Below are 230,686 nucleotides of genomic sequence, written 5' to 3'. Positions count from 1 at the left end.
TAATGCCAACCCGGATACGGTACTGCACTATCAGGATGCCGGACGATCCTTTAAAGTCGGTAGCCAAACGTTCGATCATACGGTATCTGTACTAGGTACGAATGATTCAACGCTGGTTAATCTGCAAAAATACAGCCGGGTATATGCACAGAATGTTGGGCTGGTATACCGCGAAAATACATCGCTGGCTTATTGCCAGTCTACACCAGATTGTATTGGCAAAGGAATTATTTCGGCTGGTAGCCGACAGAAATGGGCGTTGATTGCCAGCAACCGATTGAACTAGATCAAGGTTGCCAGATCACTTTTCCAGTTCGCTCATCGCTGCGTCCGTCTTTCCACGTTAAACGCAGCGAATACGGGTAGAGGCCCGGTGAAACGCCCTGCCAAAGCAACAGGTTCTTGCCCGTTGTTACAGGTAGGGTGCTATTAAATACCTGAATGCCAGACTGATTGTAGATAATGAGTCTCGATTCGGCTGGCAAATCGTTGACGTTCAGGTTCAACTCGAATTTAACGTAACTGGTAGCAGGGTTCGGATAGGTGTTTACCGTAATTGTTTCCTCGTTCGATAATGTAACAAGGTCGAGCCGATAGGGTGACGAAATCCGGTTACCGGCGGCATCTTTTCCGAACACGATAAGCTGATATGTACCGCCCGCTTTAAGTGATAAATGCGTTGTGACCTGAAGCTGATTAGCTGAAACTGCCGATACCGATAGTAATTGAGCGGGTAATTTCTGGGGGGCGCAGGTCTCGCAGCTTCTCAAATAAACATCTACTGCGCTGGTGTCCTGACGTGAAAGAGGATTTTCATCCTGAATAAAAATATCGACCCGTGGACTTAGACTAACAACGGAACGATTTTCCCGGATAGCTCCATCGATAAACACATTGATCTCAGGATTTATTCGATCGGGTAAGGCTTTTATGGGGTAACTAGTGCCACTTTCGGCCTGCGACCAATTGATGGTGAGCGCAGCCGTATTATTGGTTTTCGATAATTCGGTAATCTGGTTCGTTGGGTCGACGATCACCTCAATCTTTTGCAGATTTGGGTCTTTGGCAATCGTATAGGTTAGCGTATCCTGATAACGAAAGGCATTAAAGTGAAATGAATTGGTTGTGCTTCCAGCGTTGGTTGTTTTCTTTAGTGATACAGCAACCGACTGGCCAGCTACGCATCTACCCAGATTGGCCAGGGGCATAACAACCTGAATGGAATCGCTACTTTTAATCGAGCTGCCTACGACCGACGACTGAATGTAGAGGCTTTTTGAATCAATCGAAAAATCGGGGTTGGGAAGAGGATATAGGGTTACAGCCGGATCGCCCTGTAAAATCATTTCCAGCAAAATAGATTCGTCGTAAGGGCCGTAAGCCCCCTTCTGAATGCTTGTATTTAGCTGTTGCTGCACTTTCCCAAAGGGCATACCAAGCGTGTTGGCATCCGTGAAAAGGGATGTGTAGAGGTTGTTAAGATAGTAAGCCGTGGGACCTTCAAAACTCCAGTACGAATGCGCCAATACGACTGCTGCTCCTTTTGAAGGGGCTAATAGCCAGTCGGTCGATAAGGTGTTGAAACGGGAAAAAATCTCTCCGGCACCGCAGCCGTTAAAAATCATGAACGGAAAAACCGAATTCCGCAAGCCGTTCTCTGGCGGGGATGCATAGCCAAAATTCATGTCCGTCACATTAGGACCAGAATGGCCAAAAAAAGTAATTAGACCAACACCGTCATTGACTAAAGGGGAAATATTAATGGATTCCACTTCGGCTGTAGTGGTCTTACCAAAAACGGAAATCTGGCCTCCTAAAAGCCCGTTGGTGACTATAGTACCGAGGTCGGCCAGGGAGTTGCTGAGCCGTTGGGCTTCTTCTTTCGTTTTGCCCCCACTGATATGAATGAGATGCTTACGCCAGAGGCCATTCTGGGCTGGGTCCTCAAATTGCTTTATTTTCTCCAGATAGGCCAGTACCTGCTCGTTCGTGGTTACATTCAGCCGACCCGTCGGGATGGCAGGGGTATTAACGGGATAGCCACCTAAACCTGCCGTCAACAAAATATCAGAACCCGGATAGCCAATCGTTGGTACCAGGTCGTCGGGTGCTGTTTTAACATAGTACGGGTAGCTACAGGCCTTTCCAATCAACAGCATGTTTTTTACCGCCGTGTTGGCCAGCATATAATCGGCAAAACGCCGAAGCGCCAGTGGACTCCGTTCGCCATAATTAAACTGATCATAGAGCGAGTCCGCGTCTACAATGAAAGGAATGTGCCTGCCTCCCATATCGGATGCCCGGTAAGCCGCATAGGTGCTGGCCGACTGTTTTAGGGATGAATGCGTAATGATGAGGTAGGTTGCCGACTGAGGGAAGTTCCACGAAAAACGGGCCGTCTGTATCGAGAGGGGTTTAAGAAACTGGCTCGATACATAAACATCCCGCTTCTGAGTCATACCCGTCACAACGGCCTGGGCCTGCCCCGACGCTGTTTGTAAAACCAGAAATCGGCAGTTGGCTTTATCGGTGATGTCGTAGGCAACAGCCCCTGTTGGAGCATTTTTAATGGCGAGTAGGGAACTGGATTGGGTGTTCGAAGGCAAATGAAACACTTTGTTCGATTGGCCTGCCATATCCGTAGCCTGAGGATACGACACTTTTACGTAGGTGACCGAAAAGTTGTTCGCATTATCGATCTTTTGCGACTTAAATCGGAGCGTAAACTGTTCGTTCTGGAGCCCTGATGGATTGATTGTTGTCTGGAAGGTCTGGGAGGCAAAACCAAGAACAGCTAACGGGCTTATTTGGGCAATATTCCCGGCGTCGACCGTAATAAGATGGTTATTGTTATCACGACCATTAACCATGCCTTCCAATACGATCGGCCAGGAAACGGTACTAACCCGATTCTGCAAGTTCATGGTTACGACGCCGGTTGAATCGGTTGTCAGTAATGGACCTGACCAGCCTTCGCCCGGTTCAAAATAACTTAGCTGAAGAACAGGTTCAATCCCTTTTAGATTATTGAAGGTGTAGTCGCTCGTATAGGCCCGAACGGTTTCTTCAACGTGAAATTTTTCGGCAGTAAGGCCCTGAGCAGCGGTATTTTGCTCGGCTACACGCTTGCCATTTTGCCCGGAAGTACTGGTCAGAAAATAGGCTGTTTTATCGGAAAACAACGTCTGGTAAGGGTGCAATCGCTTTTGAGGACGGTACAATAGCGAATCCTGGCTCCCATCATTGCCTTCTCCATAAAATTCCAGGTAATCCTGTGAATCGAATGTACCGTCTTGTTGACCAACGATGCGAACGGCTATTTCTTTCCCCCGGAAAAAGAGCTGCCAGTTGGTAGGATTGGTTTGAAGAAAAGAAGCATCTGCCGATTTGAGGTCATCATACGTAATGCGGTAGATACCAGTCTGGCTGGTCGTAAACTTCACGTATTTCTGCGAGGGCTTAATCCACTCGGAGCCAAATGTGCGTTGCCCGTACAGCGCAACGCAATGAATTGTAAATGCTAATAAAAGTAATCCTTGTTTCATCAGGAAAACGGATAGCCTAACCAGAACAAAAACGGCTCATCGACAGGTCGGGATAGCGGTTGAACAGCCCTTCTATCCAACTACTTGTCGAGAGGTTTCTGGTTGTTGCGTTGAGCAAATTGGGACACTATCGACTCCGTTTTTAATGAGAGATAGTGACATGTTACCAAAGATAAAGATTAGTTCGGTAACTTGGTTAGGACAGATAACTCCTGATAAGTCATCCTAAAGAGCATCAACCGACTCTTCGAGTTTGGCTGCGGATTCCCGACGGGGAATATAATGCCGAAAGAAGCTGCTGATCTTCATTTGTAGTACGCCAAAAACCGCTTCCTTAAAAATCTTCGACGACATCTTCGAAACGCCCTTTGTACGGTCGGTGAAAATAATGGGAACTTCCTGAATTCGAAACCCATATTTCCAGCAGGTAAATTTCATTTCGATCTGAAATGCGTATCCAACAAATTTGATCGGATTATGTAGGATAACCTCCAGTACCTCGGCCCGATAGCAGATAAAACCGGCCGTTGGGTCCATAACCGACATGCCCGTGATAAACCGAACATAGACGCCTGCGAAATAGGACATCAGCACTCGGCCCATAGGCCAGTTCACAACGTTGACGCCCCGGATATAGCGGGAGCCTACGGCTACATCGGCCCGATTAGGCCCTTCGTCGGCGCAAGCGTGGTATAGCCGGACCAAATCGTCAGGATTGTGTGAAAAATCGGCGTCCATTTCAAATAAATACCGATAACCACGCGATAAAGCCCACTTGAAACCATCGATGTAGGCGGTGCCCAGCCCTAGCTTTCCACGCCGTTCGAGCAGATGGAGCCGGTGTGAAGGCCCAGTGCTGGGAAAATCGTGCTGTAAATCGCGAACGCACTGTGCAGTGCCATCCGGCGAACCATCGTCGACAATAAGAATATCGAACGGCTCCGGCAGACTGAATACTTTCCGAATAATCGCTTCGATATTCTCGATTTCATTATACGTAGGGATGACGACCAGACGTTCTTTCACAGCTTATTCGTTACGTTTAAAGAGGGATCATTTGTACAACAACAAAAGCCGTGCTTTTTGTACAAATTAATCATTAAAAATTGTTAATCACAGCTTGCTTGTTTATTGCAGAGGCAAGGTATGGATTGCAGCCTGTAGCCATCAGTTTATACAAAGCAGCATCTGCACGGACATATAAACGATCATGGTTTCTTGGGCGTCTTTCCGCTGATTATGTTTTGCAAGTTCTTAGTAACCTGTTGATAAATCGTTTCCATCTCACGCGGATGAGATGAGTAAAAAATGTAGCTTTTTCGATAGGCTGCCGTATCGAGCTGGTATTTTTTAATGATCTGGTTCTCCAGTCGTTTATAGACAATATTCGATGAGTCGATCGACGTTAAGGCCATGCGGCTGACCCGCGCTTCGGCCAGATGAACCTCCGTCAGAATATCCGCCATCTGATCGGTTGGAACCAGGTTTTCAGGGCGCTCGTCTTCAGGAGCGGTACAGGCTATCACTAGCCAGCCACTTACTAATAGACTCCACCAGCGAGATTGAAAATGGGTCCGAAGCATAGGGAACGGTTTGATTGAGGTTTGGATATTCGGTTTGCACCGGGCCATTGGTACGATAACTGACGTAAGCGCTGTTATTCGGGTCTGCTACCATAAACCGAAAACTAATAGCTTTGTAAGTTGATCTCGTAAGGCAAAGTTCGGGATTGGTTGTTAAAAAAACATAACGTCTGGTACCTATGGATGAATTTCTGGCACGGCTCCGAAATTTCGACATCCGCATCCGAAAGGCGGTCAATTCGCAGATGCGCGGAAGTTTTCGGTCGGTGTTTAAAGGTACAGGGCTGGAATTTACGGATTTACGGACTTATCAATACGGCGACGATGTGCGGGCTATCGACTGGAACGTATCTTCGAAAGGGCACGGTACATTCGTAAAAGTATTTCGGGAAGAAAAAGACCAGACCGTTTTTTTTGTAGTCGATGTGAGTGCTTCACAACAGGTTGGGCCAAGCTACCGTGATAAACTGGCGGCTACCAAAGAAGTTTGTGGTGTATTGGCCTTGTCGGCGATTCGGGAAGCCAGCCATGTAGGCATGTATTGCTTTTCGGATCAGAAAGAGAAATACATCAAGCCATCTAACGGTCTAAAAACTGGTTATCAATTGATTATGAACCTGTACAAGCTGAAGCCGGAGTCGGGGCGGACCAGTATTGCCGATGCGCTGTTGTTTACACTAAATGCGCTAAAACGTAGGAGTGTGGTGATTCTGCTATCTGATTTTATCGACCAGCAATACGAGCATAACCTGAAGGCACTGGCGAAAAAGCATGATTTGGTCGTTATTCACTTGTACGATCAACGGGAGGTTAAACTGCCCCGGCTGGGGATTATACCTGTTCATGATACCGAAACCGGGCGAACCGTTTGGGTGAATACCTCGTCGGCTGCTTTTCGAAATGGTCTCCATGATACGTTTCAGCAGAATCAGGTACGGCTTGAGCGGCTTTGCAAGCAATACAATGCCAATTACCTGGCTCTCGATTCGCAGGAAGATTTTGTACCAAAACTTGTTGAGTTATTCCGGGTGAGAAAGTAAATGATTTATATTCTTCGCACGATCGTTTTACCGGCATTCCTGTTAGGCTTTTTGGGGCCAGGCTTCTCGTTGGCTCAGAACCGATCAGTGCGACAGGCTCCATTGCAAGGGTATTTTTTAGCTGATAGTGTTGAAATCGGTCGGCCATTTCAGTACTCACTTACCTATCGGCATCCAGCCATCAAAGATGTTTTATTTCCGGATACGGGGCGACATTTTTCGCCTTATCAGGTGCAAAAAGTAGTCGTGTTTCCCACTCAGACTACGGGCACTGGCGTTGCGGCCGTTAGCCGCGATAGTGCCGTGTATACCCTGATTTCGTTTGAAACAGATACGATTCAACGGTTGCAGGTGCCGATTCGGGTGATTGGCGATGCCGACTGCACCCAATTATGGTCTCGGGTCGATTCGGTATTCCTTCGGTCAAAGTTACTCCTTGCTAAATCGGATTCGGTTCAGTCGCAGCCGCCAAAACTGGCTACTGAAACGGATCTGGCGACGTTGCAACAGCAATTCAATTACCTGGCCTTGGTAACTGGATTTTCACTGGTGGGCTTAGTCGCCTTCCTCGTATACCTACTTTTGGGACGGACGATCACTCAGCAATGGAAGCTGTATCAACTCAATCGGCAGCACCTCCGTTTTTTAAGTGAGTACAATCGTTTCTGCCGAAACATAAACTCGTACACGGCCTCAGAAACGGCTAATCAGGCAATCGTTCTGTGGAAGTTTTATTTAGAACGGCTGGATTCGTTGCCTTATACGTCCATGACAACGCCTGAACTAGCCGAGCAAATGGCGGATAACCGTGTAACGGATGCGTTGCGAGAGGCCGACCGAATGATTTATGGCGGTTCGTTTTCGCCCCAATCGCAGCCTGCTTTACGCCTGTTGGGCGAAATCGCTACACAGACCTATCGACGTGCCCGTACTCGTTTGCAGCTTCGTGGGAGCGTGGAAGCATCTACAAATGAAAAAACAACCGAACCCTCATCAATAGCCTGATTGCATGGAGCCCTGGTATTCTGTTTATTGGTTTCGGTCGGTACAATGGCAGCAATATCACTTTGCTCACCCGCTGGCTCTGTCGTTGATTCCGGGGATTCTGGTGCTGTTTTTTTTACGGTATTATCTGAGTCGAAATGCCCAGCAACAGCTAAACATGTCGCTCGGACAGCTTCGGTACAGGCGTATAGGCACAGACAATCTAATCGATCGCTGGCTAAGTTTACTGCGTTATCTGCTGCCAGTCAGTGTATTTATGGGTATGGCTATGCTCCTGGTAGCTTTGGCTCGTCCGCAGATTGTACGGCAGCAACGCGATGAGCAGTCGGAAGGAATCGACATTATGCTGGCCATTGATGTATCGGAGTCGATGAATGAGGGCGATTTACCGCCCAATCGGTTGGCTGTTGCCCGTCGGGTAGCTCAGGCATTTGTCAACAGCCGAAAAAACGACCGCATTGGTCTGGTGATTTTTGCGGGAGAAGCGTTCTCCTTGTGCCCGCTCACAACCGACTATGCCTTGTTGAAACAGTACTTAAATGATCTCAACACGCGTATGATTCGAACGTCGGGTACGGCGATCGGCGATGCGTTGGCCCGATGCATTAATCGTATGCGTGACCCGGTTAATATACAGGCCGATACAGCACAGATCGAGGCTGGGCAGACCGAACGAAGCAAACTAATTATTCTCCTGAGCGATGGCGACAACACGGCCGGAAATCTTGATCCGGTTACGGCTGCCAAACTGGCCAGAGCATTTTCAATGCGCCTTTACACCATTGCAGTTGGGCGGGCTTCGTCAGTGAAAGCGGGTACGGTGGATGAGGGTATCCTGAAGACGATTGCTACTATCGGGAGTGGTAGCTTCTACCGGGCTACCGATGCCCGGAGCCTTCAACGCATATTTGCTCAGATCAACCGTCTTGAAAAAGCGCCAGTACAAGTCAGAGTGTACGAAGATATCCAAGATTTTTACCGTGTGTATTTGTATTGGGGTATCAGCTTTCTGTTAGGGGCTTTATTGCTGAAAAACACCATCTTTGGCAATATACTGGAAGATTAATTCTGCTAATAGTACTTTCAAAGGGTCGACTCAAAAATAGTTCGGACAGGACTGGTAAAGCCCGGTACAGTTAAGAGAGTAAGTGTGTTATCCAGATGGAAATTGCCTATAGTATCGAAGGTCATAACTTCCTGTGAATCTGTAAAATACTTACTCCGTCATCAACTCGGCCAGGATTTTCTGGGCGGCTACGGATATAACTGTACCGGGGCCAAAAATGCCTTTTACGCCAGCTTCGTAAAGAAACTGATAATCCTGGGCTGGAATTACACCCCCGGCAATAACCAGAATATCGTCGCGCCCAATTTTTCGGAGTTCCTCAATCAGTTGGGGAATCAGTGTTTTATGACCTGCCGCCAGACTCGATACGCCCACAATATGCACATCGTTTTCGGCAGCCTGACGGGCGACTTCGGCGGGCGTTTGGAATAGCGGCCCCATGTCGACATCGAAACCCAGATCGGCAAAACTGGTAGCGATGACTTTAGCCCCCCGGTCGTGCCCGTCCTGGCCCATTTTAGCAACCAGAATCCGTGGACGTCGTCCGTCGAGTTCCGCAAATTGATCACTCATCTGACGGGCTAATCGGAAGTTTTCATCGTCAGAGACTTCGGCTGAATAAACGCCTGATACCGCTCGAATAGTAGCCTTATGTCGGCCAAACGCTTTCTCCATAGCATCTGATATTTCGCCAAGTGTAGCCCTCGCCCGTGCTGCTTCAACCGCCAGAGCAAGGAGGTTTGTTTCGCTTTCCTGTTTTTCAGAAGAGGGTTTGGAAGTGGTTAAAGCGGCTCGGGTTATAGCTGCCAGAGCCTGCTCTACGTTTTGCGGATCCCGCTTGACCTTCAATTCGTTCAGGCGTTTGATCTGCGCTTCGCGAACAGCTTGGTTATCTATATCGAGTAGTTCGATAGAGGTTTCAGAACTGGATTTATAGCGGTTGACACCAACGATCGTATCTTTACCCGAGTCGATACGGGCCTGTTTGCGGGCAGCCGCTTCTTCGATCCGAAGTTTGGGCAATCCGGTCTCGATGGCTTTGGTCATACCACCAAGCTGCTCCACTTCCTGAATCAATAGCCACGCTTTTTCGGCCAGCTCGTTGGTCAGGAATTCAAGGTAGTACGAACCGCCCCAGGGGTCGATAACTCGCGTAACGTTGGTTTCATGCTGGATATAGAGTTGGGTGTTTCGGGCAATCCGAGCCGAAAAATCGGTGGGTAACGCGATAGCCTCATCCAGCGAGTTGGTATGCAGGCTCTGTGTACCGCCCAGTACAGCTGCCAGGGCTTCGATCGTGGTCCGGGCGACGTTGTTAAAGGGGTCCTGTTCAGTCAGGCTATAGCCAGATGTCTGACAATGCGTTCGCAATGCCAGCGATTTTGGGTTTTGGGGTTCGAATGCATTGACGATGTTCGACCAGAGTAGTCGACCAGCCCTTAGTTTAGCAATTTCCATGAAATGGTTCATGCCAATCCCCCAGAAGAACGACAGCCGGGGAGCAAACTCGTCGATGTTCATACCTGCTTTCAACCCTGTTCGAATATACTCCAGCCCATCGGCCAGTGTGTAGGCCAATTCCAGATGCGCGGGCGCCCCAGCTTCATGCATGTGGTAGCCACTGATGCTGATGGAATTGAACTTGGGCATATACTTTGACGTATAGGCAAAAATATCACCCACAATGCGCATCGATGGTTCAGGTGGATAGATGTAGGTATTCCGCACCATAAACTCCTTCAGAATGTCGTTTTGGATCGTGCCTGATAGTTTTTCGGGTGGAACGCCCTGTTCTTCCGCGGCAACGATGTAAAAGGCCATGATTGGAATAACGGCCCCGTTCATCGTCATCGATACCGACATCTGATCGAGCGGAATCTGATCGAAGAGAATTTTCATATCCTCGACCGAATCGATAGCTACGCCCGCTTTGCCTACATCGCCTACAACGCGCGGGTGGTCGGAATCGTACCCCCGGTGCGTAGCCAGATCGAAAGCGACCGATAACCCTTTCTGACCGGCCGCCAGATTCCGTCGGTAAAATGCATTCGACTCTTCGGCTGTCGAAAAACCGGCATACTGCCGGATGGTCCAGGGTTGTCGAACATACATACTGGCATAGGGCCCACGTAGATAAGGGGGAATGCCAGCCTGTGACGACGAAACGTATTGGGTGTTGGCATCTATAGCCGTGAACCGGGGCTTAAGCTTGACCCCTTCGGCCGTGGTAAAAAACGCAGAACGTGGAGATTGAGGTTTCGTCGTCGACTGTGGTGTTACGCTCGACGGTTCTTCCTGAAGGTTATGGGTAAAATCGGGTCTCATGGTTTACTCAAAAGGTTCGGCCAGTCTTTTTTCAGTTACTCCCATGCCTTTAGTACGAATGCTATGAGGTTGGGTCGTTGGCTCGTCAAAACGGAATTTGTTGACCCCTACCAATACGCTTCCATTTTTAATCGCTTTGACTTTAGTTTGGTACGATCGTTCCAGCTCGTCCTGTATATAGCCATCGGCCATTGCTTTGGTCAAACCACCACGCTTTTCTATAGTTATAAAAAGCGCCCAGGCCGTTTCGGCTAGATGGTGCGTCAGATTTTCAATGTAATACGATCCGGCTGACGGATCGGCTACTTTGCCTACATGTGATTCTTCGTTCAACAGGATCGATACATTACGGGCAATTCGTTCCGAAAATTCGCTGGGCTGGTTCAGAACGGCATCATATGCGTGAATACTTAGGACATCGCACCCACCGATGATGGCTGCCATCGCTTCGGTAGTTGCTCGTATCAGGTTGGTGTAGATGGTTGCCGTAGAATCGTAAAATGTGGAGGTTCGGGCATGAATCTGAATTGGATCGGTCGTAGCCGCTTTCTGATAATACCGTAAAAAACGTTGTATGAGCACTCGTAATGCCCGCAATTTGGCTATCTCTACAAAATAGTTGGTCCCGACTGAAACGGAGAGAATCAGTTTTTGAGTCAGTTGTTCAATCGGTAAGCCTGCATCGGTGAGTTGGTCGAATCGGTCAGCCAGCGAAGCCAGCGTGAACGCCAGTTCCTGTGTGGCTGTAGCACCTGCATTATGAAAAGCGTGAGTACTAACCCCAACCGTATAGAATTGTGGAGAATCGGCAGTTAAATGCGTAATTGCATCGGTAGCTTCCCCGGTATCGGTCAATATACCTCCTTTGAGTTGGTAAGGAGCAATGATTTTCAAGCTTTGGATAGCATCGACAATTTCTTGTGAAGTAATTTCTGACTGAAACTCAAAATAAACAGGCGTTTCGGCCAACTTGATACCATTTAGCAATTGCGGTAAGTCGGGCTTTCCTGATAACCGAACAACCAGGCCTTCGGCTCCTTTGGTAAGTATGTCTTTAAGAACCACATTTGTCGTTTTTTCATCCGAGCCAGTGTATACAGGTGCATTAATCCAGCCAGGTTTCTGCTTCTGGGCGCCCTGAATCAGACTGAGCGGCAATTGGTTCAGATCATCGGCAGTATAATACGGTTCCAGCGTAAACCCTTCGTCGGTATGCCAGCGTAGACTTTCGTAGGCGCCAGCGTCTTTAAGCTCCCGCCGAACTTGTGCCAGCCAGGCGGAGTGGTCGGCCGGGGGGAAAGATGATGAAAAAAAAGAGTCCATCGAATACGATTAAGACGATACGCTGGTAAAAGTAACGTTTTTATCTTTTCGGGAAAGACATGCGTTTTTAACTCGCTGATATAGGGACTCGTTGCATTATTCAAAGGGATTTCGATACCCCCTTGACGTTCGCGCTGAATCCCTTAATTTTAGCTTAACATTGCAGAGAGAGGAGCGAAGCCGGCTTAAATCATGCGTTCGCCTGCATGGTCTGATCAGATTTTTTCTCCATATTTGTCTCCTTTTTTTGCGGAATCAACCGTAGTACAACTAGTTTCTCGTGAATGTAACCACTCAGACAGGCATGCAGCGTGAAGTAACGACGGTGTGGAATCGCTGTCTGAACGTTATTCGGGAAATTGTTCCCGAACAAAGTTTTAATACCTGGTTTGAACCCATTGTACCTTTACGGCTCAATGGCAATGTTCTGACCATTCAGGTGCCCAGCGAGTTCTTTTACGAATGGCTGGAAGAGAATTTCGTGCATGCGCTTCGTAAGGCGCTCGATACAGCCATTGGGCCGACAGGTCAGTTGGAGTATTCGATTATTGTCGATAAGGGGAATGAGCAGAATCGACCGCTAACGGTTAATGTGCCTACTACCAAAAGTCCACAAACAGCCAAGCCCGATAACGTCAACCCCGATATTCTTAAGAGCCCGTTCCAGCTTAAAGACCTTGATTCGCTTACGCTCGATTCGTACCTGAATCCGAGTTATACCTTCGAGAATTATGTGGAGGGCGACTGTAATCGGCTGGCGCGCTCGGCTGGTTACGCAGTGGCTGAACGCCCTGGGGTTACTTCTTTTAATCCGCTGATGATTTATGGTGGAGTAGGGCTGGGCAAAACTCATCTGGTACAGGCCATTGGGAATTATATCAAGAATAACAGCCATAATAAATTTGTGCTGTACGTTACGTCGGAGAAGTTTACGAACCAGTTTCTGAATGCAGTACGGACTGATGGTATTCGTGATTTTACGTCATTCTACATGCAGGTCGATGTGCTGGTGATCGACGATGTGCAGTTCTTGCAGAAGAAAGAAAAAACCCAGGAGATTTTCTTCCATATCTTTAATCACCTGCATCAGTCCGGTAAGCAGATTATCATGACGTCGGACCGGGCTCCTCGAGCGCTGGATGGGCTGGAAGATCGATTGCTTTCCCGCTTCAAATGGGGGCTTTCGGCCGATTTGCAAACACCTGACCTGGAAACCCGTATTGCTATTATCCAGAAAAAGCTTCAGACAGAAGGTATTTATATCGACGATAACGTGATTGAGTACCTGGCACATAGTGTCAATACCAATGTGCGTGAGCTGGAAGGGGTTATTGTGTCGCTGATGGCACAGGCTTCTCTGAATCGGCGCGATATTGATCTTGAGTTAGCCAAGCAGACGCTACGCAATATCGTTGTCGACTCAGACCGGGAAGTAACCATCGACTCGGTACAGGAAGCGGTTGCCGATTATTTTAACGTGACCATTGCCGACCTGAAAGCGAAAAGCCGGAAGCGTGAGCTTGTGCATCCACGTCAGGTGGCTATGTATCTGGCTAAAGAAAAAACCGATCTGTCGCTTAAGTCTATTGGGTATCATTTTGGTGGCCGCGACCATAGTACGGTAATTCATGCCGTTCAAACCATCAGTGATTTGGTGGCCAAACATGCTGAAACCCGCGATATGATCGAAAAACTGAAATCTCAGTTTAAATAATCCTTATTTGTGAGAAGGGGCTGACGAAACGGGGACTTTGGCGTCTATAAAGGCGTCACGTAACTTCTTGCATCAGCTTGTCTAACACTCCCCAGCTTATTCCTCGCCAACAGATCGACGTTCGAGCCTGGGATGCCTGCGTTGCGGACTCTCCACAGCGGATTATTTATGGGTATTCATGGTATCTGGATGCTGTATTGCCATCGCCCCGATGGTTGTGGGTGGGCATTATCCTGGTAGATGCTATGGGCCAGTATCAGGCGGTTATGCCGGTTCCATTGCGACGGAAATGCGTGGCCGGAATCCCTTATAAATGGGTAGTACATCAGCCATTTTTCTGCCAGTTCCTGGCTGTTTTTAGTCGGGATGCTACGCTGGAGGCTCGCCCGTTTTTTCAGCTATTGACCGATTCGTTTAGCTACGGGTCAATTTATAGTATACGCCAGCCAACTCATGAACTAAGCAGTTTCGATAGGGTTCGGCAATCATCTACGCACGTTTTGCGGTTGACACCTGATTATAAGGCTGTCTATAGCCAGTATTCACGCGATCGTAAAATGAATTTACATCGGGCGGAGGCCGCTAACTGGATATTTGTAGAGTCGTCGGACCCGGAGCCACTTCTAGAGTTATTCAGGCGACATCATGCCCGGCTAATAGATGGAGGAGTTCCTGCCTGGGCTTATGACATACTCAGAAATCTTTCGCGTGAACTGATTCAGCGCAATTGCGGACACATTCGATACGCTGTCCGTGGTGGGCATATCGAAGCGGGGGCCCTATTTGTTCAGGAAGGAGGCCGGATTATTTATCTTTTCAACGCAGCATCGGAAGCTGGCCGAAAAGGCAATGCCCGCACGCTGCTGATTGATCGGATGATTCAGGACAATATAGATAGCAGGCAGGAGGCAACCCCATGGCTACTTGATTTTGAAAGTCCGGAGAAATCATCCGTACGAAATTTTTATCGGAGCTTTGGGGCTATTGAGCAATCTTTCCAGTTGGTACACTGGAACCATTTACACCAGCTTGAGCAGATGGCTGCAGCTGTTCGTCAATTCGTAAAGAGTATTGTCTGTGACATAGTTAGGGCGAAGCTTAAATGAAATTTTCACTAATACGTTTACTAAATAAAAGGGGAGTAAACGCTGTATTTCTTCAATAGTAGTCAAATATATATCGGTTTTAGGTTACTAATAAAGTGCTTTGTTTTTGTGTCTAATTTAACTAAGAAGCGTGACTATTGCTTTACAAGTAACTTTATTATTAAAGTATAGCGTTAAGTTAGTTGATAAAATGGTGTGATTTTTGTGGATGAAGGTTATCTATTTAGTTATAGGCCGATTAATAAACTACCTCTGTTATTTATCATTTTTAAGAATCAATAATGCCTATATATGGGTGGCTGGTATAAATGTTGCCAAACTGGATGTAGGTTATTTCTTGTGTGCTTAAGGTAACAGTCTATTTTTATTTTTTGATACATGAATAATTAATCTACTGTTGAATTAGTCATTGGTAGACTAGAAGTAACCTTAATAAGTAAATTATTTATTATTTATTGATGGGTTTATTATTTACTTTCTAGCTCAGACGGAATGTTACTAAGACTACTAATTCTTATCTCACTTCAGCTACTATTTTTTTTACATTCGGATACAACGGCTGTGCCGCCATCAGCCTATGACCGAACAAACACAATAGAGCCGAAGCGCTTGCGAGGGTATATAGATAAGACAGTTTATTCGGTTGGCGCGAAAACGAGTAATCAGAAGGCATCTACCAAAGCCGCAGCCGTTGACGATAATAGCTGTGGTTTGACCTTGCACCTTAGCGAAACAGGTTGTTATTCCGTCAGCGGAGTCAGTAAGGTAACTGTTAGTGCTGAAATTGGCTGGTCGAATATTCCTGATGGGGGTGTAGTTACCGTTCAGTTAGGGAGTGAAAGTAAAACCTTTACTACCCGCGATATTTCGACCACTTCAAACGCCGATGTACATACCCCACAAGTAGTTGCGTTTCAGGTTAATGCCGATGGAAGCCCCGCTGCTGTAACAGTTAGCTATAACGCAGGCGGAACAAACTGCTCGGTAACCGAAACGATCACGAAGCCTGAAGCCTGTCCACCGCTTACCTGTTTAGGTTTGGGTGGTACTGTTTTCAAGGACTTTAATGCAGATGGTATTCATCAGAGTGGAGAAGCCACTGGATTGCCTGATATTACGGTTCGGGCCATTACAAAATCGGGAGCCATATACACAACATCGACCGACTCGATTGGTAAGTATACCCTGTCTGTTCCACAGTTGGAGTATCCGGTTCGGATTGAATTTAGTGATATACCAACCTATGCCGGTAGTGGGACTCCAAACGGAGCGGATGGCCGGACCACGGTTCAGTTTGTTAATTCACCCGACTGTCAGGTAGATCTGGGTGTACTCAATGCGCAGGAATACTGTCAGACCGACCCCCTGATTATGCTACCTTGTTTTGTTAATGGAGATCCGTTAACGAACGGTTCTACGTCTGGCACTCTTGATGCACTTATTGCTTTTCCGTACTCCTCCCGTGGCAATAAGAATATGAGTGTTATGAAGGAACTCGCTACGGCTAGCCAGGTTGGGTCGTTGTGGGGCACTACGTATAGTAAGTTTACAAAACGGTTATATACGAGTGCTGTGCTACGTAGGCATGTGGGTCTGGGGCCGGCTGGTTTGGGTGGTGTTTATGTTACGGATATGTCGAATCCGACGACACTAAGCCCTGCCAATACAAGTTTATATGTAGACCTTACCACGCTGGGTATTGATTTGGGAACAATCCCATCGAACAGTGGACGCGGTTTGGAAGGGTTACCCATCGCTGCCAGCCACGACCCCGATTCATTTACCGCCATTGGGAAAGTAGGTATCGGCGATATGGACCTTTCCGAAGATGGATCACTACTGTGGTTTACGAATCTGCACGATGGGAAATTATATTCGCTTCGAGTACCTGCTTCGGGAACGCCGGGGCCCAGCGATTGGGTTGCTCACCCGTTGCCAGATGATCATGTGTGTACAAGTGGTATCCGCCGGATCTGGGGATTAAAAACCTATCAGGGCAAGGTATATGTAGGCGCTGTTTGCGATGCATCGGCTAGTAAAGACAAGAGTGATCTGCGGGCTATTGTATATGCCTATACACCCGGTACGGGTAACAGTCTGGGGAGTGGAGGGACGTACCAGATAATATTTGATTTTCCGCTGACCTACCCCAAAGGTGCCCCCGACCGTACGGATTTCAGCATACGCGGCTGGTATCCCTGGGAAGATTCCTTTTCCAATTTTGTGGTCGTTAATACAGGCGAGTATTTCATTATGCATCCGCAGCCTATCCTTGCCAATATTGAGTTTGATATTGATGGATCTATGGTATTGGGTTTCACAGATCGTTCGGGGCTTCAACTTGGCTTCCAGAATTTTAGTGATAATGGTGGTGATACAAAGCATTACAGTAATATTAGTGGCGGAGATCTGCTTAGGGCTTATTTTAGTAATGGCACATTTATCCTGGAAAACGGCGGTAAGGCAGGGCCAAACGTAGGTTCGAGTACAAATAACAATCAGGGCCCAGGCGGAGGTGAGTTTTACAACGACGACTTCTATTATTCGGGACAAGGTTTGGTGCACTCCGAAAATGCCAATGGTGCTTTGGCCATCCGACCAGGTTCGGGCGAAGTAGTCGCTTCGACCATGGATCCGCTCAATAACCAGTCCTGGTCGGGAGGGGTACGTTTTCTGAGCAATTCAACGGGAACCCATACGACCGGGGATAATGCAACCAGTTCATTTGTGGTGTATAGAACAGTAGATGGCGATGGCGGAACGCTAGGCAAAGCCACGGGACTGGGTGGGGTTGGCCTTGCCTGTGACTTACCGACGTATTTACAGGTTGGTAACCGGGTCTGGCTTGATAGCGACCACGATGGTGAACAGGACCCAGATGAAGTTGGTTTACCCGGCGTTAATGTTGCCTTGTTACAGAATGGGAATGTGATTGCAACGACTACGACCGATGCGGTTGGCGAATATTATTTTACCTACACGCCCACTTCATCGACCGTACCTGGATCAACAACCGCTCTTTTGCCCAACTCGTCGTATCAGATTGCGTTTGGTACAGGAGGGCAGTTTGTAGATACGTTACTGACGGCGGGTGGTGGAAGGTATCATCTGACTGTGGCCAATGCAGCTGGGGGCAATCGAAATGATCTGAACGACTCAGATGCCCAGATAACCCCATTCGCCAGCTTTACAGCACCGACAATTAGTATAACAACCAGCTATAGTGGCACTGTAGATCATAGTTTCGACGTCGGTTTTTACTGCCTACCGACCTCCATAGCCAGTGTATCCGTAACCGCAGCCACTTGCCCGGTCAGTAGTATAACCGCCAATAGCGATGCGCAGATTATTGTTAGTGGTATAATTAATGGGGATAAAACCTTTTTGTATACCACCGCTATTCCGCCTGCCTATACTGCAGTTGGTAACAGCCGTACGGTAGTAAGTGGCAGTGTTAGCTATACCGGGTTAGCTAATCCCGTTAGCAGCAGTGGTACCAGTTATTCTGTCATTGTGTACAACGGACCGTATTGTTATGAGATCGTTCCGGCTTTCCTGCCTTATAATAACTGTATACCAACGATCGGACTGGCCGTAACCCCTGGTACGTGTAATACACTCACCAACGAGTATACACTTACCGGCATAATGTCGCTCAGTAATTCGATAACCGATACCGCTATTCTGACCGATGGGAATGTAACGACAAATGTACCCATAACTGTGGGTGATATTTCTGTACCCTTCTCGTTGAGTGGCTTTTCATCGGGATCAGGGCCTCATTCGCTGAGTGCAAGCTATGCAGGACAGGTATTTAGCCTGACGTATACGCCACCGTCAAGTTGTACGGTAGCGGCTGATGTTCAGGTGACATTCGCAGTCGTTTGCGCTGGTCAACCGGCCACCCTTACCGCCAGTGGGTGCGCTACAGGTCAGATCAACTGGTCGGCCGGAACCACCCCTGACAGTGGTACATCGGTAACGGTTTCAACGGCTGGGCTTATCAATATCACCAGCCCTACGGTATTGACGTACACGGCAACCTGTACCATTGGCAACAGCGTCACATCCGCCGTCGCAAGTGTTACGGTAAACCCCCAACCAACAGCTACGTTAAATAGTGCGACGATTTGCAACGGCCAGTCGGCCAGTCTGACCGCTACAGGCGGAACCAGTTACACCCTTCTTCCCAATAATGTAGTAAATAGTACTGGCGAGTTTACAGTAAGCCCCACTACCCAAGCTTCCTATACGGTAATTGTGGGCAACGCAAGTGGCTGTATAGCTAGTGCAACAGGGACCGTGACGGTAAATTCGTTACCTGTTGCTACACTGAGTAGCGTTACACTCTGTAGTGGGCAAACCATTAGCTTAACCGCTACGGGTGGTAGTAGCTATACATTGTTACCCGATAATACGGTGAACACAACGGGTATGTTTGCGATTACGCCCGTCGGCAATACGGTATATACAGCCGTTGTGGGTACTAGTAGCGGTTGTACGGCAACGGCTGAGGGTACAGTCACAGTGAATCCATTGCCAACGATTGGAAACATTTATTCCAACTGCAGTGGACCAGGATCATACACGATTGTTTTAGATAATATCTCCAATACAACAGTAGGACCATTGACCTATGAATTGGTACAAGGTAGCTCATTCGATGCGGGGGTAGCGGTAACGTCGGGTAAAACACTGTTGCCTGTAAATGGCATACTGAGTCCAATCCAGTCGCCAGGTATTTATTGGATACGGGTCTACAATGAAACGGATTGTTATGCCGAAACCTCGGTTGATATACAGGCATGTGAATGCCCAACCGGTACGTGCGTACCCATTCTGATAAAAATAGCCAAGCGGCCAAGCCGGTGATTTGTTGATGGCTGGCTTTAGGTGTTAAAAATGAAGTAGAGGTAAAATAATCGTGCTGTTCAAGCACATGAAAGCCCTGACTGTATCAATAGGCAGGGCTTTCATGTGCTTGAACAGTAATACAATCAGAAGAATTTAAGAGGCTGTTTCAGGCCACTGTTCTGACGCAAATCCATAACCATTGCGCCAACCCAGAAATCAACTTCTACTTTTACCGGTACTTTATTCGCATCGTCGGAAACGAAGATGCGAATAGACTCTTCTTCTTTAAAAAGCTTGTTGGAGGGCAGAACCGGGTTTAGTTTGATAACATTGATCTTACCTTGTTTGGTTTTGATGACCGCTTTACCACGATACCGAACCTTCATATTGTAAACCGTGTCGTCGTAAAAAGCAGGTACTTCAAGAACCTGCCCATTGCCAATTCGGTTGAAATCGATCGTTCGCAGGAAGTAATAGCCGCTGATTAGGTCGTGTACGTTATCAGGCACTTTAAACACATCTTTTTCGGTGCGCTCTTCGGCTTTTACCGTATTCGTTTCGTGATTAAACGTAATATTTTCCTCTTTCCGGTAATTGTTTTCCTGAAGATTCGTATAAAATTTCTGGGGAAGAATGGCGGCTGTGTCGATGTATGAGCGCCAAGTGTCCCGGATGCGCGTAACCAGATCGAATGCCCCTACGGTTCGGCCGTCGACATTCACGCGGTAGCAAGGGCGATCATTGACTTTGTATAAAGTTGGGCTAACGTCGACAATGGCTTCTGCCGCGTTCAGAAAACCATAATGGACTCGATATTCGAGGTGTTCACCGGGGCCAAAACTCGTATTGACAACACGGCGATAGGTGTTTAACGCCATAAAGCCAGTGCTCAGGACCGAAAGAATACCAATGCTGATCAATAACTTCTTCATACTACCAAATGCCCGAATACGGGGCTCCAGTTATAAAGATGGATAGGTCTTTTTTAAGTAAGACAAGTACCGTTTAAAATCTCCTTTGAATCGGTTTTCAAACTCCTGCCGAAACCGATTCTGCTGTTTTCGATAGGTTAGGTACCCAATAAAATACGCATTATTAGGTAGATATGGTTTGCTAAGATTCCGTTTTTTTATTGAACGTACACTTAGTGCCTTTCGTTGGTCGGTAATCGTGTCGGACGAAACCACAATTTGCCGGATTGTTTTCCATTTCAGCGAATCTTTGACGGCTACCGAGGTTGTAGGTTTAAACGTCCGGTATAAACTATCGAGCGTTCGGGTTCCGCGCAAGATATGCTCATCGTATCGTTCGTAAAACGCTTTACTGGCCAGATAGTTCTGGTAAGGCTCAGAGGCTTTCCCATACTTATAGGCCAGAAATCGTAACGATCCGTATTCACCTACGAAATCAGCCAGGTTTTCGTTATATTCTAAACTGTTTTTTATGAACAACGTTCCATGCGTCAGTTCATGAATAATCAATTCTGCCAGGTTACCTACCGGTTTGTCCAGAAAACTAGACAGAATCGGATCGTCTAAAAATCCTAATGTCGACCAGGCCGAAACCTCGCCAATACGGGTGTCAAAACCTTCTCGTTTTAGCGCTGATACCGTCGAGTCGGCACGATCTTTTTCAAAAAAACCTTTGTACGAAAATGTGCCTATGATTGGGAAATTCCATTGTTTTGCAACGAGTTGATACGGCTCAGCGGCTGTTACTACCCATAAAATTGGCTTCCCTTTCTGATCATAAAACGATTCGTAACTACCTGATTTATCTAAACCAAGCGAGTCTATAGCAAAACGCTTGATTTCGCGGATAAGTTCTATTTCTTTTTTTACTGAATCAGGGTAGGCCGGATCATTCAACAGCTCTGCTACGGGCTTTGTGTTCCAGAGAATGCGTAGTTGCCCTTTTGCCTGCATCCAACCATAACTGACCAGTTCCCATTGCCAGACAACCAGTACAACCAAAACCCCTACAAGAATAAGAGCAATTTTTTTAATCATGAGTTGGATGCTTGCTTGAATAAGTTGGCGTAATGATTGGTGGCTTACGTTACCTTCTACTAAATAACTTTTTTAAATAGATACTGATGTAGCTTTCAGGGTATTATTATTGCAAACGAAGTATGCATCAGAGATATACTGGTCGCATTAGGTATACCCATCTTTATTTATTTTTAACTATTTAAAGCCATGACAAACAGTACCCATTTACTCCCTAAAAAGGCTTATCAAAAACCAAAATTGGTTAAACATGGAAAGGTAAACCAAATTACACTACATGCGGGTAGCTAGTGGCGATCTGCTTATCAGAGGGAAACGAACTTCCCTCTGATAAAACAATTTTTACTGCTTTGTTTCCCTGGGAATCCGTTAATCAAGTGCCTGATAAACGGCAATCCTAAATTTCTTCACAAAATCGCTGTAGTAAGCGTAGGGCTGCACATTGGTGAAAATGAGCAGGATCAGTTCTTCTTTAGGGTCAATGGTGAATTCGGAGCAATACATGCCGCCCCAGGTGAATGATCCGGGTGTCGCCTGATCACCATAATAAGAGTTTTCGGTAATCAATTGGAAGCCGAGGCCAAATTTGTCTTTTCGATCCCATACTTCAGCGGCCCCAATCTGGTTACGAAGCATCATTTCGACCGTTTTTCGCCCCAAAATTCGTTTGTGGTTAAAGGCACCGCCATTCAGCAACATCTGACAAAGTTTGGCGTAATCTTCTACCGAACTGATCAATCCCGCTCCTCCCGAAAAATACGTTTTAGCGCCTGAAATAGATGAATTTCGGTAGGCTTCGTTTGTATGCAAGGTGAGTGGCTTGTCCATGCTCGATTTTTCGTATAGTTCGACCAATCGGCTGGCTTTGCTGTCGGGCAGGTAAAAATAGGTGTCGGTCATACCCAGCGGCTCCAGTACGCGCTCCCGCATGGCCACATCCAGCGGTTTGCCGGACAGGACCTCAACCAGTCGGCCAATAATGTCGGTATTCAGGCCATAGGTGAAGCCAGCGCCAGTAGAGTCCGTTCCAGGATCGCGCAGGAGTGGGCGTTGGGCTAGTTTATTGATTGCATCTTCGAGTTTATCGGGCGCCGTTGAATTGAAGAAGGGCACTTTAAATTCTGGCCGGCCATCAAGTGGGTGTTCATACGGAATGCCCGCATTGTGGCTCAGCAATTGTCGAATAGTGATTTCGCCTTTTGCCGGACGCGTTTCGTAGGCACCACCAACCGGGTCTTTTTTATCATACCGAACCAGCACTTTCGGGTTCTTAAAGGCAGGAATGTACTTTGAGATTGGATCGTCGAGCAAAAACTTCTCTTCCTCGAACAGCGTCATCAATGTGGTGGTCGTGATGGCTTTCGACTGCGAGGCAATTCGGTAAAGATCATCGCGTTTCAACTGTGTTTTCTTAGCTAAGTTGCTGTATCCAAAGGCTTTGTAATGCGCTACTTTGCCTTTATGGGCTACAAACGTAACTGCATTGGGCGCTATTCCCTGATCGATCAGGCTCTGTAACCAGGTATCTAACCGCCTGAGCCGTTCTGCCGAAAAACCCGCATCGGCAGGTGATTTGGCGGGAGTAAATGTTTGGGGTGATGGTTGTGCAACGAGCGATGTGGCGCTGATCAACACGAATAAGAATAGGCGCATAGGGGAATGGGTTTCTGTTTACAGAATGGATCAAATGAGAAATCGTTATAAATGTCTTACCGTAAACCGTCAACGGAAAACCGCAAACTTTACTAGTTCTACTTTTCAAAATCCCAGGCTACCACCACCCAGGTTTCGCCAATAGCCGGGTCATAAAACTCATGAATGGATTCGAAGCCGACCCGGTTGTGAGCGCGTAAGGAGCGGTTGTTATTGGCCGAAATATCGGTGATCAGCAGGCGAAAGCGTTTGCCATATACGTCGCGATGATGCTGGAACATCCGGTCGAAAATGTTTTGTCCCCGATACCCATCGGCTACGCAAACCTGCCCCATCACATACCAGGCATAGTCGTATATAGGTTTCCCTTCGTAGGTTAGTTTGTTGATCAGGTCAAACAAAGGCAGTAGTTCCGGCACATCGGTCGCAAATTCAGGAAGCATCGTCAACGCATACCCTACAACCGTGTCGCCATCTTTGGCAATGACGCTGGGAGCCGCCTGATTCATACGGGTTAATACGACTGGGTCATGTTCAACCGTTACAAACCCCTGATCAACCTGTACATGGAGCGGGACATTTTTGCGCAGATTTTTTTGCTGAAGAGTCAGAATGCCCTGAACGTCGGCATCCGACTGAACGGTGGTGATTTGCATACAGGTAACGCGGGCGAAAACCCGCAACTAGGGACTGCTAATCGCGGGTGGAAACCCGCGTTACAATTCGATTGTCCTTTTCTGACAGCCTTTCAAAAAGTCGGTGTCTACTTCGGCACCAATACCAGGGGTTTCGGGTAGATCGATCTGGTAGCCGTTGTACGTAATGCCGCCATAAACCGGATCGACTGCATGCTCGAAACAGGCATCCAGATCATAAAAACGCACATTCTGACGAGCGGATGCAAAATGAGCATTGGCCGTTAGCGCCAGTCTGGACTCCGACATACAACCGATCATACAGGGAATACTGGCTGATTCGGCAATGGCATTGATCGTAAGCGCTTCCCAGATTCCGCCACTTTTCGATAGCTTGATGTTGAAATAATCCACCGCTTCTTCACGAACCAGTCGAATCGCATCGGTAGCGTCGAACAGGCTTTCGTCGGCCATGATCGGTACGGTTGAGGTTTGTCGGATTCGACGTAACCCCGCAATATCATGCCGTTTAATGGGTTGTTCGCAATACTGTACATTCCAGCCACCAATGGCTCGTAGCACGCCCGATGCCGTTACCACGTCCCAGCCCTGATTGGCATCGGTTCGGATGGGAATGGTATCACCAATGGCATTTCGGATGGCTTCTACCCGCTTGATATCGTCGTGTAGGTTGGTACCTAGCTTTACTTTGATGGCATCTGCTCCCTTGGCCTGAATACGGAGGGCATCTTCAACCATGCGATCGGGCGTGTTAATGTAAATAGTTTCGTCCGTAACGAGCTGCCGTTTCGAGCCACCCAGAAACTGGTAAAGAGGCATCCGGGCCGCTTTGGAAGCAATGTCGTACAACGCCATATCGAACGCAGAGCGGGTCGTGATATGTCCGGGAAGATAACGGGTTATGGTAGTCAGGCACCCTTCAATATCGAGCGGATTCAGACCCAACAGCAGTTTGGCCATGTCATTGGCTGCTGCTAATCCCGACTCCTGAGTTTCGCCAACGATCATCCAGAAGGGCGAGCCTTCGCCCCAGCCCGTAATGCTTTCATCGGTCTGGATTTCAACCAGCATATTCCGGGCATGCTCAATCGTGCCTAGTGAAATGGCAATAGGCGCTTTCAGGGGAATGTCGTAGCGATACAGGTGGATGGCGGTGATTTTCATTACCTTTCAAACTCAGAGATTTCACAGTGAGCACAGAAATTTTCTCAGTGTGCTCGCTGTGAAATCTCGGTGCCCTCTGTGTTTAATAATTAGTGGGGGAACTGGCTTTTGTCCAGGCCGGGAATAATCCGTAATGCGTTTTTGTAATACACTTTTTTCAGAACTTCATCAGGCAGGCCCATCCCATACATCCGCCAGAAAGCGTGGTATTTTTTGTGGTAGGGGAAGTATTCGTCGTCGGTTTCCAGTACCCGGAAATAAGTAGCGTATTCGCTGGGTACCCAACTGTCTTTGCCAAACAGAATCCGGTCCTGATATTTCTCGAAAAATTTACGACTGGCCCGTGGCTGACGGCCTAACTCTGCGATGACAGCCCCAATCTCGACGTTCATGTTCGGGAAAACAGTCATCAGACTATCCAGCTTTTTCAGGTCGTTCGGATACCAGCCCATATGTGCGGCAATGAACGTTGTTTTTGGATGTTTTCGGAACACATTGTGTTGCTCGGTAATCAGTTGTTCCCAAGGCACAGGGTCATTAGGCCCTCGCTTGCGACCGGCGTGGAGTTTAAGCTCAAGCCAGCGTTCGTTGTAGCGGTCCATCGGATCCCAGAAGGATTTTGGGTCGGCGGTATGAATCAGTACCGGAATGCCCAACTGTCCACATTTCGCCCAGATAGGGTCAAGCCGTGGATCATCGACCCGAACGCGATTGCCTTTGTCATCTTTAACGCTGAAACCCAGGCTTTTGTAGATTTTTAGGCCTTTCGCTCCTTTTTTTACGTCTTCTTCCAGAATTTTGACCGCCTGTTCGGTCCAGCCTTTATCGTTTACGTTCGAAAAATTGATGTTTGTGAACAGCACCAGTCGTTTAGAGTTCGTTTTCTGGATATTGGTCAGGGCATCGTCGAAGAATTTCGTGCTTGCCGTCTGGTTGTCAGCAAATCCACGTCCGCTCAGGTTGACCATCAGTCCCATATTCAGACTGTCCATCTGAGAAAGGAGCTTGCGCAAATCCTCCTTGTCCATCTGAAACTGATGGTTATGGACATCGATAAATGGATATTTCGACCGTGTAAGCTTGTGTTCGGGGACTTTCAGGGTCGAAACAGGGTCGTATTCTTCAAACCCCAGTGGCATATCGGCCGGTTTGGGCTGCGCTATGACCGATAAACTGAACAGGGAGAAGGCGAAGCCGATAGCCGGGCCAACAATTGTTCGTAAAGAAGAAGGCATATTCATTAAGTTAACAGGTTGACGAAGCGGGGTTTCATTCGTCGGGTAACAAGATACGAACAAAAATCAGCGAAAAATTAACGCCACGCAATGGGCCGCAATGCCTTCGCCCCGCCCCACGAAGCCGATGTGTTCGGAGGTGGTGGCTTTGATCGAAATATCGTCTTCAGGAATGGACATTACTCCGGCCAGGCAGGTTTTCATGGCTGGTATGTGTGGATTGAGTTTGGGCTCCTGCAACACTACGGTTACGTCGACGTTTGAGACTTCGTAGCCTGCTCCCCGCACCATCCGCAGCACCTCCGCCAGCAGAATCTTACTGTCGACACCTTTCCAGCGCGGGTCTTTGTCAGAAAAATGGTAACCAATGTTGCGCATGTTGGCAGCTCCCAGCAGGGCGTCGCACAACACATGACATACTACATCGGCATCCGAATGACCAACTGGCCCAAACGTACTGGGAATCTGAATGCCACCTAACCAGAACGGACGGCCTTCTTCTAACCGATGAACATCGTATCCGTGCCCTACGCGAATTTTCATGAAACAAGCTGGTTTATTCGGACACCCGGTAGTAGAGTGTCGAACAGTTTTCTTTCCGCACTATCTGACGAGCCGTGGCCTGAATATCCCCGGAAGTTATCGCCTGAATTCGTTCCGCTTCCTGATTAACAAAATCCGGGTTTCCAGCATTGGCGGCATAGGCTAAATTCATGGCGCGGTTCAATAACTCGACTTCCGAAAAAGCCAGTGTCGCTTCGGCCTGATTTTTTACCTTCGAAAGCTCTTCGTCCGATACGGGCTGGTCAATAAATTCCTGAACGATGGCTTCGACGGCTGCATCGGCTTCTTCCAACGAAACGCCTTTATTGATATTGCCCTGAATGACCAGCAAACCTGGGTCAATGGAGGCTGTAATGTAAGCATTTACGCTGCTAAACATCGGATTGTCGCGCAGGAGTTTCTGGTACAAGCGAGACGATTTACTCCGGCCCAGCATATCGCTCAGCAGATCGGCCGTATGAAAGCCAGGGTCGAAGCGGCCGGGCATGTGATAAACTTTGTACAAGCTGTTGAGCGGTACTTTGGCTGACGTCTCCAGCTTACGTGCTTCGGTCTGGACAGGCTCGACCGGGAGCTGTCGAAAATATGGTTCACCCGCTGGGATAGAGGCAAACCATTTGGCGCACAATTGCTTGACCTGCTCTACTGTTACATTGCCTGCTACGACCAAAATGGCGTTGTTGGGTAAGTAATATTTGTAGAAAAATGATTTGACATCATCCATCGTGGCCTCTTCGATATGGCTAATGTCTTTCCCGATTGTAGCCCATCGGTAGGGGTGTTGCTGGTAGGCAAGCGGTCGGAGCTTGAGCCAGACATCACCGTAAGGCTGGTTCAGGTATCGTTGCTTAAACTCTTCGATAACCACTTTTTGTTGGACGTCAAGTACCTGTGGGTCGAAGGAGAGGCTCAGCATCCGGTCCGACTCAAGCCAGAAGGCCGTTTCCAGATTCGCGGCTGGCAGGGTGATGTAATAGTTGGTAATATCGGGGCTGGTGAAGGCATTGTTTTCGCCCCCTACTTTCTGCAATGGTTCGTCGTAAACCGGGATATGTCGCGATCCGCCAAACATCAGATGCTCAAACAAATGGGCAAAGCCGGTTTTGGCGGGATTTTCATCGCGTGACCCAACATTGTATAAAATATTGACAACGGCCATTGGTGTCGATTCGTCTTCATGAACGAATACCCGCAGACCATTATCCAGAACAAACTCTTCGTAATGAATCATAGCTGAACAATAGCAATTAACCTTCGTTTGGTTAAGCGCATTGAACAAAAGTACACTTCTGACTGTATAGAATCAAACGGCATAACCGCACCCACAGCTTTGTCCATCCTGAAAACTATTTTTTTGAGTCTGCTCGCTCTCGTAATTCCCCTGATGGCACCAGCGCAGACTATAAATGACCCTCTGGCTCAACAAACCATTCTGAAGGTCCTCGATCATATCTATAGCCTTGAGTTTACAGAATCGGATGCCCTGATTCGCCAGCTACAGAGCCGCTATCCGCAGAATCCGGCGGCCTACATTTTACGCGCCACTCAACTGGATATTCAGCATCTGCCATTGGCTGAAAATAAAGCCGCTACAGCCCAGTTTGTTCAGGCTGTTGAGCAGGGTTTACAGCTATCGAAGCGAATGCTCGATAAAAACGAAGATGATCCTGAAGCAATTTTCTTTATGCTGACCTGCCACAGCTATATGGCTATGCTCTACAACAATCAGGGCGAATCGCTCAAAGCCGTTGGGGAGTCGAAAAAGGCGTATAGTTACCTGCGTGATGGGTTTAAACTGATGGAAAAGAACCCAGACTTTTACTTCACCACCGGCCTTTATAATTACTACGTCGAACGCTACCCCATCGATCACCCGATTGTTCGGCCGTTTATGGTTTTCTTCGCTGATGGTGATATTCCGCTGGGCATTCGTCAGATGGATATGGCAACCCGGAAGGCTATTTTCATGCGACCCGTGGCCAATTATTATCTGGCACATTTGCTGATGAAGCATGAAACCAACCCCGCAAAAGCAGCCGGGTATACAAGGTATTTGGTCGATAAGTATCCCAATAATCCGCTGTTTGCCATGAGCTATGCAGAGTCGTTACTGCTGGCAGGCCGCTATGCTGAGGCTCGGCCGTATGTGCAACGGTTAAAACAGATGCCCAATAAACTGGTTCCATTGGCCTATCATACCTTTTCGGGTATGCTGGCCGAGCACCTGGATAAAGACGACAAAGAAGCGGCTGAATATTATAATCAATCGCTCAAACTGCCTTACAACGACCCCTATACAAAAGAATATATGGCCTTTGCTTACGCGGGCCTGGCCCGAATTGCTGCTCGTAACAACGACGCGAACCGCGCCAAAATGTATTATAAAAAAGCTTTGTCGATAGGAGAGTACAAGTCGTTGATTAAGGAGGCTAAAACGTATAAATAGGAGGTATGATATAGAATGTATGATGTATGATATAGGATATATTTTTTAGCAGTGAACGTCTAATACATCCTATATCGTACATCCGTCTGCGTCAATAGTCTACTTCCAGATTCAGGACTTTACGGAGTTCATGAAGGGCAGGATTCTTTTCGGCCATGTAGTTGTATTTATCCTGCGAGCTATAGATCATTTTCTTTACTTCCTGAATAACTACCTGATGCTCAATCTGAATCTGGCTATTCTGTAATTCCCGACGCAGATAACCCAATAGCTCAGGCTTTAGCTCCGTTAAAAAGTCGACCTGAAGCGTATTGTCGAGCGTAAGCCGAATCGTTGTGCCGTCCAGGACCAGATCGCGGTTCAGGACAACCTGTTCGGAAGTGATGTCGTTTTGTTGTCGACGCAATCGGGCGAAGGTGGCCCACTGATCTCGCAATTCGTCAAAGCTGAATGGTTTGTCAGGTCGATTATGGGTTTTGATCGTGACGACTTCCTCCGTGTCGGTGGCTGTTGATGCCGGACCAGCCGTTAAGGAAACGGTTGAACGCAGTCGGCTGCTAGCCGGTCGGGCCGGGGGAGCATACTGGGGTTTAGGGGGAACCGCAGCTGGTGCCCCTACCGTTAGAGGCCCATTCACCGGAGCTATATGCCCGTTAGCCGATGCTTTTTCTACAACCGATGAGTCCTTGCCATTGGTCGCTGGGCCCGATTGGTAGCCATGAACTGGTTCACTCGTAATAGGATGCGTAGTTAGTGGCTGACTGGCACCACTCGCTGAGGTGCCTGAACTACTGGCTGCTGACTGGATGGGGTTCGGTTCGCCGTTTTTTTTTTCAGTGCCCGATTGGACCAACGAAGTAGCATCGCCGTTATGCGTTCCATTGAGCGGAAGCTCCGGCATCGAATCCCAGTTCAGCGCATTTCGCAGGTTGGCCAGTTTCATTAGCCACAGTTCGATGTGTAGCCGCTGATCTTTAGCCTGCTTGTAGTTCATGTCGCACTGACCACCCAGGCTCAGGGCTGAGAGTAAAAACGACATAGGGGCTTTGGTGGCCTGGTCGAGGTATTGCCGCCGAACGTTTTCGGTTACCTGTAGCAGTTGGACTGTAGCCGGATCTTTGCAAACCAGCAAATCGCGGAAATGGCGGCAGAAGCCTACCACAAACTGATGGCCGTCGAAGCCTTTTCTGAGGATTTCATCGACCGTCAGCAAACTCTGGGGCAAGTTACCAGCCAGCAGTAAATCCGTCAGTTTGAAATAGTAATCGTAGTCGAGAATATGCAGGTTGTCCAGCACTTCCTTGTACCGAATCACCCGGTCGGCCGCAAAAGTGACGTTCAGGTCAAACATCGATAGTGCGTCGCGTAGCCCCCCGTCAGCTTTTTGAGCGATCAAGTCCAGGGCTTCGGCTTCAGCGGTAATAGCCTCTTTCGAGGCAATCTTGGCCAAGTGAGCGGAAATGTGCCCCGGCTGAATTCGGTTGAAGTCGAAAATCTGACAGCGCGACAGAATCGTGGGCAGAATTTTATGCTTTTCGGTCGTGGCCAGAATAAAAATGGCGTAGGAGGGTGGCTCCTCCAGGGTTTTCAGAAACGCATTGAAAGCCGCCGACGACAGCATGTGAACCTCGTCGATGATGTAGATCTTATACTTTCCTGATTGGGGTGGGTAACGAACCTGATCGATCAGATTGCGTATATCTTCAACCGAGTTATTGGAAGCAGCATCCAGTTCATGAATATTAAACGAAGCATTCTGCGTAAAGCTCACGCAGGAATCACAGGTATCGCAGGCTTCGCCTTCGGGCGTCAGGTTTTGGCAGTTAATGGTTTTAGCCAGAATCCGGGCACAGGTCGTTTTGCCAACGCCACGTGGCCCACAAAATAAAAACGCCGACGCTAAGTGGTTGGTCTTGATAGCGTTCTTAAGGGTAGTCGTAATATGCTCTTGCCCGACTACGGTATCGAAAGTAGCCGGACGGTACTTGCGGGCCGAGACCACGAAATTTTCCATACTGCAAGTTAGCAGGTTGGGGGCGGAAAGGCAAAAGGTATTTGGTGAAGAAGGCGCGGGCTGAGCTAAGCTTTGCCCAAAGGAATTTCAATACCACCTGATCCAATGTAAGTTTGCGGATTGATCGCCACTGAAACTATTGGCGTTCTTTCCGAACGACTTCGTACGTCTATGACTATCTGGTATATCATTGATCTGGTTGGTACAAGTGTCTTTGCCATTTCCGGTGCGCTTTCCGCTTTGAGTAAGAAAATGTACCATGATGTAGTGGCCCTGTTTTTTGTTGGTTTTCTGACGGCTGTGGGTGGAGGAACCACTCGGGATGTCATCATTGGGGCGCATCCAATTGCCTGGATACGTGATCCGACTTATCTGGTTGTTATTTTCGTCAGCGTTATTATCGCCGTAATGGGGCGTAACTGGTGGCGGGGTGCCTTCCGGCGACCTTTACTGCTGTTCGATACCATTGGCCTGGGCCTTTTCACCATTCTGGGTATGCAGAAAGCATTGCTTGCTGGCGTAAATGATTGGGCTGCTATACTGCTGGGTATCATAACAGCACTGTTTGGTGGCGTTATTCGGGACACATTCGTTAATGAGTTACCCCTCATTCTGGATCGGCAGTTGTACGTGACACCCTGTTTATTGGGAGCAATTCTCTATCAGGTAAACGCGCGGCTGGGCGTCGATCCAACCCTCAACGTTATCCTGTCGGCAGGCTTGATTACCCTCTTTCGGCTCATCGCCATTCGTAAGGATTGGACATTACCCCGGATTCAGAATTGACATATGCTAGTCCTACCCTCTGCCATTAAATTTCTTTTCCGCAATGCGGGCAGCGCTGACGGCTATGTCCACCTTTATGAACACGGATATGTTCATTGAAACCCGATACCAGAATACCAGTCGGCAAGGCGAATAAGCCAATCCCCACAATAGCCGCAATGCCACCTAAAAACTTCCCTAGTGGCGTAATGGGGTGAATGTCGCCGTAGCCCACGGTTGTCATGGCCGTAACGCCCCACCACATGGTTGCCGGAATACTCGAAAACTTATCGGGTTGCGCATTGTGTTCTACGTAATACATAATACTGGAAACAATGATGAGCATAAAAACAACCAGTATCGTGCTCAGCACTAACTCCTCCTTTTTGTCGGAAACGACGCTTTGAATGAGCCGGAAGGCGTGTGAATACCGCGAAATACGGAAAAGCCGGAAAATGCGGAACAGGCGCAGAATCCGGACGATGGCCAGATCGGTGGCAAATAGCGAAAAGTAGAAAGGGAATATGGCTAGAAAATCGATAATAGCCGACGTTGAAAACATATAGCGCAACCGCCCCCAAAAAGGATGATGGTATTTCTCATTTTCGACGCACACCCACAGACGAAGAAGGTATTCAATCGTGAAAAAACCGACGGAGAATACCTCAAAGTCGTAAAATAGTCGGGCAAAACGCAGATTGTACTCCGGCACTGTATGTAGCACTATCGCGATGGCGTTCAGCGTGATAATGCCGATCAGGATCAAGTTAAAGATCAGACTTATTCCCCGGCGCTTTCCGGCCGAAGTTTCAAGAATACGGTAGAGCGATTTACGGAGGGCTAACATGATCGAATCGGTAGGGAATGCAAGCTACTCACCAAAAACCGAACTTGCCATTCGGAAACGCGGAAAGGATTCAGGAATGTGTTTTTGGCAAAAATCTTGTGATGGTTATTCGTGACCTGCTGATTGTGAGTCGTCTATATTATTGCATTTAACATTCAATAAATATGTTTTGACCACTAACGAACTATCCTGCAAAAAAACCGTTATTTTATTGCAGGATACGGATAATCTCTCTAACATTGTCCGCTTTTTTCCGCACAAACCAATGGCAAAGCTCGTTTATTTACCGACTTTCTTCCATACTACGCCATTTCGGTTTAGGTCCGAAAGGACTATATCAATTTGTTTGCCTATGCGGTAGACGTTTTCGCCCATTTTCTCGTTTTATTTTTCACAACAAACCAGCTCCGGATTGCGCTGTCTCCGTATACGCGGCTTTACAACCGCCATTAAACGACAATGATTAAGCCCGAAATAGTCAACGATCAATATATTGTTCAGGTTGCCAGTGAAGATCATCTTCGGCTGGCCGAAACCATCTGCCGTGAGATGGAGGAGAGTGCTAAGGCCCGGGGAACCGGTATCGCTAAGCGTTCGCCAATTTATGTCATGGAAAAAATGCTCGAGGGAAAGGCGATTATCGCCACGACACTCTCGGGCGAATGGGTTGGGTTTTGCTATATCGAAACCTGGGACCACGGTAAGTTTGTGGCCAATTCGGGCCTGATCGTGCATCCCGATTACCGCAAGAGTGGAATCGCTACCCGGATCAAAGCTAAGGCATTTGAACTCTCCCGGACGATGTTCCCGACGGCTAAGATTATCGGTATTACGACGAGTCTGGCTGTTATGAAAATCAACTCGGACCTGGGTTATCAACCCGTAACGTTGAGCGAGTTGCCAGCCGACGAAGCGTTCTGGAAAGGTTGTCAGACCTGTGCGAACTTCGACATCCTGACGCGTACGAACCGGAAGCACTGCCTCTGCACGGGTATGCTCTACGATCCTGAAGAGCATAAGAAAGAGGAAAAGGATGAAAAATGGAATTTCTTGAAGGAGTCGAAGCTCTATGAACGCTGGATGCGAATCAAGAATCGTATCCTGTTACGGTTGAATCCGTCCGATCGTTCGCGTTCGCGCAGACCTGAACGCGAGATGGAAGTAGCCTAAGCTCGATCCTTATTTTGTACAATATATGGCAAAGGCCCGGAACATTTCCGGGCCTTTGCCATATGTGCTCCGTTCAGTAATGCCACTGGCATGTTTTGTCGGCTTTAATCTCATCGAATTACTGTCTTCTTAACAATTTGTTAATATTGGCTATCAAAATTTTATTTTGTTGTACTCATGGTTTAAGCAAAATTGGGTAAGTATGTGGTTGTCTAAGTGGCTAATGACGGAATTTTGTGAATATATGACTGTAGATTATTAGTTTTTAAAGATTAATAGAAGTTTTAGGCGAAGCTGATTTGATAACATTGCCGTAATATTTGTGTATTATTAACCTACCATTTGCCTTAGGTACGTTCGGGCAGTTTGTGGATACGTTGGACTATTGTTTCACCTAAACTGTTGGAGTCATGAAAAAATACCTTTATCTTCTCATCTTGATGGGCTTTCTGGTAACACAGGCTTACTCATTACCTTTCGCTCCGCATAAGCCGACTGCGCCCCAGGTTACGCTGGAGCAACAGATTGCCCGGTATGTATCCTACCCAAGTATATTAAAGTCGACCAGGCTGGCCAGTGTTGTGGTAATTCAATTCCGACTCAATGAAGCTAGTGAGGTGTGTCAGTTGAAAGTATTTAGTCAGAATGACGAGTTGAATAATGCATTACTGCGCCAGCTTACCAGTAAAAAACTGATGGGTTATGGCCGTGTTCCCGACGAACTATATACCGTTCGGCTCCACTTCGAGCCTTAGGTAATTTTACCGGATAGCCCTTTTTTCGCTCCCCGAAAGCTACCCTCACCTAAGCGGGTAACTTTCGGGGAGTTCGTATTTTTAATCCATATCGTTTAAAACGGTTTTGTAACTTAGGCCGTTATTTATAGATTATTCCTATACCGCACGACATGAGGCTCCGGCTCTACGTTCTTTTTCTTTTCACTCTTTTGGGTTCTACAACATTCGCACAACAGAAGCTTAGGCTCAGTGTAGTAGTGCGCGATGGAACAACGAAAAAGCCAATTCCCGGAGCCAGTTTGTTTATTGCTGAAACCAAAGCAGGAGCCAGAGCCGATAGTGCCGGGGTAATTTCGATTAATCATATACCGGGTGTATTAACCCTGTATGTATCGGCAGTGGGCTACTTTCGAGGCCGCGAGAGCGTCGTGCTCGATTTTAATAAGCGCGTCGAATATTTTCTGCAACCGCGTTCTACGGACCTTGAAGAAGTCGATGTGCGGGCAACCCGTGAGGATAAAAATATCAAAACCGTACAGATGGGGCAGATTCAGCTCAGTATGCCCGAACTGAAACGGATGCCAGTAGTATTGGGTGAGCCCGATATTCTGAAAGCCCTGACCTTGCAGGCAGGTGTTACAACGGCAGGGGAGGGGGCTGGCGGATTCAACGTGCGCGGTGGGCGATCCGACCAGAATTTAGTCCTCTTCGATGGGGCTCCCCTGTTCAATACTTCGCATTTACTGGGTTTTTATACGAATGTTAATCCCGATCTGGTTCAGGATGTTAGTCTAAATAAAGGCGCTTTTTCGGCTCAGTACGGTGGCCGGGTATCGTCATTATTACTCATGAGCAGCCGAAATGGAAATAAGGATGGCTGGCGACTTTCGGGCGGCCTTAGTCCAGTGAGTGCACGGGTAGTTGTAGATGGCCCCATCTCGAAAAAGCTTACATTGCTGGCTGGTGGACGCGTCGCCTTCCCAAATTATCTACTCGGCTTATTTCCGTCAGAAAGTGTTAAAAACAGCCGGGCGTTTTTTTACGATGGTAGCCTGAAACTCACCTATACACCCGACGACCGAAACACCATTGCGGTGTCGGCCTACCGGAGTCAGGACAAATTTCGGTTTCCGGGCGATACCTTGTATGGATGGACATCCGACGTACTGACCGGGCGCTGGAGTTACCTGATACGGCCTAACCTTCAGTTCAATCTGACTGCACTCTACAGCGGTTATCACCTGAATGTCGATGGCGTAGCTCCCAGCCTGACGTTCCGGTTTACCTCATACATCGAACAGCGGGAAGCCAAAGCCGATCTATTTTACACCCTTCAGCAGAAACATAAAATTCAACTGGGTTTGAATGGGATTCGGTACGACGTCAGCACGGGCGAGGCTGAGCCAACGGGCGAAAACTCCAGCATCAATCCCCGTCGTATTGCACCAGAGCGTGGCCGTGAGCTAGGTGTTTATATAAATACAGAATGGGAATTGACGCCCAAAATTACCTTGCAGGCAGGATTGCGGTATTCCGCATTTGCCTATCTGGGTGCCCAAACGGTGTATAAATATTTGGATAACTTGCCCCGCTCGGAGGAAACCGTTATGGATTCGACTCGCTACGGCAATGGTCAGGTTATTCAGGCCTACGGTGGTCTGGAACCTCGGCTGGCACTACGAGTCCAGTTAGCGAAGAACAGCGCAATCAAAGCCAGTGCTGGACGAACGCGTCAATACATAAACCTAATTTCGAATACTACGGCCATTACGCCACTCGACTTCTGGAAGATGAGCGACCGTTATATCCCTCCTCAGATTGCCGATCAGGTATCGTTGGGGTTATTCCAGAATCTGGCTGAGAATACCTACGAATTGAGTCTGGAGGGGTACTACAAACGGTTACAAAACCAGATTGAATACCGATATGGAGCGAATCTGATCCTGAATCCAACCCTCGAAACGGCCCTGCTGCCTGCCGCTGGCAAAGCGTATGGGGTTGAAGTAGGCGTAAGTAAGAATAAAGGCCAGCTGACCGGACAGATCAACTACACCTATGCCCGGTCGCTGATAGCGGTGCAAACGCCCTTTGATGAACTACGGATTAATGGGGGAGACTATTACCCGTCCTACATCGACCGACCCCACACGCTCAATATTCAGGCTCGACTAGCTCTATCGCACAACTGGACGTTCTCGACCAATTTTGTGTATTATACGGGCGTACCGGCTACCTATCCCGATGGTCAGTTTACATTCAATGGGGAGCCGGTTCAGGATTATTCCCGTCGCAATGCCGACCGGATTCCCGATTACCATCGGCTCGATATAGCGTTTTCGAAAGATACCCGTTTCAACAAAGCGCAAAAACGGTATGGGGTCTGGACATTGGGGATTTACAATGTCTACGCACACAAAAATCCCTATTCCATTTATTTCACGCGTTACAACCAGCGCACCGAATCGTACCGGCTGTCAGTATTTGGTACGATGATTCCGTCTATCGCCTACAATTTTTACTTCTGAGCCATGCGTCAGTTTCTAAGTTATGTCCTGCTTCTGACGGCATTTACGGCCTGCATCGACCGGGTCGAACTGCCTATTCGTACAGAAGTGCCCCGGCTGGTTGTGGAAGGGCAGATTACCAATGAAGCACCACCCTATACGATACGATTGACCTATACAGGAAATTATACGAGTGGAGGGCAGAATCAGGGCGATCAATATGTACGGGAAGCACAGGTAAGTCTGGCTGATGATCGGGGGCGGTCGACGCGCTTTGTAATGATGGGGTCTGGGCTGTATCAAACTACCGATACCACCTTTCGGGGGCAGGTGGGGCGTTCCTATAGTTTAACCATTGTGCTAAGTGATGGTAAACGCTATGTGACGAAACCTGAGCAGATGCCCGCCGTGCCTGTGATCGATAGTATTTCGGGGCAATTGGTTAAAACCAATAATCTGGCTAAGCCTTATGCCTTTTCGTATGGAGTGAATACGATTGACCCGGCCAATGAAAAAAACTACTACCGCTGGACGGGTTATGGGTATACAAATCGCTTGTCGCTAGGCTCTCCTTGTTCGCTGGGTAGTCCCAACAAATGTTTTACCCGCTGCTGGATAACCGAATCGACCAACGTAGTGAATATTTACAGCGACGACGCTATTAACGGTAACCCGATTCGGAATCGGTTTGTGCTCCAAATTCCTGTATATGCTATTGGTCCTCAGTTAGTTGAGTTGCAACAATATGGAATTACCCAGGCAAATTATCAGTTCTGGAAACTCTATCAACAGCAAAATGCCCGAACCGGAAGCATTTTTGACCCTCTACCGGCACCTGTAACGGGCAATGTTGTCAATGCGAACGATCCATCCGATATTGCTCGTGGTTATTTTGCTGTTACATCGATTACCCGAAAACGATTGCGTACGATGAATTACAGTGCCCCATTTTATCCGGCTGTGGCGAGCTATATTGCCAGTCAGATTTTACCCGATGGCGATTGTCGCAATACGTATGGCCCGGTGCCTGTAACAGAACCCGATGGCTGGCAATAAGGAAGTTTGGTTGCGCAACATTTTTCGTTGACGAATTGTTGCGCAACCAAACCACCCTAACGAATGACTGAAACACTATCGCTGGTCTGGCTCCGGCGTGATTTACGACTACACGATAATGCCGCTTTATACCACGCCCTTAAAAGCGGCCGCCCTGTTTTACCCGTTTTTATTTTTGATCGTACCATTCTGGATGCGCTGGACGAACGAGCCGACCGACGCGTTGAGTTTATCGTTCAGGAAATCAATCGGCTACAGGCTGAACTGACGGCTATGGGGTCGACACTCGTTGTACGATACGGTCATCCAATTGCCGTTTGGAAGGAACTGATTCAGCAGTATTCCATCGGCGATGTGTTTACGAATTACGATTATGAAGTGTATGCCAAAGAGCGGGATAAAGCAGTTGGCGAGCTGTTGAATGAACAGGGGATAGGGTTTCATACGAGTAAAGACCAGACCATTTTTGATCGGGACGAGATTCTTAGTGGCAAAAAAGCGCCCTACACGGTTTTTACGCCTTACAGTAAAAAGTGGCGCGAGGAGTTGACAGAATTCTACCTCCGGGCCTATCCAACCGAACGGTATTTTTCACATTTCTGGAAAACCCAGCCTGAACGAATACTTACACTGGCCGAATTGAACTTCAAGGCCGTAGGTGAACCTTTTCCGGCGCGTACCGTGTCGGATGAGTTGCTGAACACCTACAAAAAAACGCGTGATTTGCCTGCCTTACAGCATGGGACCAGCCAGCTAAGTATTCATCTGCGGTTCGGTACAATTAGCATCCGTGAGTTAGCCCGGCAGGCGAAAGCTGCCAATGATAGCACCTTCCTGAATGAACTTTGCTGGCGTGATTTCTACTTTCAGGTACTGCATCATTTTCCGCACGTCGAAAAAAACTCATTCCGCCCTAAATACGACCGGATTGACTGGCGGAACAACGAAGAGGAGTTTGCGAAATGGTGTGAAGGACAAACGGGCTACCCTATTGTAGATGCTGGGATGCGCCAGCTAAACACGATAGGCTGGATGCATAATCGGGTCAGAATGATCACGGCTAGTTTTCTGTGTAAGCACCTGCTGATCGACTGGCGGTGGGGCGAAGCCTATTTTGCCAAAAAATTGCGCGATTATGATCTGGCTGCTAATAATGGAGGCTGGCAATGGGCAGCGGGCTCGGGTACCGATGCAGCTCCTTATTTCCGTGTATTCAATCCGATTTTGCAGGCCGAAAAGTTCGACCCGAAAGAAGTTTATATTCGGCGCTGGGTTCCTGAGTTCGGAAGTTCGAAATATACCAAGCCTATGGTCGACCATGCCATGGTTCGCGAGCGGGCCATCACAACCTACAAAAAGGCGTTAAACCAGCAAGAAGATTAGCGCACAGGTTGGGGAGCAGACTTATAATTTCCACTGCACTACCCAGCCCGGTTTAACTACCTTCGGGCGAGGGACGCCAGCTAGTCCCGTGACTGGATTCATGGCGATCAGGGTAATCGGGATAGCTGTTTTGGTTTGGGCTGAAATGGCTTTCGTTGCTCGTAAAAATAAATTCCCCTGGGTATCCACGTCATCAACAACGGCATAGAGTAGGTCGCCCGCCTGTAGTTCATCCTCGCCAATCTGAACCGCATCGGTCAGGGCAAATGCCCAGCTTTGCCCAACTTTAGGCTGACCAGCTTTAATCAATCGGGCAACGGCATCGCCCGTAAAAACTGGAGCCGCTCTCGGTTTTTCCTTTAGTAGCTCCACAAGCAAACTGTCCATAATCCGGGCTTCATTTTTTTGAGCTTTGCCTACGTCTAAAAATGATTCAATGGGAACGCCAACGGGATCTGGATCTTCGTCCTGAAGCCAGCCCATACGTCGAGCCTGTTCGCGTTCGCGCTCATACGCCTGCCCTGATGAGGCCAGCATGATGCCCGCTGAGCCAACCCCGTACATTGGATTCGTGAACAGCTCTTTCATGGCCAGAATCCGGTAGAGGTAGTAGGCCGTTTCGGAGTTGAGGCTCATAGCGTAATAATCCCGGTGCCCCGACTTGGTAATTTTCCGCTGTACCATGCCGACACCCCCATTATAAGCTGCCGCAACCAGTGTCCAGGAGCCTAATTTCTGATGCAGGAATCGCAGGTATTTACAGGCCGCTTCAGTTGATTTACGGAGGTCCGTACGTTCGTCGTTGCCCGGTGCAATCGAAAGGCCCATATCCTGCGCTGTATCATCCATAAACTGCCAGTAGCCAATCGCTCCGGCCGACGAAACGGCGTTCGATTGCCAGGCGCTTTCGATGAGCGGTAGGTACTTAAAATCATTGGGAATAGTATACTGGGCCAGAATTGGCTCGATAACCGCAAAAAAAGGAGCTGAACGAGCTTTCAATCCGTTTACATGCTGAATATAGCCTGAGCTACCTGCCAACGCCAGTGCTAGTTTGGCTGACACTTCGCTCTGTTCGGTAGGAACAATTTCACCGCAGAAATGCAGCCGCTGTGGACCAACAAGTGGACGGGAAGGTAACGGTTTTTTACGTTCAGATTTCGCCTTAGCTGAAGTTGCTTTTTTCTGCGCTGCTGCTGGAAATAAAAGCAAACCAACGCTCAGAGCAGCCAGCACCGTACCTATTGTCGCTATTCTCAAAATAAAAGTCGATTGGTTGGACCTTTAGACAACGAATCGAACGAGCGGTTTAGTTCAGTAATGCGTAGGTTAGGGAAAGGGGAGAAGCTCATTTACAGGGCTTTCCAGGTTAGTATCCAGCCCGCTTTTACCTGATCGACTTCCGAAAGTTTGATACCCGTACGGCCAGTTGAGGCATCTATAGCAGTCAGCGCCAGATTGTACGTATGCTTTTCGGTGGCTGAATAAAGTTTGTCGGCGCGTAAATAAAGTTTATCAGTTTTGGGGTCCACATCTTCAACGACGGCGTACAGAACATCCCCTTCTTCAACGGGTTTGCCATCGGCCATTCCGTTGCGAGTCAGGTGGAATACCCAGGTGGCTCCTCGTCGTGCTCCCGACGATTCGATCAGTTTAGCCCTGATGCCCTCCCGGAATACATCGGCTGCGTTCGGCAGAGGTATATCTTTGGGCTTTCCTGTAGCGGGTTGCGCTACCTCTTCATCAGGGGCCTCAACGGCGTTCTCTGTTACAGTATTGACGAGCGACTCCGATAAGATGGGTTCGTCTGGGTCTGGTTCATCAGTAGGAGTCAGTGGCTCACTCAGATACGCCATCATTTGTTCGGGAATGAGTTGCCGGTAAGATCGATAGTTGGAAAACAACTCTTTAAACGCCAGAATCCGGTATAAGTATTTGCCCGTTTCGGCATTAAGGCGCAGGTAATAGTAATCACGCTGTTGCTGGCGACGGATATTTCCTAATAAGGCTCCAATTCCATTATTATAGGCGGCTGCCGCTAAGGTCCAGGAACCTAAACGATTATACAAATACCGTAGATACCGGCAGGCGGCATTTGTCGATTTGACCAGATTCCGGCGTTCGTCATAGCCTGGCTCAATAATAAGCCCCAGCTCGCGTGCTGTTGCGGGCATAAACTGCCAATACCCAACTGCGCCTTTGGGCGACACCGCCATGCCCGTCAGCGCACTTTCAACCAATGGTAAGTATTTGAAATCCAGTGGAATATTGTGCTTGAGCAGAATGGGTTCGATAATCGGAAAAAAGACGGCTGCGCGTTGCCTCATGCGGTAAAGAGCCTGATTTTGAGCCGTATTGTGCGCTAGGGCGGATACCAATCGACGGGCGACCGATTCTTCATGTAACGGCACCGATTCTCCGCAGAAATAAACGGAAGGCAGAAGCCGGGTCAACCCCGGATCAAGGGGCGAGTAAATCCTATTTTGAAGGGTTAGTGGCCTGTTTGCTGATAGTGGAAGCAACTCATTGGAGACTGAAACACACGCCACAACCAGACCCGTTGCCAATGAAAAAGAGGCTAACAAGTTCATTAAACAGTAATCTTTCCATGTATGGGTTACTGTTTGTTTAGACGTAAATAAAAGTCTATAGTAACGATATAGTTTCTATATTTTCTATTCTGACAAATTGAATGTTCCTATACATTGATCATCATAAACGCAGAAAGCCGCTTCAGAAGCGGCTTTCTGCGTTTATGATGATACTGGGTTAATGGATTATAACCAATCCCAGAAATGTAATGGCCGGATACCTTCGCCTTCACCTTGTTTCAATTGAAGAATACGAGGGCGACGAAACCGGAGTACCATCAAGCCCATCATGAGTTTTTTGATAGGCAAATGAGCGCCCTGTTTTTCCAGAGCAGCATCTGGTGCATTGGGCGTGTGCTTTACCAGCGCAGCGCGGGCAATCAACTGATCGGTGTCTGATGGCGCTTTAGTCAGCGCATTGTTTGGCCGAGGCCCCCAGATTGGCGACGTAAACTCCTCATCAATCAGTTCGATAGTCGGAGCATCTTTGATCTTTCTGGGAACAGCCAACGGCTTATGCCAGCTCGGTAGGGGCTTGGTTAACTCAGCAATCGTTGATCCGCTGAGCAGCAACGCATACTGACGGGGGTTGGTCAGTAATTCTTTAAACGCCAGAATCTGGAACAGGTAAGAACTGGTTTCGCGGTGAAGCCGAAGCCGGTAATAATTCGAATGGCCTTGCTGCTCCATCTTGTTCATGACGTGCGTGATACCACCGTTGTAGGCTGCGGCTACAAGAGTCCAGGAGCCTAGTACTTTGTATAACTGGTGCAAATGCCGACAGACAGCTACCGTCGACTTTTGTAGATCACGACGTTCATCGACACTGCCGTTTACTTTCAAGCCCAGCTCACGGGCTGTTCCCGGCATAATCTGCCAATACCCAGCGGCTCCCTTATACGATACGCTGCGGTTGTTGAGTGCACTTTCGGCCAGCGGCATAAACCGAAAATCGCGGGGGATCTTGTACTTCCGTAAGATGGGGTCAATAATGGGGAAGAATTCAGACGCTTTGGTACGAAGGTCCATCAGAAACTCTTCCTGAGCACCATAATTGCGTAGGGTTTGTGCCCATCTACGCGATACGCGGGGTTCATTGACGGGTACTTCTTCGCCACAAAAATAAATTGGAAACAGGCGTTTGGTCGAATCAACGACTAATAATTGGGGGTTGTTCAGGCCGCTTGATAACGGAAGTACCCGACTCGTATCGGCTCCGAAAAGTGGGGACCAACTTGGTAGTGTAGTGACACCAATCCCCGGCTTCATGGTGGCCATGAGCAGTGAAAAACTTACTTCTTTAATCAAAATTATAGTAGTTGTTGTGAAACATAGAGACGAAAAAACCCGCACATTTGTAACGGGTTCATAATCTTTACTGGAACGAATTTAGCTGATTATCTGATATATACCAAATCTGGCCTCTAAGAATTATCCAACGGTACTGCTGAAAACAGGATTATATCTTTATAAAAGGCCCGCAACAAGGGTCAGTTTACCATAGTCGTATTTACCGCCTAAATACTCGTAGACAGCTTTTAAACGCCCTTCTTCGATACCAACTATACCGATAGCTTTTTCAATTTCCCGTTGCTCAAAAGGGTCAATTAACGAGGCCAAATCAATGTCATAGCCCGACTTCGAAAGTTGGACCAGATGGCTGGCTACAGAGCCACTGGTTAGCTGGCGCTCGACCGCAATTTCTTCAATAGACAGCCCCCTGTTATAGAGGTCAAGCGTGAGTAATTGTGTCGATCCTTTCGGTTTTTCTCCGGCTTGTACACGTCCCCGCACATACCCCACAATCTCATCCAGAAACTGTTTCCCAAACAACTGAAGCTTGCGTTCGCCCACCCCACTGACATTCCGTAAGGCATCGGGAGTCGTCGGCTTCTGGCGGGCCATATCTTCGAGGGTCGTGTCGGTGAAGATAACGTAGGCTGGCACATTCTGCTCGTCGGCAATTTGCTTGCGCAGGACCCGGAGTCGTTCGAAAAGTTCGTCTCGTTGCGACTCGGTTTTGGTTCTGGGCTTTTCGACCACTGGTTTAGGCGCATCGTCGGGACGAACCAGATCTATTTTTCGACCACCATAGAGAACCTGGTCGGCCAGGATACCCCGTCGCAACGCGTAATGCTGGTCGTAAGCGATTTCAATAACTCCAATGTTGATGAGCTGATGCAGGTAATTTCGCCAGTCTTCAAACCGAAGGTCGCGTCCGGCTCCGTAGGTTTTTATCTGGTCGTATCCTCCCTGCAATACTTGCTGGCTGCGCGAACCCCGAAGAATATCGATCAGCAGATTCATCGGTACGCGTTCTCCGGTACGTACCATCGCCGAGAGGGCTTTCTGGGCCAGAATCGTGCCGTCGAAGGTAACGCATGGGTCACGACAAACGTCACAGTTGCCACAAGGCTCGGGTAGTTCTTCCGAGAAATAAGAGAGCAGAATCTGACGGCGGCAGGTATGGGCATCGGCATATTGCTGCATCCGCTCCAGTTTAGCCAACTGAAGACCCAGGTTCGCCGGATTGTTTTCTGCCAGCATCTCTTTATAAGTAGCTACATCGGCGAAGCTGTAGAAGAGTACCGTTTGAGCCGCAGCCCCGTCGCGCCCCGCCCGGCCGATTTCCTGATAGAAGCTCTCAATGTTTTTGGGCATATTGTAATGAATTACCCAACGCACGTTCGATTTGTCGATGCCCATACCAAAAGCGATGGTCGCACATATAATTCGAACATCGTCGCGCAGAAAGGCTTCCTGGGTTTTATTCCGGTCGTCGGGGTCCATTTTGGCGTGGTAAAAGGCCGCACTGAATCCTTTTTCCTGCAATTTGGCTGCCAGCGATTCGGTCGATTTCCGGCTGAGGCAGTAGATGATGCCCGATGTATTCGGTTTTTGCTGGAGGAGCCGAATGATTTGCTGAAGGCGGTTTTGGCCTGGCAATACTTGTAAACTCAGGTTCGTTCGATTGAACGAAGCGACAAACACCGCCGGATCGACCATACCGAGGCCGGTGGCAATATCCTGACGGGTTAGTTTATCGGCCGTTGCGGTAAGGGCGATGGTCGGCACCTGCGGAAACTGCTCTTTCAGAACCTGCAACTGGGTATATTCAGGCCGAAAGTCGTGCCCCCACGACGAAATACAGTGTGCTTCGTCGATGGCGAACAGCGAAACGTTGATCTGCTTCAGAAAATGAAAAAACGATTCGGTAAGCAGTTTTTCGGGCGAAACGTAGAGCAGCTTGAGTTTCCCCTTGTGGCAATCGGCTTCAATATCGCGCTGTTCGCGGGATGTTTGCGTGCTGTTATAATAAGCTGCCTGAATCCCGTTCATATGCAGGGCTCCCACCTGGTCTTTCATGAGAGCTATAAGCGGAGAAACCACGATGGTAACACCCGGCAGCATCAGGGCCGGAATCTGAAAACAGACGGATTTGCCCCCACCCGTAGGCATTAGTACAACTGTATCGCGTCCGCTTAAAATCGACTGGATGATAGCTTCCTGCATCGGCCGGAAGCGGTCGTATCCATAGTAACGTTTCAGGTAATCGGCCGGATTTTGCGTCTGGAGCGGAGGTGTGCTAATCATTGACAGATTCGGGTGATGGTATGCGGGTCGAGCAGCTGTCAATTAGACGGGCTAAAAGTAATTGGTGACAGCTACCGGCTACAATCATTCTATCAAATTTAAGCAAAATTTAAGTAATTTTTAGCGTTGGAATGGTGATTTTCTTCCCATCTTTCCGTCATAAGAGCCAATACTATTGTTTCACAAAACCCGATCCGATTTGTATGAAGAAGACCCTGTCAATCATATGCCTTGCGTTAAGCCTGCTGGTTGCCTCCAACGGCTGGGCACAGGACGATAAACCGTCAAAAAGCAAAGCGAAGAAAGAGCAGAACGAGGCCGATAAAGACGCTAAAAAGGCGGCAAAAGCCGAGAAAAAAGCCGCAAAAGAGGCTGCCCAGTCGGGTATGACCGATGCAGATAAGGCGCAGGCTAAAGCCGACAAACAAGCTGCCAAAGCAGAGAAGAAAGCTGCAAAAGAGGCCGATAAAGCCACGACTAAGGCAGATGCCAAACTGGATAAGGCGGATAAGAAAGCTGATAAAGCGGCTGCTAATGCGGGTCTGAAAGACGACAAAATGGACAAACCCTCAAAAGCGGATAAGACGGATAAAGCCGATAAAATGGTGAAGGCATCGGCGCCAGCCATGAAAGAGGAGAAGGCCACTCCCGCCGATTACAAAGCTCCGGTTGATCCCTCTGCCAAAGGGCCCAATGGGGAGAAAGTAATGGTCGGCCCGCGTGGAGGTAAGTACTACATCAATAAAAACGGCAACAAAACCTACCTGAGTAGTGCAAAAAGTAAGTAACTGCTGGATAATCGAACCGGAAGGGGTCGACGTCATTGACGCCGACCCCTTCCGGTTAATAAGTGGATTGATACGATTTTTCCAGGGGTGCGGTGCCCTGAATAATACCATCTTTGATCAGGCGGGTAACCAGTTCTCGGGGCAAAATTTCGTTATCGCTCAATCCCGTTGTCACGAGGGCTTTCCAGAAGGGGATGCCCGTAGCCAGACTTTTCATCTCCAGCAGAAGCTCGTTGTTCGATGAAATATATCGGCCCGAGCCCGACGTATAACTTCGATTAAAATCGATCGTTAATACTACTTCGCTCTGGCAGGCCTGTCGTTGCTTTTCTATAGCCTCTTCGGCCGTTTCGAACGAGATAGGACTATTGGCTACGGTGCAAACCTGATACCCTGGTGGGAAGGCGGTTTGTAACGAAGCCAAATAATCGGGCTTGGTTGTTGGTAATCGTGATACAATCAGAATGCGTTTAAATGCTGGTGTGGCATCTGTTTTTACGTTCGTCTGGAAGGTTGCTGTTACGCAGCCCGTCAAACAGACGAGCAGGCTACCGATCAGTAGGCCATATACGATAGATTTCATCAGGTTTAGCAGTTGGTGTTGGTCAAACATACTAACCGCTTAGCGATTTGATTGTTAAATGACTGTTAAAGTTCTTAAAACAGATTGTTGACTATCTTACAATAAATTCATCTGCGTTATGCCGCAACGGTTTGTCCTGCTCCTTCTGATTTTGTTCGTCGGCTGTGTTCGTCAGTCTGAGAAAAGCGTACAAATGGCTGGTTTACAAGAGTCGGTTGAGATTGTTCGGGACAAGTGGGGCGTCAATCACATCTACGCCAAAAATGAGCATGATTTATTCTTTGCACAAGGCTACTCGGCTGCTCAGGATCGGCTGTTTCAACTAGAAATGTGGCGTCGGCAGGCTACCGGAACCACCGCTGAGCTATTGGGGCCGCAGGAGCTTAAACGGGATATAGGCGCCCGCTTATTTCGGTTTCGGGGGAATCTGGATAATGAACTTAGGCAGTACCACCCACATGGGCCTCAAATTGTTCAGGCGTTTGTCGATGGAATCAATGCCTATATCAACACCATCCTCAAAACGCCGGAACAGCTACCATTTGAGTTTCGGGTGCTCCATACAAAGCCTGGGCTTTGGACGCCTGACGTGGTAATTAGCCGACATCAGGGCATTATGGCCAACGTGCGGGATGAGTTGAATTACGGCCGTCTGGTGCATTTGCTCGGTCCCGATAAAGTTCGGTCCTTGCAGTGGTTTCATCCGGTCTCAAAAACCAATGAGCCTGATTTGACCCTGCGGGTCAATGGTGATGAATTGTTTCAGCCTATTCTGGAACTGTATGAGGCCTTTCGACTGCCCCTGAAATATAAAGGCGTACTCAGTAAAGCCGATGAAGATGAAGCACTACAGTTCGATAGCGACCGTTGGTTCGACACTGAAAAGCAATACACAGGTTCGAATAACTGGGTTATCTCCGGGGCTAAGTCGGCCAGTGGCTTTCCGATGCTGGCCAACGATCCGCATCGGTCGCAGGCCACGCCTTCACTACGCTATTGGGTGCATCTGGATGCGCCGGGCTGGCATGTGGTAGGCGCAGGTGAGCCAACATTGCCTGGCATTTCTATTGGCCATAATGAGGATGGAGCCTGGGGGTTAACCATTTTCGAAACGGATAATGAAGATTTGTACGTTTATGAAGCCAACCCGGTCAATCCAAATCAGTACCGCTACAAGGGGGCCTGGGTGGACATGAGAACGCTGACCGAAACGATTCCCGTAAAAGGGGGCAAGCCGGTCAATGCAATCCTGAAATATACCCAACACGGGCCCGTCGTTTTCGACGATACGGTACATCATAAAGTCTATGCCGTTCGGGCGGGCTGGCTTGAACCAGGTTGTGCACCGTATCTGGCCAGTTTACGAATGAATCAGGCGCGTAACTGGGCCGAATTTCGGCAGGCGTGTCTGCAAAGTCGGGTGCCGGGCGAAAACATGATTTGGGCCGAGCGCCCTGCCGACGGGAAGGCTGGAAACATTGGCTGGCAGGTAGTGGCTTTATCGCCTGTGCGGCCGAACTATACCGGACTGGTGCCTGTGCCAGGCGACGGGCGCTTTGAGTGGAATGGTTATCTGCCTATTCAGCAGTTACCCAACGCGCTTAATCCACCCGAAGGTTCTATCGTAACGGCCAATAATAACCTATTGCCACCTGATTACCCGTACCGAAATGCGGTTGGCTGGACCTGGGCGTCACCGAGTCGGGCCGATCGGATTAAAGAGGTATTGAATGATGGTAAGCCAAAAAGCCTGACGGATTTTAAAGCGTTACAAGCGGATTACCTATCTATACCGGCCCGAACGATTGTGCCTTTACTTCAACAATTGACCTCTGCCAGTTCGCAAACGCAACGGGCGTTGACCTATTTGCGTCGGTGGGATTATCGGCTCGATCCGAATTCAATAGCGGCTGCCATTTTTATCGCCTGGGATGATGAATTGAAAGCGGCTGTCTATGACGAGAAAGTCCCTGCAAAAGCACGACCATATCTGAAAGCGTTACCTACTCGACGGGTGACGGAAGCCCTGTTGCAAACCGGCTCACACCGCGATAGTCTCCTGATTCGTTGCCTCGATAAAGCCGTGACTGACTTAACTGAACAGCTCGGCCCTAATATGGCGAACTGGCGGTATGGACAGCCCAACTTTAAGCACATTACGATCAAGCATCCACTGAGTGGCCTCGTCGATGAAACCATGCACAAGCGAATCAATTTGGGGCCTGTGGCGCGGGGTGGCTATGGCGAAACTGTCAACGCTACCTCGTTTGATCTGAACCAAACGCACGGAGCTTCGTTCCGAATGTTGGTCGATACACAGGATTGGGATAAAACCTTAGGCATCAATACCCCTGGCCAGTCGGGTAATCCCGATAGTCCACACTATAGCGACCTCTTCCCGATCTGGGCGAAGAACGACTATTTTCCGGTGTATTTCTCCCGAGACAAAGTGAATTCGGTGTCAGAAGCGAAGGTCGTGCTGAAGCCGTAGGTGTACTGTAGTGTGGGCGGTAGACCGTGTAAGCTGATATTCTGGTTTTAATTGGCTACTGGCTACGCGGGCTCCCGCCCACACTACTTATTCATTTCGTACTTTTGCTGCCGAAAACTGTACGAACCGACAGTTTCACAAGCGAATGGATATTCAGGAAGAGTTAAAAAGTGCGATTCAACGGGCCGTTTCCGAGTTATACCAACAGGAATCAGGCGAGGTTTCTTTACAACCCACCAAGAAAGAATTCGACGGACTTTATACGTTCGTGACGTTTCCGTTGACAAAGGCGTTGCGGCAGGCCCCTGCTCAAATCGGTCAGGCTATTGGTAACTGGCTGGTAGCGAATAGCGAAATCGTGAGTGGCTTCAATGTGGTGCAGGGTTTTCTGAATATCAGTATTGCCGATGCGGCCTGGATTGAAGTGTTGAACGACATCGCCGGAAATCCGGCTTTTGGTCAGTTAGCCTCCAAAAGTCAGTCGGTGATGGTTGAGTTTTCGTCGCCAAATACCAACAAACCCCTGCACCTGGGTCACCTGCGCAATAATTTTCTGGGTGATTCGGTCAGTCGTATTCTGGCTGCCAATGGCTATGATGTGGTTAAAACCTGCATTGTCAACGATCGGGGTGTACACATCTGCAAGTCGATGCTGGCCTACAAGCTTTTCGGCAACGATGAAACGCCGGAACAGGCAGGCATGAAAGGCGATCACCTCATTGGTAAATACTATGTTCTGTTCGACAAGGCGTATAAACAGCAGGTCGAAGAGATGGCAGGGCAGGGAATACCTAAAGAGGAGGCTGAGAAAAAAGCACCCTTGATGCTAGAAGTGCAGCAGATGCTTCGGCTCTGGGAACAGGGCGATCCTGAAACCGTAGCCCTCTGGCGCAAACTCAACGACTGGGTGTATACTGGATTCGATGCTACTTATCAGTCGATTGGTGTCAGTTTCGACAAAACCTATTACGAGTCGAATACGTATGTACTTGGAAAAGAAATTGTCGAAGAAGGGTTGCAGAAAGGTGTTTTTTACCGGAAAGACGACGGTTCTGTCTGGATTGACCTGACGGATCAAGGACTGGACCAGAAACTGGTACTTCGTTCCGACGGCACATCCGTTTATATGACGCAGGACCTAGGCACGACCGACCTGAAATATCAGGATTTTCATACCGACCGCCAGATTTGGGTGGTTGGGAATGAGCAGGACTACCATTTCAATGTGCTCTTTGCCATTCTGCGTCGGTTAGGGCGGCCTTATGCCAGCAATTTGTACCATCTTTCGTATGGTATGGTCGATCTGCCAACCGGCAAGATGAAGTCGCGGGAAGGGACGGTGGTCGACGCCGACGATCTGATTCAGGAAACGACCGAAGCTGCGGCTACTGCTGCTGATGAAGCGGCCAAAGGAAAGCTCGACGAATTTACCCCAGCCGAGAAAGCGTCGCTGTTTCATATGCTGGGGTTGGGTGCATTAAAATACTACCTGCTGAAAGTAGACCCTCAGAAACGGATGCAGTTCAACCCCGCCGAATCGGTGGACTTGCATGGAAATACGGGACCTTACATTCAGTATGTGCATGCCCGTATTCAGTCGATTCTTAGGAAAGCTACTGAGGCCGAGATAGTTTTAAATGGAAACATTTCGGATACACAACTTGATGAGATTGAGCAGCAATTGGTCTTTTTGTTGAGTCAGTATCCACAGCGCGTGAAAGAGGCAGGCGACGATTTCGCACCTTCCTATCTGGCGCAATACGCGTATGAGTTGGCGAAGACATTTAACCAGTTTTACGACAAGTTGCCGATCCTGAAAGAGACGGACTCCGTGAAGCTCCAGACCCGACTTGTGCTGGCAAAATGCATTGGTGAAACTATTCAGAAAGCAATGGGCTTATTGGGCATAGAAGTTCCGCAGAAAATGTAGTTACTTTGTTCAAAATCAGTTAATACTAGTTTACTTTCTAAACGTTATGCGTACCGCATAGTAAAACCGAAAAACCAACCATGAAAAAGAATCTCATTTTTACGATGGCCGCTTTGGCTCTTGTTTTCTCGCTGTCCAGTTTTATGTCGCTCTCCACGCTTGTTAACGGGATTTTTGCCGATGAGCAGGCTGCTGCCAATGTTACCAACATTGCTCCAACGAAAAGCCTGTACGACTTTACAGTAAACTCGCTGGATGGTAAGCCTGTTGCCTTGAAGGGGTTCAAAGGTAAAAAAGTAGTCATTCTGAATGTAGCGTCGAAGTGCGGTTTCACCCCTCAGTATGCCGACTGGGAAAAATTCTACAAAGAACACGGCAGCAAAATTGTAGTATTGGGTTTCCCTGCTAACAACTTCAAGAGCCAGGAGCCCGGCTCCAACGAAGAGATTGCTGAGTTCTGCAAAAAGAATTATGGCGTAACTTTCCCGATGTTCGAAAAAGTATCGGTTCTGGGCGATGATCAGGCCCCAATCTACAAGTGGCTGACCCACAAAGATCTGAACGGCTGGAACGATCAGGCTCCTACCTGGAATTTCTGCAAATATGTGATCAACGAAAAAGGCGAACTGACCAATTTCTTCAACTCGAAGGTAAAACCCGAAGACGAAGAGTTTAAAAAAGCCGTTGGTATCTAATTAGTGAAAGAGCGAAAGAGTGAAAGAGCGAAAAAAGCAGATGCCCGAATTTTCGCTCTTTCACTCTTTCGCTCTTTCGCTCTTTGCTATTATGAAAAGTTGGATTGCGGCTGCGCGGCCCCGGACATTACCGCTGTCGTTGGCGAGTATTATTTTAGGAAGTTTTCTGGCTTCGGCCGATGGTCATTTTAGCTGGTCGATTGCGTTGCTGGCTGCCCTGACTACCATTTTCCTGCAAATCCTGTCGAACTTCGCCAACGATTATGGCGATGCTGTTTCGGGAAAAGATACTGAGCTTCGGGTAGGCCCACGTAGGGCAGTCGCTACCGGCGACATCAGTAAAGAAGCAATGATGCGCGGTATTATTCTGATGTCGGCCTTATCGCTGATTAGTGGGATTGGGTTGTTAGCTGTCGCTTTTTATGGTGCAGGCCCAAAGCTATTCTGGTTTTTTTTGATTTTAGGGCTGCTCAGTATTGCGGCTGCCATTGGTTATACAAACGGCAAACGCCCGTATGGGTATGCCGGTTTTGGCGATATTGCTGTTTTAATTTTCTTCGGTTGGGTGGGTGTTCTGGGAACATATTTTCTGCATACCCTTTCGTTCAATCCGCTTCTTCTTTTACCAGCTACCAGTGTTGGCCTTTTTGCAACGGGCGTTCTGAATGTCAATAACATCCGTGATATCGAAACGGATACCATGACGGGAAAACGGTCGATTCCCTCGCGGCTGGGGCTATCGCTGGCGATTCGGTATCACTGGGGCTTATTAATAGCCGGTATGGCCTGTGCACTCGCCTATTCATTCCTGACAGGAGCAGCCTGGGTTAGCTATCTGTATGTGCTGGCTTTTCCGCTCTTTATTCTGAATGGGCGTGCCATTGCGTCTCACCAACGTCCCGCAGAGCTTAACCCACGACTGGGGCAACTTGCTATGAGCACGTTACTCTTCGTGATCTTATTTGGAATCGGGCAAGTGTTGTAGAATACCTGACTATTCTTATTGTCTCACCACTTTACGTGTTAGGGTTATCTCTCCAACCTGCACTTTCAGTAGATAAGTACCATGTGCATGCGGCATGGGTAAGGATTCGGAAAGCTTACTGGTTGGAACAAATTGCTTCTGAAGTACCAGCCGTCCATTCGCATCGACGAGTGTCATGTTAATTTCTTTTTTCTGCGCCATCGTCAGCTCCACATGAAGTACATCGTGTGCTGGGTTTGGATAAACCTTTAATTGGCTGTCTGAGAGGGTTTCTTCAGCCAAAGGCAATAGTACGGTTACGGATGCCTGTCCTGAACCAGTGCCTCTACCACAGCTATTCTCAACAGTGGCAATCGAATAGGTTGCTGACTGCGTTGGCTGAACAGTCAGCGTAAAGGGTGTTGCATTGGCTGAAAAGGTAGTGCCATCGGACAGGCTTCCTTTCCAGGGGCTATCGCCCGTAAGGTTGATCGTCAACGCAACCGACTCGCCTTTCAATACGGTGGTTGACCCGGCAATTGTGGCGGTTGGTAAAGGCTTAACGGCGAAGGCACCGCTCGGGCTTAGTTGGGCATACGGAATACCACGTGGACGCACCTGCACCCGGTAGCCTGTTCCGGGCGATAAAGTAGCCGGAAGTGTAGCCTGTAGCGCGTTTAGAGAGCCCGATCCAACAATCTGATTCGCGCTAAAACTACCGGATGCATCCGACAAAAGTACATCGTATTGCCAACCGGCAGCTTTAGTGGTGTTTTCGGGGATAGCTGTTACGGTAAACGTGCTCCCAACACAAGCGGTGGTGGTTACCGACGCTTGCGTCGTGATTTTAGGTGGAGGCAATACAGTCAAGGTAAACTGATCGGTCAGGCAGTTCTGATTGTCTTTTACGGTGATGGGAAAGCTTCCGGCTTTATCCGCCACATAGCTAATACTTCGGCTGTTTTGTCCCGCAGGCCAGCGATAATCGCCATTCCAGGAAGCAGAAAGTTGCAGCGTATCCCCATACTCGGCCGTAAGCGACGTAGTAGTCCCGCTGTTTTTGACCAGTGTAAACCGATCACCTATTGAGCCATCCGACAGTAAAAACTGGGCATCCAGCCGATCATCGTTTACATCCAGAATCATGGAACCGCCCTGTGCTACGTTGTTATAAACCGTTGCCGGGTGAGGGAAATCAGGTGATTGTCCACCCAATTGGCCACCAGAGCCATTTACGACATAAACCGTTCCCTGCCCTTTCGACAAAATAGGGCATGAGTTGGGCGAACCATCATAACGGCCCGTGTTGTTATTGGCCAGGTGTTTACCCTTATCGAAGGTATTGGCCAGTCCCCGTAAGCCTTTCAGTCGATAAGTCCGTTCGTAGCCGTGGCTATGGCCATTCATGACCAGATCGACACCGAACCGTTCCAGAATGGGGGTGAGGTTTTCGCGAATGAGCCGCATCGACTCTTCGGTGTCGGAATTGTGGCCGCCCTTGCTATACGGTGGGTGGTGAAAAATGACAATGGTCCAGGGAAGTTTATTGGCTGCCAGATCACGTTTGAGCCATTGGACCTGTGCAGATGTCGTATCGTAAAGGCGATACTGGCCATCTTGCCTACCTTGCGAATCGAGTGAGATCAGATGGACATTGCCGTAATTGGCAGCATAGTAGGATTTTGAGCCTGATGGTACTCCGCCAGCTTCACCCTGCTGTGGAAACGAAAATAGGTTATAATAGGCAATGTTGAAATTTGTCTCGCTATCGGCATAGTCATGATTACCGGGCGTAATAAAAATAGGCGTATTGCGGAGCGTTGGTGCGTAAACTGGAAAGACCACTTGCTGATATTCACTTTCCAACCCATACGAATAGGCATTATCGCCAAGCCAGAGCCACAAGTCGGCCGGGCGGTTGGCTGTTGCATTACGATATGCCTGATAAACAGCTCGCTGGTTGTCGCTCCCGCTCCCAAAATCACCTAGAACCCACATTCGGAACGGACGTTTATCGCCCGCTGGCAGCGCTGTTTTAAACGAATAGTTAGGACCGGATGCCAGTTGGGTATCACCATAGCCTATGGCATACGAATAACGAGTTGCAGGCTGGAGGCCTGTTAGGGTTAAAATATGTTCCTGCGTAGGTTGGGTTTCCTGTAAATTTCCTGTAAGCTGGTTCGCTGATTGGCCAAACCAAACCCGGCCTATACTAGGGGCGTCGGTTCGCCAGCGAACGACCACCGATGTGGGGGTAACGATCTGTAAGTAAGGGCCGCGTATAAGTATCGGCGTTTGAGCAGAAACCTGCTGACAGAGGCCGAGAATAAAGGATAGTTGTATAAGTCGTAAAAGCTTCATTGGGCGACAGGGAAGTCACCGTAAAGGTACACCTACCAGGCGAAATTTATGCCCAGTAGGTGTAAATTCATTCATGCCAATTCATTGACTTAGCGTCCCTTATGCAAAGCCTGATGCATTTTCAGCAGATTTCGTACTGGCCAGTCACTCTGATTATAAGCTTCCAGTTGGGCTAGTTTCATAACTAGCTGTCGCTCAATTCGCCGTCGTTCGTCGTTCGGCAGTTGTTTTAGGTTGACAGGCAACTGATGGAGCGCCTGATTTAATTGAAGGCAGGCTGTAGCCGGCAATGTGAAATGAGCGGCTAACCGCTCCACATCGGATAGTTTCCAAAGATCGGGTTTGCTGCGCCGATTTCGGATAGCATTGCCACTTAGCCCCACTGCCATGCCTAATTGCTCATCGTTGAGCGAACACTCGCGTAACCGCCACATGACGGCCTGGTAATTGTTAACAAAAGAGTGTAGAGTTGAGCGTAGATAATCAATCAAAGTTGTAAAATGGTTAAGTGAACGCAGATATTAATTGCGGGCAAATACTATGTATCAGATGGGCTAGGGGACTTTGTGCCGAAGGCCGGTTCATACGCGTGCAGTCAATAAATTGAGCTGCCTATCCATTATGGGCACACTGGTTTATATACAACATTCGTGCCGTTGTGTATTTTTCTGGAATCATATAAAAATCAATAATTGCGCAAAGGGTGTAAAAAAAAAGTCACCTCTCCGTAGAAAGGTGACTATAAAGTATCTCGGGACGGTAGGTCTATACGCGTTCGACGATAAGCCGTAGCTGAAATTCATCCATCTCGATCTCAGTGGCCAACGGTCCAGAAGCGTGACCGTTCAAGTCGCTTACTAAGTTGAGCGATACGGCCTGAACTTCCTGGCTGATGTAGTCGCGATTGGTTTCGATAGCTTGAGCAAGCACTTCGTTGTTCCGTTCCAGTTCAATCCGTATTTTATCGGTTACCGAGAAGTCACGGTCTTTTCGCAGATTCTGAATGCGGTTCACAAAATCACGGGCGATTCCTTCCCCACGTAATGCATCGGTAACGGTTACGTCGAGGGCAACGGTCAGGCTGCCTTCACTGGCTACGAGCCAGCCCGGAATATCTTCCGTCTGGATGTCGACATCCGAAAGTTGCAGATTGAAGGTGCCTAGTTGCAGTGCATTGGTTTGCTCCAGGGTCTTCAACTCGTCGTCGGTCATGGCCGTGATGGCGGCAGCGACCTCTTTCATTTGCTTACCAAACTTAGGCCCTAGTGCCTTGAAATTGGGTTTTACCCGCTTTTTCAAAATGCCACTGGCGTCGTCTACAAATTCAACGGCTTTTACGTTAACTTCCGACATGATGATGGGGGCAACGTGCTCAATCTGCCGACGGGTATCTGCGCTCAACACCGGAATCAGTACACGGCTCAACGGCTGGCGAACTTTCAGCTTATGCCCTTTACGCAAGGAGTGAACCAGCGACGATACGCCCTGTGCGGCTTCCATCGACTGCTCCAGTTCGGTATTGATCAAGGCTTTATCGGCAGCCGGGAAATTAGTCAGGTGAACTGAGGTTTTTCCTTCGTTCAGGCTCCGGTATAGCCAGTCGGCGTAGAACGGCGCAATCGGCGACATTAATTGAGCAACTACGCTCAGGCATTCGTGCAGGGTTTCGTAGGCCGCTCGTTTATCAGCCGTCATGTTTCCGTCGGACGTGACCCCGGACCAGAAACGCCGACGCGACAGCCGGACATACCAGTTCGACAGTTGGTCGTTCACGAAGTCCTGTACAGCCCGACCCGCTTTGGTTGGGTTATACCCATCAAATTGTTCTTCAACCTCCAGCACCAACGATTGCAGCTTCGACAGAATCCAGCGGTCAAGTTCAGGACGGTCGGCTACAGGGACTGTACGGCCTGTAAACGTAAAGTGATCCAGATTGGCATACAGCGCAAAGAAATTATAGGTATTCGAAAGCGTACCAAATAGTTTCCGTTGCACTTCTCCAATGCCGTCTACGTTGAACTTCAGGTTGTCCCAGGGTTCCGCATTGGTAATCATGTACCAGCGCGTAGCGTCGGGGCCATACTGGGCCAGCGTTTTGAACGGGTCGATAGCATTGCCCAGCCGCTTCGACATTTTATTGCCATTTTTGTCGAGTACCAATCCGGTCGAAACCACGTTTTTAAACGCGATCGAATCGAACAGCATACCGGCAATAGCGTGCAGCGTAAAGAACCAGCCGCGTGTCTGGTCAACACCTTCTGAGATGAAATCAGCCGGGAAAGCCTTGGCAAACACGTCTTTGTTCTCAAACGGATAGTGCCACTGCGCATACGGCATGGCCCCTGAATCGAACCAAACGTCGATCAGATCCGGCTCGCGCTGCATCACTTTCCCCGATTCCGAAACGAAATACACTTCATCTACATACGGACGGTGCAGGTCGAATGTAGATTGACTGAATGATTGAATGAATGAATGGTTGGCATCGAAATAAACCTGGTAATCGGTTTGGCCCTCCTGAATCCATTGACTCAGTTGCTCATTCGCTTTCTCAATCCTTAACACGAGTTCTTCTACCGAGCCGATGCAAACTTCCTCACCTGTTTCTGATCGCCAGATGGGTAGCGGTGTTCCCCAGAAACGGCTACGGCTGAGGTTCCAGTCCACCAGGTTTTCGAGCCAGTTGCCAAAACGGCCCGTACCCGTACTTTCGGGCTGCCAGTTGATGGTTTTGTTCAGTTCAACCAGCCGATCTTTCTTCGCCGTTGTGCGGATAAACCAGCTATCGAGCGGATAATACAGGATCGGTTTGTCGGTACGCCAGCAGTGCGGATACGGGTGTTCGTATTTCTCAACCCGAAACGCCTTGTTTTCTTCTTTCAGTTTGATCGCAATCAGGACATCGGTTGGCCGGAATTCCGGGTCGGCGCGTTCTTCATCGGAATAGTATTCCTCTTTTACATACCGACCCGCGAAATCTGTGATTTCCTTCACAAACTGACCATGCTTATCGACAATAGGAACTTCCTTACCGTTTTCATCCTCCACCATGATGGGAGGGATACCGGCGGCCTGAGCTACCCGGAAGTCGTCGGCACCAAAGGTTGGTGAGGTATGAACTACCCCCGTACCGTCTTCCGTAGTTACAAAATCCCCCAGGATAACCCGAAACGCAGGCTTTTCGGGCTTTACGTACGGCAGCAATTGCTCATACTCGATACCTTCCAGATGTTGGCCTTTAAACTCCGACAAGATCGCCCAGGGAATTACCTTGTCGTTCGGCAGGTACGCGTCGAAGGCCGGGCTGGCTGGTAAATCCTGATGCCCTTTTTCGTTGAACCAGCGACTTACCAATGCCTTGGCCAGTACAACATTGATAGGAAGGAAGGTGTATGGATTGTACGTCTTGACGAGTACATAGTCGATGTCTTTTCCAACGGTCAGTGCCGAGTTTGCTGGTAATGTCCAGGGCGTAGTGGTCCAGGCCAGGATGTAGACATCGGCATCGGCAGAATCGAAAAACAGAAAGCCTGATTTACCTGTCGGCTTTACCTTGAACTGGGCCACAATGGTGGTATCGCGCACATCTTTGTAGGTGCCAGGCATGTTCAGTTCATGCGAGCTGAGACCCGTTCCGGCTTTGGGCGAATACGGCTGAATGGTATACCCTTTGTAGAGTAAATCCTTGTCATACAATTGCTTCAGCAACCACCAGATCGACTCGATATACTCGTTTTTATACGTGATATAGGGGTTGTCGAGGTCGACCCAATAGCCCATTTTCTGGGTCAGATCGTTCCACTGATCCGTAAACCGCATCACCGTTTCGCGGCATTTGCGGTTATAATCCTCAACGCTGATACCACCTTCCGATTCCGGTTTGCCGATATGATCTTTCGTAATACCCAGTTCTTTTTCGACCTGAAGCTCGATGGGGAGCCCGTGCGTATCCCAGCCCCCTTTCCGTTCAACCTGGTAGCCCTTAAGCGTTTTGTAGCGACAGAATATATCCTTAATGGTTCGGGCCATCACGTGGTGAATACCGGGGGTTCCGTTGGCCGATGGTGGGCCTTCATAGAACGTAAACGTTGGCCGGCCTTCACGCAGCGAAACCGACTGCTCAAATACCTGATTCTGATTCCAGTAAGTTAACACCTCGGCCGCTAGCTTTGCATAATCGAGGGATTCGTATTGTTGGTACTTCACGCCTGGCATAATCGAAAGCACAGATCATCGCTGGCGATGATCGTGCGGTTAAAAAATGAGTGCAAAGATACGGAAATTTGACGCACCGGACTGACTGAAAAGCGGTTCATATTTCTTCATATCTTTGTATTTGATGAACAACGAGTTGCTGCAGGAACGTTCATAGGAAAAAGATGGCCCGTTAATCGACATGGGAAATAAGTTGCAAACTCCGCTTACTGAGCCTCAACTTGAGTTGCTGAAGATGTTTTCGCATAAGGTAGGCGATGCCGATTGGGTGGCTATTAAGCGTATGATTGTCCAGTTTTTTGCGCAGAAAGCTATTGAAGGGGCTGATCAGGTTTGGGATGAGAAGGGCTGGAACGACGAAAAAGTAGAAGAATTATTAAGCAACCACAAGCGAACTCCTTATCTGGGAACCTGAACATAGGCTAGCTTTGCTTAAGGAAATCCCCTTTCCTCAGATTAGTGTCATTTCAGCCGACAAGTTTTTGGAACTTCTTTCTACGCTCACGTAAGCGATTAGCTGTTTTATTTTCCTCGACCGCTTATACAGTTCACCTTGACCACGCTGTCATGAAGTCCTTACTTTGAGTTTTTGTGACGTAAGGATTTTTACTCAAAAATAATCTGACAGCTAACCATGACAAAAATTACCGTATTACTCACGGCCTTCTGCTTAGGCTCGTTATCGGCCATCGCCCAACTCACCTTTCCGGCCGATGGAGGAAACAAAAAAGCATCGGTTTCGGAGCGAGTTGGCCTTACCGACGTAACGATTCATTATGACCGACCAGCCGTAAAAGGCCGCGAAGGGAAAGTGTGGGGCCAACTGGTTCACTATGGATTTAAGGATCTGGGCTTTGGGACCAGTAAAGAATCGCCCTGGCGAGCTGGGGCCAACGAGAATACGACCATTACGTTCAGCACCGATGTTACCATCGACGGGAAACCTCTGACGGCGGGTACGTATGGGCTATTAATGGCTGTGCAGGAAAATGATGTAACCGTCATTTTCTCTAAAAACAGCACATCGTGGGGGAGTTATTTTTACGATCCCAACGAAGATGCACTTCGCGTGACGGTAAAACCACTAAAAGACCGGCCATCGGTAGAGCGGTTGAAGTATGAGTTTACCAACGAAACCGATAGCTCGGCGGTGGTCATGCTGGAATGGGAAAAATGGGCAATTCCGTTTACTGTATCGGTCAATCTGGTGCAGACGCAGCTAGCTTCTCTACGAAACGAGCTACGGGGCGAAAAAGGATTCCGGTGGGATGCCTACCAACAGGCGGCTGCTTATACGGCCGATCATAAAACGAATCTGGAGGAAGGTCTGCGCTGGGCCGATTATTCGATCAATGGCCAGTTTGTGGGCGAGAAAAATTTCAATACGCTAAGTACCAAAGCACGGCTGTTGTCGCTAATGAACCGTAGTACCGAAGCCGACGCGCTGATGAAAGAAGCGTTGCCATTGGCTACGTTGCAACAGGCGTATCAATACGGGCGGCAACTGATCAATCAGAAAAAGACAAAAGAAGCGATGGCCCTATTTCAGGATCTTGCCAAAAAATACCCGAATGTATTTATGAGCAATATGGGGCTGATGCGGGCCTATTCGGCAATGGGTGATTACAAAATAGCTGCCGACTGGGGACAGAAAGCACTTGCCCAGGCCCCCGATGCCAATAACAAAGCCAACGTAGAACGCTTGCTTGGGTTGCTTGGGCAAGGAAAGGATGTGAACTGAATATAAAGCCATTGGTGGTCTTTCAACAGGTATTCAGTGTATAGATACGATTATTGAATGATCACCAATAGCTTTGATTAAATTGCCAAAATCACGAACTCAACCCGGCGGTTTACTTTGCGTTCTTCATCGGTGCCTTTGGTAAGAATCGGGCGTGTATCACCGTAGCCGATGGTCTGAATGCGAACAATAGCGATTCCTTTCTGAGCCAGATACCGTTGGCAGGCAACCACTCGGTCGCGGGAGAGTTGCAGGTTTTTATCGTGATCGCCAATGATGTCGGTATGGCCTTCGAGCCGGATGGTCATATTTGGGTTATCTTCCATCATGGTCACCAGTTTGTCTAGCTCTGCGTAAGAAGCAGGCAAAAGATCCGATTTCGACATTTCGAAGTAAACGTTTTTCAGGGTAACCTTTTCACCAACGGTCAGCGGTGTCAGGGTTATATCACGCGTAACACTTTTGCCCCCTGCCATTTTGCTTAAATCCAGCACACCATTGGTCGATTGATACCCCCGTGCCGATACGATGTAGATATAGACCTGCCCCTTTTGCAACATCATTTTATACCCACCCGTCGAAGCAAAGCTCTGAACTGAGTCGATTGCCTGTTTGCTGGACGAAAGCTGATAATCGATTGTGGCCGTAACAGGTCGTTTGTTTTTCGCATCGCTGACCTTACCCGTAACCGTCACGGTCGTTACTTCGGGCGTAGGAGCAGGTACGGGAGCGGGTTTAGTCTTTGGAGTTTCCATCTCACCCCCCGAATTGCCGGTGGGGGCAGGAGGAACGTTTGTTGTCTTTTTAGGCAGGTTCGGTACGGGTTTGGGTGTCGGTGCCGTTGGCGGGTTGTACACGACCGGGTCGGCTGGGTTATTTACATGTAGGTTGTAGATATTCCAGCAAATGTATGCATCGGAATGACACTCAAATAGGTCGAAGTTTTCCAGACCTTTATCCAATCGCTGGAAATAGATGGTAAAATTGACCTGCTCTCCGGGGTATGTATTTCGGCCTATCAGTTGTATTTTTCCCGTAGTAGGATTCCTCTCTTCCCGTTTCATAGGTATGCCCTCGACTCGGACAAAAGCAAATGTCCGGGCACCATTAGCCGCTACCAGGTAACTGTTGGGATCTAAGCCTATAGTGGTTCCTGATGGCAAAAGACGGCCATTTCGGTCGTAATTCGGCTGGGCGTTATCTGTAAAAGTCAAATTCAGAATGGTGTAGTCGGGCGTCAGGCGGATGCTGTTTACGGTTACGCCGGGGTCGGCTGCACGCCCGCTGCCAGGCTGATTACCGGAATTCGGATAGGTATCATTAGGCGATTGTTGGCCACCGGACGGATATTGACCCCCACCCGATGGATAGGAGCCAATCATGCAGGAAGATGTGAGTCCGGTTAGTAAGAGGAAGAGTAGATAGCGTTGCCGCATACGTTCAGAGAGGTCATATCGGTAATTGCTGAATAAGACGGACAGGGCAAACGATAGTTACTCACTGGAAGCTATAATCTTTTAAAATGAAGGGCTTAGTGGTAGAAGAATAGTAAAAATTGCCCGATCGTACCTTAGGTATACTACAACTGTACCTGACTCTTACGATCATGGCATCCGAAAAACAAACGACTATTTCGCGGAGGGGATTTCTGGATCTGGCAGCCAAAGGCACGCTGGCATCTTCGGCAATTATTACGGGTTTCCCAACGATTGTACCGGCTTCGGTATTTGGCAAAAATGCGCCCAGTAACCGAATTAATATAGGTGCTATTGGTACAGGACGTATCTCACGTGGGCATGATATGCCCGGTGTGTGGCAATACGACAATGCCCTGATTATGGCGGTCTGCGATCTGGATAGCAACCGGGCCGAGGATGCTAAAAAGCTCGTTAATGGCGTATATGCAAAAAAAACGGGTAAAGATAATTACGATGGTGTTCGGGTATATACCGATTATCGCGAACTATTAGTAAACAAAGACATCGATGCCGTTCTGGTAAGTACACCCGATCACTGGCATGCGCCGATTGTGGTCGATGCAGTACGGGCCAAAAAAGATGTATACATGCAGAAGCCAGCGTCACTCACCATTGCTGAGGGGCGCATGATGGCGGATGCCGTGAAACAGTCCAAACAGATTGTGCAGGTTGGTAGTCAGCAACGGTCGTCGGAACAGTTTCGCTATGCCGCTGAACTGGTGCGCAATGGCCGAATTGGCGAGTTGAAAACGGTTTATGTTGGCTTACCAGGCGACCCTTCGGGCGATGAAGAACCGCAAATGCCGGTGCCTAAAAACCTGAATTATGACATGTGGCTCGGCACTACGCCCGAAGTGTACTATACTGAAAAACGGGTGCATCCACAGGTAGGTTATGATCGGCCGGGCTGGTTACGGTGCGAACAGTTTGGGGCCGGTATGATTACGGGCTGGGGCGCACACCACATCGATTCGGCGCACTGGGCTATGAATACCGAATACACGGGGCCGGTCGAAATATGGGGTAAAGCCGATTTTCCAAAAAGTGGTTTGTGGGATGTACACGGCATTTTTCGAACCGAAGCGATGTACGAAAACGGTGTCCACATGATTGTGACGAACGAGATTGCCAATGGGATACGCTTTGAAGGAACAAAAGGCTGGATTTTCGTGTCGCGGGGCGATGCCAACGTGACGGCCAGCGATCCGATTGCCAAACAGAATGCTGCCAAAAAACTGGATGCCAGCGACCCTAAATTGCTTACATCCGTGATTGGCCCCAACGAAATCCATCTGCCGGAGAGTAAAGAGCATCATGGTAACTGGCTGGAAAGCATCGTGAGCCGGAAAGAACCCATTGCCCCGGTCGAAGTGGGGCATCGGTCCTGCTCCGCTTGCCTGCTGCATCATGCGGCCATGAAATTGAATCGTAAACTCTACTGGGACCCTAAGAAAGAACAATTCAAGAATGACCCTGAAGCCAATAAACTCCTGTCGCGCCCGCAACGTGCGGCTTATGCGATTAAGGCAGTAGCCTCAGCGAAGTAAAGTTTATATGGTTTAATGCGATTGGCCGACGCGTCGGCCAATCGCATTAAACCTACGATATTCAACCTGAAAAATTAACTAGTCTACCAATGAAACTGTTGCCCACCGTTGGCATTGTGTGTATGGCTGCGATGATCACCGCCTGTCAGTCGTCAGAAAAAAGTGAAAAAGCCAATGGCCAGATCCAGTTAATCACACTCGATCCTGGTCATTTTCATGCGGCCCTCGTGCAGAAAAATATGCTCGAAGGAGTCGACTCGGTTGTTCACGTGTATGCTCCTGATGGCCCGGATCTGCAACTGCATCTGGATAAAATCAACGGCTACAATACCCGGCCCGAAAATCCTACGCACTGGAAAGAAGAGGTGTATAAAGGGTCCGATTTTCTGGAGAAAATGATTGCTGAAAAAAAGGGCAACGTAGTGGTTATGGCGGGGAATAACCGACTCAAAACCGATTATATCAAGAAGACCATCGAAGCCGGGTTTAACGTGCTGGCCGACAAGCCAATGGTAATTGAGGCTTCGAAGTTTGAGGAATTGAAAAATGCGTTTGCTTCGGCCGAAAAAAACAAGGTTCTGCTATACGACATCATGACCGAGCGGTACGAAATCACGACCATGCTTCAACGGGCTTTTTCGCAACAGGCTGAGGTATTCGGAACCCTGGAAAAAGGAACGCCTGAAAACCCAGCCGTAACGAAAGAAAGCGTTCACCATTTCTATAAAAATGTATCGGGTAGTATTCTGACTCGACCAGCTTGGTTTATGGATGTGACACAGCAGGGTGAAGGCATCGTAGACGTAACTACCCACCTGGTCGATCTGGTCCAGTGGGAATGCTTCCCTGAGCAAACCATCGATTATCAGAAAGACATTAGCCTGACGTCGGCCCGGCGCTGGACAACCGACATGCGGCTGAGTCAATTCAAAGCCATTACCAAACAGGATGTCTTTCCGGATTACCTCAAAAAAGATGTGGTAAGCGATAGTATCCTGAAGGTATACAGCAACGGCGAAATCAACTACCAGTTGAAAGGTGTTCACGCCAAAGTATCGGTAACCTGGGCCTACAAAGCGCCCGAAGGGGCGGGTGATACCCATTACTCGATCATGCGCGGTACCAAAGCCAACCTGATTATCCGGCAGGGTGCCCCGCAGCAGTACAAACCGACACTATACATCGAAGCCGTTGCAGGTAACAAGAGTCTGGAAGCATCCATCAAAACAGCGTTGCCGAAAATTCAGCAGGAATTTCCGGGCGTTGAGGTAAAGAAAATCGCAACCGGCTGGGAAGTGGTCATTCCTGAAAAATACAAGGAAGGGCACGAAGCCCACTTTGGCCGTGTAGCCCAGAAATACCTCGATTATCTGAAAGCCGGTAGCCTGCCCGCCTGGGAAGTTCCTAACATGATTGCTAAATATTACACCACCACCCAGGCGTTGGAGCTGGCGAAAAAGTCTAAATAATTGAATGATCGAATTGTTGAATGATTGAATCATAAAGTGATACGTCAGCAATTCAATCATTCAGCAATTCGATCATTCAGTAATTCACCATGAACCCAAGAAGAAACTTCATTAAGGAGACCATCAGCACAGCGGCTGGATTGGTCCTGGCTCCTGCACTATCGAATGAGTTAATTGGTGCACCAGCCCTTGTTCGGTCCACATCGCTGGGGAGTGATTCGGTACCAACGGGGGCCGCCCGGATTCGTTTTTCGGTGATTGGCATGAATCACGGGCACATTTACGGTCAGGTTGGGGCCGTACAACGGGGTGGCGGTGAGCTGGTTTCGTTTTATGCTAAGGAGCCCGACTTAGCCGCCGAATTTGCCAAGCGATTTCCGCAGGCGAAGCAGGCCAAGAGCGAAGCCGAAATTCTGGAAGACAAGTCGATCCAACTGGTTCTGACTTCGGCTATTGCCAACGAACGGGCGCCATTGGGCATTCGGGTTATGAAGGCTGGTAAGGATTTTATGTCCGATAAACCCGGCATTACCACCCTTGAACAACTGGCCGAGGTGCGTAAGGTTCAGAAAGAAACGAAGCGCATTTATTCAATCATGTACAGTGAACGGCTGGAGAACAAAGCCACGGTGAAAGCGGGAGAACTGGTTAAAGCAGGGGCCATTGGCAACGTGATCCAGACGGTTGGCCTAGGACCGCACCGCATGAATCCAGCAACGCGTCCTGCCTGGTTTTTCGAGAAAAAACAGTTTGGTGGTATTATCTGCGACATTGCTTCGCACCAATTCGATCAGTTCCTGTTCTTTACCGGATCGACCAAAGCCGATATTGTGGCGTCGCAGGTGGGGAATCTCCATTTTCCACAGTATCCGAATTTCGAGGATTTTGGTGATGTAATGCTGCGCGGTGATGGAGGCATGGGCTATATTCGGGTCGACTGGTTTACGCCCGATGGACTGAAAAGCTGGGGTGATGGCCGATTGACGATTCTGGGGACCGAAGGCTTTATGGAACTTCGGAAAAACATCGACCCCGGTGGGCGCGACGGGGGTAATCACCTGTTCATTACGGATAAAAAAGAAACCCGCTACATTGATTGCAGCAAAGAGAATCTGCCTTACGGCGAACAACTGGTCAACGATGTGCTGAATCGAACCGAAACGGCCATGTCGCAGGAGCATTGTTTCTTAGCTACTGAACTGGCCCTCAAAGCGCAGAAGCAGGCACAGGTGATCCATTTGAAAAAGTAAAAAGCTGGGGTTTTCGGCTATGGTTTCCTTTTGGGCGAGTGGAAGAGGTTACTGATGTGGTAGCCACCGTAAACTTTTATCGCTTCGTTTCTCATCTTTGCGGAGAAAAGAAGCATTTTTTATGCCTGCTACTATTTTGCTGATCGACGATGAGTCGCGTTTGCGTCAACTACTGGCGCGAATTCTGGAACTCGAAGGCTATGCCGTACTAGAGGCTGAGAATGCCCGTGCGGGCCTGAAAATTCTGGAACGCGAAGAGGTCCAGCTTGTAATCAGTGATGTGAAGCTGCCCGATAAAAATGGCATCGAACTGTCGGCACAGATTAAGCAACTTTATCCTGCCACTGAGATCATTGTGCTGACGGCTTATGGGACTATATCGGATGGCGTAACGGCTATTAAAAATGGTGCGTTCGATTACATCACCAAAGGCGACGACAACGATCGAATCATTCCGCTCGTCAGCCGGGCCATTGAGAAAGCTACGCTCCAGCTTCGAATACAACAGCTTGAAAAACAGGTTGGTCAACGATATGGATTCGAGAGTATTATCGGCCATTCAAAAGCCATTCAGCAAGCCATTGATCTGGCCCGGAAAGTAGCCGTTACCGATACAACGGTATTGCTGACAGGCGAAACAGGGACAGGTAAAGAAGTATTCGCTCAGGCGATCCACCAGGCTAGCCTACGCCGAACCGGGCCATTTGTAGCCATCAACTGTGGGGCTCTGGGTAAAGATATTCTGGAAAGTGAGCTTTTCGGGCATCGAGCTGGGGCCTTTACGGGGGCCAGCCGTGATCAGAAAGGGTTATTTGCCGAAGCAACTAAAGGAACCATTTTCCTGGACGAGATTGGCGAAATGCCGCTTGATCTACAGGCCAAGCTCCTGCGGGTACTCGAAACGCACGAATTTCTGCGTGTGGGGGATACCAAACCGACCAAAACCGATGTTCGGGTCATAGCAGCTACCAACCGGGGCCTTGAACAGGAAGCGAACGCTGGGCATTTCCGGCTCGATTTATACTATCGATTATCGGTTTTTCAAATTGAACTTCCCCCGCTCCGCGACCGTCGTGACGATATTGCCGGTCTGGCTCAACAGTTTGCTCGCCAATATGCTACCAAGCTTGGTAAGCGCGACATCCGACTGAGCACAGAGTTTATTCAGAAGCTCCAGCAGCATCCGTGGAAAGGCAATATCCGCGAATTGAAAAACGTCATCGAGCGAGCTGTTATTCTGGCCGAGTCTCCTCAAAATACACCGGTTGAACTCACGCCCGATCTGCTGCCTCATGAAATACAAACGGCTGTTTCGGCAGCGAACGTGGGCGATAGCTCGGCGCTGGATCTGGCGACAGTCGAACAACGGCATATCCGGCGAGTTTTACAGCATACAAATGGCAACAAGACAGAAGCAGCCCGGTTGCTTGGTATCGGACTGACTAGCCTTTACCGGAAATTGAGTGAGATGGATACTTTATGATGCGTCTCCGGTCTAAGGGGTATTGAACCTTCAAAACAGTATATTTCTTCAGTTTACATGTCATCTACATCGCTCAACAAGGTTTCGGCACAGGGGCTTCTGGTTGCTATCGGAATTGTTTTTGGGGACATTGGTACTTCGCCCCTTTACACCTTATCGGCTGTGATGCGGGGTCGGGAGTTGTCTGAAACCTTAGTGCTGGGAACCTTCTCCTGTATTTTGTGGACGCTCACGCTACAAACCACCATTAAATATGTGGTGATCACACTCCGGGCCGATAATAAGGGCGAAGGAGGTATCTTTTCACTCTACACCCTCGTTCGTCGGTATACGGGCCAATGGCTAATGTACCCGGCTGTGATTGGCGGGGCATTTCTATTAGCCGATGGATTAATTACGCCCCCTATCTCGGTGTCGTCGGCAGTTGAAGGATTACTGATTTTTTACCCTAAACTTGATACGGTACCCATCGTTATCGTCATTCTGATTGCCTTGTTTGTTGGGCAGCAGTTTGGGACACAGCAATTAGGACGGTTGTTTGGGCCAGTTATGCTCGTCTGGTTCAGCTTCATCGGGGTTATAGGCCTTTGGGCATTGTGGAGTCAACCGACGGTTCTTAAAGCGATTAATCCGTATTATGCGCTCCATTTTCTGATGACCTACCCCAGTGGTTTCTGGTTGTTGGGTGGGGTTTTCCTCTGCACGACCGGGGCCGAAGCGCTCTATTCCGATATGGGGCATTGCGGCCGGAGTAATATCCGGGTTAGCTGGGCTTATGTAAAAACAACGTTGTTACTATCGTATGCGGGGCAATCGGCCTGGCTGATGCATCACCTTGGTCAGCGATTGGGCGAAACAAGCCCGTTTTACAGCATTGTACCCCCATCGATTGTCGTCTTTAGCATTGGTCTGGCAACGTTGGCTACCATCATTGCTTCGCAGGCACTGATCAGTGGGTCGTTTACGCTGGTTAGTGAGGCCATGCGGCTGACACTCTGGCCCCGGCAGCGTGTAGCCTACCCGTCTGATGAACGAGGGCAACTGTATGTGCCGTTTGTCAACTGGGCATTAATGATTGGCTGTTGCCTGATTGTGCTTCACTTCCGGGAATCGAAAAATATGGAAGCTGCTTTTGGGCTGGCCGTTACGCTCACGATGCTCATGTCGACCGTGCTCATGAGTATGTACATGCGTGTGAAGCGCTTCAATCCAATTCTCCAGATAGTTCTGACCACCATCTTTCTGACCGTTGAAACGACGTTTCTGATTGCCAATCTGGTAAAGTTTGAAGAAGGTGGCTGGATTTCGGTTACGCTGGGGTTATTGATTATGGCCATGATGCTGTTCTGGCATGAGGGCGAGTCGATTAAGCAGAGCCTGATCAAATACGAGTCGCTGCCGAGTAACCTGCCCATCCTGAAATCGTTGAGTAACGACCTGACTATTCCGAAGTTTTCCACCCATCTGGTTTACCTGACTACATCCGATTCCAGCAAGCGTATCGAGTCCGAAATCCTGTATTCGATACTGAACCGGGCCCCTAAACGAGCGGACATTTACTGGTTTATTCACGTTTGTGTAGAAGATGAACCCTATGTGATGCGGTATTCGGTGGAGACCCTGGCGCAGGAGGATGTATATGTGGTTACGTTTTATCTGGGTTTTCGCATCGAACCGCGCATCAATCTGCTTTTCAGGATGGTCGTCGAGGATATGGTAGAGAATAATGAAGTGACGATCGACAGCCGGTATAAATCGCTGAGTACACACCGGGTTCCCGGTGACTTCCGGTTTGTGCTTTTCCGACGATTCCTTTCCTACGAGAATGCCCTGACAGTGCGTCAGCAAGTAGCGATGTTCGGCTATATGTTGTTGAAAAATATCGCCCTGGCTCCACAGGCAACCTATGGGCTGGATACCAGTAACGTTACTATTGAGGCAGTTCCGCTGGTAATTACCCGGCCCCAATCGCTACCGCTCAAACGGATTGCTCCCAAAACAGATTAATCATTGGGCCGTTGATGTCGGTTTATACGCGTAGAACCATTGGATTCGTTGCTTATAGAGGCATAACGAACCATAAAGATGACCCGATTTGCCGTTGTATTGTTGACCAGCCTGTTATCGATTGCCGGGCTACAGGCGCAGGACGTTAACTGGAAAAAAGTGAAGGTACTGGTGTACACTAAAAATGGCAAAGGCTACGTACACGACAATATTCCGAATGCCATTCAATGCGTCCAGAAGCTTGGCCAGCAATACGGTTTCAATGTCGATGCCTCTGACCAGCCTTCCGTTTTTACTGAAGCTAACCTGAAACAATACACACTACTGGTGTTTGCCAGCACCAACAACGATGTATTCGATACCGATGCTCAGCGTCTGGCTTTTCGGCGGTACATTGAAGCGGGTGGTGGATTCGTAGGTATTCACTCCGTCATGGGCACCGAGCGCAGCTGGGCGTGGTTCAAACGGATGATCGGTGGCACCTTTGCCTGGCATCCGAAATTCCAGAAGTTCAAGATTGAGGTCATCGATACAAAACACCCTTCAATGGACGGATTACCGAAGATCTGGGAGAAAGAAGACGAATTTTATTTTACCAAAAATATGTCGCCTGGCCCTACCGTCATTATGGCGAATGATCTGACGTCACTCAATCAGGATGAGCCTGAGAAAGTCAGGATGTTTGGTGGTTCGTATACCGAACTGTATCCTTCGGCCTGGTATTACAATTTCGATGGTGGGTACACTTGGTGTACGACGCTCGGTCATGCGAAAACCGATTATCTGGACGACCAAACGTTTATTAAACACATCTTTCAGGGTATCCGGTACGTAGCCAGTCAAGCAAAGAAGATCGACTTCAGCAAAGCCTATGCCGACTCGCGCGACACACCCATCCGGTAGAAAATTGGCACCGTAGCCGGTTAGTTTTCCTGGCAACCAGACTTACTGATTTAGAAAACGTTTTTCCTCACTTCCTATGATTCATTCGTTTAAAACAGGCTTTATACTGACAGGCCTTCTAATTATATCGGGCCAGGTAATGGCGCAACAGACGAACACGAGTGGGCTGGATACGATAAAGGTAGTAGCCCCCGGTGCTACGCTTCAGAAGATATCGAGCCAGTTTGCGTTTACCGAAGGTCCGGCTGTCGACAAGAAAGGGAATATCTTTTTTACCGATCAGCCAAACGATAAAATCTGGAAATACGATACCGATGGAAACCTGTCGCTTTATATGGACAAAACCGGGCGATCCAATGGGCTTTATTTCGATAAAAAAGGCAATATCATTTCCTGTGCCGATGAAAAAGACGAGTTATGGTCGATTAGCCCTGATAAGAAAGTGACGGTACTGATGACCAATTTTCAGGGGCAGCGCATGAACGGGCCAAACGATTTGTGGATCGACCCTAAGGGCGGAATCTACTTTACCGATCCCTATTATCAGCGTGACTACTGGGAGCGGAAGAAGCCGGATATCGACGGGCAAAAGGTGTATTATCTTCCCAAAGGCAAGTCGGAAGCGATCGTGGTCGATGGCGATTTAAAACAACCCAATGGTATTGTTGGAACGCCTGATGGGAAGTATTTATATGTAGCCGACATTCGGGACAGCAAAACCTATAAATATGAAATCGGGTCCGATGGGATGCTTCGAAATCGCCAGCTATTTATTTCGCAGGGGTCCGATGGTATGACGCTCGATAACCAGGGGAATTTATACATCTCTGGCCGTGGCGTAACGGTATACGATCCATCTGGTAAAAAGCTGGGTAATATTCCCGTACCATCACGCTGGGTGGGAAATATCTGCTTTGGCGGGAAAAAACGGGATACGCTGTTCATCACTGCTTCAGAATCAATCTACACGTTGCCAATGCGGGTGAAGGGTGTGGAATAAATGACTGCAAGCGTGCGCTTTGAGACTATTCTAAACAGAAACCGTGTAAGACAAGTTGGGTGTGTATTGTCAAACCAAATCCGCTAAGCATGAATCCTGAACAAAAGCCCGTTCTTTACCAGACAATAGCCCAACTGGAAGCCACACGGTCGATGATTAGCAGCCTGCAGAGGCAGGTCGACGCCAACCATCCAGATGCAGACCGCGTGGGCGATGCGCTTCAGCATCTGTCAGCGGCAATTGCCAGTTTGCAGGGCATCCATTTCGGACTGGAATCTGACTTTAGCTACGACGACTAATCAGTCGGTGAGTAAGTAGACAGGGAAATTAGTCTTCCTCCGGTCTTTTGAGAATCTGTACGACTTTACCGTTTTCGACAAGCTTGGTCTTCAGGAAGTTATGCTTTGGCACTGCTATCAGTAAAAAAGGCTGAGTAGCGATTGATTGTGGGTGCTGTGTCAGCGTTGTATCCGCTAGCCGTATATAACGTACCGTTAAAACTGAATCCTGAACAAAGACTTTGCTGATCGAAAGTTTAGGTGGCTTGGTTGTGGGAGGAAGAACAATACCAATTGCCGTTTCTTTCGTGAAATTTAGAGCATCGGGGCGTTTGGTTGTAACGGCTGGATTAAAAACCTTTTCAAAAGCTTCGGTTTCGCCGAGTACGAATACGGTAGGTTTGTTCTTATTGACCGATGCCTCACTACTCAGCGTATATCCGTTAAGCAACCGATAGGTTAAGTTGACCTGTGCAAAGGTAAGCACAGTGATAAACAGACTGATAAGTAAAAAAAGAGGAGTGCGTAAGCGACGGCTTACGGAGGTAATCAACACCATAATCAAACAGTATAATCGACTGGAAACTATAAAATTAACGCCAGATTACTGGATTCGGTGTATATATGAACAGAAAAAGATAGATTATTTTGGCTGCTATGTTACTCAATCGATTGGATTACGTACAGTCATGCCTGCTACATTGAAGCAGGAGTTTTGAGCATCACTTTTGCATTCAAACAGATCGAACGACTCAACTCCCTTGTCCAGCCGCTCGAAATATAGAATAAACGGCACTTTTTCATCATTTTTAATATCGCGGGTTTCGGGCGATATAGGAATCCCTTCTGTCTTAACCAGCGCATAGGTTTTCTTTCCATCGGATGTCGCCAATACAGCCTTCGAATTGAAAGAAATGCTGCTGGTGCCATAATAGTTGTTGTCGTGGCCGTGAGGGTCTTTACCAAAGGTCATGTACAGCACCGTATAACTAGCCGTCAAACGAATGTCGGTAACTTTAATATCTGGGTCCTGCGAATGCCCTAAACCACCCTGTGGATCTGGATACAGACGTTGCTGGTAGCCCGCAATCGGTTGGCTGGCCTGATAATATTCGGCACCGTCGGCAGGAACATTCACGGCCACCGGTCGATGAGTAGAGCAAGCCGAGAGCAATAGTAAAAGAGGAACGATCGCTTTCATAGAGTTAATTTAGGCGCTTTCGCCCAAATAATCAATAAGTAATGAATAATGTCTAATGCAAAATGTACAATGAATAATTGTCGTAGTGCCCTTATTTATTATACATTTTGCATTAGACATTATTCATTATTTGCTGACTAATATGCTGGCTGATAACGTCTCCCAGATCTGATCGTAAACGGAAATAGCCGACAGGGATTTTCCAACATTTCGATTACTGACAAAAACCGGGTGATGTTCGGGAGCTGTACCGACTCGTCCGTGAGAACCCTTTACGAGGGTAGCATCCAGCGAGATAACGTCCATCAGGTATCGGAAGCCAAGTAATTTACGCCCCAGTTTATAGCCTGCTCTCAGTTTAATGAACGGATTCGTTTGGTCCATAAACATCTCTACCGGATCGTACCCCGGCTTTTGATGAATGGCAACCAGCCGGGCGTAGTCGGGAGCGCGCGCGTCATCGAGCCAGTAGTAATAGGTGAACCAGCTGCGGGCATCGGCTACCACGACCAGATCTCCCGAGCGCTCGTGATCGATATGGTACTGCTTCTGTTGCTCCTTATCCAGCACCAACTCGATGCCGGGTGTTTTTTCGAGTAACGAGCGAACTTTATCAAACACCGACGGATCGTTGATGTATACGTGGGCAATCTGGTGGTCGGGTGTAGCGAAAGCGGGAGAAGCGCCTGCATCGAACATTTCAAGCCCTCGTTCTTCCCGGTAGCGGATCATACCCGCTTCGCGCAGAATGCGGTTAATATGAATCGGGTTATCGACATTCGTAATGCCATACTCCGACAACACAATCACTTCCGCGCCTTCTTTCTCATAATACTGAATCAGGTCGCGGCAAACGTCGTCGATCTCGCGTAAATCTGTGGCAATTTTAGAAAAATCCTGACCGAATTTTTGTAGGCAATAATCCAGATGGGGCAGGTAAATCAGGGTTAAAGTCGGGTGGTGCCACTTATCAACCAGCATAGATGCATCGGCAATCCATCGGCTACTTTTGATGGTGGTGGCTGGGCCCCAGAACTGAAAAAGTGGAAATGTACCCAGCTCTTTCTGTAGTTTATCGCGAAGGTCGCCGGGGTGGGTATAGCAGTCGGGAATTTTCAGGCCGTCGGATGGATACTGGGGGCGGGGAGTGGCCGAAAAATCAGCGGTAGAGTACATATTATACCACCAGAACATCTTGGAAACCGTAAAATTGGGATCGATTTTCTTCGCCCGTTCCCAGATTTTTTCACCCGCTACCAGCTTGTTCGACTGTTTCCAGAATTTTACCTCACTATCCGTTCGGTCATACCAACCATTGCCGACAATTCCCGTTTCGCTCGGCCATTTGCCTGTTACATAGGTCGATTGAACGGAGGTCGTAACAGCCGGAAGCATCGGATCGATGGTCGCCTGATGTTTGCTGGCAAACCATTGTTTCAGAAAAGGCGTGTGCTCGCCAATGAGCGAGTACGACAGCCCTACAACGTCGAGTACTACGGTCTTTTGCATGGTTATCTGAACGAAGGAAAATCTCCTGTAAAAGTATTGAATTTGCCCGTAAAACGGTTTTGGAGGCCGTTATGGTTCTCTGCAATAAAGCGTGAAAATAGTTATTCTACCATACTGATTGCTTTATTGGCCTGATAGTTTCTGATGTAATTAAATCGTTAACTCCATTTTGTATAATGGTAATGATAAGGTAAGCGTAGGTTAAAATTCAGTTAAAACGCGGGTACTCTCTTTGCAACTCATAACTACTCAGTTGTCAAATGAAAAAAGGCCTACTATTTAGTGCTATCCTTCTATTTTTATCCAGTTTTTTCATCAACGAAACACTAGCACAAACTACACAAGCTTCTATTTCGGGGGTGATCTCTGAAAAAGAGAAATCACCATTGCCTGGTGCTACGGTCCAGGTGCGCAACGAATCGACCGGATTTACGACCGGAACGGTAACCAATGCCAAAGGGGAGTACGCATTTAAGGAAATTCCTTTAGGCGGGCCGTATACGATACGGGTTACGTTTATTGGCTATGGGGAACAAAAACGGTCGGGCTACATGGTCAACCAGGGCGACGCCATTCGAATCAGCCTGACTATGCAGGAAGCCGATCAGTCTCTTGAAGTGGTGCAGGTCGTGGCATCAGGTTTGAAAAACAAAACAGATAACCTGGGGGCCGCTACAGCTATCAACGCCAAAACGCTGATTTCGATGCCTGTCAATGGCCGAAATTTTACGCAGCTCGTTAACCTGTCGCCCCTCACCAATAGTAGCGGTAGCCTGTCGGGGCAGCTTGGCTCATCCACCAACTACACCATTGACGGAATGACGGCTAAAAACCCAACGTCGGCCGGAGCAACAACCAGCCGTAGCGGTGCACCGTACTCCATCTCGATTGAAGCCGTTCGGGAGTTCAAGGTAATCACCAACCAGTACGATGTCGTTTACGGTCGGGCTGGGGGTGGTCTGGTGAGTGCGGTAACGAAGGCAGGAACCAACAAACTAACCGGGAGCGTATTCAACTACACCCGAGCCAACTGGCTGTCGAGTAAGTATGACATTCGTGGTAACGTGCGCAATGTACCGTTCTCGACCAATCAGTTTGGGTTTTCGTTAGGCGGGCCAATTATCAAGGACAAACTGCACTATTTCGTTGTATGGGACCATCAGCAGGATTCGCGCCCGCTCATTATCGCCGATGTACAGACACCGCTCGACGAAAGCCGCTTTAACGTGACCAATGCAACACTCAATCGCTATGTAGACATTGCCCGTAGCAAGTATGGAGTGGCTAATACGCAGCAATTCGGTACATTCCCCAAAAACCGGGGTACTGATGCAGCCTTCGCCCGCATCGACTGGCAGATCAACGCCAATAACCTGCTGACCATCCGCGACAACTATACCAACGACCGGAATAAATTAGGATTGGCCGACAATACAGCCATCAACATCTATGAGTCGTACGGTAACGATTATAACATTGACAACAGTTTGCTGGCTACGCTCCGTACGACGTTTTCGCCCAAGATAACTAACGAGCTGAAGCTCCAGTATCTCTACACCTATCAGAAAAGTGGTCCTGGCGATCAGTTGCCTGCCGCCAATATTCCACGTAACATCGTAGAGAACGTAACATCGACGGTGGACGGAAAAACGTTGTCGACCAATATTCAGATGGGTGGTCATCGCTTTGCACAGGAAGGGTTTACGAACGATGTGCTGCAACTGGTCGACAACTTTTACTACAACACCGACCGAGTTCAGTACACGTTCGGCGCCGATCTGATGTACACACACGCTAAATCGCTGTACGGCAGTGAAGTAAATGGCCGGTTCCATTTTATCAACGACGCTTCTGGGTCGGCACTCGATAATTTCAATAACCTCAAGCCGTATCGGTTCTACCGTGAGGTGCCTCTCGTGGCCGATCCGACCGTTTACGGCAATATATACAACCTGGGTGCCTACGGACAACTCAACACGCACCTGCTGCCGGAACTGGAAATGACCGCTGGTCTGCGTTTCGACTATTCGATTTACCCCAAAGCGCAGTTTAATCAGGTGGTATTTGATGAACTGAAACTACGCACCGACAACCAGATCAAATCGTTCATTGCGCAGCCGCGTATTCAGTTCAACTGGGACGTTAATAACGAACACCGCACCTTTATCCGGCTGGGGGCAGGCGTGTTTGCGTCGGATATTAACAACTATATGCTAATCAACAACCTGACCTTCGATGGTAAGCACTTTGCTACGGTCGATGTGCGGGGGGCCAACGTACCGACGCCAGATTTTGCAGCCTACCGACAAAATGCTTCCAGTATTCCGACGCTGGCCCAGTTTCAGGTGCCAACCATTAACATGACTGGCCCCGACGCTAAAATACCAGTACTCTACAAGGCCAATATCTCGTATTCACGCTTCCTGACGGACCGATTAAAAGTTGGTGTGTCGGGGTACATGTCGCTGGGTCGTAACAACTATATGTACATCGACCGGAATATGGTGGCAGAACCATTCTTCCGACTGACCAACGAAGCGAATCGGGGGGTATATGTACCGCTGGCTTCCATGCCATCGACAGGTGTGGGCGATTGGCAGCAGGGGCGTATCAGCAATCGACTGGGGCGGGTGCTGGAACTGAACAGCGAAGGCCGGGTGAATCAGTTTGCGGCTGTGGTCGATGCTACGTGGCAATATTTCCGGGATGGCGAAATTACGGCGAGCTACACCTGGAACGATACCCGCGACAATGTTACCTACAATGGTAACGTGGCCAACACGGCTACGCTGGTGCTGCCCGTAAAAGATGATCCACGCAATCTGAGCACCATGACGTATTCCGATAACCATTTCCGAAACAAGGTGGTCGTATACGGTACGTTGCCGTCATTCTTTGGCGTTACGCTGGGCTTCCGTTATACGGGTATTGGCGGTACACGCTACTCATTGCTGTCAGGCGCTAATACCAACGGTGACTTCGTTGCGACTAACGATCTGGCTTTTGTATTTGATCGGAACAATCCCGAAGTAGCCGCCAACGTTCGGACAGGTCTGCAAGCGCTACTCGATAACCCTGCTGCCAGCCAGAGCCTGAAAGAGTATATCAATACGTATTCAGGCCGGATTGCCGAGCGGAATGGTGGGATCAATGGTTTCTACGGTGTACTGGACATCCGGGCGCTAAAACGGTTCAGGTTCGGGAAGAATTATGCCCTTGAACTATCGGCCGACGTATTCAATTTTACGAATTTGCTGAAAAGAGATTGGGGAACGAACAAATCGCTGGGTACGCAGGCACTGTATGCGTTGAGCGTTCCGGCAACGAGCACCACTGCTGCCTTACCGGGCTTCAACGCAGCAGTGCCGCAGTATAATTACCGGGTTAACAATACAGGAGCTGTTACACCTTCGGGCGATCCATTCCAGGTTCAGCTTGGCGCACGCTTCAGCTTTTTTTAGATATTGAAGCTGTCTGAACTTTTGAAGATACATTTAAAATGAGCGCGTTTTTTGTCATTCCGACGCAGGAGGAATGACAAAAAACGCGCTCATTTTGACTAATAGGAAAAGTGTAAAACCGCTTCATTAAAACCCCTAAAGTCTATTCATGGAATTTAGGGGTTTTTAATTTTCTTGATTGGTAGCCTGTACCTACTCTATTTGCTCGATGACCCATTTCATTTCGCGCTCAATGGAGTCGACCAGCTCTTTCTTTAGATCATCAGGCAATACGCCCCAGGTATAGGTTTCTACTTCAAGCTGGTTGGTAAAGCGTCGTTCAGCCTGAAGCCGCAGCACCTCCACAATGTCGTCTTGAGTGGATTGCAGGAGCCCATAGTCGGCCACAAACAGCGGGACGTGGAAGTGGGATCGCCATTCGCTGTGCGATTCATTTAATGCGGCAAGGGCTTCTGGTAAATCCGGGAATCGAACCAATGTATTGTCGGTTGAGTGGGCAACGACCTGATGCAGATAGGTCGGTTCGTTGAATTGCTCGAACGCCTGTCGAACGGCGGTACGCCCTGCCGGATCATCTGGGTATTGTGCTTTTAGAGCCGCGCTAATCTGAATTTTGCCGACCCGTAAGCCATATTCTTTCAGTTTATCAAGTACTTCAGCCGGGCGTTCGTAGCCCACTGCAAAATGGCAGACATCGTAACACAACCGAACGTGTTCGCAGATGGTAGCTTCGGCTTCGGCATCGGTCATCCCAAATTCGTTGGTGAGTTGCTCGATGCCCATTGGCAATAGATAATCCGTAAACCAACTGATAAATTCATCCGCTGTTTCGATAACGCCATCGGGTTCAGGCTCCAGATCGAGGTGCATAAGCCGGTCGGTTTGTTTGTGAAGCCGGACCAGTTCTGCTACCACTTCGAGGATATTCTGCGTAGTAAGCGAAAAAATATAATCGCGGGCGGCAGGCTGTTCCCACTCAAACCAGTGCCGATACGAGAGGGGCGATGTCGATACGCCACCTTGAATGGCATTACCTAGTTCATCAACCGGTAACAGCACGGAGAGCAGGCGGAATAACCGTTTGGTATACTCAACCCGCGCTTCGGTTGTCCAGTCGGGCGCATGCACCTGATCTTTTACGATTGTATCATGGAAACCACCAAACGGAAATCCGTTCATTGTGTACACATAGCAATCGTTTTGGGCGAGCCAGTGCTGAAAAGCGACCAGGTTTTCGGGAAGCTCAAGCTCTTCGCTGGCCTGGTTCGACAGGCGGAGGCCAATACCAAACGGAGCATTGGGCGATAAGCGCTGCTTTAGCTCGGGTATGGCCTGCTGGATGGCCGCAAAATGATCGGCCCAGCTTTCACCCGCATGAATGTTGGTGCAGTATCCGAGGTGGCCCAGCGATGTTTTCATAATAAGCTTTATCCACAGAATTTTAGCGAAGACAGCATCAGGGTGCCATCGTACATGTCGTTAAAAAAACGGTGTTTATTAAAGGATAGCTGATAATTCGTTTTCCCGTAGCGTTGCGATCGCCTGCCGAATGCGGGTTGCATCCATTTCATGGACTTCTACCCCCTTACCGATGGCGCTCAACAACATGATGGTCAATTGACCACCCAAATGTTCGCGGAACTCCGAAAGACCTTTTAAAACCCCTTCGCTGTCGTTAAAGTCGAGCATGGGATGATAGAGTGAAAAGCCAAGCGTACGCAAGGTACCAAGTATCCGGTTTGCGTCGGTATCGCTAATCCAGCCTAACCGATTTGAGTATAAACTATCCATGGCAATACCAATCGCTACCGCTTCGCCATGCCGGATTTCAAAATCACTTAACTGCTCGAGTTTATGTGCGCTCCAGTGGCCAAAATCCAAAGGTCGTGATGAACCCATTTCGAACGGATCGCCCCCGGCAATATGGTCGAGGTGCATTTGCGCACACCGATGGATGAGATAATGCATCGCCGTCATGTCGCGGGCGGCCAGTTGTTCGGCGTGTTGTTCGATCCACTCAAAGAACGAGGCATCTTTAATCAACGCTACCTTAATAGCCTCCGAAATACCGGCCCGCCAGTCGCGATCATCCAACGTGGTTAAAAACTGACTATCGTTGAATACGGCTACAGGCGGTACAAACGTGCCGAGGAAGTTTTTCTTGCCCCGGTAATTGACGCCATTCTTTACCCCAACGCCCGAATCGTTTTGCGATAGCACTGTAGTCGGAATCCGAATATGGCGAATACCCCGGTGGGAAATAGCAGCCGCATACCCAACCAGATCGAGCAACGAACCGCCACCCAGGGCAACCACATACGAATGGCGGTCAATCCCGTACCGATCAACAGCATTGACAATTGTTTCGACAAAATCAGGGTCGTTTTTGGCCGTTTCGCCACCTGGTATTACCAGTATATCCTGAATAAGGTCCAGATTATCAGTTTCTTGCGCGAAGTACTGGGTAATGTCTGTCTGTAGAGAGGGATGGGCCGCAATGACGCCCGAATCAATAACAAAAAGAAGCTTTTTACGAGCACCTCCGGCCAATTGTTGTTTAAAAAAGTCGGCAAAAACGGTATTGGCCGAGTCGAAAAGTCGCTCGGTAAAAAAAACACTATACGAAAAGCGTACGCTAAAAGACTGATGCAAATGATCCATGAACCGATAAAGCTAGTTGAGTAATACTGGCTTTACCTACCAAAAATACAATCCAATCCTTAATGGTTCATTAAATAGGGGAAAATTAGCAGGGAGAATAGGACCAGGAGCAGGATGCATGGAGCAAACTATTTATCCCGCTCTATACACCCTGCTCCTGGCCCTGCTTATAAATACAATACTTTATACTTCACGGCACCGTATAATCGCCAGTAAACGGATAAAAAAGGAGTAGCCAAAGCGGTGATGATGGCATGTTTGGCTGTTGTCCAGGTCAGTGTTTCCTGGGGTAAATGACGCATGATCAGATCTGTGGAGAGAATAGCCCAGATGCTTAACCCAATCATGGCTAAACCCCATTCACCGAGGCATAAACCGACCAGGCTAGCCATTATGCTGATAACTGAAACATAATACTGGACGATCTGCCGCCGGTAGGAGGGAATTCGTTCCCGAAACAGGCTTGGATGACGTTTGTACAGGAGTGCATCGTAACAATTGTTGCGTTCGTCGCGGAGCAGACCGTACCAGGGGCAGGGCCGGATATGGTAAATCACGATCGCTTCGGGGCATTTGCCAATCGGAATACCAGCTTGAATGAATTTAAACTGAAGATCACTATCTTCTCGCCAGGCCGTGTCGAATGCTTCTTCAAAGCCATTCACCCGCTCCAGCGTCGATTTCCGGCAAAAACAGTTGGCCGACATAAATTCGGCCCGTTTCAGAATCGTGGCTGTCCGATCCAGTGGACTCGGATGTTCGGGCAAATGGACGCGTAACTGCCCGCTCATGACTTGAGCACCGCGCTGAAAACAGGTAAGGGCTGCGGATAACCAATCGGATTCGGGTAAGCAATCGTCATCGGTAAAGGCAATAATACGACCTCTGGCTGCTCGCCAGCCCCGGTTTCGGGCAGCCGCTGGGCCACGCCGTTCGGGTTGAGCCAGGTAACGCACCTCAAGGGGACCTCCATTACGGGCCACCTGTTTGGTAAAAAGTTGTACGGCCGTTTCGGTCTCGGGCGAATTGCCTTCATCCACGATAATGACCTCAAATTGATCGCGTGGGAGCCGTTGACGCCCCAACGCATCCAGACATTTAAGCAGTAAAGCCGGTTGCTGATACGTTGGGATCACAACCGAGAATTCAGGTAGCATATAAACAGGTAATAACGCAAGAACTTGATTTGGCAGCACCGTAAGGCCGATTGAACCTGAATCAATGATCTCGTTTTCAATCAGTATCACGGCCTGATCATAGCCTTGCAAAAACCTAACCAATTCGCGAGGCCTGTTTTGATAAAAAAAGCTATTTTGTTTAATCGGTTGAGAAACAGGTAATTTATTGTTGATGATTTTGGGGATATTACGGCCTATACCTCACAAAAAATTCATGCCAGACCGAAAAGGGTGTAGGTAGTTTATCTTTGCAAAATCATCTATTTCTTCATTTTTCATGTCTCGTATTGCACTGATCACCGGCGCTACCTCTGGCATTGGCCGCGCTACCGCCGAAGCTTTCGCTGACCTCGAATTCCGTTTGATTCTTTGCGGCCGTCGACAGGAGCGGCTGGATGAATTACAGAATCTATTGAGTAAAAAGACCGACGTAACCACCCTGAACTTCGATGTACGAAACTGGGTAGAAGTTTATGAGTCGATTAATACACTACCGGAAGAGTGGCAGGCCATTGATATCTTGGTAAATAGCGCCGGAAATGCCTATGGGATGTCGGCGATTCAGGATGGTGATCCGGCCGACTGGGATCTGATGATCGATGGGAATGTGCAGGGGCTTCTGTATGTGTCGAAAGCCGTTATGCCCGGCATGGTTGAGCGAAAACGGGGACATATTGTAAACCTAAGTTCGGTAGCCGGCAAGGAAACGTATCCTAACGGAGCGGTATATTGCGCCAGTAAAGCAGCCGTCGAAGCCATCAGTTCAGGTATGCGGCTCGATATGACCCAGCACGGTATTAAGGTAACAAATATTGCTCCGGGAGCGGTCGAAACCGAATTTTCGATGGTACGCTTCAAAGGCGATACAGAGCGGGCAGCTAAAATTTACCAGGGCTTTACCCCGCTTACAGCCGAGGATATAGCCGATTCCATTGTGTTTGCCGTTACAGCGCCTGCTCACGTGACCATTGCAGATATGACGATACTGGCGGGGGCGCAGGCAGGCGCACAAACGATTCACCGGAAGCAATAATCGATGAACCGCAAAGGTACTATAGCCGCAAGGTATTCGAAATTAATGGGTAATTCCTTGCGCCATAGCGCCTTTGCGGTTAACTTTAATTCTAGAACTATTGGCTGAGCCCATGCTTGCTAAACGGATACAGCTAACGATACAGGCACCTTGTCAACAGTCGTGGCAGGACATGAAGCCCGATGAAGGCGGTCGTTTCTGTATGCATTGCGAGAAAACAGTAGTCGATTTTACGGCTATGACCGACCAGCAGATTGCTTCCATCATGGCTCAGACAACAAATGCAGGCTGTGGGCGTTTCCGGCAAAGTCAACTTAACCGATCTCTGCGCGTTTCGGCACCTGCTCCTCAGGCCTGGGGTCGTTTCTGGGGGCTTCTGACAGCAGGTTTGTTAGGGTATCAGGCGGCTCAGTCGGAGTCTATAACGCCCCTGTCGCTGCACTCGACCTTAGTGCAGACTAGCGGGAGTGAGCGAAAAGCAGAATCACCCGAACCCGAGAGCCTAGTATCAGCAGATTCGACAAGGATCGTATCTGGCCGTGTCGTTGATGAAGCATCTAACACAGCCGCTTGTGGAGCAACTGTTCTTATCAAAGAATTAGGAAGGGGAACCCATGTTGATAAAGATGGCAACTTCCAGCTATTAATTCCTGACGACCATAAGTTGGAGCATCTTACGCTTCAGGTGACGTTTATTGGGTATATCACACAGGAAATTCGATTGATGCCAACATCCCGAAACTCATTAGATATTCGATTGAATGAGGATACGACTGCACTTGGCGAAGTTGTAATGGTTGGTGGTTATAAACGAGCAACGTTCTGGCAACGCTTACGCAATCGGTTTAGGAGCCGTCACTAATGATTTCAGTACATCAGGCTCTACCCGGTGTGGTCCCTCAAAGGCGGTTAACTGCAAATTAGGTACGTCGGTCTGTATCCGATTCAGGTAGGCGCCGATGTCGGCAATGGCGCTGATGTATTCGTCCTGCTGCCCATACACATAGTGCGTTTCTGTATGCGTAAGTACATTGGCGCTGATCAGGTCAGAAAGGCCTTTTGGAAAATAACCGGCCCAGAGAATCAGCCTGTCGATACGGATGCGACTCGATTCATTGCCCCCATTATTCAGCCAGCGACAGGCGGTAGCGGCTCCCTGCGAGAACCCAAACACCGTGATGTGCAGTTTTTCATTCAGACTTGTACGCTCGTCAAGAATACGGTTGTACAGAGAATTCAGATAGGCGACATAGTCATCGATTTCGTGTTGTGAATCTTCCCGTGTCATCCAGGAAGCACCAACGCGCTGGTAGTTCATATCGAGGTAGGATCGGGAGAGACCTTCGGGGATCACGATCAACGTTTCGTCGCTGGCCAGGTCAGCAAATTTTCTGCCAAAATATTGGGCCAATTGCCCAAATCCGTGCAGGCAAAACCAGATGTTTCGGGTTTTTTCGGTGAGTTGGCCAGTGGTGTAAAAACGGGCCGTTCGTTGAACCTTCAGATGATGTTCCTGGGTCATAGGAGTCTACCGTTTAAACCGTGCCTGTTGCCGGTCGTTTTTGCGTTGCTCATAATGGGTTTTATCGGCGATATAGCACAGCCGTTCCAGTTCGGCATGGACGACGCCCTCTTTATCGAGCCATTGAACCGTAAATACATAATCAGTCTGTCCATTGGCGGCTACCTCCTGCCGAATAACCGCAAGCTGATCGTTGGTAATTTCAAAGCGAGCGTATAGAGTCTGACGACCAGGCTTGCGAAACCGGATACTAGCCGATTTATCCCAAACGACGTATTGATTGCCCAGAATCCGCAGGAGCATCACCATATAAAAGGGATCAGTAGCCGAGAACATACTACCACCAAAAATGGTCCCTACGTAGTTGTACGTCCATATATTTCGGCGCAATCGGATGTGCACCTCCCGCCAGTCGCTCGACCAGAATAGAATTTTGCCTCCCGTTCCGAAATACATCGGATACCAGTTCAAGCCTGATCGGAATAGCCATGATTTGGTCGACTCCTTGCGAGTGGTTTGTAAAAATGCTGGCTTCATGTTTACAGGTTGATGTTTGCTGGTTTCCGTCTAACGTTGACTGATGCACTAAACGTCAAGTAGAAACCAGCGAACCGATTAAGCGATTACCGGAAATTCCTGACCTTTTTTGATAGCCTGAGCGATTTGTCCGGCGTGATACGAATTATGATGCATCAGGAACACGAGTACTTGCATTCGGGGTATATCACCAAATGGTGAGGAAACGATTTCGGCCCATTGTTCGTCGGGTGTTTGCCGGATATGGTCGGCAATCAGTGCGAAACTGTCGTCAAGTTTTTGTTGTATATCGGCTAAGTCAAGTTCACGGCCATCGTCCGAAACGCCCCCGACAGCTTGTAAAGGAATACTGACCTCGCGGCCAAACATGATCCTGGCAAAACGATGCATCACCTCGGCGGTGTGCAGGGCAATGAATCCGGCCGAAGCCGTTTCGGGTGTTAATCGATGACGGTAATTGTCAGGGGTAAGTTTGCGCATCGGGCCCTGCGCCGAAGCCTGCGCCATTTGCCAGGTTTGCGATAAAAATTCGGTAGTCATTATCGTGGTTTGTATTAGGGAATTAGTTTTTGCGAAAGGGTTGTAAGTCCGTCGACGGCTTGGGGGCCAAGTTCGTCCCATACCTGCTGATTTAGGGCTTTCCAGATTTTATGGCACCGTTTGGCCAGCAACCGACCCTCTTCGGTGAGGAACAAGCCGCTCCGAATGGTATCGGTCAGCCAGCCGTTTTTTTGCAACAACTGGACATCCCGGCTCATGGCCGATTTTTGAATCTGTAATTGTTTGGAAAGCTGAGCCTGCCGTATGCCCGGTTGGGCGAAAATGTGCATTAATAAGCCAGCCTGGGCGAATGTTACCCCCTCCGATACAAACACATCGTTGTACCGACCTGTCACAATCCGCGCCAGCATTCGCAATCGACCCGCAATGCAATAAGGTTCTGTAGGCATACCATAAAGGTTGAAAAATAAAGTTGTATATGCAACTTATGGTTGAAGCAAAAATCCCACTGAATACTTTTTGAGTATTCAGTGGGATTTTTGGAGGTTTTTATGCAGAAGCGGGTTCAGTGGTAGGTACGTCTTTGGGAGGATGCTGACTCCAGTAGGTTGCTAGCAGTGAGCCGTTTGTGTTCATGATGGGGCCGAAGAGAGCAGGGGCCAGCCCAACTGTAGCTACTTTGCCCATTTGTACGGCAATCCCCGATGCCAAACCACCGTTTTGCAAACCTACTTCAATGGCAACCGTTCGACAGCTTTGCTCATCCATGCCAAAGAGCCGGGCTGTTCCGTAGCCTAACATGAAGCCGCACAAATTATGAATCAGCACACACAGGGCTAGTGTCCAGCCCACGGTCAGCAGGCTATCACGCCCAGCGGCTGCGATGATCGCAACAATCAGAATAATACCACCCATCGACAGCATCGGCATGACCCGGTTCAGCATCACCGACGATTTATGGAAAATCCGATTCAGAACTAGCCCTACCACGATGGGCAGGATGACGATCTGCATGATTTCGACCATCATTTTCAGGAAGGAAATTTCGATGAACTGACCCGCCAGAAATTTCATCAGCGCAGGCATAACAAAAGGAGCCAGTAGGGTCGAAATCGTGGTAACTGTTATAGACAGTGGGACATTCGCTTTGGCAATAAAGCACATGACATTCGATGCCAGACCACTGGGCGAACAGCCGATCAGCACAACACCGGCCGCAATTTCGGGTGGAAAACTAAAGGTATTAGCCAGCGTAAAGCCCAACAGAGGCATGATGATAAAATGGCAAACAACCCCGATGAAAACGGCTTTGGGTTGCTGAATAACGCCCTCAAAATCTTTGATTGACATGGTTGTACCCATGCCCAGCATGATGATTTGCAGTAGAGGAACAATCAATTTCTTGAGCGGAAACCCGCCGATGCTCACAAACGGTGCCGGAAAAGCAAACGCCAGGCCGACAAATAGAATGAGGAGCGCTGTAAAGATCAGGTTCCGGTACGACGAGCGGTCGTTTGTTTCAGCTTTCATTATCTATAATGCAAAATTGATAATGTGTTACAAAGCAAAATTGATTGAAAACTTACCTGCTATTCGTCACCATCCATTTTTCCCATTATTAATGAATCTGTTCAGGATTATTTTTTCGGTGTGTTTTACCCCTAAATTCCCTGAAGTGGACTTTTTTCCCTCGCAGACTAAGTCCCCTTCAGGGGATTTAGGGTAAAACGGCCTGTGAATTGACGGTTTACTCAGATAAAAATAAAAGCCTAAACAGCTTCAATTCTACATTACTCGTTAAGCGAAGCCAATACCCCTTCTTTCAGCGAGTAGGTTGAGGTTTTGATCTGAGTAATACCGTAGGTTTTCAGGACATAGTCGATCAGGCAAACGGCAACCACAATCATGTCGACCCGGAGTTCGATCATGCCCGGTAGCTGCATGCGCTCTACATGATCTTTCTTCATGAGTAATTCGTAAGACCGATAAAATTCCTGGATGGGTAAGTCGAACGTGGCCTGATCGGGGTTGGGCAGATGGCCCTGTTCGTGCATAAACCACATATCGACCAGCGTATCGAATGAGCCCGACGAACCGACCAATACACTGGGCTGATATTGATGTATGGCATTGGCCAGTGGAAGCAACTGCTCCTGAAAGTAATCATTCAGCCGACGAATACTGGTAAGGCTGATTGGGTCAGAGGTCATGAATCGTTCGCGTAGTCGCTGACCGCCAATTTCAAAGCTTTGTTTCCAGAAAATTCTTGATTGATTTCCCAGGATAAATTCGACGCTGCCTCCGCCAATGTCAATAACCAGTCCGGTCGACTCACCTAACGCACCAGCTACCCGAATGCCCTGATAGATGTAAGCGGCTTCCTGATCGCCCGAAATAACCTGAATAGATAAGCCTGTTTCCTGCCGAACTCGGTCTATAAATTCCTGCTGATTGCGGGCTACCCGTATGGCGCTGGTGCCAATCGCAACAACCTGGTCAGGAGCTATATCGAATCGGTTGAGCACTTGCCGAAAATAAGTCAGAACACCCAGCGCCCGGCCAATGGCTTCTTCCGTGATGATCCCCTGATTGATTCCGGCCTGACCAATTTTGGCTGGCAAACTTTCCCGAAACAGGATTTGTTGAGTGGAGCCGACCACATCGGCAATCAATAGATGGAAAGTATTGGTTCCTAAGTCAATAATGGCTTGTTTCATGTCCGCAAATCTATTATCTTTGCCGTCCGGTTTTAGCTAAAACACAATATTTAACAATGCTTATCATTAACGTAAAAGACAACGAGTCGATCGACAAGGCCCTGAAACGCTTCAAAAAGAAGTTTGAGAAGACGGGTGTGTTGCGGCAGTTGCGGTCGCGGACGGCTTTCCAAAAACCGTCGGTAAAGCGTCGCACCGAGATCATTAAGGCAGCCTACAAAGAAAGAATGTACGGCAACCATACCGAGCAATAGGACATTTCGTTCCGAAACATCGGTCATGTTGGGGTTGAATCGCTGAATGCGCAGTCAGCCGTTTCAAACCGCCAGCCAGAACGCAGAAGGAGCAGCAAGCAGGAATGTTTGCTGCTTTTTTTTGACCCGAATTTTGTGATTTTATCAATTATTCTGAGCTAGAAAGTGCTTAGTGGTGTCAGATCTTCACATCTGACACCACAACAAGTCCATGGCTGAATGAAGTAATGTAGGCTTTAAAAATCGTTCAGATCGTAAAGTTGGTAAGTTTGTAGATGAGAATCTGTTTAATCGGTAAAATCACATGAATCCTGCGAGGCAAACCTTTAGTTCGGACTTCCTCACGCACATTCGGTATGAAAAACGACTGAGCCATCATACGCTGACGGCGTATGCAAAAGATCTGGAGCAGTTTACGGAATTTCTGCATACTGAGTGTAATGTCGATCAGCCGGAACGCGCCGATTTTCGGCACATCCGCTCATGGATTGTGAGCCTGGTGGAGGCCGACTTAGATAAATCATCAGTGAACCGGAAGATTGCTACCCTTCGGAGTTTTTATGGCTTCCTGCTTCGTCGGAAAGTGATTGACCAGGACCCGATGGCTAAAATTCAGGCGCTGAAAGCCAGTAAAAAACTGCCTCAGTACATCGAAGAAAAACCAATGGAAACGCTGCTCAGCGAGGTCGAGTTTCCCGATACGTTTGAGGGCATCCGCGACAAACTCGTGCTTGAGCTTCTGTATGGCACCGGAATCCGGCTGAGTGAATTGATTGGACTCAAAACAGTCGATGTCAACTTGTATGAAAAAACGATTCTGGTTTTGGGGAAGCGCAACAAGCATCGGATTATACCTCTTACGCAACCTCTTTTTGAGCTGATCCAGGCCTATAACCGGGTAAAAGAAGCAGAGTTCTCAGGCCAGGCCGACAATACAGTTTTGATTGTAAGCGATAAAGGTATAGCGGCTTATCCGGTGCTAATCCAGCGTATTGTGAAGCGGCATCTGGACTTAGTGACGACGCTTGAAAAGAAAAGTCCGCACGTGTTGCGCCATTCCTTTGCTACCCACCTCCTCAATCGGGGTGCCGATCTCAACGCCATTAAAGACTTGCTCGGCCACAGTAGTTTAGCGGCTACCCAGATTTATACGCATACGAGCCTGGAGCAGCTCAAGAAAACGTACGACCAAGCTCATCCAAAGGCCAAAAAATAACCCCAGATCGTCAGAGATAGCAAGACAGCACTACTTGGCATTGGTTTCCGTACCTGTTTAACGCCGGAACGAGTATAGTTGTGATTCGATTGGTTTTTAGTGCGGAACCTATGGAAGGGCCACCTGATGGGTCATGGCAGACAATACAATTACTCGTCGCACGTTCATACAATCCACTAGCCTGATGGCTGCCGGTTTTTTAACCGATTTTTCCTCGCTTCATCGGCCTTTTGGGCTGGCCGACGATAAACCGGCTATCACAAAGCCTACGCCTGAATGGATCAAAGCGCTATATGAGCGGGGAGAGCCAACGACGTATCGGAAAACGAAAGCTGAACTTCAATACCTGGGTATGCCGGTGGGCGGTATCGGCTGCGGCTGCGTGTACCTGGGGGGCGATGGCCGGCTTTGGCTGTGGGATATTTTCAATAAGAACCAGACCGGCGTTATTTACAAAGACATTCCCTGGCACGAAAAAATCCAGAACAACAAGGCCATTCTGCGTCCGTTCGATGGCTCCAACTATGTTGAACCTGTTAAAAATGTTCGTCCGGTAGAGCAGGGGTTTGCGTTTAAGATCGACTACAATGGCAGGAGTGTTACAAAACGACTACTGGCCGACGATTGGGATGAGATCGAATTTGAAGCGACCTACCCGATGGCAACCATTCGGTATCTGGATGCGACGTTGCCGGTTCAGGTTTCAGCACAGGTGTACTCGCCCTTTATTCCGCTGGATGCCGATAATTCGGGCTTACCCGCTACCATCTATTCGTTCACGATTGCCAATAAAAGTCAGGCCGATGTAACGGTGTCGGTAGTGGGGTGGCTGGAAAACAAAGCAGCCATCTACACCGCCAGCGACGATCAGTATACCAAATCGAATAAGGCTGTTCCGAATGGTGTTTTCAGTACGGTTCTTAATAAAAACTGGGCCGACGATGCCTATTATTTCAAACCGGATTATGGCAACTTCTGCCTGCTTTCACTCAATCCGGCTACGGTGGTCAATACATTGGCGACTCTGGCAAATGATGCGTTGTTCAACACCGAAAACAGTCAGCCTGCCACTAAACGGTTTGATGAACTATTGCTGGGGTCCGTGCGGAATACAACTCAAATTCCGGCTGGTAAAACGGCAGAGCTGCATTATGTGCTGAGCTGGTATTTCCCTAATCTGTCGTTTCATTCAATTAAGAATGAGACGAAGCGGTATTACGCCAACCAGTTCAAATCGGCGGCTGAGGTAGCAAACTATATCCAGCAGAATTTTGCCAAACTATCGGGCGAGACCAAAACCTGGTGTCAGACCTGGTATACACAAAGTACATTACCACACTGGTTTTTAGAACGCACGTTGCTGAACATATCGACGCTGGCAACCACCACCAGTCATCGGTTTTCATCGGGTCGATTTTATGCGTGGGAAGGTGTAGGCTCCTGCGCGGGTACTTGCACGCACGTTTGGCAATATGCCCAAGCGATGGGGCGACTGTTTCCGGCTCTGGAACGGGATACACGCGAGCGCGTCGATCTGGGAGTTGGCTTTCACGACGATGGGCATATCGGTTTTCGGGCAGAATACGACCAGCAACCAGCCATCGATGGGCAGGCCGGGCGAGTTCTGGGAATGTATCGGGAACATCAAATGAGTACCGACGATGGATTCCTGCGTCGGAACTGGCCGAAAACCAGGCTGGCTATTGAATACATTCTGAAACAGGACCGGACCGGGAACGGGATGGTCGATTCGCAGCTCGAAAATACGCTGGATGCCAAGTGGCCGGGCGAAATTGCCTGGCTGGTTGGGCTTTGTCTGGCAGCGGTAAAAGCGGGCGAACGCATGGCGGAAGAGATGAACGACCGCGATTTTGCGGCTGTCTGCAAAGCCTTTTTCGAGAAGGGGAAGGTCAATATGGAATCGCAACTATTTAATGGTGAGTACTTCATTCATAAACCTGACCCGAAGTTGGGGAAAACGGTACTGGGTTCATACGACACTTGCCATATCGATCAGGTGTATGGCCAGTCGTGGGCGTTTCAGGTTGGTTTGGGGCGGATTATTGATCAGCAGAAAACTGTATCGGCATTGCGATCGCTCTGGAAATACAACTTCACAACCGATGTAGGCCCTTACCTGAAAGACCATCACGGCGGTCGACCTTATGCCTTGCCGGGCGAAGGCGGTATGCTCATGAATACCAACCCCGCTCAGGTGCCCTTACCGTATGGGGTAGAAGATGCCTGGCAGGTAACCTATTTCCATGAGTGCATGAGCGGATTTGAGCATCAGGTGGCCGGGCATATGCTAGCCGAAGGTATGATCGACGAAGGGCTGGCCCTCATCCGAACCATTCATGACCGTTACCATGCTGCTAAGCGGAATCCGTTCAACGAAGTGGAGTGCAGCGATCATTACGCACGGGCGATGGCGAGTTATGGAGCTTTTATTTCAGCCTGCGGCTATGCGTATCACGGTCCCAAAGGTGAACTGGCTTTTGCGCCGAAATGGGGTGCCGACATGTTTATGGCCCCGTTTACGGGGGCCGAAGGATGGGGGACATATACTCAGCAAAAGCAGGGTAAACGTTATGAATATCGTCTTGACGTAGCGTACGGCTCGTTGGCATTGGAGCAGTTAACCGTTGAAAAAAGCGATGCGAAACCCGTTAAAAAAGTAACCGTAACTCTGGGCGGACAGCCGATTGCAGTTCGGTTAAGCCAAACGGGTAAAACACTTGCTCTAAAATTGTCATCACGACAAAAAATTCAGATCAACCAGCCGTTGCTTGTACAGATACAGGGGTAAGTTTCGAACTCCGCACCTGCGCAATACAATCGCGGACGAGCGTAGGGGTTGTGACATTGCAGTGGTATCGGCTCTAAGTAGCCGACACCACAAAGCTCTATTGGCCTCATTTCTTCACCTTCGTAGTTTCTGTCTTTTTCAGATACGGTTGGAGTTTGGCCACAAACTGCCGATAACCTTCGGCGTTGGGGTGTAACCCGTCGCCGAACAAGGTCTCGTCGATGGTGCCGTCGGGTTTTAGAAAGACGGTGCCCGGCTGGATAAACCGGACATTTAGTTTATTGGCAACCTGATTCAGTTGCTGATTGAGCGTGGCAATGCGCGATTCCAGTTGCCGACGGGGTAAAATGCCAACCAGTAAAATCTCCGCTTTAGGCTGTCGGGTCTGCATGGCGCGGATCAGGAAGCTCAGGCCCTCACGAATCTCAGTATCGGAGTTGAGTTGCAGATTGTTGGTGCCAATCATGACGACGATCTGATTCGGGGTATATCCGTCGAGTTCGCCGTGATAAACCCGCCATAATACGTTTTCGATACGGTCCCAGCCATACCCCAGGTTCTGAACGCCTAACGGAACCATGACGTTGTTCCAGCTATCCGCACCAGCCGACGCCACATCAGCCGGTTCGCCACCCCAGAAATGGGTGATCGAGTTACCGAAGTAAACAATGCGGGGTGGATCACTTTTCAGGCGGTTCATAATAGCCCGGTGGCGGGTTTCCCAATCGTATTTATTCGCGTCGCGGTATTGTGTGCGTGGCTTCGTCGTTGACGATTGACCAATTGGCTCATTCAAAATCGGTCGGATAATCCGTTCGTAGGCATCAGCGTATTGCTGCATACCCAGATCGGTCGGATGCGTACCATCCACCATCGCGTCGATGTCCAGATTAATGGCTGATTTTGAGAGCAGATAAAGCTGTTCTGTGCCTTCGTTCGTGAGTTGGGTATAAACTTGCTGCATCAATTCATTGACCTCGGTGTAGAGTTGTTTTCGGGTTGGATTGATGCTGCCTTCCGTATAACCCGCGTGTTCGACCAGCAAGATAGGCGTTGAAGGGCGTTGCTGTCGTAGCGTTTTTACCGATTGAATTATGCGGGCTTTGATGGTATCTGGTTTTATTCCAACTGTAGCAATGAGGTTAGGCAGACAGTCCAGCACGTATAGTTTCGCGTCAATTTCCGGTAGAAAGTCAACCACTTCTTTTTCCAGCCGACCATTGCCCGAAAACCCTAGATTGATAACAGGACGGTCCAGCTTTCGACCTAGAATCGATGTCCACGCCATGCCGGGCCGGGAAGCACAGGCCCCCTGAGCAATGGACGTTCCGTAGATGACAATCGGTTTATCAGGCCGAACAGCCAGGGGCGTAAGCGTAACGCCTTTAGGTACACCCACCTCTAACCATTTGACGGAGTTGTAAAGCGGCAAGTACAGCCGATATTCCCGACCTTTCTTATGGTATGGGTCGTTGGGCTCAAGATTGGTGAATCGGTACTGGATGGTATCGCCAAAGGTATATTTTCCGGCACACCACAGATAGTCGCCATCGCTGTTTACGGCATATAGATCGACCCCACTAACGCCCGTAGCTGGCATATGGGGGAGTGCTGTTTGCTTACGACCGACGGTGTAGCGTATCACCACCTGATCGGTGCTGGCCCGAAACCGGATCATCAAACCGGCACCATCGTGCGAGAGACTCCAGACTTCCTTACGCACGCGTTGTTCGGCCAGGGTGGGTAGTCGGTCATACGCATTTTGCCGTGCCGTACCCGACCAGCCCTGGCCTTCAATCACGGGTATGTCGCTCTGAGTCGGATTCCACCAGGTGTATTCCGATAGTGACTGAGCCAGTAGGGCAGGTGAGTTAAAACAGAAAATAAGTAGGTAAGCCAACAGCGTTTTTTTCATGATTGAAGGCGAGTGGTCTGTGTCCGGGAAACCAAAAGTGCGGATTAGGCTTTATTCTATCGTAGTAAAGGTGATTATAGTCATGTACTAATGTGCTTTTGCTACAGTTAGGGTCCGAATTACGCATGTATTTTTGCAGTATGAATAGTCTCCAGATGAGCCAGACGCTGTTTTATCTGATCGAACAGCAGCCAAATTCCGAAAAAGCCGTTACCTATTTGCGGCAGCAGGTCGATGCCTTCCATGCCAATCCACAGGTTGCCACGTTTTACCGCGTCTTTACGGCCATGCCACGCTTTGTTGGTAAGCAACCCATTGAGGTGCCAGACGACATCGCCTTTTCGCTGGAACGAATTCGGCCGGGATTTACCGTTGCTGGCTGGACACTTGATCGACTGGCACGGGTATGGTGGCTGCTTCAGCTACCCGCCGACGACCAGACCACCTATTTGAAGACGATCACGGAGCTTTTCAAAGCGGGTGAACTCAATGAATTAGTAGCGCTTTATTCGGCATTGCCTGTGCTGGCCTACCCCGAAGGCTGGCAGTTTCAGGCTACGGAAGGGGTTCGGAATAACATCGGCGATGTGCAGTCAGCGATTATGCTGCAAAATCCATATCCTGCCGAGTATCTGGATGAACTGGCCTGGAATCAGCTCGTGATGAAGGCGTTCTTTACCGACAAAGATATTACCCAAATCATGGGTTTACAAAAACGTAAAAACACCCGACTGACCCATATTCTGACGGATTATGCCGCTGAACGTCGGGCTGCCGGGCGTAGTCTGCCTGCTAATATTGAGTTATTGTTAGACTAACTTAATACCACCGATAAATGATCCCTGCCGAAAGCATGAGCGAGGGAGCAGAGTTTTTCAGCAGATCGTAGTTGAAAAACACGTTCTGGTATTGGGCCTGGATTTCGGCACCAAGCCCCTGTTCGCGTTTGCCGTAAAATTTAAGGCCAATAGCCGGGGCGATGGCCCCTTTAAACCCGCTTTTCTGGTCGGCCAGCGGCCCGAAATAGTTGGTGTAATCAATGAATGCACCACCTCCTGCCATCTGAATATACGGACGAATGGCCGCTGCGTTATCGGCAAAATAATACGATAGCGAAACCATGGCCGGAATCACCGAGAGGGTTCGGGTCTGAACGGCTGAGATCGACTGCGAGTCGTATTCATACACTTGCCGGGGCATCCGCTGGTGCGTGTACTGATAGCCCGTTTTTAAGCCAATCGAAAAGCGTTTCGGAAAGAGCCATTCACCATCCAGCGCGAGGTTGGTTGGCGAAATGCGGTCGATATAGCCCTGCTGACCACCCATCGGGAAAGCCACTCCATAGCGGGCCGAAATATTGAAGGTTACATACCGATCGTAGATCGATGAACCCATGTACTCATTTTGGTACTGTGCCCAGGCCGCCGTACTGAGGCCAAGCAGGGCAATTACTGCGAGGATACGTTTCATGACGTTGGTTAGCGACTAGCCTGTAAATACGTGGATTGATTGAAAATAGCTGTGGTGGCGGCATCGACGGACTGCGTATCTGTAACGTCGGTGCCCCGGATGGTAGCGTCGTAAATGACATTCACCTGCTTTTGACCACTGGCGTTAGTCGTGCTGTTTTTCAGATCGACAATCTGAATTTCCCAGTATTGGTCAGAAACCTGATAAGTGTAATAGGTCGGATAGTAAGGATAATATCCACCCAGGCCTCCGTAGCCATAGCCCCAGTAACTCGAATAATAGCCGTATGGATCGACTCCAACACCTGTATACTGCTTGTTGACCCGGATAATGGCAACTCCCAGATCGGCACTGTCCCCTTTACTTACTCGCTGAAAACCCCGCGCTGTGAGCGTGTTGGCGATATTGTTTACAAACTGGGTAGAAACGCTGTTCTGAGCTGGTTGGTAGCCGTTATTGGTTTCGACAAGTACCGAATCGGGTAGGCTAAACGTTTTGTATTGACCGAAGTTGACCGACTTATCGTAATTGGTAATGTAAACCGGGCTATCGGCGGCACTTAAGTCATCAATAGCCTTATCGCGGCAGGCACTCAGACTTCCGCCTACGGCTAGCAGTAGGAGCGCCCAAAGGCCTCCTTTCCTTAGTTGACGTTGATGGTACTTCTTCATAACTGCATTTGTTGTATACCTATAAAACGCGCAGTGAAAGCGGAAGTTTGTAAAACGTGAATTAAAATATGGGTAAAAATCATGTAGAAAGGCCCCTCATTTTTTGAGAACTTTGCGTGAGATAAAATGAATAATGGACAATGGATAATGTGTAATGCCGGATGAATGCCTGTCGATCGTACTGATTCGTCAATATTCATGGGTCATTATGCATCATTCATTTTTAATTAATATGAATATGGATTTTATGGATTCCATTAAGGGCATGTCGTTTTTTGATATGCATGTCCACATGACTTCCCGAACAACGGACGATTATCAGGCTATGGCCGATGCGGGTGTTGTAGCCGTCATTGAGCCTGCCTTCTGGTTGGGCCAGCCGCGTACCGGCGTCGACTCGTTTCGGGATTATTTTGCCAGTCTGGTCGGCTGGGAGCGGTTCCGGGCTTCGCAGTTTGGGATTCGCCACTACTGTACCATTGGCCTGAACTCTAAAGAAGCTAATCAGGAAGCCCTGGCCGAACAGGTTATGGAAATTCTGCCACTTTTCATCTATAAGGAGGGCGTCGTGGGCGTTGGTGAAATTGGCTTCGATGACCAGACGGCTGCTGAGGAGAAATACTACCGGGCACAACTCGAACTAGCCAGAGAAGCGAATCTACCTGTGCAGATTCACACCCCGCACCGCGATAAAAAGCAAGGCACCAGCCGCAGTATGGACATTGCCATCGAGCACGGTATCGACCCCAGCATGGTTATCGTCGATCACAATAATGAGGAAACGGTGCGTGAGGTATTGGACCGTGGATTCTGGGCTGGCTTTACCATTTATCCATTTACCAAAATGGGGAACGAACGGATGGTAGAAGTTGTAAAACAGTACGGGCCGGAGCGTATCATGATCAACTCGGCTGCCGACTGGGGCATCAGCGATCCACTGGCGGTTCCCAAAACGGCAGCTTTGATGAAGCAGCGAGGCATCTCGGACGAAGCAATCCGGCTCGTAACCTTTGCGAATGCGGTAACCGCCTTTGCACAAAGTGGCCAACTGAGTCTGGAAGAGCTTTCGCAGCCGCTGGGTATTGACCAAAGCCAACGTTACAATGGTAGTTCCGTGTTGCGCGGTGGGCAAGCCCCAAAAGTCGATAAAGAATCAACGATAATTAACTAATGGCGAAAGAGCGAAAGAGTGAAAGAGCGAAAACTATCGAACAAATTTTCGCCCTTTCGCTCTTTCACTCTTTCGCTCTTTTACTATGATAAAGGCGCTTCTTTCGCTTACTCGCCCGGCGAATCTGGTAACGTCGGTGGCCGATGTACTGGCGGGTATGTCTATTGCAGGGTATTTCCTGATCCCGAATTTCGATCTGGCTGCGATAGCCTGGCTTTGTCTGGCTACTGTCGGCTTGTATGGTGGTGGGGTAGTGTTCAACGATGTATTCGATGCTGAACTGGACGCCATTGAACGACCCGAACGCCCAATCCCGAGCGGTGTCGTCAGCAAACAGGCGGCTAGTATTCTGGGGGGCAGCTTGCTGACGGTTGGTATCCTGGCATCGTTCTGGGTCAATCAGACGGCTGGTTTATTGTCGATAGCCATTTCGGCGGCTGCCCTCATCTACGACCGCTTTGGCAAGCACCACAATTGGCTGGGCCCCGTCAATATGGGGTTATGCCGGGGGCTTAATTTACTGCTGGGGGTGAGTATTCTGCCCGATCAGGTGATGCCGTGGGTCTGGGTGGGGTTGGTGCCGATTGTGTACATAGCCGCTATCACGATGATCAGCCGGGGCGAAGTACATGGCGGTAGCCCGATTACGCTGCGTGTAGCGGGTCTGCTGTATGCACTGGTGATTGGCTGTGTAGCGGCACTGGCGCAATGGCGACAACAGTTGGGAACCGCTTTCCCATTTCTGGTACTGTTCGGTTATTCTATTTTTCCTCCACTCTGGCGTGCCGTAAAAGAGCCGATTGGCCGCAATATTGGTCTGGCTGTAAAGGCAGGCGTGTTGTCGCTGATTATTATGAATGCAGCCTGGGTAGCTGCTTTTGCCTCGTTTCCGCTGGCGTTAATCGTATTCTTATTACTACCTCTTTCCCGGTTTTTAGCGAAAGCTTTTGCCGTAACGTAACGCGGGTGAAAACCCGCGATTGATAAGATTTAAATTTCTATCAATCGCGGGTTTTCACCCGCGCTACAGATTACTTATGCATTGGCAGGAGAGCAGAACTCTTCGAGAGCCATTTCGAGATGTTGGGCAATCATTTGTGCCGAACGTCCTTCAATATGGTGCCGCTCAATAAAGTGAACCAGTTCGCCGTCTTTAAAAATGGCAATCGCAGGGGACGATGGCGGATAAGGCAGCAGATACTCGCGCATCCGGGCTGTGGCATCGACGTCGCCACCCGCAAAAACCGTATACAGGTGATCCGGCTTAACCGCACTGACGGCTAAAGCGGCTTTAACCCCCGGACGAGCGGCACCGGCTGCACAGCCACATACGGAGTTTACCATCACTAAAGCCGTACCTTGCTGATCGGTCATAGCGGCATCAACTTCGGCTGGAGTGGTTAATTCTTCAAACCCAACGCTGGTCAGGTCTTCCCGCATAGGGACAAGCAAATGAGGAGGATACATATTTTTAGTAGTTAATCATTAATGGATTGTCATTGGCTTTGTCTCAATTACTAGTCAGTCAAGCAGGTAATGACTGCTAAGGCAACTAACCAATGACCTGGTATGTTACATAAAGCCAAGTTCTAGTTTCGCTACTTCCGACATCAGTTCGGTTGAGTAGGGAGGGTCGAACGTCAGTTCAACACTTACATCATTGACGCCTTCGATAGCTCGTACTTTCTCTTCAATTTCGGCCGGGATCGAACCCGCCGATGGGCAGGAGGGTGACGTTAACGTCATCAGGATATACACGTTGTTGACCGGAAATATCTTGATGTCGTAAATGAGCCCCAGTTCGTATACATCGACCGGAATTTCGGGGTCATAAACTCCCTTCAGGGCCAGGATAACTTGTTCTTTTAATGCTTCGTCTGTCATTGCTTTAATCTGAAAAATTAAGCGGTTTGCCCTGAATATGCTCGACCATACGCTTTCATTCGTTCAATCATCGAGGCCAGCCCGCCAGCCCGTAATGAGGTGATCAGGTTACCCATGCCAACTCGTGGAATAAAGTACAGGTCGGCATTGGCAATGTCTTCCGGTTTCTCGCCCGACAATACCCGAATCAGCAATCCCACCAGCCCTTTCGAAATCTGGGCGGTAGGTTCACTGTCCCCATAAAAATAAAGCCGGTCGTCTTTTAGTTCGGCATCCACCCATACTTTCGACTGACAACCCATGATTCGGTTCTCGTCGGTTTTTTTCGATTCAGGCATGGGTGGCAATTTTTTGCCTAAATCGATGATGTATTGTGTCTTGTCGAGTTGATCTTCGAACAACTCGAACTCGTCAATGATTTCGTCCTGTTTTTCGTTAATGGTCATAATTAGAATCTGCCAAGTGGTTGCCCCATAGGGCGAACCCCTAAAATGCGGAGTATATCATCCTGATATTGATAGACAAGCCGATATTTTCTAACAAATACCTCTCTAATAAAACTAATATTAAAATCAGGTACTCGGCGCCCCATTTCTGGAAATTGCAATAATAATCCTAGTTTTTTATCTAACTCGTCCGACCAATCGTCAGCCAGGGAAGGGGAGATCTCAAAGTAATCACTATAGGCTTTTCGAACATCCTCTTTAGCCTCGTCATTCCAAATCAATGTCATGGCCTGTTTTGTCGTTCAGCCTTTTTTTCAGCCTTAAACGCCTTAAATTCCTCCATGAATTGTTCATGGGAGGTACCCGGGGTGGTTTTAGCTTCTAAAAGTCGCTCATTAATCAAACGGATAAATAAAATACGTTCAATTAACTCATCAGCCGATACTTTATCAGGCAAGTTGCCAAAACTCTCGATTACCTGGTTCTTATCAAGCAAAAGCTCTTCTTCCATGTTTTTGGCGATTTTAGGTAATCACAACATCATTTTCTGCACTCGGCGTAGGCCTTGAATGAGTCGGTCTACTTCGTCTCTGGTGTTATAAACCGCAAATGAGGCCCGCGTAGTTCCGGCAATGCCGAAGCGTTGCATCAGGGGCATTGTGCAGTGGTGGCCCGTTCGGACGGCAATGCCCTGTTGATCTAGGATCACACCAATGTCCTGATGGTGAATGCCTTCCATAACAAATGAAATGACCCCGATTTTTTGCTTCGCCTGACCAATAATGCGCAAGCCGTCCAGCTCCATTAACTGTTCAGTGGCATAGTGAAGAAGGTCGGTTTCGTGGGCGGCAATGGCTTCCTTGCCTAAACCAGCCATATACTCAAGCGCGGTTTTTACCGCGACTACATCGGCAATATTAGGAGTACCTGCTTCAAACTTATAGGGCAGATCGGCATAGGTTGTTTTGGCGAACGTCACCTCCTTAATCATCTCACCGCCACCCCGATACGGTGGCATGGCGTCCAGAATGGCTTTTTTACCATACAAAACGCCCATACCCGTTGGGCCGTAGAGTTTATGCGCCGACAGAACATAAAAATCGGCATCGAGCGCCTGTACATCAAGTTCGAGGTGGGAGCTGGCCTGCGCTCCATCGATCAGGACCACGGCTCCGACCGCATGGGCTTTGTCGATGATGGTTTTGACGGGGTTGATGGTTCCCAGTGCGTTGGATACGTGTACGCAGGATACAAACTTCGTTTTCTCCGACAGCAGCTTTTCGTATTCATCCAGCAACAGTTCGCCGTTATCGTCGACTGGAATCACCTTCAGGACGCAACCCTTTTCTTCACAAAGCATTTGCCAGGGAACAATGTTGGAGTGGTGTTCCATGGTTGAGATAATGATCTCATCGCCTTCCTTGAGGAAATGTCGGCCATAGCTCTGGGCAACCAGGTTGATGCCATCGGTAGTACCGTAGGTAAAGATGATCTCCTGCCAGTGTTTGGCATTCAGAAATTCCTGAATGGCCCGGCGCGACGCTTCAAAAGCAGCCGTAGCCTGTTCGGCCAGATGGTGAATGCCCCGGTGAATATTCGCATTATAGCCTTCATAATACCGTGTCAACGCATGGATGACGGGTAGCGGTTTCTGATTCGTAGCGGCATTGTCGAAGTAAACCAGTGGCCGACCGTTGACCTGCTGATCCAGTATCGGAAAGTCCTGACGAATTTTCTGAATGTCGAGTGGGGTATCTAGGGCTGATTGCATGGGCACGCAAAAGAATGTCTATTGAGAAGGAAACGTAAAACGGCTCGAATTAGGTTCGGAGCATCGCAGAAAGAACCGTCGTTTACACAGACATCAGGTCAATAGATCAGGGCACATGTAAATTAGAATACATCATCTATTTTTATCGGTAAACGAAATGGTATAGATTGATACCTTTTGTGTCAAATCGCTTCAATCCTATGCCATCTGTACTATTTCCGATACGTACCTATCTGATTTTATTACTAGTACTGCTTGCCGGGCTGGTGATCACGTTTATTCACCGCGCCGAATATTACGATGAAGCCTGGTTTGCCGAGCAGTCGTATTGGCTTATCCATACCGGGCAGGTGAAATCGGAGTTGTTTCGTGACTATAATGGCTGGAATAAAGGGGTCTTCGTCTTCCATAAACTGTTCATCTATGCTGGTGCGCTGATTATGTCGGCAACGGGCGTTTCCGTAGCCACCACTAAACTGGTCAGTATTCTCTTTGGCCTGCTTGGCGGGTATTTAGTCTGGATATCAGGCCGTTCGTTGTCTCGGGAGCAGCAATGGCTTTCAGTTTTTCTCTTTTTTGGCTGTGGCACATTAATTCGGTTTATATCGGTGAACCGACCCGAAACCATGTGTATGACCATCGGGTTTGCTTCGTATCTGGCTATTGACCCGCCGAAGGGATGGCGTTCGAAACCAATTTTGGCGGGGCTATTTGCCGGACTGTCGGCTCTGACACATCTGAACGGAATCATATACCTGATAGCGGGGGCGGTATGGCTTTGGCTAAAAGTAGGCTGGCGGGCTATGCTGGCGTTCGGTGTGGCGGGGGGGCTGACGCTTAGTCTGTATGGGCTCGATGCGTTGTTGGCTGGGCAGATTGGAACCTTGATCGACCAATTTCGCAACGATCCGGCAACGCAGGAAAATTTTGGCCTGATGGCAAAGCTGACGGTGATGGCCGATTTCCATCAGATTTTTTTTCATAGTCAGAACGAAGCTGCTCTGACTGTACTTGTACTACTCTGCGCCATTTTGTTTCGAAAGCAGATTGGCCGAACGAACGCTCTGTTGCTCTACACAGGGCTCTTGATCGGCTCGTTCTGGTTGCTCACCAAAAGCAGTACAGACATTTACTTTCTGTTGTTTCTGCCCTGGCTATCGATTCTGGTGGCAAACTGGCTGATAACCTGTCTGTCCCATCAACCAGCCTGGCAATGGCGATTGATGCAGGTTTTGCTGATCGGGTATTTTGTAGTAAGCGCCATCCAATTTCGGGAGGTAATTGTCGAGAATAGAACCGTACCTGATACCGAACAGCATAACGCCCTGCTGGCAAGTTACATGCCTCACAAGCACACGAAGGTGATTGCCCCACTTGAGTTTTTCTTTGGGCAGATGGAGGCTTACCAAATCTGGGGGTTGACTTATTACCTTTTTCTGGCGAAAAAGCGAAAGGACTTAGCCCTAAACGATTTTTTTCAACTGGCAGAGCAGGAGCAGGTCGAGTACATTATCAGCGATCACCGCCTGAATGCGAGTTACAATATTCCGATAAACGCTCCGGCAGCCCTTGGGCCATACCACCGTGTCTTTCAGGATGAGTGGAATACAATTTATGCCCGTCAAGAGAAATAGAACCGCACGGATTTCCATGGTTTATGCAAGCGCTGGCGTATAATTTTTGTCATATTTCTGTTCTCGATGAACCACCGAGCAAACCCGGTGGATTAGCTTATTGCGAACCGCGTTGAGAACGAGCATCTTATTTTTGCCGTCAGCTACCTTGCGCTGGTAGTAGGTCTGTAGCTCACCTTTCATCCGGATCGCTGACATGGCCCCTAAATGAAACAGAGATTTTAGACGTAAACGAGCATGTTGGCTCACCCGCGTTTTGCCACGCACACTGCTACCCGATCGGTATTCAAAGGGTGCCACACCCGCGTGACAGGCCAGTTTTTTAGGATCGTTGATAGCCTTGAATTCGTTGGTAGCCACCAACACTTCAGTCGCTATGGCATCACCCACACCGGGAACGGAGGTAATCCAGGCAAAAAGCTCCTTCAAGCGATCATCACTTTGGATGAGCGTATCGATCTGTTTTTCGGCATTTGCCAAATCGGCAGTGATGGCTTTTAACGAGGCCTGGCAGTTTTGGGCCAGTTGCTTTTGGAGTGACTTTTCCGCGAAGCCCTGCTGTTCGTCAATAGGTTGTTGAAGTTGCTGGCGAACGCGAAGAAGCCGTTGACGAAGGGCACTTAACGTGGCTAGTTTTTGCAGAATAGGCCTTGGTGGCTGCCAAAGGCACATTTTGTCTCGAAAACGGAAGGCGTACTCGGCAATGCGAATAGCATCGATAGCGTCGGTTTTACCTCGTTGTAAACCGCCTGCTTTTTTAATTTGCAGGCTGCTCTCTAGCCAAATTGGTAGTTTCAATTTGTAAAGGGAAGATAAAAGATGCGCACAATAAATGCCTGTATGTTCGAGACAGCAGACCGATTCCATTACCGTAAATCCAGGCAACGCCTTCACCAATTTGACGGTGGCCCTAATCGCTGCTGGTGAGTTAACCGATTGAGCTTGCAATACTATGGTTTTGCCATCAAAGACGGCCCAGTCAAGGGTAGCTTTCGAAACGTCAACACCGATGAAGTAGCGAATGTCCATGAGAGATAGTAATTTAGGGTGTTCAATAAGTTCTTGCTTTGGTGCTCAAACCCTTGCTAATGGGCCTAGTTGCCCTCATTTCCATTCGAGCCTTCAAGCAAGTAAAACAGGGTGGGTCCTGAATCCGCGCCTAGAGCTGGAACTCTGCGGCCCCATAGGGTAGCCCACCCTGTTCACTAGTTGACAAGCTACCAAATCTTGAAATCTTACCACAAGACAAACCTAAAGGGCGGCCCCGGCAGATTTTTATGATGATTATGATTTACACAGATCTTAATTGTGATGGCAGATACCCATATCTGCCACAGTGAGGTTTCTCAAAACCTTGTCCGTAGTTCGGTTTTGAGAAACCGACAACACTGTAATCATAACGATCATAAAAATCTGCCGGGGCCGCCCTTTAGGTTTGTCTTGTGGTAAGATTTCAAGATTTGGTAGCTTGTCAACTAGTGAACAGGGTGGGCTACCCTATGGGGCCGCAGAGTTCCAGCTCTAGGCGCGGATTCAGGACCCACCCTGTTTTACTTGCTTGAAGGCTCGAATGGAAATGAGGGCAACTAGGCCCATTAGCAAGGGTTTGAGCACCAAAGCAAGAACTTATTGAACACCCTAAATTACTATCTCTCATGGACATTCGCTACTTCATCGGTGTTGACGTTTCGAAAGCTACCCTTGACTGGGCCGTCTTTGATGGCAAAACCATAGTATTGCAAGCTCAATCGGTTAACTCACCAGCAGCGATTAGGGCCACCGTCAAATTGGTGAAGGCGTTGCCTGGATTTACGGTAATGGAATCGGTCTGCTGTCTCGAACATACAGGCATTTATTGTGCGCATCTTTTATCTTCCCTTTACAAATTGAAGCTACCTATTTGGTTGGAAAGTAGTCTTCAAATTAAGAAGGCCGGGGGCCTTCAGCGCGGTAAGAGCGACACCATTGACGCAATCCGCATTGCCGAGTACGCCTTCCGTTTTCGAGACAAAATGTGCCTTTGGCAGCCACCAAGGCCTATTCTGCAAAAACTAGCCACGTTAAGTGCCCTTCGTCAACGGCTTCTTCGCGTTCGCCAGCAACTTCAACAACCTATTGACGAACAGCAGGGCTTCGCGGAAAAGTCACTCCAAAAGCAACTGGCCCAAAACTGCCAGGCCTCGTTAAAAGCCATCACTGCCGATTTGGCAAATGCCGAAAAACAGATCGATACGCTCATCCAAAGTGATGATCGCTTGAAGGAGCTTTTTGCCTGGATTACCTCCGTTCCCGGTGTGGGTGATGCCATAGCGACTGAAGTGTTGGTGGCTACCAACGAATTCAAGGCTATCAACGATCCTAAAAAACTGGCCTGTCACGCGGGTGTGGCACCCTTTGAATACCGATCGGGTAGCAGTGTGCGTGGCAAAACGCGGGTGAGCCAACATGCTCGTTTACGTCTAAAATCTCTGTTTCATTTAGGGGCCATGTCAGCGATCCGGATGAAAGGTGAGCTACAGACCTACTACCAGCGCAAGGTAGCTGACGGCAAAAATAAGATGCTCGTTCTCAACGCGGTTCGCAATAAGCTAATCCACCGGGTTTGCTCGGTGGTTCATCGAGAACAGAAATATGACAAAAATTATACGCCAGCGCTTGCATAAACCATGGAAATCCGTGCGGTTCTATTACTATCGTCGTTTCAGCACAATCACCTGATTCCGTAGCGTTTGGGTATACCGGAAATTATCATCAGCGATCACAACGAGGGTTTGATGCTGAGCGTCGGCCCAGGCCATCGCTTCAAGGTTACAGACATTACCTGGAAACTGACGGTTGAAATCGAAAGCTAGTTCTTTCGTAAGGATATGCGTTTGCTCATTGATGGTAGCCACATACAGATTGGCTGTTACACGTTTTTGCACACTGTCGTAACAGCGCTCGAGCACCAGCAGATGTTGATCGTCAACAGCTACAATTTCAGAAATTCCGCCCACGCGTTCGTCGCCCTGAGCAAAGGCACACCGGTTGATTGGGTAAGAAAAGCGTTCGACGGATGGGTCTGGGGACGTGGGAGTGGCGTACCGAAAAAATGTGATTGTGTCCTGATTGATGCGGGTCTGGCCTTCCCAACCTGCTTCGGGAGCAACCCACAGCGCACCTGTTGAGGTTAGTGTAATGCCTTCCAGCCCCTTGTTCGAACTGGGGAGCGGTAGCTTTAGCAGAATCTGCCGTGTACTGTCGTGAACCGATTGACCGTACAGCAGCGACGTAACGAACTCATGCTCATCCGTCCAGAAATACGTGTTGCTGCGACTATCGTAGCGGATACTTTCGAACCAGTAGGGGGTAGGCTCAGAAACCGTTAATCGGGATTGATCGCCCAGGTCGCGGATGTTGCGGATATTGGTGAATACAAAATGCCGGCCCCGATCGCTAACCAAATGCCACTCGCCCGTTGCCGGATTAATGTCCAGCCCCGAAATGCCCCGCAGGCTATCGATCGTATGCGGAATGGTTGTCGAATCACCGTCGAAGGTGAACTGTACGCTTTGTGCTGAAGCCGATACAATTGTTAAGCAGCACGTAAGTACAAGAAGGATTCTCATTCAGGATGGTTTATTTGGCTTTGTCGATGGCCAATATAGTTTGAAGCAATACATTGACCCCATTGGTCATATCGACCGCTTTGGTAAATTCTTTGGGCGAGTGGCTAATGCCATTGACGCTGGGTACGAAGATCATACCGACGGGAGCAATCAATGCAATTTCCTGCGAATCATGCCCGGCACCGCTGGGTAAATATTTGTAAGTGAGGCCCAGCGATTTGGCAGAGGCTACAATCTTATCCTGAATAGTCTTTTCGGTTAATGCCGGTTTGGCTGGGTTGGGCTGATGCGTAAATGAGATTTTTGTGCCCGTTGCCATAGCAATGGCTGAGGCTTTCTTGTCAATATCCCTGAACAGCTTCCAGATTTTATCGTAGTCAAGATCGCGTAGTTCCAGCCCCAAAACTACCTTGCCCGGAATTACGTTATACGCTCCGGGCTGAGCCGCAATTTTTCCGACGGTGCCTACTTGCCTGCCTTCATAACTGGTCACCACCTCGTTAACGGCCACAATGAATCGGGAAGCCGCCAGCAGCGCATCTTTCCGCATGTTCATGGGCGTGGTACCCGCATGGTTGGCAAATCCTTCTACCGTAACTTCCCAATGCTCGATGCCTACAATACCTTCTACCACGCCGATCTGGATGGTCTCTTTTTCTAAAATGCCTCCCTGCTCGATATGTAACTCAAGGAAAGCGCTCAAATCGCCCTTTTTTCGGGCTACTTCTTGAATATGGTCGGGGTTGCCGCCAATGGCTTTAATACCGTTCGCTACGGTAAGGCCGCTCTGCGTAACAGCTTGTAAGCCCTTCGCGGTTAAATGACCTGCCATGGCCATACTGCCGATGGTGCCCCCTTCTTCATTGGCAAAAATGATCACTTCCAGCGGATGTTCCGTTACCAGTTTATGTTCGTTCAGAACGTCAATCACTTCCAGCGCGCCAATGGAACCCAGGCAGCCATCATAGTTGCCGCCATCAGGCACCATGTCGATGTGTGAGCCGAAGGCCAGGGGCTTCAAGGTGGCGTTTTTTCCTGCCCGTTTGCCAATGATATTCCCGGCTGCGTCGATGGTAGGGTTAAGTCCTGCCTGTTTCATCAGACCGATAAACCAGTTTCGCCCTTCCACATCGCCTTTGGTATACGCAACCCGGTACCCCCTGCCAAGTGAATCCCGGCCAAATTTGGCTAATTCAGCAATTCGGCTTTCAATTCGTTGTGGATTGATTTTTAGACTTATTGGGGTGGTTTGGCCCAATACAAAGGATGGTATGAGTAGAGGCAGACTGATTATTAAAGGTAGGTATATTCGTTTCATGGTTGTATAGTTTGGTTGTATTGAGGACGTGTCATTCGAGTTTTGCCATGCCTTTTATGGGCCGGTAAGGGGTTTTGAAGAAATCGCCTACGGTCTGATTAAACGTATCCTTGTAACGGATAAGCGTCGAATGACCTGAATTGGGTAAAATCCATAGATTCGCCTGTGGAATAGCCTGGGCAATGGCAAGCGTATGGGTGGGTAGGATTACATCATTATCGCCACCAATGACCAGGGTAGGGCATTGTACCTGCTTCAGATCGGTCGTTGACATGTGAGGATGGAGGACCATCAGGTTGAGCAGCTTCTTCTGAGCCTTGACGGCAGGCGTCTGGGCTACCCTGGCAAGGCTGTCGTTGGCAGAGACAATCCACTGAAAAAGGCCGGGTTCGATCGCTGTACTATCGGGCCAAAGGTTAGCGCCTGTAATCGCTAGTTTCTTTACTTTCTCTGGATGCCGTATAGCCAGTAGAAGGCCGTCGATTCCCCCGTCGCTCCAGCCAATAACATAGCACGAATCCAGGTGAAGCCCATTCAGCAACGCATTAAAGTCGTCGGCCATCATTTCGTAGGTTAGGGAATCGCTGGGATCAACGGATTTGCCCTGCGCCCGGCTATCGACGGCGATTACTTTGTAGTTTTTGGCGAAGTAAGGGATCTGATTCCTGAAGTTTTCGATCGAGCCCCCATTCCCATGGATGAGCAGCAGTGGCTTTCCGGTACCGTAGATTTCGTAATACATCCTAAAACCCCGGATGCTGGCGTAGTGGCCAGCTTTTGAATTGTTGCCATAAACCGCTTTTCCAGACGATGCCAGGGGGAGGGTCGATTGGGCAATAACGGGTGGTCGTATTGCCAGAAACGCAATGATAATCAGGAGAAACTGTTTCATGAGAGGTAGAGTAGTGAGGCACCGTTAGGGTATAATGGCAAGTTAAAAAATTTGGTGAGGAACTGCTCTATGAATGCAAAAAGCAGTTGCCTGCACACGCAGTCCATCAGGTCAGGTTAATACTAGGGCATAGGAACTTAGTGTCTCTCCAGGACTACATAATCAATTGTCCTATGGGTTATGTGCTCTTACGGACTGTCCATCCCCGATCTATGGAACGGTTGCATTTTTGTACTTTGTTTATATATATTTATTATTGGTAACTTTACTGTTTCCTTTATTGAATTGTGTTTACTTTTGTATTTTCTACTTACGTTACTGATAAACTATCTAAAGTAGTACCGGCTAAAACTCTGGTAGGCAAACGATCTTTGATTACGTAAACGAATTAGCATGAACAGAAACCGACGCATCTCCTTCATGATCGCTTTGGGTTTACTGATTACTATACTCATTGGAATCAACGCCTGGCATACAACCGATCGATTAATTGAGTTGAATAATTGGGTCGTGCATACCCATCGCGTGCTCAATAAAACGCAGCGATTGTTAGCCTTGCTGACCAATATGGATAACGATTTGCGCAGCTATCTACTGAGTGAAAATCTCTATTTCAAAGCTGACTTTGAGCGTACCAGTCGTGAAATGAGTCAGCAGCTGAAAAGCCTTAGAACGCTATCAGTCGATAATCCAGTTCAATTCAAACGTTTGCAGTTACTGGATACGCTCTTTCAGGTAAAGCTGGATCGAAGCCGTACATTGTTTCAGGACAATGGAATTGAGCCGGGGAAGGCAAGGCTCGATTCGATCGAACGGTTTTTAAGTATTAGCAGTAACTTCTATCAGGTGCTTAAAGCAACGGAAAGCTACGAAAACGTTTTGCTTGAAGCCCGTGAAGCGCAGAACAAACGCTCGGTTTCGTACGCCACTATCAGCAATCTGATAGGGGCAATTGCGGCTTTATTAATGATTCTTTGGGCCATTTACGTATTGTATCGGTCCTTGCGAAAGAGTAATCAACTTAATCAAAAACTTACCGAAAGCGACCAGCAAGCCAAGAAATTACTCGAAGCGGTGCCCGTTCCTATCGTCATCGTTGATCGGGAAGGTAAATTTTATTACGCTAACCAGGCCGCCTATCATTTGTTTGATAATCTGCTTGTCTTTGATCAATACAACCGAACGGTCAATACAGATTACCTCTTCCGGTTTCCTGATGGGGTACCCTATCCACCTGAAGAGCGGCCTACCTACCGAGCGTTGCAGGGGGAGACGGTACAGGTAGATGATCTTGAGCTACGCGTCAATGGTAAAGTGATTCATTTACTCAGTTCGGCCACACCAGTCTACGATGCCCAAGGGCAATTGCAATACGTCATTACATCGAGTATCGATCTTAGCGATCGTGTTCAATCGCAGACTCGCCTGCAGGAGGCTAAGAAAATTGCCGAAAAAGCGGCTAAGATCAAGGAGGATTTCTTAGCTAACATGAGCCATGAAATTCGGACTCCCCTGAATGCCATGCTTGGTTTTTCCGAATTGATGGAAACAACAACGTTGGATAAAGAACAACGGGAGTATATTGGCTTGATTCGAACGGCAGGTAAGAACCTGTTAACGATTGTGAACGACATTCTTGATATTTCCAAGCTGGAAGCTGGGATGATCAAACTGGAGTCGATTCCGTTTAGTATTCAGATGCTGACTGCCTCGCTTCGAGCTATGTGCCAGGCAGCCGTAGCCGATAAAGGCTTGCAGTTGACAGTTAAAATAGCTTCGGATTTGCCCGATCTGTTCTTAGGTGATCCGACCCGCCTGACTCAGATCCTGCTGAATCTGCTGAATAATGCTATCAAGTTTACCAAGCAGGGCAGTGTAAGCCTGTTTGTCGAGAAAGGGGAGCCGTCAACGGCCGAACGCGTAATGGTGCGCTTCATTATCGAAGATACGGGTATTGGTATTGCCGAAGATGTATTGCCTGCCATCTTTGAACGTTTTCAGCAGGCTGACGATTTTACGACCCGGTATTATGGAGGAACGGGACTGGGGCTAAACATTGTCAAAGCATTGACCGAACTTCAGGGTGGTTCGGTTCAGGTGAGCAGTACGGTGGGGCAGGGGTCTCGTTTTATCGTAGCGATCCCTTACCCGATAGCCCAGCAGCCGAATACCTTTAATCAGCCGATTTTGTCGACTATGGCTCCCATTGAAGGGGATGTGTGGGTGTTGGTGGTTGAAGATAATCTGATGAATCAAAAGCTGGCCGTTCAGGTACTGAAACGATTGGGATATCATGTTCAGGTAGCCGACAATGGCCAGAAAGCACTTGCTATGCTGGCCGAAGCGGCTTTTGATGTGATTCTGATGGATCTCCAGATGCCGGTTATGGATGGCTATGAAACGACTCGTCAGATCCGGTCAACCCTGAAAAGTACAGTGCCTATTATTGCCATGACAGCCCATGCGCTGCCCAGTGAGCAGGAAGAGTGTTTGAAAGCGGGAATGAATGATTTTCTGCCGAAGCCGTTCCAACTGGAGGAGCTTCAGTTGCTCATGCGCAAATACGTGTCGGCCAATCGGCTGGTTCGCCCAACCTCTTTACAGGTGCAGATAACACCTTTATCGACTCAGTTTTCAATTGATCCTTTACTCAACGCCGTTGGTAATAACATGGAATTGGCCACTGAGTTAATCGACATTTACCTGAATGAGACCCCGCAGGGCATGGATGCCTTACAACTAGCAATAAGCCAGCAGAATGTAGAGGAAATAAAGCGACTCATTCACACCCAGCAGGTCCACACCAAAATGCTGGGTATGCACGAAGCGACCCGATTGATCCTGGAAACGGAAGCACTGATACGAGAAAAGAAAGCGTTTAGTGACATCCAGCCATTAGTAGAGCAATATATCCGGGAAGTGAAAGCTGTATTGCCCCAATTAAGCCAGTATGTTCAGTCCAGCGTTGATGGCGAAGCGTAGGGGCATAAAGCAGAATAGCTCCAGATAAGGAGCTATTCAACAGTTTATTCAGTTAGATTTATTTCGTCAGTTTTTGTGTCACCACCTTTTCCAGATATTCCCGGATAGGTTGAATTTTGATCTGGCTCAGCACATCCTGCGAGAATGCATACAGCAGCAACGTCCGGGCCTCGTCTTTCGGAATCCCTCGTGAACGCATATAAAATAAGGCTTCGTCGTTGAGCTGACCGGTCGTAGTTCCGTGAGAACACTTTACATCGTCCGCAAAAATTTCTAACTGCGGCTTGGTGTTCATCGTAGCGCCAGACGAAAGGACGACATTCTTACACGACTGATACGCGTTGGTTTTCTGGGCGTCGGGCCGGACGAAAATCTTACCGTTGAAAACCCCTGTACTGTTGTCGTCCAGAATACCCTTGTACAGTTCATTACTGTACGAATTGGGCATGGCATGGTCTACCAACGTGTGGTTATCGACATGCTGACGGCCGTTTGGCATGTAGAGGCCATACATAAACGCTTCGGCCTGCTGACCATTCAGTACAATATTCAGGTTGTTACGCACAAAGCTGCCGTTGAGCGTGACCGTAGCCGAATAAAAATGACTGTTATCGGCCTGGTTTACCTGCGTGGTCCCAATATGATACGCCTGTTCGGTTTCGTTCTGCACCTTGTAATACTGCATCCGGGCATCCCGTTCGAGGACAATCTCAGTAACGACGTTCACGAAGCTGGTGCCTTCGCCCAGAGTCCGATACGACTCGGCCATCATGACCTCAGCATTTTTGCCCACCAGTACCAGATTACGGGGTTGCGAGGTGATGTTTTTAGTGCGTGTGTCGGTAATAAACCGAAGAATGATCGGTTGCTCCACCGTTGCGTTGGCAGGTACCCGGATCACAATACCGTCGTTAGCCAGCGCGGTGTTTAGGGCCGTAAAAGCATTCTCCTGATAGTCGGCATACTGGGCGAAGTGGGTATCGATTAGCTCAGGATCTGCTTTTGTAGCATCGGCGAAACTCATGATCTGAACCTGGTCGGCCGGGCTGATGAGCCTGGATAATTCAGCATGATAGCGCCCATTGATAAAATAAATAATGTTGCCATCAAGGTTTGGAATTTCCAGCGGAGCCAGGTCATCTATCGTCAGTGTGGTTGTCTCGTCCAGTTCAAACGACTGTTTCAAGAGGCCATTTACACTGGAGTATTTCCATTCTTCGTTCCGAATGGTTGGAAAGCCAAGCTGGTCGAATTGTCTCAGAGCACTACGCCGGATCTGATGCAGCGCGCTTTTACGCTCGCCGTTCATTCGCTCTTCGTTGTCCCGAAAAGCCGCCAGCAATTGCTCTTTAAACTCGTTATAAGATGCGTAAGAGGGAGTCATATTTTTGATGTATGATGTAGGATGTAAGGTGTATGATATACTGTGAATGATGCGCTTTATGTCAATTGCACTATACATTCATGTATTATACAGTGTATACCCTATATCAGATTGCTTCGGCTTTAATCCAGTCGTAGCCTTTTTCTTCCAGTTCGAGAGCCAACTCTTTCGGGCCTGATTTTACGATACGACCTTTGTACAGAACATGCACAAAATCAGGTACGATGTAGTCGAGTAGCCGCTGGTAGTGCGTAACCACAATCGTAGCGCGCTCTGGCGACCGGAGTTTATTGACACCATCGGCTACAATCCGCAGGGCATCGATATCCAGCCCCGAATCCGTTTCGTCCAGAATAGCTAGTTTGGGTTCCAGCATGGCCATCTGGAAGATTTCATTTCGTTTCTTTTCTCCCCCCGAAAATCCTTCGTTCAATGATCGGCTCAGCAGTGATTGGTCGATGTTGACGAGTTTCATCTTTTCTTTCATCAACTTCAGAAACTGCACAGCATCGAGCGGGTCCTGACTCCGATATTTTCGGATTTCGTTCATCGCCGTCTTGAGGAAGTTGGTTGTACTGACGCCCGGTATTTCGACTGGATATTGAAAGGCCAGAAAAATACCTTCGGCCGCCCGTTGTTCAGGGGCCATGTCCAATAAGTCCTTACCGTCGAAGGTAACGCTGCCGCCCGTTACGTCGTAATCTTCCCGACCTGCCAATACAGATGCCAGGGTGCTTTTTCCTGCACCGTTAGGACCCATAATTGCGTGAACCTCACCGGGGTTGACTTCCAGATTGAGACCTCGTAATATTTCTTTGTCGCCGATAGAGGCTTGTAAATTACTGATGGATAACATAATAGGTTGTAATGCCCTCGTTGGCAAATGAGCCGCAAAGATAACAGATGAATCAGTATCTCTCTGTTCGGGTAACAAAATCAACTACTTAAAAGTTGGCGTACCGGCTGCTAATCCTAAATTCACCGGCATCTAGTCACACAAACGAACAGAAAGCCCTCCAACCAGACGGTCAGAGGGCTTTCTGAATTGCGATCAAGAGGTTCTCTACCGTACCCGCTTGATTCGTATGGGAACACAGACGGGTGATACGCAGCATGGAACAGGAGCCATGTAGGTTGTCTGAGCCGTTTGTCCGGCAAAGCTCACCGTCACCGTATGTAGTCCTGAGCCACTTAATAGTCCCATCATGGAATACGGTACTGATGTAGTTCCGGCCGCAACCGTTACGGTCAGGCTGAGTATACCGTCTGAAATCGTCATAATACCCGCAGGAGCGTTGGTCAGTGCAATGACACCCGTTGTGTTATAGGTGTTCGTATTGGGCTGACACACACCCGGATCTGTTACGGATATAGTCATGCCAACGCTACAGCTAGCCGGAGCGGTATAGGTGCTTACAGTTGTTGAGCAGCCCGGTAGCGAAGCGACGACCGTATGGCTGGAACCATCCGAAACCAGATTGGCAAACGTAGCCGTAAAGGATGCACTAGCGCCCGTCACAGTGGCAAAGGTCATACTAGTAGGGCCATCGGTCACGGTGAGTATGCCTGTAACTGGGTTAGCCAACGTGATGACCGCCTTTGTCGTAAATGTGTTGGTTGCTGACTGACATACCCCTGCCGTAACGACAGCACTCATGGAGCAGGTCGATGCTACGGAGCAGGAAGCTGGAGCCGAATATACGGCCGTAGTAGTCGAGCAGCCAGGCAACGTTACCGTTGCCGTATGAATAGCGCCATCAGAAGGCAGGCCGGGCACGGAGATGGTTGCCACTGATGCGTTGGCGGCTACCGTCTGGCTGACAGGAGAGGCTCCAGGAATACTGACCGTGATAGTGCCGTTGACAGGATTTGTCAGGCTAACCACTACCAGAGCCGAGTAGGTGTTGGTAGCGGTGGTACACTGACCAGCCGTAGCGACGGCAGTTATGGAACAAACCGGCGCGACTGAGCAGGAAGGGGCCGTATAGCTACTTGTGGATGTACCACAGCCCGGCAGACTCGCGGTGGCCGTATGAGTGAGTCCATCTGAAGGCAGGTTCGTAAAGATAACCGTGAAGGTATTCTGACCATTGGCTGTTGTAGAGACTGTTTGCGTATTTCCGCCCAAATTCACGCTAAGCGTCCCGTTTGAAGGATTCAAAACCGTTACCGTTACTGAAGCCGAGTAGGTGTTGGTGGCCGTGCTACAGGTTCCTGCCGTAGCCACGGCACTGAGCGAGCAGGGTGGAGCTACGGAGCAGGAAGCTGGAGCCGAATATACGGCCGTAGTAGTCGAGCAGCCGGGCAACGTTACCGTTGCCGTATGAATAGCGCCATCAGAAGGCAGGCCGGGCACGGAGATGGTTGCCACTGATGCGTTGGCGGCTACCGTCTGGCTGACAGGAGAGGCTCCAGGAATACTGACCGTGATGGTGCCGTTGACAGGATTCGTCAGGCTAACCACTACCAGAGCCGAGTAGGTGTTGGTAGCGGTGGCGCACTGACCAGCCGTAGCGACGGCAGTTATGGAACAGGGCGGAGCTACCGAGCAACTGGCTGGAGCGGTATAGGTGGCAGTGGTCGTGCCACAACCGGGTAGACTAACGGTGGCTGTATGACTGAGTCCATCGGAGACCAACCCATTGAAGACAGCCGTGAAGGTGTTCTGGGCATTGGCCGTGGTGGAGAAGGTCTGTGAGCCTCCTGCCAGATTAACCGTCAGGGTAGCCGCCACAGGGTTGAGTACGGTCACGGTTACCGAAGCCGAATAGGTGTTGGTAGCTGAGCTACAGGTTCCGGCCGAAGCCACCGCACTGAGCGAGCAGACAGGGGCGATGGAGCAGGAAGCTGGAGCGGTGAAGGTGGCTGTAGTGGTACCGCAATCGGGCAGGCTGATGGTGGCCGTATGGCTAAGACCGTCGGAGACTAGTCCGTTGAAGACAGCCGTGAAAGTGGGGGTGTTAGCCGCAATCGTTTGACTGATTGGACTGGTGCCGGGTAAGCTAAGGGTGAGCGTACCAGCCGAACTGTTGGTCAGACTCACAACAACCGAAGCAGAATAGGTATTGGTGGCCGTGCTGCATTGTCCCGCCGTAGCTACGGCACTGAGCGAGCAGGGCGGAGCTACCGAGCAGGAAACAGGTGCCGAATACACCGATGTGGTCGTTGAGCAGCCGGGTAGTGTTACGGTTGCGGTATGAATCCCTCCATCAGAAAGCAAGCCGGGGACTACTACGGTAGCTACCGATGTATTGGCGGCTACTGTCTGGCTAACGGGTGATGCTCCAGGAATACTCACCGTAATGGTACCGTTCACTGGATTGCTTAAGCTTACCGCAACCAGTGCCGAGTACGTGTTGGTGCCTGGCATACACTGACTTGGTGTGGCAATAGCCGTCATTGAGCAGACAGGGGCTACTGAACAGCTAGTCGGAGCGGTATAGGTCGCACTGACCACCTGACCAACTAAGCTGGCCGTTACCGTATGTGAGCCTGTCCCGCTGCTCAAACCTGCCAGCGTATACGCTACGGAAGTAGCGCCTGCACTGACCGATACGGTAGTCGCCACAAGGCCATCTGAGAAGATAACTGTACTGGCCGGAGCATTGGTGAGTGAAAGCGTTCCCGAAATAGAATACTGGTTGGTTGCACTCTGGCAAGTTCCGGGCGTTACAGTTAAGGCCAGAACTGGAATCGCTACTGAACAGCTTGTCGGCGCGGTATAGCTGGCCGCTGTAGTGCCGCAACCGGGTAGGCTGATGGTGGCCGTATGGCTAAGACCATCGGAGACTAGTCCGTTGAAGACAGCCGTGAACGAGCTGGTATTGGCACTGATGGTCTGACTGATTGGACTGGTGCCGGGTAAGCTAAGGGTGAGCGTACCGGCCGAACTGTTGGTCAGACTCACGACAACCGAAGCAGAATAGGTATTGGTGGCCGTGCTGCATTGTCCCGCCGTAGCTACGGCACTGAGCGAGCAGGGCGGAGCTACCGAGCAGGAGGCCGGAGCGGAGTAAACCGCTGTAGCTGTCGAGCAACCAGGTAGGGATACCGTTGCTGTATGAATAGCGCCGTCTGATGGCAGGCCAGGAACTGTGATCGTTACCACCGATGTATTGGCGGCTACTGTCTGGCTAACGGGTGATGCTCCAGGAATACTCACCGTGATGGTGCCAGTCAATGAATTTGTCAGGCTGACGGCCACCAGAGCCGAATAGGTATTAGTCGCCGTATTACACTGGCTTGGCGTGGCTACGGCCGATAATGAGCAGATACATGCGGTCGGATTTAAGGTGACTGTAACATCCGTATAACAACCGCTGCTGTTGAAAACCCTTACTGTATACGCCTGAGCCGAAACCGGATTTGGTAAATTGTTCGCAATTATTCCATTGACCGGAATCGTTTGGGCGGTTCCTGAGAGTGGAGCGGATTCATTGAAATCAGTGCCTGTGGAATATTGATAGGTGTATCCTGTTTTGAAGTTGCTTAACACGAGTTGACCGTTTGCCTGCACCAAACCACCTGCACAGGTAGCCGCCAGGGCTGAAGCCTGGAACGTTGGCAGCGTATCTTCCTCAACAATGAAGGGGCAGCAACTAAAACTAGGGCATAGACCCGATAAACTATCGGCAGCCAAACTGTAGCTTCCAGGTGTCGTAATGTCGAGGATATGCGTCGTCTGCCCTACGATCAATACGCCGTTTTTGTACCACTTATAACTGGTTCGGCCAGCGGGTGCGTTCAGTCTGAACAGATAAACATCGCCTGTACAAACCTGTACCGGAATCGTAGTACATACTTTAGCTGTATCGCCCGGTATGGTTGCTTTGTTATACAGAATCCCCGAGCTGTCGGCAATGGCCTGGTAAGTTAGCGTAAAGCTCTGAGAGGGAGTAAGACTTCCTACTGTCCAAGTGCTAAGCGGGGTTCCCTGATTGAAGGTTGTACCTGTCGGAGCAGTAGCTGAACCGCCTACATAACGTAGTCCCGTTGTCATCGAATCGCGAACCGCAACATTAGTGGCCGTTGTGCTGCCTGTATTGGTCAATACAACAGTATAGGTCAGTACGTCACCAAGTTTAGCTTTAGGTTTGCTGACGTATTTCGATAAGGTCAGTTGCGTACCAGTCGGTTGTGTACACGAGCCGGGGGCTGTGTAGGTTGTTGTTGTCGTTGAACAACCGGGTAAAGTGGCCGTTACTGTGTGCGAAGCCCCATTGGATACGATGCCATTGAAGGTAGCGACGGCAGTAGTCGTCCCTGTTGAAGCCGGAACGGTAAAGGTTACGCTATTAACTCCATCCGTAACCGTTAGTATTCCGGTAGTTGGGTTGTTCATCGTAACCGTTACCGTGTTGGAGAATGTGTTGGTGGCGGTGCTGCAGAGTCCGGGTGTGGCCACGGCGCTGATCGAGCAAACCGGAGCCACCGAGCAACTGGCAGGGGCTGTATACGTGGTGCTGGTGGTAGCGCAGGCCGAGGCACTGCTGGTCACCGTCACCGTATGTACGGCTCCGTCGCTTTGCAGGGTTGTGTAGCTGAAAGCAATTGACGTTGTACCGGCGTTGGCCGTTAGCGAACGGACATAGCTGCCATCCGTTAGGGTCAGAGTTTGACTGGTCGGGCTGTTGGTCAGGTTTATCGTTCCACTCAATACGTACTGGTTCGTAGCCGGATTACAGTTGGAGCCACTAGCCGTTACACTCAGGTTACAGCCAGGTGCTACCGAGCAACTCGCTGGTGCTGTATACGTTGTCGTTGCTGTCGAACAACCCGGCAGTGTGGCCACTACAGAATGCGTACTGCCATTGGAGACTAATCCAGGGAAAATAACCGTAAAGGTATTGGTTGCACCGGCAGTGGTAGCGAACGGCTGGGTTTGCGTACCGTCCGTAATTAAAAGCGTACCCGATGTTGGATTGTTGACCGTTACCACTACTGTTGACGAATAGGTGTTGGTGGCCGTAGCACACTGACCAGCCGTAGCCACCGCACTGATGGAACAAACTGGAGCCACCGAACAACTGGCTGGAGCGGTATAGGTGGCAGTGGTCGTGCCACAACCGGGCAGACTAACGGTGGCCGTATGACTGAGTCCATCGGAGACCAACCCGTTGAAGACAGCCGTGAAGGTGTTCTGGGCATTGGCCGTGGTGGAGAAGGTCTGTGAGCCTCCTGCCAGATTAACCGTCAGGGTAGCCGCCACAGGGTTGAGTACGGTCACGGTTACCGAAGCCGAATAGGTGTTAGTAGCTGAGCTACAGGTTCCGGCCGAAGCCACCGCACTGAGCGAGCAGACAGGGGCGATGGAGCAGGAAGCTGGAGCGGTGAAGGTGGCTGTAGTGGTACCGCAATCGGGCAGGCTGATGGTGGCCGTATGGCTAAGACCATCGGAGACTAGTCCGTTGAAGACAGCCGTGAAAGTGGGGGTGTTAGCCGCAATCGTTTGACTGATTGGACTGGTGCCGGGTAAACTAACGGTGAGCGTACCGGCCGAACTGTTGGTCAGACTCACGACAACCGAAGCAGAATAGGTATTGGTGGCTGTGCTGCATTGTCCCGCTGTAGCTACGGCACTGAGCGAGCAGGGCGGAGCTACCGAGCAGGAAACAGGTGCGGTAAAGGTCTGGCTGACAGGAGCGCAGGCTGAGTTGGAATAGCTGGCCGTGATGGTATAGGTTTGGCCATTACTCACTAAGCCTGAATAGCTGAAGGTTCCTGAAGCATTGCCTGCCGGTAATGTAAGACTTCTGGGCGTAAATGCATCCGAATTTATTGTCAGCGTACCACTGGCTGGTACATTGGTTGACGTAATCGTGCCCGAGAGTGCATAAGTATTTGTCGCGGATGTACACAGGCCGGGGGTAACCACCATTGCCAAACCGCATGATGGTGCCACCGAACACGAGGCAGGGGCCGTATAAGTTGTGGTTGCCGTACTGCATCCGGGTAACGTAGCCGTTACCGTATGTAGGCTGGCATTAGAGAGTAAACCTGTTAAGGAATAGGTCGCTGAAATTTGCCCTACGGAAACACTGAATGAGGTAGTACTGCTGCCATCCGTCACCGTGACAAGTCCGGCAGTAGCGCTGGTCAGGCTAACGGTTCCGGTAACCGTGTAGCTGTTGGTTGCCGCCTGGCAGGCTCCTGGTGTTGCCGCTACCCCTATGGCACAGGTGCCACAAACGGCTTTGGCCAACGTTACCGAGACCACCGTTGAGCAGACTGGACCGCTATAGACAATGATCGAGTAACTCTGCCCAGCCGATGTAGCAGGGTCGGCTAATCCAGTAAACGAAACCGCAGAGGAAGATACGGGTTGTCCGCTAACGGCTGTGTACGATGGCGCTGGACCGGCTGTGTATAAGAATGCTTTATCTCCATTCTGAACCCCTGTCAGATCGATACGGGCACTATTAGCCGTTACCGTTTGGCCTACGCAGACAGCAGGGGTGGCCACAAGACTGGCGATTACGGCTGGCGCACAGGTAAAACCAGCATCGAGGGTATGATTGACTGTACCGGCCCCGCCCGTAGTGAAACTGATAGCCGGTAAACTATTGCCACCGATTGTTGCCAGTTGAACGTTGGAATCGTTCAGTGTACTGGCGGTAGGAGCAGTGCTTAGTGCCTGGGTAAGCTGATACCGATTCGAGCTAATAGTAAGCGAACCACCTGTAAACTGGCCGCCAGTTCCGAATACCACCTGATAGGCTGTGTTGGGCAGAAGTGTTGTATCCGCCCCTGTGCCATTCCAGGTACCGTTGGTCAGTTTGCTTTTTGATGAGAAGTAATACTCGCCATTCGCGTTCGTCGTTGTGGTCGCTACAACCGCTCCTGCTTTATATAACGAGACATTAACACCCGACAAACTCTGTTCGCAGGGGTCCTGAATTCCATCATTATCGGTGTCGAACCAGACACGGTTACCGATTTCAATGAAAGTAGGCGTAGTACAACCTAACTCAAAGTCACCCAAACCGACCGATTTCTGGAAGTTTCCGTTCTGAAAAACTACATAGGATGACTGAATCGAGCCGTTGGCGTTTGAAAACTGGCGGAATCCATTGGCATAGGGTACTTCGTTCAAGGGGTCCATTGCCGAAGTCAGCACGTTTCCTGAACCCGGACGTATAGCCAGACCTCCCAGCGCATTCTCGGTATGGACCAAAATACCAACCTGAACGAAGTCGTCATTATAAAATTCGCCCGAACCTGGTCCCTGGCTATTGTTTGGTAAAGCACCGGTAATACCAGCGACCTTTGCATTGTTTTCCAGAATGTAAACACCATTGATATTGGCTGCCCGGAGTATATCACCACCACTAATGGCATAATACAATTTGGTGTCGGCTGCCCGTGTGCCATAATTATCGGCCGCCCCCTGTAACCCTGTGCGGTCAGCAAAGCCGAGTACCATCGAGTTGTCGATGTCGAATTCAATCCCCGACAGAATAGGCTGGCTACGCAACAGGTAATGCCCATCGACAAAGACCAGTTGATCAAAGTTATCTGTCCAGGTGCGCCAGTTGTTCGAAGCGGCTCCTGCCTGTATATCATCGTTCAGCAGTGCCGGGCCTTTCGGATAGGTCAGGGGGAAGTCAAAAATAGTACTCCAGGTATTGGCTACAGGGTCCAGGGCATACACAAAAGCCCGCATATCCGACCGATTGTCCGTTACTGACCCATCGCAGATGACGCCTACGTATACCTTGCCTTTATGGTATTTGATACCCCAGGGTCGGGAATTATTGCCATTCGAGCAGCCATTGGGGATGGCAAATGAAGTCGACGTAGTTGGCGATGCACCGCCCGCATTATAGGCTGAGATATCTAAGCGGTAGACTTTTTTATCGAATAGGTTGACGAAATAAAGCTGGTTGCCGTCCGACGAAATAGTTAAGCCGCCAATACCAACTTTACCGACCTGTGCAAAGGCGGCCGAATCATGGCTAAACGAAATAGCGCTGGCCGATAATCCACGGCTGACATTGCTACCTACGCTGGCTGATCCGACGTTGATACCCAGGTTGGTGACGTCCAGAAAATTACTGACCGCATTGGTGGTTGGATTGATGGCATAAATACCGCCCAGCCCTAATGGGCCCAAACCAGCATGCCGACGCAGTACCGATGAGGTAAATATGGTTTTGGTTTGTTTGTTGTAAACCGTGCCCCAAAGCGCCCCAACCTGAGAGGCACTGGCAATATGAGCCGGATTGGTTGAATTCGTATAGTTGCCCGATCCGGTAGAAGTTGAAAAATCGTTATAATTTACGGATACAAAGGCATCCTGTGTACCCGCTGTTCCGCTAGCCAATGGGTTTCCATTCACGTAGCAGGGTACGAAAATTTTGGGATTGTTCTGGCAATAATCCGTTGGGTCCGACATGCCCAGATCGACTCCGCAATCGGGCGCTGTGATGAATTGGACCGTTGTCCGACCATCTACCCCATTCGGCGTTCCCTGAGCTGAGTAGGCTGATGGGAGGTTCGTAAACTCCAGCCGAACGGGATAATTAGCGAGGGGGATGGTTAATTTATATTGGCCGTTTACATCGGTCGTCGTGGTATACACCGTACCGGCACAATCGTATGCTTTCACAACAATACCAGAAACCCCTGTTGTTTCCCCGGCATTTTTGACCCCGTCGCCATTAAAATCATTGAAGGCAGTACCACTCAGGTCAGTACCGGAGGTACAGGTTATTGGCTGACAGGCCGCCGGGGCAGTGAAGGAGGCCGTACTCGTACAGACGGTGTTGCTCGCAAAAGAAGCGGTTACTGTACCGCCCGACCCGTCGGCTGGAATTTCGAAGGTGAATACCTGAGGGGATGCGAACTCTACCGGTACCTGGGTTTCGTAAGGGTCTGGATCAAAAAAGCTGATGACATTAATACCAGGCGTAACTTGCCGCGTCTGATTCCCCAACTTAATAACCAGGTTATCGTTGGCTGGAGCATCGGTCCAGCCAACTTCTACACTTACTGTAGCCCGACTACCTGCCGTAGTGTTGTAGCATCCAGAAACGGTTGGCGTAACGGTAACGGTCGTTGTGGCCTGATACGTGATAACCAGTTTAGGGTCACCGCTGCTGGGCTCATCGTAGGCATTGGCCGAAGGGCCTGTGCCTGAAGTAGCGTTGAGTAATAACGTAATCGCATTATTGGGTTTCCAGTCGGAGCGATTAACGATTTCCTGCACAATGGCCTTCAGATCGGGCGTGCGTTGATTCACACCCTGAGCCCCATTAGTCCAGGTGGCTGAATTTGTCCAGTTGACCGATGCCGATGTTGGTGCTGTAGTATAACGGCTTGAAATATCATTGGATCCGATAGCGGCAGTAAATGAATTCGAATTGGCAACGTTGTGTCCACGAATCCCTACGTTCGATATACCGGCCGAAGTAGACGTAGCACTGTTGCCCGTAAATTGAATATAGGCGTTTGTTATCGTCGCCGATTTTGGAATGTACACCGACGCGAAACGGATACCAATATACCGATTGAAAAAAGCCAGATCGGCACTAGAGGTGTTAATGGTCGAAACGGTTCCAGAGGTGACTTCCGTAGCATCGTCGCCACTTAATGTAACGGGAATGGTTAGTGTCGAATTGGAAATGCATTGGGCTAATCCCACAGAGAATAGCTGCGTTAAAAAGAACAAAGACACGGTAAGACAGGTTGCTTTTACCAGTCCACCAGGAGTAAAAGGCCGTTTCTGAATTACTTGCGTGGTCGACGCCATAGTACAGGTAGGCATAGAGTAAAAAAATTAAAATGAATTACACGGAACGTTGAAGTAACAGCACATCTATCCACCCGAAAGTGGTTTAATGTTTCCTGGATGTCTTTGTTGGATATAGCTGAGTAATGCCTGTCGGCTTTGACGAACGTTCCCATTCTGCTAGGCCAGCCACTGTACTACAGTCAAAAACGGTAAGTGCCTTAGACGCAAACTATCAAGTTGATAAACAGGCAACTTGATTTACCAGTTGTTTTTAAAATAGCTGTAGTGGTTGACGTAAACGCCCAATGAAGTCCTTAATTTTACTTCATTGACAACGGTTACATTGGTCAAATAGTGGACTCCACAAATGCCATGCCAGTAAATTGGAAATTCGTTGGTGATCATAGAATAAAGCTGTTTTATATATGAAAAAGGGCTATTTGTATTTTTTTTGCTCTGCATAGTCCGTTGTTTAGTGTACTTGACCCATACTGTAACTAGCTGTATTTTGCTCCTTAGTAGCTCCTTATAAGTTAAATTTTTCAGACCAATGCTGAAAAAATGTGATTTTAATTAGAGAATATTTTTATAGAGTAACATAAATAGGTTGTTGATGGCGTTCTGATTGATTTGGTAAACAAATGCTGTAGGCCAAGGATGGCTATTCGAGACGATTTTGATTGATTACTATAGAACAGAAAGCGGTATCGAGGAACCTCGGTACCGCTTTCTGTTCTATAGTTGGTTAACCGGCAAAGCGAATCAACGGTAGCCGTGATTCACGCCCGATTTTATGTCTATCTAGGATCACCAATTCGTAGAGGTCGTTTGGTCTGCGTGATCACATACGGTACACACACCTCGGCCGGACAACCACACACCGTCGGCAACAACAACACCGTCACATCCCGATAACAACCCGAACCTGCATAAACCCGGACCGTGTACGACTGGGCCGTGGCCGGATTGACCAGATTGCTTACCAGCACCCCATCCACCGGAATGGCCTGGGGAGCCCCCGACAACGAGGCCGCTGCATTGAAGCTGGCTCCCAGCGAGTACTGGTAGGTTAACCCTGAGCCAAAGCCACTGAGCACCAGCTTACCGTTGGCCTGGGGGCTGTTGCCCACACAACTCACCGGCAGGGCCAGGGCCTGATAGGTGGGCAGGGTGTCCTCCTCGACAATGAAGGGACAGCAGCTAAAGTCAGGACACTGACCCGTGTTGCCATCGAGCACCAGCGAGTAGGTGCCTGCTGCGGTCACACTGAGGATGTTTGTGGTCGCTCCTTCGATGGGCGTACCATCCTTAAACCACTGGTAGGCGGTCCGTCCGGCGGGTGCCGAGAGTTCGAAGGCGTAGTCGTCCCCGGCACACATATGGACGGGGATGGATGTACAGACCTTGGCGGTATCGCCGGGTATGGAGGCCGTGTTGTAGAGGATTCCAGTGCTATCGGCTTTGGCCTGGAAGGTGAGCGAAAGGCTCTGTCCAGGGGAGATGACAGGGATGAACCAGGTGCTGGTTGGGTATCCCTGGGTGAAAGTGGTACCGGTTGGAGGGGAGGCTGAGTTGGTGATGAAAGTCAGCCCGGTGGTGGTCGAATCCCGCACCGTCACGTTGGTTGCGTTGGCAGTACCAGTATTGGTCAGCACGATGGTGTAGGTCAGGATCTGGCCGATCTGGGCCTTCGACTTATCGACCATTTTTTCAAGTACCAGATTCGGCTCCTGGCAAGAGGCTGGTGCAGTATACGTAGCGCTGGCCGGTGGACAGCCTGGTAGCGTTGCTGTCAGACTATGGACGGCTCCATCAGAAGGCAGATTGGTAAACGTAGCTGTAAACGAAGCGCTGGCAGCAGCAGCGGTCACAAAGGTCTGGCTCTGGCCCTGGGTGCTGATCGTAACCGTACCAGCTACCGGATTCGTAAGCAATACTACGGCCGTTGTGGAATAGGTATTGGTCGCTGTAGCACACTGACCTGGGGTGACTTTCGCGAAAATTGGGCTACAGATGTCGGAGACGATACAGCCAATAGGTGCGGTATAAATAGCACTAGCCGTTTTGCCTTCGTAAGCTACAGTGACCGTGCGCGACTCAGCCCCCGAAGGAATGGCCAGAATTGTATACGGAACGGTGCTCGATCCCGCAATAATCGCTACTGTCGTACTGACGGGCCCATCGGTAAGGACGGCTATCCCGTTGACAGCATTAGTCAGCGAAAGAGCCCCAGCGATGTTATATTGACCCGCATTGACGTCACAAGGACTCGGCTGATTGACATCTATCGCCAAACCAACGGTACAGGATTCCGGCGCTGAATAGGTCAGGCTAGCTGTTTTTCCTGCGTAACTGGCCGTAACGGTATGAGAATCCGTACCTGAATTCAACTCTAATAGCGAATAGGCGACGGAAGTAGCTCCTGCAGGTACGGTTACCGTTGTCGAGTTGGCCCCATCGGTAATAGTCGCTATACCCGCTACCGCATTGGTCAGACTAAGTGAACCTGATATACTGTACTGATTGGTAGCGCTCTGACAGATACCCGGTGTAACCGTGAGGGCAATGGCTACCGTACAGGAAGCTGGTGCTGTATAAGTTGTACTGGCCAGTCCACAGTTATCTGCCGAAGCACTTACCGTGTGCAGATTTCCATCCGAGTCTAACCCAGTTAAGGTAAAGCTGGCTGGGCCATTTTCGGTTAGGGTCAGTGTTGTACTGGCCGTTCCATCCGTAATCATGATAACCTGACTTCCGATCGCGTTCGTCGCTGATACAGAACCTGTGATACTATACTGGTTAGTGGCACTCTGACACAGGCCGGGAGTCACAACCACAGTTAGTAAACAGGGTGGAGCGACCGAGCAGGAGGCTGGAGCAGTGTAGGTTAGGCTGGCGGTTTTACCGGCATAACTTACCGTGACAGTGTGGATAGCCTCATCCGAGATAAGTCCGCTCAGTAGATAGGGTACCGAAGGGGCGTTTGCGGATACCGAAACGGTCGTGGTGCTGGCTCCGTCGGTAATGGTCGCTATACCCGCCACGGCATTGGTCAGGCTGAGCGTACCAGAAATACTGTACTGATTGGTAGCGCTCTGACAGATACCCGGTGTAACCGTAAGGGCAATGGCTACCGTACAGGAAGCTGGTGCTGAATAAGTCAGGCTGGCCGTTTTACTGGCATAGCTGGCCGTAACGGTGTGAGAGCCCGTACCCGAGGAGAGCCCACTCAGCGAATAGGCTACCGATGTAGCGCCTGATGGCACAGTTACTGTGGTCGAGTTAGCTCCGTCGGTAATGGTCGCTGTGCCCGCCACGGCATTGGTCAGGCTGAGTGTACCAGAAATACTGTACTGATTGGTAGCGCTCTGACAGATACCCGGTGTAACCGTAAGGGCAATGGCTACCGTACAGGAAGCTGGTGCTGAGTAGGTAACACTAGCGGTTTTACTAGCATAGCTGACATTAATTGTATGCGAGTTTGTGCCTGAAGCTAATCCTGTTAATGAATAGGCTACCGATGTAGCGCCTGATGGCACAGTTACTGTGGTCGAGTTAGCGCCATCGGTAATGGTGGCGATACCGGCAATGGCATTGGTCAGGCTGAGTGAACCCGACACGCTGTACTGATTTGTCGCTGTCTGACAGATACCCGGGGTAACGGTTACGGCCACCGCCACGGCACAGGCTGCCGGTGCTGCGTAGGTTATGCTGGCTGTTTTACTGGCATAGCTGATAATGACCGTGTGTGAACCGCTGCCCGATGTGAGGCCACTCAACGAGTAAGGGACCGACGTGGCTCCCTGCGCAATCGCGACGGTCGTTGAAATGCCTCCATCGGTAATGATTGCTGTACCAGCAATGGCATTGGTGAGGGTAATAGTCCCGCCGAGGGTATAGCTGTTGCTGGCACTGACACATGGTCCTGGATTGGCACTCAGGTTGAGACCTATGCTACAGGAGCTGGGGGCGGAATAAGACGCACTGACACTAGCCCCACAACTGGTTGTCGCCGAAGCTAATACCGTTACAACTCCAGTGCCGGTTCCGCTGGTAAGTCCTGTCAGGCTATAACTCGCCGACGTCTGGCCCGCCGAAACACTGACAATTTCAGTGGCAGAACCACTGCTTACCGTTAGACTTTGAGCGGGGCTGTTGGTCAGGCTAATCGTACCCGAGACACTGAACTGGTTGGTAGCAGGGGTACAAGCCGAAGGTGTTGCGTTAACCGATACCAGATCACAGCACAATGCCTGAGCCAACGTAGTACTGATGACGGTATAGCAGGTCGGGCCGTTGTATAATGTGATATAATAGGTAGTACCCGTGCTACTGGTTGGATTCGCCAGCCCCGTAAATGATACCGCAGAGCTTGATACTGTCTGGCCACTGGCGGCTGTATACGACGGCAGAGTCGATGAAGTGGATATGAAAGCCTTGTTGGCGTTCTGAATATTCGACACTAAAATACGGCCGTTATTTTGAGAGGTTCCGGTTCCGATATTACAAACAGCAAGTGTAGAGCTAATGCTTCCGGCTGTAGTCGGCAGACAGATAAAGCCTACATCCAATGTGTGATTATTTTCACCGTAAGCGCCCGTGGTCAGGCTAATAACCGGGGCTGTCAGACTAGCCACTGTCGTGATCTGGGCATCCGAATCGTTCAGGTCATTGGCGTTGGTTACCTGACTATTGGCCGTCGTCAGGCCGTATTTGCCATTATTTAGCGTGAGTACACTATTCGTATACTGACCACTTGTGCCAAATACCAACTGATAAGCGGTGTTAGGCAATAGGTTAGTCGTTGAGAAAGTGCCGGTTACGGTACTACTGGTAGGCAGGCTGTTGAAATAATATTCCCCATTGGCATTTGTAGTTGTGCTGGCAACGAGCGTACCGCTTCGGTAAAGCGAAACGTTTACCCCCGCTAAAGCAGGCTCGCAGGCATCCTGTAGGCCATCCTGATTGGTATCGATCCAAACGCGGTTTCCGATTTCAATTAATTTGAGTTCGTCGCAAAGCAGTTCGATATCGCCCAGTCCGGTTGCCTTACCAAATGTACCATCCCGTCCGGAGACGGTGATTGGCGATGAATATAGGGCATACGCATCATTCACTGAGCCGTCGGTATTGCTCATACGTCTGACACCACCTGAAAACCGTACAAAGTTATAATCTGTATTGACGCCAGTTGGATCCATCACCCCTGCTACAACTTCGCCTGAACCAGGGCGTAGTGCCAGCGAACCCAGGCCGATCTCGGTATGGTATAAACCATCTGTGCCAGCTCCAGCCCCTGAGTCGTCAACATAAAACTCGCCAAAGCCTGGGCCCTGGTTATTTTTGGTACGGGTCCCAACAATAGGGCCGGCTTTGGCTGCATTTTCCAGCACAAAGGTACCCTGGCGCGAAAAAGCACGTAATAGATCTCCGCCAACCCGGCCACTATAAAGAGTATTTCCCGATAAACCATAGTTCAAATGGCCTTGCTGTAAGCCAGCCCGGTCACCCAGTGCAAGAATCATCGACCCATCAATGTCAAATTCGATATCCGTCAGCATGGGCTGTGGATGGATCAGCGTAATCGATGCGTCTCCGCCTGAACCGAATGTGATTGTTGTAATCTGATCGCTGAATGAATTGCTCCAAGGAAACCAGCCGGTTATGTCCGTATCTGCCCAATCGGGGTAGCCTTTAGGATAGGTAAGCGGAAAATCGAAAATAGGCGTGTTACTGAAGGTATTTGTTGTTGGGTCAAAAACAAATACGCCAGCTCTCAGATTCGATTTATTGCCCGATGACGCATCACAAACCGTGCCTACATACACTTTGCCTTTAGAGAACTTAACAGCCCATGAGCGTTGAGTGCCACCCACACAACCCAAACTAGGAACAGCGTATGGGCCTCCTTTCAGAGTAATATCGCTCTTATTCTTAGTTGTGTTATACGTACTTAGGTCCAGCGCATATAGCGACCCGTTTTTGATGTTCATCAAATAGAGGGTCTCTCCGTCGCCAGACATACTCATGCCACCTATCCCCACTGTTCCGATCAGACTAAATGAGGTAGGGTCTGTTGAAGGCTGAGTTTTATCATTATTTAGATTACGACCGCCGGTGCCATTGGCCGGTACGCTACTGCTACCTACGTCAATATTAAATGGACTAGCGGTCAGGTCAATATATTCAGGTGTTGATGGGCTACTCTGGTTGGTTAGGTTCGTAATATAGATAGCACCTAAACCACCAGGTCCCAAACCGGCATGGCGTTTTAAGGTAGCCGCACTGAACAGACGTTTCGTGATTTTGCTATAGGCTTGTGCCCAGAGGGTACCTACTGAGGAGGCTGGTACCGTGAATGTCATGGCATCACTCGTGCCATTACCACCTGCATCATATGGAAAGCCAAGCAATGCCCGGTAGGTTCCTGCATTTCCTCCTCCTAATGGATTACCACTCACATAGGTAGGTAAAACAATAAGAGGATTATTCTGGCAATAATCGATAGGGTCATTCACCCCTAGGTTTACATTACAATTGCTGGCCGTTATGAACTGGACGGTAGTCCGACTGCCAGAACCCTGTAAGGTTGAGGAAGCTAAGTAGGTGTCAGGTATGTTGGTAAACTCAACCCGTACCGGATACGCCAGCGATGCACTCGTCGACCATATTCCATACGCATCGGTCGTGACCGAAACAGGTGCGCTGTTATCACAGGGGTAAATTTTAACAACGACGCCACCAACGCCATTCGTTTCTCCATTGTCTTTGACACCATTGGCATTATAATCATTAAATACCTGGCCACCCAAGCTGCCCGATGCACAAACCGTAGGCAAGCAGCCCGAAGGGGCTGTGTAGGAACTGGTGCTGGAACAAGCAGTGGTGGAATTGAATTTAGCGGTTATCCCGGCAGATGTTCCATTGGCGTTTACCTCGAAGGCCACAACCTGGGGTGAAACAATGGTCTGCGAGCCAGTGGGGTCAGTGCTACCGCCATTGCCATATTTTACGCTAATTGTTCCTGGCGTGATGGTACGGCTGAGTGCGCCAGTAGTGACCACGATATACTGATTGGCCGGTGCATTGTTCCAGGCCACCTCCACACTGACGGTGGCTTTGCTGACCCCGCTAAGTGAATAGCAGCCAGAGGTGGTAACTTTATTAATTGTAACGGAACATTGCGCTTTAACAAAGCCAATGGATAGGATAAATAAAAAGAGCGGTACCATTACTGTTCGTAGCCCTGTCTGCCAACTGCTACTGACATCTAGTAATGACTTACCTGCCTTTATCCTCAACCTGGTGCTCCTGAGGGATAAGAGCCAATAAAACTGCTTTGTAGTAAATGTAGACATACTTTCTATGTTGCAAATAAATGGATACGAACCGTACGCACTTATTTCAAAAAATATGCCGTAAAGGTGGTAGTGTAGAAGATCATTAATTATATAAGGGAATTACTATACATTAAATAGAAGTAGTTGATATTTGTGTATATAATTATAGTGATGTGTATACTTAAAATTGTTTGTATCAAATAGTATGCCATTTGGTTATATTATTTCTTTATGTGTTTTTAATTAAAATAACATATGAATATTAGGACTTTCGGTTGTGGGTCAAATTTGAGAGTTTAGCTCTATGATTGCAAAACAGGACTATATCCAATATCTGATCAGTACGCCCTTCAACTACACCTGCACCCACATGGCTGACCATAAACCCAATCTGAGTCACGACGTGGTCAGTGATTTCCTGCGTTGAGAACGCTTTACACCGACTGATTTATGAGCAATTGTTCAGTCCTACATCAACGATTCCCAGACCGCGTTGGTGCTAGTTGATGATAGCGTTCAGGACAAACGATACTCCCATTTTATCGAACTGGTTAAGAAGTAATACTCAGGTAATGAGCATGGTACAGTCAAAACCATTGGATTGATCAACTTTGTTCACTCGGCGGGTAACGATGAGCCATACTGGCCTATTGACTACCGCATCTTCCATCCTGACACGGATGGCAAGACTAAGAATGATCATTTCCAGGAGATGTTCAAACGGCTCATCACCCATAAACAACTCAAAGCTCGGCGGATTTTATTCGACTCCTGGTATACATCGGTCGATAATCTCAAACTAATTCATCGCTCGGATTGGGCCTTCTTCACCACACTGAAGAGCAACCGGCTGGTGAGTCTGCATCGGGATACGGGGTATCAGCATTTAGATTCGTTAGTTTTTAGTGAGCAAACGATGACTACGGGTTAATCGTCAAGCTGAAAGAGGTTCCTTTCAAGGTAAAGTTGTTCAACGGGGCCGCCCTTTAAGCGAAAGTCCTAATTCTATGTATTGCCTTATAAGAAATGGCGAGATGTATAATAAAGCTTTTGCTCTTAAAAGGTTCCAACTGTATTGATTGAGCCAGGGTGTTAACTTGCAATCCAAAATAGAATCATTGCTTTTTGGTAGTTTTGAATGCCAGAGTCAGTTATATATTGAACGTTACTGACTAGTCACGGTTAATGGAGGAGATATTATGGAAAACGAGCAGAGAAATATTTTTTCAGAAACACAAACGGAAACAGATTATCCTCCTGTTGACCCCTTTCGTATTCAGGTTGCCTCCGAAATCGGTACCCTTCGACGGCTGCTGATTCATAGCCCTGATCGGGGTTTAGGCAAAGTGATACCCTCTAAAGCACAGGACTGGCTCTTTGAAGACATTGTGCATCTGGATATGATGCGTCGGGATGAGTACGACTATTATGTGAAGCTTCTGTTATATTTTCTGGACCCCGATACGATCCGTGGTAAAATAGCGTCACTGGGCCCTGGTTCGGACCGGGCGTTTTTTAAGCCCGATCATGCGGAGTATTTTAAGTCCGATAAGGTCATTGATATTCAGTTGCTTCTGGCGGATATTCTGCAGGATGAGGGTATTCGGACCCGGCTGATTGCAACGATCTGTGGCATTGAGCGGGCTGCTTTCCGAACGCAGCAGCAATTGAGCCAGTATGAACCTACTGAGCTTGCCAAAATCATGATTTCTGGCTCGCTGCCTGATCGAACCATGCTTTTTGCACCCTTGCCCAATTTTATTTTCACCCGCGATATTGGCATTGTCATCAATGACCATATCCTGCTCAACAAACCGGCTAAACTGGCCCGAACCCGTGAAGCCTTACTCACGCAGTATATATTTTTTTACCACCCCTTGTTTGCGGGTTATCAGGATAAAATTATCGAGATCCCCGATAATGAATATGCATTTTTATTACCTGATGCTGATACAAACCGCGATGTAACCCGCTCAACACTGGAGGGGGGAGATGTGATGATGATTGCCAAACGGCACCTGCTGATTGGTGTAAGTGAGCGAACGACGTTGTATGCTGCCCAGCAGGTAATGCGTATCGTTTTTAGCAGGAATCTGGTTGATACAGTGACCGTTTTGCAGATCCCTAAAAAGCGGGATTATATGCATATCGATACCATTTTTACCCAGGTAAAACGGAATGTATGGGTGTTACTGGGTTCGCTGGCCCGTACGGGCGACGAGGCCAAAAAACGGGATGTGATTCATTTCTTTGCCCCAAAAGATGTGTCAGAAGATTTGAAAATCCTACAGTTTATCAAGGGGCTTGAGCACAAGCCTATAGAGATTGAAAACCTGGAAGACCTCCTGACCGACATCAGTAAAAATGATCTGGGCGCTACTGAACCTGTGCAGTTTATTTATTCGGGCAATAACGAGTTTCCTTTTGGAGCCCGTGAGCAATGGACGGATTCATGTAACCTGCTGGCGCTAAAAGACGGGGTGGTGGTAGGGTATGACCGCAACGAAAAAACCGCCGAAGCTTTCCGGAAGGCGGGTTTTGATGTGGTAGGCGCAGAGGAGTTGCTGGAACGTTTTGAATCGGGGGAGTCTTCACCCGAAACCATTGAAAATACATTTATTATGCTGCCTTCGGCCGAACTAAGTCGGGCGCGGGGAGGCTCCCATTGTATGAGCCTGCCCCTGTGGCGAGAGGAACTATAATTGTTTCTGATTCAATTGGTTTCTCAAACCTTACAGGACTCTTTGAGGGAATTGTTGAACAATTGCGACATCAATAGTAATTTGCTACCCGATTTGGCCGTAAGGCTTTCCAACTGATCGACTACGTGCATGCAATCACAGGCCACCTCCCGTATATTGATGATCCGCCCGGTTCGCTTTGGATTCAATGAGCAAACCGCTGACTCTAACGCGTTTCAGGATAGTAAACTGGCGACCCAGGCAAACAATATAGCCCAGGAAGATGCGCTGCAAGAGTTTGATGAGATGGTTCGCCAGTTGCAGGCATTAGGTGTTGATGTCATGGTGTATGAGGATACGGCTGATCCGCATACACCCGATTCGATTTTCCCGAATAACTGGATATCGTTTCATGCCAGCGGTACGGTTGTGCTCTATCCTATGCAGGCTGAAAACCGTCGGCTCGAACGACGCCAGGATATTATCGACGATCTGGCCAAACGGTTTCATGTTGCCCGCGTGGTTGATTTGACTTCGTTTGAGCAGGAAGGTAAATTTCTGGAAGGGACGGGTAGCCTCGTGCTTGACCGGATGAATAAAGTAGCCTTTGCCAGTTTATCAACCCGTACGGATTCTGATGTACTGGCTGAGTTCAGCCGTCAGACTGGGTATCGGACTGTGGCCTTTAAAGCGATCGATGCCCATGGTAAAGCGGTTTACCATACCAATGTGGTTATGTGTATTGCGGATACGTTTGCCGTGATTTGCCTGGCAGCTATTACAGATCCCGACGAGCGGCTGATGGTACGCCATGAACTGGAAAAACTGGGCAAGCGTATTATCGAAATATCGCTGGAGCAAATGGCTAGTTTTGCCGGAAACATGCTCCTGGTTCTTACAAAGAAAGGGCAGAAGGTACTGGTTATGTCGACCCGTGCCTTCGAATCGCTAACCGCTCGTCAGATTGACCAGTTAGACGATTATGCATCCCTGTTCCACTTTGATCTGTCTACGATCGAAAGCAACGGTGGAGGGTCGGCCCGCTGTATGATGGCAGAAGTACATTTACCGAGAAAGTAGTAGGAGCGAGTAGTTAGGCGTCAGCATGCTCATGCCTAACTACTGGCTCCTACTACTTTTTGAAAATATTGTTTGCACATACAAATATCATCGCTAACTTTGCAGAGTCATTCGAAACTGAAGAAGATGAAAGGAGAGAAAACGATCGCTGTTGCAGAGAGTTCATCGACATCACGGTACAGCGCTTGTCTGTTGTTTTCGGCAAATGCGTTGGCACGGGCGATTACCGCCATTGGCGACGAAGAGTTTGGTCGTTTCGGAATGTGTTATTCGCACGCCTATATGCTCTGCGAAGTGGTGTCGCAGCCGGGTATTACCCCTTCGGAATTGAGCGAAACCCTCTGCCTGACGCCATCTACCATTACGCGTCTAGTTGAGAAACTAGAGCAAAAACGATTGGTTCGTCGAGAGTCAGAAGGGAAAAAGACGCTGATTTTCCCAACCGAAGAAGGGGAGTCCATCCAGCCTGACATTTCGGCTGCCTGGGATCGGGTGAGCGAGCGTTATTCGCAGGTATTGGGCGAAACCAACGTTTGTCAGCTTACACAGCAGATCTTTAAGGCATCGAAGGCGCTGGGTGATGGGGCCTAAAATTAATTTGAAAAATTTGTTTGCACATACAACAACTCAATAACCATGAAAACCAACGATTCAACCATCGGATTAGTAGCGGGGAAGCCCACAAATACCACGAGAGCCATATGCCGGTCGTTGGCTGAAAAGGGAATTTCGGCCATTGTAGTGCAAAAAGAAGGGCGAACGTTCGAAGTGGATGATGAGCCACTGGCTGTTGATGACAACAAACAGTGGTCAGGTCAACCGGGTAAGGATTTGTTCTTTAACGGCTGGAAGCTACTCTTTTAAATGATTGAATGAGAGAATGGTTGAATGATTGAATAGCGTACGCTGCATATTCTGCCGGATGGTATTCAATCATTCAACCATTCTCTCATTCAATCATTACAAAAATGGCGGCACCCAGGGGATTGCCGCCATTCCAAAAACCCACTCTATGAGAAATTTTATCGTTATAGCGGAAAGATATAGCCTAAAGCTCCTTGACCCCATACGATCTTTGAGTCAGTACTGAAATTACCATCGGTATCGCTCAACGGATACAGCCCTCGTACTTCAATCGTAACATGACCGGGACCTGCTTTCAGGGCCGCCCCTATACCGGCTGCTCCACCGAACCCAAAGCGGCCTGGCGTATTGCTGACATCTCGTTTTTTTCCATCAATGCTGGCACTTGAAAGATAAGACCCATACGGACCAATGTTGACAAAGAACCGACTTCCGGCATAGGTACCTGATGAAATTTTCAGAAAAAGAGGTACTTCTATGAAGTCAGTAGCGACATTTACTGTCTGAGCAAAAAGGTCAGTTACCCGTTGCGTATAGCGCGTATAATTCACTTCTGGTTGAAACGAAATAGTTCCCTTCCCGAAATTAAGAACTACACCGCCCGTAAAGCCGGCTTGTGCCTCGATTCCAGCGATTTTTTCTGTGTAGAACGGATAGGTAACCCCTCCACGAGCTCCAAGGCGAAAGCTCGATGAAGTGCCATCCAGTGCAATCCGTTCGGGACGTGTCATGGTTTCCCGCGTCATTGCTTTCCTGGGGGCGTCTACTGCCGGCGGCTGGGTAGTTGTACTGACGGTCGGTTGCTCGGGTGCCGCACGATTCGTAGTTGCTGTGGTTGCTGCGGCTGGCGTTGAGCTACTTGGCTTTTTGCTAATACCGTGATACTGATCGTATAATTCCTGCTGACGGTTGGTTACGACCGTTCGTGAATTCGGCTGCGTTGTTGCCCGATTTGTCGTACCCGACTGTGCCAAAGACAACTGGCTGGTCAGCCCGATTATCGCAAAAATAAAATACAAGGGTTTCATGGGGTACAGAATTAGCGAAGCCAATAGGCAAGATTAGACGCTAAGCTACTAAATTCCTGCATAGCACTGAGGAAACGGTCTGTTGCTTGAGCATACGGTTGTTTTTTCACAAACATTTTGGCGCTTCGTGGATTTAGTAAAACAGTGGGTACCCACTGTTTTACTAAATCCACGAAAACGTATGAAAACTCACCATCATCGCACAGCATTTATTACCGGAGCAAACCGGGGAATCGGAAAAGAAATTGCCTGGCAGTTGGCTAAGCAGGGCTTTGCTGTGTTTATCGGTGCCCGCGACATGGCTAAAGGGCGTGAAGCTTCGGAAGAGCTTTGTCAGGCAGGTTACGAGTCCACATTTATTCAGATCGATGTAACAGACCCGGTTAGTGTACGAACGGCCTGTGGTACATTTTCGCAGAAGGCTGACCATCTGGATGTACTGGTCAACAATGCCGGTATTCTCGAAGATCATGGCGAAACCATTCTTAAACTGAATGCTGAAATGCTCGACCGGACATTTAAAGCTAACGTAACCGGACCTATCCTGGTTATTCAGGATTTTCTGGATCATTTGCGGAAAAGTCCCGATGGTGGCCGCATTATCAACGTATCCAGCGGAGCGGGGATCATTAAAGATATGTCGACCTATGCGCCAGCCTACAGCATTTCAAAAGCAGCCCTAAATGCCGTTACAAAGCAGTTTGCCGGTGCTCTTAAGGCAGATCGTATTGCTGTAAACTGCGTTGATCCGGGTTGGGTACGTACCGATATGGGTGGGCCTAGTGCCAGTCGCCCTGTTGAGAAAGGTGCTGAAACCATCGTTTGGCTGGCAACCGACGCGCCCCAATCGGAAACGGGTAAATTCTGGCATGATAAGCAGGAGGTAGATTGGTGAAACCGCGATTGACTACATCGTTACTTCATCAGCTCCATGGCCATTTTTACGGCATTTCGTGCATTGAGAATACCACCCGCACGACTCAATTCGCTGAAAGGCACTTTCTGCATGGAGCGACCGGGTTTACGAACGGTGAAGTTGGGTTGATAACTGCTTTTTATCAGGATTTCTTTGACCTGAATGGCGGTCAGTTTCGGGAAATAAGATCGGAGTAGAGCAGCTACACCGGCTGTCATGGGTGATGCCATACTGGTGCCGGATAAACTGGCATACTGATTCCGGGGTAGTGTCGATAGAATAGCTGTACCCGGTGCAAACAGATCGACCGTTTGAAGGCCATAGTTAGACGATCGGCTGGGTAAGTCTTCGCTGAGTCGCCAGGTGCTGTTGCCCACGACCAATACATTTTTAGCAATCTGACCGTTCTCATACCGGGCTGTTGGATAGGCCGGGATCGAGTCATAATTTTCGCCGTTGTTTCCTGCGGCATGAACGATTAGCACGTCGTGGTCTTCTGCAAATCGGATAGCCGCATCAACCTGTTCTTTGTAGGGCGACAATCGCTTTCCGAAACTCATGTTAATGACTTTGGCTCCATTTTCAACCGCATACCGGATGCCGTTGGCGACATCTTTATCCCGTTCATCGCCACCCGACGGAACTACTGAAACCGGCATGATCTGAACATGATCGGCTACCCCGTCGATTCCTCGGCCGTTATTACGTTTGGCGCCAATAATACCCGCTACGTGGCTTCCATGCAGGGCTAGCTCCTGCGACTGGCCAATCAGCATGCGTGGACTGCCATAATAGCGCTCGTTCGGATTGGCGGGATCGTCACCCACGGCTTGCCTTGGATTAAACGTAAGATTGTAGGCTATGTCGGACTCACTACCCATAATCTGCCGAAACCGGGGCCAGTTCTGACGGACTAGTGAAAGATAGTTGCGAAAACTGCCGTACTGCGGAATGTAGGCGTCGGCCAGAATGGTGCGGACGGCATTGGCTACGGAGTCAGTTCCCAAATCGATACGCCGTATAGCCGTGGGTGTTGTAATCGTATCGGGTAATTTTACCCGAATTTGATTCGCTACGTTCCAGAACTGGGCTGTATCCGCCAAGGCGAGGTGTCGGGGTTGAATGGCTTTATAACGTTGTAGAAATTGCTTTTTGGCGATCTGGTAGGTGTTATATTGCCGTTTTTCGATGGGGTTTAGCTTTTCAGGATCGGCTTTGTCGTACTTCTCCCGGAAAAGCGCGTAGACTTGGGTGGCTTCGGGTTGATCGGACTCATAGGTAGTTCCGTCTTTAGCACCCATGAAGTTCCAGCCATTCACATCGTCGGTATACCCGTTCTTATCGTCATCTGTCTGGTTACCAGCAATTTCTTTGGTATTCACCCAGATCACATCACGCAGGTCTTCGTGAGTCAGATCAACGCCCGAATCCATAATGCCAACGACAACTGGCACCGAAGGGCGGCCTTTTAATAACTCATAGGCTTGGTAAAGACTGATACCGGCTATTGAATCATGTTGTGGATCGAGGTAGGGCCAGTTGCGAGGAGGCTGATTTGGATTAAGCCGCTTCCGGGCAACCTGCGCTAGCTGCCCTAACAAGCGTCGTCGCTCACTGCAGTCATCCCGAATTGGTGTCAGGGAGAACGTTTCCCCGTTATTTTTATAAGTAAGTTGATAAAGGCCTGGTTCGGTGGTTCCGCAAGGGCTTTGCCCGTTCACTTTTTGTATTCTGAGCGTATCGCCAGTAAGCTCATACACCATGGTTTCGATAGAAGACGGATTCGATTCGGTTGTTGCCAGCAACGTATCGAGTCGAAAGGCCAGTTGGGCAAGCGTTTCGTTGGGTATACGGACGGTAGCCGTCCAGACGGTGCCACGAAGAGGTAATTGTGCCTGTGCGCTTATCGCCAAAACAACTAATCCTGGAATAAGTAACAAGGCAATTTTTCGAAGAGTCATAGCAGGTTGATGAATGCGTTGTTCAAAATACGCAATAATTGGCAGTTGTGCATCAGCTATACAAACATAAAAGCCCTCCAATCATATCGGAGGGCTTTTATGTTTGTATAGCTCGTCAGATTAATTCACGATCCGAACGCGAACAGGTTCGGGAATAATCTGTGTACCATCGTCCAGCGTTATCAAGAACAAAAACTGGATCTCGGTGTAGTTAGGCAACGCAACCGGAGCGGTAGCTACACTCGGATATTTCTTCTTAAAATCGGCAATTGTCGTCGTAAATACGGCTGTAGTCCCACTGCCTGCAATTGGAGCCGAGTTCAGCAGGGTTGTAGCGTACGTTCCTGAATTCAGGTTGCCGATAGTGATGCCCGTACCACCACCCAGTACCTTGGTGATCTCCTTGATGGTACGACCACTGCTGGCCGGAATCGACAAGGTAAATTGAATGGGCCCACCCGCTGCCAGCGAACTGATGATGAAGGGATTAAAACCATAGGTGGTCGTTCCTGGAAACGTTACGGGAATGGCCGGACGATTGTCCCGCACCAGATCGCTGTAGACCAGATCGTCTTTGCAGGAGAAGCTGCCACCAGCCACTACGGCCAGCAACAACAGGTTTAAAAGTATCTTTTTCATGAAAATGCGTATGTCAGTTCAGTTAACCATTAATCCACATCCCACCACACCCGTACGTTCGACTGGGGAGCGGGGTTCGGGAAGTTGGGATTTTGTTGAAGTTCATTGTTGATATACACGGCCCGAACGGGTCGGGTACCATCGATACCGGCCGCATTCTGGGAAGGTTGCAGAACGGGGTATCCAGTCCGACGGTAATCATTCCAGGCTTCGAGTCCATTTCCGGTCCAGGCGATGTACTTCTGGGTGATGATCTGGGCGATTTTCTGTTCGTTGGTACCCGAAAGAGTCGCTACAGTTGGGTTGGCGGTCAGGTACGCGTTGATTTGGTCGGCGGTAAGTCCGGCCAGAGTCATGGAAGCCTTGATGCCTTCGGTGTAGAGAGCCTGTGGATCGCCGGGAGTACCCAGTCGTAGAGCCGCTTCGGCCAGAATGAATGCCCGTTGGAAGTTCGTTACTAACCTTACTGGACCTTCACCCGAGTTACCCGTTACATACTTGTTATACCGTGACCAGTTGGCTACAGGTGTCGGTAGCGTACCCCGGAACCCATTATCGATGGTTACGTAATTGGCACCGGGCTTGGTGAAGAAGATCGGCAACCGAGGATCGTTCAGGCTGTTCAGCAGGTTCAAATACCGAGTACTCAGAATAATGTCGTTCTGGAATGAGCTTACAAACGAGTACGTATAGCGAGGGTCCTGGCTACCTACACTAGCTCCAAACGTAAAGTTCATGTCGTTGGCGTTGGTCGTAATGTAGTTGTTACCCGTCAGCACCTCGTTGATGACGCTGGTAGCCAGGGCTGGTTCTTTACGGCTGATAGTCATAGCAAATTTGAGCAGTAGAGTATTCCCTGCCTGCTTCCACTTGGTCAGATTACCCCCATAGATGACATCGTCGGCTCCTGGTTTCAGGGCTGATGGTGAGTCCAGGTCTTTGATGCCTTCACGTACCAGATCGAACAGGCTCTGAATACCCTGCGACGAATTGCCTTTGTAGATATCCTCCTGCTTATCAAGACGAGGTGTCAGAAACTTTTCGCCCAATAAAGCCTGCGAGTAAGGAATATCACCCCAAACATCGGTAGCAATCGAGAAGGTATAGGCCTTCAGGATCTTAGCAATACCGCTATAAGCTTTTGAATCGGTTGCGTCACCCAGCTCGATTAATTTCTGATAGTTGACCAGTGCACCTCCGTAGATTTCAGTAGTCCATTGGTTACCAAAATCGGCTCCGTTGGTTTGGAACACATCATAGGTAGATGGGCTGTTTGCTGCACCTGCCAAATGTTGAACCAGTACTTCGGCAAAGCGATTCAGTTCGTTAGCATTGGAAAATGCGGTACCGGCCTGAGCACCCGGCAATAATACGGCAGGTGTAACCGATGTGGGGTTGTTGGGCGTGACGTTAACGTCAAGATATTTGCTACAAGCGCCCATACCCAATAAAAAGGGTATTAACAGGTAGCGTTTATAATTGATGAATTTCATGACTTAAAGAAGAATAAGTTGATTAGAACGTGAGCCGAACGTTACCACCGAAGTTGCGGGTATTCGGCGGGCCGTTCAAGTCAAGCCCCTGGATATTGCCAGCTCCCTGCGTGTTGATTTCTGGATCAGATGGGAAGTTCGGCGCATAGAAGTACAGATTTCGTCCGCTAACACCTACTGAGATTGAACCGAATGGCGTTTTGCCAATCCAGCTTTTCGGTAGCGTATAGTTCAGGGCGATTTCACGCAGGCGATACACCGTGGCATCGAATACGGCGGCTTCTGAAGCCAGACCACCCAGGTTTGCCCAGTACGTTTGAGCCGGTACCTGGATGTTATTTGGTCGGAAGGTCCCGTCGGCGTTTTGGATAACACCTGGTAAAACGCGAGGTTGGTCGCGGTCAAGACTGGTTACATACAGTGACCCGTTTGACCGAAGGTCAACCATTGGGAACGAATAAAGCTGTCCACCCTGGCGCGTATCGATCAGTACAGACAACGAAATCCCTTTATATGAGAAGGTATTGGTCAGACCGGCCGTATAATTCGGCTGTGGCGTCGAAATAACCGAATTCGGAATACCTGGTGCAAAGGCACCTGTTGTGCCATTCACTACATACTGACCTGCATACTGGCCGGTTGCGTCGTAGTATTGACCATTAGGATCGGTATTTTGCACGCGTGAATTGGCCGTACCGACAATAACACCATAGGGATATCCTTCGTAGATAGATGGAGCAATACCCGTAAACGAGTTACCCGTAATATTGGCTGATTTCACACCTGGAGCGATCGATACTACTTTATTCCGAATCAGGGTATAGTTCAGGGTAAGATCCCATTTGAAACCGCTTACACGCACAGGCGTTGCATTGACCACCAGTTCAACCCCCTTGTTTTGTAATTCTCCGACGTTGGTCGTACGGGTGCTATAGCCCGTCGAGTTCGAGATGGCTACATTGAAAATCTGGTCTGTACTACGCGATTCGAAGTAGGTAGCATCAATGCTGAGTCGATTCTTGAAAAAGCCCAGATTGGCACCAACTTCCCAGGACGTTACAAACTCAGGTGTCAGGTTGTTATTGCCGATACGTGAGCTAACCCCGAAACCAGGAATGTTGGCTCCTGCAATCGACAGCGGGAATGTGATACTAGCTACGTTGTTACCATACGATTGGGAAACATACACCGAGTTGAGCAGGTATGGATCGGCATCACGTCCTACGCGGGCAAGGCTGGCCCGAACCTTCGCATACGAGAGAATGTCCGAGTTGAGTTTGAACGCGTCGGTCGGAACGAAACTTACGGCTGCCGATGGATAGAAGTAGGTATTGTTGGCTTTCGGCAACGTCGACGATTGGTCGGCCCGCCCTGACAGTTCCAGGAAGAGGTAGTTGTTATAATTTAACGACAACTGACCATAATAACCTACTAATCGACGGAGGGTACTTGTTTCACCACTGCCTGTAAACACAGTACCGTTGCTGACGTTGTAGAAGCCTGGAATCGTCAGCGAAGCGGCATCGGTATAAAGCTCCTGCGATTTACGCTGGTTGATATTGTTTCCCAGCAATAAATTTGCATTCAGACCTTCAACAAACAGATTGTCTTTACGAGCTGAAATAAGCAGGTCGCCATTAAGTTCGCTACGGAAGAAATTATCCTGTTGTACTTCACCCAGTGGAGAACGTCCGGCACCAATCGGTAACGTCAGTTTCCGGCGATCAGCGTAGGTATCGCCCGTAACCCGATAGGCTACGTTCAACCACTTGGTAATGTCATACCCAACCTGGAAATTGCCAAAGAAACGGTCTACCTGACCGTCCAGCTTTTCATTATTGACGCTCCATTGTGGGTTGTTGGTGCTTGGCGTAAAGTAAAGGCTCTTGCCGTTGGCATCCTGATAGGGCTCATTGGGCAGGTCATAACTACGTGGGATACGCGTAATCTGCCCGAACGCACTGGCTCCGTTACCACCTGGAATACCTACCGAAACGGTCTGTACGTAGTTGCCCTGTGCGCTAATGCGGAGGCCATTCTGTAAGCGTGTTTCTCCGCCCAACTGAACGTTTGTCCGGTTGAATTTGGTATTTTGTACCACCCCGTTCTGTAGCGTATTGCCAATGGCCAGGATGTAATTTCGGTTTGCATCGCCCGAGGCAATATTAACCGAGTTTTGCAGAATCATTCCCTGGCGATAAAAGTCTTTCACGTTGTTGGGATATGCCTGATAGGGTACTACATTGCCCTGAGTGTTGGTCACCGACGTTGGTCCGCCAGCAAAAGGAGGGCCCCAGGAGTTGGTCGATGTCGAGTTGAACAGGTTATTGGCACCTTGCCCGTAGTCGTTCTGGAATTTAGGGATGCCGTACACGTTCTGAACGTTATATGACGAATTTACCGTTACTTCGGTTTTGTTGTTGTTATTACGACCCGACTTTGTGGTGATCACAATAGCCCCGGCCGATGCACGCGAACCATATAATACGGCAGCAGCTGGTCCTTTCAGAATGTTAACCGATTCAATACTTTCGGGGTTAACATCGGCCAGACGGTTCGATGGTTGCGAGCCAAACAGCGTATTCTGGGTGTTATTGACATCGTTGCTGAAAATGATACCATCCACCACGATCAGCGGCTGGTTCGATCCATTGAACGAGGTAATCCCGCGAATGTTGATGTTGGTCGATGCACCGGGAGCACCACTTTGCGTGTTGATCTGTACGCCAGATACTTTACCCTGAAGAGCATTGAGCAGGTTTGGTTCTGAGCGTTGTGCCAGAATATTACCGCCCACTTCCTGGGTTGCATAGCCCAGCGATCGCTTGTCGCGTTCGATACCTTGAGCCGTTACGACGATCTCATCGAGCGACTGGGAGCCAGCCACTAAAGCAACGTTGAGCGTCGTTTGATTGCCGACTGCAAGGTCTTGGCTGGTGTAGCCAATGAAACTAAAAATAAGCCGGGCTGCAGCCGGTACACTGATTTGGTAACGTCCGTTGGCGTCGGTTGTAGTACCTTTTGTAGTTCCTTTTACCTGAACGCTCACGCCGGGTAAGGTGGAACCGTCATCTGATGAAGTGACGCGGCCGCTCACGGTAATGTCCTGCGCCATAAGGGGCAAACAGAGCAATAACGAAAGCAACCAGCTTCCCAATAGAATTTTCCGCATTTGTGAGTAGAGATTAATTGATATTAAAATAGTCAAAAATGGGAACAAATATACTGCCTGTTTCTCAAGTAGTAGATAAATGTCAGCCACTTTTTTTTACAGTAATGCCATTGGTGGATTGTACTTAATTGATTGATTTTACTTAAATTTATAAAGACATTTTTGCCGTAAGTACGTTGCACTGAAACTAGAATTTATACAAAAACTGGTAAAAAAAACTTGTTGGTTGGCACTGTCTTGTTAGGAATCCGGGCTAGCCTAGATTACGTTATTCGTTCTATAATCATTAGCTAGTTGTTATTGTTAATAAAAAAGGCGGCTACCCTGCTCGGAGTAGCCGCCTTTATGTGTACTAAGCCAATCGGATTAGTTATCCGTAGCCAGTTTGTTCAACGCCAGTTCGGATGCTGAAATAGGCCAGATGTAATTAGGTTCGGAAGCCGTTTTGGCCGGAACCGTTCCTTTAGCCGGAATTGTCTGGAGTAGGCGTACCAGATCGTTATTTCGTAACCCTTCACCGAGAAACTCAATTCGGCGCTCCAGTAAAATCGCATTGATCAGATCGGTTGGCGTAGCGAAGTTAGCTGCTGTGAATGTCGTGGCTGCATCGGAACGATTCCGAACGGCATTTAACAGGGCTACGGCTTGAGCATCAACCGTATTGGTACTCCGAACTTTGGCTTCTGCCAGATTCAGCAGCACTTCAGAATAGCGCATCACTGGAACATAATCCGTATATGGGCTCGGTGCTTTGTATTTAATCAACCAGTTTTTCAGGTTAGCCCCCGAACCTGACTGTTTAATGAACGACCGCCGTTTGTCGGTAGCTGTCCAGGTTGGTTCAGCGATAATTCCCTTAGCATTAAGGGAGTATTCGCCATTACCCACACCACCATTCGCAGTATTGGGCGAGAAGTAGTAGGCCAACTGGTTTTGTGTACCTGGGAAATCACCTGAAGTCGATGTCATCGGCATTGATAGGATAGACTCCGTCGTGGTGTAGTTTGTAAACACAGTGGCGATATCAGCCTGCAATTGATTCGCTACGCCCGTTGGTGCTTTGAAAGGAGCGGTTGTGCTTACAATCTTGTTCGCTTCTGTAATCACCGACGGGTAATTCTGCATGCTCAGATATACCCGTGTTTTCAACGCAATGGCTGTGTTTTTATGAGCCCGTGTCGTATTATCGGCGGCTGTAGCATAGGTTGAAGGCAAACCTGCTTCGGCTTCGTTCAGATCTTTCAATACCTGAGCATATACGTCAGCTACACTGCTACGTACCAGATCGGATTGGCCTACTCCTTTGATACCATTCAGACGTAGCGGAACACCAGGCTTGCTTCCGTTACCGTCGGCATAGGGGCGGGCGTAATACTGAAGCAGACTGTAATAGCTCAGTGCCCGGATAAATTTAGCTTCGGCAATGTACTTTGCTGAAGCATCCGTACCAACTACATTCGATCCGCCAGCGGCCATACCATCCAGGAAGATGTTACACTTGTTAATAGCCAGATAAGCGAAATACCACAGATTGACTACGGCAGTAGCACTATTAGTAGCGTTTAAGCCCCAAACGTCGGAACCCGTAACAAGGTTAGAGGTTTCGTTGATAAATTCTTCACCCCGGATATCGCCGTAAATTACATACCGGCCACCGTAGAAGTTACCGTCTTTTAAGGCACCATATAATGACAGCAATTGGGTTTGTACCCGTGTGGCGGTGCTGAAAGCAGATGCGTCGGATACGGATGTCTGGGGGATCGGGGTAAGCAGATCCCGATTGCAGGAACTAGCTCCCAACAGCGTCAGACAAACAACGGCTATGTATTTGAAATAACGTTTCATGTGTTTCTTAAACTTGAATTAGAATCCAGCTCGGATACCAAAGGTGATCGTGCGAGCATTACCAATTGTATTTCTGTCGACGCCCTGAGCACTGTTTCCTGACGTTGTAGCTCCGTTTGACGATACTTCTGGATCTGGGCCAGGGTATTTCGTAAGAACAGCCAGATTCTGACCGCTCACATACAGGCGCAGGTTGCTCATCTTGACTCTCGACAGCAAGTTGTTGGGCAATGTATAGCCAAACGTAACCGACCGAACTTTCAGGAAGTCGCCCTTGAAGACGTTGATGTCCAGCGGGAACGCCGAGCCATTTGACGTATTGTCATTAAATACAGGCTTCGCATATTTTTTGCCCGTATCGCCCTCTTTCTGCCAGGCATCTGTCAGAACATCGGTGGCATTGTTCCAGAACCGTTGATCGTGCAAACCAGCGTTGGTGCCGTAGTAAACCGAGAAGCCTAACTGATAGGTGAGCAGAACGCCCAGATCGAAGTTTTTGTATTTGAAGTTATTATCCCAGCCGCCATACTGCTTAGGCACTACGTTAGCATACATCACACCATCAGTAGCCTGTGTGATAGACGTACCACCCGTTGGGCTTATGTATTTGGTTTTACCATCGGGTGTGGTCGAATAGTTAAATTCGCCGGTGGGGGCGTAGTACTGGTAATATACGTTCTGACCTGCCGAATTGACGAAGATTCGCTTACCCGTAGCTGGATCGACACCATTGGTTTTTACCACCCATAAATAACCCAGCGAATAGCCCGGAGCTGTTTGGTTCACCGTTTCCAGGCTTGATGTACCGGTTTGCAGAACGCTCAGACCTGGAGCCAGTGCCGTTACTTCGTTTTTGTTGAAGGTAATATTGAAGTTCGAGTTCCACTGGAAATCCTTGGTGTTGATGATCCGGGCATTCAGCGAAAGTTCTAACCCTTTGTTGTACATCGTACCTACGTTCTGTGGTGGATAGGCAACGCCTGACAACGTACCCGGAATACCGGTAGATGGTGCCTGAGCCACGTTCAGAATCAGGTTGTCAATATCATTCTTGTAGTAGGCTACTTCGCCCGAAATCCGGTTGTTCAACAGGCCAAACGTAAAGCCAATGTCGGTTTTGGTACTCGTTTCCCATTTGAGAGCTGGATTACCAACCACGTTGAAGGCCAGCGTAGCCGCTCCGCCATATAAACCAGACGCGTATAACGAATACGGTGAGTAGTCATTGATACCACCAATGTTACCTACTTTGCCGTAGCTGCCCCGTAGTTTGAAGCTGCTGAAAACATTATCCAGCGAAGCCGATTTCCAGAAATTCTCCTGGGCGATTTCCCAACCTGCCGAAACACCGTAGAAAACCCCTTTTTTCTCACCCAGGGCTGAATACTCATCCTGACGTATGTTACCACTCAGGAAGTATTTCTCTTTATAGTTATAGTTCAAACGACCAAAGCCCGATAATAGGTAGTTTTCGCCATAAGCCATACTCGATGGGTTATTGACAGTGTAACCGGCCTGAATAACCGTGTAGTTAGGGTCAGATAGATTCTGGCGGTTTATACCGTAACCCAGGGTTGTGGTCCGTTGCTGTTCCTGACCGATCAATAAGTTGAAGTTGTGCGCTCCACCGAACGATTTTTCGAACTGAGCCGTATTGGTCCATAACCAGGTTTTCAGTTTACGGAAGTTGCTGGTGGCATTACCCGTTGAGCTGTACCCATCACTTGACTGTGGCGACTGGAACAAGTCGTTGTCGACAAGCAGATAATCGATACCATAGGTGCTTCGCAGGGTAATCCAGTCAAGTGGTTTGAACTGAATATAAGCGTTCGACTGGATGTGGTTGTTCTCGGTGTTCGACCGGTTCTGATCCAGCATAGGCAGCGGGTTTGGATAAGAAACCGATGTACCAACGATATTATTGGCAATACCAATAGCTGAACCGTTTAAGTTATACGTCCCATCGTTATTATAAGGCGACAGGATTGGAGGCAATACCAACCCTACACGACCTAAACCGGCAGTATTGAATGCTTCGCCGTTCAACGAACCCGATGTACCAGCCGACAGGTTTTTCTCGTTCGAAACGGCGATTTTACCCCCAATCGTAAACAGCTTACTCAGCTTGCTATCTACATTGAACAGCGCATTCATACGGCCGAAGTCGTTCTTATTCAGGACCCCTTTCTGGTTGGTATAACCTACCGAAAAGTAGTAATTCGTATTTTCGCTACCACCCGAAACGTTTACACTATGGCTATGCGATACTCCCTGGCGATAGATATAATCGTACCAGCGGGTATCGATCGGGTTGCCGTTGGCATCGTTGGTTTGGGTGAATTTGACAGCCGAAGCGGTTGGGTTGTTGGCAACGGCCTGTGATTTGAACGAAATATACTGACTGGCGTTCAGCATTTCGGGCAGACGGTAGGTGTTTGAAAAACCTAACCAGCCATCGTAATTAACCCGAACCTTGCCCGACTTACCTCGTTTAGTGGTGATGAAAACGACACCATTGGCGGCACGGCTACCATAAATAGCGGTAGCGGCTGCATCCTTGGCTACGTCCATGCTTTCGATGTCGTTGGGATTGATACTGGCCAATGGGTTCGATGGTGCATTGGTGCTTCCCTGATCGCCCGTGAAGGTAGGAACACCATCCACAACGATCAACGGATAAGAGCTCAGCGAGATGGAGTTTGTACCCCGAATCCGAAACACGGGAGGGTTGTTCAATACGCCGTTTGGTACCGTAATCTGTACACCTGCCGACCGACCTGCCAGCCCTGATTCGAAGCTTTGAATAGGCATCTGGGCGATTGTCGCTCCTTTCACGGAGGAAATACTTCCGGTGGCATCCTGGCGGGTCTGCGTACCGTAACCAATGACAACCACTTCACTGAGCTGTTGCATATCGCCCTTCAGCAGGACATTGACAACAGAACGATTGTTGACCGGAACTTCCTGCGCCGTATAGCCGATAAAACTAAATACTAATGTGCTATTGGCAGAAGCCGTCAGGCGGTAATTGCCCTGAGCGTCGGTGTTTGTTCCCCGATTGCTACCTTTTACCTGTACAGTCACTCCTGGCAGAAGCGACCCATCATCTGATGAAGTGACTTGGCCGCTTACGGTTATATCCTGTGCAAAACCGGGGAGACAGAACAATAACGTAAGCATCCAACTTCCAAATAAAATTTTCCGCATTTGTTAGTAGAGATTAAATAATATTAAACGTCCAATAAATTGGCGAACAAAGTTAAGGTGCAGAATACAAATTGCTACTATCCTTCGGTTAAGAAATTTTGTAATATTCTAATAATTGATTTTAGGGGATATTTCGGGGACTATAGATTTTTTAATAATTCTGGTTGATTGTTGAGAATTTTAAAAAATGTATCTTGTTCAATTGTGATTCTTTTAACTAATCTGTGATTTTATAGAGAGCAATTAAAATAACTGTCACTGTTTGAGGAAGATGCATTTTTGTCACTAGACGTATACAAACTTTTTTTTGTTTAAGTATATATAACCAATAGGATCACAGTTGGCAGATTTTATTTGAAATTTCCAGCCTAATGAGGCAGAAAGATGCTAGTCAAATAGTAGTATTACTTAAATAAAAGTACAAAAAGTTAAATTTGGGTAACAGATAATATTTTGTTATAAGTGGTATTTTTCTAATAAAAAATCTGTATTCATATGTTTTTATGGTATAAAATTAGGTTTGATTTAGCAGTAGTAAAATTAAATGTTTAAACACTTATTATTGTATTTTACGTTGAACTACTTACGAGGCAATGGCGCCTTAACTAGTTGATATAACAAGTTGTAAATCCTTGAAAAGTTATATTTTTCACTTGCCCGTTAAATGGACATTCTAAGGATAGTAAGAAATCCTCAGTGCCCTGCTTCACTAATGATCTGTTGATTAGTGGAAGAAGAAATATCCTAAGGCGATACCCGCAATGACGCCAACAAAATCGGCAAACAGGCCATAAGGAATCGCATGACGCGAGTTACGAATGCCTACCGAGCCAAAATAGAGGGCTACGATGTAAAAGGTCGTATCGGCCGAACCCTGGAAAATGCAGACCAGACGGCCTACAAACGAATCGGGGCCGAATTGCTTCATGGCGTCGATCATCAACGCACGGGCACCAGCCCCACTCAGAGGTTTCATCAACGCAACGGGCAGCGCATCTGTAAAGTCGGTATTCAGGCCTGTAAGCGAAAACAGATACTTCAGTCCGCCAACGAGGTAGTCCATAGCACCTGCATTTCGGAAGGCACCAATAGCCACCAGCATACCTACCAGATAAGGAATAATCTTTACGGTGGTCTCAAATCCGCCTTTGGCGCCTTCAATAAACGTCTCAAAAATGGGGACTTTTCGCCAGAGGGCGCCTAGCAGAAAAGCCACGATAATAGTCAACAGAACCAGATTGCCAAATACTTTCGAAATAGTTTCAATTTCCTCTTTGGGGCGGCCTGCCAGTGCCCATAAAGCTAAGCCGATCAATGCGGTAATACCACCTAGCCAACCCAGTACGGTGGTATTGAGCAGGTTGATGCGCTGCTTGATGGCCACTGCTATTAGTGCTACTACGGTTGTTACATAGGTTCCGATCACGCAGGGGATGAAAACATCCGACGGGTCTTTGGCTCCCAGGATAGCTCGTTGCGCCATAATACTCAGCGGAATAATCTGTAGGCCTGAGGTATGCAGCACCAGAAACATGATCTGCGCATTGGAAGCCGTGTCTTTGTTGGGGTTAAGTTCCTGTAAGCTGGCCATGGCTTTTAGACCAAAGGGAGTGGCCGCATTGTCCAACCCAATCATATTGGCCGAAAAGTTCATAATCATTTGCCCATTGGCCGGATGATCTTTGGGAACTTCAGGGAAGAGTTTATGAAAAAATGGGCCGATAATTCGTGCCATAAAGTTGATAGCCCCTGCTTTCTCGCCAATGTTAAGCAACCCCAGGAAAAACGTCATAACGCCTGCCAGTGGAAGCGCAATATCCATAACGGCTACTTTGGATGAATCGAACAGTCCCTCAACAACGATTTTGAAGATTTCAGTATCACCCAGAAAAATGAGTTTGGCCAACGCTACCAGAAAAGCAATGACAAAGAAGGCAACCCAAATGTAATTAAGAGCCATCGGTGGTAAAGAGCGAAAGAGTAAAAGAGCGAAAGCTTGAATGAGCAGACGTAGGCTATTTCACGCTTTACACTCGGGCGTTTAATTAGAACCCTGTAAGTTTACGCGAACATTTGGCTCAAATCAAGGATAACATGAGGAAAATCGTCTTCTACATCATCTCGCTTTCATTCGTTCGCTCGTTCGCTCTTTTTCCGGTTCTTGCTCAACCCGTCGAAGCGGCCATGATTAAACAGGGGCTGGTGGATGTTCAGTCGGTTGATCCAACGATTCTGGTCGAACTCAAATATTCAACGACGGATAACTTTGTCGGAAAGGATGTGTATGGCGAACTCACACGGGCATATATGCAACCGATGGCAGCCCGTAAACTGGCATTGGCCAGCCAATATTTGCAGGCGCATCACCCTACCCTTCGGTTGCTGGTGTATGATGCCGCCCGACCCCGTTCGGCCCAATGGAATTTATGGAACGCGCTGCCGGATTTGTCGGAACGCGAACGACGAAAATACGTTGCTGACCCCCGTGAAGGTTCAATTCATAATTACGGTTGTGCAGTTGATTTGACAGTAGCTACCGCAGATGGGAAACCACTGGATATGGGTACCAAATATGATTTTTTCGGTGAACTAGCTTACCCTTCCCGTGAAGCTAGTTTGTTAAAAGCCGGAAAACTGACGCAAAAGCAGATCGACAATCGACTAATTCTCCGTACGGCTATGCGTCAGGGCGGTTTCACGCCTATTGAGTACGAGTGGTGGCATTTCAACGCCCTTTCTCGTGAAAAGGCAAAAATGGCATTTCGTATTGTGGATTGACACGAGTAACAATTCCTATAGGTGTACGTCTATATAACTTTGTTAAAGCAGGAGTTCCGGCCCTGTTTTTCTTGAGCACACTGACTATCACCAGCCGTCGGATATGGTCGATAAAATTGATGACGAATTGCTCCAGAAACGGGCCCCCTGGTGTTTCAAACGGCGTGGCTAATTGCCAATGAAGCGGGTAAATAGATGATTTAAAATACCAGGTTATCAATTAACCGGACTTTGCCCAGATGAGCAGCCAAACAAATAGCTGTTTGGCCCGGTGCCAGTACGTAGTCGGTTGGCTGAAGCGAATTAGCATTCACAATCTCGACGTATTCTAGCCGAAAATCGGGCTTTTTATTGAAAAAATCGGTAATCATTTCTTTGGTCTGAGCAACGCTTTGCTCGTCGATCAGAGCGTCATGAGCGCGTGTCAGAGCCTCAAACATGGCTGGGGCTTGGTCACGTTCGGCAGCAGTAAGATTACGGTTTCGCGACGACATAGCCAACCCGTCCGTTTCGCGTACGATAGGGCAACGGATCAACTCAACGGGAAAACTTAAATCGCGGATGAGTTGTCGAATAACGCCTACCTGCTGCAGATCTTTCTGACCAAAGTAAGCGCGGTCGGGCTGAACAATGTTGAACAGTTTGGCAACTACAATACCGACCCCATTAAAATGTCCAGGCCGGAAAGCGCCTTCCATAACTGTTTCCAGCGAGCCAAAATTCAGATGTAGAGTTGGCGAATTAGGGTACATTTCGTCAACGGAGGGCGCAAATACGGCATCACAGCCAGCCGCTTCGAGTTTCTGACAATCTTCTTCGAGTGTTCGAGGATAACGGGCGAGGTCGTCAGGATTATTAAATTGTACCGGATTGACAAAAATACTGCTCACAACGACGTCATTCTCCCGACGGGCCGTTTCGATCAATGCCATATGTCCTTCGTGAAGTGCCCCCATAGTTGGAACAAAACCAATGGTGCTTTCGGTACGGAATGTATGCAGGTATTGACGAATCGTATCGGCTTTTTCAAAACGTTTCATGAGGCTACTTTTTTGAGCCTGCAATGATACAGGTTTCGTCTCTTTTTTAGCAGAAAATGTATTGAAATACGGGAAAAATTTGTTTAATTTTGCAAGTTTTTTGATTCTCTCAAGACAACACACGCTTCCCGATTATGAGCAAATTACGCATCCTTTATGTCGCTAGTGAAATCAATCCTTTCTTAAAAACTTCTGAGGTTGCCGACTTTGTTCGCAAACTGCCACAAGCCATGCAGGAGCGGGGGATGGAAATCAGAATTCTGGTGCCCCGGTTTGGATTGATCAACGAGCGGAAAAACAGGCTGCACGAGGTAGTTCGGTTGTCAGGTATTAACATTGCGGTTGGTGACGACGAAAAGCCCCTGATTATCAAGGTGGCATCGATCCCAACGGCTAAGCTTCAGGTTTACTTTATCGATAACGAAGATTATTTCCAGCGGAAATATGTTTTTCACGACAAAGAAAACCGATTCTATGATGATAACGACGAACGGGCGATTTTCTTCTGCAAAGGGGTCCTGGAAACTGTAAAAAAATTGGGATGGGCACCTGACATCGTTCACTGCAACGACTGGATGACAGCCCTGATTCCACTGTATCTGAAAACGACCTACAAAAACGACCCGATGTTTAAAGACACAAAGTCAGTTTTTACCGTCTACAACAATTCGTTTGAGCATCGGTTCGAGGGCGATATTATCGAAAAAGCCCGTATGATGGACATTGATGATGAAATGCTGGCCGAGCTGAAAACGGCCGATTTTCAAGGGTTTATTCGGATTGGCTGTGCCTATGCCGACGCCGTAGTTCGGGCCGATGAAGAGTCGAGCGAAAGCCTGAACGCCATTCTGAACGATATGCCAGAACATAAATTCGATCTGGCTGAAGCCGAAGATCTGACCGATCGTTATTACAACCTGTATACTCAACTGGCTGGTTAAGGGCTAGTTAGAGCGCCATTTTTCTGACCGATTGTGAAATCAATCATGCAAAAAGCCGGAACGTCCGGCTTTTTGCATTTACTTTACTTCCTGAATATAACTTGTTCAGCGGATTGCCGACAGGCAGAGTTTGTTCGTTGTTAATCAAAACGACTCCTGATTATGTGTGGAATTGTAGCATATGTTGGGCACCGGGAAGCGTGTCCACTTGTCATAAAAGGCTTGAAGCGCCTGGAGTATCGGGGTTACGATAGCGCCGGTGTTGCTCTGATGAACGGGCACGCACTAAAGATCTATAAGAAAAAGGGCAAAGTTGTTGCCCTGGAACAGGAGCTGGATGGTAAAGAAACACAGGCAACCATTGGCATGGGCCATACGCGCTGGGCCACTCACGGAGAACCTAACGATGTCAATGCGCACCCGCATTATTCCTTTCATCGAAAGCTGGCAATTATTCACAATGGAATTATTGAAAACTACGCGGCCATTAAGCAGGCGCTGCTCAAAAAAGGGCACACCTTCACCAGCGAAACCGATACGGAAGTATTAGGGCAGTTTATCGAGGACATTTGGGAAAACAACGGCGGTAGCCTGGAAGAGGCCGTTCGGTTGGCGTTGCAGGAAGTTGTAGGGGCGTATGCGATTGTGATTATGAGCGAAGCCGATCCGACCCAGTTGATTGCGGCTCGGAAAGGATCGCCCCTGGTTATTGGCGTTGGCGAAAATGAGTTCTTTCTGGCATCGGATGCCACCCCGATTGTGGAGTATACCAAAGACGTAATCTACCTGAATGATTACGAAATCGCTGTCATCAAAAACGGTGCACTGAAAGTTGTCACACTCGATAATACGACCACTACACCTTATGTCCATAAGGTAGAGCTGGAACTCGAAGCCATCGAAAAAGGTGGTTTCGATCATTTCATGCTTAAAGAGATTTTCGAACAACCCCGTTCCATTGCCGACTCCATGCGCGGACGCGTACAGGCTGATGCCGGAACCCTGCAACTGGGTGGTTTGCGTGATTATCTGGATAAACTGGCGAAGTCGAAACGGATTGTGATCGTTGGTTGTGGTACGTCGTGGCACGCTGGTCTGGTGGCGGAGTATATTTTTGAAGAACTAGCCCGAATTCCGGTAGAAGTAGAATATGCGTCGGAGTTTCGGTATCGAAATCCGATCATTAAAGAGGGTGATATTGTGATTGCTATTTCTCAATCGGGAGAAACGGCTGATACATTGGCCGCTATCGAGCTGGCGAAATCGAAAGGGGCCACGATTTTTGGTGTTTGCAACGTGGTGGGCTCTTCCATCGCACGGGCAACGGATGCGGGAGCCTATACCCACGCAGGTCCCGAAATAGGCGTCGCTAGTACCAAAGCGTTTACAGCGCAGGTAACGGTCCTGACGTTGATGGCATTAGCAGCAGCAAAACGGAAAGGCACTATTTCGGACTCGCTCTTCCGGCAATTGCTGGCCGAAATGGAAAGCATTCCGGCTAAGGTGGAGAAAGTGTTGCAGGCCGCCGACAAAATCAAGGAGATCGCTTACATTTTCACCTACGCCCGCAATTTCATCTACCTGGGTCGTGGTTTAAACTTCCCTGTTGCGCTGGAAGGAGCCCTGAAACTGAAAGAAATCAGTTACATCCATGCCGAAGGTTATCCGGCTGCTGAAATGAAGCACGGACCTATTGCACTCATCGACGAAGATATGCCAGTGGTTGTGATTGCGACCAAAGATTCGTCGTACGAGAAAGTGGTCTCGAATATTCAGGAAGTCAAAGCAAGGAAAGGACGCGTGATCGCAATCACGACGGAGGGCGATACGCATCTGCCGAGTATGGTCGATTTTACCATTGAGATCCCGAAAGTTCATGAAGTTCTGATGCCTTTAGTGTCGGTAGTGCCCCTTCAATTGCTGGCTTACGACATCGCTGTTATGCGTGGCCGCAACGTTGACCAGCCACGAAACCTGGCCAAATCAGTAACGGTGGAGTAATTCAGGCCTATAAAATTGATTAAACACAGAGGCACCGCGATCACAGAGTTTTACGTAAATTTCTCTGTGATCGCGGTGCCTCTGTGTTTAATCTTAAATTAGCTGTTTTGTAAAGCATGCTTTCAATAAGTTTCTATGCAAATGAAAATCACTCTGACTTATCTACTGGTAGGTTTAACGTTGTTGTCACTAGCCCAGGCACAGACGGCTCCTCGTGCCCGTGATCTCGGTATCCCACTCGATGGAACACCAGGGCGATACAATGCCATCACCGATGTGAAAGGCGTTGAAGTAGGTATGGTCACGCTTATTTCGGGCAATGGCAAACTGGATGTAGGAAAAGGGCCTGTTCGTACGGGGGTTACGGCTATTTTACCACGGGGTAAAACCTGCGATCCTGTCTTTGCAAACTGGCACACGCTCAATGGAAATGGCGAAATGACCGGTACAACCTGGATAACCGAATCCGGCTTTCTGGAAACGCCGATTCTGATTACCAACACGCATAGCGTGGGCATAGTCCGCGATGCGGCTGTAGCCTGGGAAGCCCAAAACAAGTTCTACAAAGATTTGGGCAGCGACATCTGGTTTTCGTACCCGCTCGTTGCCGAAACATACGATGGCATGCTGAATGACATCAATGGCTTTCATGTTAAGAAAGAGCATGTGATGACTGCTCTCGACGGGGCTAAAAGTGGTCCCGTGGCAGAAGGGGCCGTTGGCGGTGGAACGGGTATGGTTTGTCTGGGCTTTAAAGGAGGGACGGGTACATCATCGAGGGTAGTTAATGGGTATACCGTTGGCGTATTGGTTCAGGCTAATTTCGGGAGTCGGGCGCAGTTGACTATTGCGGGTGTACCTGTGGGACGGGCGTTGCTCGATACCCTGGCCTGGCAACTCAACGGCGAACAAATTTATGGGAAGCCCAAAGCAAAACAATCCGACGAGCGGGGTTCGATCATTGCCATTGTGGCAACCGACGCTCCTCTACTACCACACCAGTTAAAGCGTATTGCCCAACGGGTTTCGCTGGGTATTGGTAAAATGGGTGGTGTAGGTGGCAATAGTTCGGGCGATATTTTCCTGGCCTTTTCGACGGCAAACTCCGGCGTGTTTGACCGCAAAGCCAGGACAAAGTCGGTGGAGATGCTGACGAACGATCAAATTGACCCCTTGTTTACGGCCACTGCCCAGGCTACCGAAGAAGCGATCCTGAACGCGCTGGTAGCGGCCAAAGACATGAGAGGCATCAACGACAACTTCATTCCAGCGTTACCCCACGAAACGATCCGCAAGGTCTTAAAGCAATATAACCGTTTGAATAAGAATTGATTAAAGTTAGGCCTTTGTTTTCGAACCGTGGTGTCGATTTAGTCGGTATTGAGAATAGCAGTATTAATTACTACGCTACTTCGTAACTCGTTTGTACTTCTCAATAATGATGTGGTCGATACCCAGCTTTTCTACTTTCTCAACTCCTTTCTGTATCAGCGTGTCGTTCGAGATGTTGACAACAAACTCGAATTTATGGTTTTCCCATGCCTTATCGCTAAAATAGTCCAGATTTTCGGTATAAACGCTGTCTTTCAGCGTATAGCTGCCCCCCCCTGCTGTGAACTGATTCGTCGAGTCTTTCGGGGGATTAATGGCATGATTGAGGAAGGCAAAATGCGTTGGATTAATAATCTTGATCATTTTGTGGGTCGGATCGAACGTAGAAAAACTGGAATCTTTTTCTATCGTTGTGGCCGACACCAGCTCCCAGGTACCGACAAGCGGTGTGTCTGATTGTTTGGTAGAGCAGGAAGATAGCAGGACAATAACTGCGAATGAGAAACAGGTAAATGGTAATTTCATGAGTATGTGAGCGATACGTGGCTTGTCGGTAAAAGCAATCGATACACAGTTTTACCCAAAATAGAACACAGATTTTTAGGATGATTATGATCTGTGTAAATCATAACCATCCTAAAAATCTGTGTTCTATTTTGGGTAAAAACATTTATTGAACTTCGGCCGGTTCAAACGTACAGAGCGAAGCTACATGATCTTTGCTACCATCGGTTACCCAGGAGTCTAACTGAGCAGGGTCTTTCATCTGCTGACCACGATAGCGAGGTACGTCAATATACCCGCACTTTACATCGGACAGGGCCGACATATCGCTCCAGAGCTTTTCAATTTGCGCTACCGGATATATATCTTCCTGACCATGTCCCCAGCGGTATTTTACATCTTTGATGGTCACGTAGGTTGGCATGCGATGGGCTACACTTCGTACGGCTTTGGCCAGTTGGGCGTCATCGCTGGTTTGCAGATCGGCGCGGGTAAGGCCAAATAGCTGGAGCAATGGATCGACCTGAATCCAGGTGGTATTGGTGTTATAATAGCTCAGATTCAACTCATCCTCTTCGCGGGGCTGGGCCAGCCCTTCCAGCAACCGAAGCTGACCATTGACTCGGGCGAGTCCACCCCCTCGGTCTTCGATACGACGGGGTACGACTTCAAACGTAAGCGTATTTCCCGATTCAAGGTGATAACCTAAAGCCGCTGGATTGACATCGGCACCGAGGGTATCGATGTTATGCAGCATGATCGTTTCAACCTGCGGTTGTTCCGCTAGTAGCTTTGCCAGCACCCCATTGCGTAACAGGTTCGAGACTTCATACCAGTGGCCCAGGGGCGAAAATCGTTGCGCGGCAATATTATCGACATAATCGCTGCCTTCTCCTTTCGATTTGGCCCAGGCAATCATCGATTGACGCACCGCATCCCGAACTTTCTGTTTGTTCTCGTCCAGTGTTTCCTGGGGCATATCTTCCCACAAAAACCGTAAATCGCGCTCCATCGGTACAAAACGTTGTCCAATCGAACGGCCCGGCGACAGATAAGTGGGGCCCTGATACCCGAAATTACCCGTTTGTGTCAGTTTTTTTCGGATGGGTTCGTGGGTTAAGTAACTCGTTGCTACGATGTAGGGAATAGGGGCGTTGTATCGTTCGGAAACTTTGCGGGTTTTAGCCAGATGAATTTCCAGAAAACTCCGATGAACTCCGTCAATTTCTACGAATGGGTTGATAGCCTTGATAACCCCGGCCCCTTTGGTCCAACGACTACCGACGCCAGCCGCCAGCCCCATAATGCCCACTTTACCTGCTCGTATGGCTGCTTCGCCCGTCTGGATGGCCGACGTTATTGATTCAAGCGGGACAAGGTCACCCGGCAGTACGTCATCAATCGTGGTTTCGGCCGATAGCCGGTTACGCGATAATCCAATGCGTCCTTTTTGCAGTTCTTCCCGGATTTCGTTATGCTGAATGAAGTCGAACCCGTTTTCTTTTTTGATCTGGTCTGCTTTCTCGTTTTCGACGCTTCGGTTGCCCTGTGAAGTTGGGTCCGATACTTTAAACAAGTTGCTGACGATGGTTCGTAACAGGGGGTATGCCAGATTATTCTGATCGCAGTAAGTTGTAAAGTAATCGATTTCGGCCCGTCGAACGTAAGGGATTGACTTTGGATCTTTCCGGACCAGTTCCGATACCTGAATACCGTAGTATTGTTCGGGCATCATGGCCTGATTCCCTTCCAGAAGGTTAGCCCAGGTGCCTTTGTTGTTAATACTCCAGTTGTACACGACCGGCTCCATGGCAAAGGGCAGCGAGTCGGAAAGCTCGTTTTTTGTTTTCCGAAGCATCTCCAGCACCTGTACTTTGTAGTCTTCGTAATGAGCTGGGTTGACGAACATACCCATGCCGCCCCCCGACATACCGCCCAGCATCAGAAACCCATAATAATCGTCGCCGATTTGCTTCTTTGCTTTGGCAATGATCTGTTCCGTGAAATACGTGGAGGCCCAGGGAATAATGGTTTTGATCGGGTATTCCCAGTTGCGGGCGGTATTTTGGCCCAGTTTCTTAATGTCGCCTTCTTTAATGGCACTCAGGATGTTATCGAAAATCTGGTTTGTCTGCTGGCGGGCATTCCATTCGTTAGCGCCCCGAAGCAGGTATTTTTCGGTGACCATCTCCAGAATAGGCCCAACGTTGGAGGCCATGCCGCCATGCATCAGTACCAGCGAGTGCATGATTTTCTCCTGAATGTCGGGATGGATTTCTTCGCCCTGTAATACCCGGTGACGGGGTAATAACGTTCCCCGGCTGATACCAGATTCGGGGTCACCTTCCTGCGCAAACGTACCCTGAATGGCTTTGATGCCCGGCCAAACGCCACCCGAATCCTGCCAGCCACCGCCCGAACCGCCAATCCATTCGCCCAGAATAGCCCGGGAGGCTACCAACCGACGCTCACTTTCCTGCAAGCCACCTTCCAGCCGTTGGGTTTGGCAGGTAGCCCGCATCAGCAGGCTGATAATGGAGCCCAACAGGTTGGTCGATACCGCAAACCGCGAACCTTTCGGAATATCGTTGACTTTCGTGACCAGTTCAATGCCCATGCCCGGCGCCACAATCCGGGCCAGAATGTCGGCCAGCGATTGATTCGTCCCTTCGAACGAAGGTGGAATCAGCCCCGAAGCAATAACGCCCGCTTTAACCAGACTCAGGTAGTCATTCCCGAAGTTGAACAGATCGTCGAGGTCGTGAACGTCTTTGGTTGTGTTCAAATCGACACTAGTCAGGCGAAGAACGGGTTCAGGAATGACCCGGACATAGCAGTTCAGCGGTGGGCGAATGTCTTTATCACGACCGAATACACCTAAGTCGATGGAAATATTGATGACGCGGGCTCCTTCGGGATAGTCCATACCCAGAAAGAAAATGTCTGACCAACCGCTATGGGTTAAGTCCATCCGAACGGAGGTTTGCTCGTGCAGAATAGGGTAGAAGAGGGAGTTATCCGGGCGTTGGAGCAGACGCGGATGAATACGAATCGGATGCTCAGCCTGATGACCTACCCGAAACATCCACTGGTTGCCTTTACTGGAACGGACGCTTTTGCGAACCTGATCGGCCAGCGTCTGAAACGACAATTGATGATAGCTGTCGGCCAGCGCACTAAGTAGAGTAGCGTTGGGGCCTTGCTTGTCCAGTTCCTGCAAAAATGTAGCAATAGCCTGTTCAAACCGACGCGACAGCAAATCGTCGAAACCAGCGTAGGGGATTTTTCCAATGGCCGGAATTTCGTTGGTTTCCATCAGGAAGAAACGAAAACCCGCATACAGGAAAAGAATGGCTCTAACTTTATCGTACAGGTTCGGAGTCGACTTTCGGAAGGCATCCAGTTCGCGCAGCGCCTTTAGTAAACCAGGGGCAGATAAATTTCGGCTGAGGTCAAAAAAGGATCGATTACGAATAGCAGGATCTGTAGACGTAATGGTTTCTATAAATATATTCATGTTGATTTCGGCTAAACAGAATAGCGCTTCTTGGGATCAGTGGATTCGGCTACCTGCTAGTTAGGGAGTAAGTTGTGCCTTTCGCGAATTAGCTTCGGCTAATAGTTCGACCATCGACGTCAGCGTTTCGTCGTGAGCCACTCCTGCCAGACCGAGGGCCATCTGCGCCCGTAAAAGCCCCTGCCGCCCACTTAAGTCGTATCGATTCCCCTTTACCTCCAGCGCCAGATATTTTTCGATATGGGCCAGTTCCTGAAGGGCCGGTGTCAGCGGAATATTTGTACCATCCTGTGCGATCTGTTTTTCCAGCAGGCTGAACACCGTTGGGGTAAACACGTGCATACCGAAGAAGCAGAGGTAGTAGCCAACCCGCAGGCCAGGAGTCTGGAGTTCAAGCTCAGCTACGCTCAGCGAGGGTTTCTCAATAAGCCGTTCAATCTGGTATACCCCATTCATGCCGGGTATATGCTTGCCCGTAAGTGTGCCATACCGCCCGATTTGATGCTCAATGGTGGGGTTGACAGCCGATACGGAGCAGTCTTCCTGAACAGCCAGTTCGATGAGCTGCGTAGCACACCGTTTGCTGGTCAGATTGGAGATATACAGGTAGTCGCCGAGGAGGAGCAGAAACGGCTCATCGGCCACAAAGTCTTTGGCACAGTAAACGGCGTGACCATACCCCAGCGGTTCTGGCTGTTCGGCAAAGCGAACCCGACTGATGAGGGTATCAATTTTTTCGGCTTCCTCCTGAGCCCAGTCAACGTTTTTATAGGATTTAATCAGGTTATCACGCAGGGAGGTGAAGGCGTTGATATAACGGTCGCCATCGCCGGGGGCACACACCACGCAGATTTCTTCAATACCGCTTAGAAAAGCCTCTTCGGCAATGGCCTGAATAACGGGCTTGTGCAGCCCATCGGTATCGATGATGGGAAGCATGGCTTTCTGTATCGTATCGGCAACGGGGTATAAACGTTCTCCACGTGCGGCTGCGGTAATGACGGCTTTTCTGATTTTCATGTAGCAGATGTATTTCCAACGAAGATAGAGTAACGGGAATCACTTAACCAAGACACATACCTATAGATTTATTATCCGACATGATAGTAGACGTTTCTATAGGACTCGCGTTGGGTTCATTTTATCGGTGGGAAGTTACATTGAAAGCCACGCCGATTTTTACGCCCCCCCAGCGATGAGGCATCCCCGTTTCATATTCGCGGGTAAGCAACGACTGATAATATTCCAGATAGAGTTTTTTATAGCGTAACACGGCCCCATAGTTTGCCTGAAATGTAGTCCGTGTCAGTTGATCGGCCGGAATTACGTACGGGCTACTGCGGTTAAATAACCCGCCTTGCAGGCTAGCATCATAGGCAACAAGGCTAACTAAAGGCTGAGCATAAACATACAACTGCAACCGCTTACTGGTCGTCGTTTGGCTAAACGGTGAATCGAATCGGCCTAGCATGACTGCAATTCCTGTTTGTGCCCGATTCAGGAATGTGCCGACCTGAACCTGGGCAGTAGTGCTTACCGATAGCGCATGACGATAGGCATATAGCTGCTTTTCGTAGGTAAGGTTATAATTCAGAATGGCATCGTTGCGAATCTGGTGCTGCCAGCCATGGGGTTCAACACCGTTAATGAGCCGATGAATAGCCGCCTGCATTTCGTAGCCAAACGCAATCGGGCCTACCATACCCGTACTGAGCAACGATGATACGCGAACCCGACGCAGCGTATCAGTGGATACACTGAACGTTTTGAAGAGAATACACGCGGCAAAGGGACGATCTCCTATCAGGATCGCATCGCTTCCGAGGGTAGTGGGCGTAAACCCAAAATGCTCCAACGACAGGCCATATTGGACCGGATTACCTTTTAAGGTAACGAGCAGTTTCGTCAGGGGATTTTTTTGGAGTGACGGATTGACAACTTCAACATTGTACCCCTGTGTATAATATCGGTCTGTCGCTGTAAAATAGTCGTTGTCGTAGTGAAAACGGAAGTAATTGTCGGAGCCCATTTGCCGAAACGATGCCGTATTATCGATGCGTTGCGCTACATTTACTAATGGGAGCAAGCACCCCAGAATAAACAGATAGATAGTATGTTTCTGCATAATGATCTATCTACGCCTATCCTACATTATCGGATTGATTGGTCGACCAACGCATACCAGGCCACTGATTCCTTCAAGCTAAGCAGAAGCTTGAAGGAATGGTGCTTTTGAGTGTTTCGGAAAATCTAAAAAACTACTTTATTACCTCACTAATCAGTATCGTCGGACTGATGTTGGTATACTTGGGAAAGTCGGCTCGTATAGCGTCTCTATTTGGGGTGATAGCTGCCTGATAATCAGCTAAACTCTTGACATAAAAACACCCAATAGCCATAAAGGGTAATGGCGAATTGGGCATGCCACTTGAAACACCTTTTTCTATGGTATATCGTACCAGATTAGACCCTAACAAACCAGCTACAAAGGGCATATGACTTTTCTCATAATAGTCCATATCGAAGGTTTTACCTTCTGCATAAGGGTATAAAATGGACACTTTAATCAACCCTTTTTCGCCAGCATCCGCTTTGTTGCTGGCTTTAGAATCGGGTTTTTGTTGAGCAAATGCTGAAAAATATGTGCCAAGCACTAATAAGATTAGTACGAGTTTTATTTTCATAATGGTAGTTTGAAATTGTCCTACGCGAAGCTACTAAAATGCAATGAAAATCAGCCTTGCCCAGCCGAATGTAATGGGTAAGGTCCCCTATTCGGTTTTGTGGTATGAAAAGCAGTTCGCCTAACGGCCATGAGAGCTGATAGATGAAAAACGACTCGAAACCACGAATGTAAGCTCGTGGGCTCAGTGAGGGTAGGCTGAAAAATCGCCTGCGGGATGTGTTGCCTGTAAGCGGTAGCTTAACCGCGCGAAGCAGATAGAAACCTACTGGCTAATCCGATTTTGCTAATTGGTTAATCTTCTTTAACTCTTCCAGGATTTCCTTTTAAATCGCTACATGACTCCCTTAATCGAACAAGTTGGGAGTTTAAGGTTTTGAGTCCTAGACTAACTATGAATACTAGCAACCCAACATGAAATAAACCATATTATCCATTATCCTAACCTAAATTCAAAGTATTCAAATTAACTCTTTCGCAGACCTTGACTTGTCGATATGGTTGACCTGCCAGCCGAAACCTGACTAGCGAGCTAAAATCGCTTTGTTAATTAATGAGACGTTCTGCCTGCCACACCAGAATCGGAATACACGCTTTTCTGTTGGCTAATTCTCTCAACGACCATGAGGGCTGATGGATGAGCGGGCGACTCAAGATAACACACGTAGTGTCAACCTTTACACCCTCATTTGGTTGGGCTGCCCCGCTTCCCCACGGGACGTGCTCCCTGACGCCGAGAAGCTGCCCACGCGGAGTCAAACTTAATCGTTAACATAAATCACTTTGGGGCCTTTACCATCCATATCCCGTTTGGCTCTGCCCTTTAAACCTATTTCTAGGTCTGACGGGGCTTCCTTTCCCAACTCGCTAGGGTGGACATAGGTGTACATAGCCGCATAATGCCCATTAACCACCCAGCCTTCCGTATGAATAAGGCTAATGACTCCAAAGTCAGCAGCTGGACTACCCACATGAATGGGTCCATATTTTTTCATTAGCTCGATGGCTGTTTTGGGCTTGTCAGCGATGGTTGAGTCTTCAATAATGACGTAGGTCCCATTGGCAAAAAGCACCCAATCTTTGAACTGAGGAAGAATCGCTTTGCGTACATGGGCAATTAGTTCTTCATCGGAAAGCATAGCAGGTTCAGTTGAAGCGACGGTTCTAAATCTCTGTTTGATGAATGCCCTGTTCCGGACTACCAAGTAGCCAGCTAAAGCCAGTAAAAGAATCCATAAAAGTTTACTCATTTTTTCTACTTAATTGGGCGTTTCTCGTATCGAACGCTACTTACCAACGCACTTTGTTGACTGCCAGACCGGGGCGTTTCCGCTGTCGCACGCCGGGTGGACATGAACGCCTAAACTGGCCCAGCCGGGGCGATTCTCGTGTCAACGGGAGCCGCAAATGAACTCCTAAAAGCTCGCTGTCCGAGCCGGACTTCGTGTCGACCGAAACCCCGAAATGCACTCCCAGCCTTAGCCGGGCCACCCAACAAACTATTGTACGCAAAGTTACGGACCTCCCTCCTGCTAATAATCAGTCTATTTATGTCAAAAGAATACTGTATGGTTAACGTAAGTCTATTATGAATCCCAGGCCCATCAGCATTCAGAATAGACTTAACCCCGGCTACTCTTATTTATCGCCGGGGTGGTAGGTTTTTTCGATGTGCTGTTTTATGTCTTCGGGATAGAACCAGACGTCTTTGAATCTGCCGGCGCAATAGAGTTCGGCCTGGTCGGTGAAGTGGGTTTCGCCGGGACGGCTGCTTTGACCACCTGTTACCACAGAGCGGGCTTTTACCCGTTTGCCAAATTCAACTACCGCTACAAAACTATTCCCCACATAGCCATAGCGTTTTTTTGTATTGGGGGCGGTACGAGCACCATAGGCGGCCAGTGAACCCCAAACGGAAGGCGTAAACCCAACTGGAATACTGGGCTTCTGATCGTCGTAGGTTTCCTGAATGTTACCCGTCAGGCGTTGGTAGCGGTTGATGTTGCCCCAGGGCGTTTTCCAGGTGCCGAAGTCGCGGGTTAATTCGGCCAGGGTTTCGTTTAGAACCGTAACTTTTTCCTGTGGTGTCGTTTGGTTGATTACGAAATCGGTAAAACTCAGGAAATCGAGTCGTTGGGTAGCCGGTACGCGACTGCGGGCCAGACGCTGAATTTTTTCACCCCAGAAAATAGCCAGCGTCGTACCAACTGATGCCGTACCGTAGCATTTGTTCCAGTCTTTGAGCACCTGAACGGCTTCGGCTACCTCATTCGACGTATTGTTCGTTTTAACTGATTCGTAGGCTTTCACTAGTGCGGGAATTAACTCATCGAAACCGGCCAGATGCGGGTCGTTGGCGGCTGCAATCAGGGTGTCGAGTGTGAATATAGACTTCTGGCTTAGCACCCGAACGGCATTAATGCCCCGGTAATTTTCGGCATCAGGAGCCATGTAGGCCGGATACGCGCTTTGCGCAGGACTGCTGCCACCCGAAACCGTAAATGGCGTCGAATTGCAGTTTTGTATCCAGCCACTAGCCGGATTATGAACCTGTACCAGTTCATCGACCGTGTGCATCCCCTTCCAGTCTGTAGCGGGGTTGCTACCATCAACGGGCTGGCTCCAGTCGAATTTAGGGTCGCGTTTGGGCATGAAGTTGCCATGCCAGTAAGCGATATTACCATCACGGTCGGCAAAAACCGTATTGTTCGATGCGTTGCCGTTGAGCTTCATGACTTCTTTATAGCTCGCATACCCTTTCGCTTTGGTTCTCAGATACGATTGTTCCAGTGCATTCAGGGGTGTATTCATCATGGCAACCGACATCCACTTACCGTCTTTTTCGCCCACTACTGGGCCGTGCTGGGTCCAGTACATGGTAAACTCTTTATACTGGATGCTGTTCCCGGATTTATACGGTAGCCGAATTCGCTGACTCCGAACCGGCTTGAGTGCTGTACCGGATTTGTAGTAATAGGTATTGCCTTTTTTCTCAATCGTTTCCAGGTACTCATCCATCGAGTCGGCACCGCTGGAAGTATGCATCCAGCCACAATACTCATTAAAGCCCTGATAAATAAAGAATTGCCCCCAAGTAACGGCTCCATACGCATTTAGACCTTCCTGACTGGTTAGATGCACCTCCGACCGGAAATAGAACGACGTATGCGGATTGATGAGCAGCAGCGCATTTTTTGTGGCACTTTTGGCGGGGGCAATGGCAAAACCGTTCGAACCAACAGGCTCTCGTTCGTACTTGTCAAAATCGTTGATCGACGATGTAAACTTGTTATGTTCGTAAAATGCCTTCAGTCGATCCGTCGAAATCACGCTAATGTTGCCGCCTATGCTTCCTTCACTGAACATTAGTGGCATCCACGGCTGAAATCGTTTGAGCAGCCGGGGTTTTACCTCTGGATGCGTATAAAGGTAATAATTGGTGCCATCGGCAAAGGCGTCCAGCAGTTTTTTCATCCAGACGGGGCTCTTTTTATAAATGGCTATGGCCTGTGTCGAATCCAGAAATAGTCGGGCTCGTAAGTCGTGGTACAGGGCTGACTCGCCCTCCACTTCAGCCATCCGACCAATGGCGTCGATGTAATTGGTCTCGACCCGGGCGAAATCGTCTTCACATTGGGTGTACAGTACCCCAAAAATGACATCGGCATCGGTTTTACCACTGATGTGTGGAACGCCCCAGGTATCGCGGGTAATGGTGATCTGTTTGGCCTGCTGCTTCCAGCGGGTAATTTCTGCATTGGTAAACGGCTGGCCCTGGGCTATGAACGAGATCAGCAGTAAAAACAGAAAAGGTCCTGAACGGCTAACTGAAGGGGAAAGGTAGATCATTGATGAAAGGTTGTATGAAAACCGAATAAGTTGCAAAACAAAAATAGCCTTTCCTGGCAGTTAGCCAGCATAAACTGTTTTTTTTCAGCTATCAGGCAACCCTTTTCGGCACTATGGCATTCCTGTCATTGAAAACGAATCGGTCATTATGCTAAAACAACTGGTTGAACAGTGTCAGAGGGACAATGCGTTTGCCCAGAAACGGCTGTTCGATCAGTATATCAATCGATTGTTTCGGGTAAGTCTGCGTTATGTTCGACATGAGCCGGAAGCAGAGGAGGTGCTCATGAATGCCTTTCTTAAGGCGTTTCGTAGTATAAGCAGCTTTTCGTATCGGGATGAAAATGGTTTGGAAGCGTGGCTCCGGCGTATTGTGGTCAACGAGGCTTTACAGCATCTACGGGCAAATCGCCAGTTACCCCCTTTTCTGTCCGACGATGAGATTGATGACCAACCCGATTCTGTAGCACTACCCGATGCTGGGCTGGATGTTGAGCGGATTTATGCGCTCATTCGCGAACTCCCCACGGGCTACCGGACTGTATTCAATTTGTACGTTATAGAAGGCTATACACACCGGGAGATTGCAGAACAACTGCATATTTCTGAGAACACATCAAAATCGCAACTAAGCAAAGCGAGAGCTGTATTACAAACCTGGTTAATTCAAAACGGCTATGAAACCGAAACCCGACGAAATGCCTGACGAATGGGTACGGCAAACACTCCGCCGATTACCTGATGCACCACCACCGGGTTCGTCGTTCGATTCAGAACGGCTTTGGACCCAACTGCGTCCTGAACTTCAGCCAACAGGGACCCGTCAGTCGTTCGGATGGATGCGGTGGGGGATTGCCGCCTGTTTGATCGGATTGCTGTTTGTTTGGTACTGGGTTTACCCGTCTGTTGAAAAACAGTCCCTGGCTGCTAACGGAAAAACAGCTCATAAGACCAGAGCCGCTACAAAACTTCCTTTCAAACAGAATTTGCCAACTGAACTTACTCAGCCGAATGTACCGACGCAGTCTTTTACTACAGCATTGCCTGCAGGCACAACGGCCACCAAGGCAAAAACAAGAGTACCTGAACCGGTAGAAGCTGTTCCCACAATAAATGAGATAGCAGCTATGCCGTCTCCAAGGCCTGACTTAGACATGGTTGTAGAAACCGTTGCTGTTGTTGAAAAACCACTAATACCCTTAAAACGGAACGTGGCGGATTTGCCGGCTAAACGACGTTTCAGAATAGTACACCAGAATGAACTACGGGCCGAAGAAGAAGCTCGACCTAAACTGTATTCAACCGAGAACTTTGTGCGACTGGGCACTGGGCAACGAGCCGAACCCCTGTCAGATGATCATCGGCCAGCCCTGGTGATGCCCTTAACGAATAAACCAAATCAATAACCATGCGTCTATTTTTTTTGCTCACTGTGCTTCTGCTAAGCACGGCTCGTATGACTATGTCTCAAACGGTAATGCGTTTAACTGAACGTGGAGCCCAGCAGAACTTTATTGGCCGTAGCCATATTGAGATCGACCTGGGGCAGCGTATTACTTTGTTAATTGGGTTCAACCGATATGCGCAGGTGGCGGCCCATCAGAATATCGATTCGGTACTACACCTATTCATAGCCGATTATCGGAAAGTGGAAGATACTACGCGAAACCCTACAGCGGCAACGCATGCCTTGTTTCGACTTGCTGCAACTGCACGGGATCTGACTTTACATTCGACACCACAGGCGACCACGGACTTTCGTTTCCAGGATGGAGAAAACCCGTTAGAAGTTAAGATACAGCAGGATACATTACAGATTGACTGGGTATCAACATACGATCAGCGGGGGCTTCGTTATAATTACAGCCAGGTCAGTCCGTATGATTATAGCGTTTATCTGTTTGTTAACAGCATTCACGATATTGAGCGCTTAATGCGCCAGGGTGGAGTCAATTCGAAAGTGCGGCAGGCTCTCGACGCCGTACAGAACTATAAAAATCATGACCTGACTAGTCCGAAAATGGCATTCGATATGCTTCAGCGAGCCGATAACTCATTTCATTTTCTACATCCGGGTTCCGCTAAAAAACCATTTTTGAGTTTTCAGCCCAATGTAGGGGTGGGTTTAATACGCAATCAGTGGGCACCGTCGCTGAATCTTGATGTTCATTTTATTCCCAGCCAGCTTCATACCGTAAGTTATTCGGTGGGTTATACATCTACATTCTTCTTCGACCAATCGACTACCGATGGCCGGTTCCAAACCTTTCGTAACGATTTTTTAAACGTCGGCCTCGCCTTTTATTATGCTAGCAAAGGGCGGCAACCCTTGTCTTTTAGTCGGCAGATCGTTTCATTTAACGTAGGCATACCCGTTTACCGAAGCGGGCCTTATTTTGATGCGAATACGATCCGCTTGAGCAGTACTGTTTATCACAAAGGATTATTTAAAGTACAGCCAGAATTCTATATGAATGGCTTTTTCAAGAAGGTGTATCCGGGCTTACGGCTGGTTGTAGGATTATAACAAACGTCGAAATACCAATAGGCAAAAATAGACTTAAGCAGGCAGGTACACTGTAAAGGAAGCACCTTCCCCTTCGCGACTGTCAGCGACAATACAGCCATAGTGGTTTTCGACGACTTTTTTGGCAATGGCCAGTCCGATACCCGTACCTACAAAATTCCCCTTTCGGCCGTGGAGCCGCTGAAAAGCGCCGAAGATCGTTTCACCATATCGTTCGGCATCGAAGCCAATCCCATTATCGCTGATGGTGATAGCATAAAAGGTTTTAGCCGGATGAACTGCCTGAATGCGTGTCGATAGGCTGGCTGGAGCATTTTCACGCGTAACTGTGTACGGTAATGAACTTGTTGGGACTTCCTGAGCATTCACCTGATGAAGATCGATACGCACGTGAGGAGAGCGGTCGGGTTGGCGAAATTTCAGGGCGTTGGAAAGCAGATTCTGAAACAACTGACGGAGTTGTAGCGGATTTCCGGGCACAGAAGGCAGTAGACTTCGTTCAACTTTGGCACCCGTATCGGCTACGATCGTTTCCAGATCGGTCAGAACTTCAGACAGTAGCTGATTCAGGTCTACAACATCAAAGGTAGCTTGCTGTATGGTGAGTCGCGACAACGACAGCAGGTCCTGAATCAGATTGCTCATGCGCTCGGCAGCTGCCTGCATCCGGCGAAGCATATCCTGCGCCGTTTCAGGTAGTAATGGGCTGTATTCGTTCAGAATCAGGTCACCGAACGACCGGATTTTTCGTAGAGGCTCCTGCAGGTCATGGCTGGCTACATAAGCGAAACTCTGGAGGTTGTCGTTACTTTGCTTAAGCGCCATATTGGCCGCTTCAAGCTGTTCGCGATACTGCTGATTTTCGGTTATGTCAATTGCCGATGAAAGAACGCCATCGCCAAACTTTACAATCGACACATAAAAGAAACGCTCCTGGGCCTGACGCTCCATAATTGTGGATTGCCCTGTTTCATAAACGCTGATGTACGTGTCGAGAACAGCGCTGCCCATCAGAGCAGGATTCAGTTCGACGATCGTTTTACCATATAGTTCATTGGCTGTGGTGTTCAGAATATCGAAAGTAGTCTGATTCGCCAGAACAAAGCGAAAATCGACTGCACTTCCCCGTTCGTCCAGAACAGCATCATAGCAGGCAATAGCGGTTAATGACGAGTCTAGAATGCTTTGTAATAAAGCCGCCTGTTGGTCAGAAATGGCTTTTAACTCCAGAATCTTTTGTTCGGCCCGTCGCTGTTTGGTTACATCAATAAAGGTTGAAACAGTTCCTTCGCCGGAACGGGCAATGATGTTGTAGAAAATCCGGCCGTCAGCAATGATGGCATCAAAATGATCCGTTTCGCCCGTTTCAACAACGTGGGCCAGGCGGGCAATCGTTTGGTCAACGTTGGCGGTAAACTGCATGGTTCGTACGGTTTGTCCAAGTACAGTCCGCCAATCGACGGGAAGCCAATCCTTTGCTTTTTCGTTAAAGTAAATGTATTCAAAATCGACAATCCGCCCACTTTCGTCCCGAATGGGTACATGGCTTGAAACGGCCATTTGCATCGACTGACTTATTTGCGTGAGTAGTTCGGCTTGTTGCTGCCTCATTAACTCGGCTTCTTTGCGGGTATTAACGTCAATAAACACAACCGCCAGCTCATCGGGTGCGATACACGAAACCGACACATTGAACCAGCCACCCAAACCCGGAATATAGTGATCGCTCCGGCGATTTTCGCCCGACAGAACAACGGCTAAATAATCCTGTAGCAGGGCACTACCCCGGAATAGCGGAAACAATTCCAGTAGTGTCGAAGCCATGATTGCTTCGCGGGTATGTCCACAGGCAGCTATCGCTTCCCGGTTTACGCGTAATGGTTTAAAATCGACGATTTCGTGGGCTGAGTTTCGTATGGCCCGGTACGATACGATGCAAACAGGGGCGGTTTCGAAAATACTGTTCAGATGGTCGCTACCCACTTGTTCAGCCATTTGGCCAGGATTGGCAGGGAAGAAATCTGGCTGATTAAACTCTGTCATTGGACTTTCGGAAGGTCATAAAAGAAGTAATTGACCGTCTGGTCAGAGCAAGATACGAACTCTAAACCGGAATGAATAACAGGATAATACTTTCTCTGGTTTATGTCTTTGTTTTCAGCGAGTTATTGTTTATATTTACCTCCCCAATTTTCAACGAACAACACGACTAATGAGCCAGCAATTGTTGACAAAACCGTACCTGGCAACTCAATCCGCATGAAAAAAGGACGTTCGAATCCAGCCCAACTCCAGATTGATTTTCTGGCCGCTTTCCGTCGAATGCTCATAAGCCTCGGTAACCCCGACAATCTGCCCGTAAACGAAAGTTTGTTTATGCGTATGACTGATCAGTGGGAGGCAACCCGGGCGCTCCCGGCTAACCTGCTCTTTCAAAAAAGCCCTGTTGAAGCCGTTGTATTCCGGCTACAGAAAACGGATGACCGGCTTCAGTTTCCAGATGAGTTTATTGCAGGTGAAATCCGGGGAGAACAAGGCCTGACTGGCTTTTCGGCCAAGTTTCGGGAGCAGGGATGGGTGATATTGCCCGCCGAGTTGTCGATGATGTACAAAAATCTGTTTTTGAATATTCTGGCGGCTTCCGTTGGCCTCGAACATTTGTATCCTGTCAGAAAAGAACTGCTGGCTGAAGCTGAACGGGTAGCCCTGGCTGCTATGCTTCCTGAGTCGGAGGTGCGTAAATTCTTTGGTCTGCGGCTTACCCGTTTCCCCGATAGTTTCCGTAGTGAAGTTGCCAATTATTTCAACCTGCCATTCGATTATGTACTGAAGCGGGCTAATCATCTGGGTATGGTGTCGGAACAGGTCATAGAAGAAGCCAATGCACAATCGCTTCGGTCACCTATTCTGCGTCGTCCGCAGAGTAGCCGGGCTGCGTAGATAATGCATCAGTTTAAAAGAAACGAGCCACTTTCTGTGAAAGTGGCTCGTTTTTAGGTTGAGGATAAGGGCTAAATAATCTAAGTTGTATGATACAAGTTTGATTCTAGAGCGTATGCAAGTAGAAATAAGACAAGCTTGATCAGGAAACCCGCTTCGGTAACGGCATGAATCTTTTGAGGAAATCGCAACTTGACTTGACTAAAAGCTTGTTCGATTGCCTGACGACGCATCTTCTTGTAAGCGGCTATCCAAATCGGGTCAGCCCGATGACTATTACTCTTGCGTTGAATCTGTAAGGAAATCTGTTCACAATCAGCGTACAGTTCCTCTTGTTCGTAGTCGGTGTAGGCAGCATCACCAAACACCTCGCTACCTGCGGGCAAATGCAAATGCATCATCTGAAGAGCTGTTATATCCGCGTACGAACCCGGAAGAATAAAAAATTGCACGGGCTGCTTAGTACTGGTGGTCACTACTTGCACCCGATACCCAAAGAAGAACCGTCGTTTGGAAGCAATTTTGCCTCGATACTCTTCCCCCTTGACCAACCGTGAACGGCTGATGCGAATATTATCGCAAACCGATACAGGAAATGAATCAATTAGATACTGACTGCTCACATTCAAGGCTTTAAAGAAGTCGGCCAAATAATAAAATAAGACACTCAAGGTATGAGCGAGTCGATGCAACCGGCGATTAAAGGCCGACTTTTCCAGCATAAGGACACCCTGCTTGTCCGCCATATAGAGCATGGCTGAAGCTTGGTTGCCCCCAAAGAAACGAGCCGATATGATGGCGGTAGTCAACACAATGCTGTCTGTTACTTTAGGTTTAGCTTGTGGTTTGGTCGATCCAGGGTGATTGGTTTCTAGAAAGAAATCATCTAGAAAGCAGTAAATTGCCACTACTTTTTCAGACATAGTCAGAGCGGGTTACTGATGTTTTCGCACCTCAAAGGTACTCTTGCTCTTGGCTATGTCTTTTTTCTTGGTGTCCCATCAAGCTATTTTCATACAACTTAGATTAAATAGAAAATGTTACTAGGTATCCACTTATTGTAACAACTACTGACTTTGTGTAAAGCTGAGTCAATTCCTATCAACCAGTACCTTGGTTGTTTCTTTACTCAGATGGACGATTGCCACTCGTCTTGATCACAAAAGTTGGGTAGTTGTGGCCGTGGACAACTGGCGACGACCTGTGTATCCAGTGCTAAATTTATCGAGTAGTAAGCTTCATAACGGCATTTTCTCGCTTAACGAAATCCAATTTTAGCGCTTGGAAACTGTTGGTAGCTATCGTCAGCGCTCCCACAATGGCCACCGCAAAAATCCACCAGGATAGGTCGACGCGATAAGTGTAATGGTCCCACCAGCTGTTTATCAGGTTATAGGTAATCGGGGGCGTGATCAGACAGGCAATCAAGACCAACACCACAAAGTCTTTAGAAATCAACTGCCACAGGTTGATAACCGATGCTAAGCGCTTTGCGAATGCCAATCTCTTTCGTTCATCATTCTGCCGTGAAGGAAGCCAACCCAAACAACCCTAAGCACGAAATGAGGATGGCCAGGGAGACAAAAATACTGGCCAGTATGCCGCATAAGTCAGCTCTATACTGACCTCTCCTAAAAGTTCATTGACTTATTCCAAGCTTTCTTAGCCACTAAACAAGAAAATCAATCGGTTCGATGGTTTTTTTACCAGGATCGTTTGGAATAGAAAAAAACATATAGCTGTTTTGTGAAATCTATTAATTCAATAGACTATAAGTACTTATAGTCTATCTACAACCGGGATTAGTAGGAGAATAGAAAACAATAGCCAGCACGCAGGCATGGCGAAAATGATGAGCACGTATAGCGATTTGCATATAGACCGTAGCGCTTCATAGGACATGCCTGAAAAGTACCATTAAACACAAGTAGAATGTATAGACTTTTAAAATCCACTTTGTCGATAGGGTTAATTGTTTATTCCCTATTGGCATCTGCACAAAATGCCCCTATTATCAATTCAACTGTAACCGGCAAGATTGTTGACGCCCGCACCAAAGAAGTGCTGGTTGGGGCTACCGTAACTATTAAAGGAACAACCAACGGTAATGCGACCGATCCAGATGGGCAGTTTAAACTGCTTACTGGTCAGAAGCTCCCCTTTACGGTTGTGGTATCGTTCCTGGGGTATCAGACTAAGGAAGTTATCGTTAGTGATAACAATACAGAAATCCAGTTGGAAGAAGGTGCCAATCAGTTAGCTGATGTGGTGATTACATCCCGACGGCGTCAGGAATCAGCGCAGGAGGTTCCTATTCCGATCTCGATCGTAGGAGGGACTCGGGCCGAAGATGCCGGGGCTTTCAATGTGAACCGACTGAAAGAACTTGTTCCAACCGTACAATTGTACGCGTCAAATGCACGGAATACGACGCTCAATATTCGCGGATTAGGCTCAACGTTTGGCCTGACAAACGATGGTATCGATCCGGGTGTTGGCTTTTACGTCGATGGTGTTTACTATGCACGTCCGGCCGCTACCGCGCTTGACTTTATTGATATTGAGCAGGTTGAGGTATTACGAGGGCCTCAGGGAACCTTATATGGCAAAAATACAACGGCGGGCGCTTTCAACATTACCACACGGCAGGCTAGTTTTGTGCCCAGCGGAAGCTTTGAATTAAGCTACGGCAATTACGGATTCATTCAGGCAAAGGGTTCTCTAACAGGCCCCTTGAGTAAGAAACTGGCGGCAAGGGTGTCGTTTACAGGTACGCAGCGGGACGGTCTGTTCTACAATGTACATACCCAGCAAAATATCAATGACATCAACAATATCGGTTTCCGTGGTCAACTGCTTTATACACCCTCCGATAATGTAAAAATTACCCTGATCGGTGATGCCTCTACGCAAAAACCAAATGGCTACGGCTGGCCAGTAGCAGGTGTGGTGCCAACAAAACGGGCAGCTTATCGCCAGTTCAATGCCATTATTGCCGATTTAAATTACAAGCTGCCTTATTCGAGCGCCTTTGAACGCATTGTCGATCTGGATACACCTTCCAAGGCGGATAATAAACTGGGCGGTATCTCGCTTAACGCCGATATAAAAATCGGCAATGGTACACTGACCTCTACGACGGCATGGCGTCACTGGCGGTGGACTCCCCTGAATGACCGAGATTATATCGGTTTACCGGTCTTTACGATTTCCTCGGGAAACTCGGTCCATGATCAATGGTCGCAGGAGATACGGTATGCCGGTAAAGTATCGTCGAGATTGAGTGGTGTGATTGGATTTTTCGGCCTTTGGCAGGATCTGAAATCAGACCCTGTGCAGACTGAAGAAGCTGGTTCGGCTCAGTGGCGTTTTGCCCAAAGTTCTACCAGCGCCCTCTGGAAAACCCCAGGCTTGTTCGATAATTTCGGTATACGCACCACGAACCGGATTCAAAGCACAGGGTTAGCTGTTTTTGGTCAGCTTGACTGGGCTATAAGCGACAATCTTCACGTTTTACCGGGCATTCGTTACAACTACGATAAGAAAGTTGCCAATTATAAGCGGGAAACGTACGGAGGCCTGCAAACGACAGACCCCGCACTCCTTGCCTTAAAGAATGCTGTTTATACCAATCAGGCGTTTGATACGGACGTATCGGAAGGAAATTTCTCCGGGCAGGTTACCCTGCAATATAAAGTCGGTAATGCTGTTAATGCTTTCGGAACATATGCGATAAGCTACAAACCGGTTGGGATCAATATCGGTGGATTACCAACGGCCAATGGGCAGGTATTACTCGATTTGGCTAAAGTGAAGCCTGAGTCCGTCAATCACATTGAATTTGGTTTAAAGACAAAGCCGTCGCCCAACTCTACGCTGAACCTTATCGTTTATGACACTGAAATCAAAGACTATCAAACGCAGGTGCAAACCCCTGAACCGGGTGTGAACAGAGGCTATCTGGCTAATGCGGAGAAGGTTCGGGTGCTGGGTGTTGAGTTGGATGGAAACGTGCGGGTGGGTAATCATTTAACGCTCAACACGGCACTGGCTTATACCGATGGGATCTACGTATCGTTCAAGAATGCACCTGTACCGCTGGAAGAAACAGGAGGTGAGCAGGCCTTCAAGGATGTTTCGGGCGGGGTTCTGCCCGGTATTTCTAAATGGTCAGGTTCATTAGGGGGTGAGGCAACGGCACGAGGAGAGTTTTTCAACCTGAAAGGCAATTATTTCTTTGGCGTTGATGCATTCTATCGGTCATCGTTTTCATCAAGCCCTTCACCGTCCCAGTATTTAAATATTGACGGATATAGCTTGTTCAATAGCCGACTTGGGTTCCGGGCATCGACAGGGGTTTCGGTATTCATATGGGGTAGAAACCTATTCAATACCAACTACTACGAGCAATTGTTAGCGGCTCCCGGAAGCGCTGGCCATTATGCGGGTATCGTAGGCGATCCTAGAACCTACGGTATAACGCTTCGTTATACATTTTAAAGCGAGTAAGTGCGTCTGTAATAAACGTGGAGTTTATTATTCCGACGACCAGAGCATAAATTTTTTCACTTTAAGAAAGCTGTTTGCGTTATGTATCAAATAACGCAAACAGCTTTTCTATTTTTATGATATTTGCGGTTACTTCTGGCAGGACAAGAGATAACGTGTATAGGGTTTCGTAATCGATAAAGCGGCACATAACTGATTTCGTAACGCAACAAAAAGGCATCGAATAGGAGCTAGAGTATCCAGGAACGAGCCATCATTAAACATCAATTCGTGTAAGTAGTTCAAACGTATATGATCAACTTACTACTTCCTCAAAACGGTAGCTTATGAGACATCTCTTTCTTTTACTGGGATTTACGCTACAGGGAATAGCTACGGCTTTTGCGCAGTTAAACCTTGCCGGTATCGTCACCGATGAAAAAGAGCATCCCCTGGCAGGCGTAACCATCATTATTCAGGGAACAACGAACGGGACTACTTCGCAGGCAAATGGCCGATTTACCCTACAAACGACCAGCGAGTTACCACTGATCATTACCGTATCGTCAATCGGTTATCAACGAAAAGAAGTGCAAGTACGCGGGAGCAATTTTCGACGGATTCAGGTAAAACTGGTTGAAGAGACCGTGATTACAGATGAATTGGTACGGGCCGCGAGCCGTGTTCCCGAAGATATTCAGAAGACCTCCGTGACTATAGAACGACTTGATAACAGGTCGTTTAGTCAGTCCCCTGCTTTTAGTCCATTCGACGCGCTTCAGAATGTTAAAGGTGTTGATCTGATCACCCAAAGCCTGACCTTTAAATCCGTTAATCTTCGTGGTTTTGGGTCAAACAACAACGCTCGGTTTGTGCAACTGAATGATGGCATGGATAATCGGTCGCCGGGTTTGGGCTTTGGATTCGGTAATGTGGCGGGTATTCCTGATCTGGACGTTGAAAGCATTGAACTAGTGCCGGGCGCTTCGTCGGCTCTGTATGGGCCAGATGCCGAACAGGGGCTTATGCTTACGAACAGCAAAAACCCATTTACATATCAGGGGTTAAGTGTTCAGCTCAAAGAGGGGGTAAATAATGTCGGGAAGCCAGATTTTGGACCGAAAGCCTTTGGTGATCTGGCGATTCGATATGCCCGGCAACTTGGCGACCGCTTTGCTTTTAAGGTGAATATTCAGCGATTTATGGGGACCGACTTCATTGCCGATGACTATAGCGATCGACAGACCCGTTCCCGACCGGGCTTCTTTGCTACTGATCGCAATCAGGGAGGAATTGCAATTGGCGTAGGCTACATCCCGAACAATAACCCCGACAACAATTTCCAATACGATGGCGTAAACGTGTATGGCGATGAAGTGGGCGGAAATGGTAGTTCGTATATATTTCCGTCAAACTACGCCAATGTATTGTTACAGAATAAGTTAGTGACGCGTACAGGCTACACGGAATTAGAGTTGCTGGGCAACAATGGTAAAGTGGTCAATAACCGGGTAAATCTGTCCCTGCATTACAAACTTACCGACGATATTGAAGCTTCGATCGGTTGGAACTATGGGAGTGGAAATTTTATGCGTACGGCTAATTTCAGGGAATACTTTCCTGATTATCAACGGCATCAGATCAAGGCTGAAGTGCGTGGCGAAAACTTTTTCCTCCGGGCGTACACGACCCAGCAAATGGCCGAAGCCTGGAACCTCGGCCAGACAGCACTTGCTATCAATACAAACTGGAAATCCCTGGCTCAGTGGGCTGCGGAGTTCGGTCAGGCGTATGTTGAGAATAAAGTGACGGTTGGCCAATCCCGGCTAACGGCCGACCGAGGCCGTTTTTTACCGGGCACAAATCGGTTTGATGCCGCACGCGATGCATTTGCAACCACCTATGATACCGATACAATCCCCGGTTATCGTGGCGCCAGAGGTACCCGTTTTCGGGACAATTCAGCCTTGTGGCACTACGAAGGGATGTATAATTTCAAGGAGCTAATAGGCGTGGCAGACATCGTTGTCGGGGCCAGTGTACGCCATTATGCGCTCAATACAGGAGGCACGCTGGTGTCCCTGAAGCCCGATAGTTCGGAATATACTATCAACGAGTACGGTGCATATATCCAGGCTTCCAAAGAACTATCGGTCGGTGATAAGCTTTTGGTTAAACCTACGCTTGCTGTTCGGTACGATAAGAATCAGTATTTGACAGGCGGTCTATCGCCCCGTGCATCAGCAGTAGCCAGTCTTGGGTCGCATAACTTCCGGGCCTCCTGGCAAATGGCCTTTCATAATCCGACGCCGGGCCAGTTGTTTTCGGTGCCAATAGTAGGGCGATCTGGTGAAGTTGGTGGATTAGCGCCTACTCTTGAAACGGCTGGATTATTGTCGAAACCGGCTTACCTGGAGAGTGATGTTGCCGATTTTTCGGCTGGTCGCATCACCGAGGCTCAGCTTCAGGCTCGTGCATTTACCCCTGGTAGTTTTAAAACGGAGAAATTAAGAACCTGGGAGATTGGCTATAAAACACTGATTCAGAATAAAGTTTCTATCGATGCCTACTACTTTCACAGCAAATACACTGACTTTATCACAGCTCAGAATGTTTATCAGCCTAACACCGGACAGATTGCTGATCTGAGTAAAGAGGCCTATCGAATCGTACAAGTCAATCTAAACTCGCTTAGCGACATTATTGTCGATGGCTGGGGAGCGGGAATGGAATACAGCCTGGGGCGGAATTTTATGCTGACGGGTAACTATGCTCATCAGGTAGGTTTAATTACCCTGCGCGATGCCCAGGAGAATCTGGTAAATGATAACGCAGGCGTACCGATCATCAAACGTAAAATGAGTAAACCTGAAGTAGCTCAACGAGGGCGAAACTATTTCAATACGCCTGAAAATCGCTATACTGTTGGTTTAAATAACCCCCATATTACAGATCATATAGGAGCAACACTAACCTATCGCTGGACAGACCGCGTATGGTGGGAGCAGGGGATTACTGCCGGTGATGTCTGGTTACCTGCCTGGTCAAGTCTGGATGCGCAGGTATCCTACAAACTGCCAGCGTATAAAACTGTCGTTAAAGTAGGAGGGACCAACCTCCTGAACAAGTATTACGCACAGGGCTATGGTTTGGCGCAAATTGGCGGTATGTATTACATAAGCCTGACATTCGATGAATTAATGCGCTAACACATATAACGCAGATTTTTAGGGTACCGAATCTACGCTTCGGCTATGATTTAGATCGGTGTATATCCTCATAATCTAGGCTCTACTACAAATACATACTCCTGTAAATTTGTATCGAACGCCCGATTTTTATATAGGTCTTTGTACAGGCTTTATGCCAACTTTGCATGGTTAAGTAACCGATAATACCCGGATATACAAAGATCTGACAGGGTATCGATCTGGTGGATAAATTGTATATAAAACGATATTAATAATGAAAGCAGTAGGGTTCAAAACGTCGCTTCCGATCACAGATGCAGATAGTTTTATTGAGTTTGAAACAGATAAGCCAACGCCCGATGGCCGTCAGTTACTGGTAAAAGTCAAAGCCGTATCGGTAAATCCGGTGGACTTTAAAATCCGGCAGAATTCGGCAAAAGATACTGTACTTGAACAGCCTAAAATTATTGGCTGGGATGCCGTGGGCGTAGTAGAAGCGGTTGGCGATGCCGTGAGTTTATTCAATGTGGGTGATGAGGTGTACTATGCCGGTGATATAACGAAACCAGGTAGTAACGCCGAGTTTCAACTCATTGATGAGCGTATTGTGGGCCGTAAACCTTATGGGTTATCGGCCGAAGCGGCTGCTGCTATCCCGTTGACGGCTTTAACAGCCTGGGAAATCCTTTTCGACCGGATGCGCCTTTCGGTCGAGCGAGATCGAACGAAGACTTTGCTGATCATTGGTGGGGCAGGGGGTGTAGGATCGATTGCTATTCAACTTGCGAAAAAACTGCTGGGTTTGACTGTAATTGCTACGGCTTCGCGCCCCGAGACCATCGACTGGTGCAAAAAAATGGGGGCCGATATAATCGTCAATCACCGAGACCTCGTAGCCGAAGTTCGGAATGCAGGCTTTCACTACGTAGACTACATCGTTGATTTTGTGGATGCTAATCTCTATTGGGATGCCATGGTTGAGCTAATTAAGCCACAGGGGCACATTGCCTCCATCACAGGTAGTTCTGTCCCGGTGTTGCTAAACAAGCTGAAAAACAAGAGCGTTAGTTTTTCCTGGGAATTTATGTATACCCGCTCAACCTATCAGACCGACGACATGATTGAGCAGCACTTTATTCTTGACCGGGTGGCTGAGCTTCTGGATGAGGGTGTATTGAAAACCACCCATACGCACACGTTGCATGGTTTGACAGCCGATAATTTCAGACAAGCCCATGCTCAGTTGGAATCTGGAAAAACGATTGGTAAGTGGGTCATTTCGTTTTGACGATAAGAACTCCATTGAATGATAAGCTACAAAAAGCCCCACTCATTTCTGAGCGGGGCTTTTTGTAGAATTTATATCGAGGCTTATACCGTTGCCCGTTTTTTGCTGCGGGCGAACTGGTCGCGCGATTCGGTGATGGTCTCCAACTCTTCCTTCGAGCCGACAATCGCGTTTTGGTAACGACGAATACCCGTACCCGCTGGAATCAGGTGACCTACAATCACGTTCTCTTTCAAACCTTCGAGTGTATCACGCTTACCACGGATCGACGCTTCGCTCAATACTTTCGTCGTTTCCTGGAAGGAAGCCGCCGAAATGAAGCTATCAGTACCCAGTGACGACTGTGTAATACCCATCAGCGTTGGTTGCGAAACGGCAGCCATAGCATCACGAACAGTCACCAGAGCCATGTCACGGCGTTTCAGGCTGGAGTTCTCATCGCGAAGCTGACGGCTTGTAACGATCATCCCTGGCTTGAAGTTTGGCGAGTCACCAGCGTCCATAACGACTTTGGCATCAAGGACTTTGTCGTTTTCTTCACGGAAAGCCCACTTATCCACAACCTGACCTTCGAGGAAGTTGGTGTCGCCTGAGTCGATGATTTCAACTTTCTGCATCATCTGACGCACGATGGCTTCGATGTGCTTATCGTTGATTTTCACCCCTTGCAGGCGGTAAACTTCCTGAATTTCATTCACCAGATATTCCTGAACAGCCGTTGGCCCTTTAATAGCCAGAATATCGCTTGGCGTAATGGCACCATCTGAGAGCGGAGCACCTGCCCGTACGAAGTCGTTATCCTGTACAAGGATGAACTTCGAGAGTGGTACAAGGTATTTCTTCTTCGTGCCGTCTTTCGACTCGATGAAGATTTCGCGGTTACCCCGCTTAATTGTACCGTAGGTTACTACACCGTCGATCTCGCTCACTACAGCCGGGTTCGATGGGTTCCGGGCTTCGAACAATTCCGTTACCCGTGGCAGACCACCCGTGATATCGCGGGTTTTACCAACGTTACGTGGAATTTTCGCCAATGGCTGACCTGCTTTGATTTTTTGCCCGGCTTTTACAACCAGACGTGAACCAACAGGTAAGTTATAACTCTTCTGAAGCGGACCGCCATCATTATCAGGCAGGTGAAGCGTCAGCGTTGTCGTTCCCTGTACAACAATGGCTGGGTTCTTTGCCTTGTCGCGACTTTCGATGATTACCATCTCCTGGAAGCCCGTCTGTTCGTCGAACTCTTCACGATAGGTAATACCATCTTCAATGGCGTCGAAGGTCAGCGTACCCGTCAATTCAGAAAGGATAACGGCGTTGTAGGGGTCCCATGCGCAGATGTCATCGCCCTTCTTCACTATATCGCCTTCTTTCACCCGCAGGAATGCACCATACGGTACGTTATTGCTGATCAGAACCTGGTTCCGGTCATCAGGATTCACGATCCGAACTTCACCCGAACGGCCCATTACGACCGTTTGTGGGTTACCTTCAGCATCTTCCGATTCAACCGTCCGCATTTCTTCAAACTCGATCAGACCATCGAATTTCGCTTTGATCGATGCATCGACCGCAATGTTCGAAGCGGTACCACCTACGTGGAAGGTACGAAGCGTAAGCTGGGTACCTGGCTCACCGATGGATTGCGAAGCGATAACGCCAACGGCCTCACCGATGTCGACCATCCGGCCCGATGCCAGGTTACGTCCGTAACACTTGGCGCAAACACCCTGACGCGATTCGCAGGTTAGTACCGAACGGATTTCTACCGTTTCGATGCTGGTTTCGTCGATCTGTGCGGCAACTTCTTCTGTAATCAGTTCGCCAGCGCCGATGATCAGATCTTTCGAAAGCGGATCGTAGATGTCATGAACCGTCGTACGGCCGAGAATCCGTTCGGACAGTGGCTCAACAATATCTTCATTGTCTTTCAGAGCCGAAACCTGCAGACCGCGCAGCGTTCCACAGTCTTCTTCGCTGATGATAACATCCTGGGCCACATCGTGCAGACGACGTGTCAGGTAACCGGCATCGGCTGTTTTCAGAGCGGTATCGGCCAGACCTTTCCGGGCACCGTGCGTCGAGATGAAGTACTCCAACACGTCGAGACCTTCTTTAAAGTTCGACAGAATCGGGTTTTCGATGATCTCACCAACTGAGCCTTGCAGGTTTTTCTGTGGTTTGGCCATCAGACCCCGCATACCACCCAACTGACGAATCTGCTCGCGCGAACCACGGGCTCCCGAGTGCATCATCATGAAGATTGAGTTGAAACCACCCTGGTCAGCTTCGAGTTGCTTCATCAGCGTTTCGGTCAGACGGGAGTTTACGCGCGTCCAGATGTCAATAACCTGGTTATAACGTTCGTTCTCCGTGATCAGACCCATCAGGTAGTTGTCCCAAACACCCTGTACTTCAGCCTTGGCTTCTTCAACCAGACCCTGTTTGGCTTCTGGAATCATCACATCGCTCAGCCCAATCGACAGACCTCCTTTGAACGCCATCTGGAATCCAAGTTCTTTGATCTCATCGAGGAATTGAGCTGTCCGGGCACCACCTGAAATCTTGAAGATCAAGGCAATGATTTGTTGCAGCTTTTTCTTCGTGAGCAGTTCGTTGATGTAACCAACTTCTTCAGGAACAGCCTGGTTGAACAACAATCGGCCAGCTACAGTGTCTATTACCTTAGACACGATCTCCCCATTTTCGTCCCGAACCTTAACCCGGCACTTAATGTTGGCGTGTTTCGAAATCCGACCTTCATTGATACCGATAATTACTTCTTCGGCACCATAGAACGTCATGCCTTCGCCTGGAATTGGGTATTCTGGCGTGCTCTTGCGACCTTTCGTTACATAATACAGGCCCAACACCATGTCCTGCGATGGTACCGTAATTGGCGCACCGTTGGCAGGGTTCAGAATGTTGTGCGATGCCAGCATCAGCAACGAGGCTTCCAGAATTGCTTCCTGACCCAATGGCACGTGAACAGCCATCTGGTCGCCGTCGAAGTCAGCGTTGAAAGCTGTACAGACGAGTGGGTGCAACTGAATCGCTTTCCCTTCAATCAGCTTCGGCTGGAACGCCTGGATACCTAATCGGTGCAGCGTTGGAGCCCGGTTGAGCAATACAGGGTGCCCTTTCAGTACGTTTTCCAGAATATCCCAGATCACAGGGTCTTTCCGGTCAACGATCTTCTTGGCCGATTTTACGGTTTTTACAATACCCCGCTCGATGAGTTTGCGGATAACGAACGGCTTGAACAACTCAGCCGCCATATCTTTCGGCAAACCACATTCGTGCAGCTTCAGCTCTGGGCCTACTACGATAACCGAACGACCTGAATAGTCAACACGCTTACCGAGCAGGTTTTGCCGGAAACGACCTTGCTTACCTTTCAGCATGTCGGACAGCGACTTCAGCGCCCGGTTACCTTCTGAACGAACAGCGTTTACTTTACGCGAGTTGTCGAACAGCGAATCGACAGCTTCCTGAAGCATCCGCTTTTCATTCCGCAGAATCACTTCAGGGGCTTTGATTTCGATAAGCCGCTTCAGACGGTTGTTTCGGATAATTACCCGACGATACAGGTCATTCAAATCGGACGTTGCAAACCGACCACCATCAAGAGGAACGAGCGGACGCAGTTCGGGCGGAATAACGGGCACCATTTTAATCACCATCCATTCAGGACGGTTTTCAATATGACCATTGGCTTCCCGGAATGCTTCCACTACTTTCAGTCGCTTCAGAGCTTCAGCTTTCCGTTGCTGGGATGTATCCGTAGCTGCAGAGTGACGAAGCGAGTAAGACAGTTCGTCCAGGTTCAGTCGAGACAGTAGCATCTCCAACGCTTCAGCCCCCATCTTAGCGATGAATTTATTCGGGTCTTTGTCGTCGAGGTATTGGTTGCTACTGGGCAGTTTGTCAATGATGTCCAGATACTCATCTTCGGTCAGGAAGTCGAGCTGGTTGATGCCATCTTCGGCTTTCACCCCTGGCTGAACAACTACATACCGTTCGTAGTAAATAACCTGGTCAAGTTTTTTGGTCGAAAGACCCAACAGATAACCAATTTTGTTGGGTAAGCTGCGGAAATACCAGATGTGAGCAACAGGCACCACCAGTTCGATGTGCCCCATGCGCTCCCGGCGAACCTTTTTCTCGGTTACTTCAACCCCGCAACGGTCGCAGATAATGCCTTTGTAGCGAATCCGCTTGTATTTCCCGCAATGACACTCCCAGTCCTTCACAGGCCCGAAGATGCGCTCGCAGAACAAGCCACCCATTTCGGGTTTGTAGGTCCGGTAATTGATAGTCTCCGGCTGTGTCACTTCGCCGTAGGAACTCTCCAAAATAGACTCCGGCGATGCCAGGCTGATGGTCACGCTCTGGAAGTCGCTATTGAGTTTTTTGTTCTTTTTGAACGACATTGGTTGGAGATTATAGGTTTTAAAAGAGAAGCCTGGAGCGTGGGGCAGGGAGCATGGATGTTTTAGAAACAACCCCTGCCCCCTGCTCCCTGCTCCCTGCTCCGTTACTCTAATGTAATTTCAAGGGCCAAGCCACGTAACTCGTGCACCAGTACATTGAACGACTCAGGAATATTGGGCTTCGGCAGGTTTTCACCTTTCACAATCGCTTCGTATGCCTTCGCACGACCAACAACGTCGTCTGATTTAACGGTCAGGATTTCTTGCAGGATGTTCGATGCACCGAATGCCTCCAACGCCCATACTTCCATCTCACCGAATCGCTGACCACCGAACTGTGCCTTACCACCCAATGGTTGCTGGGTAATGAGCGAGTAGGGGCCAATCGAACGAGCGTGCATCTTGTCATCAACCAGGTGCCCCAGTTTCAGCATGTAAATGATACCAACCGTTACAGGCTGATCGAAGCGTTCGCCGGTCAGACCGTTGTAGAGGTAAGTCCGGCCAAACGAAGGTAATCCTGCTGCGTTCAGCTCGTCAGCTACCTGCTGCTCCGTTGCTCCGTCGAAAATGGGTGTAGCGTACTTACGATCCAGTTTCTGACCTGCCCAGGCCAGTACCGTTTCGTAAATCTGGCCAAGGTTCATCCGGGAAGGTACCCCCAGTGGGTTCAGTACGATGTCGACTTTGGTTCCATCTTCGAGGAACGGCATGTCTTCATCCCGAACGATCCGGGCTACAACCCCTTTGTTACCGTGACGACCAGCCATTTTATCACCTACTTTCAGCTTCCGCTTCTTGGCAATGTATACTTTGGCCAGTTTTACAATACCTGCCGGTAGTTCGTCGCCTACTTCAAGCGTAAACCGTTCACGTTTGAATCGGCCCGTGATCTCACTACGACGGGTGTTATAGTTTTTCACCAGTGCTGTAATCAGCTCGTTGGTTTTTTCATCGTCCGTCCAGTCGTTCAGATTCATATCGGCCAGAAGATTGGCTTCTTCCGGAACGGCATAACCGCTTTCATCCCGATAGGCGTTCTTGTCTGGGAATAGATTGTCGACGATGTTTTTCCGGCTGAATTTTACGCCTTTGCTGACAATTTCGTCTCCGAACTTGTGTTTGACACCAGCGCTGGTTTTACCTTCAAGCAAAGCCACTGTTTTTTCAATCATACGGGCGCGGAAGTCGTTCAACTCACGGCTGTATTTCTTCATCAGGGCCTTTACTTCGTCCTTATGCTTGCCGCGTTCTTCTTTAGCAGGACGAGCAAACAGTTTGGTATCGATAACAACGCCTTTCAGAGACGGTGGCGCTTTCTTCGACGCATCTTTCACGTCACCAGCTTTGTCACCAAAGATGGCACGGAGCAGTTTTTCTTCCGGGGTAGGATCACTTTCGCCTTTAGGCGTGATCTTACCAATCAGAATATCACCTTCTTTAACTTCTGTACCGACACGAACGATACCGTTTTCGTCAAGATTCCGAACGGTCTCTTCCGATACGTTCGGAATTTCGGAGGTTAACTCTTCTTCACCACGTTTGGTATCCCGTACTTCCAACTCGAATTCTTCGATATGGATGGAGGTGAAAATATCTTCACGAACCACCCGCTCCGAAATTACGATAGCATCCTCAAAGTTATAACCCTGCCATGGCATGAACGCTACTTTCATGTTACGTCCTAGAGCCAGCTCACCAGCTTGGGTAGCGTAGCCTTCGCAGAGAACATCACCTTTCTTCACCCGTTGGCCTTTCAATACGGTCGGCTTGAGGTTGATACAGGTATCCTGATTGGTTCGGCGGAATTTGATGAGGTTGTAGGTTTTTCGATCGTCGTCAAACGAAACAGCTAGTTCTTCTTCTTCCAGATCGTATTTAACAACAATCTTAGTCGCATCTACAAACTCGATGACACCATCCGCTTCGGCAATTACCAGTGTCCGTGAGTCAACCGCAACACGACCCTCCAGACCAGTACCCACAATTGGAGCCTCTGGACGGAGCAGCGGTACGGCCTGACGTTGCATGTTCGAACCCATCAGGGCACGGTTAGCATCGTCGTGTTCAAGGAACGGAATCATGGAAGCAGCTACCGATACAATCTGGTTCGGAGCAATATCCATAAAGGTTACGTTCGCTGGTTCGGCCATCGGGAAATCACCTTCAAACCGTGCTTTCAGGCGATCAACCTGGAAGTTCCCCTTAGCATCGATACCGGCATTGGCCTGAGCGATGTAATGGGTATCTTCTTCCTCAGCTGTCAGGTACATCACAGGTTTGTCCATCGCTACTTTACCGTTTTCAATAATACGGTACGGAGTTTCGATGAATCCCATGCTGTTGATTTTTGCGTAAACGCAAAGCGACGAAATCAGACCGATGTTCGGACCTTCGGGAGTTTCGATGGTACACAGACGACCATAGTGCGTGTAGTGTACGTCACGAACCTCAAAACCTGCCCGCTCACGCGACAGACCACCAGGCCCCAGGGCCGACATACGACGCTTATGCGTCACTTCGGCCAGAGGATTGGTCTGGTCCATGAACTGCGATAGCTGGTTGGTACCGAAGAACGAGTTAATAACCGACGACAATGTACGGGCATTAATCAGATCAACGGGTTTGAAATCCTCATTATCCCGAACGTTCATCCGTTCTTTGATAGTCCGGGCCATACGGGCCAGACCTACGCCGAACTGAGCATATAACTGCTCTCCTACCGTCCGAACACGTCGGTTGCTGAGGTGGTCAATATCATCGACAACGGCTTTCGAGTTAATCAGGCCGATTAAGTACTTCACAATCGAGACAATGTCTTCGGTTGTCAGTACCCGCATTTCGGACGAGATATCGAGTTGCAGTTTTTTGTTGATCCGGTACCGGCCAACGTCACCTAAGTCGTAACGTTTATCGGAGAAGAACAGGCTTTGGATAATTTCCCGAGCCGTTTGTTCATCCGGTGCGTCAGCATTCCGCAGTTGCCGATAGATTTGCTCGACGGCTTCTTTCTCAGAGTTCGAGCTATCTTTCTGCAGCGTGTTATAAATAATATTGTAATCGGCCATGTTCATGTCTTCCTTATGCAGGATTACCGAACTCTGACCTGAATCCATAATGACATCGATATCATCAGCCGAAACCACCGAATCGCGCTCCAGTAGCACCTCGTTCCGGCTAATCGACACTACTTCACCCGTATCTTCATCCACAAAGTCCTCCGTCCAGGTACGTAAAACCCGGGCGGCCAACCGTCGACCAATCGCCTTCTTCAAGTTTGCGGGTGTTGCCGAAATTTCTTCCGATAGCCCAAACAGATCAAGAATATCTTTATCGGAACCGAAGCCAATGGCACGTAGCAATGTCGTTACCGGGAATTTCTTTTTCCGGTCGATGTAGGCATACATGACGTTATTAACATCGGTTGAGAATTCAATCCAGGAGCCTTTGAACGGAATAATCCGGGCTGAATACAACTTTGTTCCGTTTGTATGCTTACTCATCGAGAAGAATACACCCGGAGAGCGGTGCAACTGTGAAACAATGACCCGCTCAGCCCCGTTAATGACAAACGAGCCTTTCTCAGTCATATAGGGGATATTGCCTAAGAACACCTCCTGCTCAATCGTTTCGAAATCCTCGTTGTCAGGATCGCTGTTCGACAAACGCAGTTTGGCTTTCAGAGGCACCGAATATGTCAATCCCCGGTCAATCGATTCATCCACAGAATACTTTGGTGGATCGACCGAGTAATCAATAAACTCCAGCTTAAAGTTTTCGCGGGAGTCGGTAATAGGGAAATTTTCCTGAAATACCTTAAACAAACCCTCTTCTGAGCGTTGGTTGGAAGGCGTATCAAGCTGGAAAAAATCTTTGAAGGATTTTACCTGGATATCCAGAAAATCTGGGTACCCAATCACTGGCTGAATCGTCGCAAAATTTTTGCGTGTACTGATTTTCGCGTTTGTCGCCAAGATTGTGCTTCGTTTAGTGCGTAACCGATTCTAAAATAGGTGCGTGGCGTAGAGATGCCACGGCACGGAATCTGATTCACGATCTACAGGATTACAATTTATTAATTAGGTTTTTTACTGAAAAACTCGTAAATCGTAATGTATAAATCGCTAACCAGTACTCTCCAGGCTGTCACCCAACCCTTGGGGAGTCAATAGATAACATAAGGCAATAAAAATAAGTTTGTCTTTTGCAAGTGCTTTTAGACAAAAATAGCTCCAAACAGGAAAAGACCAGACGTTGGTCTGGCCTCTCCTGTCTGGAGTGATATGCGAAAGAGCCTTTAGCTTACTTAACTTCTACTTCAGCGCCAGCTTCTTCCAACTGCTTACGGAGTGCTTCAGCTTCATCTTTAGCAACACCTTCTTTCACTGGTTTCGGAGCACCGTCTACCAGTTCTTTAGCTTCTTTCAGGCCCAGACCGGTCAGGTCTTTAACCAATTTAACGACAGCCAGTTTAGCAGCACCAGCCGACTTCAGAATTACGTCGAACGACGTTTTTTCAGCTACTGCCGGAGCAGCATCGCCACCACCTGCGGCACCACCAGCTACCATTACGGGAGCAGCGGCTGCTGGCTCAATTCCGTATTCATCCTTCAGGATAGCAGCCAGTTCGTTTACTTCTTTAACCGTAAGGCCTACAAGCTGCTCAGCGAACGCTTTCAAATCTGCCATTGTAGTATTTTCTTAATTTGATTGTGATACAATTGTTTGTGTAATGCAGGTATAAACCCGCTTTTTTGTCGAAGATTGCGGGTTTCCCCCGCGTTACAGCTATGCTGCTTCCTCGCGCTCCGACAGCGTTTTGAGGATACCGGCCAGTTTGTTGCCACCACCTTGCAGAGCCGAGATAACATTCTTGGCTGGTGATTGCAGCAGACCGATAATTTCGCCAATAAGCTCTTGCTTGCTCTTCAGTGCGATGAGCGTATCAAGCTGGTCGGCGCCAATAAACAGGCTGTAATCAATAGAAGCAGCCTTCAGTTTCAGTTTATCATTTGTCTTACGAAACTCTTTGATAAGCTGCGCCGGTGCTTTGCCATTCTCAGGGTGAAACATCACCGCCGACTGACCATGCAGCACCGTCTCGTTGAACGGCGTATAATACGTTGCAAGCGGTTCGAGTGCTTTTTTGATGAAGCTGTTCTTCACCACTTTGTACTCGATACCCCGCTCAAAACACATCCGACGTAACGTGTTGACTTCAGCAACCGTCATGCCATTCGCTTCCGTGATGTAGAAGAAGGGAACGGTCTGAAACTTTTCAGCCAATTCCTCAATAATTGCTCCTTTTTCTTCGCGTTTCATGGCTTAAATTCCGGCAACTGTGCCTTTATCAATCGTTACCCCAGGACTCATCGTGCTCGACAGGTTGATCGCTTTCACGTAAGTTCCTTTAGCCGAAGAAGGCTTCAGTTTCAACAACGTGCTGATGATTTCCTGCGCGTTTTCGGCCAGTTTCTCTGGCGTAAACGATACTTTACCAATGCTGGTGTGAATAGCCCCTTGCTTATCAACTTTAAAGTCAATTTTACCGGCTTTCACTTCACGAACAGCTTTGCCAACTTCGGGAGTTACCGTACCCGATTTTGGGTTTGGCATCAGACCGCGTGGACCGAGAACTTTACCCAGACGACCAACTTTAGCCATAACATTCGGCATCGTGATAATCACGTCAACGTCCGTCCAGCCTTGTTCAATCTTCTGAATATAATCATCCAGACCTACATAGTCAGCACCTGCTTCTTTCGCTTCGGCTTCCTTGTCCGGGGTGCAAAGCACCAGAACGCGAACCGTTTTACCCGTACCGTGAGGCAGCGTAGCAACGCCACGAACCATTTGGTCGGCTTTACGCGGATCAACGCCTAACCGAACGTCAATATCCACAGAAGCATCAAATTTTGTATACGAAATTTCTTTCAGAATCTCGGCTGCCTGCTGGAGCGAATATTCTTTAGAAGCATCGTATTTTGATTGAGCCTCTTTTTGTTTTTTCGTTAACTTAGCCATGTCTTTTTTTGCTTCGGCAAGTCTGATTAATTCTCAAACGGCGGTGTACCCGTCACCGTGATACCCATGCTGCGGGCTGTACCAGCCACCTGCTTCATTGCCGACTCAACGGTGAATGAATTCAGATCGGGCATCTTTGTTTCTGCGATGGTCCGAACCTGATCCCACGTTACTGAGCCGACTTTTTTGCGGTTTGGCTGAGCAGATCCGCCTTTCAGCTTCGCTGCTTCCATCAGCAGAATCGGTGCGGGTGGCGTTTTGATGACGAAATCAAAGGACTTATCCTTATAATACGTAATCAAAACTGGCAATACCATACCCATTTTGTCCTGGGTTCGGCCATTGAACTGCTTGCAGAATTCCATGATATTTAAACCCTTGGAACCAAGCGCTGGACCGATCGGAGGTGAGGGGTTGGCCTGCCCGCCTTTGACTTGCAGCTTAACGTAGCCACCTACTTCTTTTGCCATTGTGGTAATTGAGTTACGACCGCCTGAGCGGCCCCGTTACTACTTAGGTTCTAACTGGTTAGCCACATAACCAATCCGCACACCTTTCGTAACAAATCAACTGGTTTTGGCTGGTCATCCTCTGAGGGAAGCATAGGACGCCGAACCACGGAAAATTGATCAGATCGATCAGCTTTCCTTTTCTACTTGTGCGTAACTGAGTTCTACCGGAGTGTTCCGGCCAAATATTTTTACAACGACGTTCAATTTCTTCCGGTCGTCGAATACTTCTTCTACAGTGCCAATGAAACCACCAAAAGGCCCATCAACTACTTTGACATTTTCGCCTTTCAGATAGGTAGCCGTTGGCGCAACAACTTCCTGCGTTTCTTCGTCGACCTTACCTAAAATACGATTGACCTCGGCCTGACGCAGCGGAACGGGTACTTTAGAAGTGGTACCCGCCTGGGAGTTACCCAGAAAGCCTAATACGCCCGGCATATTCAAAATCATATCGAGCGCCCGGTTATTACTTAAGTCGGCTGAAATGAGAATGTAGCCAGGGAAAAACGACTTTTCCCGAACGCGTTTCTTACCATTACGCATTTCGTACACCTTTTCCGCTGGTATAAGAACCTGTGGAATCACTTCATCGAGTTTTTGCCGGATTATTTCGTTGTCGAGATACGATTTAATCTTCTTCTCCTGACCCGACACCGCCCGAATGACGTACCATTGTATGCCGCTCATAATTAGTTGTCATTTGTGGTCATTACATGGTCATTGATTGCCATTTGTCACAATGCTGTGTTTGCATGAAGGATGACAAATTATGACTATAATGACTACTGAATGACTAAAATTAAAACGACTGATAAAATGCGTTCAGTCCGTTCTCAAATACTAAATCAATTAACCCGACCAGTAGCGCAAAAATCAGCGAAGCTACCAGTACGAGTGTCGAACTACCCTGGAGATCGCTGAATTTAGGCCAAGTCACGTTATGCTGAACTTCCTCCCAAGAGGCTTTCAGAAACGAGATAAACTTGTCCATCTTTTGTAAGGATTGGCACGGGTGGAGAGATTCGAACTCCCATCAACGGTTTTGGAGACCGCTATTCTACCCTTGAACTACACCCGTGTATTTGGATCATTAATTGTCATTTGTGGTCAGTGAAGTCATCTTATCGAATCGAACAATAATGACAGCAGAGCGAATAACAATTAATGACTTTTGAATTGGACTGCAAAATTACGAAATAAATTCAAAAAACAAGTGCATCCCCGTTAAGAAATGCACTTGTTTTAAATTATTCGAATCTTAGTCGAGGATTTCCGTTACCTGACCAGCACCTACGGTACGACCACCTTCGCGGATAGCGAAACGGAGACCTTTTTCCATAGCGATTTTGTTGATCAGCGTTACATCAATCGTGATGTTATCGCCTGGCATTACCATCTCAACGTTAGCAGGCAGGGTAATTTCGCCCGTTACGTCGGTGGTACGGAAATAGAACTGAGGACGGTATTTGTTGAAGAATGGGGTGTGACGACCACCTTCTTCTTTCGACAATACGTAAACTTCAGCTTTGAACTTCGAGTGAGGCTTAACCGAACCAGGTTTGCAAATAACCATACCACGACGGATATCGGTTTTTTCAATACCGCGGAGCAGCAGACCTACGTTGTCACCGGCTTCACCACGGTCCAGAATTTTCCGGAACATTTCAACACCCGTTACAACTGATTTCAGGTTTTCAGCACCCATACCGAGGATTTCAACTGGATCACCCGAGTTGATAACACCCCGCTCGATACGACCGGTTGCCACCGTACCACGACCTGTGATCGAGAATACGTCTTCGACCGGCATCAGGAACGGCAGATCCGTCTGACGTGGAGGAAGTGGAATCCAGCTATCAACGTTATCCATCAGTTCTTCGATGGTTTTTACCCATTTAGCATCGCCGTTCAGACCACCAAGAGCCGAACCTTGAATAACTGGGATATTATCACCGTCGAATTGGTAGAAGCTCAACAGCTCGCGGATTTCCATCTCAACGAGTTCGAGCAGTTCTGGGTCGTCAACCATGTCCACTTTGTTCATGAACACAACCAGCTGAGGTACACCTACCTGACGAGCAAGCAGGATGTGCTCCCGAGTTTGTGGCATTGGACCATCGGTTGCAGCTACTACAAGAATAGCTCCATCCATTTGGGCAGCACCCGTTACCATGTTTTTCACATAGTCAGCGTGGCCTGGGCAGTCAACGTGCGCATAGTGGCGGTTTGCCGTTGCGTACTCAACGTGCGATGTATTAATGGTGATACCCCGCTCTTTTTCTTCTGGGGCGTTGTCAATCGAGGAGAAGTCCCGAATTGCGGCCAGACCCTTTTCGGCCAGCACTTTCGTAATGGCAGCCGTCAGCGTCGTTTTACCGTGGTCAACGTGACCAATCGTACCGATGTTTACGTGCGGTTTCGAGCGGTCAAAATTCTCTTTTGCCATGTTTTTTTAAAACGCTATTGTGAACTGTTGTTAGTTATTGAATGAATTCGCTGAACAAAATTAAACCCAGCGAAATCATACCGTTTGAGGTCTGACGCCATTTGGGCTTAAAACCGCTTGGGCGGTCCCATCAAAAAGATTTCCCGAAAGAAACCTTGAGCCGTTACGGGGACTTGAACCCCGGACCTCTTCCTTACCAAGGAAGTGCTCTACCGCTGAGCTATAACGGCAAAAAAAGTTTTCAGTTTTCGGTTTACTGTTGTTTAGCAGCAGTAAACGGTGAACTGTAAACTTTATGGAGCGGAAGACGGGTCTCGAACCCGCAACCTATAGCTTGGAAGGCTATCGCTCTACCAATTGAGCTACTTCCGCAGGTACAATTAACCTGTACAAGTCAATTGTAGTCTTGTGGGGAGTGGAGGATTCGAACCTCCGAAGGCGTACGCCAGCAGATTTACAGTCTGATCCATTTGGCCACTCTGGAAACTCCCCAAAAATCTCTGTTAAAGAACATTTTCCGCCCCGTTTCCGGTTTGGAGTTGCAAAATTACATGTTTTTGCGGTGTTGTCAACAGGAGATCTAAAAATAATTTAGATAAGCAGGAAACTTACTTCAATAACTCGGTCAATCGGGTGCTATCGGGGTAGGTCATTTCAGTAATTCGCCAGCGATTTCCAGCAATTTGGCTGAGGTCGACCCGAATGTCGCCCGGTTTATTATTGTTGAGAAACGTAACGTAGACGACTGATTTAGAACCGCCTATGGCTGCTGGTTCTACCCAGGTTTTTTTGACTGCTGCATCGGGTGCGTTGAAAAGCAGATTTATTTTCGACCGATTTACCTTGCCCGAAGATTTTTGTGCATCGTTCCAGATGAGGTCGGCGGTGGATTTGGCAAAAAACTGATCGATCAGGCTTCGGTCTTTGGTTTCACGAAGTGGATTGTCTTTGGTACTATGCTCAAAATAAAGGGCACGAACCAAGCGATCGGCAGCCGAGCGGGGTGCCTCGGGTCCGGGTCGGGTGGCTAGTGCCAGGATGCTATCTTCCTGAATAGCTCCGGTTGTTATGGCGGTTTCTTTTTCCTGTTTTGGTTTAGTCTGACAGGCCAGCATCATGAGAAACAGGCTGGCTATACACCATCGAAGTATATGCATGCTAGAAGGGGTTTAGGTGCTTTGCTGACTAAAGTTTAACGGCCTGGCTTCCTACCTGCTACGGAGAGGAAACCAAGCCGTTCATCCTGAAACCAGTTAATTTACCAGACCTTAATACGGGCTTCTGGCTTTTTGTACATTTTATCGCCTGGTTGAACATTGAACGCTCTATACCAAGCGTCGATATTCGCAACAGGGCCATTGCAACGGTACAGTCCGGGTGCATGCGGGTCGGTCAAAATCAACTGAGCCTGGGTTTCGGGAAGGACATTCGTTCGCCAGATTTGGGCCCAGGAAAGGAAAAAGCGTTGATCGGGAGTGAATCCGTCAATCATACTTTTTTTGCCATTTGCTTTACCCTGTACCGTTTTTTTGAATGCGTCATAGGCAATGGCCAGGCCGCCTAGGTCGGCCAGATTTTCTCCCAGGGTTAATTGGCCGTTGACTTTGATGGAATCAAGAACCTTGAAGCCGAAAAATTGCTCTTTTACCTGATCTGCCCGCTTTTTGAAATTATCAGCGTCGGTTTTGGACCACCAGTCCCGAAGGGTCCCGTCTGCATCGTATTGTCGGCCCGAATCGTCAAAGCCGTGGGTCATTTCGTGGCCGATCACAGCGCCGATTCCGCCGTAATTGATGGCATCATCGGCTTCAAAATCGAAAAATGGAAATTGAAGAATAGCAGCCGGGAATGTGATCTCATTGTTGACCGGACTATATGATGCGTTGATGGTTGGGGGCGTCATACGCCACTCCGTTTTGTCGACGGGTTTACCTAGTCGGTTGATCATGTAGTTGTACTGCCACTTGTCGGCCGCCTGTACATTCCCATAAAAATCATTGCGGCTGATGGTTATTCCATCGTAGTTTTTCCACTTATCGGGATAGCCGATTTTCCGCCGGAAAGCGACCAACTTAGCCAGCGCTTTCGTTTTGGTATCGTTGCTCATCCAGTCGAGGCCTTTAATATGTTCTTTGAATGAAGCTTCCAGGTTGTCGACCAGGGTTAACATCCGCTGTTTAGCTTCAGGCTTGAAATATTTCTGTACATAGAGCTGCCCAAGGAGATCACTCAAAGAGCCGTCGATCAGGCTACTAACCCGTTGCCAGCGAGGAGTTTGTTCTTTCTGGCCGGTTAAGGTTCTGGAAAAGGCAAAGTTTTGTTTTACAAATGCATCACTTAGATAGGGGGCTGCTCCTTTCACAATATTCCAGCGCATATACGTACGCCAATCTTCAATGGGCGTGGCGGCTATCAGGCTATCGAGAGAGCGGAAAAAAGCTGGGCTTTGCACCAGTACAGAATCCTGACCTTTAATCCCAAATTTGGTTAGCTGATCGGCCCAGTTAATAGAAGGTGTTGACTGGCTGAATTTGCTTACGCTCAGCTTATTATAGGTTTTGTAAGGATCACGAAGCTCAACGCGGGGCATTTGTGCTTTGGCCAGTGCTGTTTCCAGGCGAATGATTACATCAGCGTCCTGCGAGGCCTGGGTTGGTTCTTCGCCAATGAGAGCCAGCATTTTATTCAGATGTTCCCGATAGGCATCCCTGATTTTTACACTGCGGACGTCGCTTTTCAGGTAATAATCACGGTCGGGAAGGGAAGTGCCGCCCTGGCTTAGTTGTGGTAAATATTTCGACACATTTTTGCGATCCTGCGTAATGCTAAAGCCAAACAACATGCCATTGCTTTGCGTACGCTGATAGGCAAGCTCATCCAGAAAAGTGGCTTTGTTATTTACTTTTTCGATACGAGCCAGATCGGGCTTGATCGGGTCAAAGCCACGTTTCTCGATCGTTAGGCTATCCATACCACTGGCATAATAATCGCCAACCATCTGATAAAGACGGCCTTTGGTCGTGGTTTTGGCTGCATCTTCCAACAGCGTTTTCATCGCATCCAGGCTTTTTTCTCGCAACTCCTGAAAGGTGCCCCACGATGTTTTTGACGCTGGAATGGCATTCTCGCGTAGCCAGTTCCCATTGGCGTATTGGTAGAAATTATCGCCCGGTTTGACCGACAAATCCATATTGGCCGGATCGATAAATTTACGGGGGGCTACAGTTGCTATCAGGCCGATTGCGACAACTGCCGAAAGAAAAGCCAATTGCTTGTTCATTTATAGAGTGAGTTGTAAACGTAAAGAATACAAAAATAAGTAACGCGGATGGGAATCCGCGATTGGGGACGCGGTTAGTCTGACCCCAATCGCGGATTCCCATCCGCGTTACCTGGTTCACTACTTATTTACCCGCCAGCGAAGCCTGAAACTCGCGTGTATAGGTACCTGCTTTGAATTGATCGAATGGCTCTTTCTGATGATAATTTCTTCCAAAATAGGTGATAATCTGGTGGAAAGTACGGGGCTCCAGATACCCAGCAATCGGTTGGATCAGATTAAATTTTTCATCCATAAATACCGTTGTCGGATAGCTCATCTGATTTCTCATCAGGGCAGCTGCCAGTTCGTGGACACCGTTACTGCCACCACTTATATACTTGAACGTCTGCTTGCCCAATGTTATATCGGCGGTTTGTTCGGCGTTGAAGCGGACAGGGTAAAAGTTTTCGTTCACGTAGTCGACAATGGCGGGCTCGGAGAACGTTTTGCGGTCCATGACCTTACACCAGCCACACCAGTCGGTGTATACATCGATAACAAATTTCTTTGGTTTCTTCTGAGTAAGTGCATAGGCTTCCTGGATGGTCAACCAGTGAATGTGCTTGCGCTCGTCGGTTAGCTTAGCAGGCGTTAGATCGATAGGTAAGGAGGTTCGAAATGCGCTAATCGTTAGTAAAACGAAGGCCGCGAAGAAGAGAAACAGGCGGTTCATACAGGCTGTTGTTTTAATTAGTAACGTACGGGGGTTAATAAAATTAGTGAATTAGTCTGAGTTCTGCTAAAAAAGTAACTTACGAAACAGGCTGAACTGCCCGTAAAATATCCCGTTTATGCGGAGGGCCAGGATGCTTTTCAACGGTCAGTCCTGCCGAACGAAGATTTCGTTGTACATAACTCTTTGAACAGTAAGTGGTCAGTATGCCATTTGGGAGCAATAAATGAGCCAGTTTCGCGAAAATTTCCGGCTCCCAAAGTTCGGGCTGTGCCGTAGGCGCAAAGGCATCGTAATACATCAGGTGGAATGAGTCTGACGTAACCCAATCCTGGAGTTGACAATGAATTTTTAGCAGACTGAAATACGGATTGATAGGGACCCGGTTATGCCAGGGTGATTCGTGAAGACTGGCTAAATAGTTAGTGCCTACTAGTTCGTCGTAGTTTAGTTGTCGTGCATCGTCAAGCGCCATCGGATAGGCTTCGACCGCCGTATACATAATCCGACGCTGATGGGAAAGGGCCTGTTGAGCCGTTAAAAGAGCATTTAGTCCCGTTCCAAATCCCATTTCGAAAACATATAGTTCCTGGTCGGAGAACCGGTTAAAAGCGTCCAGCAAACCTAATTCGATATAGACCCGTTGCGATTCCTGATACGCACCATGAATGGAGTGGTAGGTTTTATCGAGTGTCTGGTTGATGGCGGTATGAGAGCCATCGGCGGTGACTAGTAAGCGGACATCGGCGTTCATAAGAAAGGAGATATAGCACAGATTGTAAAGAATCTACAGAAACAACCTTAACCTAATCTTAATCTGTTCGTTTTTGGGCTAATTTTGTACCTGGTTTCTGTAGGCTGGGTAACGCAAATCGTAGACGCACTTGTTATCTAGTCGGCATGGGCCATTCATAGTCAATTATTTAGTAAATCAAATGATTCAACGCGTTCAAACCATATTTCTATTTCTTATTGCCGTTGCAATGGGTACAGCACTGGCCACACCCTTATGGGAGAAATCAGGTACTAAGTCGACCGAAATGGCTCATTTATCGGCACTGCAATATACTCAGCAGCAGGGAGTTACTACGTATGCCGATACCGTCTGGTATTTAGCCTTATTGATTGCTCTGGTGGGTGTTGTGGCTCTTTATGCTATTTTTCAATATCGCAACCGGCTGACACAGACGGCCTTATGTGCTGTTAATGCCTTAATGCTTACGGCCATTATGGGTATTGTTCTCTATCGGACGCTCTATCTGGGCAAATTGTATGGTGATCCGGAAAATCAGGGTGATTTTTTAACCGGTTTTTACGCCATTATTGCTGCTCTTGTGTTTAACGCATTGGCAAACCGTTTCATTCGTCGGGATGAGAAATTAGTGCGTGATTCCGATCGATTACGCTAGGTTTGTTATTCGTTAGGCAAGTCTGGGCCTGCTGTTTGATGATCGTGTGTATCGTCGGACAGCAGGCTTTTTTATTGATCATAATTAAGTATCGGTTTAAGATTTTTTATTCTTTTTTCGGTAACATACAAAAGGAAGTTGTCTTTTCTGCGAAAAAGCATTAATCTTATTTCGCTTTTTTGAGAATAAGAATGTTGAGGTCGACAGGAAATTGTAGTAGTGTCTGTAAGTACTGTATATCAGGTGATGGTAGAACGAAGTTTTACTGTCGTTTTCAGGCACGTTTTGCCTAATTAAGTGGCTTGGTCTTTCTACAATCAGTCTACGAATCAACTAGTATTTTGCTGACCAGGCCGACTTCTATACGTTATCAACAAACCTCTCTTTTATGAACACGTCTACTCGTGTAATGCGTATTGGGTTAGCAGCTTTCATAGGGCTTAGCCAACCAGGTATTGCACAGACAACGAGCCCAACCCCAAAGTTTGCCTTTGCAGAACCCGCTCTATCGCCCGATGGGCGAGAAATTGCCTTTGTTTCGGGTGGCGACATCTGGACAGTACCTGCCACCGGTGGTGAAGCCCGGCTGCTGGTAGCGCATACCGACAACGAAACCCGCCCTCTGTATTCGCCCGATGGCAAATACCTGGCGTTTTCCTCAACCCGCTCCGGTAATGGCGATATTTATCTGCTGACTCTGGAAACAGGGGCATTGCGCCGACTAACGTTCGATGATGGAGCCGAAAGCCTTACGGCCTGGTCGAATGATAGCAAGATGGTGTATTTCCAATCGACTAGCCGGGATATTTCGGGTATGAACGACATCTATCGGGTGCCCATTTCGGGAGGTACACCTATGCCCGTAACGGCCGATCGGTATGCCAGCGAATTTTTTGGAACTCCCTCACCTGATGGTAGTACGCTGGCGTTTTCGGCGCGGGGTATTGCTGCGGCTCAATGGTGGCGGAAAGGAAGCAGCCACCTGGATCAATCAGAAATCTGGACTTGTAAGATCGGTACGAAAAAAGGAGATAAACCCGCCTATGAGCGATTGACCGAAGGTGGAGCGAAGGAACTTTGGCCTATGTGGAGTCCCGATGGCCAAACAGTCTATTTTATGTCGGATAAAGGTGGTGGACAGAACCTATGGGCTAAACCACTGAAAGGGCAGGCCACAATGCTCACGTCGTTTAAAGACGGGCGGGTTATCTGGCCATCCATCAGTCAGGATGGGAAGTCGATCGTTTTTGAGCGCGATTTTCAAATCTGGAAATATGACATTACCACGAAGCAAACGGCCCCGGTAGCCATTCGCCTGCGAGGGGCAGCGGCTGGTCCTGCTGTCGATCATGTGAAGCTTTCGAGCCAGTTTCGGGATCTGGTTGTATCGCCCGATGGGAAGAAAGTAGCGTTTACCGCTCACGGCGAAGTGTTTGCGGCTTCGGCGAAAGATGGTGGCGATGCGGTTCGGGTAAGTAATACGCCCGCACTCGAATCGCAACTGGCCTGGACACCTAATAGCCGGATGCTGCTGTACATTAGTACGCGAAACGGTATTGCCAACCTCTATCAGTATGATTTTTCGACTCGTGAGGAAACCCGTCTTACCGACTCTCAGCAAGACGATGCCGCTCCAATTGTATCCCCCGATGGACAATCGGTCGCTTTCCTGCGAAATGGTCAGGAACTGCATGTGATGGAGTTGGGTACCAAGAAAGATCGGGTGGTGTACAAAGGTTTTCTGGGTCGTCCGCCTTTTGCCAGTACAGGGTCAGTGGCCTGGTCGCCAGATAATAAATGGCTGGCATTCGCTGCCTATGGGACTAAAACGTTTCGGAATATTTCGGTCGTACCCGCAACGGGTGGTGAAAGTCATCCGGTGAGTTTTCTGGCCAATACATTTGGTGGAAACGTAAACTGGAGCCCCGATGGGAAATATATTCTGTTTGGTACCAACCAGCGGACGGAGATGGCCCAGATTGCCCGTGTTGATCTGGTGCCACGACTGCCCAAATTCCGGGAAGATCAGTTTCGCGATTTGTTCAATGAGGAAGTGCCCCGGACGATTCGAACGACTACGGCGCCCATAGCCCCTACCGCCCCTGATAAAGCAGCCTCCCGCGATTCCGTTTCCAGTTCGTTGCCGGGTACAAAAGCCAAAAGTGCGGGGAAAGAAACGACCAGCATTGTATTTGACGGCATTCGCCAGCGGTTGAGTTTATTACCCATCGGTATGGAAGTCGATGCGCAGTCGATCAGTAAAGACGGGAAAACACTTCTGTTGGTAGCCAGCGTGGCCGGTCGGCAGAATTTATACACCTACTCACTCGATGAAACGGGCCCAGAGCGAAGTGTAGCCCGTCAGTTAACCACAACGCCCGGCGCGAAAAGCAGTGCGCAGTTTACGGCTGATGGCAAGGAGGTATTTTATCTGGAACAGGGGCGTATTCAATCGATTTCACTGGAAAAACGGGAGCCTAAACCATTGGCTGTAACGGCTGAAATGGATGTTGATTTTTCCAGCGAAAAACTTCAGGTATTTCAGCAGGCCTGGGATGTACAGAGCAAAGGTTTCTATGATCCTGAATTTCACGGTGTCGACTGGCAAACCGTTCGTAAAAAGTATGAACCGCTGGCGGCTGGAGCACGCACTCCTGATGAATTACGCCGACTACTAAGCCTGATGGTGGGCGAACTGAATGCGTCACACTCGGGGGTATCAGGGCCGCAGGGATCCATCGATATAACAACCGGACGACTAGGGCTGCGGTTTGATCGCATTACGTATGAGAATACAGGCAAACTTCTGATTACGGAAGTCGTGTCGCAGGGGCCGGTGGCGTTGGTGAGTACTGTTAAACCCGGAGATTATTTGCAGGCTGTTGATGGGAAATTAATTGATGCCAGTACCAATCTGGATGAGGTATTAAACAACAAAATCAATCGTCGGGTCAATCTTTCGATCGTATCAGCTCCCAATGCAACTCCCCGTGAGGTGAGCGTACTGCCTGTCAGTCTGGCTACGGAAAAAGGCTTGCTGTATAAGCAGTGGGTTGAGCAGCAGCGCGAGTATGTGGCGAAAGCGAGTGGCGGACGGCTGGGCTACGTGCATATGTTCGATATGTCGGCCGAATCGCTCAACCAATTGTACATTGATCTGGATGCGGATAACCACGCTCGCGAAGGTGTAGTGGTTGATGTGCGCAATAATAACGGTGGTTTTGTGAACGCCTACGCCCTCGACGTATTTGCCCGTAAAGGGTACATGACCATGACTCCGCGTGGACTTCCGGCCTCACCGGCGCGTACGCAACTTGGGCAGCGGTCGCTGGAAAAGCCAACGATTCTGGTCACCAATCAGCATTCACTCTCCGACGCCGAAGATTTCACGGAAGGATATCGGTCGCTTAAACTGGGTAAAGTAGTGGGCGAACCGACGGGTGGTTGGATCATTTATACGTCAGCCGCCCAACTGATCGACGGCTCATCGATTCGTCTGCCTTTTATTCGGATTACCGACAATACGGGTAAGAATATGGAGCTGAATCCACGTCCGGTCGATATTCCCGTATCTCGTCCCATTGGCGAAAGCTATACCGATCAGAATACCCAGCTTGATGTGGCGGTAAAAGAACTCATTCGACAGTTAGACGAAACCAAATCCGGCAAAGTCAGCGCGAGTAAGTAAAATACAGCCATTAGTTGGTCAGTTGTTGTCATTAATAGTCATTGCGAGTAAAACCGCCTTCTACAATGAATGACCACAAATAGACTATATGATGGCTACTAAATGACCAATTATAAGTATCGTCAACAGCAAAAGACAACCTGTTAACACATGAAAAAACGTTTAGTTACCTTATTATCACTTGTACTTATCCCCATGTATCAATTGGCTGCCCAGGCTCCCACGGGTGGTTCTGGAGGCTCAGCTACCATTGCCGGTTTTACCAATGGCATGGAAAAACATCCGGGCTATCTGACCTATTATTGGGATGCCAAAAAAGGCAAAATCTGGCTTGAAATCGACAAGTTCGATACAGAGCTTTTGTTTTACCCTTCGCTGGCGCAGGGTGTCGGCTCCAATGATATTGGCCTCGATCGTGGGCGGCTGGGTCAGGAGCACATCATCAAGTTTCAACGGAGTGGTCCCAAAGTGCTGATGATTGAGCCCAACTATTCGTACCGGGCTATCAGCAATGATCCGCTGGAGCGTCGGGCAGTTGAAGAATCGTTTGCCAAATCGGTTCATGCAGGATTCGATGTGGCAGCTGAAGAGAACGGCAAGGTACTGGTCGATCTGACACCGTTTATGATGCAGGATCTTGTCGGTGCAATTCAGGCAATCGCCCGTACGCGTCAGGGGGCTTTTCGGCTGGACCCGGCCCGTTGTGCGATCTATTTGCCTAATACAAAAGCGTTTCCACAGAATACTGAGTTTGAGGCCATTCTGACGCTTACAGGCGACAATCCAGGCGCCTATCTGCGCGAAGTGGTGCCAACGCCAACGGCTGTCACCATTCACCAACACTATTCATTTGTGCAACTGCCCGATGCCAATTATAAGCCACGGGTTTTTGACCCACGCATTGGCTATGGTGGTATCGAATACTTCGACTATGCAACGCCCGTTAGCCAGCCGATCATGAAGCGGTATATTTCGCGGCATCGGCTAGAGAAAAAAGACCCGTCGGCGGCTGTTAGTGAAGCGGTTAAGCCCATCATTTATTACATTGACCCCGGTACGCCCGAACCGATTCGTTCGGCATTGATGGAGGGGACGGCCTGGTGGAATCAGGCGTTTGAAGCGGCTGGTTATAAAGATGCGTTTCAGGTAAAGTTGCTCCCTGCCGATGCCGACCCGATGGATGTTCGGTACAATCTTGTGCAGTGGGTACACCGCTCAACACGTGGCTGGAGCTACGGTGGCAGCATCAGCGATCCCCGGACAGGCGAAATTATCAAAGGTAAAGTAACCCTAGGCTCGCTTCGGGTTCGGCAGGATTACCTGATTGCCCAGGGGCTGGTTGGCGATTATGCCGGAGCCAACGCACTCGATCCTAATTCGGACCCTATGATGAAGATGTCCATTGAGCGACTTCGGCAATTGGCTGCCCATGAAGTAGGCCATACGCTCGGTTTGCCACATAATTACATTGCCAGTACGCAGGGAGGAGGAGAGTTTGGTCGGGCATCGGTTATGGACTACCCAACGATGGTAGCTAAAGTGAAAGGGGCCAGCATTGATCTGTCGGACGCCTATGCAAAAGGAATTGGTGTTTACGACAAATGGAGCATCCGCTACGGGTATGAGCAGTTTCCGAGTGGGACTAATGAGAAACAGGCACTCGATAAAATCGTAAACGATATGCACAAGTCCGGCCTTACGTTCCTGACGGACAAAGACGCCCGCCCGGAGGGGTCGGTTCACCCCGGTACGCACCTGTGGGACAATGGCAACAACGCTGTCGATGAATTAAAACGAGTGAGCGATGTTCGTCGGATAGCTCTGGCCAATTTTACAGAGAAGAAAATTCCGACCGGAACGCCTATGGCTACGCTGGAAGAGGTGCTGGTGCCCATGTATATGTTCCACCGCTATCAGGTGGAAGCCGCTGCGAAGGTTGTAGCGGGGCAAGTATATACCAATGCACTACGGGGTGATGGTCAGCCGGTTGTAGCGACGGTACCAGTTCAGGAGCAGAAACGGGCCTTAGACGCCTTACTGGCTACGATAGATCCCGCGTTTTTGGCGGTTCCTAAATCAGTGCTGGCGCTGATTCCTCCTCATCCGTTCCGATATGATCCTAATCCACGGGAAGTATTCAAACGCCGGACAGGGCTTTCCTTCGATCCACTGGCAGCACCGGAAGCGGCTGCAGGCCTGACGCTCCAGATGCTGTTCAATTCGGAGCGGGTAAGCCGACTGGTAGCCCAATCGGCCATCGACCCGGCGCAATTGAGTCTGGAAGGAATGCTCGATCAGGTATTGGCTGCAACCTGGTACAAAGCCGATCCTGCTGATGGCTATCAGGCCGAGGTAAAGCGATTGACCGAAAAATTGTTTTTACAAAAACTACTCGATTTGGCCAACAGTCAGGACGCAACGCCACAGGCACGAGGAATTGCTTTATTGAAACTTGGCCAGTTAAAAGCGAAGATTTCGGCCCCAGCTACTAATCCGAAAACAGCTGCTCATCGCCTGCTGGCTCTGGACCAGATTCGCCGGGCCGATGGTAATATTGCCGATCTGAAACCCACTAATCCGCAAACGCCACCCGACGGTATGCCCATCGATACGGGACAGGAATGGCTCGCTCCAGCATGCGACTGGAAATAAGCTCTACATTATAAAAAACCGCCTGCTTTCAAAACAGGCGGTTTTTTTTGCCTTTTCGGACTCGTTCTGTTGTATTGGTCGAATTCTGTAGTCTAATTTTAATCTCTTTTTAATCTATTTACTCGTTTATAGTGGGACTCGTGTCTGTCTCGTTTCGATCAAAAAACAGTATTTATATGATTTCTTCTCTAAAAACTGTCTGGGTAATTGCTTTGGTGATGCTCAGCCAGTTCACCATTGCTCAACAATATGCTAAACCCGATACCACTAAATCGCCTGAAACAAATGAATTGAAATATAACCTGAATGCGTCGGGCTCCCGTTTTTTTAAAGTTACGTTTTTGAATCAGAGCTGGCTTCGGTTTAATCAAAGTAATCCGGGGACTACAGTTGTGAGTGAGCCCAACGACAATACATTCGATATTGGTCTGCGCCGGACGCGTATCCAACTGTTTGGACAGATCAGCGATCACGTTTTTTTGTACTTTCAGTTTGGGCTGAATAATTTTAATTACCTCAATGGCGGATTCAGTCCAACGGCTACGTCGAACCGGAAAATCCAGCCTTTTTTTCATGATGCGGTAGGCGAATATATCGTCTGGAAGAACAAGGATTACCTGAAAATCGGCTATGGTTTGACTATTGTCAATGGTCTATCCCGGTTTTCAGCGCCGGGGGTCAGTAGCATTATGAGTATGGATGTTCCGGTGTTTGCCCAGGCCACAGTTGACCAGACGGACGAATTTTCGCGCAAATTAAGTCTCTATGCGCGAGGGCAAATTGGGCATCTGGATTACCGGATTGCGATGAGTGATCCATTTCCAATTCAGACCAATGGTTCAGCCCTGCCGACCTATGGACCAAACGCCATTTTTACGCTAAAAGGCCACACCAAGCAGTATCAGGGACTTTTTATGTGGCAGTTCTTTGATAAGGAATCGCACCAGACACCGGGCTACAATACGGGCACTTACTTGGGCTCTAAAAAGATTTTTAATCTCGAAGCTGGCTTTATTACTCAGAAAAACGCAACGGTGAGTGTTCCTGCGGCCAGTGATACGGCGTATCATAACATGAACCTGTGGTCGATTGCGTCATTCCTGGATATGCCTGTAAACAAAGAAAAAGGGACAGCCGTGAATGCGTATCTGGGGTACTTCCATACCAATTATGGCACTAACTATTTGCGCTTCAACGGAATCATGAACCCTGGCAGTGGAATCTCGGCTGGCTATCCGGCTAACACGCAAGGGAATGCATTTCCAATGTTTGGTACAGGAAATGTAGTCTATGGCCAGTTTGGGTATTTGTTAAAACGTGATCTGTTCGGCCCCGGCAATGGTACGCTTATGCCGTATGTGCAAGCACAGATTGCGAACTATCAGCGTGTAACACAGACACTGGGCATTTACAACGTTGGAATCAACTACCTGATCAAAGGACATAACGGTAAGTTTACCCTCGACTACCAGAATCGGCCTTTTTACCAGATTTCAGGTAATCAGTACGCACCGGGTGGCCGTCGTGGTCAGTTGACATTGCAGTATCAGATTTTTATCTGAAAGGGGTGTAGTGGTAACGTGGTGGCAGATGCTTACATCTGCCACCACAGCAGAGTGTTTGGTGCCCGGCGCTACTCCTTGAAGTCTTTATCGTATGGGAATTGCCGGGAGGCTTTGCGCATGATGGTTGTGATGATACTGCTGGTATTGCTGCCAAAACCGCGGGACAGGGTCTTGTCATATTTCCAGAGGAGTTGGCCCGTTTTGCCATCGTTGATGCTGATGGTTGTTTTTCCGGTATTGGTAGCACCACCAAATCCGACGGCCAGCGTCATGGCGATCGCAGCTCCATCCGACATGGGCTGTGTACTTTCAAATGTACCCGATACAATGCCATCAACTTTCAGGATTTTTGCCAGTTCTTCCGGTGTAAAACTCGTCAGCGTTTCATAGGTCACAGCATTACGTTCCAGCAGCGCGTTTGTCCGGGCTGGGTCCTGAAAATCAACAAAGATATCGTTGCTTTCTTTCCGCTTCAGAAAATAGGAATGAACGGCACTTTGTACACCCAGGCCTTCCCGTTTTTCAAGCGCTGCAACGCCTGCAGGCCCTCCATTTTTTTCAACTTCTTTTGGTCGTAACTGCAGAGTCGTTTTAAAGGGAAGAATAGCCAGGACTTTATGGTCTTTGGCCAGGGTTTTGAAATTTGGATTCGTATAAATCTCACGCGTCTGGGCAAAAGCACTACTCAGTGCGCTAAGAAACAGTACAGTGGTTAATAAGGCTTTCATAAAAAGAGGCTGTTAAACACTGCATAGTTATAGAGCGACGAGTGGGCTTGAAAATCGACTTTGGCTGAAACGGCATTAACACCGTATGAAGTGGGGAAAACAAAAAACCGGTCGTTGGGACCGGTTTTTCAAATGATGAGCAATCGAAAGAATTAGATACCGATGTTTAGCGTGCTCAATACGCTATTCATGTTGCGAACAGCATCGGCCGATTTGTTGAAGGCAGCCTGCTCTTCCTCGTTCAGTTTGTAATCAATGATTTCTTCCCAACCGCTACGACCCAGCACAACGGGTACACCCAGACAGATGTCCGACTGGCCATATTCACCTTCGAGTAATACGCAAGATGGAATTACGCGTTTCTGGTCGCGTAGGATGCTTTCAACCATGTAGGCGCCAGCCGCTCCAGGTGCATACCAGGCCGAGGTACCGATCAATCCGGTTAAGGTAGCACCGCCAACCATCGTATCTGCAGCTACTTTTTTCAGCGTTTCTTCGTCCAGGAAATTGCCGACAGGAACCCCTGCTTTAGTAGCTAGACGGGTCAGCGGAATCATGGTTGTATCGCCGTGGCCACCGATAACGGAAGCCTGTAAGTCGTTGGGCGAGCAGTTCAACGCCAGCGATAGATAGGTTTTAAAACGAGCCGAATCCAATGCACCACCTAGGCCAATTACCCGATTTTTGGGCAAACCTGACGCTTTCAGGGCCAGATACGTCATGGTATCCATTGGGTTCGATATGATAATGAAGATAGCGTCGGGCGAGTGTTTCAGAATGTTTTCGGTAACGCCTTTTACGATCCCCGCATTGATGCCAATAAGGTCTTCGCGGGTCATTCCTGGTTTGCGTGGAATCCCCGATGTAATAACGACGACATCCGAACCCGCCGTTTTTTCGTAATTATTGGTAGAGCCGGTTATTTTAACGTCGCAGTCGAGCAACGTTGACGCCTGGAGCATATCGAGGGATTTACCTTCGCTAAGCCCGTCCTTGATGTCTAACAGCACAACTTCATGGGCAAGCTCCCGGCGGGCAATGTTATCGGCGCAGGTGGCTCCAACGGCCCCAGCACCTACTACTGTAACTTTCATACGGTATTCGGAATTAAAGGGTTAACACGAGACCGCAAAAGTACAGCCCCGGTTCTACACAAACCAATACAAGGGGAATAAAACTTATGCTTCAGTTCCAACGTTAATAGATTATTCGAAAAAAGTTGTTAGACATTCACTGCCACCTGCTTTGTTAATCAGCCATTCTACCGAATGGATATGCCAATGAAAAATAGTAATCTTATATCCAGAGTTTTATCCTCTATCTTCTTCAAGCGCGCCAACGCTGGCGCATCCCGATATGCCCGAAACAGCCGTAGTTTGTTTGAATTGATTCGGGAAGCGGTTGAAAAAAGTGGCGGGTTGACAGGCGCTAACTTTTCGACATTCCGTGACCAACTGGGCGTGGTGACCCGTTTGCTGAAAGCATACGCATCGGGTGATTACCGGGAAGTGCCCTGGAAAACCCTGCTCAGAATGATTGCCGTGCTGATCTATTTTGTGTCGCCCCTGGATTTTTTGCCGGATTTTCTGCCCGTTGTTGGTTTAACCGACGATATTGCGCTGATGCTCTGGCTGTTTAGTGGCATAAAAGATGATATAGAAAAGTTCAGACAGTGGGAAAATCCGGTCGTTAATCAGCAAGGCGAGTCACCTCGTCGAGCGGCAACGATTAAGATCGGATAAAGTAGAAAGCGATGTATGACTTGCGATTGACGATTTGGTAAAAGCCCAATCGTAGTTCGTAACTTTTATATCGTAAATCGTAAATCGTACTTCGTAATTCATTAATTTTGCATACATTCAAATTCCAGGAATCATGGTTTCAAGCATTTTTGCAATTATGGGTTTGGGCGGTCAGGAAATGATTTTTATCTTCCTGGCGTTGCTCCTGTTGTTCGGCGCTAAAAAAATTCCCGAACTCGCACGGGGCCTCGGTAAAGGCATCAAAGAATTCAAAGACGCTACTAAAGACGTTCGCGAGAATATCGAAGAAGGTCTGAAAGAGTCGGATAAACACTAAGCATGTATTGTATCCAGGCAGACAATCAGGCGGTTCCCTTAAGGAGCCGTCTGATTGTCTGTTTTTGTTAGTTTAGCTGCCTGTCCTACGAGAGAACGTAATTCTTTCCCGTTGAGGGCTGAGTAGTGATAAGCCATTTCCTTGTGACGCTATACCGTAGCTTTTCTTCTGTACAGGCTGACCTAAAAACAGGCCAGCTTACCTGCCGCCAATTGGTAGAGCAGTACCTCACTCGCATTCAGGAGGCTCAGCACCTTAACGTATTTACCGAAGTATACGCCGATGAAGCCCGGCAGCAGGCGGATCGTGTCGACCAGAAACTGGCCGATGGTACGGCTGGTCGACTGGCGGGTATGGTGATTGGTATCAAAGATGTGCTCAGTTATGCCAATCATGGTGTACGCGCAGGTAGTCGTATACTCGACAAGTTTACGGCACAATTTACAGCAACAGCCGTGCAACGACTGATTGATGAGGATGTGATAATCATTGGTCGGCAAAACTGCGATGAGTTTGCGATGGGTTCATCGAACGAAAATTCGGCCTTTGGCCCGGTTCGAAATGCAGCCGATACCAGTCGCGTGCCAGGTGGATCGAGTGGCGGCTCAGCCGTTGCGGTACAGGCGGGGCTTTGTTTAGCTAGTATTGGTTCCGATACGGGTGGTTCGGTCCGTCAACCGGCCGCATTCTGTGGCGTTGTAGGTTTGAAACCCACCTATGGCCGTGTGAGCCGCTGGGGTTTGATTGCCTATGCATCTTCTTTCGATTGCATAGGACCGATTGCCAATACGCCCGACGATGCCGCGCTTCTGCTCGAAATTATGGCTGGTCCCGACGAGTTTGATAGTACGGTTTCGAGTCGGCCGGTTTCAGCCTATAGCCAGGCATCACTTCCTGAACGTCCACTGCGTATAGCGTATTTACGCGATGGGGTCGAAAGTGAAGGAGTCGATCAAAGCATTCGGGAAGCTACCCAGCGTACCATCGATCAATTGAAAGCGGCAGGGCATACGGTTGAACCCGTCGAAATTTCGCTGTTACAGTACCTGCTGCCTACCTATTATATTCTGACAACCGCCGAAGCCTCGTCGAACCTATCGCGCTTCGACGGCGTACGCTATGGATACAGAAGTTTATCGACGGGTACATCAGGAATGGACCTTTTGACGTTGTACAAAAAAAGCCGGACAGAAGGGTTCGGTGCTGAAGTACGTCGGCGGATTTTGCTGGGTACGTTTGCGCTGAGTGCCAGCTATTACGACGCTTATTACACCAAAGCACAACAGGTTCGACGGTTGATTCGGCAGGAAACCGAGCGGCTATTTGGACAATACGATTTTTTACTGTCGCCCACCACACCCACACCTGCATTCCAGTTGGGCGAGAAAACAGAGGATCCATTACAAATGTACCTGGCCGATATATTCACGGTTCAGGCAAACGTAGTAGGCTATCCGGCTATATCGATTCCAAATGGTACCGACGCAAACGGGCTGCCGATAGGTATACAACTCATGGCTCCGCCTTTTGCCGAAGAGTCACTGATTGGATTGGCAAAAACTTTGCAGCATATATGATATATACTGTATGATATAGGAACGAAGCGTTTACATAAAAAGAAATCTTTTGTTCTCAATATCATACCTCTTACATCATACATCATAAACGTAACGTAATCTATATGAACTACCTGAACCGTAGCCTGTTAAGACTGAGGCTGTTGAGTGCGGTAGTGGGGGCGACCTTCGTTGGGTCGGTAAGCAGCGCCCACGCCGAGACTACGATTCAATTGGACAGTACGATAGTTAAGAAAGATACGCTGGCCTATGTGCCGACTGTTCCTGACAGTCTGATTCGCGAGCGGCTGGCAAAGTTACAGAAAGACATTCCTCTGAATTACCACAAAGCCGTTCAGGCTTACGTCGATTATTTTACCTTCCGGCGGGCGAGCTACACCCAAACCATGCTGGAACGAATCCCCCTATTCTTTCCACTTTACGAACGTTTACTTGCCGAATATGGGTTACCGAACGAATTAAAATACCTCTCAATCGTCGAATCGGCCCTGAACCCACGGGCTATTTCACGGGCGGGCGCTGGTGGGCTCTGGCAGATTATGCCCGGTACTGGCCGTGACCTTCGACTCTTTCAGGATGATTACGTAGACGAGCGGATGGACCCGGTCAAGGCGACAGAAGCGGCCTGCAAATACCTGCGCGATCTGTATAACATCTTTGGCGATTGGGAACTGACAATGGCTGCTTACAACTGCGGGCCTGGAGCGGTGAAACGGGCCATGCGCCGAACGGGGGGCGATTCATTTTATTCAATCTATGATGCCCTGCCTAAAGAGACGCGTGGTTACGTTCCTCAATTTGTAGCGTTCACCTACCTGATGAACTATGCTAACGATCATGGGATTGTGGCCGAAAACTACGAGTATCCAATTCCGCATGATACGATTCACATTTCGGGCTACTTCAATCTTGAAACGTTTGCAAAACACAGTACAATGCCGTTAATGGATTTGCAGAAGATGAATCCGGCTATTACCACGACGATTTTGCCCGATTATACCCGGCGATACCCCTTACGCATTCCTCATCAGCAATACGGCTACTTTGCCAGTCGTCGGCAAGCTATTATGGATTCGGCTCGTAAAATACCGGGCCGGATGGAGCATATTCTGTTGGCCAGTGCCGAAGATATTCGGTATGGGGCTGATTCGATAGGAGCCTGGGCAGCACGGAGTCAGAATCCTTTGGCGAATATAACTCTGGACGAAACATCGGCGGTTGCGGCAAAACAGGCTCTGACTGAATCGGATGATGAACCCGAAGAAGATATTGAAACGATTGTGATGCGGAAGCCCCGCAAGCAAATGTATGTTGTAAAAAAAGGAGACAATCTAACTGATATTGCCGATCGGTTCAACGTAGAACTTTATGATTTGAAACGCTGGAATCATTTACGGTCTACCAGAATCCAGCGTGGGCAGAAGTTGACAATCCTGAAAGAAGTGGCCGAAACACGTGCGGAGCGACTGGCTCATCAGGGAACCGCTAAAGCAACTAAGAAAGCCGAAGTTGTGGTAAAAAGTAAGCGGTATAAGCCTCGTTACCATCGCGTACAGGACGGCGATACGCTTTGGAACATTGCCCAGCGATACGATGGTTTGACTATTGAGCGGCTGAAAAAATTAAACCACATTCGTAACAATTCGCTCCGCCCCGGCCAGAAGTTGATTGTTGGTTAATGGGTGTAGTTATTAGTTTACGATGGACAAAACAACACGATGCTTTTATCTGCCGTAAACCGTACAATGAATTGTCAAAACCGACGGCTTTCTGATGAATAAGTCGTCGGTTTTTTGTATCTTTATAGTTCTATAACAGGCTTATAAACAAGCCTTTGCCGCTAACGAATGATTGCTTATTTAGACGGGGTTCTTGCCTACAAAGAGCCTACCCATACGATTATCGACGTTCATGGTGTAGGCTATATGGTACACATATCGCTTCAAACCTATTCTATTTTACCCGGTGGTGGAGATCGCATCAAATTATTCATTCATCATCTGTTTCGGGAAGATTCTCAGGCATTGTATGGCTTTGCCAGCGCCGACGAAAAATCGCTTTTTCTGGATCTGATCGGGGTGTCGGGTGTTGGGCCGAATACGGCGCTCGGTATGCTGTCGGCTATGCAGCCGGGCGATTTACGGCTGGCTATTCTTGGCGAAAATGTAAGGGCTGTCCAGGCCATCAAGGGGATTGGCGCTAAAACCGCCCAACGGATTATTCTGGAGCTGCGCGATAAAATGAAGAAATCGGGTGTTGTGCCAGATGGCCCCACCTACCGCCAGCAAGCTGCCAACCCAGTTCGGGAGGAGTCGCTGGCTGCACTGGTTGCCCTAGGATTTCCCAAAGCCACTGCCGAAAAGAGTGTCGATGATGCGCTGAAAGCAGAACCGAATCTGACCGTAGAGGAAGTTATTCGACGGGCGTTGCGACAGGGCTAGTTATAGCCAACAAACGTAGTCAGGTAGTTTGGCTATGTTTGTTGGCTATATGATATGGATAGAGGAGGAAATGATCCTCGCCTGTAGTTTTTATCAGGAGTTAATCAACGCCAGCCGCTTTTTTGGTTTTCGCTTTTGCCACGGCTTTTAGCTCTTTCGCATCGCTTTTCAGTGCTTTCTTTTCGGCTTTTTCCAGTTTGCGGTCTGCTTTGGCCATGCGTGTTTTAGGGTCGGAAACACCAGCTATCTCGAGCCCTTTACCACTGCGAGCATTGGCATTGAGTTCATGTGCTTTTGAAATTTTCTTTTCAGCTTTCATCTCTTTTTTAACCGCTTTCCCTTCCTGAACGGCCTGGGCAAAACTGGTTTGTGCGGCTGCCAGCATAGCGCAGACAGAAGCAGCAATGATTAGCTTTTTCATAACGTTTGATGGTTTTAGTGAATTTACTTATTAATCTAATTAGTGTCGTGAATGCATTATCAACCAACTATGTCTACGTTTGTTTAGCACGCCAATAATTTAGAATTTATATAAATCCCTCAGGTTGGCTCTAAAGGCCCTTTATAGTAAAAAAGTCCAGCTTTTTTTGCTGGACTTTTTTGTTAGTTGACAGGTGTATTTTTTAAGTAGTTCTCCAGGTAGGCTGTGTATTGCTGATAGAGTAGTAGCTGAGTATTCGCACTATACGCAACGCCGTGAGCACCGGGCGGATAAATGCGTAAATCTGCATCTTTACCGGCATCTTCCAGTGCATTCATTAATTGAAATGTGTTCCGAACGTGTACGTTTTCGTCCATTGTAGAGTGAGCAATGAACATTTTTCCGGCCAGGTTTTTCGCATAAGTTGTAACTGCGCTGGCTTTATATTTCTCTTCATTTTCGGGCAATAAACCCATGTATCGTTCGGTGTAAATTGAGTCGTAGAGCCGCCAGTCCGTTACGGGGGCACCCACAATCGAGACTTTGAATACGCCCGGATGGGTCAGCATCGTATAGCTGCTCATATAGCCACCGTAGCTATGACCGCGAATGGCCATCCGGCTGGCATCGATCCAGGGAAGTTTAGCCAGATAGGCGGCCGTCTCGGCAAAGTCGAGGCTCTCGTACTTTCCTAGTTTTTCATAAACGATCTTCTCAAAATCGCGTCCGTACCCTCCGCTGCCCCGGTTATTCACACTAACGACAACATAGCCTGTTTGAGCCAGCCATTGGTGCCAGCCCGTTGTGGCAAATTCGTTGTACACGGATTGAGCACCCGGCCCACCGTAGATGTCCAGCACGACCGGATATTTATGACTAGGGTCGAAATCGATGGGCTTGATGATTGAAATGTCGATAGGCTGGCCGTCGGAGGTAGTAAAATTTGCCAGTTCTTTATGGGCGTAATCGTGGCTGGCTATGTAATCCCAAACCCGTTTATTGGTTTCCAGCGCTTTGATAAGCTGGCCTTTGGTATCGCGAAGTTCAACCTGCGTAGGCGTGTTAACGTTGGAGTATTTGTCAATGAAATACTGGCCGTTCGGTGAAAAATTTACCGCATGTCGTCCGGCTACGCTGGTCAGCCGTCGTTTGTTTTTGCCATCCACATCGGCTACAAATAACTGACGTTCCAGGGGAGATGCTTCTGTCGACGTGAAATAAACCTTCTTTGTTTTGGGGTCGATGTGATGCACATACGTCACCTCCCATTTGCCACTTGTGACGGCATTGAGCAGTTTACCCGAATAATTGTAGCGGTACAGATGTGCATAGCCATCCCGATCCGAAACCCAATAGAACTCCTGAACACCTGCCGGAAAATACATCAGGTGATTGATACCCGCGAAAAAATCGAAGATGTCGACCCAGGTGCTGGAGGTTTCTTCCATGATCTGGCGAGAATCACCCGTGCGAGCATTGGCCATATACAACCGCAGGTGATTCTGCTTGCGGTTCAGGTGCATCAGTGCTAGTTGCCCTTCGAGCGAAGTCCAGTAAATACGTGGAATATAGCCATCACCCAGATCGACCTTCATCCACTGTTTGGCTTTATTGGCAATCTCAATGACCCCGATGCGGACAATCGGGTTGGTATCGCCCACGCGGGGGTAGGGGAGCGAGTCATATTTTTCATCAAAGCCTTTATAATCCGTCAGGCGATACATTGGAACCTGTCGTTCGTCCGACTGCCAGAACGCAATGAACTTGCTATCGGGCGACCATTCCCAAGCCTGGGCCAGCCCAAATTCTTCTTCATAAACCCAGCCAAAACGACCGTTGTACAAAGCGGGTTTGGCATCGTTGGTGAGTTGGGTTTCCTGTTGGGTGGCAAAATCGAATACAAACAGATTTCCTCCCCGTTCGTAGCCGATTTTCTGGCCATCGGGCGACAGTTCGGCCGTTTGTGCGTCTTTGGCCACCAGTTTCAGGCTTTTGTCGGCTACCGAGTACACATAGTAGTCGGAAATGCCCGAGCGCCGATAGATGGGCCGGAAATTGCTCTGAAATAGGATGTTCTTTGAGTCTTTCGACCACTGGAACGAGCCATATTCAAATGGGCGGTCAGAATTGGGGAATTTCAGTTGCGCACCATCGAAGATCACCTCTTCTTTCTGGTCTTTGGGCGAAAAGGTCTTGATGGTGTTTTGGCCATCGATGAACGAAAACTTGCTACCGCCTTCAATCCAGTTTACGGAGCGGGGGCCGGGCGATCCGGTCAGTTGGCCACCCGAAAACAGGGCTTGTTGAAGATTGGAATAGCGCTGTCGGGACTGTGCAACTGCCTGTTGTAGGCTCAAATGAGCCAATAAGCTAGCAGCCAGCAAAAGCAGCCCGAGTCGATTACGGTTGTTCATGAAGAATTGTATGACTTATCAAAGATTCAAATTTACAAAAAAAGGCTTTTCGATTTGGTGCAATGAATCACGCTTTGCGGGTGTCTTTAGGCAGGCTTTTATCGCTATATTTCACAATTAATTAACAATTCTTTTTCGTATCGTTCACCAACTAACTACAGACCTATGACAAACAGGTACGTACTGGTTAGCAGATCGACCCATTCACTATGGCTCTTCTGTCTGACCTTATTGCTTTGTACGACAGCTTTGGCACAAAGCACGCGCTATACGCTGAAGGGCCGCGTTACCGACCCTGAGAAACTGCCTCTTCCGGGAGCGACCGTTGTGATCGTTGGGACAACCGTTGGAACAACCACCGATGCCGAAGGAAATTACTCCCTGCCCGTAACCCTTAAACCTGGCCCTATTACTGTTGCGTTCACAATTATCGGGTATGAAACCCTGCGTAAGGACATTACCCTTGGAAATGCCACGGAACTGACCTTAGATGCGGAAATGGTGGCCGCTCCTACCAATCTGGATGAGGTTGTTGTTACGGGCTCAACGCTATCAGCGCCCAAGCGTGAACTGGGTAATGCGATCAGTACTATTAAGGCAACTGACTTGCAACAGTCGGGGTCGGGTAATCTGATCAATTCATTGCAGGGTAAAATGCCGGGTGCGCAGATCACGCAAAACTCGGGCGATCCGGCAGGTGGTATCAGCATTCGCCTACGCGGGATAAAGTCGCTGGTTGGGTCATCCGATCCGTTGTACGTCGTCGATGGAGTCATTGTGAGCAATGCCAGTACAAACGTTTCGCAACTGGCGCTGGCAAATGACGTAGGTAATGCCAACGTTGGGCAGAACCGCCTGTCTGACATTAACCCCGACGATATTGCTACGATCAACGTAATCAACGGGGCGGCAGCGGCTGCTCAATATGGTTCGCGGGCGGCCAATGGCGTTGTTATTATCACGACCAAGCGTGGGCAAACCGGCAAACCGACCGTGACCTTTACGACTTCATTTAACGTCAACGAATTGCGTAAGAGTGTGCCCGTGAATACGTATGGCAAGCAATTTGGGTTTGCTGCGCTCCGGCTTTATCCAATTGGTGTCATTTCTGCTGCTCAGATCGCTGCCAATCCGGGGACTACTACCACCAACATCTATCGCGAAGGAACGCTGTCGCCCCTAGCTACGAATCTGGTCGATGTACAGCGGTATAATTATTTCGATCAGATTTTCCAGAAAGGGACAGGTACCGACAATACTATTTCCGTTGCCGGTGGGCGTGATAACACGCAGTACTATGTCTCGTTTGGTTATCTGAAAAATCAGGGTATTATCAAACAAACGGATTTTACTCGGTATAACCTTCGCGCCCGCGTTGATCAGCGACTGACCAACTGGGCTAAAGTATCAGTGGGCTTGAGCTACATCAATAGCCTGTCGAACGAGAAAGCCAACGGCAACGTGTTTTACAGCCCGATCAACTCGGTCAATATCACGAACAACATCTACGACATTACCCAGCGGGATGCGGCCGGTAACCTACAAGCTGTTGAGCCAACCCGTGTGAACCCCCTGTCGACGATTGAGGACATGAAGTTTTCGCAGTCGGTCAGCCGGACTATCAACAGTCTGCAACTGAACCTGACACCCCTCAAAGGCTTAAGTGTCGATTACATTGTAGGGGTCGATGCCTATTCACAGTTCGGTAAAAACTACATCCGTCCGTATCCTTATCAGGCGGTTGCAGGCTTGCCAGCGGCCCGTTACCCGAATGGGTTTGCGGCTACGGCTACCAATCAGGTTGTCCAGTTCAATAATGACCTGAATGCGCAGTATGAGCGCCAGTTCAGTGAGGATTTTAAAATCAACGCGGCAATCGGGTATAGCTATCAGTATTTTCAGGCCGATTACTCGATCAATAGCGGGCAGAACCTGTCGCCATTTATTGAAACGGTCAGCGGAGCCAGTGCCTCCTATTCAGTTAAGTATGATCTGGATCGGTACAGCCTGAGTGGGATGTTTGCCCAGGCAACATTTGGGTATCGTAACCTGGCCTTTATTACGGGTGCCGTTCGACGCGATCAGTCCTCAAAATTCTCGCCAACCCAAACGAACCAATATTATCCCAAAGTCAGTGGCTCGTTCATTCTATCGGATCTGGATTTCTGGAAGAATCTGTCGTTCAGTAATGCCTTCAATAGCCTGAAATTACGGGCTAGTTATGGCGAAGCGGGTAACCTGTCGGGTATTGGCTCGTATGCTCGTTTCTATCAGTTTAGTCCGGTAAGTTACCTTGGTAAAAACACGGTCGTTCCAGGTACGCAATTGGCTAACCCCGATGTACAGCCCGAGCGTATGGGTGAACTCGAAGGCGGTATCGATCTGGCATTCCTGAATGGTCGGATTGGCTTGGGGGTTACGGCTTACCATCAGAAAATCAGCAATCTGGTTGTTAACCGGACACTGGCGCCAACCACAGGCGGAACGAGCATCGTGAATAACGTAGGGTCGATGGAAAACAAAGGGTTTGAAATTGTGCTGGATGCTACACCGATTAAAACCAAAGATTTTACCTGGGATTTTACGGTCATCTACAACCACAACCGAAACAAAGTGCTTGACTTGGGTGGACTGCCAATCATTAGCCCCGATGCCTCCTCGGCTTCGGGTACGCCGGTTTATCTGATGGTCGGTCAGCCGGTTGGCGTTTTCTACGGTACTGCGTATGCCCGTAATCCAGATGGATCGCTATTTCTGTCGCCATCGGGTTTCCCTCAGTCGGAGCGGGCAGCTTCGCAGGATAACGGGGCCATCAATTATGTTCCAGCTACCCGTGGTAGCGACGGAGCAATTGATCCAACCAAACCAACGGCTAACATTATCATTGGTAACCCAAATCCTAAATGGACTGGCTCGTTCAACACAAATTTTTCCTACAAGAAGTTGAGCTTGCATGTGCTGCTGGATGCTGTTCAGGGCGTCGATGTGTTTAATGCTGACAAACGTACACGGCAGGGAGTTGGCCTGGGCGATTATGCTGAGCAGGAGCTGCGCGGAACCCTAAAACGTGGCTATATTTTCGGTATTTACAATACGCAGGAGTTCCGGGTTGATCCAGGGTCTTATGTTAAGCTTCGTGAGGTAGCCCTGAGCTATACGCTACCAACGCTGGTAAAAGGTCTTAGCCGACTGAACATCGGTCTGGTGGGCCGCAACCTCTATTCATGGGATAAGTACACAGGTTTCGATCCTGAAACAAACGCCGGGGGAAACAACGACCTGTTGCGCGGAATCGACTTCGGGAACGTCCCCATTCCACGCACCTACCAACTTAAACTGTCAGCCACATTCTAACATGAAAAAGATTCTCATACCCATTTGTCTGACAGGACTGTTGCTACAGTTTTCCTGTAATCAGACGTTTTTAAATCCCAGCACCATCAGCCAGTCGCAGGCAGTTAGTTCGTCCGACGGTCTGATTACACTGAGCAATGGTCTGCAATATCGGTATACAACGGGGGCGCATTAAGTGTGCTTTACGCCAGCACAGCTGGTGCCGGACTCACGACCCGCGAAGATTTTGTTCTGAACGTGGGTAACCTCGATGAAGCGAACCTCGCCGTTGGGGGCGGAAACGTGTCGAACATCAACGGCGTTGTCCGTAACCTATGGACCCAAAGTCATCTGGTTCGCGCCAATGCTGAACTGATTCTGGCGAATACAGGCGTTGTAAACGATGCTGGTACCAAGAGCGGAGTCATCGGTTATGCGTCTATCTTCCGGGCATTGTCGCTGGGAACGTTAGGCCTATTTTTTGAGCAGTCGCCCGTTACAACGGGAACGAACGTGCCTTTTGTTCCGCGAGCCCAGGTGTTTAAAGAAGCCATTACTACGCTCGAAACGGCCGCCACACAGCTAGCTTCAGCGCCTGTTTCGGCTGATTTTAGCAGCAAGATTGTGCCCGGTATCGATATATCGAACACGGTTCAGGCGCTCATTGCGCGCTATGCACTTTTCTCTGGCGACTATGATAAAGCTCTGGCTGCGGCTGCGAAGGTCGATTTGACGAAAAAATCGGTCTATAATTTCGATGACATAACGCGAAACCCGCTGTTTGAGTACACCTTCGGCAATCTGAACGTGTTTCAACCGACGAATGCTAGTCTAGGTTTGACAGGCGCGTTAGCTCCAGATCCAGCTGATAAACGGATTGCTTTTTTGACAAAGCCGAGTACCAACACGGCTGTGGCACCCGTGATTGCTACAGCTTTCTACACGGCCAACAACGCAGCTGTACCCGTTTACCTACCCGGTGAAATCCTGCTGATTCAGGCCGAAGCCTACGCTCGCAAAGGTGATTTGACCAATGCTGTTGCGTCGCTGAATAAAGTGCTAACCAAAACGACAGATGCGTTTGGATTGGGAGCATCTCTGCCTGCTTATTCGGGTGCGCAAACCGCCGATGCGATCCTGACTGAAATTTACCGGAATCGGCAGATTGAGTTGGCCTATCAGGGATTCCGGTTAGAAGATAGCCGCCGATTCAACCGGCCTGGGCCGGGTGCTACCGGGGCTGAACGGAACCGAAACTTTTTCCCCTATCCGCTGACGGAGCGTAATAACAACACCAGTACACCCGCCGATCCAGCGAACTAAAAAGACAGAAGGGTATAATGAAAAAGGAGAGAAGGATGCCCTCAGGGTAGTCCTTTCTCTCCTTTTTCATTATACCCTTCTCTTTTCCTAAAATTTCACCGGAAGCCCAGTTCGGGTCGATTCGTAAATGGCCTGGAACAGAGCCACCACTTTACGACCATCTTCACCCGTCACCATTGGTGGGCGACCCGCCCGGATGGCATCCCGGAATTCGGCGATCTGAATACCAAAATAATAGACCGTGGCATCGATGGTATTGAAAAAGGCCGTGTCTTCGGCTACGAATTCAGCGAGTTTAGATTCTTCACCGGGTACGGTCCAGAGGTCGTTTACGGGTGGATCAGTAATGCTCGACATGCCCGCGATAAATAACGCTCCGCCATCCGTCTGAACACCCACTGATGCCCCATTTTCGCCATGCACGTGTACTTTTCCGAAAATGCCCGGTTTCTGGCTGTTACTGACGATGATGTTGCCCAGGCCCCCATTTTTGAATTTAACGATGGCTAGGGCTGTATCGTCCACTTCGATATAGGGGTGGTTCAGGTTACGCCATACGCCATACACTTCGTCAATATCACCCATATACCATAGCAGCAGGTCTAACTGGTGGGGCGACTGATTAACCAGCACACCACCGCCTTCGTCGGCCCAGGTGCCCCGCCAGGCATCGCTTTTGTAGTATTCTTCGCTCCGCCAGCCAAGCATCTGAATTGTTCCTAGTACTGGTTTGCCAATCTTTCCTGTATCGATCGCTTCCCGAATCCGCATAGAAGGTGCATAGAAGCGACGCTGGCTAATGGTGCCGAGGTAGCGATTGTTCTGGTTGGCGGCTTCGATCATTGCGTCACAGTCTTCCAGGGTAGAGGCCAATGGCTTTTCAACCAACACATGCGAGCCAGCATTCAGCGCGGCTACCGTAACCTCCCGGTGCGAGGGGTGTGTGGTGCAGACCAGACAGAGATCGACGTTCTCCCGGTCGACCATATCGTAAATGTCGCTGTACGCTCGAATGCCGTATTGGTTGGCAAAATCTTCGGCTTTTTGGTAGGTACGTCCGTAAACGGCTACGAGTTGGGTATCGGGGGTTTGCAAAGTCGCTTTCGCATGAAGATGCGCTACTTTACCAGGGCCAATAATGGCAATACGAAGAGGATTTGGCATAATAATAGTGAACCGTATTCCAACGAAATGCTCAAAAATAGGGTCTTCTACTCATGATGACTACCAATAGCCTATGAAACGACTCTTTATCGGATTGATGCTGGTTAATCTGGTTACGATGTCCTGCCGGAAGAATGATGCCATCGGTGTTGGCCCCTATACCACTACGATCGCCTGTGGAGCACTGAATCCTGCACAAAATCTGCCCTGGCTGCGCAGCCTTATTAGTCAATTTAAGGCTGATATCGTTCGGGCAGCTACGTACAAAGGCGAAACGTATATCGATCTGTACGCTTATCATTGGTCGTGTATGGGATGCCATATCTACCGTTGCGATGGGAGTTCAGTAGATCTGAGTCAACTGCCATCTGCTGACCGAGAGGAAATAATGAGTCGTTTATGGTCGCCAGAGCCGTATGTTCTCTATAAACGCAGTCTTTAGCTCTTCTGGAACGCGCCTTGTACATGTTTCATGACTTAAAATCAAGTTTGTAAAGCGTAACTAAAGCAGAGGTTATGAAATCATATGTACTGAATGTGATTGTATTATTTATACTGGCACTCGGTTGTCGGCGGGAAGATGACGTAGCACCCACTGATTCATTATACCAGAAATGGCGGATCGTAACGATCCAATACTCGACAGGCAAACCAGAAGAAGTGCCTACCACTTCCTGGGCACTTGTTGAGTTCAGGGCAAACGGAACAATTCTCTACGGCGAAGACGGGAAATATGATCCGTGTTGTTCACCCGCCCGATTTAAACGTAAAGGAACAACTTTAGATTTACTGAATGTAGCGTCCATACCCATGCCCGAGCGAACGCCAAATGGAATATGTGCTCAGGCCAGTTGTGTTCAGTACGGCCCTTCGTGGCAGATTGTTACGCTCAATCCGAATGAGTTAGGTATTCAGCAGGATAGAGCTTTGGTAACGTATGTTCCTTATCCATAAATAGTTCGTTCAGCTATCCTATGAAAGGTCAACTTGTAACCCTCCTGTTGATTGCCAGTGTTGCTTGTGATCGTGATCAGGCTGTCGGTCCGTTGGATGCTTTGTATCGACGCTGGCATCTCATTCGTTCTCGCCCGGTACAGGATACAAACTGGACAGTGCGCGATACTAACTATGATCTGGAATATCGCGCTGATAACACGATCGTGTATAGGCAAAAAGAAAAGCTACTCCAGGGGAATTGCTGTGCCCCGACAGGATTCAACCGCGAAGGAACCGAAATTAATTATACCGGCTGGGTATTATGCTATAATGCTCTTTGTGGTACCCTAAAAAAAGCCACGATTACGCTGCTAAGTGAGCAGTCGCTTGAATTATCGGATGGCTACGTCGTCAGTCAATATGAAGCGGTTGATTAATCGGTTTTGTACTGCGGGTGGAAACCCGCCCTCTTTGGTTGAAAATCGCGGGTTTCCACCCGCGGTACAACTGGATGATGCTATGGAATGAGTATGGTTTTCTATATTGCATCAATCAGGAAATCCAGTATTCAGGTCAACCATACCTGGGTTGACGGTCAAACGCAACGCTATGAAATTATTCGTCGGCAAGCTTGTTAATCCTTTTCTGCTTACACTATTTGCAGTAATTACGGCTGTGGGTCAATCCAGCCAGGAGCCAACCATACGAACGCAACGCAATTCCATGTTTATGTACATGGATAAGGAACGAGGTAATTTCAATGGAATTAATGATCTCCCTAAAGAGTTTTCGTATGATTTTGGAACTGAAACCGAAAGCACGCCCTTGACCCTCGTTTCGGAGCAGGATTCAGTTGTGTTGCTGCTGCGTCATGGAGTTCAAACCAATTTCCAGATCATTCGACAGGCAAAAGGTGATACGATTCAGTGTCATTTTTCCAGTCACCCGTTTGTAAAAGCGGCTGTTTTTACGGACGCCTATAAAAAGGCCAATCAGGGCAAAACGATTATTGATGTCCCCGAAGTCTATGAACTGATCAATGTAGTGTTTGCCCTGACCGAATACGGCAAAACTGAGGCTATCTATAAGGGGACAGATTACTATTCGGCCGTGATGACACAGTTTACGCCCTACAAAACCAACCGGGCGGTGCAGGTGATCGACTCCCTGTTACGGGCTTCGGGCGATTATTACCATAATCTGAAAATGGACAGCTACGCCTTTCAGTTTCAGGGCGATAAGATTGTGAACGGTGGGATCTATGATCGGGTCAGCTGGGGTGAGCAAAATACGTTGTCGCCCTATATTCCATTACTGGCGCAATTTGCCAAAGAATCGAAATTCAGGGTATTCTACCAAAAAAATCAGCCCTATTACAACAGCCTGATTGCCGATTTTCGCCAGAACGTCGATGTGGCTTACATGAAAACCTGGCTGGAAAAACAATTTCCAACAACACATTATTCGGCCGTTAAAGTGCTGTTCTCTCCGCTGGTCGGCTGGAATCAATCGGCTAACAATTTCAGCGACAACGGCTTTACCGAAGCGCAGGCCCATGTCGATTTTCCCTTTGTAAGTGCTACCCAGAAAAGTCAGCCACCAGCCATTACGAAAGGACAACGAATGAAAATCATATTTACCGAGCTGAATCACAGCTACCTAAATCCAGAGGCCGAAAAATACACGCCCCAAATCGGAGCCGCTTTTAAAGATCTATCGAAATGGATTACGAAAGACAAGCCATCGGCGGGTTACAACAATACACTTTCATGCTTTGAAGAGTATATGAATTATGCCCTCGTATCGCTTTTATATGCTGATCTGTTCGATGCTAAAAGTTTCGATACGCTCAATGCGGGTGTCGAAAAAGGAATGGTTGTAAACCGGGGCTTCCAGCGTTTTAAAGAATTTAATGAGGAATTGCTGCGGCTCTATCGAACAAGAAAACCGGGTCAAACCGTTGCCGATCTGTACCCGGCTATTATTTCCTGGGCAGCCGCTCAGCCGTAGTTACGGTTTCAATACCACCTTAATCAGTCCCTTTTCTTTCGCGTATAACCGCTTGAACCAGTCGGCTCCTTCTTCGAGTGGTACTTCGGCACTCAGGATGGCTTCGACATTTATTTTACCCGACGAGATCAGTGCCAAAGCCGCTTCGTATTCTCCATTGATGGCGCAAGAACCTTGCAACCGTAACTGACGTGTCACAACAGCTTGCAGCGGAATTTCCACCGTTGGCGCCAGATTCCCGACAAGGGTTACGGTAGCTCCTTTTCGAACGCACTCAATAGCGGTTTTAACCGTCGGGCCAGCGCCAACAACCTCAAACGAGACATCGGCTCCGCGCCCATGCGTAAGTGCCTGCACCTGTTGGGCTACCTCACCACTCCGTGCATTGATGGCGTGTGTGGCACCCAAGGTTTGCGCTAAGGCCAGTCGGTCATCGTCTAGGTCGATGGCTATGATGGTCGTACAGCCAGCCAGTTTCAACGCCTGAATAATAAATAGCCCAATCATCCCTGCGCCAACCACTACGGCGGAGTCATTAACCTGGATCGGTGTCAGGCTGAGTGCGTGGAGGGCTACGGCTACCGGCTCGACCAGTGCCGCCTGCGTAAACGTAACATTGTCG

The 230,686-nt window shown here is 48.7% G+C and carries 162 protein-coding genes, 4 tRNA genes and 2 pseudogenes (2 of these 168 only partly in view); 74 read left to right on the top strand and 94 right to left on the bottom strand.

Features of this window, described 5'->3' with window-relative positions; genetic code table 11:
• On the top strand, positions 1–286 hold the 3' end of the coding sequence (locus B5M13_RS28280) for a hypothetical protein (RefSeq protein ID WP_245859528.1). It extends 383 nt beyond the left edge of the window; 286 of the gene's 669 nt are visible here — the last part of the coding sequence; its start codon lies off the left edge, out of view; it ends in the stop codon at positions 284–286.
• A 1-nt stretch (position 287) separates the two neighbouring features.
• Here the strand turns inward: B5M13_RS28280 and porU2 are convergent, their stop codons facing one another.
• From porU2 to B5M13_RS28265, 3 genes are all read right to left on the bottom strand, one after another.
• Positions 288–3,545 carry a putative type IX secretion system sortase PorU2 gene (gene porU2 / locus B5M13_RS28275; protein WP_080058852.1) on the bottom strand — a complete coding sequence of 1,086 codons (3,258 nt, stop codon included), beginning with the start codon at positions 3,543–3,545 and terminating at the stop codon, positions 288–290.
• A gap of 225 nt (positions 3,546–3,770) precedes the next feature.
• Positions 3,771–4,571 carry a polyprenol monophosphomannose synthase gene (locus B5M13_RS28270; protein ID WP_080058851.1) on the bottom strand — a complete coding sequence of 267 codons (801 nt, stop codon included), beginning with the start codon at positions 4,569–4,571 and terminating at the stop codon, positions 3,771–3,773.
• 182 nt (positions 4,572–4,753) lie between these two features.
• Complete coding sequence (locus B5M13_RS28265; protein WP_080058850.1) at positions 4,754–5,128, bottom strand: DUF4296 domain-containing protein; 375 nt, start codon at positions 5,126–5,128, stop codon at positions 4,754–4,756.
• A 179-nt stretch (positions 5,129–5,307) separates the two neighbouring features.
• Here B5M13_RS28265 and B5M13_RS28260 point away from each other — a divergent pair, with 179 nt between their 5' ends.
• Genes B5M13_RS28260 through B5M13_RS28250 form a run of 3 tightly spaced genes read left to right on the top strand, consistent with a single transcriptional unit; the run spans position 5,308 to position 8,239 of the window.
• Positions 5,308–6,168: a DUF58 domain-containing protein gene (locus B5M13_RS28260; RefSeq protein WP_080058849.1), complete on the top strand. Its 861-nt coding sequence runs from the start codon at positions 5,308–5,310 to the stop codon at positions 6,166–6,168.
• On the top strand, positions 6,169–7,173 hold the full coding sequence (locus B5M13_RS28255) for a hypothetical protein (RefSeq protein WP_080058848.1): 1,005 nt from the start codon (positions 6,169–6,171) through the stop codon (positions 7,171–7,173).
• A gap of 4 nt (positions 7,174–7,177) precedes the next feature.
• Positions 7,178–8,239: a VWA domain-containing protein gene (locus B5M13_RS28250; RefSeq protein WP_080058847.1), complete on the top strand. Its 1,062-nt coding sequence runs from the start codon at positions 7,178–7,180 to the stop codon at positions 8,237–8,239.
• Positions 8,240–8,389: 150 nt separating this feature from the next.
• Here the strand turns inward: B5M13_RS28250 and scpA are convergent, their stop codons facing one another.
• Positions 8,390–10,564 carry a methylmalonyl-CoA mutase gene (scpA, locus tag B5M13_RS28245; protein WP_080058846.1) on the bottom strand — a complete coding sequence of 725 codons (2,175 nt, stop codon included), beginning with the start codon at positions 10,562–10,564 and terminating at the stop codon, positions 8,390–8,392.
• Between the two features lie 3 nt (positions 10,565–10,567).
• Positions 10,568–11,887: a methylmalonyl-CoA mutase family protein gene (locus B5M13_RS28240; protein ID WP_080058845.1), complete on the bottom strand. Its 1,320-nt coding sequence runs from the start codon at positions 11,885–11,887 to the stop codon at positions 10,568–10,570.
• 304 nt (positions 11,888–12,191) lie between these two features.
• Between B5M13_RS28240 and dnaA the strand changes: the two genes are divergently transcribed.
• The 3 genes from dnaA (at position 12,192) to B5M13_RS28225 (ending at position 19,579) form a co-directional block, all read left to right on the top strand.
• Positions 12,192–13,601 (top strand): chromosomal replication initiator protein DnaA, encoded by a 1,410-nt coding sequence (gene dnaA, locus B5M13_RS28235; protein ID WP_080058844.1) that lies wholly within the window; start codon positions 12,192–12,194, stop codon positions 13,599–13,601.
• Between the two features lie 77 nt (positions 13,602–13,678).
• Positions 13,679–14,707 (top strand): GNAT family N-acetyltransferase, encoded by a 1,029-nt coding sequence (locus B5M13_RS28230; protein WP_080058843.1) that lies wholly within the window; start codon positions 13,679–13,681, stop codon positions 14,705–14,707.
• A 561-nt stretch (positions 14,708–15,268) separates the two neighbouring features.
• On the top strand, positions 15,269–19,579 hold the full coding sequence (locus B5M13_RS28225; RefSeq protein ID WP_170061207.1) for an SdrD B-like domain-containing protein: 4,311 nt from the start codon (positions 15,269–15,271) through the stop codon (positions 19,577–19,579).
• A gap of 125 nt (positions 19,580–19,704) precedes the next feature.
• On the opposite strand, the gene B5M13_RS28220 is transcribed toward B5M13_RS28225, so the two are convergent.
• Together B5M13_RS28220 and B5M13_RS28215 are read right to left on the bottom strand one after the other, a co-directional pair.
• Entirely contained in the window at positions 19,705–20,493 is a 789-nt protein-coding gene (locus tag B5M13_RS28220; RefSeq protein WP_080058841.1) for a DUF3108 domain-containing protein, read from the bottom strand.
• Between the two features lie 30 nt (positions 20,494–20,523).
• Positions 20,524–21,570, bottom strand: coding sequence for an aminopeptidase (locus tag B5M13_RS28215; protein WP_080058840.1), 1,047 nt, complete (start codon positions 21,568–21,570; stop codon positions 20,524–20,526).
• A gap of 189 nt (positions 21,571–21,759) precedes the next feature.
• On the opposite strand from B5M13_RS28215, the gene B5M13_RS34685 reads away from it, so the two are divergent.
• Positions 21,760–21,861 (top strand): lasso RiPP family leader peptide-containing protein, encoded by a 102-nt coding sequence (locus B5M13_RS34685; protein WP_155297340.1) that lies wholly within the window; start codon positions 21,760–21,762, stop codon positions 21,859–21,861.
• Positions 21,862–21,939: 78 nt separating this feature from the next.
• On the opposite strand, the gene B5M13_RS28210 is transcribed toward B5M13_RS34685, so the two are convergent.
• The 6 genes from B5M13_RS28210 to B5M13_RS28185 all read right to left on the bottom strand — a co-directional run bounded on the left by B5M13_RS28210 (position 21,940) and on the right by B5M13_RS28185 (position 28,073).
• On the bottom strand, positions 21,940–23,223 hold the full coding sequence (locus B5M13_RS28210) for a serine hydrolase domain-containing protein (RefSeq protein WP_080058839.1): 1,284 nt from the start codon (positions 23,221–23,223) through the stop codon (positions 21,940–21,942).
• Between the two features lie 98 nt (positions 23,224–23,321).
• Complete coding sequence (locus B5M13_RS28205; RefSeq protein ID WP_080058838.1) at positions 23,322–23,879, bottom strand: GNAT family N-acetyltransferase; 558 nt, start codon at positions 23,877–23,879, stop codon at positions 23,322–23,324.
• Between the two features lie 60 nt (positions 23,880–23,939).
• A complete protein-coding gene (locus B5M13_RS28200; RefSeq protein WP_080058837.1) occupies positions 23,940–25,043 on the bottom strand; it encodes a mandelate racemase/muconate lactonizing enzyme family protein in 1,104 nt (367 codons plus the stop codon).
• An 89-nt stretch (positions 25,044–25,132) separates the two neighbouring features.
• The gene (locus B5M13_RS28195) at positions 25,133–26,278 is read right to left on the bottom strand and encodes an amidohydrolase family protein (protein WP_080060113.1); all 1,146 of its coding nucleotides are present in this window, start codon (positions 26,276–26,278) and stop codon (positions 25,133–25,135) included.
• Between the two features lie 66 nt (positions 26,279–26,344).
• Positions 26,345–26,821: a 2-C-methyl-D-erythritol 2,4-cyclodiphosphate synthase gene (gene ispF / locus B5M13_RS28190; protein ID WP_080058836.1), complete on the bottom strand. Its 477-nt coding sequence runs from the start codon at positions 26,819–26,821 to the stop codon at positions 26,345–26,347.
• A 13-nt stretch (positions 26,822–26,834) separates the two neighbouring features.
• Positions 26,835–28,073: a M16 family metallopeptidase gene (locus B5M13_RS28185; protein WP_080058835.1), complete on the bottom strand. Its 1,239-nt coding sequence runs from the start codon at positions 28,071–28,073 to the stop codon at positions 26,835–26,837.
• 99 nt (positions 28,074–28,172) lie between these two features.
• Between B5M13_RS28185 and B5M13_RS28180 the strand changes: the two genes are divergently transcribed.
• Positions 28,173–29,288: a tetratricopeptide repeat protein gene (locus B5M13_RS28180; RefSeq protein ID WP_080058834.1), complete on the top strand. Its 1,116-nt coding sequence runs from the start codon at positions 28,173–28,175 to the stop codon at positions 29,286–29,288.
• 91 nt (positions 29,289–29,379) lie between these two features.
• Here the strand turns inward: B5M13_RS28180 and B5M13_RS28175 are convergent, their stop codons facing one another.
• Positions 29,380–31,302 (bottom strand): DNA polymerase III subunit gamma/tau, encoded by a 1,923-nt coding sequence (locus tag B5M13_RS28175; protein WP_080058833.1) that lies wholly within the window; start codon positions 31,300–31,302, stop codon positions 29,380–29,382.
• A 171-nt stretch (positions 31,303–31,473) separates the two neighbouring features.
• Here B5M13_RS28175 and B5M13_RS28170 point away from each other — a divergent pair, with 171 nt between their 5' ends.
• Positions 31,474–32,088 (top strand): trimeric intracellular cation channel family protein, encoded by a 615-nt coding sequence (locus tag B5M13_RS28170; RefSeq protein ID WP_080058832.1) that lies wholly within the window; start codon positions 31,474–31,476, stop codon positions 32,086–32,088.
• Positions 32,089–32,113: 25 nt separating this feature from the next.
• Here the strand turns inward: B5M13_RS28170 and B5M13_RS28165 are convergent, their stop codons facing one another.
• Entirely contained in the window at positions 32,114–32,914 is an 801-nt protein-coding gene (locus B5M13_RS28165) for an ion transporter (RefSeq protein WP_080058831.1), read from the bottom strand.
• Between the two features lie 459 nt (positions 32,915–33,373).
• Between B5M13_RS28165 and B5M13_RS28160 the strand changes: the two genes are divergently transcribed.
• The 5 genes from B5M13_RS28160 to B5M13_RS28140 all read left to right on the top strand — a co-directional run bounded on the left by B5M13_RS28160 (position 33,374) and on the right by B5M13_RS28140 (position 39,764).
• Positions 33,374–34,084, top strand: coding sequence for a GNAT family N-acetyltransferase (locus B5M13_RS28160; RefSeq protein ID WP_080058830.1), 711 nt, complete (start codon positions 33,374–33,376; stop codon positions 34,082–34,084).
• Positions 34,085–34,494: 410 nt separating this feature from the next.
• The gene (locus tag B5M13_RS28155) at positions 34,495–34,839 is read left to right on the top strand and encodes a hypothetical protein (RefSeq protein WP_170061206.1); all 345 of its coding nucleotides are present in this window, start codon (positions 34,495–34,497) and stop codon (positions 34,837–34,839) included.
• Positions 34,840–35,030: 191 nt separating this feature from the next.
• Entirely contained in the window at positions 35,031–37,346 is a 2,316-nt protein-coding gene (locus B5M13_RS28150) for a TonB-dependent receptor (RefSeq protein ID WP_245859526.1), read from the top strand.
• Positions 37,347–37,349: 3 nt separating this feature from the next.
• Entirely contained in the window at positions 37,350–38,381 is a 1,032-nt protein-coding gene (locus tag B5M13_RS28145; RefSeq protein WP_080058828.1) for a DUF4249 domain-containing protein, read from the top strand.
• A 63-nt stretch (positions 38,382–38,444) separates the two neighbouring features.
• Positions 38,445–39,764 (top strand): cryptochrome/photolyase family protein, encoded by a 1,320-nt coding sequence (locus B5M13_RS28140; RefSeq protein ID WP_080058827.1) that lies wholly within the window; start codon positions 38,445–38,447, stop codon positions 39,762–39,764.
• Positions 39,765–39,785: 21 nt separating this feature from the next.
• On the opposite strand, the gene B5M13_RS28135 is transcribed toward B5M13_RS28140, so the two are convergent.
• The 4 genes from B5M13_RS28135 to recQ all read right to left on the bottom strand — a co-directional run bounded on the left by B5M13_RS28135 (position 39,786) and on the right by recQ (position 45,949).
• Positions 39,786–41,024 (bottom strand): lytic transglycosylase domain-containing protein, encoded by a 1,239-nt coding sequence (locus B5M13_RS28135; RefSeq protein ID WP_080058826.1) that lies wholly within the window; start codon positions 41,022–41,024, stop codon positions 39,786–39,788.
• A gap of 92 nt (positions 41,025–41,116) precedes the next feature.
• Positions 41,117–42,355, bottom strand: a complete 1,239-nt coding sequence (locus B5M13_RS28130) for a lytic transglycosylase domain-containing protein (protein WP_080058825.1) — start codon at positions 42,353–42,355, stop codon at positions 41,117–41,119.
• Between the two features lie 186 nt (positions 42,356–42,541).
• Positions 42,542–43,633 (bottom strand): lytic transglycosylase domain-containing protein, encoded by a 1,092-nt coding sequence (locus tag B5M13_RS28125; protein WP_080060111.1) that lies wholly within the window; start codon positions 43,631–43,633, stop codon positions 42,542–42,544.
• A 189-nt stretch (positions 43,634–43,822) separates the two neighbouring features.
• Positions 43,823–45,949, bottom strand: a complete 2,127-nt coding sequence (gene recQ, locus B5M13_RS28120) for a DNA helicase RecQ (protein ID WP_080058824.1) — start codon at positions 45,947–45,949, stop codon at positions 43,823–43,825.
• Positions 45,950–46,152: 203 nt separating this feature from the next.
• On the opposite strand from recQ, the gene B5M13_RS28115 reads away from it, so the two are divergent.
• A complete protein-coding gene (locus B5M13_RS28115; protein ID WP_170061205.1) occupies positions 46,153–46,737 on the top strand; it encodes a hypothetical protein in 585 nt (194 codons plus the stop codon).
• A gap of 55 nt (positions 46,738–46,792) precedes the next feature.
• Here the strand turns inward: B5M13_RS28115 and B5M13_RS28110 are convergent, their stop codons facing one another.
• On the bottom strand, positions 46,793–47,320 hold the full coding sequence (locus B5M13_RS28110; RefSeq protein ID WP_245859524.1) for a hypothetical protein: 528 nt from the start codon (positions 47,318–47,320) through the stop codon (positions 46,793–46,795).
• A gap of 118 nt (positions 47,321–47,438) precedes the next feature.
• Between B5M13_RS28110 and B5M13_RS28105 the strand changes: the two genes are divergently transcribed.
• The 4 genes from B5M13_RS28105 to B5M13_RS28090 all read left to right on the top strand — a co-directional run bounded on the left by B5M13_RS28105 (position 47,439) and on the right by B5M13_RS28090 (position 53,421).
• Positions 47,439–49,811: a penicillin acylase family protein gene (locus B5M13_RS28105; RefSeq protein ID WP_080058822.1), complete on the top strand. Its 2,373-nt coding sequence runs from the start codon at positions 47,439–47,441 to the stop codon at positions 49,809–49,811.
• A gap of 145 nt (positions 49,812–49,956) precedes the next feature.
• Entirely contained in the window at positions 49,957–51,741 is a 1,785-nt protein-coding gene (gene argS, locus B5M13_RS28100) for an arginine--tRNA ligase (RefSeq protein ID WP_080058821.1), read from the top strand.
• 80 nt (positions 51,742–51,821) lie between these two features.
• On the top strand, positions 51,822–52,436 hold the full coding sequence (locus tag B5M13_RS28095; RefSeq protein ID WP_080058820.1) for a glutathione peroxidase: 615 nt from the start codon (positions 51,822–51,824) through the stop codon (positions 52,434–52,436).
• A gap of 91 nt (positions 52,437–52,527) precedes the next feature.
• Entirely contained in the window at positions 52,528–53,421 is an 894-nt protein-coding gene (locus tag B5M13_RS28090; protein WP_080060109.1) for a 1,4-dihydroxy-2-naphthoate polyprenyltransferase, read from the top strand.
• A gap of 15 nt (positions 53,422–53,436) precedes the next feature.
• On the opposite strand, the gene B5M13_RS28085 is transcribed toward B5M13_RS28090, so the two are convergent.
• The 3 genes from B5M13_RS28085 to ileS form a co-directional block, all read right to left on the bottom strand.
• Positions 53,437–55,761: a metallophosphoesterase gene (locus tag B5M13_RS28085; RefSeq protein ID WP_080058819.1), complete on the bottom strand. Its 2,325-nt coding sequence runs from the start codon at positions 55,759–55,761 to the stop codon at positions 53,437–53,439.
• Positions 55,762–55,850: 89 nt separating this feature from the next.
• Positions 55,851–56,195, bottom strand: coding sequence for a hypothetical protein (locus B5M13_RS28080; RefSeq protein ID WP_080058818.1), 345 nt, complete (start codon positions 56,193–56,195; stop codon positions 55,851–55,853).
• A 331-nt stretch (positions 56,196–56,526) separates the two neighbouring features.
• Entirely contained in the window at positions 56,527–59,976 is a 3,450-nt protein-coding gene (ileS, locus tag B5M13_RS28075) for an isoleucine--tRNA ligase (RefSeq protein WP_080060108.1), read from the bottom strand.
• A 181-nt stretch (positions 59,977–60,157) separates the two neighbouring features.
• Here ileS and B5M13_RS28070 point away from each other — a divergent pair, with 181 nt between their 5' ends.
• Together B5M13_RS28070 and B5M13_RS28065 are read left to right on the top strand one after the other, a co-directional pair.
• Entirely contained in the window at positions 60,158–60,391 is a 234-nt protein-coding gene (locus tag B5M13_RS28070) for a hypothetical protein (protein WP_080058817.1), read from the top strand.
• A gap of 219 nt (positions 60,392–60,610) precedes the next feature.
• The gene (locus tag B5M13_RS28065) at positions 60,611–61,717 is read left to right on the top strand and encodes a DUF2911 domain-containing protein (protein WP_080058816.1); all 1,107 of its coding nucleotides are present in this window, start codon (positions 60,611–60,613) and stop codon (positions 61,715–61,717) included.
• A 77-nt stretch (positions 61,718–61,794) separates the two neighbouring features.
• Here the strand turns inward: B5M13_RS28065 and B5M13_RS28060 are convergent, their stop codons facing one another.
• Entirely contained in the window at positions 61,795–63,153 is a 1,359-nt protein-coding gene (locus tag B5M13_RS28060; RefSeq protein ID WP_080058815.1) for an OmpA family protein, read from the bottom strand.
• 170 nt (positions 63,154–63,323) lie between these two features.
• On the opposite strand from B5M13_RS28060, the gene B5M13_RS28055 reads away from it, so the two are divergent.
• From B5M13_RS28055 to B5M13_RS28020, 8 genes are all read left to right on the top strand, one after another.
• Positions 63,324–64,742 (top strand): Gfo/Idh/MocA family protein, encoded by a 1,419-nt coding sequence (locus B5M13_RS28055; protein WP_080060107.1) that lies wholly within the window; start codon positions 63,324–63,326, stop codon positions 64,740–64,742.
• A gap of 89 nt (positions 64,743–64,831) precedes the next feature.
• Positions 64,832–66,211, top strand: a complete 1,380-nt coding sequence (locus tag B5M13_RS28050) for a putative oxidoreductase C-terminal domain-containing protein (protein WP_080058814.1) — start codon at positions 64,832–64,834, stop codon at positions 66,209–66,211.
• A gap of 89 nt (positions 66,212–66,300) precedes the next feature.
• Positions 66,301–67,461 carry a Gfo/Idh/MocA family protein gene (locus B5M13_RS28045; protein ID WP_080058813.1) on the top strand — a complete coding sequence of 387 codons (1,161 nt, stop codon included), beginning with the start codon at positions 66,301–66,303 and terminating at the stop codon, positions 67,459–67,461.
• Between the two features lie 121 nt (positions 67,462–67,582).
• Positions 67,583–68,944 carry a sigma-54-dependent transcriptional regulator gene (locus B5M13_RS28040; protein ID WP_080058812.1) on the top strand — a complete coding sequence of 454 codons (1,362 nt, stop codon included), beginning with the start codon at positions 67,583–67,585 and terminating at the stop codon, positions 68,942–68,944.
• Between the two features lie 57 nt (positions 68,945–69,001).
• Entirely contained in the window at positions 69,002–70,951 is a 1,950-nt protein-coding gene (locus B5M13_RS28035; protein WP_080058811.1) for a KUP/HAK/KT family potassium transporter, read from the top strand.
• A 78-nt stretch (positions 70,952–71,029) separates the two neighbouring features.
• The gene (locus B5M13_RS28030; RefSeq protein WP_080058810.1) at positions 71,030–71,854 is read left to right on the top strand and encodes a ThuA domain-containing protein; all 825 of its coding nucleotides are present in this window, start codon (positions 71,030–71,032) and stop codon (positions 71,852–71,854) included.
• A 76-nt stretch (positions 71,855–71,930) separates the two neighbouring features.
• Positions 71,931–72,854 (top strand): SMP-30/gluconolactonase/LRE family protein, encoded by a 924-nt coding sequence (locus B5M13_RS28025; protein WP_080058809.1) that lies wholly within the window; start codon positions 71,931–71,933, stop codon positions 72,852–72,854.
• Positions 72,855–72,943: 89 nt separating this feature from the next.
• Positions 72,944–73,153: a hypothetical protein gene (locus B5M13_RS28020; protein ID WP_080058808.1), complete on the top strand. Its 210-nt coding sequence runs from the start codon at positions 72,944–72,946 to the stop codon at positions 73,151–73,153.
• Positions 73,154–73,181: 28 nt separating this feature from the next.
• Here B5M13_RS28020 and B5M13_RS28015 read toward each other — a convergent pair whose 3' ends face one another.
• The 3 genes from B5M13_RS28015 to B5M13_RS28005 form a co-directional block, all read right to left on the bottom strand.
• Entirely contained in the window at positions 73,182–73,691 is a 510-nt protein-coding gene (locus B5M13_RS28015; protein ID WP_080058807.1) for a hypothetical protein, read from the bottom strand.
• A 105-nt stretch (positions 73,692–73,796) separates the two neighbouring features.
• Positions 73,797–74,333 carry a hypothetical protein gene (locus tag B5M13_RS28010; protein ID WP_080058806.1) on the bottom strand — a complete coding sequence of 179 codons (537 nt, stop codon included), beginning with the start codon at positions 74,331–74,333 and terminating at the stop codon, positions 73,797–73,799.
• Positions 74,334–74,459: 126 nt separating this feature from the next.
• The gene (locus B5M13_RS28005; RefSeq protein WP_080058805.1) at positions 74,460–75,842 is read right to left on the bottom strand and encodes an alkaline phosphatase family protein; all 1,383 of its coding nucleotides are present in this window, start codon (positions 75,840–75,842) and stop codon (positions 74,460–74,462) included.
• Between the two features lie 260 nt (positions 75,843–76,102).
• Between B5M13_RS28005 and B5M13_RS28000 the strand changes: the two genes are divergently transcribed.
• Positions 76,103–79,303 (top strand): TonB-dependent receptor, encoded by a 3,201-nt coding sequence (locus tag B5M13_RS28000; RefSeq protein ID WP_080058804.1) that lies wholly within the window; start codon positions 76,103–76,105, stop codon positions 79,301–79,303.
• Between the two features lie 192 nt (positions 79,304–79,495).
• Here B5M13_RS28000 and eboE read toward each other — a convergent pair whose 3' ends face one another.
• From eboE to B5M13_RS27985, 3 genes are all read right to left on the bottom strand, one after another.
• Positions 79,496–80,722: a metabolite traffic protein EboE gene (gene eboE / locus B5M13_RS27995; RefSeq protein WP_080058803.1), complete on the bottom strand. Its 1,227-nt coding sequence runs from the start codon at positions 80,720–80,722 to the stop codon at positions 79,496–79,498.
• A gap of 78 nt (positions 80,723–80,800) precedes the next feature.
• The gene (locus B5M13_RS27990) at positions 80,801–81,964 is read right to left on the bottom strand and encodes a 3-dehydroquinate synthase (RefSeq protein WP_080058802.1); all 1,164 of its coding nucleotides are present in this window, start codon (positions 81,962–81,964) and stop codon (positions 80,801–80,803) included.
• Positions 81,965–82,131: 167 nt separating this feature from the next.
• On the bottom strand, positions 82,132–83,121 hold the full coding sequence (locus tag B5M13_RS27985; protein WP_080060106.1) for a glycosyltransferase family 2 protein: 990 nt from the start codon (positions 83,119–83,121) through the stop codon (positions 82,132–82,134).
• Between the two features lie 298 nt (positions 83,122–83,419).
• Between B5M13_RS27985 and B5M13_RS27980 the strand changes: the two genes are divergently transcribed.
• Together B5M13_RS27980 and B5M13_RS27975 are read left to right on the top strand one after the other, a co-directional pair.
• The gene (locus B5M13_RS27980) at positions 83,420–84,175 is read left to right on the top strand and encodes an SDR family NAD(P)-dependent oxidoreductase (protein ID WP_080058801.1); all 756 of its coding nucleotides are present in this window, start codon (positions 83,420–83,422) and stop codon (positions 84,173–84,175) included.
• Positions 84,176–84,287: 112 nt separating this feature from the next.
• Positions 84,288–85,037, top strand: coding sequence for a carboxypeptidase-like regulatory domain-containing protein (locus B5M13_RS27975; RefSeq protein WP_080058800.1), 750 nt, complete (start codon positions 84,288–84,290; stop codon positions 85,035–85,037).
• Here B5M13_RS27975 and B5M13_RS27970 read toward each other — a convergent pair.
• The 6 genes from B5M13_RS27970 to B5M13_RS27945 form a co-directional block, all read right to left on the bottom strand.
• Positions 85,008–85,697, bottom strand: a complete 690-nt coding sequence (locus tag B5M13_RS27970; RefSeq protein WP_080058799.1) for an alpha/beta hydrolase — start codon at positions 85,695–85,697, stop codon at positions 85,008–85,010. The two genes, B5M13_RS27975 and B5M13_RS27970, sit on opposite strands and share 30 nt — an antisense overlap.
• Positions 85,698–85,703: 6 nt before the next feature.
• Positions 85,704–86,234, bottom strand: a complete 531-nt coding sequence (locus B5M13_RS27965) for a DUF4442 domain-containing protein (RefSeq protein ID WP_080058798.1) — start codon at positions 86,232–86,234, stop codon at positions 85,704–85,706.
• A 78-nt stretch (positions 86,235–86,312) separates the two neighbouring features.
• Complete coding sequence (locus B5M13_RS27960; protein ID WP_080058797.1) at positions 86,313–86,774, bottom strand: DinB family protein; 462 nt, start codon at positions 86,772–86,774, stop codon at positions 86,313–86,315.
• Between the two features lie 14 nt (positions 86,775–86,788).
• On the bottom strand, positions 86,789–87,184 hold the full coding sequence (locus B5M13_RS27955) for a MarR family winged helix-turn-helix transcriptional regulator (protein WP_080058796.1): 396 nt from the start codon (positions 87,182–87,184) through the stop codon (positions 86,789–86,791).
• A 100-nt stretch (positions 87,185–87,284) separates the two neighbouring features.
• Positions 87,285–88,265, bottom strand: a complete 981-nt coding sequence (locus tag B5M13_RS27950; protein ID WP_080058795.1) for a bile acid:sodium symporter family protein — start codon at positions 88,263–88,265, stop codon at positions 87,285–87,287.
• A gap of 260 nt (positions 88,266–88,525) precedes the next feature.
• The gene (locus B5M13_RS27945; protein ID WP_080058794.1) at positions 88,526–89,452 is read right to left on the bottom strand and encodes a Ppx/GppA phosphatase family protein; all 927 of its coding nucleotides are present in this window, start codon (positions 89,450–89,452) and stop codon (positions 88,526–88,528) included.
• Between the two features lie 56 nt (positions 89,453–89,508).
• Here B5M13_RS27945 and rpsU point away from each other — a divergent pair, with 56 nt between their 5' ends.
• The 3 genes from rpsU (at position 89,509) to B5M13_RS27930 (ending at position 93,731) form a co-directional block, all read left to right on the top strand.
• Entirely contained in the window at positions 89,509–89,706 is a 198-nt protein-coding gene (rpsU, locus tag B5M13_RS27940; protein WP_012924721.1) for a 30S ribosomal protein S21, read from the top strand.
• A 304-nt stretch (positions 89,707–90,010) separates the two neighbouring features.
• Positions 90,011–90,922 carry a tyrosine-type recombinase/integrase gene (locus B5M13_RS27935; protein ID WP_080058793.1) on the top strand — a complete coding sequence of 304 codons (912 nt, stop codon included), beginning with the start codon at positions 90,011–90,013 and terminating at the stop codon, positions 90,920–90,922.
• A gap of 133 nt (positions 90,923–91,055) precedes the next feature.
• The gene (locus B5M13_RS27930) at positions 91,056–93,731 is read left to right on the top strand and encodes a GH116 family glycosyl-hydrolase (protein WP_080058792.1); all 2,676 of its coding nucleotides are present in this window, start codon (positions 91,056–91,058) and stop codon (positions 93,729–93,731) included.
• A 106-nt stretch (positions 93,732–93,837) separates the two neighbouring features.
• Here the strand turns inward: B5M13_RS27930 and B5M13_RS27925 are convergent, their stop codons facing one another.
• Positions 93,838–95,646, bottom strand: coding sequence for an SGNH/GDSL hydrolase family protein (locus B5M13_RS27925; RefSeq protein ID WP_080058791.1), 1,809 nt, complete (start codon positions 95,644–95,646; stop codon positions 93,838–93,840).
• A gap of 140 nt (positions 95,647–95,786) precedes the next feature.
• On the opposite strand from B5M13_RS27925, the gene B5M13_RS27920 reads away from it, so the two are divergent.
• Positions 95,787–96,464, top strand: a complete 678-nt coding sequence (locus B5M13_RS27920; RefSeq protein ID WP_080058790.1) for an EboA domain-containing protein — start codon at positions 95,787–95,789, stop codon at positions 96,462–96,464.
• Between the two features lies 1 nt (position 96,465).
• Here the strand turns inward: B5M13_RS27920 and B5M13_RS27915 are convergent, their stop codons facing one another.
• Complete coding sequence (locus B5M13_RS27915; RefSeq protein ID WP_080058789.1) at positions 96,466–97,116, bottom strand: porin family protein; 651 nt, start codon at positions 97,114–97,116, stop codon at positions 96,466–96,468.
• Positions 97,117–97,124: 8 nt separating this feature from the next.
• Positions 97,125–97,787 carry a DUF4136 domain-containing protein gene (locus B5M13_RS27910; protein ID WP_080058788.1) on the bottom strand — a complete coding sequence of 221 codons (663 nt, stop codon included), beginning with the start codon at positions 97,785–97,787 and terminating at the stop codon, positions 97,125–97,127.
• Positions 97,788–98,025: 238 nt separating this feature from the next.
• On the opposite strand from B5M13_RS27910, the gene B5M13_RS27905 reads away from it, so the two are divergent.
• Positions 98,026–98,958 (top strand): TatD family hydrolase, encoded by a 933-nt coding sequence (locus B5M13_RS27905; protein WP_080060105.1) that lies wholly within the window; start codon positions 98,026–98,028, stop codon positions 98,956–98,958.
• Positions 98,959–99,043: 85 nt separating this feature from the next.
• Positions 99,044–99,919, top strand: coding sequence for a UbiA-like protein EboC (eboC, locus tag B5M13_RS27900; RefSeq protein WP_080058787.1), 876 nt, complete (start codon positions 99,044–99,046; stop codon positions 99,917–99,919).
• Positions 99,920–99,993: 74 nt separating this feature from the next.
• Here the strand turns inward: eboC and B5M13_RS27895 are convergent, their stop codons facing one another.
• From B5M13_RS27895 to B5M13_RS27870, 6 genes are all read right to left on the bottom strand, one after another.
• Positions 99,994–100,425, bottom strand: coding sequence for a BrxA/BrxB family bacilliredoxin (locus B5M13_RS27895; RefSeq protein ID WP_080058786.1), 432 nt, complete (start codon positions 100,423–100,425; stop codon positions 99,994–99,996).
• Positions 100,426–100,530: 105 nt separating this feature from the next.
• Positions 100,531–100,842 (bottom strand): DUF59 domain-containing protein, encoded by a 312-nt coding sequence (locus B5M13_RS27890; RefSeq protein ID WP_080058785.1) that lies wholly within the window; start codon positions 100,840–100,842, stop codon positions 100,531–100,533.
• 17 nt (positions 100,843–100,859) lie between these two features.
• Positions 100,860–101,288 carry a SufE family protein gene (locus tag B5M13_RS27885; protein WP_080058784.1) on the bottom strand — a complete coding sequence of 143 codons (429 nt, stop codon included), beginning with the start codon at positions 101,286–101,288 and terminating at the stop codon, positions 100,860–100,862.
• Between the two features lie 2 nt (positions 101,289–101,290).
• Complete coding sequence (locus tag B5M13_RS27880) at positions 101,291–101,575, bottom strand: type II toxin-antitoxin system RelE/ParE family toxin (protein WP_080058783.1); 285 nt, start codon at positions 101,573–101,575, stop codon at positions 101,291–101,293.
• Complete coding sequence (locus B5M13_RS27875; RefSeq protein ID WP_080058782.1) at positions 101,572–101,799, bottom strand: hypothetical protein; 228 nt, start codon at positions 101,797–101,799, stop codon at positions 101,572–101,574. The genes B5M13_RS27880 and B5M13_RS27875 overlap by 4 nt, the downstream gene beginning before the upstream one ends.
• A gap of 21 nt (positions 101,800–101,820) precedes the next feature.
• A complete protein-coding gene (locus B5M13_RS27870; RefSeq protein WP_080058781.1) occupies positions 101,821–103,059 on the bottom strand; it encodes a cysteine desulfurase in 1,239 nt (412 codons plus the stop codon).
• A 200-nt stretch (positions 103,060–103,259) separates the two neighbouring features.
• On the opposite strand from B5M13_RS27870, the gene B5M13_RS27865 reads away from it, so the two are divergent.
• Positions 103,260–104,693, top strand: coding sequence for an ArnT family glycosyltransferase (locus B5M13_RS27865; protein ID WP_080058780.1), 1,434 nt, complete (start codon positions 103,260–103,262; stop codon positions 104,691–104,693).
• 21 nt (positions 104,694–104,714) lie between these two features.
• Here the strand turns inward: B5M13_RS27865 and B5M13_RS27860 are convergent, their stop codons facing one another.
• A complete protein-coding gene (locus tag B5M13_RS27860; RefSeq protein WP_080054512.1) occupies positions 104,715–105,722 on the bottom strand; it encodes an IS110 family RNA-guided transposase in 1,008 nt (335 codons plus the stop codon).
• A gap of 626 nt (positions 105,723–106,348) precedes the next feature.
• Between B5M13_RS27860 and B5M13_RS27855 the strand changes: the two genes are divergently transcribed.
• Complete coding sequence (locus tag B5M13_RS27855) at positions 106,349–107,356, top strand: IS110 family RNA-guided transposase (RefSeq protein ID WP_080058384.1); 1,008 nt, start codon at positions 106,349–106,351, stop codon at positions 107,354–107,356.
• A gap of 27 nt (positions 107,357–107,383) precedes the next feature.
• Here B5M13_RS27855 and B5M13_RS27850 read toward each other — a convergent pair whose 3' ends face one another.
• From B5M13_RS27850 to B5M13_RS27840, 3 genes are read right to left on the bottom strand one after another with little or no spacing between them, the layout of a single operon-like run.
• Positions 107,384–108,301, bottom strand: coding sequence for an esterase-like activity of phytase family protein (locus B5M13_RS27850; RefSeq protein WP_080058779.1), 918 nt, complete (start codon positions 108,299–108,301; stop codon positions 107,384–107,386).
• A 10-nt stretch (positions 108,302–108,311) separates the two neighbouring features.
• Positions 108,312–109,619 carry a M20 family metallo-hydrolase gene (locus B5M13_RS27845; protein ID WP_080058778.1) on the bottom strand — a complete coding sequence of 436 codons (1,308 nt, stop codon included), beginning with the start codon at positions 109,617–109,619 and terminating at the stop codon, positions 108,312–108,314.
• Positions 109,620–109,650: 31 nt separating this feature from the next.
• Complete coding sequence (locus B5M13_RS27840) at positions 109,651–110,511, bottom strand: alpha/beta fold hydrolase (protein ID WP_080058777.1); 861 nt, start codon at positions 110,509–110,511, stop codon at positions 109,651–109,653.
• Between the two features lie 393 nt (positions 110,512–110,904).
• On the opposite strand from B5M13_RS27840, the gene B5M13_RS27835 reads away from it, so the two are divergent.
• Positions 110,905–113,493 (top strand): response regulator, encoded by a 2,589-nt coding sequence (locus B5M13_RS27835; protein ID WP_245859522.1) that lies wholly within the window; start codon positions 110,905–110,907, stop codon positions 113,491–113,493.
• Between the two features lie 58 nt (positions 113,494–113,551).
• Here the strand turns inward: B5M13_RS27835 and sufD are convergent, their stop codons facing one another.
• The 4 genes from sufD to B5M13_RS27810 all read right to left on the bottom strand — a co-directional run bounded on the left by sufD (position 113,552) and on the right by B5M13_RS27810 (position 132,841).
• Positions 113,552–114,877 carry a Fe-S cluster assembly protein SufD gene (sufD, locus tag B5M13_RS27830; RefSeq protein ID WP_080058775.1) on the bottom strand — a complete coding sequence of 442 codons (1,326 nt, stop codon included), beginning with the start codon at positions 114,875–114,877 and terminating at the stop codon, positions 113,552–113,554.
• 106 nt (positions 114,878–114,983) lie between these two features.
• Positions 114,984–115,733, bottom strand: coding sequence for a Fe-S cluster assembly ATPase SufC (sufC, locus tag B5M13_RS27825; protein ID WP_080058774.1), 750 nt, complete (start codon positions 115,731–115,733; stop codon positions 114,984–114,986).
• Positions 115,734–115,940: 207 nt separating this feature from the next.
• Complete coding sequence (locus B5M13_RS27820) at positions 115,941–125,642, bottom strand: SdrD B-like domain-containing protein (RefSeq protein ID WP_080058773.1); 9,702 nt, start codon at positions 125,640–125,642, stop codon at positions 115,941–115,943.
• A 764-nt stretch (positions 125,643–126,406) separates the two neighbouring features.
• Positions 126,407–132,841 carry an SdrD B-like domain-containing protein gene (locus B5M13_RS27810; RefSeq protein ID WP_170061204.1) on the bottom strand — a complete coding sequence of 2,145 codons (6,435 nt, stop codon included), beginning with the start codon at positions 132,839–132,841 and terminating at the stop codon, positions 126,407–126,409.
• A gap of 412 nt (positions 132,842–133,253) precedes the next feature.
• On the opposite strand from B5M13_RS27810, the pseudogene B5M13_RS34740 reads away from it, so the two are divergent.
• From B5M13_RS34740 to B5M13_RS27785, 5 genes and pseudogenes are all read left to right on the top strand, one after another.
• Positions 133,254–133,921: pseudogene (locus B5M13_RS34740) on the top strand (IS701 family transposase); the annotation flags it as partial.
• Between the two features lie 227 nt (positions 133,922–134,148).
• Positions 134,149–135,651, top strand: a complete 1,503-nt coding sequence (locus B5M13_RS27800; protein WP_080058769.1) for an arginine deiminase family protein — start codon at positions 134,149–134,151, stop codon at positions 135,649–135,651.
• Between the two features lie 129 nt (positions 135,652–135,780).
• Positions 135,781–136,710 carry a citrulline utilization hydrolase CtlX gene (gene ctlX, locus B5M13_RS27795; protein ID WP_170061203.1) on the top strand — a complete coding sequence of 310 codons (930 nt, stop codon included), beginning with the start codon at positions 135,781–135,783 and terminating at the stop codon, positions 136,708–136,710.
• Positions 136,711–136,836: 126 nt separating this feature from the next.
• Positions 136,837–137,301 carry a MarR family winged helix-turn-helix transcriptional regulator gene (locus B5M13_RS27790; RefSeq protein ID WP_080058767.1) on the top strand — a complete coding sequence of 155 codons (465 nt, stop codon included), beginning with the start codon at positions 136,837–136,839 and terminating at the stop codon, positions 137,299–137,301.
• A 45-nt stretch (positions 137,302–137,346) separates the two neighbouring features.
• Positions 137,347–137,574 carry a hypothetical protein gene (locus tag B5M13_RS27785; RefSeq protein ID WP_080058766.1) on the top strand — a complete coding sequence of 76 codons (228 nt, stop codon included), beginning with the start codon at positions 137,347–137,349 and terminating at the stop codon, positions 137,572–137,574.
• Positions 137,575–137,738: 164 nt separating this feature from the next.
• Here the strand turns inward: B5M13_RS27785 and B5M13_RS27780 are convergent, their stop codons facing one another.
• Positions 137,739–138,602: a porin family protein gene (locus B5M13_RS27780; RefSeq protein ID WP_080058765.1), complete on the bottom strand. Its 864-nt coding sequence runs from the start codon at positions 138,600–138,602 to the stop codon at positions 137,739–137,741.
• Between the two features lie 181 nt (positions 138,603–138,783).
• Between B5M13_RS27780 and B5M13_RS27775 the strand changes: the two genes are divergently transcribed.
• On the top strand, positions 138,784–139,497 hold the full coding sequence (locus tag B5M13_RS27775) for an SDR family oxidoreductase (RefSeq protein WP_080058764.1): 714 nt from the start codon (positions 138,784–138,786) through the stop codon (positions 139,495–139,497).
• A 20-nt stretch (positions 139,498–139,517) separates the two neighbouring features.
• Here B5M13_RS27775 and B5M13_RS27770 read toward each other — a convergent pair whose 3' ends face one another.
• The 7 genes from B5M13_RS27770 to B5M13_RS27740 all read right to left on the bottom strand — a co-directional run bounded on the left by B5M13_RS27770 (position 139,518) and on the right by B5M13_RS27740 (position 153,795).
• Positions 139,518–141,479 (bottom strand): S8 family peptidase, encoded by a 1,962-nt coding sequence (locus B5M13_RS27770; RefSeq protein ID WP_080060104.1) that lies wholly within the window; start codon positions 141,477–141,479, stop codon positions 139,518–139,520.
• Between the two features lie 120 nt (positions 141,480–141,599).
• Positions 141,600–142,118: a hypothetical protein gene (locus B5M13_RS27765; protein ID WP_080053903.1), complete on the bottom strand. Its 519-nt coding sequence runs from the start codon at positions 142,116–142,118 to the stop codon at positions 141,600–141,602.
• A gap of 29 nt (positions 142,119–142,147) precedes the next feature.
• A complete protein-coding gene (locus B5M13_RS27760; protein WP_080058763.1) occupies positions 142,148–143,611 on the bottom strand; it encodes a SusD/RagB family nutrient-binding outer membrane lipoprotein in 1,464 nt (487 codons plus the stop codon).
• A gap of 22 nt (positions 143,612–143,633) precedes the next feature.
• Positions 143,634–146,783: a SusC/RagA family TonB-linked outer membrane protein gene (locus tag B5M13_RS27755; RefSeq protein ID WP_080058762.1), complete on the bottom strand. Its 3,150-nt coding sequence runs from the start codon at positions 146,781–146,783 to the stop codon at positions 143,634–143,636.
• 366 nt (positions 146,784–147,149) lie between these two features.
• A complete protein-coding gene (locus tag B5M13_RS27750; protein WP_080058761.1) occupies positions 147,150–148,628 on the bottom strand; it encodes a RagB/SusD family nutrient uptake outer membrane protein in 1,479 nt (492 codons plus the stop codon).
• A gap of 18 nt (positions 148,629–148,646) precedes the next feature.
• Positions 148,647–151,835 (bottom strand): SusC/RagA family TonB-linked outer membrane protein, encoded by a 3,189-nt coding sequence (locus B5M13_RS27745; RefSeq protein WP_080058760.1) that lies wholly within the window; start codon positions 151,833–151,835, stop codon positions 148,647–148,649.
• Between the two features lie 724 nt (positions 151,836–152,559).
• Complete coding sequence (locus B5M13_RS27740) at positions 152,560–153,795, bottom strand: nucleoside recognition domain-containing protein (protein WP_080058759.1); 1,236 nt, start codon at positions 153,793–153,795, stop codon at positions 152,560–152,562.
• 134 nt (positions 153,796–153,929) lie between these two features.
• Between B5M13_RS27740 and B5M13_RS27735 the strand changes: the two genes are divergently transcribed.
• The gene (locus B5M13_RS27735) at positions 153,930–154,613 is read left to right on the top strand and encodes a M15 family metallopeptidase (RefSeq protein WP_080058758.1); all 684 of its coding nucleotides are present in this window, start codon (positions 153,930–153,932) and stop codon (positions 154,611–154,613) included.
• A gap of 200 nt (positions 154,614–154,813) precedes the next feature.
• On the opposite strand, the gene panC is transcribed toward B5M13_RS27735, so the two are convergent.
• On the bottom strand, positions 154,814–155,653 hold the full coding sequence (gene panC, locus B5M13_RS27730; RefSeq protein ID WP_080058757.1) for a pantoate--beta-alanine ligase: 840 nt from the start codon (positions 155,651–155,653) through the stop codon (positions 154,814–154,816).
• Positions 155,654–155,787: 134 nt separating this feature from the next.
• On the opposite strand from panC, the gene B5M13_RS27725 reads away from it, so the two are divergent.
• From B5M13_RS27725 to B5M13_RS27715, 3 genes are all read left to right on the top strand, one after another.
• Entirely contained in the window at positions 155,788–156,594 is an 807-nt protein-coding gene (locus tag B5M13_RS27725; RefSeq protein WP_080058756.1) for a glycogen/starch synthase, read from the top strand.
• A gap of 162 nt (positions 156,595–156,756) precedes the next feature.
• Positions 156,757–158,595, top strand: a complete 1,839-nt coding sequence (gene glmS, locus B5M13_RS27720; protein WP_080058755.1) for a glutamine--fructose-6-phosphate transaminase (isomerizing) — start codon at positions 156,757–156,759, stop codon at positions 158,593–158,595.
• Positions 158,596–158,736: 141 nt separating this feature from the next.
• Positions 158,737–159,927 carry a DmpA family aminopeptidase gene (locus B5M13_RS27715; RefSeq protein WP_245859520.1) on the top strand — a complete coding sequence of 397 codons (1,191 nt, stop codon included), beginning with the start codon at positions 158,737–158,739 and terminating at the stop codon, positions 159,925–159,927.
• Between the two features lie 75 nt (positions 159,928–160,002).
• Here the strand turns inward: B5M13_RS27715 and B5M13_RS27710 are convergent, their stop codons facing one another.
• The 7 genes from B5M13_RS27710 to B5M13_RS27680 all read right to left on the bottom strand — a co-directional run bounded on the left by B5M13_RS27710 (position 160,003) and on the right by B5M13_RS27680 (position 170,480).
• A complete protein-coding gene (locus B5M13_RS27710) occupies positions 160,003–160,452 on the bottom strand; it encodes a hypothetical protein (RefSeq protein ID WP_080058753.1) in 450 nt (149 codons plus the stop codon).
• A gap of 145 nt (positions 160,453–160,597) precedes the next feature.
• Positions 160,598–163,948, bottom strand: a complete 3,351-nt coding sequence (locus B5M13_RS27705; protein ID WP_080058752.1) for a UTP--glucose-1-phosphate uridylyltransferase — start codon at positions 163,946–163,948, stop codon at positions 160,598–160,600.
• 60 nt (positions 163,949–164,008) lie between these two features.
• The gene (locus B5M13_RS27700; RefSeq protein ID WP_080058751.1) at positions 164,009–164,968 is read right to left on the bottom strand and encodes a UTP--glucose-1-phosphate uridylyltransferase; all 960 of its coding nucleotides are present in this window, start codon (positions 164,966–164,968) and stop codon (positions 164,009–164,011) included.
• Positions 164,969–165,089: 121 nt separating this feature from the next.
• Positions 165,090–166,073, bottom strand: coding sequence for a lipid A deacylase LpxR family protein (locus B5M13_RS27695; protein WP_080058750.1), 984 nt, complete (start codon positions 166,071–166,073; stop codon positions 165,090–165,092).
• 133 nt (positions 166,074–166,206) lie between these two features.
• The gene (locus B5M13_RS27690; RefSeq protein WP_080058749.1) at positions 166,207–166,632 is read right to left on the bottom strand and encodes an EthD family reductase; all 426 of its coding nucleotides are present in this window, start codon (positions 166,630–166,632) and stop codon (positions 166,207–166,209) included.
• A 760-nt stretch (positions 166,633–167,392) separates the two neighbouring features.
• Positions 167,393–167,770 carry a hypothetical protein gene (locus B5M13_RS27685; protein ID WP_080058748.1) on the bottom strand — a complete coding sequence of 126 codons (378 nt, stop codon included), beginning with the start codon at positions 167,768–167,770 and terminating at the stop codon, positions 167,393–167,395.
• Between the two features lie 499 nt (positions 167,771–168,269).
• Complete coding sequence (locus tag B5M13_RS27680; RefSeq protein ID WP_080058747.1) at positions 168,270–170,480, bottom strand: penicillin acylase family protein; 2,211 nt, start codon at positions 170,478–170,480, stop codon at positions 168,270–168,272.
• Between the two features lie 148 nt (positions 170,481–170,628).
• Between B5M13_RS27680 and B5M13_RS27675 the strand changes: the two genes are divergently transcribed.
• From B5M13_RS27675 to B5M13_RS27665, 3 genes are read left to right on the top strand one after another with little or no spacing between them, the layout of a single operon-like run.
• Complete coding sequence (locus B5M13_RS27675) at positions 170,629–171,186, top strand: RNA polymerase sigma factor (protein WP_080058746.1); 558 nt, start codon at positions 170,629–170,631, stop codon at positions 171,184–171,186.
• Positions 171,158–171,886 (top strand): hypothetical protein, encoded by a 729-nt coding sequence (locus B5M13_RS27670; protein WP_080058745.1) that lies wholly within the window; start codon positions 171,158–171,160, stop codon positions 171,884–171,886. Before B5M13_RS27675 ends, B5M13_RS27670 begins: the two co-directional genes overlap by 29 nt.
• 2 nt (positions 171,887–171,888) lie before the next feature.
• Positions 171,889–173,007 (top strand): hypothetical protein, encoded by a 1,119-nt coding sequence (locus B5M13_RS27665; protein ID WP_155297339.1) that lies wholly within the window; start codon positions 171,889–171,891, stop codon positions 173,005–173,007.
• Between the two features lie 33 nt (positions 173,008–173,040).
• Here B5M13_RS27665 and B5M13_RS27660 read toward each other — a convergent pair whose 3' ends face one another.
• Positions 173,041–175,050 (bottom strand): PAS domain-containing sensor histidine kinase, encoded by a 2,010-nt coding sequence (locus B5M13_RS27660; RefSeq protein WP_080058743.1) that lies wholly within the window; start codon positions 175,048–175,050, stop codon positions 173,041–173,043.
• Positions 175,051–175,266: 216 nt separating this feature from the next.
• Here B5M13_RS27660 and B5M13_RS27655 point away from each other — a divergent pair, with 216 nt between their 5' ends.
• Positions 175,267–175,947 carry a hypothetical protein gene (locus B5M13_RS27655; RefSeq protein ID WP_179950462.1) on the top strand — a complete coding sequence of 227 codons (681 nt, stop codon included), beginning with the start codon at positions 175,267–175,269 and terminating at the stop codon, positions 175,945–175,947.
• A gap of 80 nt (positions 175,948–176,027) precedes the next feature.
• Here B5M13_RS27655 and B5M13_RS27650 read toward each other — a convergent pair whose 3' ends face one another.
• Positions 176,028–176,870 carry an IS982 family transposase gene (locus tag B5M13_RS27650; protein ID WP_080058742.1) on the bottom strand — a complete coding sequence of 281 codons (843 nt, stop codon included), beginning with the start codon at positions 176,868–176,870 and terminating at the stop codon, positions 176,028–176,030.
• Positions 176,871–177,879: 1,009 nt separating this feature from the next.
• Between B5M13_RS27650 and B5M13_RS27640 the strand changes: the two genes are divergently transcribed.
• From B5M13_RS27640 to B5M13_RS27630, 3 genes are all read left to right on the top strand, one after another.
• Positions 177,880–180,447: a TonB-dependent receptor gene (locus tag B5M13_RS27640; protein ID WP_080058740.1), complete on the top strand. Its 2,568-nt coding sequence runs from the start codon at positions 177,880–177,882 to the stop codon at positions 180,445–180,447.
• 335 nt (positions 180,448–180,782) lie between these two features.
• Complete coding sequence (locus B5M13_RS27635; protein ID WP_080058739.1) at positions 180,783–183,644, top strand: carboxypeptidase-like regulatory domain-containing protein; 2,862 nt, start codon at positions 180,783–180,785, stop codon at positions 183,642–183,644.
• Positions 183,645–183,900: 256 nt separating this feature from the next.
• Positions 183,901–184,914, top strand: coding sequence for a zinc-binding alcohol dehydrogenase family protein (locus B5M13_RS27630; RefSeq protein WP_080058738.1), 1,014 nt, complete (start codon positions 183,901–183,903; stop codon positions 184,912–184,914).
• A gap of 83 nt (positions 184,915–184,997) precedes the next feature.
• Here the strand turns inward: B5M13_RS27630 and rpoC are convergent, their stop codons facing one another.
• The 17 genes from rpoC to mnmD form a co-directional block, all read right to left on the bottom strand.
• Positions 184,998–189,347: a DNA-directed RNA polymerase subunit beta' gene (rpoC, locus tag B5M13_RS27625; protein WP_080058737.1), complete on the bottom strand. Its 4,350-nt coding sequence runs from the start codon at positions 189,345–189,347 to the stop codon at positions 184,998–185,000.
• 104 nt (positions 189,348–189,451) lie between these two features.
• Positions 189,452–193,321 (bottom strand): DNA-directed RNA polymerase subunit beta, encoded by a 3,870-nt coding sequence (rpoB, locus tag B5M13_RS27620; RefSeq protein ID WP_080058736.1) that lies wholly within the window; start codon positions 193,319–193,321, stop codon positions 189,452–189,454.
• 328 nt (positions 193,322–193,649) lie between these two features.
• The gene (gene rplL, locus B5M13_RS27615) at positions 193,650–194,036 is read right to left on the bottom strand and encodes a 50S ribosomal protein L7/L12 (protein ID WP_020598184.1); all 387 of its coding nucleotides are present in this window, start codon (positions 194,034–194,036) and stop codon (positions 193,650–193,652) included.
• Positions 194,037–194,135: 99 nt separating this feature from the next.
• On the bottom strand, positions 194,136–194,669 hold the full coding sequence (rplJ, locus tag B5M13_RS27610) for a 50S ribosomal protein L10 (RefSeq protein WP_080058735.1): 534 nt from the start codon (positions 194,667–194,669) through the stop codon (positions 194,136–194,138).
• Between the two features lie 3 nt (positions 194,670–194,672).
• Positions 194,673–195,371 carry a 50S ribosomal protein L1 gene (gene rplA / locus B5M13_RS27605; RefSeq protein WP_080058734.1) on the bottom strand — a complete coding sequence of 233 codons (699 nt, stop codon included), beginning with the start codon at positions 195,369–195,371 and terminating at the stop codon, positions 194,673–194,675.
• A gap of 26 nt (positions 195,372–195,397) precedes the next feature.
• A complete protein-coding gene (rplK, locus tag B5M13_RS27600; protein WP_080058733.1) occupies positions 195,398–195,841 on the bottom strand; it encodes a 50S ribosomal protein L11 in 444 nt (147 codons plus the stop codon).
• A 168-nt stretch (positions 195,842–196,009) separates the two neighbouring features.
• Positions 196,010–196,570 carry a transcription termination/antitermination protein NusG gene (nusG, locus tag B5M13_RS27595; RefSeq protein ID WP_020598180.1) on the bottom strand — a complete coding sequence of 187 codons (561 nt, stop codon included), beginning with the start codon at positions 196,568–196,570 and terminating at the stop codon, positions 196,010–196,012.
• Between the two features lie 112 nt (positions 196,571–196,682).
• Complete coding sequence (gene secE / locus B5M13_RS27590) at positions 196,683–196,874, bottom strand: preprotein translocase subunit SecE (RefSeq protein ID WP_020598179.1); 192 nt, start codon at positions 196,872–196,874, stop codon at positions 196,683–196,685.
• Between the two features lie 13 nt (positions 196,875–196,887).
• Positions 196,888–196,961 (bottom strand) — tRNA-Trp (locus B5M13_RS27585).
• Between the two features lie 180 nt (positions 196,962–197,141).
• Positions 197,142–198,329 carry an elongation factor Tu gene (gene tuf / locus B5M13_RS27580; protein WP_020598178.1) on the bottom strand — a complete coding sequence of 396 codons (1,188 nt, stop codon included), beginning with the start codon at positions 198,327–198,329 and terminating at the stop codon, positions 197,142–197,144.
• A gap of 158 nt (positions 198,330–198,487) precedes the next feature.
• Positions 198,488–198,559: transfer RNA gene (locus B5M13_RS27575), tRNA-Thr, on the bottom strand.
• Positions 198,560–198,625: 66 nt separating this feature from the next.
• Positions 198,626–198,701: transfer RNA gene (locus B5M13_RS27570), tRNA-Gly, on the bottom strand.
• Positions 198,702–198,738: 37 nt separating this feature from the next.
• A tRNA-Tyr gene (locus tag B5M13_RS27565) sits at positions 198,739–198,821 on the bottom strand.
• Positions 198,822–198,937: 116 nt separating this feature from the next.
• A complete protein-coding gene (locus B5M13_RS27560) occupies positions 198,938–199,486 on the bottom strand; it encodes a hypothetical protein (protein ID WP_080058732.1) in 549 nt (182 codons plus the stop codon).
• 101 nt (positions 199,487–199,587) lie between these two features.
• The gene (locus B5M13_RS27555) at positions 199,588–201,609 is read right to left on the bottom strand and encodes a M13 family metallopeptidase (RefSeq protein WP_080058731.1); all 2,022 of its coding nucleotides are present in this window, start codon (positions 201,607–201,609) and stop codon (positions 199,588–199,590) included.
• A 124-nt stretch (positions 201,610–201,733) separates the two neighbouring features.
• Entirely contained in the window at positions 201,734–202,324 is a 591-nt protein-coding gene (locus B5M13_RS27550) for a thioredoxin family protein (RefSeq protein WP_080058730.1), read from the bottom strand.
• Positions 202,325–202,403: 79 nt separating this feature from the next.
• The gene (gene mnmD / locus B5M13_RS27545) at positions 202,404–203,078 is read right to left on the bottom strand and encodes a tRNA (5-methylaminomethyl-2-thiouridine)(34)-methyltransferase MnmD (RefSeq protein WP_080058729.1); all 675 of its coding nucleotides are present in this window, start codon (positions 203,076–203,078) and stop codon (positions 202,404–202,406) included.
• Positions 203,079–203,259: 181 nt separating this feature from the next.
• Between mnmD and B5M13_RS27540 the strand changes: the two genes are divergently transcribed.
• The 4 genes from B5M13_RS27540 (at position 203,260) to B5M13_RS27525 (ending at position 211,635) form a co-directional block, all read left to right on the top strand.
• Entirely contained in the window at positions 203,260–203,733 is a 474-nt protein-coding gene (locus tag B5M13_RS27540; RefSeq protein ID WP_080058728.1) for a DUF4293 domain-containing protein, read from the top strand.
• Positions 203,734–204,121: 388 nt separating this feature from the next.
• Positions 204,122–207,421 (top strand): S41 family peptidase, encoded by a 3,300-nt coding sequence (locus B5M13_RS27535; RefSeq protein ID WP_080058727.1) that lies wholly within the window; start codon positions 204,122–204,124, stop codon positions 207,419–207,421.
• A 150-nt stretch (positions 207,422–207,571) separates the two neighbouring features.
• On the top strand, positions 207,572–210,073 hold the full coding sequence (locus tag B5M13_RS27530) for a zinc-dependent metalloprotease (protein WP_080058726.1): 2,502 nt from the start codon (positions 207,572–207,574) through the stop codon (positions 210,071–210,073).
• A 176-nt stretch (positions 210,074–210,249) separates the two neighbouring features.
• A complete protein-coding gene (locus tag B5M13_RS27525) occupies positions 210,250–211,635 on the top strand; it encodes a hypothetical protein (protein ID WP_080058725.1) in 1,386 nt (461 codons plus the stop codon).
• A gap of 71 nt (positions 211,636–211,706) precedes the next feature.
• Here B5M13_RS27525 and B5M13_RS27520 read toward each other — a convergent pair whose 3' ends face one another.
• Positions 211,707–212,366, bottom strand: a complete 660-nt coding sequence (locus B5M13_RS27520; RefSeq protein ID WP_080058724.1) for a hypothetical protein — start codon at positions 212,364–212,366, stop codon at positions 211,707–211,709.
• Positions 212,367–212,518: 152 nt separating this feature from the next.
• Positions 212,519–213,460, bottom strand: coding sequence for a malate dehydrogenase (mdh, locus tag B5M13_RS27515; protein ID WP_080058723.1), 942 nt, complete (start codon positions 213,458–213,460; stop codon positions 212,519–212,521).
• Between the two features lie 186 nt (positions 213,461–213,646).
• Here mdh and B5M13_RS27510 point away from each other — a divergent pair, with 186 nt between their 5' ends.
• The 5 genes from B5M13_RS27510 (at position 213,647) to ruvA (ending at position 218,463) form a co-directional block, all read left to right on the top strand.
• Positions 213,647–214,108 carry a YkvA family protein gene (locus B5M13_RS27510; protein WP_080060102.1) on the top strand — a complete coding sequence of 154 codons (462 nt, stop codon included), beginning with the start codon at positions 213,647–213,649 and terminating at the stop codon, positions 214,106–214,108.
• Between the two features lie 133 nt (positions 214,109–214,241).
• Complete coding sequence (locus tag B5M13_RS27505; RefSeq protein ID WP_020598166.1) at positions 214,242–214,445, top strand: Sec-independent protein translocase subunit TatA/TatB; 204 nt, start codon at positions 214,242–214,244, stop codon at positions 214,443–214,445.
• 143 nt (positions 214,446–214,588) lie between these two features.
• Positions 214,589–216,022 (top strand): Asp-tRNA(Asn)/Glu-tRNA(Gln) amidotransferase subunit GatA, encoded by a 1,434-nt coding sequence (gene gatA, locus B5M13_RS27500; protein WP_080058722.1) that lies wholly within the window; start codon positions 214,589–214,591, stop codon positions 216,020–216,022.
• Between the two features lie 104 nt (positions 216,023–216,126).
• Positions 216,127–217,701, top strand: coding sequence for a lytic transglycosylase domain-containing protein (locus B5M13_RS27495; protein ID WP_080058721.1), 1,575 nt, complete (start codon positions 216,127–216,129; stop codon positions 217,699–217,701).
• A 168-nt stretch (positions 217,702–217,869) separates the two neighbouring features.
• A complete protein-coding gene (ruvA, locus tag B5M13_RS27490) occupies positions 217,870–218,463 on the top strand; it encodes a Holliday junction branch migration protein RuvA (protein ID WP_080058720.1) in 594 nt (197 codons plus the stop codon).
• A 100-nt stretch (positions 218,464–218,563) separates the two neighbouring features.
• Here ruvA and B5M13_RS27485 read toward each other — a convergent pair whose 3' ends face one another.
• A complete protein-coding gene (locus B5M13_RS27485; RefSeq protein ID WP_080058719.1) occupies positions 218,564–218,884 on the bottom strand; it encodes a hypothetical protein in 321 nt (106 codons plus the stop codon).
• Between the two features lie 182 nt (positions 218,885–219,066).
• Positions 219,067–221,298: a S9 family peptidase gene (locus B5M13_RS27480; RefSeq protein WP_080058718.1), complete on the bottom strand. Its 2,232-nt coding sequence runs from the start codon at positions 221,296–221,298 to the stop codon at positions 219,067–219,069.
• Between the two features lie 165 nt (positions 221,299–221,463).
• On the opposite strand from B5M13_RS27480, the gene B5M13_RS27475 reads away from it, so the two are divergent.
• Both B5M13_RS27475 and B5M13_RS27470 read left to right on the top strand, forming a co-directional pair.
• The gene (locus B5M13_RS27475) at positions 221,464–224,652 is read left to right on the top strand and encodes a SusC/RagA family TonB-linked outer membrane protein (protein WP_245859518.1); all 3,189 of its coding nucleotides are present in this window, start codon (positions 221,464–221,466) and stop codon (positions 224,650–224,652) included.
• A 1-nt stretch (position 224,653) separates the two neighbouring features.
• Positions 224,654–225,954, top strand: a pseudogene (locus tag B5M13_RS27470) (RagB/SusD family nutrient uptake outer membrane protein).
• 87 nt (positions 225,955–226,041) lie between these two features.
• On the opposite strand, the gene B5M13_RS27465 reads toward B5M13_RS27470, so the two are convergent.
• Positions 226,042–227,118: a Gfo/Idh/MocA family protein gene (locus B5M13_RS27465; RefSeq protein WP_080058716.1), complete on the bottom strand. Its 1,077-nt coding sequence runs from the start codon at positions 227,116–227,118 to the stop codon at positions 226,042–226,044.
• Positions 227,119–227,191: 73 nt separating this feature from the next.
• Here B5M13_RS27465 and B5M13_RS27460 point away from each other — a divergent pair, with 73 nt between their 5' ends.
• The 4 genes from B5M13_RS27460 (at position 227,192) to B5M13_RS27445 (ending at position 230,064) form a co-directional block, all read left to right on the top strand.
• Positions 227,192–227,560, top strand: a complete 369-nt coding sequence (locus B5M13_RS27460) for a hypothetical protein (RefSeq protein WP_080058715.1) — start codon at positions 227,192–227,194, stop codon at positions 227,558–227,560.
• Between the two features lie 74 nt (positions 227,561–227,634).
• Positions 227,635–228,072 (top strand): hypothetical protein, encoded by a 438-nt coding sequence (locus B5M13_RS27455; RefSeq protein ID WP_080058714.1) that lies wholly within the window; start codon positions 227,635–227,637, stop codon positions 228,070–228,072.
• Positions 228,073–228,092: 20 nt separating this feature from the next.
• Positions 228,093–228,491, top strand: a complete 399-nt coding sequence (locus B5M13_RS27450; RefSeq protein WP_080058713.1) for a hypothetical protein — start codon at positions 228,093–228,095, stop codon at positions 228,489–228,491.
• A 172-nt stretch (positions 228,492–228,663) separates the two neighbouring features.
• Positions 228,664–230,064, top strand: coding sequence for a DUF4932 domain-containing protein (locus B5M13_RS27445; protein WP_245859516.1), 1,401 nt, complete (start codon positions 228,664–228,666; stop codon positions 230,062–230,064).
• Here B5M13_RS27445 and B5M13_RS27440 read toward each other — a convergent pair whose 3' ends face one another.
• Positions 230,065–230,686 carry the 3' portion of a galactitol-1-phosphate 5-dehydrogenase gene (locus B5M13_RS27440; protein WP_080058712.1) on the bottom strand. It continues 410 nt past the right edge of the window, so the window shows 622 of its 1,032 coding nt (coding positions 411–1,032); its start codon lies beyond the right edge, outside the window; its stop codon occupies positions 230,065–230,067.

It is taken from the genome of Spirosoma aerolatum (genome assembly GCF_002056795.1).
GTDB lineage: Bacteria > Bacteroidota > Bacteroidia > Cytophagales > Spirosomataceae > Spirosoma > Spirosoma aerolatum.
Note: the sequence above shows the minus strand (reverse complement) of the source record. Positions and strands in the feature narration are given on the sequence as shown.

Excerpts from the sequence above, each read along its gene's own strand:
- mnmD (WP_080058729.1), bottom strand. The coding sequence starts at position 203,078 with ATGAACGCCGATGTCCGCTTACTAGTCACCGCCGATGGCTCTCATACC.
- B5M13_RS27865 (WP_080058780.1), top strand. The coding sequence starts at position 103,260 with ATGCCATCTGTACTATTTCCGATACGTACCTATCTGATTTTATTACTA.
- dnaA (WP_080058844.1), top strand. The coding sequence starts at position 12,192 with ATGCAGCGTGAAGTAACGACGGTGTGGAATCGCTGTCTGAACGTTATT.
- B5M13_RS27840 (WP_080058777.1), bottom strand. The coding sequence starts at position 110,511 with ATGAAACAGTTTCTCCTGATTATCATTGCGTTTCTGGCAATACGACCA.
- B5M13_RS27520 (WP_080058724.1), bottom strand. The coding sequence starts at position 212,366 with ATGAAAGCCTTATTAACCACTGTACTGTTTCTTAGCGCACTGAGTAGT.
- B5M13_RS27660 (WP_080058743.1), bottom strand. The coding sequence starts at position 175,050 with ATGACAGAGTTTAATCAGCCAGATTTCTTCCCTGCCAATCCTGGCCAA.
- B5M13_RS28065 (WP_080058816.1), top strand. The coding sequence starts at position 60,611 with ATGACAAAAATTACCGTATTACTCACGGCCTTCTGCTTAGGCTCGTTA.
- B5M13_RS28095 (WP_080058820.1), top strand. The coding sequence starts at position 51,822 with ATGAAAAAGAATCTCATTTTTACGATGGCCGCTTTGGCTCTTGTTTTC.
- B5M13_RS27525 (WP_080058725.1), top strand. The coding sequence starts at position 210,250 with ATGATTTCTTCTCTAAAAACTGTCTGGGTAATTGCTTTGGTGATGCTC.
- B5M13_RS27935 (WP_080058793.1), top strand. The coding sequence starts at position 90,011 with ATGAATCCTGCGAGGCAAACCTTTAGTTCGGACTTCCTCACGCACATT.
- B5M13_RS28220 (WP_080058841.1), bottom strand. The coding sequence starts at position 20,493 with ATGAAGAAGTTATTGATCAGCATTGGTATTCTTTCGGTCCTGAGCACT.
- B5M13_RS27930 (WP_080058792.1), top strand. The coding sequence starts at position 91,056 with ATGGCAGACAATACAATTACTCGTCGCACGTTCATACAATCCACTAGC.
- B5M13_RS27895 (WP_080058786.1), bottom strand. The coding sequence starts at position 100,425 with ATGTATCCTCCTCATTTGCTTGTCCCTATGCGGGAAGACCTGACCAGC.
- recQ (WP_080058824.1), bottom strand. The coding sequence starts at position 45,949 with ATGATTAGCACACCTCCGCTCCAGACGCAAAATCCGGCCGATTACCTG.
- B5M13_RS27740 (WP_080058759.1), bottom strand. The coding sequence starts at position 153,795 with ATGGCTCTTAATTACATTTGGGTTGCCTTCTTTGTCATTGCTTTTCTG.
- B5M13_RS27445 (WP_245859516.1), top strand. The coding sequence starts at position 228,664 with ATGAAATTATTCGTCGGCAAGCTTGTTAATCCTTTTCTGCTTACACTA.
- B5M13_RS27915 (WP_080058789.1), bottom strand. The coding sequence starts at position 97,116 with ATGAAACGTATCCTCGCAGTAATTGCCCTGCTTGGCCTCAGTACGGCG.
- B5M13_RS28160 (WP_080058830.1), top strand. The coding sequence starts at position 33,374 with ATGATTAAGCCCGAAATAGTCAACGATCAATATATTGTTCAGGTTGCC.
- B5M13_RS27530 (WP_080058726.1), top strand. The coding sequence starts at position 207,572 with ATGAAAAAACGTTTAGTTACCTTATTATCACTTGTACTTATCCCCATG.
- eboE (WP_080058803.1), bottom strand. The coding sequence starts at position 80,722 with ATGAAAACATCGCTGGGCCACCTCGGATACTGCACCAACATTCATGCG.
- B5M13_RS27665 (WP_155297339.1), top strand. The coding sequence starts at position 171,889 with ATGCGTCTATTTTTTTTGCTCACTGTGCTTCTGCTAAGCACGGCTCGT.
- B5M13_RS27925 (WP_080058791.1), bottom strand. The coding sequence starts at position 95,646 with ATGAAAAAAACGCTGTTGGCTTACCTACTTATTTTCTGTTTTAACTCA.
- B5M13_RS28000 (WP_080058804.1), top strand. The coding sequence starts at position 76,103 with ATGAAAAAAGGCCTACTATTTAGTGCTATCCTTCTATTTTTATCCAGT.
- rplA (WP_080058734.1), bottom strand. The coding sequence starts at position 195,371 with ATGGCTAAGTTAACGAAAAAACAAAAAGAGGCTCAATCAAAATACGAT.
- panC (WP_080058757.1), bottom strand. The coding sequence starts at position 155,653 with ATGAAACGTTTTGAAAAAGCCGATACGATTCGTCAATACCTGCATACA.
- B5M13_RS27955 (WP_080058796.1), bottom strand. The coding sequence starts at position 87,184 with ATGCCTACAGAACCTTATTGCATTGCGGGTCGATTGCGAATGCTGGCG.
- B5M13_RS27675 (WP_080058746.1), top strand. The coding sequence starts at position 170,629 with ATGCTAAAACAACTGGTTGAACAGTGTCAGAGGGACAATGCGTTTGCC.
- B5M13_RS27460 (WP_080058715.1), top strand. The coding sequence starts at position 227,192 with ATGAAACGACTCTTTATCGGATTGATGCTGGTTAATCTGGTTACGATG.
- B5M13_RS27450 (WP_080058713.1), top strand. The coding sequence starts at position 228,093 with ATGAAAGGTCAACTTGTAACCCTCCTGTTGATTGCCAGTGTTGCTTGT.
- B5M13_RS28010 (WP_080058806.1), bottom strand. The coding sequence starts at position 74,333 with ATGAAAGCGATCGTTCCTCTTTTACTATTGCTCTCGGCTTGCTCTACT.
- B5M13_RS27480 (WP_080058718.1), bottom strand. The coding sequence starts at position 221,298 with ATGAACAACCGTAATCGACTCGGGCTGCTTTTGCTGGCTGCTAGCTTA.
- B5M13_RS27540 (WP_080058728.1), top strand. The coding sequence starts at position 203,260 with ATGATTCAACGCGTTCAAACCATATTTCTATTTCTTATTGCCGTTGCA.
- rplJ (WP_080058735.1), bottom strand. The coding sequence starts at position 194,669 with ATGAAACGCGAAGAAAAAGGAGCAATTATTGAGGAATTGGCTGAAAAG.
- B5M13_RS27475 (WP_245859518.1), top strand. The coding sequence starts at position 221,464 with ATGACAAACAGGTACGTACTGGTTAGCAGATCGACCCATTCACTATGG.
- B5M13_RS28140 (WP_080058827.1), top strand. The coding sequence starts at position 38,445 with ATGACTGAAACACTATCGCTGGTCTGGCTCCGGCGTGATTTACGACTA.
- B5M13_RS27685 (WP_080058748.1), bottom strand. The coding sequence starts at position 167,770 with ATGCTTTCCGATGAAGAACTAATTGCCCATGTACGCAAAGCGATTCTT.
- B5M13_RS28195 (WP_080060113.1), bottom strand. The coding sequence starts at position 26,278 with ATGCCTTCTTCTTTACGAACAATTGTTGGCCCGGCTATCGGCTTCGCC.
- sufD (WP_080058775.1), bottom strand. The coding sequence starts at position 114,877 with ATGACTCCCTCTTACGCATCTTATAACGAGTTTAAAGAGCAATTGCTG.
- B5M13_RS28125 (WP_080060111.1), bottom strand. The coding sequence starts at position 43,633 with ATGGCCACCATGAAGCCGGGGATTGGTGTCACTACACTACCAAGTTGG.
- B5M13_RS27745 (WP_080058760.1), bottom strand. The coding sequence starts at position 151,835 with ATGCGGAAAATTTTATTTGGAAGTTGGATGCTTACGTTATTGTTCTGT.
- B5M13_RS27990 (WP_080058802.1), bottom strand. The coding sequence starts at position 81,964 with ATGGATCATTTGCATCAGTCTTTTAGCGTACGCTTTTCGTATAGTGTT.
- B5M13_RS27535 (WP_080058727.1), top strand. The coding sequence starts at position 204,122 with ATGAACACGTCTACTCGTGTAATGCGTATTGGGTTAGCAGCTTTCATA.
- B5M13_RS28165 (WP_080058831.1), bottom strand. The coding sequence starts at position 32,914 with ATGTTAGCCCTCCGTAAATCGCTCTACCGTATTCTTGAAACTTCGGCC.
- rplK (WP_080058733.1), bottom strand. The coding sequence starts at position 195,841 with ATGGCAAAAGAAGTAGGTGGCTACGTTAAGCTGCAAGTCAAAGGCGGG.
- B5M13_RS27655 (WP_179950462.1), top strand. The coding sequence starts at position 175,267 with ATGAAAAAAGGACGTTCGAATCCAGCCCAACTCCAGATTGATTTTCTG.
- B5M13_RS27710 (WP_080058753.1), bottom strand. The coding sequence starts at position 160,452 with ATGAAATTACCATTTACCTGTTTCTCATTCGCAGTTATTGTCCTGCTA.
- B5M13_RS27820 (WP_080058773.1), bottom strand. The coding sequence starts at position 125,642 with ATGCCTACCTGTACTATGGCGTCGACCACGCAAGTAATTCAGAAACGG.
- B5M13_RS27905 (WP_080060105.1), top strand. The coding sequence starts at position 98,026 with ATGGATTTTATGGATTCCATTAAGGGCATGTCGTTTTTTGATATGCAT.
- B5M13_RS27455 (WP_080058714.1), top strand. The coding sequence starts at position 227,635 with ATGAAATCATATGTACTGAATGTGATTGTATTATTTATACTGGCACTC.
- B5M13_RS27885 (WP_080058784.1), bottom strand. The coding sequence starts at position 101,288 with ATGACCATTAACGAAAAACAGGACGAAATCATTGACGAGTTCGAGTTG.
- B5M13_RS27465 (WP_080058716.1), bottom strand. The coding sequence starts at position 227,118 with ATGCCAAATCCTCTTCGTATTGCCATTATTGGCCCTGGTAAAGTAGCG.
- B5M13_RS27920 (WP_080058790.1), top strand. The coding sequence starts at position 95,787 with ATGAATAGTCTCCAGATGAGCCAGACGCTGTTTTATCTGATCGAACAG.
- B5M13_RS27965 (WP_080058798.1), bottom strand. The coding sequence starts at position 86,234 with ATGAAGCCAGCATTTTTACAAACCACTCGCAAGGAGTCGACCAAATCA.
- B5M13_RS27735 (WP_080058758.1), top strand. The coding sequence starts at position 153,930 with ATGAGGAAAATCGTCTTCTACATCATCTCGCTTTCATTCGTTCGCTCG.
- secE (WP_020598179.1), bottom strand. The coding sequence starts at position 196,874 with ATGGACAAGTTTATCTCGTTTCTGAAAGCCTCTTGGGAGGAAGTTCAG.
- scpA (WP_080058846.1), bottom strand. The coding sequence starts at position 10,564 with ATGAGACCCGATTTTACCCATAACCTTCAGGAAGAACCGTCGAGCGTA.
- B5M13_RS28110 (WP_245859524.1), bottom strand. The coding sequence starts at position 47,320 with ATGAAATCTATCGTATATGGCCTACTGATCGGTAGCCTGCTCGTCTGT.
- B5M13_RS28025 (WP_080058809.1), top strand. The coding sequence starts at position 71,931 with ATGATTCATTCGTTTAAAACAGGCTTTATACTGACAGGCCTTCTAATT.
- B5M13_RS28115 (WP_170061205.1), top strand. The coding sequence starts at position 46,153 with ATGAAGAAGACCCTGTCAATCATATGCCTTGCGTTAAGCCTGCTGGTT.
- B5M13_RS28210 (WP_080058839.1), bottom strand. The coding sequence starts at position 23,223 with ATGCGCCTATTCTTATTCGTGTTGATCAGCGCCACATCGCTCGTTGCA.
- eboC (WP_080058787.1), top strand. The coding sequence starts at position 99,044 with ATGATAAAGGCGCTTCTTTCGCTTACTCGCCCGGCGAATCTGGTAACG.
- B5M13_RS27970 (WP_080058799.1), bottom strand. The coding sequence starts at position 85,697 with ATGACCCAGGAACATCATCTGAAGGTTCAACGAACGGCCCGTTTTTAC.
- B5M13_RS28205 (WP_080058838.1), bottom strand. The coding sequence starts at position 23,879 with ATGCAAATCACCACCGTTCAGTCGGATGCCGACGTTCAGGGCATTCTG.
- B5M13_RS27880 (WP_080058783.1), bottom strand. The coding sequence starts at position 101,575 with ATGACATTGATTTGGAATGACGAGGCTAAAGAGGATGTTCGAAAAGCC.
- B5M13_RS27810 (WP_170061204.1), bottom strand. The coding sequence starts at position 132,841 with ATGGTACCGCTCTTTTTATTTATCCTATCCATTGGCTTTGTTAAAGCG.
- B5M13_RS28265 (WP_080058850.1), bottom strand. The coding sequence starts at position 5,128 with ATGCTTCGGACCCATTTTCAATCTCGCTGGTGGAGTCTATTAGTAAGT.
- argS (WP_080058821.1), top strand. The coding sequence starts at position 49,957 with ATGGATATTCAGGAAGAGTTAAAAAGTGCGATTCAACGGGCCGTTTCC.
- B5M13_RS28260 (WP_080058849.1), top strand. The coding sequence starts at position 5,308 with ATGGATGAATTTCTGGCACGGCTCCGAAATTTCGACATCCGCATCCGA.
- B5M13_RS27875 (WP_080058782.1), bottom strand. The coding sequence starts at position 101,799 with ATGGAAGAAGAGCTTTTGCTTGATAAGAACCAGGTAATCGAGAGTTTT.
- B5M13_RS27505 (WP_020598166.1), top strand. The coding sequence starts at position 214,242 with ATGGTTTCAAGCATTTTTGCAATTATGGGTTTGGGCGGTCAGGAAATG.
- B5M13_RS27975 (WP_080058800.1), top strand. The coding sequence starts at position 84,288 with ATGCTTGCTAAACGGATACAGCTAACGATACAGGCACCTTGTCAACAG.
- B5M13_RS27790 (WP_080058767.1), top strand. The coding sequence starts at position 136,837 with ATGAAAGGAGAGAAAACGATCGCTGTTGCAGAGAGTTCATCGACATCA.
- B5M13_RS27860 (WP_080054512.1), bottom strand. The coding sequence starts at position 105,722 with ATGGACATTCGCTACTTCATCGGTGTTGACGTTTCGAAAGCTACCCTT.
- B5M13_RS28215 (WP_080058840.1), bottom strand. The coding sequence starts at position 21,570 with ATGATTAAAAAAATTGCTCTTATTCTTGTAGGGGTTTTGGTTGTACTG.
- B5M13_RS27650 (WP_080058742.1), bottom strand. The coding sequence starts at position 176,870 with ATGTCTGAAAAAGTAGTGGCAATTTACTGCTTTCTAGATGATTTCTTT.
- B5M13_RS27850 (WP_080058779.1), bottom strand. The coding sequence starts at position 108,301 with ATGAGAATCCTTCTTGTACTTACGTGCTGCTTAACAATTGTATCGGCT.
- B5M13_RS28035 (WP_080058811.1), top strand. The coding sequence starts at position 69,002 with ATGTCATCTACATCGCTCAACAAGGTTTCGGCACAGGGGCTTCTGGTT.
- B5M13_RS27765 (WP_080053903.1), bottom strand. The coding sequence starts at position 142,118 with ATGAAAAAGATACTTTTAAACCTGTTGTTGCTGGCCGTAGTGGCTGGT.
- B5M13_RS27560 (WP_080058732.1), bottom strand. The coding sequence starts at position 199,486 with ATGCATATACTTCGATGGTGTATAGCCAGCCTGTTTCTCATGATGCTG.
- B5M13_RS27510 (WP_080060102.1), top strand. The coding sequence starts at position 213,647 with ATGAAAAATAGTAATCTTATATCCAGAGTTTTATCCTCTATCTTCTTC.
- tuf (WP_020598178.1), bottom strand. The coding sequence starts at position 198,329 with ATGGCAAAAGAGAATTTTGACCGCTCGAAACCGCACGTAAACATCGGT.
- B5M13_RS27845 (WP_080058778.1), bottom strand. The coding sequence starts at position 109,619 with ATGAAACGAATATACCTACCTTTAATAATCAGTCTGCCTCTACTCATA.
- B5M13_RS28060 (WP_080058815.1), bottom strand. The coding sequence starts at position 63,153 with ATGCGGCAACGCTATCTACTCTTCCTCTTACTAACCGGACTCACATCT.
- B5M13_RS27670 (WP_080058745.1), top strand. The coding sequence starts at position 171,158 with ATGAAACCGAAACCCGACGAAATGCCTGACGAATGGGTACGGCAAACA.
- B5M13_RS28070 (WP_080058817.1), top strand. The coding sequence starts at position 60,158 with ATGGGAAATAAGTTGCAAACTCCGCTTACTGAGCCTCAACTTGAGTTG.
- ileS (WP_080060108.1), bottom strand. The coding sequence starts at position 59,976 with ATGCCAGGCGTGAAGTACCAACAATACGAATCCCTCGATTATGCAAAG.
- B5M13_RS27800 (WP_080058769.1), top strand. The coding sequence starts at position 134,149 with ATGGAAAACGAGCAGAGAAATATTTTTTCAGAAACACAAACGGAAACA.
- B5M13_RS27760 (WP_080058763.1), bottom strand. The coding sequence starts at position 143,611 with ATGAAATTCATCAATTATAAACGCTACCTGTTAATACCCTTTTTATTG.
- B5M13_RS28080 (WP_080058818.1), bottom strand. The coding sequence starts at position 56,195 with ATGTGGCGGTTACGCGAGTGTTCGCTCAACGATGAGCAATTAGGCATG.
- B5M13_RS27630 (WP_080058738.1), top strand. The coding sequence starts at position 183,901 with ATGAAAGCAGTAGGGTTCAAAACGTCGCTTCCGATCACAGATGCAGAT.
- rpoC (WP_080058737.1), bottom strand. The coding sequence starts at position 189,347 with ATGTCGTTCAAAAAGAACAAAAAACTCAATAGCGACTTCCAGAGCGTG.
- ruvA (WP_080058720.1), top strand. The coding sequence starts at position 217,870 with ATGATTGCTTATTTAGACGGGGTTCTTGCCTACAAAGAGCCTACCCAT.
- B5M13_RS27780 (WP_080058765.1), bottom strand. The coding sequence starts at position 138,602 with ATGAAACCCTTGTATTTTATTTTTGCGATAATCGGGCTGACCAGCCAG.
- B5M13_RS27700 (WP_080058751.1), bottom strand. The coding sequence starts at position 164,968 with ATGAAAATCAGAAAAGCCGTCATTACCGCAGCCGCACGTGGAGAACGT.
- B5M13_RS28255 (WP_080058848.1), top strand. The coding sequence starts at position 6,169 with ATGATTTATATTCTTCGCACGATCGTTTTACCGGCATTCCTGTTAGGC.
- ispF (WP_080058836.1), bottom strand. The coding sequence starts at position 26,821 with ATGAAAATTCGCGTAGGGCACGGATACGATGTTCATCGGTTAGAAGAA.
- B5M13_RS28055 (WP_080060107.1), top strand. The coding sequence starts at position 63,324 with ATGGCATCCGAAAAACAAACGACTATTTCGCGGAGGGGATTTCTGGAT.
- B5M13_RS28020 (WP_080058808.1), top strand. The coding sequence starts at position 72,944 with ATGAATCCTGAACAAAAGCCCGTTCTTTACCAGACAATAGCCCAACTG.
- B5M13_RS27725 (WP_080058756.1), top strand. The coding sequence starts at position 155,788 with ATGAGCAAATTACGCATCCTTTATGTCGCTAGTGAAATCAATCCTTTC.
- B5M13_RS28050 (WP_080058814.1), top strand. The coding sequence starts at position 64,832 with ATGAAACTGTTGCCCACCGTTGGCATTGTGTGTATGGCTGCGATGATC.
- B5M13_RS27485 (WP_080058719.1), bottom strand. The coding sequence starts at position 218,884 with ATGAAAAAGCTAATCATTGCTGCTTCTGTCTGCGCTATGCTGGCAGCC.
- B5M13_RS27690 (WP_080058749.1), bottom strand. The coding sequence starts at position 166,632 with ATGAAAATAAAACTCGTACTAATCTTATTAGTGCTTGGCACATATTTT.
- B5M13_RS27635 (WP_080058739.1), top strand. The coding sequence starts at position 180,783 with ATGAGACATCTCTTTCTTTTACTGGGATTTACGCTACAGGGAATAGCT.
- B5M13_RS27950 (WP_080058795.1), bottom strand. The coding sequence starts at position 88,265 with ATGAAAGCTGAAACAAACGACCGCTCGTCGTACCGGAACCTGATCTTT.
- B5M13_RS27755 (WP_080058762.1), bottom strand. The coding sequence starts at position 146,783 with ATGCGGAAAATTCTATTGGGAAGCTGGTTGCTTTCGTTATTGCTCTGT.
- B5M13_RS28155 (WP_170061206.1), top strand. The coding sequence starts at position 34,495 with ATGAAAAAATACCTTTATCTTCTCATCTTGATGGGCTTTCTGGTAACA.
- B5M13_RS28185 (WP_080058835.1), bottom strand. The coding sequence starts at position 28,073 with ATGATTCATTACGAAGAGTTTGTTCTGGATAATGGTCTGCGGGTATTC.
- rpsU (WP_012924721.1), top strand. The coding sequence starts at position 89,509 with ATGCTTATCATTAACGTAAAAGACAACGAGTCGATCGACAAGGCCCTG.
- B5M13_RS27715 (WP_245859520.1), top strand. The coding sequence starts at position 158,737 with ATGAAAATCACTCTGACTTATCTACTGGTAGGTTTAACGTTGTTGTCA.
- B5M13_RS27640 (WP_080058740.1), top strand. The coding sequence starts at position 177,880 with ATGTATAGACTTTTAAAATCCACTTTGTCGATAGGGTTAATTGTTTAT.
- B5M13_RS28005 (WP_080058805.1), bottom strand. The coding sequence starts at position 75,842 with ATGCAAAAGACCGTAGTACTCGACGTTGTAGGGCTGTCGTACTCGCTC.
- B5M13_RS27835 (WP_245859522.1), top strand. The coding sequence starts at position 110,905 with ATGAACAGAAACCGACGCATCTCCTTCATGATCGCTTTGGGTTTACTG.
- B5M13_RS27555 (WP_080058731.1), bottom strand. The coding sequence starts at position 201,609 with ATGAACAAGCAATTGGCTTTTCTTTCGGCAGTTGTCGCAATCGGCCTG.
- nusG (WP_020598180.1), bottom strand. The coding sequence starts at position 196,570 with ATGAGCGGCATACAATGGTACGTCATTCGGGCGGTGTCGGGTCAGGAG.
- B5M13_RS28240 (WP_080058845.1), bottom strand. The coding sequence starts at position 11,887 with ATGGACTCTTTTTTTTCATCATCTTTCCCCCCGGCCGACCACTCCGCC.
- B5M13_RS27695 (WP_080058750.1), bottom strand. The coding sequence starts at position 166,073 with ATGCAGAAACATACTATCTATCTGTTTATTCTGGGGTGCTTGCTCCCA.
- porU2 (WP_080058852.1), bottom strand. The coding sequence starts at position 3,545 with ATGAAACAAGGATTACTTTTATTAGCATTTACAATTCATTGCGTTGCG.
- B5M13_RS27770 (WP_080060104.1), bottom strand. The coding sequence starts at position 141,479 with ATGACTCTTCGAAAAATTGCCTTGTTACTTATTCCAGGATTAGTTGTT.
- B5M13_RS27705 (WP_080058752.1), bottom strand. The coding sequence starts at position 163,948 with ATGAATATATTTATAGAAACCATTACGTCTACAGATCCTGCTATTCGT.
- B5M13_RS34685 (WP_155297340.1), top strand. The coding sequence starts at position 21,760 with ATGACAAACAGTACCCATTTACTCCCTAAAAAGGCTTATCAAAAACCA.
- mdh (WP_080058723.1), bottom strand. The coding sequence starts at position 213,460 with ATGAAAGTTACAGTAGTAGGTGCTGGGGCCGTTGGAGCCACCTGCGCC.
- B5M13_RS27910 (WP_080058788.1), bottom strand. The coding sequence starts at position 97,787 with ATGAAGAAGTACCATCAACGTCAACTAAGGAAAGGAGGCCTTTGGGCG.
- B5M13_RS28040 (WP_080058812.1), top strand. The coding sequence starts at position 67,583 with ATGCCTGCTACTATTTTGCTGATCGACGATGAGTCGCGTTTGCGTCAA.
- B5M13_RS28105 (WP_080058822.1), top strand. The coding sequence starts at position 47,439 with ATGCCGCAACGGTTTGTCCTGCTCCTTCTGATTTTGTTCGTCGGCTGT.
- B5M13_RS28045 (WP_080058813.1), top strand. The coding sequence starts at position 66,301 with ATGAACCCAAGAAGAAACTTCATTAAGGAGACCATCAGCACAGCGGCT.
- B5M13_RS27980 (WP_080058801.1), top strand. The coding sequence starts at position 83,420 with ATGTCTCGTATTGCACTGATCACCGGCGCTACCTCTGGCATTGGCCGC.
- B5M13_RS27495 (WP_080058721.1), top strand. The coding sequence starts at position 216,127 with ATGAACTACCTGAACCGTAGCCTGTTAAGACTGAGGCTGTTGAGTGCG.
- B5M13_RS28145 (WP_080058828.1), top strand. The coding sequence starts at position 37,350 with ATGCGTCAGTTTCTAAGTTATGTCCTGCTTCTGACGGCATTTACGGCC.
- glmS (WP_080058755.1), top strand. The coding sequence starts at position 156,757 with ATGTGTGGAATTGTAGCATATGTTGGGCACCGGGAAGCGTGTCCACTT.
- B5M13_RS28175 (WP_080058833.1), bottom strand. The coding sequence starts at position 31,302 with ATGGAAAATTTCGTGGTCTCGGCCCGCAAGTACCGTCCGGCTACTTTC.
- ctlX (WP_170061203.1), top strand. The coding sequence starts at position 135,781 with ATGCAATCACAGGCCACCTCCCGTATATTGATGATCCGCCCGGTTCGC.
- B5M13_RS28030 (WP_080058810.1), top strand. The coding sequence starts at position 71,030 with ATGACCCGATTTGCCGTTGTATTGTTGACCAGCCTGTTATCGATTGCC.
- B5M13_RS27870 (WP_080058781.1), bottom strand. The coding sequence starts at position 103,059 with ATGCAATCAGCCCTAGATACCCCACTCGACATTCAGAAAATTCGTCAG.
- rplL (WP_020598184.1), bottom strand. The coding sequence starts at position 194,036 with ATGGCAGATTTGAAAGCGTTCGCTGAGCAGCTTGTAGGCCTTACGGTT.
- B5M13_RS28200 (WP_080058837.1), bottom strand. The coding sequence starts at position 25,043 with ATGAAAATCACCGCCATCCACCTGTATCGCTACGACATTCCCCTGAAA.
- B5M13_RS27945 (WP_080058794.1), bottom strand. The coding sequence starts at position 89,452 with ATGAAACAAGCCATTATTGACTTAGGAACCAATACTTTCCATCTATTG.
- B5M13_RS27775 (WP_080058764.1), top strand. The coding sequence starts at position 138,784 with ATGAAAACTCACCATCATCGCACAGCATTTATTACCGGAGCAAACCGG.
- B5M13_RS28085 (WP_080058819.1), bottom strand. The coding sequence starts at position 55,761 with ATGAAGCTTTTACGACTTATACAACTATCCTTTATTCTCGGCCTCTGT.
- B5M13_RS27750 (WP_080058761.1), bottom strand. The coding sequence starts at position 148,628 with ATGAAACGTTATTTCAAATACATAGCCGTTGTTTGTCTGACGCTGTTG.
- B5M13_RS28090 (WP_080060109.1), top strand. The coding sequence starts at position 52,528 with ATGAAAAGTTGGATTGCGGCTGCGCGGCCCCGGACATTACCGCTGTCG.
- B5M13_RS27960 (WP_080058797.1), bottom strand. The coding sequence starts at position 86,774 with ATGACTACCGAATTTTTATCGCAAACCTGGCAAATGGCGCAGGCTTCG.
- B5M13_RS27985 (WP_080060106.1), bottom strand. The coding sequence starts at position 83,121 with ATGCTACCTGAATTCTCGGTTGTGATCCCAACGTATCAGCAACCGGCT.
- B5M13_RS27890 (WP_080058785.1), bottom strand. The coding sequence starts at position 100,842 with ATGACAGACGAAGCATTAAAAGAACAAGTTATCCTGGCCCTGAAGGGA.
- B5M13_RS28170 (WP_080058832.1), top strand. The coding sequence starts at position 31,474 with ATGACTATCTGGTATATCATTGATCTGGTTGGTACAAGTGTCTTTGCC.
- B5M13_RS28130 (WP_080058825.1), bottom strand. The coding sequence starts at position 42,355 with ATGAACTTGTTAGCCTCTTTTTCATTGGCAACGGGTCTGGTTGTGGCG.
- sufC (WP_080058774.1), bottom strand. The coding sequence starts at position 115,733 with ATGTTATCCATCAGTAATTTACAAGCCTCTATCGGCGACAAAGAAATA.
- B5M13_RS27680 (WP_080058747.1), bottom strand. The coding sequence starts at position 170,480 with ATGATCTACCTTTCCCCTTCAGTTAGCCGTTCAGGACCTTTTCTGTTT.
- B5M13_RS27550 (WP_080058730.1), bottom strand. The coding sequence starts at position 202,324 with ATGAACCGCCTGTTTCTCTTCTTCGCGGCCTTCGTTTTACTAACGATT.
- B5M13_RS28250 (WP_080058847.1), top strand. The coding sequence starts at position 7,178 with ATGGAGCCCTGGTATTCTGTTTATTGGTTTCGGTCGGTACAATGGCAG.
- B5M13_RS27855 (WP_080058384.1), top strand. The coding sequence starts at position 106,349 with ATGGACATTCGCTACTTCATCGGTGTTGACGTTTCGAAAGCTACCCTT.
- B5M13_RS27785 (WP_080058766.1), top strand. The coding sequence starts at position 137,347 with ATGAAAACCAACGATTCAACCATCGGATTAGTAGCGGGGAAGCCCACA.
- B5M13_RS28015 (WP_080058807.1), bottom strand. The coding sequence starts at position 73,691 with ATGGTGTTGATTACCTCCGTAAGCCGTCGCTTACGCACTCCTCTTTTT.